The 230,686-nt window shown below is 34.4% G+C and carries 207 protein-coding genes, 4 tRNA genes, 2 rRNA genes and 1 pseudogene (2 of these 214 cut by a window edge); 113 read left to right on the top strand and 101 right to left on the bottom strand.

Annotated features, from left to right (window positions below; translation table 11 throughout):
* The 5 genes from LNQ81_RS06015 to LNQ81_RS05995 form a co-directional block, all read left to right on the top strand.
* On the top strand, positions 1 to 696 hold the end of the coding sequence (locus LNQ81_RS06015) for a bifunctional GNAT family N-acetyltransferase/carbon-nitrogen hydrolase family protein (RefSeq protein WP_229945250.1). The gene continues 831 nt to the left of window position 1, outside the view; 696 of the gene's 1,527 nt are visible here — the last part of the coding sequence; its start codon lies off the left edge, out of view; the stop codon is at positions 694 to 696.
* 250 nt (positions 697 to 946) lie between these two features.
* Positions 947 to 2,041, top strand: coding sequence for a PCMD domain-containing protein (locus LNQ81_RS06010; RefSeq protein WP_229945249.1), 1,095 nt, complete (start codon positions 947 to 949; stop codon positions 2,039 to 2,041).
* Between the two features lies 1 nt (position 2,042).
* Positions 2,043 to 2,825, top strand: a complete 783-nt coding sequence (locus tag LNQ81_RS06005; RefSeq protein WP_229949250.1) for a porin family protein — start codon at positions 2,043 to 2,045, stop codon at positions 2,823 to 2,825.
* 305 nt (positions 2,826 to 3,130) lie between these two features.
* Entirely contained in the window at positions 3,131 to 4,270 is a 1,140-nt protein-coding gene (locus LNQ81_RS06000; protein WP_229945248.1) for a PCMD domain-containing protein, read from the top strand.
* 32 nt (positions 4,271 to 4,302) lie between these two features.
* On the top strand, positions 4,303 to 5,106 hold the full coding sequence (locus tag LNQ81_RS05995; protein ID WP_229945247.1) for a porin family protein: 804 nt from the start codon (positions 4,303 to 4,305) through the stop codon (positions 5,104 to 5,106).
* Positions 5,107 to 5,340: 234 nt separating this feature from the next.
* Here LNQ81_RS05995 and LNQ81_RS05990 read toward each other — a convergent pair whose 3' ends face one another.
* Complete coding sequence (locus LNQ81_RS05990) at positions 5,341 to 6,612, bottom strand: alkaline phosphatase family protein (RefSeq protein ID WP_229945246.1); 1,272 nt, start codon at positions 6,610 to 6,612, stop codon at positions 5,341 to 5,343.
* Positions 6,613 to 6,709: 97 nt separating this feature from the next.
* On the opposite strand from LNQ81_RS05990, the gene LNQ81_RS05985 reads away from it, so the two are divergent.
* Together LNQ81_RS05985 and LNQ81_RS05980 are read left to right on the top strand one after the other, a co-directional pair.
* A complete protein-coding gene (locus tag LNQ81_RS05985; protein WP_229945245.1) occupies positions 6,710 to 7,501 on the top strand; it encodes an NAD(P)H-binding protein in 792 nt (263 codons plus the stop codon).
* A gap of 142 nt (positions 7,502 to 7,643) precedes the next feature.
* On the top strand, positions 7,644 to 8,483 hold the full coding sequence (locus LNQ81_RS05980) for a universal stress protein (RefSeq protein WP_229945244.1): 840 nt from the start codon (positions 7,644 to 7,646) through the stop codon (positions 8,481 to 8,483).
* 35 nt (positions 8,484 to 8,518) lie between these two features.
* Here LNQ81_RS05980 and LNQ81_RS05975 read toward each other — a convergent pair whose 3' ends face one another.
* From LNQ81_RS05975 to LNQ81_RS05950, 6 genes are all read right to left on the bottom strand, one after another.
* Positions 8,519 to 9,619 (bottom strand): AI-2E family transporter, encoded by a 1,101-nt coding sequence (locus LNQ81_RS05975; RefSeq protein ID WP_229945243.1) that lies wholly within the window; start codon positions 9,617 to 9,619, stop codon positions 8,519 to 8,521.
* Positions 9,620 to 9,710: 91 nt separating this feature from the next.
* On the bottom strand, positions 9,711 to 10,364 hold the full coding sequence (locus LNQ81_RS05970) for a CoA transferase subunit B (RefSeq protein WP_229945242.1): 654 nt from the start codon (positions 10,362 to 10,364) through the stop codon (positions 9,711 to 9,713).
* A 21-nt stretch (positions 10,365 to 10,385) separates the two neighbouring features.
* Positions 10,386 to 11,087 (bottom strand): CoA transferase subunit A, encoded by a 702-nt coding sequence (locus LNQ81_RS05965; protein ID WP_229945241.1) that lies wholly within the window; start codon positions 11,085 to 11,087, stop codon positions 10,386 to 10,388.
* A 77-nt stretch (positions 11,088 to 11,164) separates the two neighbouring features.
* On the bottom strand, positions 11,165 to 13,480 hold the full coding sequence (locus LNQ81_RS05960) for a transglycosylase domain-containing protein (protein ID WP_229945240.1): 2,316 nt from the start codon (positions 13,478 to 13,480) through the stop codon (positions 11,165 to 11,167).
* 28 nt (positions 13,481 to 13,508) lie between these two features.
* The gene (locus LNQ81_RS05955; RefSeq protein ID WP_255669421.1) at positions 13,509 to 14,009 is read right to left on the bottom strand and encodes a gliding motility lipoprotein GldH; all 501 of its coding nucleotides are present in this window, start codon (positions 14,007 to 14,009) and stop codon (positions 13,509 to 13,511) included.
* A complete protein-coding gene (locus LNQ81_RS05950) occupies positions 13,990 to 15,618 on the bottom strand; it encodes a PSP1 domain-containing protein (protein ID WP_229945238.1) in 1,629 nt (542 codons plus the stop codon). The genes LNQ81_RS05955 and LNQ81_RS05950 overlap by 20 nt, the downstream gene beginning before the upstream one ends.
* A gap of 510 nt (positions 15,619 to 16,128) precedes the next feature.
* On the opposite strand from LNQ81_RS05950, the gene LNQ81_RS05945 reads away from it, so the two are divergent.
* Entirely contained in the window at positions 16,129 to 16,887 is a 759-nt protein-coding gene (locus LNQ81_RS05945; protein ID WP_229945237.1) for a 5'-methylthioadenosine/adenosylhomocysteine nucleosidase, read from the top strand.
* Positions 16,888 to 17,131: 244 nt separating this feature from the next.
* Here the strand turns inward: LNQ81_RS05945 and LNQ81_RS05940 are convergent, their stop codons facing one another.
* Both LNQ81_RS05940 and LNQ81_RS05935 read right to left on the bottom strand, forming a co-directional pair.
* Positions 17,132 to 19,141 (bottom strand): DUF5689 domain-containing protein, encoded by a 2,010-nt coding sequence (locus tag LNQ81_RS05940; RefSeq protein WP_229945236.1) that lies wholly within the window; start codon positions 19,139 to 19,141, stop codon positions 17,132 to 17,134.
* A 12-nt stretch (positions 19,142 to 19,153) separates the two neighbouring features.
* Positions 19,154 to 21,991, bottom strand: a complete 2,838-nt coding sequence (locus LNQ81_RS05935; RefSeq protein ID WP_229945235.1) for a TonB-dependent receptor — start codon at positions 21,989 to 21,991, stop codon at positions 19,154 to 19,156.
* 135 nt (positions 21,992 to 22,126) lie between these two features.
* On the opposite strand from LNQ81_RS05935, the gene LNQ81_RS05930 reads away from it, so the two are divergent.
* On the top strand, positions 22,127 to 23,191 hold the full coding sequence (locus tag LNQ81_RS05930; protein WP_229945234.1) for an endonuclease/exonuclease/phosphatase family protein: 1,065 nt from the start codon (positions 22,127 to 22,129) through the stop codon (positions 23,189 to 23,191).
* A 331-nt stretch (positions 23,192 to 23,522) separates the two neighbouring features.
* On the opposite strand, the gene atpG is transcribed toward LNQ81_RS05930, so the two are convergent.
* The 12 genes from atpG to LNQ81_RS05870 all read right to left on the bottom strand — a co-directional run bounded on the left by atpG (position 23,523) and on the right by LNQ81_RS05870 (position 35,143).
* Positions 23,523 to 24,383, bottom strand: coding sequence for an ATP synthase F1 subunit gamma (gene atpG, locus LNQ81_RS05925; RefSeq protein ID WP_229945233.1), 861 nt, complete (start codon positions 24,381 to 24,383; stop codon positions 23,523 to 23,525).
* Positions 24,384 to 24,452: 69 nt separating this feature from the next.
* Positions 24,453 to 26,027, bottom strand: a complete 1,575-nt coding sequence (atpA, locus tag LNQ81_RS05920; protein ID WP_121964826.1) for a F0F1 ATP synthase subunit alpha — start codon at positions 26,025 to 26,027, stop codon at positions 24,453 to 24,455.
* 41 nt (positions 26,028 to 26,068) lie between these two features.
* Positions 26,069 to 26,605 (bottom strand): ATP synthase F1 subunit delta, encoded by a 537-nt coding sequence (atpH, locus tag LNQ81_RS05915; protein WP_229945232.1) that lies wholly within the window; start codon positions 26,603 to 26,605, stop codon positions 26,069 to 26,071.
* 13 nt (positions 26,606 to 26,618) lie between these two features.
* Complete coding sequence (locus tag LNQ81_RS05910) at positions 26,619 to 27,119, bottom strand: F0F1 ATP synthase subunit B (protein WP_229945231.1); 501 nt, start codon at positions 27,117 to 27,119, stop codon at positions 26,619 to 26,621.
* 95 nt (positions 27,120 to 27,214) lie between these two features.
* Positions 27,215 to 27,412 (bottom strand): ATP synthase F0 subunit C, encoded by a 198-nt coding sequence (gene atpE, locus LNQ81_RS05905; RefSeq protein ID WP_125019777.1) that lies wholly within the window; start codon positions 27,410 to 27,412, stop codon positions 27,215 to 27,217.
* Between the two features lie 55 nt (positions 27,413 to 27,467).
* Positions 27,468 to 28,664, bottom strand: a complete 1,197-nt coding sequence (atpB, locus tag LNQ81_RS05900) for a F0F1 ATP synthase subunit A (RefSeq protein WP_229945230.1) — start codon at positions 28,662 to 28,664, stop codon at positions 27,468 to 27,470.
* Between the two features lie 269 nt (positions 28,665 to 28,933).
* Positions 28,934 to 29,332, bottom strand: coding sequence for a hypothetical protein (locus LNQ81_RS05895; RefSeq protein ID WP_229945229.1), 399 nt, complete (start codon positions 29,330 to 29,332; stop codon positions 28,934 to 28,936).
* Positions 29,332 to 29,547 (bottom strand): AtpZ/AtpI family protein, encoded by a 216-nt coding sequence (locus LNQ81_RS05890; RefSeq protein WP_229945228.1) that lies wholly within the window; start codon positions 29,545 to 29,547, stop codon positions 29,332 to 29,334. Before LNQ81_RS05890 ends, LNQ81_RS05895 begins: the two co-directional genes overlap by 1 nt.
* A gap of 6 nt (positions 29,548 to 29,553) precedes the next feature.
* The gene (locus tag LNQ81_RS05885) at positions 29,554 to 29,949 is read right to left on the bottom strand and encodes a bactofilin family protein (RefSeq protein WP_229945227.1); all 396 of its coding nucleotides are present in this window, start codon (positions 29,947 to 29,949) and stop codon (positions 29,554 to 29,556) included.
* A gap of 34 nt (positions 29,950 to 29,983) precedes the next feature.
* Positions 29,984 to 32,599, bottom strand: a complete 2,616-nt coding sequence (porW, locus tag LNQ81_RS05880) for a type IX secretion system periplasmic lipoprotein PorW/SprE (RefSeq protein ID WP_229945226.1) — start codon at positions 32,597 to 32,599, stop codon at positions 29,984 to 29,986.
* Positions 32,600 to 32,970: 371 nt separating this feature from the next.
* Positions 32,971 to 33,666, bottom strand: a complete 696-nt coding sequence (locus tag LNQ81_RS05875) for an ABC transporter ATP-binding protein (RefSeq protein WP_229945225.1) — start codon at positions 33,664 to 33,666, stop codon at positions 32,971 to 32,973.
* A 1-nt stretch (position 33,667) separates the two neighbouring features.
* Positions 33,668 to 35,143: a DUF5687 family protein gene (locus tag LNQ81_RS05870; RefSeq protein WP_229945224.1), complete on the bottom strand. Its 1,476-nt coding sequence runs from the start codon at positions 35,141 to 35,143 to the stop codon at positions 33,668 to 33,670.
* Between the two features lie 364 nt (positions 35,144 to 35,507).
* Between LNQ81_RS05870 and LNQ81_RS05865 the strand changes: the two genes are divergently transcribed.
* The 3 genes from LNQ81_RS05865 to LNQ81_RS05855 all read left to right on the top strand — a co-directional run bounded on the left by LNQ81_RS05865 (position 35,508) and on the right by LNQ81_RS05855 (position 38,286).
* Positions 35,508 to 35,915 (top strand): hypothetical protein, encoded by a 408-nt coding sequence (locus tag LNQ81_RS05865; RefSeq protein ID WP_229945223.1) that lies wholly within the window; start codon positions 35,508 to 35,510, stop codon positions 35,913 to 35,915.
* A gap of 102 nt (positions 35,916 to 36,017) precedes the next feature.
* Positions 36,018 to 36,440, top strand: coding sequence for a c-type cytochrome (locus LNQ81_RS05860; RefSeq protein ID WP_229945222.1), 423 nt, complete (start codon positions 36,018 to 36,020; stop codon positions 36,438 to 36,440).
* A 142-nt stretch (positions 36,441 to 36,582) separates the two neighbouring features.
* Positions 36,583 to 38,286: a glycoside hydrolase family 32 protein gene (locus LNQ81_RS05855; protein ID WP_229945221.1), complete on the top strand. Its 1,704-nt coding sequence runs from the start codon at positions 36,583 to 36,585 to the stop codon at positions 38,284 to 38,286.
* Positions 38,287 to 38,483: 197 nt separating this feature from the next.
* Here the strand turns inward: LNQ81_RS05855 and LNQ81_RS05850 are convergent, their stop codons facing one another.
* The 6 genes from LNQ81_RS05850 to LNQ81_RS05825 form a co-directional block, all read right to left on the bottom strand.
* Complete coding sequence (locus tag LNQ81_RS05850; RefSeq protein ID WP_229945220.1) at positions 38,484 to 39,476, bottom strand: TerC family protein; 993 nt, start codon at positions 39,474 to 39,476, stop codon at positions 38,484 to 38,486.
* 198 nt (positions 39,477 to 39,674) lie between these two features.
* Entirely contained in the window at positions 39,675 to 40,670 is a 996-nt protein-coding gene (locus LNQ81_RS05845) for an NAD(P)H-dependent glycerol-3-phosphate dehydrogenase (RefSeq protein WP_229945219.1), read from the bottom strand.
* Between the two features lie 327 nt (positions 40,671 to 40,997).
* Positions 40,998 to 42,155, bottom strand: coding sequence for an iron-containing alcohol dehydrogenase (locus LNQ81_RS05840; RefSeq protein ID WP_229945218.1), 1,158 nt, complete (start codon positions 42,153 to 42,155; stop codon positions 40,998 to 41,000).
* A gap of 70 nt (positions 42,156 to 42,225) precedes the next feature.
* On the bottom strand, positions 42,226 to 42,813 hold the full coding sequence (nadD, locus tag LNQ81_RS05835) for a nicotinate (nicotinamide) nucleotide adenylyltransferase (RefSeq protein ID WP_229945217.1): 588 nt from the start codon (positions 42,811 to 42,813) through the stop codon (positions 42,226 to 42,228).
* 12 nt (positions 42,814 to 42,825) lie between these two features.
* Positions 42,826 to 43,395, bottom strand: a complete 570-nt coding sequence (gene gmk, locus LNQ81_RS05830) for a guanylate kinase (RefSeq protein ID WP_229945216.1) — start codon at positions 43,393 to 43,395, stop codon at positions 42,826 to 42,828.
* 30 nt (positions 43,396 to 43,425) lie between these two features.
* A complete protein-coding gene (locus tag LNQ81_RS05825) occupies positions 43,426 to 44,274 on the bottom strand; it encodes a YicC/YloC family endoribonuclease (RefSeq protein WP_229949249.1) in 849 nt (282 codons plus the stop codon).
* Positions 44,275 to 44,573: 299 nt separating this feature from the next.
* Between LNQ81_RS05825 and LNQ81_RS05820 the strand changes: the two genes are divergently transcribed.
* Positions 44,574 to 44,867: a GIY-YIG nuclease family protein gene (locus LNQ81_RS05820; RefSeq protein ID WP_336245912.1), complete on the top strand. Its 294-nt coding sequence runs from the start codon at positions 44,574 to 44,576 to the stop codon at positions 44,865 to 44,867.
* A 1,310-nt stretch (positions 44,868 to 46,177) separates the two neighbouring features.
* On the opposite strand, the gene LNQ81_RS05815 is transcribed toward LNQ81_RS05820, so the two are convergent.
* The 5 genes from LNQ81_RS05815 to trhO form a co-directional block, all read right to left on the bottom strand.
* Positions 46,178 to 46,705, bottom strand: a complete 528-nt coding sequence (locus LNQ81_RS05815) for a dihydrofolate reductase family protein (RefSeq protein ID WP_229945214.1) — start codon at positions 46,703 to 46,705, stop codon at positions 46,178 to 46,180.
* A gap of 170 nt (positions 46,706 to 46,875) precedes the next feature.
* Entirely contained in the window at positions 46,876 to 47,232 is a 357-nt protein-coding gene (locus tag LNQ81_RS05810) for an arsenate reductase family protein (protein ID WP_229945213.1), read from the bottom strand.
* 1 nt (position 47,233) lies between these two features.
* Positions 47,234 to 47,464, bottom strand: coding sequence for a ferredoxin (locus tag LNQ81_RS05805; protein WP_229945212.1), 231 nt, complete (start codon positions 47,462 to 47,464; stop codon positions 47,234 to 47,236).
* Positions 47,464 to 48,705: a peptidase U32 family protein gene (locus tag LNQ81_RS05800; protein ID WP_229945211.1), complete on the bottom strand. Its 1,242-nt coding sequence runs from the start codon at positions 48,703 to 48,705 to the stop codon at positions 47,464 to 47,466. The genes LNQ81_RS05805 and LNQ81_RS05800 overlap by 1 nt, the downstream gene beginning before the upstream one ends.
* Positions 48,706 to 48,714: 9 nt before the next feature.
* Complete coding sequence (trhO, locus tag LNQ81_RS05795) at positions 48,715 to 50,073, bottom strand: oxygen-dependent tRNA uridine(34) hydroxylase TrhO (RefSeq protein WP_229945210.1); 1,359 nt, start codon at positions 50,071 to 50,073, stop codon at positions 48,715 to 48,717.
* Positions 50,074 to 50,445: 372 nt separating this feature from the next.
* Between trhO and LNQ81_RS05790 the strand changes: the two genes are divergently transcribed.
* Positions 50,446 to 50,769 carry a DUF4870 domain-containing protein gene (locus LNQ81_RS05790; RefSeq protein ID WP_229945209.1) on the top strand — a complete coding sequence of 108 codons (324 nt, stop codon included), beginning with the start codon at positions 50,446 to 50,448 and terminating at the stop codon, positions 50,767 to 50,769.
* 105 nt (positions 50,770 to 50,874) lie between these two features.
* Here LNQ81_RS05790 and LNQ81_RS05785 read toward each other — a convergent pair whose 3' ends face one another.
* The 3 genes from LNQ81_RS05785 to def all read right to left on the bottom strand — a co-directional run bounded on the left by LNQ81_RS05785 (position 50,875) and on the right by def (position 52,613).
* The gene (locus LNQ81_RS05785) at positions 50,875 to 51,279 is read right to left on the bottom strand and encodes a lipocalin family protein (protein WP_229945208.1); all 405 of its coding nucleotides are present in this window, start codon (positions 51,277 to 51,279) and stop codon (positions 50,875 to 50,877) included.
* Between the two features lie 25 nt (positions 51,280 to 51,304).
* Complete coding sequence (locus LNQ81_RS05780; RefSeq protein ID WP_229945207.1) at positions 51,305 to 51,730, bottom strand: lipocalin-like domain-containing protein; 426 nt, start codon at positions 51,728 to 51,730, stop codon at positions 51,305 to 51,307.
* 304 nt (positions 51,731 to 52,034) lie between these two features.
* Positions 52,035 to 52,613: a peptide deformylase gene (def, locus tag LNQ81_RS05775; RefSeq protein ID WP_229945206.1), complete on the bottom strand. Its 579-nt coding sequence runs from the start codon at positions 52,611 to 52,613 to the stop codon at positions 52,035 to 52,037.
* Positions 52,614 to 52,857: 244 nt separating this feature from the next.
* Here def and recA point away from each other — a divergent pair, with 244 nt between their 5' ends.
* Positions 52,858 to 53,862, top strand: a complete 1,005-nt coding sequence (gene recA / locus LNQ81_RS05770) for a recombinase RecA (RefSeq protein ID WP_229945205.1) — start codon at positions 52,858 to 52,860, stop codon at positions 53,860 to 53,862.
* Positions 53,863 to 53,923: 61 nt separating this feature from the next.
* On the opposite strand, the gene LNQ81_RS05765 is transcribed toward recA, so the two are convergent.
* A complete protein-coding gene (locus LNQ81_RS05765; protein WP_229945204.1) occupies positions 53,924 to 54,211 on the bottom strand; it encodes a hypothetical protein in 288 nt (95 codons plus the stop codon).
* A gap of 169 nt (positions 54,212 to 54,380) precedes the next feature.
* On the opposite strand from LNQ81_RS05765, the gene LNQ81_RS05760 reads away from it, so the two are divergent.
* Positions 54,381 to 55,262 (top strand): hypothetical protein, encoded by an 882-nt coding sequence (locus LNQ81_RS05760; RefSeq protein ID WP_229945203.1) that lies wholly within the window; start codon positions 54,381 to 54,383, stop codon positions 55,260 to 55,262.
* A gap of 63 nt (positions 55,263 to 55,325) precedes the next feature.
* On the opposite strand, the gene LNQ81_RS05755 is transcribed toward LNQ81_RS05760, so the two are convergent.
* Positions 55,326 to 56,084 (bottom strand): lysophospholipid acyltransferase family protein, encoded by a 759-nt coding sequence (locus LNQ81_RS05755; protein WP_229945202.1) that lies wholly within the window; start codon positions 56,082 to 56,084, stop codon positions 55,326 to 55,328.
* Positions 56,085 to 56,224: 140 nt separating this feature from the next.
* Here LNQ81_RS05755 and trpS point away from each other — a divergent pair, with 140 nt between their 5' ends.
* A complete protein-coding gene (gene trpS, locus LNQ81_RS05750; protein WP_229945201.1) occupies positions 56,225 to 57,202 on the top strand; it encodes a tryptophan--tRNA ligase in 978 nt (325 codons plus the stop codon).
* A 67-nt stretch (positions 57,203 to 57,269) separates the two neighbouring features.
* Here the strand turns inward: trpS and LNQ81_RS05745 are convergent, their stop codons facing one another.
* Positions 57,270 to 58,172 (bottom strand): DNA-processing protein DprA, encoded by a 903-nt coding sequence (locus tag LNQ81_RS05745; protein WP_472850262.1) that lies wholly within the window; start codon positions 58,170 to 58,172, stop codon positions 57,270 to 57,272.
* 410 nt (positions 58,173 to 58,582) lie between these two features.
* Between LNQ81_RS05745 and LNQ81_RS05740 the strand changes: the two genes are divergently transcribed.
* From LNQ81_RS05740 to LNQ81_RS05730, 3 genes are all read left to right on the top strand, one after another.
* Entirely contained in the window at positions 58,583 to 59,527 is a 945-nt protein-coding gene (locus tag LNQ81_RS05740; protein ID WP_229945200.1) for an HU domain-containing protein, read from the top strand.
* Positions 59,528 to 59,606: 79 nt separating this feature from the next.
* Entirely contained in the window at positions 59,607 to 60,119 is a 513-nt protein-coding gene (locus LNQ81_RS05735) for an acyl-CoA thioesterase (protein WP_229945199.1), read from the top strand.
* Between the two features lie 6 nt (positions 60,120 to 60,125).
* Positions 60,126 to 60,914, top strand: a complete 789-nt coding sequence (locus LNQ81_RS05730; protein WP_229945198.1) for a S1/P1 nuclease — start codon at positions 60,126 to 60,128, stop codon at positions 60,912 to 60,914.
* A 1,018-nt stretch (positions 60,915 to 61,932) separates the two neighbouring features.
* Here the strand turns inward: LNQ81_RS05730 and LNQ81_RS05725 are convergent.
* Positions 61,933 to 63,267 (bottom strand): hypothetical protein, encoded by a 1,335-nt coding sequence (locus LNQ81_RS05725; protein WP_229945197.1) that lies wholly within the window; start codon positions 63,265 to 63,267, stop codon positions 61,933 to 61,935.
* Between the two features lie 239 nt (positions 63,268 to 63,506).
* On the opposite strand from LNQ81_RS05725, the gene hflX reads away from it, so the two are divergent.
* Together hflX and asnA are read left to right on the top strand one after the other, a co-directional pair.
* Positions 63,507 to 64,739: a GTPase HflX gene (hflX, locus tag LNQ81_RS05720; RefSeq protein ID WP_229945196.1), complete on the top strand. Its 1,233-nt coding sequence runs from the start codon at positions 63,507 to 63,509 to the stop codon at positions 64,737 to 64,739.
* 263 nt (positions 64,740 to 65,002) lie between these two features.
* A complete protein-coding gene (asnA, locus tag LNQ81_RS05715) occupies positions 65,003 to 66,007 on the top strand; it encodes an aspartate--ammonia ligase (protein WP_229945195.1) in 1,005 nt (334 codons plus the stop codon).
* 54 nt (positions 66,008 to 66,061) lie between these two features.
* Here the strand turns inward: asnA and LNQ81_RS05710 are convergent, their stop codons facing one another.
* From LNQ81_RS05710 to LNQ81_RS05690, 5 genes are read right to left on the bottom strand one after another with little or no spacing between them, the layout of a single operon-like run.
* Positions 66,062 to 66,916: a DUF3078 domain-containing protein gene (locus tag LNQ81_RS05710; RefSeq protein WP_229945194.1), complete on the bottom strand. Its 855-nt coding sequence runs from the start codon at positions 66,914 to 66,916 to the stop codon at positions 66,062 to 66,064.
* A 56-nt stretch (positions 66,917 to 66,972) separates the two neighbouring features.
* Entirely contained in the window at positions 66,973 to 67,488 is a 516-nt protein-coding gene (locus LNQ81_RS05705; RefSeq protein ID WP_229945193.1) for a DUF2480 family protein, read from the bottom strand.
* A 2-nt stretch (positions 67,489 to 67,490) separates the two neighbouring features.
* Complete coding sequence (locus LNQ81_RS05700) at positions 67,491 to 67,811, bottom strand: iron-sulfur cluster assembly protein (protein ID WP_229945192.1); 321 nt, start codon at positions 67,809 to 67,811, stop codon at positions 67,491 to 67,493.
* Between the two features lie 11 nt (positions 67,812 to 67,822).
* Positions 67,823 to 68,245: a SufE family protein gene (locus tag LNQ81_RS05695; protein ID WP_229945191.1), complete on the bottom strand. Its 423-nt coding sequence runs from the start codon at positions 68,243 to 68,245 to the stop codon at positions 67,823 to 67,825.
* Positions 68,246 to 68,265: 20 nt separating this feature from the next.
* Positions 68,266 to 69,480, bottom strand: a complete 1,215-nt coding sequence (locus tag LNQ81_RS05690) for an aminotransferase class V-fold PLP-dependent enzyme (RefSeq protein WP_229945190.1) — start codon at positions 69,478 to 69,480, stop codon at positions 68,266 to 68,268.
* A gap of 188 nt (positions 69,481 to 69,668) precedes the next feature.
* Between LNQ81_RS05690 and LNQ81_RS05685 the strand changes: the two genes are divergently transcribed.
* The 7 genes from LNQ81_RS05685 (at position 69,669) to LNQ81_RS05655 (ending at position 77,655) form a co-directional block, all read left to right on the top strand.
* Positions 69,669 to 70,526, top strand: coding sequence for a heme/hemin ABC transporter substrate-binding protein (locus LNQ81_RS05685; RefSeq protein WP_229945189.1), 858 nt, complete (start codon positions 69,669 to 69,671; stop codon positions 70,524 to 70,526).
* 7 nt (positions 70,527 to 70,533) lie between these two features.
* Complete coding sequence (locus tag LNQ81_RS05680) at positions 70,534 to 71,565, top strand: FecCD family ABC transporter permease (protein ID WP_229945188.1); 1,032 nt, start codon at positions 70,534 to 70,536, stop codon at positions 71,563 to 71,565.
* A gap of 3 nt (positions 71,566 to 71,568) precedes the next feature.
* On the top strand, positions 71,569 to 72,345 hold the full coding sequence (locus LNQ81_RS05675) for a heme ABC transporter ATP-binding protein (protein ID WP_229945187.1): 777 nt from the start codon (positions 71,569 to 71,571) through the stop codon (positions 72,343 to 72,345).
* Positions 72,346 to 72,356: 11 nt separating this feature from the next.
* Positions 72,357 to 73,397 carry a hemin-degrading factor gene (locus tag LNQ81_RS05670; protein ID WP_229945186.1) on the top strand — a complete coding sequence of 347 codons (1,041 nt, stop codon included), beginning with the start codon at positions 72,357 to 72,359 and terminating at the stop codon, positions 73,395 to 73,397.
* Positions 73,398 to 73,741: 344 nt separating this feature from the next.
* Positions 73,742 to 74,659: an IS1595 family transposase gene (locus LNQ81_RS05665; RefSeq protein ID WP_229944311.1), complete on the top strand. Its 918-nt coding sequence runs from the start codon at positions 73,742 to 73,744 to the stop codon at positions 74,657 to 74,659.
* 292 nt (positions 74,660 to 74,951) lie between these two features.
* Positions 74,952 to 75,929: a ribonucleotide-diphosphate reductase subunit beta gene (locus LNQ81_RS05660; RefSeq protein ID WP_229945185.1), complete on the top strand. Its 978-nt coding sequence runs from the start codon at positions 74,952 to 74,954 to the stop codon at positions 75,927 to 75,929.
* Between the two features lie 28 nt (positions 75,930 to 75,957).
* Positions 75,958 to 77,655, top strand: a complete 1,698-nt coding sequence (locus LNQ81_RS05655) for a ribonucleoside-diphosphate reductase subunit alpha (RefSeq protein WP_229945184.1) — start codon at positions 75,958 to 75,960, stop codon at positions 77,653 to 77,655.
* Positions 77,656 to 78,263: 608 nt separating this feature from the next.
* Here the strand turns inward: LNQ81_RS05655 and sufD are convergent.
* The 4 genes from sufD to LNQ81_RS05635 form a co-directional block, all read right to left on the bottom strand.
* Entirely contained in the window at positions 78,264 to 79,583 is a 1,320-nt protein-coding gene (gene sufD / locus LNQ81_RS05650) for a Fe-S cluster assembly protein SufD (RefSeq protein WP_229945183.1), read from the bottom strand.
* 43 nt (positions 79,584 to 79,626) lie between these two features.
* Positions 79,627 to 80,379, bottom strand: coding sequence for a Fe-S cluster assembly ATPase SufC (gene sufC, locus LNQ81_RS05645; RefSeq protein WP_121964772.1), 753 nt, complete (start codon positions 80,377 to 80,379; stop codon positions 79,627 to 79,629).
* Positions 80,380 to 80,440: 61 nt separating this feature from the next.
* Positions 80,441 to 81,889: a Fe-S cluster assembly protein SufB gene (gene sufB / locus LNQ81_RS05640; RefSeq protein ID WP_229945182.1), complete on the bottom strand. Its 1,449-nt coding sequence runs from the start codon at positions 81,887 to 81,889 to the stop codon at positions 80,441 to 80,443.
* 108 nt (positions 81,890 to 81,997) lie between these two features.
* Positions 81,998 to 82,327: a HesB/IscA family protein gene (locus LNQ81_RS05635; RefSeq protein ID WP_229945181.1), complete on the bottom strand. Its 330-nt coding sequence runs from the start codon at positions 82,325 to 82,327 to the stop codon at positions 81,998 to 82,000.
* Positions 82,328 to 83,419: 1,092 nt separating this feature from the next.
* Between LNQ81_RS05635 and LNQ81_RS05630 the strand changes: the two genes are divergently transcribed.
* Positions 83,420 to 83,905 (top strand): hypothetical protein, encoded by a 486-nt coding sequence (locus LNQ81_RS05630; RefSeq protein ID WP_229945180.1) that lies wholly within the window; start codon positions 83,420 to 83,422, stop codon positions 83,903 to 83,905.
* Between the two features lie 143 nt (positions 83,906 to 84,048).
* On the opposite strand, the gene LNQ81_RS05625 is transcribed toward LNQ81_RS05630, so the two are convergent.
* Positions 84,049 to 84,618: a DUF4240 domain-containing protein gene (locus LNQ81_RS05625; protein WP_229945179.1), complete on the bottom strand. Its 570-nt coding sequence runs from the start codon at positions 84,616 to 84,618 to the stop codon at positions 84,049 to 84,051.
* A gap of 303 nt (positions 84,619 to 84,921) precedes the next feature.
* Between LNQ81_RS05625 and LNQ81_RS05620 the strand changes: the two genes are divergently transcribed.
* From LNQ81_RS05620 to LNQ81_RS05595, 6 genes are all read left to right on the top strand, one after another.
* On the top strand, positions 84,922 to 85,782 hold the full coding sequence (locus LNQ81_RS05620) for an MBL fold metallo-hydrolase (protein WP_229945178.1): 861 nt from the start codon (positions 84,922 to 84,924) through the stop codon (positions 85,780 to 85,782).
* Between the two features lie 76 nt (positions 85,783 to 85,858).
* Positions 85,859 to 87,472: a S8 family peptidase gene (locus tag LNQ81_RS05615; protein ID WP_229945177.1), complete on the top strand. Its 1,614-nt coding sequence runs from the start codon at positions 85,859 to 85,861 to the stop codon at positions 87,470 to 87,472.
* Between the two features lie 76 nt (positions 87,473 to 87,548).
* Positions 87,549 to 89,444 carry a M1 family metallopeptidase gene (locus LNQ81_RS05610; protein WP_229945176.1) on the top strand — a complete coding sequence of 632 codons (1,896 nt, stop codon included), beginning with the start codon at positions 87,549 to 87,551 and terminating at the stop codon, positions 89,442 to 89,444.
* 110 nt (positions 89,445 to 89,554) lie between these two features.
* Positions 89,555 to 89,965 (top strand): ribonuclease P protein component, encoded by a 411-nt coding sequence (gene rnpA, locus LNQ81_RS05605; protein WP_229945175.1) that lies wholly within the window; start codon positions 89,555 to 89,557, stop codon positions 89,963 to 89,965.
* 220 nt (positions 89,966 to 90,185) lie between these two features.
* On the top strand, positions 90,186 to 91,046 hold the full coding sequence (locus LNQ81_RS05600; RefSeq protein WP_229945174.1) for a tyrosine-protein phosphatase: 861 nt from the start codon (positions 90,186 to 90,188) through the stop codon (positions 91,044 to 91,046).
* 99 nt (positions 91,047 to 91,145) lie between these two features.
* A complete protein-coding gene (locus LNQ81_RS05595; RefSeq protein ID WP_229945173.1) occupies positions 91,146 to 93,128 on the top strand; it encodes a KUP/HAK/KT family potassium transporter in 1,983 nt (660 codons plus the stop codon).
* Between the two features lie 53 nt (positions 93,129 to 93,181).
* Here the strand turns inward: LNQ81_RS05595 and LNQ81_RS05590 are convergent, their stop codons facing one another.
* Genes LNQ81_RS05590 through LNQ81_RS05580 form a run of 3 tightly spaced genes read right to left on the bottom strand, consistent with a single transcriptional unit; the run spans position 93,182 to position 96,959 of the window.
* On the bottom strand, positions 93,182 to 94,174 hold the full coding sequence (locus LNQ81_RS05590; RefSeq protein ID WP_229945172.1) for a DUF4837 family protein: 993 nt from the start codon (positions 94,172 to 94,174) through the stop codon (positions 93,182 to 93,184).
* 25 nt (positions 94,175 to 94,199) lie between these two features.
* Positions 94,200 to 95,711: a lytic transglycosylase domain-containing protein gene (locus tag LNQ81_RS05585; RefSeq protein ID WP_229945171.1), complete on the bottom strand. Its 1,512-nt coding sequence runs from the start codon at positions 95,709 to 95,711 to the stop codon at positions 94,200 to 94,202.
* Positions 95,712 to 95,768: 57 nt separating this feature from the next.
* Positions 95,769 to 96,959 carry a phosphoglycerate kinase gene (locus tag LNQ81_RS05580; RefSeq protein WP_229945170.1) on the bottom strand — a complete coding sequence of 397 codons (1,191 nt, stop codon included), beginning with the start codon at positions 96,957 to 96,959 and terminating at the stop codon, positions 95,769 to 95,771.
* A gap of 738 nt (positions 96,960 to 97,697) precedes the next feature.
* Between LNQ81_RS05580 and LNQ81_RS05575 the strand changes: the two genes are divergently transcribed.
* Positions 97,698 to 98,846, top strand: a complete 1,149-nt coding sequence (locus tag LNQ81_RS05575; RefSeq protein ID WP_229945169.1) for a DNA polymerase III subunit — start codon at positions 97,698 to 97,700, stop codon at positions 98,844 to 98,846.
* Positions 98,847 to 98,886: 40 nt separating this feature from the next.
* On the opposite strand, the gene LNQ81_RS05570 is transcribed toward LNQ81_RS05575, so the two are convergent.
* The 6 genes from LNQ81_RS05570 to LNQ81_RS05545 all read right to left on the bottom strand — a co-directional run bounded on the left by LNQ81_RS05570 (position 98,887) and on the right by LNQ81_RS05545 (position 110,179).
* Positions 98,887 to 101,166, bottom strand: coding sequence for a helix-turn-helix domain-containing protein (locus LNQ81_RS05570; protein WP_229945168.1), 2,280 nt, complete (start codon positions 101,164 to 101,166; stop codon positions 98,887 to 98,889).
* A 94-nt stretch (positions 101,167 to 101,260) separates the two neighbouring features.
* Complete coding sequence (locus tag LNQ81_RS05565; RefSeq protein WP_229945167.1) at positions 101,261 to 101,851, bottom strand: OmpH/Skp family outer membrane protein; 591 nt, start codon at positions 101,849 to 101,851, stop codon at positions 101,261 to 101,263.
* 268 nt (positions 101,852 to 102,119) lie between these two features.
* Positions 102,120 to 102,968 carry a class I SAM-dependent methyltransferase gene (locus LNQ81_RS05560; protein WP_229945166.1) on the bottom strand — a complete coding sequence of 283 codons (849 nt, stop codon included), beginning with the start codon at positions 102,966 to 102,968 and terminating at the stop codon, positions 102,120 to 102,122.
* Positions 102,969 to 103,555: 587 nt separating this feature from the next.
* A complete protein-coding gene (gene mnmG / locus LNQ81_RS05555) occupies positions 103,556 to 105,433 on the bottom strand; it encodes a tRNA uridine-5-carboxymethylaminomethyl(34) synthesis enzyme MnmG (RefSeq protein WP_229945165.1) in 1,878 nt (625 codons plus the stop codon).
* A 40-nt stretch (positions 105,434 to 105,473) separates the two neighbouring features.
* Positions 105,474 to 105,893, bottom strand: coding sequence for an rRNA maturation RNase YbeY (gene ybeY, locus LNQ81_RS05550; RefSeq protein WP_229945164.1), 420 nt, complete (start codon positions 105,891 to 105,893; stop codon positions 105,474 to 105,476).
* A 3,032-nt stretch (positions 105,894 to 108,925) separates the two neighbouring features.
* Positions 108,926 to 110,179 carry an NAD(P)/FAD-dependent oxidoreductase gene (locus tag LNQ81_RS05545; RefSeq protein WP_229945163.1) on the bottom strand — a complete coding sequence of 418 codons (1,254 nt, stop codon included), beginning with the start codon at positions 110,177 to 110,179 and terminating at the stop codon, positions 108,926 to 108,928.
* Positions 110,180 to 110,296: 117 nt separating this feature from the next.
* On the opposite strand from LNQ81_RS05545, the gene flxA reads away from it, so the two are divergent.
* From flxA to LNQ81_RS05375, 34 genes are all read left to right on the top strand, one after another.
* Positions 110,297 to 111,814, top strand: a complete 1,518-nt coding sequence (flxA, locus tag LNQ81_RS05540) for a flexirubin biosynthesis tyrosine ammonia-lyase FlxA (protein ID WP_229945162.1) — start codon at positions 110,297 to 110,299, stop codon at positions 111,812 to 111,814.
* A gap of 6 nt (positions 111,815 to 111,820) precedes the next feature.
* Complete coding sequence (locus LNQ81_RS05535; protein ID WP_229945161.1) at positions 111,821 to 112,936, top strand: WG repeat-containing protein; 1,116 nt, start codon at positions 111,821 to 111,823, stop codon at positions 112,934 to 112,936.
* Between the two features lie 10 nt (positions 112,937 to 112,946).
* Positions 112,947 to 113,678, top strand: coding sequence for a flexirubin biosynthesis SDR family reductase FlxB (gene flxB, locus LNQ81_RS05530; protein ID WP_229945160.1), 732 nt, complete (start codon positions 112,947 to 112,949; stop codon positions 113,676 to 113,678).
* Positions 113,679 to 113,681: 3 nt separating this feature from the next.
* Positions 113,682 to 114,902, top strand: a complete 1,221-nt coding sequence (locus LNQ81_RS05525; RefSeq protein ID WP_229945159.1) for a beta-ketoacyl-[acyl-carrier-protein] synthase family protein — start codon at positions 113,682 to 113,684, stop codon at positions 114,900 to 114,902.
* 7 nt (positions 114,903 to 114,909) lie between these two features.
* A complete protein-coding gene (locus tag LNQ81_RS05520; protein ID WP_229945158.1) occupies positions 114,910 to 115,158 on the top strand; it encodes a phosphopantetheine-binding protein in 249 nt (82 codons plus the stop codon).
* A gap of 5 nt (positions 115,159 to 115,163) precedes the next feature.
* On the top strand, positions 115,164 to 116,045 hold the full coding sequence (locus tag LNQ81_RS05515; RefSeq protein ID WP_229945157.1) for an LpxL/LpxP family acyltransferase: 882 nt from the start codon (positions 115,164 to 115,166) through the stop codon (positions 116,043 to 116,045).
* A 6-nt stretch (positions 116,046 to 116,051) separates the two neighbouring features.
* Positions 116,052 to 116,954, top strand: a complete 903-nt coding sequence (locus tag LNQ81_RS05510) for a flavodoxin (protein ID WP_229945156.1) — start codon at positions 116,052 to 116,054, stop codon at positions 116,952 to 116,954.
* Positions 116,955 to 116,962: 8 nt separating this feature from the next.
* On the top strand, positions 116,963 to 118,096 hold the full coding sequence (gene darB, locus LNQ81_RS05505) for a dialkylresorcinol biosynthesis protein DarB (protein WP_229945155.1): 1,134 nt from the start codon (positions 116,963 to 116,965) through the stop codon (positions 118,094 to 118,096).
* The gene (locus LNQ81_RS05500; protein WP_229945154.1) at positions 118,097 to 118,534 is read left to right on the top strand and encodes a hotdog family protein; all 438 of its coding nucleotides are present in this window, start codon (positions 118,097 to 118,099) and stop codon (positions 118,532 to 118,534) included.
* 3 nt (positions 118,535 to 118,537) lie between these two features.
* A complete protein-coding gene (locus tag LNQ81_RS05495) occupies positions 118,538 to 118,996 on the top strand; it encodes a hotdog family protein (RefSeq protein WP_229945153.1) in 459 nt (152 codons plus the stop codon).
* A 2-nt stretch (positions 118,997 to 118,998) separates the two neighbouring features.
* Positions 118,999 to 119,406: a flexirubin biosynthesis protein DarG gene (gene DarG, locus LNQ81_RS05490; RefSeq protein WP_229945152.1), complete on the top strand. Its 408-nt coding sequence runs from the start codon at positions 118,999 to 119,001 to the stop codon at positions 119,404 to 119,406.
* 3 nt (positions 119,407 to 119,409) lie between these two features.
* Complete coding sequence (gene darH / locus LNQ81_RS05485) at positions 119,410 to 120,405, top strand: BtrH-related acyltransferase DarH (protein WP_229945151.1); 996 nt, start codon at positions 119,410 to 119,412, stop codon at positions 120,403 to 120,405.
* Complete coding sequence (locus LNQ81_RS05480) at positions 120,405 to 121,157, top strand: ABC transporter ATP-binding protein (RefSeq protein ID WP_229945150.1); 753 nt, start codon at positions 120,405 to 120,407, stop codon at positions 121,155 to 121,157. The genes darH and LNQ81_RS05480 overlap by 1 nt, the downstream gene beginning before the upstream one ends.
* Positions 121,158 to 121,164: 7 nt before the next feature.
* On the top strand, positions 121,165 to 122,430 hold the full coding sequence (locus LNQ81_RS05475; protein WP_229949244.1) for an ABC transporter permease: 1,266 nt from the start codon (positions 121,165 to 121,167) through the stop codon (positions 122,428 to 122,430).
* Positions 122,405 to 122,851 carry an acyl-CoA thioesterase gene (locus LNQ81_RS05470; protein ID WP_229945149.1) on the top strand — a complete coding sequence of 149 codons (447 nt, stop codon included), beginning with the start codon at positions 122,405 to 122,407 and terminating at the stop codon, positions 122,849 to 122,851. The genes LNQ81_RS05475 and LNQ81_RS05470 overlap by 26 nt, the downstream gene beginning before the upstream one ends.
* 1 nt (position 122,852) lies before the next feature.
* Positions 122,853 to 123,977 carry a beta-ketoacyl synthase N-terminal-like domain-containing protein gene (locus LNQ81_RS05465; protein WP_229945148.1) on the top strand — a complete coding sequence of 375 codons (1,125 nt, stop codon included), beginning with the start codon at positions 122,853 to 122,855 and terminating at the stop codon, positions 123,975 to 123,977.
* A 5-nt stretch (positions 123,978 to 123,982) separates the two neighbouring features.
* Entirely contained in the window at positions 123,983 to 124,618 is a 636-nt protein-coding gene (locus LNQ81_RS05460; protein WP_229945147.1) for a 3-oxoacyl-ACP synthase, read from the top strand.
* Positions 124,606 to 124,863, top strand: coding sequence for a phosphopantetheine-binding protein (locus LNQ81_RS05455; RefSeq protein WP_229945146.1), 258 nt, complete (start codon positions 124,606 to 124,608; stop codon positions 124,861 to 124,863). The genes LNQ81_RS05460 and LNQ81_RS05455 overlap by 13 nt, the downstream gene beginning before the upstream one ends.
* A gap of 5 nt (positions 124,864 to 124,868) precedes the next feature.
* Positions 124,869 to 126,065, top strand: a complete 1,197-nt coding sequence (locus tag LNQ81_RS05450; protein ID WP_229945145.1) for a beta-ketoacyl-[acyl-carrier-protein] synthase family protein — start codon at positions 124,869 to 124,871, stop codon at positions 126,063 to 126,065.
* Positions 126,066 to 126,069: 4 nt separating this feature from the next.
* Positions 126,070 to 127,083: a beta-ketoacyl synthase N-terminal-like domain-containing protein gene (locus LNQ81_RS05445; protein WP_229945144.1), complete on the top strand. Its 1,014-nt coding sequence runs from the start codon at positions 126,070 to 126,072 to the stop codon at positions 127,081 to 127,083.
* Positions 127,077 to 127,838 (top strand): polysaccharide deacetylase family protein, encoded by a 762-nt coding sequence (locus tag LNQ81_RS05440; protein WP_229945143.1) that lies wholly within the window; start codon positions 127,077 to 127,079, stop codon positions 127,836 to 127,838. The genes LNQ81_RS05445 and LNQ81_RS05440 overlap by 7 nt, the downstream gene beginning before the upstream one ends.
* A 4-nt stretch (positions 127,839 to 127,842) precedes the next feature.
* A complete protein-coding gene (gene lolA2 / locus LNQ81_RS05435; protein WP_229945142.1) occupies positions 127,843 to 128,472 on the top strand; it encodes a flexirubin biosynthesis/transport protein LolA2 in 630 nt (209 codons plus the stop codon).
* A complete protein-coding gene (gene lolB2 / locus LNQ81_RS05430) occupies positions 128,450 to 129,076 on the top strand; it encodes a flexirubin biosynthesis protein LolB2 (RefSeq protein ID WP_229945141.1) in 627 nt (208 codons plus the stop codon). Before lolA2 ends, lolB2 begins: the two co-directional genes overlap by 23 nt.
* 32 nt (positions 129,077 to 129,108) lie before the next feature.
* Complete coding sequence (locus tag LNQ81_RS05425; protein WP_229945140.1) at positions 129,109 to 129,702, top strand: porin family protein; 594 nt, start codon at positions 129,109 to 129,111, stop codon at positions 129,700 to 129,702.
* A gap of 720 nt (positions 129,703 to 130,422) precedes the next feature.
* Complete coding sequence (locus tag LNQ81_RS05420; protein ID WP_229945139.1) at positions 130,423 to 130,791, top strand: ApeI family dehydratase; 369 nt, start codon at positions 130,423 to 130,425, stop codon at positions 130,789 to 130,791.
* Between the two features lie 2 nt (positions 130,792 to 130,793).
* Positions 130,794 to 131,273: a hypothetical protein gene (locus LNQ81_RS05415; protein ID WP_229945138.1), complete on the top strand. Its 480-nt coding sequence runs from the start codon at positions 130,794 to 130,796 to the stop codon at positions 131,271 to 131,273.
* Positions 131,274 to 131,287: 14 nt separating this feature from the next.
* Positions 131,288 to 132,487, top strand: a complete 1,200-nt coding sequence (locus LNQ81_RS05410; RefSeq protein ID WP_229945137.1) for a DUF2062 domain-containing protein — start codon at positions 131,288 to 131,290, stop codon at positions 132,485 to 132,487.
* Positions 132,480 to 136,145 carry a 1-acyl-sn-glycerol-3-phosphate acyltransferase gene (locus tag LNQ81_RS05405; protein WP_229945136.1) on the top strand — a complete coding sequence of 1,222 codons (3,666 nt, stop codon included), beginning with the start codon at positions 132,480 to 132,482 and terminating at the stop codon, positions 136,143 to 136,145. Before LNQ81_RS05410 ends, LNQ81_RS05405 begins: the two co-directional genes overlap by 8 nt.
* 5 nt (positions 136,146 to 136,150) lie before the next feature.
* Positions 136,151 to 137,689: a phytoene desaturase family protein gene (locus tag LNQ81_RS05400; RefSeq protein WP_229945135.1), complete on the top strand. Its 1,539-nt coding sequence runs from the start codon at positions 136,151 to 136,153 to the stop codon at positions 137,687 to 137,689.
* Positions 137,673 to 139,328 (top strand): C45 family autoproteolytic acyltransferase/hydolase, encoded by a 1,656-nt coding sequence (locus tag LNQ81_RS05395; protein WP_229945134.1) that lies wholly within the window; start codon positions 137,673 to 137,675, stop codon positions 139,326 to 139,328. Before LNQ81_RS05400 ends, LNQ81_RS05395 begins: the two co-directional genes overlap by 17 nt.
* On the top strand, positions 139,328 to 140,620 hold the full coding sequence (gene flxY, locus LNQ81_RS05390; RefSeq protein WP_229945133.1) for a flexirubin biosynthesis putative acyl-CoA ligase FlxY: 1,293 nt from the start codon (positions 139,328 to 139,330) through the stop codon (positions 140,618 to 140,620). The genes LNQ81_RS05395 and flxY overlap by 1 nt, the downstream gene beginning before the upstream one ends.
* A 93-nt stretch (positions 140,621 to 140,713) precedes the next feature.
* A complete protein-coding gene (gltX, locus tag LNQ81_RS05385) occupies positions 140,714 to 142,228 on the top strand; it encodes a glutamate--tRNA ligase (protein WP_229945132.1) in 1,515 nt (504 codons plus the stop codon).
* Between the two features lie 120 nt (positions 142,229 to 142,348).
* Positions 142,349 to 142,867, top strand: coding sequence for a hypothetical protein (locus tag LNQ81_RS05380; RefSeq protein WP_229945131.1), 519 nt, complete (start codon positions 142,349 to 142,351; stop codon positions 142,865 to 142,867).
* A gap of 58 nt (positions 142,868 to 142,925) precedes the next feature.
* The gene (locus tag LNQ81_RS05375) at positions 142,926 to 143,912 is read left to right on the top strand and encodes an SPFH domain-containing protein (protein WP_229945130.1); all 987 of its coding nucleotides are present in this window, start codon (positions 142,926 to 142,928) and stop codon (positions 143,910 to 143,912) included.
* Positions 143,913 to 143,956: 44 nt separating this feature from the next.
* Here LNQ81_RS05375 and LNQ81_RS05370 read toward each other — a convergent pair whose 3' ends face one another.
* From LNQ81_RS05370 to LNQ81_RS05355, 4 genes are all read right to left on the bottom strand, one after another.
* The gene (locus LNQ81_RS05370; protein WP_229945129.1) at positions 143,957 to 144,208 is read right to left on the bottom strand and encodes a DUF6327 family protein; all 252 of its coding nucleotides are present in this window, start codon (positions 144,206 to 144,208) and stop codon (positions 143,957 to 143,959) included.
* 11 nt (positions 144,209 to 144,219) lie between these two features.
* Positions 144,220 to 144,570 (bottom strand): hypothetical protein, encoded by a 351-nt coding sequence (locus LNQ81_RS05365; protein WP_229945128.1) that lies wholly within the window; start codon positions 144,568 to 144,570, stop codon positions 144,220 to 144,222.
* A gap of 11 nt (positions 144,571 to 144,581) precedes the next feature.
* Positions 144,582 to 144,923 carry a YtxH domain-containing protein gene (locus tag LNQ81_RS05360; RefSeq protein WP_229945127.1) on the bottom strand — a complete coding sequence of 114 codons (342 nt, stop codon included), beginning with the start codon at positions 144,921 to 144,923 and terminating at the stop codon, positions 144,582 to 144,584.
* A gap of 111 nt (positions 144,924 to 145,034) precedes the next feature.
* On the bottom strand, positions 145,035 to 146,717 hold the full coding sequence (locus tag LNQ81_RS05355; RefSeq protein ID WP_229945126.1) for a glutamine--tRNA ligase/YqeY domain fusion protein: 1,683 nt from the start codon (positions 146,715 to 146,717) through the stop codon (positions 145,035 to 145,037).
* Between the two features lie 129 nt (positions 146,718 to 146,846).
* On the opposite strand from LNQ81_RS05355, the gene folB reads away from it, so the two are divergent.
* Both folB and LNQ81_RS05345 read left to right on the top strand, forming a co-directional pair.
* Complete coding sequence (gene folB, locus LNQ81_RS05350) at positions 146,847 to 147,203, top strand: dihydroneopterin aldolase (protein ID WP_229945125.1); 357 nt, start codon at positions 146,847 to 146,849, stop codon at positions 147,201 to 147,203.
* An 88-nt stretch (positions 147,204 to 147,291) separates the two neighbouring features.
* Positions 147,292 to 147,362 (top strand) — tRNA-Cys (locus LNQ81_RS05345).
* 695 nt (positions 147,363 to 148,057) lie between these two features.
* Here the strand turns inward: LNQ81_RS05345 and LNQ81_RS05340 are convergent.
* The 6 genes and pseudogenes from LNQ81_RS05340 to LNQ81_RS05315 form a co-directional block, all read right to left on the bottom strand.
* The gene (locus LNQ81_RS05340) at positions 148,058 to 148,741 is read right to left on the bottom strand and encodes a LysE family translocator (RefSeq protein ID WP_229945124.1); all 684 of its coding nucleotides are present in this window, start codon (positions 148,739 to 148,741) and stop codon (positions 148,058 to 148,060) included.
* An 89-nt stretch (positions 148,742 to 148,830) separates the two neighbouring features.
* Positions 148,831 to 149,502 (bottom strand): head GIN domain-containing protein, encoded by a 672-nt coding sequence (locus LNQ81_RS05335; RefSeq protein WP_229945123.1) that lies wholly within the window; start codon positions 149,500 to 149,502, stop codon positions 148,831 to 148,833.
* Positions 149,503 to 149,504: 2 nt separating this feature from the next.
* Positions 149,505 to 151,682, bottom strand: a complete 2,178-nt coding sequence (gene rnr, locus LNQ81_RS05330; RefSeq protein ID WP_229945122.1) for a ribonuclease R — start codon at positions 151,680 to 151,682, stop codon at positions 149,505 to 149,507.
* A gap of 402 nt (positions 151,683 to 152,084) precedes the next feature.
* On the bottom strand, positions 152,085 to 152,684 hold the full coding sequence (locus tag LNQ81_RS05325; protein ID WP_229945121.1) for a toxin-antitoxin system YwqK family antitoxin: 600 nt from the start codon (positions 152,682 to 152,684) through the stop codon (positions 152,085 to 152,087).
* Complete coding sequence (locus LNQ81_RS05320; RefSeq protein ID WP_229945120.1) at positions 152,668 to 152,892, bottom strand: hypothetical protein; 225 nt, start codon at positions 152,890 to 152,892, stop codon at positions 152,668 to 152,670. The genes LNQ81_RS05325 and LNQ81_RS05320 overlap by 17 nt, the downstream gene beginning before the upstream one ends.
* Before the next feature lie 135 nt (positions 152,893 to 153,027).
* A pseudogene (locus LNQ81_RS05315) lies at positions 153,028 to 153,366 on the bottom strand (toxin-antitoxin system YwqK family antitoxin); the annotation flags it as partial.
* A gap of 449 nt (positions 153,367 to 153,815) precedes the next feature.
* Here LNQ81_RS05315 and LNQ81_RS05310 point away from each other — a divergent pair.
* Positions 153,816 to 155,429 (top strand): AMP-binding protein, encoded by a 1,614-nt coding sequence (locus LNQ81_RS05310; protein WP_229945119.1) that lies wholly within the window; start codon positions 153,816 to 153,818, stop codon positions 155,427 to 155,429.
* A gap of 48 nt (positions 155,430 to 155,477) precedes the next feature.
* Positions 155,478 to 155,909: a ribose 5-phosphate isomerase B gene (rpiB, locus tag LNQ81_RS05305; RefSeq protein WP_229945118.1), complete on the top strand. Its 432-nt coding sequence runs from the start codon at positions 155,478 to 155,480 to the stop codon at positions 155,907 to 155,909.
* Positions 155,910 to 156,065: 156 nt separating this feature from the next.
* On the opposite strand, the gene LNQ81_RS05300 is transcribed toward rpiB, so the two are convergent.
* From LNQ81_RS05300 to LNQ81_RS05290, 3 genes are all read right to left on the bottom strand, one after another.
* Positions 156,066 to 156,272 (bottom strand): hypothetical protein, encoded by a 207-nt coding sequence (locus tag LNQ81_RS05300; RefSeq protein ID WP_229945117.1) that lies wholly within the window; start codon positions 156,270 to 156,272, stop codon positions 156,066 to 156,068.
* A 21-nt stretch (positions 156,273 to 156,293) separates the two neighbouring features.
* Entirely contained in the window at positions 156,294 to 156,638 is a 345-nt protein-coding gene (locus LNQ81_RS05295; RefSeq protein WP_229945116.1) for a DUF6934 family protein, read from the bottom strand.
* A 182-nt stretch (positions 156,639 to 156,820) separates the two neighbouring features.
* Positions 156,821 to 157,966, bottom strand: coding sequence for an Atu1372/SO_1960 family protein (locus LNQ81_RS05290; protein ID WP_229945115.1), 1,146 nt, complete (start codon positions 157,964 to 157,966; stop codon positions 156,821 to 156,823).
* A 66-nt stretch (positions 157,967 to 158,032) separates the two neighbouring features.
* On the opposite strand from LNQ81_RS05290, the gene LNQ81_RS05285 reads away from it, so the two are divergent.
* Both LNQ81_RS05285 and LNQ81_RS05280 read left to right on the top strand, forming a co-directional pair.
* Positions 158,033 to 158,833 (top strand): AraC family transcriptional regulator, encoded by an 801-nt coding sequence (locus tag LNQ81_RS05285; RefSeq protein WP_229945114.1) that lies wholly within the window; start codon positions 158,033 to 158,035, stop codon positions 158,831 to 158,833.
* 73 nt (positions 158,834 to 158,906) lie between these two features.
* Positions 158,907 to 159,530, top strand: coding sequence for a hypothetical protein (locus tag LNQ81_RS05280; RefSeq protein WP_229945113.1), 624 nt, complete (start codon positions 158,907 to 158,909; stop codon positions 159,528 to 159,530).
* 109 nt (positions 159,531 to 159,639) lie between these two features.
* Here LNQ81_RS05280 and LNQ81_RS05275 read toward each other — a convergent pair whose 3' ends face one another.
* On the bottom strand, positions 159,640 to 159,903 hold the full coding sequence (locus LNQ81_RS05275; protein ID WP_229945112.1) for a DUF1294 domain-containing protein: 264 nt from the start codon (positions 159,901 to 159,903) through the stop codon (positions 159,640 to 159,642).
* Between the two features lie 56 nt (positions 159,904 to 159,959).
* Between LNQ81_RS05275 and LNQ81_RS05270 the strand changes: the two genes are divergently transcribed.
* Positions 159,960 to 162,086 carry a Tex family protein gene (locus LNQ81_RS05270; protein WP_229945111.1) on the top strand — a complete coding sequence of 709 codons (2,127 nt, stop codon included), beginning with the start codon at positions 159,960 to 159,962 and terminating at the stop codon, positions 162,084 to 162,086.
* Positions 162,087 to 162,422: 336 nt separating this feature from the next.
* Here the strand turns inward: LNQ81_RS05270 and LNQ81_RS05265 are convergent, their stop codons facing one another.
* Positions 162,423 to 162,638 (bottom strand): Sec-independent protein translocase subunit TatA/TatB, encoded by a 216-nt coding sequence (locus LNQ81_RS05265; RefSeq protein WP_229945110.1) that lies wholly within the window; start codon positions 162,636 to 162,638, stop codon positions 162,423 to 162,425.
* Between the two features lie 192 nt (positions 162,639 to 162,830).
* Here LNQ81_RS05265 and LNQ81_RS05260 point away from each other — a divergent pair, with 192 nt between their 5' ends.
* The 7 genes from LNQ81_RS05260 to purD all read left to right on the top strand — a co-directional run bounded on the left by LNQ81_RS05260 (position 162,831) and on the right by purD (position 170,886).
* On the top strand, positions 162,831 to 163,712 hold the full coding sequence (locus tag LNQ81_RS05260) for a murein hydrolase activator EnvC family protein (RefSeq protein WP_229945109.1): 882 nt from the start codon (positions 162,831 to 162,833) through the stop codon (positions 163,710 to 163,712).
* A 6-nt stretch (positions 163,713 to 163,718) separates the two neighbouring features.
* Positions 163,719 to 165,206: a GH3 auxin-responsive promoter family protein gene (locus LNQ81_RS05255; protein WP_229945108.1), complete on the top strand. Its 1,488-nt coding sequence runs from the start codon at positions 163,719 to 163,721 to the stop codon at positions 165,204 to 165,206.
* A 37-nt stretch (positions 165,207 to 165,243) separates the two neighbouring features.
* Entirely contained in the window at positions 165,244 to 166,923 is a 1,680-nt protein-coding gene (locus tag LNQ81_RS05250; protein WP_229945107.1) for a DUF6909 family protein, read from the top strand.
* Positions 166,924 to 167,054: 131 nt separating this feature from the next.
* Complete coding sequence (gene rfbC, locus LNQ81_RS05245; protein WP_229945106.1) at positions 167,055 to 167,603, top strand: dTDP-4-dehydrorhamnose 3,5-epimerase; 549 nt, start codon at positions 167,055 to 167,057, stop codon at positions 167,601 to 167,603.
* Positions 167,600 to 168,373, top strand: coding sequence for a dTDP-4-dehydrorhamnose reductase (rfbD, locus tag LNQ81_RS05240; protein WP_229945105.1), 774 nt, complete (start codon positions 167,600 to 167,602; stop codon positions 168,371 to 168,373). Before rfbC ends, rfbD begins: the two co-directional genes overlap by 4 nt.
* Before the next feature lie 86 nt (positions 168,374 to 168,459).
* Positions 168,460 to 169,443 carry a UDP-glucuronic acid decarboxylase family protein gene (locus LNQ81_RS05235; protein WP_229945104.1) on the top strand — a complete coding sequence of 328 codons (984 nt, stop codon included), beginning with the start codon at positions 168,460 to 168,462 and terminating at the stop codon, positions 169,441 to 169,443.
* Positions 169,444 to 169,614: 171 nt separating this feature from the next.
* Positions 169,615 to 170,886, top strand: a complete 1,272-nt coding sequence (gene purD / locus LNQ81_RS05230) for a phosphoribosylamine--glycine ligase (protein ID WP_229945103.1) — start codon at positions 169,615 to 169,617, stop codon at positions 170,884 to 170,886.
* 9 nt (positions 170,887 to 170,895) lie between these two features.
* On the opposite strand, the gene LNQ81_RS05225 is transcribed toward purD, so the two are convergent.
* On the bottom strand, positions 170,896 to 171,126 hold the full coding sequence (locus LNQ81_RS05225; RefSeq protein ID WP_229945102.1) for a DUF6341 family protein: 231 nt from the start codon (positions 171,124 to 171,126) through the stop codon (positions 170,896 to 170,898).
* A 111-nt stretch (positions 171,127 to 171,237) separates the two neighbouring features.
* On the opposite strand from LNQ81_RS05225, the gene LNQ81_RS05220 reads away from it, so the two are divergent.
* Positions 171,238 to 172,176: a DUF6427 family protein gene (locus tag LNQ81_RS05220; RefSeq protein WP_229945101.1), complete on the top strand. Its 939-nt coding sequence runs from the start codon at positions 171,238 to 171,240 to the stop codon at positions 172,174 to 172,176.
* Here LNQ81_RS05220 and upp read toward each other — a convergent pair.
* On the bottom strand, positions 172,171 to 172,824 hold the full coding sequence (upp, locus tag LNQ81_RS05215) for a uracil phosphoribosyltransferase (RefSeq protein WP_121965659.1): 654 nt from the start codon (positions 172,822 to 172,824) through the stop codon (positions 172,171 to 172,173). The genes LNQ81_RS05220 and upp overlap by 6 nt on opposite strands.
* A gap of 59 nt (positions 172,825 to 172,883) precedes the next feature.
* Between upp and LNQ81_RS05210 the strand changes: the two genes are divergently transcribed.
* From LNQ81_RS05210 to LNQ81_RS05155, 12 genes are all read left to right on the top strand, one after another.
* Complete coding sequence (locus tag LNQ81_RS05210) at positions 172,884 to 173,489, top strand: DUF4254 domain-containing protein (RefSeq protein WP_229945100.1); 606 nt, start codon at positions 172,884 to 172,886, stop codon at positions 173,487 to 173,489.
* A gap of 75 nt (positions 173,490 to 173,564) precedes the next feature.
* Entirely contained in the window at positions 173,565 to 174,611 is a 1,047-nt protein-coding gene (locus LNQ81_RS05205; RefSeq protein ID WP_229945099.1) for a glycosyltransferase family 9 protein, read from the top strand.
* Between the two features lie 29 nt (positions 174,612 to 174,640).
* Positions 174,641 to 175,153 (top strand): adenine phosphoribosyltransferase, encoded by a 513-nt coding sequence (locus tag LNQ81_RS05200; RefSeq protein WP_229945098.1) that lies wholly within the window; start codon positions 174,641 to 174,643, stop codon positions 175,151 to 175,153.
* A 797-nt stretch (positions 175,154 to 175,950) separates the two neighbouring features.
* Entirely contained in the window at positions 175,951 to 176,631 is a 681-nt protein-coding gene (locus tag LNQ81_RS05195; protein WP_229945097.1) for a GNAT family N-acetyltransferase, read from the top strand.
* Positions 176,632 to 176,649: 18 nt separating this feature from the next.
* Positions 176,650 to 177,849 carry an argininosuccinate synthase gene (gene argG / locus LNQ81_RS05190; RefSeq protein WP_229945096.1) on the top strand — a complete coding sequence of 400 codons (1,200 nt, stop codon included), beginning with the start codon at positions 176,650 to 176,652 and terminating at the stop codon, positions 177,847 to 177,849.
* A 1-nt stretch (position 177,850) separates the two neighbouring features.
* Positions 177,851 to 178,822 (top strand): N-acetyl-gamma-glutamyl-phosphate reductase, encoded by a 972-nt coding sequence (gene argC / locus LNQ81_RS05185; protein ID WP_229945095.1) that lies wholly within the window; start codon positions 177,851 to 177,853, stop codon positions 178,820 to 178,822.
* Between the two features lie 12 nt (positions 178,823 to 178,834).
* The gene (locus LNQ81_RS05180) at positions 178,835 to 179,974 is read left to right on the top strand and encodes an aspartate aminotransferase family protein (protein ID WP_229945094.1); all 1,140 of its coding nucleotides are present in this window, start codon (positions 178,835 to 178,837) and stop codon (positions 179,972 to 179,974) included.
* 13 nt (positions 179,975 to 179,987) lie between these two features.
* The gene (locus LNQ81_RS05175) at positions 179,988 to 180,986 is read left to right on the top strand and encodes a Rossmann-fold NAD(P)-binding domain-containing protein (RefSeq protein WP_229945093.1); all 999 of its coding nucleotides are present in this window, start codon (positions 179,988 to 179,990) and stop codon (positions 180,984 to 180,986) included.
* 2 nt (positions 180,987 to 180,988) lie between these two features.
* The gene (argB, locus tag LNQ81_RS05170; protein WP_229945092.1) at positions 180,989 to 181,768 is read left to right on the top strand and encodes an acetylglutamate kinase; all 780 of its coding nucleotides are present in this window, start codon (positions 180,989 to 180,991) and stop codon (positions 181,766 to 181,768) included.
* A gap of 44 nt (positions 181,769 to 181,812) precedes the next feature.
* Positions 181,813 to 182,871, top strand: coding sequence for a M20 family metallo-hydrolase (locus LNQ81_RS05165; protein WP_229945091.1), 1,059 nt, complete (start codon positions 181,813 to 181,815; stop codon positions 182,869 to 182,871).
* Positions 182,872 to 182,874: 3 nt separating this feature from the next.
* Positions 182,875 to 184,206, top strand: a complete 1,332-nt coding sequence (gene argH / locus LNQ81_RS05160) for an argininosuccinate lyase (RefSeq protein ID WP_229945090.1) — start codon at positions 182,875 to 182,877, stop codon at positions 184,204 to 184,206.
* A gap of 160 nt (positions 184,207 to 184,366) precedes the next feature.
* Complete coding sequence (locus tag LNQ81_RS05155) at positions 184,367 to 184,930, top strand: hypothetical protein (RefSeq protein WP_229945089.1); 564 nt, start codon at positions 184,367 to 184,369, stop codon at positions 184,928 to 184,930.
* A gap of 122 nt (positions 184,931 to 185,052) precedes the next feature.
* On the opposite strand, the gene LNQ81_RS05150 is transcribed toward LNQ81_RS05155, so the two are convergent.
* Positions 185,053 to 186,105: a ferredoxin--NADP reductase gene (locus tag LNQ81_RS05150; protein WP_229945088.1), complete on the bottom strand. Its 1,053-nt coding sequence runs from the start codon at positions 186,103 to 186,105 to the stop codon at positions 185,053 to 185,055.
* Positions 186,106 to 186,413: 308 nt separating this feature from the next.
* Between LNQ81_RS05150 and LNQ81_RS05145 the strand changes: the two genes are divergently transcribed.
* Positions 186,414 to 188,900, top strand: coding sequence for a DUF5686 and carboxypeptidase regulatory-like domain-containing protein (locus LNQ81_RS05145; protein ID WP_229945087.1), 2,487 nt, complete (start codon positions 186,414 to 186,416; stop codon positions 188,898 to 188,900).
* Positions 188,901 to 189,036: 136 nt separating this feature from the next.
* Here the strand turns inward: LNQ81_RS05145 and pheS are convergent, their stop codons facing one another.
* Entirely contained in the window at positions 189,037 to 190,053 is a 1,017-nt protein-coding gene (gene pheS, locus LNQ81_RS05140; RefSeq protein ID WP_229945086.1) for a phenylalanine--tRNA ligase subunit alpha, read from the bottom strand.
* 86 nt (positions 190,054 to 190,139) lie between these two features.
* Positions 190,140 to 190,496 carry a hypothetical protein gene (locus LNQ81_RS05135; RefSeq protein ID WP_229945085.1) on the bottom strand — a complete coding sequence of 119 codons (357 nt, stop codon included), beginning with the start codon at positions 190,494 to 190,496 and terminating at the stop codon, positions 190,140 to 190,142.
* Positions 190,497 to 190,590: 94 nt separating this feature from the next.
* Here LNQ81_RS05135 and LNQ81_RS05130 point away from each other — a divergent pair, with 94 nt between their 5' ends.
* Entirely contained in the window at positions 190,591 to 191,142 is a 552-nt protein-coding gene (locus tag LNQ81_RS05130) for a CvpA family protein (RefSeq protein WP_229945084.1), read from the top strand.
* A 154-nt stretch (positions 191,143 to 191,296) separates the two neighbouring features.
* Positions 191,297 to 192,856, top strand: coding sequence for an IS1182 family transposase (locus LNQ81_RS05125; protein ID WP_229945083.1), 1,560 nt, complete (start codon positions 191,297 to 191,299; stop codon positions 192,854 to 192,856).
* Positions 192,857 to 193,012: 156 nt separating this feature from the next.
* Here the strand turns inward: LNQ81_RS05125 and LNQ81_RS05120 are convergent, their stop codons facing one another.
* The 8 genes from LNQ81_RS05120 to LNQ81_RS05085 all read right to left on the bottom strand — a co-directional run bounded on the left by LNQ81_RS05120 (position 193,013) and on the right by LNQ81_RS05085 (position 202,019).
* Positions 193,013 to 193,771, bottom strand: coding sequence for a tetratricopeptide repeat protein (locus LNQ81_RS05120; RefSeq protein WP_229945082.1), 759 nt, complete (start codon positions 193,769 to 193,771; stop codon positions 193,013 to 193,015).
* 6 nt (positions 193,772 to 193,777) lie between these two features.
* Positions 193,778 to 195,541 carry a BatD family protein gene (locus LNQ81_RS05115; RefSeq protein WP_229945081.1) on the bottom strand — a complete coding sequence of 588 codons (1,764 nt, stop codon included), beginning with the start codon at positions 195,539 to 195,541 and terminating at the stop codon, positions 193,778 to 193,780.
* A 6-nt stretch (positions 195,542 to 195,547) separates the two neighbouring features.
* The gene (locus tag LNQ81_RS05110) at positions 195,548 to 196,402 is read right to left on the bottom strand and encodes a tetratricopeptide repeat protein (RefSeq protein ID WP_229945080.1); all 855 of its coding nucleotides are present in this window, start codon (positions 196,400 to 196,402) and stop codon (positions 195,548 to 195,550) included.
* Positions 196,389 to 197,420, bottom strand: coding sequence for a VWA domain-containing protein (locus tag LNQ81_RS05105; RefSeq protein WP_229945079.1), 1,032 nt, complete (start codon positions 197,418 to 197,420; stop codon positions 196,389 to 196,391). The genes LNQ81_RS05110 and LNQ81_RS05105 overlap by 14 nt, the downstream gene beginning before the upstream one ends.
* A 6-nt stretch (positions 197,421 to 197,426) precedes the next feature.
* Positions 197,427 to 198,431, bottom strand: coding sequence for a vWA domain-containing protein (locus LNQ81_RS05100; protein WP_229945078.1), 1,005 nt, complete (start codon positions 198,429 to 198,431; stop codon positions 197,427 to 197,429).
* 2 nt (positions 198,432 to 198,433) lie between these two features.
* Positions 198,434 to 200,056 (bottom strand): BatD family protein, encoded by a 1,623-nt coding sequence (locus LNQ81_RS05095; protein WP_229945077.1) that lies wholly within the window; start codon positions 200,054 to 200,056, stop codon positions 198,434 to 198,436.
* A gap of 5 nt (positions 200,057 to 200,061) precedes the next feature.
* A complete protein-coding gene (locus LNQ81_RS05090) occupies positions 200,062 to 200,925 on the bottom strand; it encodes a DUF58 domain-containing protein (RefSeq protein ID WP_229945076.1) in 864 nt (287 codons plus the stop codon).
* Positions 200,926 to 201,014: 89 nt separating this feature from the next.
* The gene (locus tag LNQ81_RS05085) at positions 201,015 to 202,019 is read right to left on the bottom strand and encodes an AAA family ATPase (protein WP_229945075.1); all 1,005 of its coding nucleotides are present in this window, start codon (positions 202,017 to 202,019) and stop codon (positions 201,015 to 201,017) included.
* Between the two features lie 169 nt (positions 202,020 to 202,188).
* Here LNQ81_RS05085 and LNQ81_RS05080 point away from each other — a divergent pair, with 169 nt between their 5' ends.
* From LNQ81_RS05080 to LNQ81_RS05070, 3 genes are read left to right on the top strand one after another with little or no spacing between them, the layout of a single operon-like run.
* Positions 202,189 to 203,337, top strand: coding sequence for a DUF5929 domain-containing protein (locus tag LNQ81_RS05080; protein ID WP_229945074.1), 1,149 nt, complete (start codon positions 202,189 to 202,191; stop codon positions 203,335 to 203,337).
* A complete protein-coding gene (locus LNQ81_RS05075) occupies positions 203,330 to 204,070 on the top strand; it encodes a metallophosphoesterase family protein (RefSeq protein ID WP_229945073.1) in 741 nt (246 codons plus the stop codon). The genes LNQ81_RS05080 and LNQ81_RS05075 overlap by 8 nt, the downstream gene beginning before the upstream one ends.
* A 43-nt stretch (positions 204,071 to 204,113) precedes the next feature.
* On the top strand, positions 204,114 to 204,671 hold the full coding sequence (locus LNQ81_RS05070; protein ID WP_229945072.1) for a DUF3575 domain-containing protein: 558 nt from the start codon (positions 204,114 to 204,116) through the stop codon (positions 204,669 to 204,671).
* 253 nt (positions 204,672 to 204,924) lie between these two features.
* Here the strand turns inward: LNQ81_RS05070 and LNQ81_RS05065 are convergent, their stop codons facing one another.
* From LNQ81_RS05065 to dut, 7 genes are all read right to left on the bottom strand, one after another.
* Entirely contained in the window at positions 204,925 to 205,818 is an 894-nt protein-coding gene (locus tag LNQ81_RS05065; RefSeq protein WP_229945071.1) for an IS1595 family transposase, read from the bottom strand.
* 530 nt (positions 205,819 to 206,348) lie between these two features.
* Positions 206,349 to 207,896, bottom strand: coding sequence for an L-piperidine-6-carboxylate dehydrogenase (gene amaB / locus LNQ81_RS05060; RefSeq protein WP_229945070.1), 1,548 nt, complete (start codon positions 207,894 to 207,896; stop codon positions 206,349 to 206,351).
* An 84-nt stretch (positions 207,897 to 207,980) separates the two neighbouring features.
* Positions 207,981 to 208,505 (bottom strand): 3-hydroxyanthranilate 3,4-dioxygenase, encoded by a 525-nt coding sequence (locus LNQ81_RS05055; protein ID WP_229945069.1) that lies wholly within the window; start codon positions 208,503 to 208,505, stop codon positions 207,981 to 207,983.
* A gap of 15 nt (positions 208,506 to 208,520) precedes the next feature.
* A complete protein-coding gene (locus LNQ81_RS05050; protein ID WP_229945068.1) occupies positions 208,521 to 209,780 on the bottom strand; it encodes a murein hydrolase activator EnvC family protein in 1,260 nt (419 codons plus the stop codon).
* Positions 209,781 to 209,848: 68 nt separating this feature from the next.
* On the bottom strand, positions 209,849 to 210,634 hold the full coding sequence (lolB1, locus tag LNQ81_RS05045; RefSeq protein ID WP_229945067.1) for a lipoprotein insertase outer membrane protein LolB1: 786 nt from the start codon (positions 210,632 to 210,634) through the stop codon (positions 209,849 to 209,851).
* Positions 210,635 to 210,750: 116 nt separating this feature from the next.
* A complete protein-coding gene (locus tag LNQ81_RS05040; protein WP_229945066.1) occupies positions 210,751 to 211,761 on the bottom strand; it encodes a sugar nucleotidyltransferase in 1,011 nt (336 codons plus the stop codon).
* A gap of 29 nt (positions 211,762 to 211,790) precedes the next feature.
* A complete protein-coding gene (gene dut, locus LNQ81_RS05035) occupies positions 211,791 to 212,228 on the bottom strand; it encodes a dUTP diphosphatase (RefSeq protein WP_229945065.1) in 438 nt (145 codons plus the stop codon).
* Between the two features lie 357 nt (positions 212,229 to 212,585).
* Between dut and xseA the strand changes: the two genes are divergently transcribed.
* Together xseA and xseB are read left to right on the top strand one after the other, a co-directional pair.
* Positions 212,586 to 214,067: an exodeoxyribonuclease VII large subunit gene (xseA, locus tag LNQ81_RS05030; RefSeq protein WP_229945064.1), complete on the top strand. Its 1,482-nt coding sequence runs from the start codon at positions 212,586 to 212,588 to the stop codon at positions 214,065 to 214,067.
* On the top strand, positions 214,034 to 214,228 hold the full coding sequence (gene xseB / locus LNQ81_RS05025) for an exodeoxyribonuclease VII small subunit (protein ID WP_229945063.1): 195 nt from the start codon (positions 214,034 to 214,036) through the stop codon (positions 214,226 to 214,228). The genes xseA and xseB overlap by 34 nt, the downstream gene beginning before the upstream one ends.
* A gap of 45 nt (positions 214,229 to 214,273) precedes the next feature.
* Here xseB and LNQ81_RS05020 read toward each other — a convergent pair whose 3' ends face one another.
* The 3 genes from LNQ81_RS05020 to LNQ81_RS05010 form a co-directional block, all read right to left on the bottom strand.
* On the bottom strand, positions 214,274 to 215,596 hold the full coding sequence (locus LNQ81_RS05020) for a mechanosensitive ion channel family protein (protein ID WP_229945062.1): 1,323 nt from the start codon (positions 215,594 to 215,596) through the stop codon (positions 214,274 to 214,276).
* Positions 215,597 to 216,051: 455 nt separating this feature from the next.
* Positions 216,052 to 216,957: an OmpA/MotB family protein gene (locus LNQ81_RS05015; protein WP_229949241.1), complete on the bottom strand. Its 906-nt coding sequence runs from the start codon at positions 216,955 to 216,957 to the stop codon at positions 216,052 to 216,054.
* A 27-nt stretch (positions 216,958 to 216,984) separates the two neighbouring features.
* Positions 216,985 to 217,749 carry an exodeoxyribonuclease III gene (locus tag LNQ81_RS05010; RefSeq protein WP_229945061.1) on the bottom strand — a complete coding sequence of 255 codons (765 nt, stop codon included), beginning with the start codon at positions 217,747 to 217,749 and terminating at the stop codon, positions 216,985 to 216,987.
* Between the two features lie 194 nt (positions 217,750 to 217,943).
* On the opposite strand from LNQ81_RS05010, the gene LNQ81_RS05005 reads away from it, so the two are divergent.
* The gene (locus LNQ81_RS05005) at positions 217,944 to 219,764 is read left to right on the top strand and encodes a GNAT family N-acyltransferase (protein WP_229945060.1); all 1,821 of its coding nucleotides are present in this window, start codon (positions 217,944 to 217,946) and stop codon (positions 219,762 to 219,764) included.
* 222 nt (positions 219,765 to 219,986) lie between these two features.
* Here LNQ81_RS05005 and LNQ81_RS05000 read toward each other — a convergent pair whose 3' ends face one another.
* From LNQ81_RS05000 to serS, 5 genes are all read right to left on the bottom strand, one after another.
* Entirely contained in the window at positions 219,987 to 220,928 is a 942-nt protein-coding gene (locus LNQ81_RS05000; protein WP_229945059.1) for a 2-hydroxyacid dehydrogenase, read from the bottom strand.
* A gap of 30 nt (positions 220,929 to 220,958) precedes the next feature.
* Positions 220,959 to 222,311 carry a magnesium transporter gene (mgtE, locus tag LNQ81_RS04995; RefSeq protein WP_229945058.1) on the bottom strand — a complete coding sequence of 451 codons (1,353 nt, stop codon included), beginning with the start codon at positions 222,309 to 222,311 and terminating at the stop codon, positions 220,959 to 220,961.
* Positions 222,301 to 223,080 carry a 16S rRNA (adenine(1518)-N(6)/adenine(1519)-N(6))-dimethyltransferase RsmA gene (gene rsmA / locus LNQ81_RS04990; RefSeq protein ID WP_229945057.1) on the bottom strand — a complete coding sequence of 260 codons (780 nt, stop codon included), beginning with the start codon at positions 223,078 to 223,080 and terminating at the stop codon, positions 222,301 to 222,303. Before rsmA ends, mgtE begins: the two co-directional genes overlap by 11 nt.
* A gap of 6 nt (positions 223,081 to 223,086) precedes the next feature.
* On the bottom strand, positions 223,087 to 223,401 hold the full coding sequence (locus LNQ81_RS04985) for a DUF4286 family protein (protein WP_229945056.1): 315 nt from the start codon (positions 223,399 to 223,401) through the stop codon (positions 223,087 to 223,089).
* A 116-nt stretch (positions 223,402 to 223,517) separates the two neighbouring features.
* The gene (serS, locus tag LNQ81_RS04980; protein ID WP_229945055.1) at positions 223,518 to 224,789 is read right to left on the bottom strand and encodes a serine--tRNA ligase; all 1,272 of its coding nucleotides are present in this window, start codon (positions 224,787 to 224,789) and stop codon (positions 223,518 to 223,520) included.
* A 318-nt stretch (positions 224,790 to 225,107) separates the two neighbouring features.
* Between serS and rseP the strand changes: the two genes are divergently transcribed.
* From rseP to LNQ81_RS04950, 6 genes are all read left to right on the top strand, one after another.
* Positions 225,108 to 226,454: an RIP metalloprotease RseP gene (gene rseP / locus LNQ81_RS04975; protein ID WP_229945054.1), complete on the top strand. Its 1,347-nt coding sequence runs from the start codon at positions 225,108 to 225,110 to the stop codon at positions 226,452 to 226,454.
* A gap of 85 nt (positions 226,455 to 226,539) precedes the next feature.
* A tRNA-Asn gene (locus LNQ81_RS04970) sits at positions 226,540 to 226,613 on the top strand.
* Between the two features lie 1,394 nt (positions 226,614 to 228,007).
* Positions 228,008 to 229,525, top strand: a 16S ribosomal RNA gene (locus LNQ81_RS04965).
* A gap of 78 nt (positions 229,526 to 229,603) precedes the next feature.
* A tRNA-Ile gene (locus LNQ81_RS04960) sits at positions 229,604 to 229,677 on the top strand.
* 83 nt (positions 229,678 to 229,760) lie between these two features.
* Positions 229,761 to 229,834, top strand: a tRNA-Ala gene (locus LNQ81_RS04955).
* Positions 229,835 to 229,968: 134 nt separating this feature from the next.
* Positions 229,969 to 230,686 (top strand): 23S ribosomal RNA (locus LNQ81_RS04950) (it continues 2,177 nt past the right edge of the window).
* The 16S and 23S rRNA genes sit together here with 2 tRNA genes alongside, the layout of an rRNA operon.

The following is a 230,686-nucleotide window of genomic DNA, read 5'->3' as shown; positions in this document are numbered from 1 at the left end:
TTATCAGAAGCTGATGCTATTCGTGAGTTGGCAAGGTACACAGACTCTATTCGCAAAAAGTTTCAAGAATTTGCAATTTCTTATAATATAAATATCATTACAGGTAGCATGCCTTACATGGTAGATGGAACACTCTATAACGTTGGTTTTTTATGTAAACGAGATGGTACTTACGAAATGTATTCTAAAATACATATCACGCCAAATGAAGTTCACTACTGGGGAATGAAAGGAGGTTCTAAAATTCAGACCTTCGATACAGATTGTGGTAAAATAGGTATCATGATATGCTATGATGTAGAGTTTCCGGAACTTTCTAGATTACTAGCAGATCAAGGAATGGATATTCTATTCGTTCCGTTTTTGACAGATACCCAAAATGGATATACACGTGTAAGAAACTGTGCTGCCGCTAGAGCCATCGAAAATGAGTGTTATGTAGCTATAGCAGGATGTGTAGGTAACTTACCTAAAGTAAATAACATGGACATACAGTTTGCTCAAGCCGCTGTATTGACTCCTTCTGACTTTGCTTTCCCTACAAATGGAGTAAAAGCAGAAGCTACACCTAATACAGAGATGACACTTATAGTAGATGTTGATGTTGACTTACTTAAAGAGTTACATGAGCATGGTAGTGTGCGAATCAAAAAAGACAGACGTACTGATCTATATCAAACAAGAGCACTAAAATAATCTAAATCATATAAGTAGTGAGCATCCATATGGATGCTCACTTTTTTTATAATGAATATCTGCCGTAAAATACAAAATTCAGCGTATCCATATAAAAAATATTGAAACAATATTTATACTTTTAACACGTGCCAATACAATAATCCAAACTATTCTTATTTCTAAATAATGTTTGTTTTACAATTATCAGATGAATACTTAAAATACTTGTGGCAAGGATATTGTACAGACCTTTTTTTAAAAAACTTATATGAAACAATACATTCAATCTTGTTTACTGCTGATTCACTTATTAGCGACTTCATGTATAAAAGATGAAGAACTAGACACTAATGCAGATATATTAGAAGCTTACATACCAAGTGAGTTCCTAAAGACTGATCCAATAATCACAAATACTTCAATCGAATTTAGAGTTAAAGCAAATGTAGATCTAGAGAAGCAAACTCCCTTTTTCATCATTTCGCCTAATGCTACAATGGATCCTCCAAATGGTACAACGCAAAACTTTACAAATAGTAAAGAAGTAGTGATAACAGCTCAAGATCACAGATGGAAAAAAACGTATACTGTAAGTTTCACTAGTGATGAGCTTAGTACATTATATACATTCAACAACGCCGAATTAGTAGATAAGAACAGATACTACAAATTCTTTGAAATAGGCTCGAATGGGGACAAAATATATGATTGGGACAGTGGTAATCAAGGATACGCAACTGTAGCAGGTAAAACTCCTCCAGAAGGCTATCCTACAACAATAACTCCTGGGAGAAGAGGAGGATTAGCTGTCAAGATGCAAACAGTATATACAGCAGATTTTGCCGCGGCTACGGGGAACCCCATTGCTGCAGGAAACTTATTCTTAGGTCAGTTCAAGCTAAATATGTTAAACACATTAAAGTCTACTCGTTTCGGGCTCCCATACACTGGTGAACTACCAACAAGTCTACGTGGTGTCTTTAAATACGAGGCAGGTAAAGTGGTAACTGACAAAAACTATAATGAGGTTGTCGGAGCAAAAGATTCATTTGATATCTATGCTATCCTATTTGAGTCCCGAAAAAAGGATAATTTCCAGTATGGAGATCACAACTTTAAAGATCCTAGAAATATTGCAATAGCGCGTATAGATGAAAAAGACAGAAAAGAAACTACACTGTGGACAGAGTTCAATGTACCTTTTAAATTACTCCCTGGTAAAACCTATGATAAGACGAAAGATTATGTCTTAGCCATTGTAATGACCTCTAGTATAGACGGAGCAGATTTTAAAGGAGCAGTAGGTAGTACGTTATTAGTTGATGAAATAGAATTAGTATATGAACAAGATAATAAAAACTAAGATGAGTAACCTAAATAGATATATATCTTGCATTGCTATACTGATAAGTGTAAGCCTAGTAGCCCAAGAAAATGATTCCATAGGATTTAAAACATTCTTTAAGGATAATATGGAATATCAATTGAGAGGTCAGTTTAGCATTGGTGGTGCTACTCCATTAGGAATGCCTGCACAAATACGAGAAATAAATAGCTATAACCCTACGCTACAACTAGGATTAGAACTAAATGTAACTAAATGGTTTACAGATGAACATAAGTGGGGAGTCCGAACTGGATTACGCATGGAAGGAAGGGGAATGAAAACTGATGCACGTGTAAAAAATTACTATACACAGATAGATGGAGGAGACGGTAAACAAACAAAAGGATACTTCACTGGAAATGTAAAAACAACTATGAAAAATTCATATATTACGTTTCCTATATTAGCCATCTATAATATCTCAAGTAATTGGAATACTTATGGTGGTTTATATTTTTCGGGTTTAATTGATAAAGATTTTACTGGATATGTATATGATGGAATATTAAGGGAAGGAACACCAATAGGAACTCCTGTCGAATTTGAAGGAGATTCAAAAGGAGATTATGATTTTTCCAACGACTTAAACAGATTTCAGTATGGAATACAGTTAGGAGGAGAATATAAACTAAATACACACTTTCGGTTATTCACAGATCTTAACTGGGGGTTGAATGGGGTATTTAAAAATAACTTTGATGCAATCTCTTTTAAAATGTATAATATCTACGCTAACATAGGCTTTGGATATACCTTCTAACGTTAAATATATACTAAACTCACAAGGGCAATCGGATTGATTGCCCTTTTTTATTTCAATGCCATTTAACATAACAGCAAAGTGTACGCCTGTTTTTATTCAAATGAGCAAGAAAATCAGTTCTAAAAAACAAAAAAGGTTGATTATACAACCTGCTGTTTACGGTACTGTCACAATCTTAACGCTTCTATAAGGAAACGCCCATTTAGAGTATAATCAGTACCTTTGTAGATTACTTTATTGACTTATATGTTAAGTCAATATTAAGTTTAAACCTAAACATAAATAACAAAACACGAAACTCCATGAAAATAAATTACTTATTTTTCACCCTACTGACAATGATAGGGATAACCTTCTCGTCTTGTATCAAAGATGAGGCGATCGGTAGAGAAACAGATATTACAGAGGCGACTATAGAAGGAGCTAAAGAATATCTATCTATGACTCCAACTATAACAAATAACAAAGTGTTCTTCCTTTTACATTCAGATATCAAGAAAAGAACATTTGCACCAACTTTTCAATTAACAGAAGGAGCGACAATAGAACCAGCTAACGGAACTACTCAAGATTTCTCTAATGGTGCTGTAAAATATACTATTACATCAAGTGATGGTCTTTTTAAGAAAGTTTATAATGTTAGTTTTATCAATAATACTTTTATCAGTGCGTACAGCTTTGAAAATGTAAAGACTGAAATTACAGATGGACCAGAAGGAATCTATCACGAATTCTATGAAAAATTGCCTACAGGAGAAGAAAAATACGATTGGGCAAGTGGGAACCTAGGTTACAATATGTTAGCAGAAACATTACTAGAGGATGGTCAAGAGCTATCACCTGAAGTTTATCCTACTTTTTCTATCACTAATGGTTACCAAGGAAAAGGGGTAAAAATGGTGACTCGAAGTACTGGTGGATTAGGAGAGTTAATGAAGACTCCTCTTGCAGCAGGAAACCTATATTTAGGAGTATTTGATTTTACTTTCCCTCCAATAAATTCCACTAAATTTGGTATCCCTTATGGACAAAAACTTAATATGCCGTTATCTCTAACTGGATATTATAAATATAAGGCAGGTGATAATTTTAAAGTTAATAGTACAGATGGATCCAACTATACTAAAGACGGATGGGATGCTTATGCTATTATCTTTGAAAAAGGCAGTGATTCTAGCAAAGAGTATTTAGGTGGAAACCACAGTTTCCAAGATCCAAGAATGGTAGCTATGGCACGATTAAGTGATAAACAAAGATTAGAAGCAAATGATTGGACAAGCTTCGAAATACCATTTATAGTATTACCAGGCAAAACTTTTGATCCAGAAAACAACTATATGATAACAATCGTATTTTCATCAAGCGTTGAGGGAGATAGGTTTAATGGAGCTGTAGGAAGTGCACTTTACATTGATGAGGTGAAACTTAACTATGACAAATAATAAGCATTCTCTAAACTAAAATTAAACATACAATGAAAAAAATCATATATAGTATTGTATTATCTATAGGTGCAATTATAACAACAAATGCTCAAGAAAAACAGACAAATACAATAGAAACAACACAAGAAACAAATGAGTTCAAAGAGTTTTTTACACAAAATATGGATTACCAAGTAAGAGCTCATTTCAGTATTGGAGGTTCTGCTCCTTTAGGATTGCCTAAAGAGATAAGAAAAATCAATAGTTATAACCCAGGATTACAATTAGGCTTAGAAGCCAATGCTACAAAATGGTTAACTGATGATAAACAATGGGGAGTTCGCTTAGGTCTGCGTTTTGAAGGAAAAGGAATGACAACCAAAGCAAATGTAAAAGAATATTTAACTGAGATTATACAGGATAATTCTAAAGTAAGAGGTTACTTCACTGGAGATGTTAAAACTAAAGTAAAAAACACTTATCTAACTGTTCCTGTTAATGTTGTTTACAAAATCAATGACAATTGGAATATCTACGGAGGTTTATATTTCTCAGCTTTAATTGACAAAACATTTGATGGATATGTTACGAATGGGTATTTAAGACAAAATACTCCTAACGGGCCTAAACTAACATTTGAGGACGACAGTAGTGCTCCTTATGACTTCTCTAAAGAAGTACGCAAATTCCAATGGGGTACACAAGTAGGAGCTGAATGGAAGCTAAACAACAATTTCTTCTTATTAGGAGAGTTAACATACGGATTTAATGGAGTATTAAATAGTGATTTTGACGCTATCTCATTCTCTATGCACAATATATACTTAAACCTAGGGTTCGGATACCAATTCTAAGTTAGTATCTTAAACCCAGATTCCGCATTAGCCAAATACTACAAAGTAATTCTACTTCATATCTCTTTCATTAGTTCTTAAACCATACTATAGTATGCTTTACTCACTAATTCAGACCTATTTTGTATAATTACTTTGTTTATATGTCTATCGCGGAATCTGAGTTAAAACACAAATAAAAAGGCTTGTAGATATACTCTACAAGCCTTTTTATTTCTATATAGTCAATGAAATCTATTTCACTAATACTTCTTTTGCTACTTTATCTGTACCATCTATTTCTTCTGTAATCTCTAAACCTAATATCTTAGCTATAACAGGATATACATCTATATTCTCAAATGTACCTATTGTTTTTCCTGACTGGAACTGTGGACCCTTAGCTAAAAATATAGCATGCATCTCCTTAACCGAATTTGGATCAAAACCGTGACTCCCTGCTAATTTTCTGTTAGTAAAATAGTATGGAGCTTCAGCAGTCACAACGATATCACCAATTCTTCCAAATCGATCGTGCTCTTTACTAAAATTAAACTCTTTAGGTAAGTCCTCTGTCTTATATACTTTCATATATTTAGGATTGCTCGCCTTCTTGATCTTCTTATAGTATTTATTTATCTCTTTTTTATCATTAATGAATGCACTGATATAAGTTCCGTTACTAGCCAACTTCATCTCATCTCCTTTTAGCTTTAATGGAAAACTCAATAGTGTATTTTGATCTAAAGTAAGCATTCCATGATCTGAAACAATTACATAATTAACAGGTAAATTCAACTTATCTACAGCCGACACTAACTTCTCTATTGATTGGTCAGCATAATGTACTGCCTCCTCTGTTTCCTTAGCATCAGGTCCAAAACTATGTCCTGCATGGTCAACTTCTGGTAAATAGAATGTAATAAAGTGTGGTCTCTTTTCTTCTGGTAATGTCAACCAATTCACCACTTCATTAATACGTCCATCCATATCAAACTTCTCAGAGTAAGCATAATAATACGATGGTAAAGTTCCCTTAATAGGGGCTTCTGATCCTGGCCAATAATAACATGCACTCAACATTCCTTGTTGTTCTGCTAATACCCATAAAGGAGTACCACCATACCATGCTGGATCATGCACAGCCTTGTAGTTCCTTAATGAATATCTCTCTTCAATCTTTGGGTCATATATATTATTACCAACTAACCCATGGTGTGAAGGATACAATCCTGTAGCTATAGTATAGTGATTAGGAAAAGTTACAGAAGGATAAGAAGGCTGCATAGATTCAGCTCTCACACCTTCTCTTCCAAGCTTCTCTAAAAACTTGGTTCCATATTTCTCGATATAGTCATATCTAAAACCATCTATTGAAATCAAGATAACATAGGGCTTATCAAACTGTTTAGTGTCATTAACTCTATTCTCAATCACTAATTGCTTCTGTATATCTTGAGCAATCAACATATTGGGCATTGTTAGACACAATCCTATAGTTAATAGGGGAAATAGTAATTTCTTCATGTTGTTTGTTTTTGTTGACCAAATATCCGTAGATAAATTTATCCTTACAAAGGAATTGATTATTTTTATAACTATTTTAAAATTTACTTCTCTAAATATGAAACATATAAGCATACTAGGCAGCGGGTGGTTAGGTACACCATTAGCTGAAAATCTAATAAAAAAAGGATATCAAGTCAAAGGATCCACTACTACTCTTGCAAAAATGAATATACTAGAGGAACACCTTATCAAACCTTATCACATTAACCTATATGAGGATAACATTCAATTTCTAGACCCTTTTATTGGTAATGCAGATCTATTGATAATCACCATTCCTCCTATAAGAGGAGAAGTACATCCAACTTACTCTGACAACTTTAAAAAGCTTATTCCATACATACATAAACACAACATAAAGAATGTTATCATGATGAGTTCTGTGTCTGTTTATGCTCCACAAAAAGAAGAAATAATAGAAGAAAACAATATTTTTTCCAATGAGTCTACAGCGATCCAAATCAGAGAAGCAGAAGATGTCTTACTAAATGAAGCAAATATAAATACTTGTATTTTGCGATTAGGCGGTTTGTTCAGTGAGGACAGAAAGCCTGTTGATTATATCGTCAGAAAAGAATTATTAGACAACCCTGAACTACCTATCAACATGATTCATCTAGATGATATCATTGCGTTTTCTAGTGCTATCATAGAACAAGGTTTTACAGGTAATACTATCTATAATATAGTGTCTCCAAAGTATAAGAATAGATTTGATTATTACAATCAAGAAGCGAATAAACATGGGTTGACTCTACCTCCCTTAGGTGATAACAACAGTGCATTTTATAAAAAAATTAACGGAAATAAGATTACCGAAGCGGCTAAGTTATCATACAAATTTTAGGCAAAATAAAGCTAATACTCTAAATAAGTGTCAATGTTAATCACACATAGGTAACAGAATTGTAAGATAATTTCTAATGAGATAAAAATAAATACTCATCATTTTTTTTACTACCTTGTATGCTAGATGAAAGCACCATATTATGAAAAAGATATTATTCCCTACAGACTATTCAGAGACTGCTAATAACGCATTTAAATATGCCTTACAATTAGCTGATTATAGAGATTCTGAACTATATGTATTACATGTATACGATCCACCTGTAATTTCAGGAGGTATTAGTCCACATTTAGTTGAAAATGTTCTTAGAAAAACTTCTTTCGAGAAATTAGAGCAACTACACGCAAATAGTCCTAAGCTTATTGATATGAGAAAGGAACTAAATCTAGAACATGTAGAAGTTCTATTTAAAGTAAAGGAAGGACTGTTAGTTCCAGAAATACTTCATGCAATCGAAGAGAATGAAATTGATTTCTTAGTAATGGGTACTGATGGTGCCAATTCTAGTTTTCACAAGAAAATACTAGGTTCTAATACAATTAATACAATATCTAAAGTAGATATACCTGTGTTAAGTGTTCCGAAGGAAGCTCACTTTAGAGAACTAAAGAATATCATCTTTACCTCTAGATTCGAATTAGAAGAAGAAGCTACTTTAGATGATATTATTAAAGGTGCAGAAAAGAACGGTGCTCAAGTAAAATTAGTTCACGTAAAACAAAAAGGATGTACTTCTTGTGAAGAGGTGTATACAAAATGGAAGGAAAAATACAAAGATGCTCCTTTAAGTTTTCATTTATTTAATGCCGAAAATATAGAAAAAACTTTACTAGATTTCATAGAACATGAACCTGTAGATATGGTAGCAACCATTAAACGAAATAAGACTTTCATAGAAAACATTATTTCTAAAAGTATAACACAGCACTTAGCTAAACACTTAAAAGTTCCTTTTTTTGTGTATAAATCTAAAAAATAAAAAGAATAGGCTATCTCGTGAGATAGCCTATTCTTTTATTCTAAATCTTCTTTGATTTCCTCTTCTACTATGATCTCTTTAGGAGTTCTTTCTTCTCCAAGTAAATATCCCCAAGGTCTTAAACTTTCAACTCTATCACAAACTATCTTTATAATTGCTAAAGTAGGTATAGCGAGTAACATACCAGAGATTCCCCAAGCCATTTCTCCAAGAATAAGCCCAATAATTACAACTAAAGAATTTACTTTAACTTTAGATCCAACAATCTTTGGCATGACTATATTACCATCAATTGCATGAATAATAACAAAAGCAAGTAATACAAAAGCAACTTTAGCTCCTGTCGCAGTTGCAAAAGTAATTAACATCGTAACTATTAAAGCAATAAGAATACCTACATACGGCAACACATTAAGTATACCTGTTATAACAGCTAACATTAAAGAATATTTAATATCAAGAATAGCAAATGCTACTAAAGCAAGTGTACTAACAATAATCATCTGTAATAATAACCCCACAAGATACTTCTTAACCATGTGTTGAATAGCATTTACTGTATCTAATACCTTAATTCTATGCTGATCTGGAAATAACATCATGATAAATCGCACTAAATGTCCTCTATAAATTAGTAGAAATACTGAATACAAAAAGGTAAATACTATAAACATTAGCAATGTAGAAATGGAACTCATAGCCGCTCCTAAAATATCTGTTCCTGTCTTTAGAGAGTTAGATGCTGCTGATTCTATATAATTCATCTGATGTTCCTTTGCGATACCAAATTTAGTATACACCCATTCTTGTACAACGCCTACACTGTCCATCAGCTGGTTCTGAAAAGCTGGCCATTCATCTTCTAAATGTGTTAATTGCATCCCTATTAAAAACAATACTCCAACTAAAACAGAAAGAGCTATTAACACTACTATAATAGATGAAACTCCTCTAGAGAATTTAAACTTATTCTCTAAAAACTGACTAAAGGGAACTAGCAAAGAGGCTACCAATAGCCCTAAAAACAAGGGAACAAAAATATTCTCTAACAATATGGCTATATAACTAAACACCACAATACTCAAGAGTACACAAGTTATCTTTAGATATAAAGGATAATTTATAAACTTATTCATACTATTTTTTTATATAAAAATACTCATTTACAACTTCACTCGACTGCTATTTAAATAAAAAAGAGCTCTTAGGAGCTCTTTTAATCAGTTTTTATAAACTCATCTCTGGTATATCTCCCTCGATGATCAAAGTTACTTCTGTTGCTTTTATAATGTCTTCTACTGTAACCCCAGGTGCACGTTCTAAAAGTTTAATACCTTTATCTATTACTTCCATCACTGCTAACTCAGTTACTATCTTTTTAACGCACTTAACTCCTGTTAGTGGTAAACTACACTGTTTTAATATCTTTGATTCACCTGCTTTATTTACATGCATCATTGCTACAATAATGTTTTCTGCAGATGCAACTAAGTCCATAGCTCCTCCCATTCCCTTGACCATCTTACCTGGTATCTTCCAGTTAGCTATATCACCATGTTCTGACACTTCCATAGCTCCTAGAATAGTTAAATCTACATGTTGTCCACGTATCATACCAAAACTAGTAGCAGAGTCAAAGAAAGAAGCCCCTGGTAAACTTGTGATCGTTTGCTTTCCAGCATTTATCAAATCAGGATCTTCCTCTCCTTCGAATGGGAAAGGTCCCATTCCTAAAATACCATTCTCACTCTGAAACTCCACATTCATACCTTCAGGAACGTAATTAGCAACTAATGTTGGGATACCTATACCTAAATTCACATAGAAGCCATCTTTAACTTCCATCGCTATACGCTTTGCAATTCCTACTTTATCTAACATAATTTAAGTTTAAAATGGTGATTAATTCTTAGTGCGAACTGTGCGTTGCTCAATTCGCTTCTCATACTTCTCTCCTTGGAATATACGTTTGACAAATATTCCAGGTATGTGAATCTCATTAGGATCTAGCTGTCCTGCTGGCACTAGTTCTTCTACTTCTGCTATAGTCACCTTAGCCGCTCCAGCCATACATGCATTAAAATTACGCGCTGTACCCTTAAATATCAAGTTCCCTGCTTCATCACCTTTCCATGCTTTAACAATGGCAAAATCAGCTTCAAATGCCAATTCTAATATATGCGGTTTACCATGGAATTCTCTCACTTCTTTTCCTTCTGCTACTTCTGTACCATACCCTGCTGGTGTATAAAAACCTGGTATCCCCATCTGTGCTGCTCTACACTTCTCTGCTAATGTTCCTTGCGGTGTAAGTTCTACATCAAGCTCTCCCGATAACATCTGGCGTTCAAACTCTGCGTTCTCTCCTACATAAGATGATATCATCTTCTTAATTTGGCGCTTTTGCAACAATAATCCCAATCCGAAATTATCTACACCAGCATTGTTAGAAATACAAGTTAACCCCGTCACATTCATATCGACTAATTCTGCTATACTATTTTCAGGTATACCACATAACCCAAATCCTCCTAGCATGATAGTCATATCATTTTTTATATCTGCCAATGCCTCTTTTACATTAGCTACTTTTTTATTTATCATAATTCTTTGGTTTAGTAATATGTTTCTAAAAATACAAAAAAAAACGCCTTTAAAAAAAGGCGTTTTATATATCATCATTAAAAATCAAATTCTTCTGTATCTAATGCTCCTTCAGTGACATCATCTGTCTCTGGTTGCACTATCCTAGTACAGTCTACTCTGATAGATAAATGCTCTGGTATCGGGAATCCTCCTTTAGAAATACTCAGTCCCTTATCAGCATAACACTTATTCATAAAGATACCCCAAATAGGGAGTGCTAACGTAGCTCCTTGTCCATAAGTCATAGATCTAAAATGAGCTGCTCTATCGTCATTTCCTACCCATATACCTGTAGCTAAGTTAGGTACCATACCGATAAACCATCCATCACTGTTATTCTGACTCGTACCCGTCTTACCTGCAATAGGGTTAGTGAATTTATAAGGGTGACCAGTCACACGCTTATATCCTGCTCCTTGCCAAGTAGTACGTAATCTAACACCAGACCCAGATTCAGTAACCCCTTCTAATAACTTAATGATAGCGTAAGCTACATCCTTACTCACTACATCCTTAGTCTCTGGAACAGCATTAAATAATACAACTCCATTCTTATCCGCTATTCTTGTTATAAAAGTCGGTTTGACATAGATACCTTGGTTAGCAAAGGTACTGTATGCAGCCACCATATCACTTACTGTAATATCTACAGCTCCTAATGCAATAGCAGGACTCTGTGGTACATCTGCTGATATACCTAAATCTCTACACATATCCACTACTGCCTTAGGCCCTACCTTATCCATTAACTTAGCTGTAATCGTATTAACAGATCCTGCCAATGCTTGCTTAAGTGTCATGATACCTCTATAAGAACGGTTAGAGTTCTGTGGACTCCAATCTTTAGAAATTCCATATCTACCTTTAGGCATAGTGAATGGTGAATCAATAATAGAATCACAAGGTGAATAATGTAGTTGCTCTATAGCTGTCGCATAAACGAAAGGCTTGAAAGTAGATCCAACTTGTCTTGCTCCTTGTCCAACGTGATCATACTGGAAGTGCTTGTAGTTAATTCCTCCAACCCAAGCTTTGATATGTCCCGTTTGTGGCTCCATAGCCATCATACCTGCTTGTAAGAAGTGTTTATAGTAACGTATAGAGTCCTTAGGTGTCATAATAGTATCTCTATCTCCTTTCCAACTAAATATACGCATCTCTGTCTTCACATCGAATGACTTGATAATATCTTTCTCAGACTTCCCTTGTTCACTCATCTGTCTCCATCTCTCAGAAGTCTTCATCGCACGCATCATAATATTATCAACCTCTCCTTGGTTAATCTTATAGAATGGTGCCATTTTATTATTCTTTTGATCGATAAAGAACTCTTCCTGTAGATTAGCGATGTGAGCTTCTACAGCCTCTTCTCCATACTTCTGCATACGAGAGTCTATAGATACATATATTTTCAATCCATCGCGATAGATATCATAGGTAGACCCATCCTTCTTAGGATTCTCTTTCACCCAACGACGCATATAATCACGTAAGTACTCACGGAAATATGTTGCTATCCCCTCTCTGTGGCTTTCAGGAGTAAAATGTAGTGCTAATGGTTTCTTTTGTAACTTCTCACTTTCCTCTTGTGTAATATGTCCATTACGAGCCATTTGGTGTAATACTACATTACGTCTCTTCTCAACTAACTCTGGACGACGAACAGGATTAAAATAAGCAGGGTTCTGTAACATCCCAACGAACATTGCTGCTTCATCTATAGTTAAATCTTTTGGTTCTTTACCCATATAAATACGAGTAGCAGAACGAATACCAACTGCGTTATTAACGAAGTCAGCTTTATTTAAATACATTGTTAGAATCTCTTCTTTTGTGTATTGTCTTTCTAATTTAACAGCTATAACCCATTCTTTTGCTTTCTGTGTAATACGCTTTGGTAAGCTCCTAGATCCCTCACCGTGAAATAATAGTTTAGCTAACTGTTGTGTAATAGTACTCGCACCTCCACTACTACCAACCGAAGTAATCGCACGTAACGTACCACGTGCATCTATACCTGAATGCTCTTTAAAGCGTTCATCTTCTGTAGAAATAAGGGCATTAACTAAATAATCTGGTAAATCTTCATATTTAATCGGTACACGGTTCTCTAAATAAAACTTCCCTATCGTTTTTCCATCTGATGAAATAATCTCTGTGGCTACATTACTTGCAGGGTTTTCTAAATCATCAAATGTTGGCATCTGACCAAAAACTCCCCAAGAAGCACATAGGAAAAAGAAAATAACTGCTGCGACAAAACCAAGGAAACCTAACCAAAATATTTTTAAATAATTCTTCGGCCCTTTAACTCCTTGTTTCTTTGTTTCTTTGTTGTTGTTTGAACTCATAAAGCGTTTAATACTTCTAAAATCTTTTTTATTGTTTCTCTATACGAAATCCCACTTCTGAAACTCCCTTTAAAGAATTAACTCCTTCTACCTCTCCCAATTCTCTTACCACTTGTTCTACAGAGAACTTATAGCTACCTGCTTCAGGAAAAACATAACCTTCCTTCAACTCTAATTTACTCTCTTTTACATCCGAAAAACTATTACCTAATAATGTACCATCTGGTTTTGCCATCTGAAACTGTAAAGTATCTATTAGAATATCAGAATTAGGTTGATGTATCTTAAAAATAACAAATAAGTTACTATAAGGATAACTCTTATTAACTCTTAAATTCATAAAAAGATTATGACGTTGAACAGTGTCTTGCACGTCATATACGAACGTCTTTACATCCTTCTTATCCCATGTCCCAGTAGTTTCCTGATATTGATCAAATAACATTTTGCTATCTTCTTGGCAAGATGAAATTGAAAATATAATAAAACTAAGTACAATTAGATAACGACTAATTCTCTGTATTAGCATTGTCACTATTATTACTATTATCTTTCTTAAAATTCTTATTCCTATTTGGGCGCTTTTTGTGATGTTTTGCTTTAGGAGTATCTCCTCCTTCAGCAATTCCATCTACTGTCTTTGTCCCCTCTTTTTGTCCACCTTTATTCTCTCTAGGTGCTTTATTTTCTCTAGGCCCTTTAGTCCCCTTATTTTCTCTAGGTTCTCTTTGAGTTTTGTTTTCTCTAGGTTCGCTATTCTCTCCTTGAGTCCCCCCTTTATACTCTTTACGTACATTCTTAGATTCACCAATAGAAGTCTGCTTCACTGCAGTATCATTCCCTTCTGGAGTTCCTTCTTGTCTGTTTTTATTGCGATTACGTACTTGTTGTCTATTCTGAGTATCTCGTTCACCAGGTTTACCTTGTCGCGATTTGTTCTCATTATTAACAGGACGTTCTTTTCTCACTACAGGTGCCTGAGGATCTTGACCTCCTTTTATAGGAGCCTCTTTTTTCTTATTTCGAGTAGGTTTTTTCTTGCGTTTAGGTTGATCGAATCGAGTTACACTATCTTGCTCAGACGCATTGTTAAAATCAATATCATCCGATTCTATTTCAAGCATATAACTTTCTAAGTCCTCCCCTTTTTGATCTTTTTTATTCAATGCAAGAATTTCTTTCACCATCTCTGTTGACAACACATACCAGTTCGCAGAGTTGTTAATATAAGCAAACCACATCTGCCCTTTAAAGATATCTATCTTCTGACATATCGCTAATCCTTTTACAGTCATTAATTTTGTATCCGAATCAGGCATATCCTTTAATGCCTCTAGATAAGTATCTAATTCAAAGTTCAAACAACACTTCAGCTTACCACATTGACCTGCTAACTTCTGTGGATTTAATGAAAGTTGTTGATAACGAGCAGCAGAAGTATTCACACTTCTAAAATCTGTTAACCAGGTAGAACAACATAATTCGCGTCCACATGAGCCAATTCCTCCTAAACGAGCAGCCTCCTGACGGAAACCTACCTGCTTCATCTCGATACGGATGCTAAACTCACGTGCAAAGTCTTTAATCAATTGTCTAAAATCAACACGCTCACTTGCTGTATAATAAAAAGTTGCTTTAGAAGCATCACCTTGAAACTCTACATCCGAAATCTTCATCTCCAGCTTTAAAGCAATAGCCATCTCACGTGCTTTAACTTTAACTTTTTCCTCTCTATTACGAGCTTCTTGCCAGATATCTATATCTTTTTGAGTCGCTTTGCGATATATCTTTAAAACCTCCCCATTTGGATCAGCTTTTTTCTTCTTCATCTGCACCTTCACTAGTTCTCCCACTAATGATACGATACCGATATCATGTCCTGGAGAAGACTCCGTAGCCACAATATCTCCCATCGAGATACTAATCTCTTTTGGGTATCGATAAAAATCTTTTCTACCGTTCTTAAAACGAACCTCTACTATATCATATATCTCAGTGCCAGTAGGATAAACCATATTTGACAACCAATCGAAAACTGCTAATTTATTACAGCCATCTGTACCGCACGTTCCTTTATTCTGGCATCCCTTCGGAAGCCCACTACTATCTTTATCTGTTGAACAATTTGTACAAGCCATCTATTTATTTTTATATATTGAATCCCGTTTGGGAATTATCGCATTTATTTACTCGCTGTAAAGATACTATTTTTACATCTCTCTTAAATAATTTTTTATTACACAAGATTTTCACAACCTATTTTCTCTAAATATCTTATTTAAAATAGACTACACAGCATACCACTACCATGTACTAAATCGTAATTTGACAATATTTACACTGTTTATTTCAATCTATTTGACCTTGTATTTTACAAGATATAAAAATAAATGCAACCAAACATACCTGCCTATCACTAAATACTATTTTTTCATAATAACCAAAATGAAACACAATCTCTCTTGCTACCAAGTGCGGATTCATTGTCCTATCTATGAGATATACTAGCCATAGAGGCTGTTTTCAGCAAGAAATGTTCAACGCATACCTCTCTCATTCCTCAGACCTAGATATAGGGAGCAAATTATAAATCAAATATAGGTTGCCTTTATTTTCGTAATTTTGAACCATCAAATATCAATTCAATTATGACATCATATAAAACGATAGGAATATTAGGTGCTATACCACAAGAGGTAAATGGAATAATCTCGCAGCTAAAAGATAAAACTGAACAAAAGATAGGCAACCGTACTTACTATGAAGGTTACATCAACAACCAAAAAGTAGTGGTAGTCTACTCGCGTATTGGAAAAGTAGCTGCAGCTGCAACAGTAGCAACTCTTATTTTAGAGTTTAAGGTAGATAGTATAGCCTTTATAGGAGTAGCAGGAGCAATACACCCTAATGTAAAAGTAGGTGATGTAGTAGTAGCAAAGAATTTGGTACAATATGATATGGATGCTTCACCTTTAAGACCTAAATTCGAAATACCTCTATTAGGCAAAACATACTTTGATACAGATGATCAATGGTCAAAAGAGACGCTTAACCACATAGAGTTGATGTTCGGGTTAGAGAATTTACACCAACTAATCAGTGTATCTGAGTTGGCCAAATTTAATATCACCACGCCTAAACTGCACTATGGAACTATAGCAAGTGGAGATCAATTCTTTTCAACATCTGAACAAAAGAATAACCTACAAGTACAATTGCCAGAAGTATTATGTGTAGAAATGGAAGGTGCAGCAGTAGCACAGGTGTGTTATGAATTTGACATTCCATTTATCGTTATCCGTACAATCTCAGATAACGCTAACGAAGAAGCAAGCTTTAGCTTTCAATCTTTTGTAGAAGAAGTATCTTTAGTCTATGGACAGGAGATCATAGATAAGATGTTTTAAATACATAAATTTTTACTAGATATAAATCCCTATTTTCGAACTTTCAACATCTATCCAACACTTCTCCAAAATTACTCTACATAGAGCGCCTTTTGTTGAAGAGCTATTGAAGAGGTTTTGTGACAGTGTTGAACAAGCGAATAACTAGTAATTAAAAACTTTTTTCTGTAATTTAATTTGACTTAACAGCATAAAAAAAGCTCGGCGATGCCGAGCTTTTTAATTTTTATAGTAATAAATCTAATTACTTGATAAACTTAATATCATCAATGTTGATTCTAAGTCTATTTTTTGAGCTTCTTGTAAAAGAAACATTTTGTATTTTAATTGATACTTTATCCGTTGCTTTTGCAGTAATATCAAAAGAAACAAGAGCTAACTCTTCTTTCTTACCAATTTTTTTACCACTAGATTTCCAAGTTTTTCCTCCATCTATTGAATAGAATAATTCTACAGCATACTCTTTATCTGCATCAGTAGATTCATTGAACTTAGTTCCTCCAAATTTAAATTCTACTTTTTTCAATCCTGTAACAACAAACTTAGATTCAATGAAAGCTTCAGCTTTATCATTTCCTCTAAATCTTACAGATTGTTTTCCAGAAGACTTTAAATCACTTACATCTGAAAACACACCCCCATCAGAGAAAGCCCATTTACCAATTGCAAAATCTAACTCTTTAACGTCATAGCTACCAGCTCTATCTTCTTTAGTAAATTCTTTTTCAAAATCTTCTGAAAGTGTTTTAGCTTCAGGTAGGTCTCCAGTAGGAACTTCAGGATCAGTACCTCCATCTTTACCTCCAACAACTCTAAACTCATCTACTAATATATCATATTCCCCACCTGTACCAACTTTAAAAGCAAAGAATTTACCTTTAGCAGAAGTATTATACTTAATGCCTTTAAGATTTAAGGTAACTTTAATCCAACGTCCTCTAGTATTAATAGAACCATTATAATTATTCAAATACTTATTATTCGCATCAATAACAGCTTTATCTAGAGTAATATCATCTGCTCCAACAATTCCAAGGTTAAAAGCTGTATCATACTTAGAACCATCCTCGTTATAAAGGTTAATCGAAATTGATTTACCTCCAGTAGCTTTACCTTTTAATAAGAAAGTAATTGATTCTGCATCTGCTGGTACTTTATTATCAATAACTGTAAACACGAAATCATTTGCAGCTGGTTTTCCTTTTATAGCTAATGCATCTGTACTTTCCCATCCTTGACCTTTTGCTTCTTTTGCGTAGTCTTTTAACTTGACTCCTTGATATTCATCAAGAGTTCCCATAAAAGCATTAAAATCTTTAAAATCTCCACCTAACCAAGCTAACACTCCTGTCAGTTTGATTTCATGTTGTGGAAGTGTCTCTTCAGTTTCTCCTTCAAATGCAGGTTTATCTAAAGCCATGTCTTCCATCGTTCTTGGATAGAACTGAAGCGTTTTGTTATATTCACTTACAATACCAGTGATAGTACCACTCTTATCTGAAGCAATTTGGTCTTTAAATCCGTTAGAATATTTACCAGTTCTAACAACTAAAGAATTACCTTTTTTATCAACCATTTTTCTTAAGGTATACCCTTGAGCATCATTACCAGGATCTTTTTCATCATAGTATGTTTTACCCACGACAGCTCTATCAAACTGTACCTCGCTAATTCTGATTAATTTTCCGTAAAGAGTTTTATCTGTTTTTAGTTGCTCTAAAGTAACAACATTAATATACTTATTAAAGTCATCCCCTGTCTTAACCACACAAGATCTATATAGAGAGTTTCTCAATTTAGTACCTGTAACAACATCTGGATATTTATTACCTGTACCTGATGTGTAAATACCTCCACCAATAGTAATCATTCCAAAACTATTTTGGATATAAGTACCATTAAGTTTCATAAATACTTTAGATCCTACAGGGTATAAAGCAAAACCTCCTTTAATATCTACTTTTAAAGTAACAGGAGTTTGTGTATTTTCATCAACAATATATAACTGTTGGTAGAAGTTACCTGATTTATCACTAGATACAACTATACCTGATATCGTTTCATCTTTAGTATAAAGATTTACATCTTTACCTTCTTTTATCGTAGAATATAGATTATCAATAGTTTGATTAACAGCAATATTTGGTTCATCACAATTAATTGGAGGAACAGAAAAGTCGTCATTCTTAGCACATCCTGTAAGGATAAGTCCAGCGAATGAAAAATATAATAATGATTTAAATAATGTTTTCATCTTAAATAGGATTTAGAAGTTGTAATAAACGTTCACAAAGAAATTACGGCCATACGCATACCAGTATTTATTGGCAAAAGTGTTTGTTCCACTTTGAGTATTTAAACTCTCACGTTGATAGTTTGCATTTCTTGCTTGTTCGAATCCACCTGTTTTATAGTGCTTATTAAACACGTTATTTACACTAGCGAAGAAACCGATAATATTTCTATTTGGCATTCTCCAAGATTTACCTCCTGTAATATTTAGAACAGTGAAGTCTGGTAATTGTTCTTGTTTTAATACAGATCTCAATTTATCTTCTGTTAAATCAGCGAAAGGCTGTCCAGTAGAAGGATCCGTCACGAAGTTCTCAGTTCTTCTAAGCGCAGAGATATTAGTATATGCTCTATCCATATAGTTAATATTCGCACCAACCCACCAGTAAGCAGGAGCTCTATATTCTAAACCTAGAGAAAGAGCTGTTTGCGGTCCATTAGCTACTCTATAATCTTTCATGTATGATGTCCCGTAATCAAATGTTTTTGCTACGTTATCAGAATTCAGACGCAATGTAGGATTATTAGTATAAATAGACTGACCGATTGTTGCAGCAGCAGTAGCTTTTAATGTTTGTGTTAATTGATATTCAGCACCAATCTCTACACCCATATTACGCTTATTTACTCCTGTTAAAATTTCTGATACAAAAGCACCTCCAGTACTAGATAAGAAATCTCCATTCTCATCAACAATACCAATACCATCAGCATAGTAGAAGTTTACTTGAGTACTATTCTTGATTTCAGATAAATATCCTGAAACACGAGCTTTTAACTTTGGTGTTCTAACAATATAACTACCATCTACACTAAAAATATCTTCATTAGTAAGATCTTTCGTTACTAAGTTGTTTACTCTAGCATTAGAAAAAGTGTTTCTAATAGATGGTGCTTGATTATAATAAGCAGCATTCACTCCGAACGCATGACGTCCTGTTAAGTGATAAACTACTCCTCCTTTAAAACCATAATTATTAAAATCAACTAAACCACTTTTACCATAAGAATTTTCAGAATATACAGCATTTCTATACTTTCCATCTCTCTCATAAGATGTATAACCTATTTTTTGTGCTATATAGAAATCAAATTTATCGTAATCAAAGTTAAATTGAGTAAATACATCTATTACGTTAGAGTCAACAGTGTAGTTATATCCAAATTTATCTCCTGTAGTAATAACGCGATTAGGATTATTCAAATCACTATCTTGTTTACCTAACTTTTGATAAGTATCGATATCTAAATAATATTGTCCTCCTAATAAGTCTGTTGCTTTTTTGTAATTGCTAGAATGCACACGTCTATAATTAATACCTGCATCTAAAGTTACGTGATCAGATAAAACCGATTTGAAGTTAGTATTGAATGACAATGTTTGATCATCTTGTCTATCTTCATATAATAATGTTTTACTAAAACCATCATTAGCTTGATTAATAGTATAGATATTGTCCCAATTGATTTGACCATACTCTTGAAACTCTCTGCCTACATTATTAGCTTGATTTAAAGCTGAGATAGTAGCATTTTTAAAATCACTATCGTTTGGTAAATTATTGAACTCATCTTGACTCATAGACCAGTATTTTGGATCTATTTTATTCAAGTGAAAACTTGGCATATTTTTGTAGTAAGTAGGGTCAGGGTTTAGCCCATCTATATATCCTAAACGACTATTTGCAATGTGTCCAAATTGGTAAGACGCTGTAGTTGTCAGTGTATTTAATTCATCTATCTTCCAATAGTGTGTTAATTGGAAGATTGGTTCAGAAACATCTTTATAACGAGAGTTTCTCTTGTCTCCATTCTGCCATCCCCAATATGAATTGTATTTAAAGTCTTTTAAACTAGCTTGCTCGTCAGTAATAGGAGAGTTTTTCCCTCTCTTATTTTGAGCATAAATAGCTGTAAAGTTTAAACTGTGATTATCATTGAATTTCTTTTCAACAGCTGCAAATAATGATAAAGCATCATAATCTGTACCATCCCAGTATCCTTCTTTTGCTCCTCTATAAGAAGCAGATAGAGCGAATGCCCATCCGTTTTTATTTAAACCAGAAGAATAAATTGCATAAGGTCTCCAAGTATAGTTCGTGTTAGAAGCTGAGAAACCTGCTTTAGCACCCTTTCTGATTTGAGATGCTCTTGTAGAGATGTTTTGAGTACCTAAGATACCCCCGAAGTTAAAATCAGATGGTGTAGATCCTGATGAAAAAACTTGATTACGCGTTGCGTCATTAAGTCCTCCCCAGTTCCCCCATTGTGGGCGACCATCATTAACCTTGTTCATTACAACACCGTTGATCAGTGTTTTACCATATTCATTATCAAGCCCGCGCACTCTAAAGAATGCTGACCCCCAATTATAAGCTGCTGCTTGTTGAAAAGGGTCTTTTGTTGCTTGTAACAAACCTGATGAAGTGTCGTTACTAGAGTTATCATCACTAAGATCATTCTCTGTTAGTGATATAAGCCCTAATTGCTCAATAGAAGCGAAATCCTCATCTATAGAAACTGTTCCAAGATCGATGACTTTATCACCAACCTCTACTGGCAAACGCTTCGTTATATATCCCACATAAGAGATAACAACGTCGTGATTACCAGTTTTAACATTTTCTAAAGTGAAGTTCCCTTCATTGTTTGTTAAAGAGGAAATTGTTGTAGACTGTATTCGCACAGAAACCGAATTAATTGGCATCTGTGTTTTTGCATCTACTACTTTCCCTTTAATTTCCTGAACTCCTTGCGCATAAGATATAACTACCTGTAACACAAAGAACAAACTAAATAAAAGTTTCTTCATAAATTAAAAAAGATTAAAGTGCTATGTTTTAAAAAACCTTAAGGTTATTTCCATCACAAAGGTATGTTATTATAATAATATTAGCTATTTTTGTCATAGAAATAAGACAATTCTTTACTTTAATTTAACCTAGTTATGAACATCAAACTTCAAAAACTATTTTTATTCTTTTTTCTCCTAACTTTAGGAGTACAAGCGCAAGAAAAAAAATACGAAATTCAGACAATTGCATTTTACAACTGTGAAAACTTGTTTGACACAATCAGAGATCCTAAAATCTACGATGAAGAATGGACTCCTAAGGGAGCTCAAGCTTGGACATCAAAAAAGTACCACAAGAAACTACATAACCTAGCGAAAGTTATGTCTCAAATTGGCACAGATGACAACACTAAAATGCCTGCTATCATAGGCGTTGCAGAAGTTGAAAATAGAAGAGTATTAGAAGACTTAATACGCGATCCACAATTAGCTTCTGGCGATTATGGTATTGCTCACTTTGACTCTCCTGATAGAAGGGGGATTGACGTTGGATTACTATACCAAAAGAAACACTTTAAACTAGCTAATGCAACACCACACCCTCTATATATCTACGACATGAATAAAGTCGATAAAAGTACAGGTGAAAAAGGAGCTCGTATCTATACACGTGACCAGTTACTAGTGAGTGGAGAGCTAGATGGTGAAGAAGTTCACTTCATAGTGAATCACTGGCCTTCTAGAGTAGGTGGAGAAAAGAAAAGTAGCCCTCTACGTGAAGCTGCTGCAGCTTTAAACAAGAAGATTATAGATTCATTATATACAATTAACCCAAATGCAAAAGTAATTACTATGGGAGATATGAATGATGGTCCTTATAACAACAGTATGAAAAAAATACTTCAAACTGTAGGTAAAAAAGAAAAACTAAAATCACAAGGCCTTTTTAATCCAATGGAAAAAATGTCTAAAGATGGTTTAGGAACTTTAGCATATCGCGATGCATGGGACGTTTTTGATCAAATGGTAGTTAGCGAACCTTATATGAGGGGAGATTATTCAAGTTGGGGGTTCTGGAAAGCGCGTATTTACAAAAAACCTTTTATGGTACAACCAACTGGACAATACAAAGGTTATCCCTTAAGAAACACCAATGGAGAACCAGGATATAGTGATCACTTTCCTGTGTACATTTACTTAATTAGAGAAATGAAATAATACAACTCATAGAGAAGCCGCTTAAATTGCTTTAAGCGGCTTTTTTATTTTAAATAAAGCATGACACCTCCTAACTAATAGAATCTCCTTTAGACAAAGGTTATTGAGCCATTATGATATAAAAACATAGTGGAATAAGCTAAATAATAAAATAAAGGCTTTTTAAGACAGAAAAGGTGAGCAGACAGTAAAATCAACAACACACCGAAAACAACACCTTAAAAAGACCTACAATCATCTTAAACACACACTTAACATCGCCATCTACAAAATTAAGAATATAAAAAAAGGTCACTCAGTGAGTGACCTTTTTTTAAAATATTTTGTAAGATTAATTGTTTAATGCTTCTGCACCACCAACAATCTCTAAAATTTCATTTGTAATCGCAGCTTGACGAGCCTTATTATAAGTTAATGTCAAGTCGTTTTTAAGTTCCTGTGCGTTATCAGTAGCCTTGTGCATAGCAGTCATACGAGCACCATGTTCAGAAGCAACAGAATCAGCAACAGCTTTTAATAATTGAGTTTTTAAAGATAAAGGAATCAAAGTATTAATGATTTCTTCTTTAGATGGTTCATAAATATAATCAGAACCTACTACATCTCCTCCTTCTACAGGTAACAATGGTAAAAACTGTTCAGTCACTACATCTTGTGTCGCAGCATTTTTAAATTGATTATATACAATCTGAATTGAATCATACTTTTCTTCAACGAAAGCATTCATCATCTGCTCTGCAATAACAGCACAATTTGCAAAATCCACATGATCAAACAAATCACTTCTATTCTCAATTACAGTAAAACTCTTACGTAATATATCGTGACCTTTCTTACCAATAGTCAATAAATCAACATTAACGTCTTTATATTGAGTTGCTTTAAGTGCATTTATTTGCTTAATGATATTAGCATTAAATCCACCACACAAACCTCTGTTTGAAGTGACTACAACTAAAAGAACATTCTTAACCTCTCTAGTCTGAGAATATACTCCAGAATTATCACCTTCTAAAGTTGCGCTAACATTTTGAATCAATTCAGTCAACTTTTCTGAATATGGACGCATTGCCATAATAGTATCAGTAGCTTTTTTTAACTTAGCTGCAGATACCATCTTCATAGCAGATGTAATCTGCATAGTCGATCCGATTGATGAAATCCTATTACGTATTTCCTTAAGGTTTGCCATTGTAATTTATATATAAATTCGCCTACAAGTAGTAGTCTTTCGACCATACTTGTAGACAAACATTATTTCTTAATATTTTGCAGAAATCTCTTTAGCTACTTTTTCAAGAACAGAAGTCTGCTCATCACTGAATTTTCCAGCTTTTAAAGCATTTAATACATCTCTATGACGAGAGTTTAAAGCATCTAAATAATCTTTTTCAAATTCTTTTACCTTGTTAACAGGTACATTTCTTAAAAGGTTTTTAGATCCAGCATAGATAATAGCAACTTGATCTTCCACAGTGTAAGGATCGTTAACAGCTTGTTTTAAGATCTCTACGTTACGTTGTCCTTTAGAGATAACGTTCATTGTAGCAGCATCTAAATCAGAACCAAACTTAGCGAAAGCCTCTAACTCACGGTATTGAGCTTGGTCAAGTTTTAATGTACCAGCTACTTTCTTCATTGATTTAATCTGCGCAGAACCACCAACACGAGATACAGAGATACCTACGTTGATCGCTGGACGTACACCAGAGTTAAATAAGTCAGATTCTAAGAATATCTGTCCATCAGTAATCGAAATTACGTTAGTTGGGATATATGCAGAAACGTCACCAGCTTGAGTTTCGATAATAGGAAGTGCAGTTAATGAACCACCACCTTTAACGAATGGTCTGATAGACTCTGGTAAGTCATTCATATTCTTAGCGATTTCATCATCACCGATAATACGAGCAGCACGCTCTAATAATCTAGAGTGAAGATAGAAAACGTCTCCTGGGTAAGCTTCACGACCTGGTGGACGACGTAAGATTAATGACATCTCACGGTAAGCTACCGCTTGTTTAGATAAATCATCATAGATAATTAATGCAGGACGTCCTGTATCACGGAAATACTCTCCGATAGCAGCACCAGCCATTGCAGAATAAACTTGCATTGGAGCAGGGTCAGAAGCATTAGCAGCTACGATAATAGTATAGTCCATTGCACCTTTATCTTCTAAAGTTTTAGCAATACCTGCTACAGTAGAAGCTTTTTGTCCAATAGCTACATATATACAATATACTGGTTGCCCAGCATCGTAAAATTCTTTTTGATTTAAGATAGTATCGATACAAACAGTTGTTTTACCTGTCTGACGGTCACCAATTACTAACTCACGTTGTCCACGTCCAACTGGAATCATTGCATCTACAGATTTAATACCTGTTTGTAATGGTTCAGTTACTGGTTGACGGTAGATAACCCCAGGAGCTTTACGCTCTAAAGGCATCTCATATAAATCACCTTCGATAGCACCTTTACCATCGATAGGAAGACCCAATGTATTAACAACACGTCCTACCATTTTCTCACCTACTTTAAGTGATGCGATACGACCTGTTCTTTTTACAATAGATCCCTCTTTAACACCAGTAGGAGCTCCTAACAATACAATACCTACGTTATCTTCTACAAGGTTTTGTACCATTGCTTCTAGTCCATTCTCAAATACAACTAACTCTCCGTATTCAGCATTTGTCAACCCGTAAACACGAGCAACACCATCTCCTACTTCAAGTACTGTTCCTACTTCTTCTAAAGAAGCCTCTGAGTTAAATCCAGATAATTGTTTCTTTAAAATCGCTGATATTTCAGCTGGTTTAATTTCCGCCATTTTTATCTATGTTTATACACGAACATTCGTGCGGTGATTTTTTAATTAGTTAATTCTCTTTTTAAAACTTGTAATTGACTCGCTATTGAAGCATTGTACTGTTTATCTCCCATTTTCAAGATAAATCCTCCTAAGATAGAAGCATCTACTATATTTGAAATAACAATCTGTTTTCCAGGAGCTAAACTTTGAACTTTAGATAAAACTTTGCTCTCTAAAGCGGCATCCATTGGGATAGCTGTAGTAACTACAACTTTCTCTCTACCTTTCAAAGTGTCGTATTGCTCTTGGAACTTTAAAGCTATAGATCCTAAGATTTCAAATCTATTATTTGCTTTAAGCACTTTAAACAACTCTTTAGTACTTTGATCAACATTAGCGAATACTTCTACTAAAGCACTTAATTTAATCTCACCAGTGATAGTAGGATTAGTTAAGAATACCTTTAAGTCTTCACTTTGAGAAACTGATTCAGAGATCAAGATCATATCGCTATTAATAGCTTCAGCATTTCCTTTTTCAACAGAAACTTCTAGCATTGCTTTTGCATATCTTGCAGCTGCTCTAGTGCTTATCATAATGATCCTTTTATTAGTTTAATTTAACTTCGTCTAACATCTTCTCAACCAATTTTGCTTGAGCTTCAGTGTTAGCAAGTTGTTCTTTTAATAATTTTTCAGCAATTTCGATAGAAATAGAAGAAACTTGAGTTTTTAACTCAACGATAGCAGCAGCTTTTTCACTAGCGATAGCAGCTTTAGCTTGAGCAATCATTTTCTCACCTACAGCTTCACCTTCAGTTTTAGCATCAGCTAACATCTTCTCTTTAATCTCACGAGCTTCTTTAATTAAAGCATCACGCTCAGTACGAGCTTCTGCTAATAATTTCTCGTTATCAGCTTTTAAATTAGCCATTTCTCTTTTAGCATTTTCAGCAGCTGCTAATGCATCAGCGATTCCCTCTTCACGAGCCTCTAAAGCATTTACAATTGGTTTCCATGCGAATTTCCCTAATATAAATACAATTACCACTAAAATGATAAACTGCCAGAAAAATAATCCAAAACTGAAATCGTTAATTAATTTATCCATTATATAAAATTATACTTTTTAATACCTATGTTGTTTAATTAAGAAGTTTACCTGCAACCAACCGTTGCAGATAAACTTTTTTTACTTTTCTTGGATTAGTTATTTCCTAAGATTAAAGCACCGAATGCTAAACCTTCCAATAACGCACCAATGATAATCATTGCAGTTTGGATTTTTCCAGCAGCTTCTGGTTGACGAGCGATAGCGTCCATTGCAGAAGAACCAATTTTACCTAAACCGTAACCAGCTCCGATTACGATAAGACCTGCACCAATAATAGTTGGGATTGTCATAATGATTGTATATATTAATTAAACAAATTTTACTTTTTTCTAATACTTAATTATCCTAGTGATGTGCTTCATCATGTTCATGTTCAGCAACTGCCATTCCGATAAACAGAGAAGACAACATTGTGAAGATAAACGCCTGTAAGAACGCAACTAATATCTCCAATAAAACTAAGAACGTTGATAAGAAGAATCCTACTCCGATTGCACCACCTGTTCCTAAAGCTTCTTTCATTACAAAGATGATAGCGATAAGTCCAAATACTACTGAGTGACCTGCGATAATGTTAGCGAATAAACGAACCATTAATGAGAATGGTTTGATTATAGCTCCTAACACTTCGATAGGTGCTAACATAATTTTCATTGGTACTGGCACACCTGGCATCCAGAACATGTGTTTCCAATAATCTTTATTTGCAGAAAACTGTGTGATTATAAATGTGAAGATTGCTAAACAAGCAGTCACCGAAATACTTCCAGTAACGTTAAATCCAAGTGGAGTTAATCCCAATAAATTCAATAAGAAAATCAAAAAGAATACTGATAATAAGTATGGCATAAACTTTTTGTACTTGTCTTTTCCGATATTCGGAACTGCCATCTCATCACGTACATAAATGACCATAGGCTCTAAAGCTCTAGCAAAACCTTTTGGAAGGTTATTTGGTCCCTTTTTGTATGTCTTAGCTAACCCTAAGAACATGATGAATAATAAAAATGTAGTAAAGAATAATGATGCTACATTCTTAGTAATAGAGAAATCTAGTGGTTTCTCATTTGTTGGGTGATGATTTGCATCGTACTCGATAGTACCTGCAGCATCCGTTTTGTATATCTTACCGTGATATAACTTGTAGTTTTGTCCGTCTTTCTCAACTACGTTCTCCCCATAGTTAAACTCAGATGACATAAATAATTTAAGACCATTGTCTATTAAAATAACTGGCAATGAAAAACCGTAGTGTTTACCAGTAGCCTCATCTGAGAAAAAGATGAATGAATAATCATCTGCTAAGTGGTGCGTGATATGCTCTTGCACTTTTTCAGCTTGTGATTTCTCACCTTCTACAGGTTCAACTACCGCTTCATGATCTGCATGTCCTGCAGAAGCTACTGTGTTTTCAATTGACTGCTCAGTCTCCTGGATAGAATCTCCAAGGGTTTGAGCATTACTTTGTGCGTACGAAAATACCGACGATGCTGTAAAAATTACAGCTGCTAATAAATTCAGTGATTTCTTCAGAGTCACCATACCTTAACTTCTTGAATATTTATGGTTCTTAAAATTTTGTGCAAAACTACAATAAATCTTAGACAATCATAGTTTCTTATGAAACTTTTTTTTATAATGTTCCCTTATACACTCTTTAAATTTGAATTATTACAACTATTACAGTGTATTTATTTACTAATCAAGACTATCTTATACAGATATATCCATTTTTATTTAGTAGTCACGTTAATATTGACAATACAAAAAAAGAGTTAAATAGCATTGTGTATATGTTCAAATAACACCTTTTACTTTTCTTTTTTATTTAAAACATGATATGCTATAAAAGCATCTCCTCCTAAATAAATCATCACGACTAATAGAAAATTATACTTAAACAATTCGTCAACCTTCTCACTATCTAAGCCAGCTCTTACAAATAAATAACTTGCTAATAAACGGACTGTTATAAAACCTAAAAAAACATATCCTAAACTATTAGGCATACTTGTTTTCATACCTTCCATCGCAAACAATATTCCTATTGTAAAAAGAAACTCAAAACTATAAAATCCAGTTAGTGAGTACCCTAATTCTACAAATGACTGACCAAAGTCAGTAAATGCAAAAAGTGCGAAATGTAATGCAAATGTTATAGCTAGTACACCTACTAATTTTAGTCCTAGACCTAATGTTCCTTTATCCATTAATCCTTATTTAATTGATTCACTTGTTTTATAACTTGGTACAAAGCTAATCCTACTCCTAGTAACGTACAAATTTTATTTGCTAATCCATCCGCTAAATTGTATTTATTATCTAACCAAGTTCCTAATAAGTGAAATAAATATATAATAACCCCCATTTGTATAGGGATGTTTATTAGGCTCAACCAACGATTAGGTCTAGAATTTTTACTCACTTTAGACTATTTATTCTTTTTATCCGAGTTCGCTGATGTATCACCTCCTATCACCATATCGCATTTAACTTGTATTTTAGCACCAGGCACTACAGATAAGCGTCCTACTAATAAGTCTCCTTTAATAGTAGCAGTCTCCTTTACATGTAGTAAGTCTTTCACATTTAACGCCCCTTCAACAAAACCTTCTATATCAGCATTCTCACACTCCACATTACCCAATATTTTTGCTTGAGGTCCTACTACTACTTTACCTTTTACTTTTAAGTTGCCATGTAATTCACCATCTAAACGTATGTCAGATAATGCCTCGATATCTCCTCGAATTATTGTAGCCTCAATAATTCTATTCGTTTTACCTAACTGATCGATAGGTCCGTTTGTTTTAGTTTTTTGGAACATAAATCTTATTTTTTTTTTCAACCGTATTTCTATTTTACTGTGTCAGATATTCCTCCCAGTTTTTCTTAATCTGAACAAGAATATAATTCTCTACACTTATTGTCTTAGCATTGTTTTCTATACTATGAACTACACTATCAGCCTCTGTTTTTGACTTAAACCCATGCAAAACAAAAAACTCACTATCACCTAAATACATATCTTCAGAATACTTAATGCCCTTACTGCTATTATTGCTAGCAAAAGTCACTAAACTACGACTTAAATACTGATTTTCAGAACTTTGTTTATTATTAATCAAGACAACTACTTTCCAACTCTTACCGTCTCCTTGCGTAAAACTCCTACCTTCCAACTGAGGAATTGTTGTCTTTAACAACTGTTCTGCTTCTTTTCCTTCACGTGATGAGCTATAGGTCAAGGCAACGAAATTAAGAGCTTCCTTATATGCAGAAATCCCCCTTAGTTTTCCTATTACATGTGCTTTTAGCAATTCTAATTTACTAACATACCCTTCGTCATCAAAACGTTCTAAAGCACTGTCAATAGCATTAAGCACTTTGTTATAATCACCTCCTTCTGCATACATCTTATACACTTGCGAATAAATTTGCTCTGGAGACAAATCATCTATTTTATCCCTAGAAATATTTAGAAGTAATTTTGCATATCTAGAATTTGGATACTGATTAATTATACTATCTTTCATCGCCATAGCTTTAATCATATCTATCTCTAAATAAACCTTATATAACTTATACATACTTGGCAAGATTAATCGCTCAGCTGGATCGAATGTCAATAATGACTCTAATCTACTACTTGCCAAATCATATTTCTTAAAGCGATCTGCATACATCGAACCCAATTGGAAATAAGCGAAATCTCTATCTTTTTTCAAAGACGCTATCTCTAATTCATCTACTGGAATTTTATTGATATATTCATTTATATCATATCGAGCATCATTAAAATTAGTCGGAGTGCTTGTGTTACTTGTATTGGGAGTACTTGTAGTTGTACTTGAAGCATTTGCATTATTCAGTGCCTCTTGAATATCGCTTGCCCAACGCCAATTATCGACTAAAGGTCTATTACCCCACCTTCTTTGAAACTCTACTTTACCTAATGAAGATGCTTGATTTGAATAAAAATAGAATGTACTATTTCCTCCATTATTAGAGGTGTTAACACTATAAGCGCTATCGATAATAGAACCAAAATTAACTGTATTAAAGAAATTTAAATTCCCTGCTTTTTTACCTTTTAGATTAACTTGTGTTTTTCTGAAATCTTCTATCTTCAAATCATCCACATATTTTTGAAAATAAGCTATACGCATACTTTCATCCATAGCTACTAAGCGAAGAATACTATCATTAATATGCGCTACTTTCTCAAATGCCACCACATCACGTAGAGCATCACGTCGTTTAGTGATTCTAAAGCGTTCTTTAGCTTTCTCAGGCATGATTGACAGCACACTATCATAATACTGCCCAGCTAAAGCATATCCAGCCTCATTAAAATATATCTCAGCTATACTTAAATAATTCTGTGATTTAAGTTGTTTATCTCCTTTGCTAAGTTTTACTGCTCGCTTAAGAGATTTTAAAGCTTCTTTAGTATTTCCATTTCCTTCATAGAATAGCCCTACCTGACGGTGAAGTACGTCTAAGTATGCTCTATTTTCCCTATCTTTTATAAGTTTCTTATACTTTTTTAAAAAAGCTACAGAGTCCTTTGCAGCTTCTGGCGCAAGTCCATATTGTTGAGCATGAGATTGTATAACATAAGATCTAGGACTTTTTCTATTCATTTCTATTACTTCTGTAAAAGCATGATTAGCCTTATCTTTTTGTCCTACTTTACTATAAAGTTGCCCTAAGATAAACGTATAGCGAGCTCTTTCCTCTTGATCACGAGTGGCTTCAATTGCGTTTTTCAGAGGTGTTATGGCTTCCTGATACTCTTCTATATTAATATACGCTTGTGCTAAAGTAGCATTGGCATCCGCTATCTGTTGTTTTTTTAACACTAATGCTTTATCTCTCAAAAGTAATTTTAAATTCTTTATCGCAATATCATCGTATGTTAAGCGAACATTCGTTTTTTCACGCCATATAATAGCATCATTAATAAGACTGCCATCTGGATACTTATAAAGGATATAATTAAACGCTTCTAAAGCTGGGACAAATCGTCCATCATAATATCTAGCCTGCCCAAGCATTAGATATGCATCATCAATCTGAAAGTTGCGTTCACGTCCCTTGATATACATAGAGTGCTTTTGAATAGCTTTAGCTGCTTTGTCTTCAGCTCGTCTAAATCCAGCTTCTTCTTGATTGCCATTTCCTCCTAAATTAGAACCATCTAATTGTACATTCTCAAGTATGGACCCCTTCTTTGACTCTAATGATCGACCTCTATCAAACTCTCTTGTAGAATCAATCTTAATATCAATCCGTTCAACAGGCAATATCTCCCAAAAATTATCAAAATAATCATTCTTTAAGGACACTAATGCCTCATCGTATGCTAATTCGCCATTATATAAGATATTATATCTAGTCGTCATCGCGTGATACCCCCTATTAATCAACCTATCCTGTTTAACAGAACAAGCGCCTACTAACAGTAGTATCACTAAAAAGATTATATATTTTATATTAGTATTCAACACAATGAACTTTACTTAAAAACTACTATTTTTTATTTTTAGTATGTAAAAATACATTACTTTTTTAGAAATAGCTCACAGTACTCAGAAAGTTTTTTTAATACTTGAGAAGTAGTTAAACAGCTAACCAACTACTATGCAATCTATTACTAATAAGTAAACAAATCTACCCTGTCCAAACCTACATAAATTACTTCACTCAATCGCAACATTCTCTTCTGAACTAGAAACAAAAAACTCTAGTAGAAATAAATTCTACTAGAGCTACTATAACTAATCAATTCTAATCATTATTCCATCAAGACAAAATAAAATTGTCTGTATGTGAACAATATTTTCTAGACTTGGAAGATCTCTTCCAATGCCTCAAATGTTATTTCTTCTGTCAATACATCCTTCATTACTTGCCCTTTTTCTAAAGCGATAATGCGATCTGAAACCTCAAATGTATGCTGCAAATCATGGCTAGAGATGATAATCGTTACTTCTCTACTCTGCATGTTTTGTTTCACTAATTCTTTTAATCTAAGTTGTGTAGTAGGATCTAGATTAGCAAATGGTTCATCTAAAATAACCAGCTCAGGTTTACCCATAAATGCTGCGATAATACCAACCTTCTTTTGATTCCCTTTTGAAAAGTCACGTAAGTATTTGCGTTGATTCAAAACCTCTCCATTAAAAAATCCTTCATTCGCCTTTAAGTAGTTTACAACATCCTCACGAGTCATTCCTCTTAACTCACCAACAAAATAAAAGTATTCTTCAGGCGTTAAATAACCAATCAAAAATGAATCATCAAAGAAAGAACCTGTGCACTTCTTCCATTCTTCACTCTCATTCACTACCACTCCTTTTATAGCGATACTTCCTCTAGTAGGTTGAATCAAATCAAGTAATAAGCTAAAGAAAGTAGTTTTACCTGCACCATTATTACCTACTAGCCCTATACTCTGTCCTTTCTTAATCTCTAATGAAGGAATGTCTAAAACAGTCTGTTCGCCATATGACTTTACTAAATTGTTTACTACTACCATATTATTTTGATTTAAAAGCATTTATCGTGCTATATTTTTCTTTTTTATATATTTTCTCAATGTATCTAAATGCAGGATCTTGAAAGAACATTCCTATAACACCTATAAGTATCAACATTCCAAAACCTCCCCAAAACCCATATATCATATATCCAACATAATATACTATAACAGGTAAAAAAAGCTTAGGCAACGAGATTAGCATCACTCTAAGATTAAAAGCATTCTTATCTCCAAATACATTCTTATTAGCTGTTAGATCCACAGGACTCTTAAGGTATGCTCCACCCATCAGTACTATATATCCATTAATACCAATATTAAATACCCCCATAGCAATAATCATATACACTAGATCCATACTCTTATGGATATATAACAAACCTCCTAACATTGATACGGCTGTCCCTAAAGCAATGATTAGCCATTTAGACTTTAGATAGTTCTTATACGTGATATTCTGAGTCATCATAAGTGGATAATACGAAGAATCCCAGCTAGGAACATACTGTCCGAACATCATCAGAAATCCTCCTGACACAAAGAAAGAAACAAATATCAACATAAGGCTAGAGTATGTTCCTTCTGCATTTGGTATTAGTACTAAGAATCCGTAGAACATAAATAATACGCTCATTAATACTGTAGTACGAGCACGCTTATTACGCATGATTAATCTCACATCGTTCTTTAAAAATGACGCATACGTACCAAATCCATCTAGCCATTTCATCTCCTGAGTAGTCCCAACTTCTACCTTAATCTTAAGTAGATCATCCATATACATATTATTCACATAATAATGAATAGTCATCCAGATCGCCATAGTAAAGACTCCTCCATAAGCCAGTACTAATACAGGATATTCATATACACTGTATAGCAAATACTGTGTATATACTGTACTATCAAATAGATCAAAATATTGAATAGCAGCTAATGACCCGAATACACCTATAACCGCAATAAATACAGCTTTATAAGACTCTATCAGTATGTTAACAAAGTGCATTGTACAGATACATAAATACATAGCTAATGACCATGCCAGTACACCTATTATGGAATAGCCCTGCATAAGACATACAATTGCGAAGGGTACTATAAATAATAGTTGAACGAAATTAAATGCACTAACAAATGATCTACCTATGTAAAACTTAACTATCTTAAGTCTAGTAATAGGTAATACTAACAAAGGTTTTATACTCGCAGTCGGCAACTTCTGTAAGGCGAATCGCATAACCATCTCTGCCACCATATAGTACATCCAATAACGACTTACAACCTGTATTGGTGATCCCATACCTAAAGCCGCTTTCTCTATACCAAAGAATCCACTAATCCCTAACATTAAAAAGACAAAACCAAAGTAAACAATAGCCAACCACTTAAACACTTTTAATAGTGTGTTCATCTGTTCACCACCATTACGTGCAAGCCTCCTTTTCTCTAAAAAAACAAATAACTTATGCATAACTAAAATTGTAATACTATCATATTAGTATCAATTATAGTTTTTTGTTACAGCTTAATCATCATTATTTTGATTTTATTTAACTAAATAAAAAACAAACACAGTAAAGTATCTTAATTTTTAGCCTTTTATAACATATAACATCTATTGATAGCTAAAGAATGTTAAACGACAACACAAATTTTAATCCATAAAAAAAGAGCTATTCTAGAATATAAGAACAGCTCTACTTAACCAAAAAAAAACTAAAACTATGAAGTTAACTTTCAACTATATACAACCAAAAACAATGCCATAAAAGGACTTCTATCCACCTATCGTTATTTATATCAAAAAAAATTATCTTTGCGACAAAATAGATACAATGAAAAAAGACATAGAAATACCAGTTGTAAAGAATATCGAATTAGTAATTATCAAAGAATACAGCGAAGAGTTTTTAGCAGACTCTTGGTATGCATACCTATTTAATAATTCTGAAGAAGAAATGGAAGCTATCCTAGTAGTATCACAGGCGATAGGCGAAATAGATGGTGAGATACGAGGTACTGGACAGTTTAGACATGCATTTAAGTCAATTGCTCCTAAAGAAAATGTTAGAGTAGAATTAGTAGATGAATCTGTGTTCAGATTGAGTAATACTTTTATGGTTACTTTCTTTCAAGGGGGTAAATTATATGATAAAACATATACCTTCTTAGCGGATACTTTAGGAGATAAATATATTAAGGAGTTACCTTTCACAACTAAAAAAGGCATCGTTGCAGAATAACATAACAACCTAATAAACAACAGTTAACAACTACCTTTATTTATATTCAATCCAAAGATTAGTTTTCTTAATTTGCTATACTAATCTCAAAATATGATTGTTATGAAAATAAAGAACCTTTTTATCATTCTAAGTTGCCTAGGAGTACTTGTAACTTTATTATCATTTAACACCTCTTCTATAATCACAGAGACTAAAGTAGGAGACCCTATCTGGAAAAACTTGAAAGTATTACCACAAGATATCTCTAATGATAGTCTTAAAGGACTAATGAGAGGGTTTAATGATGCTCTAGGTGTTAAATGCGGTCATTGTCATACACAAATTGAAGGAACAGATAAACTAGACTTCGCTGCAGACACAAAAAAAGAAAAGGAATTTGCAAGACACATGATTACAATGACTCAAAAAATCAATGCTGAGAATTTCAACTGGAAAGATCACCCTAAACCTGAGACAATCGATGTAGTAACCTGCGCAATGTGCCATAGAGGAAACACGAGCGCTACTAAATCACTTAAATAACACTAAGAGGATATATTTTGTTTTAAATATATCCTCTTATTTTTTATTCAAAATATCGATTAACTCACTATTATTCTTACATTTAATGTAAATATTTCTAAATAATATAGAATACAAATTTATAATGTCTAAAATGAAGAATATGAAACATACTGTTAGTTTCCAGGTAGCTATTATAGATAACTACTTACTATTTCCAATTCATGACAAGAGTGAAGAAAGCACAATTACAATCCTAGACGAAGAAGGTAATCTTTTTAAAACATTCCATATTAGAATAGCAGAAAGACCTCCTCTATACTATCTCAAAATAGATGTCAGTGCATTTATCAATACATCATTAGAATTAGAATTTAATTCTCGAAAACTACTTGACATTACTCCTTCACACATAAAACAAACTGGGGACTATCAGCATCAGGATATTGAACTTCACAGACCTACTTATCATTATAATTCCTCTGAAGGTTGGATTGATAATCCTGTTGGTTTATTTTATAATACTGGTATATACCATTTATATTATCAACACAACCCCTATGGCACGAAATGGGGAAATCTAAGCTGGGGACACGCCACTTCTAATAACATGGTAGACTGGACAACACAATCTTTAGCTCTACGCCCAAATAATTTAGGCGAAATCTACTCTGGTAGTACCATCATAGACAAACAAAATTGTGCAGGCTTTGGAGAGAATGCCATCATTGCTTTCTACACAGCTTCCGCCGATACGCAAACGCAGTGTATTGCCTTTAGTACAGATAATGGTCATACTTTCTCTAATTATGAACATAATCCCATATTAACCAATACAACTAATACAGATTTTAAAGATCCTAAAGTTTTCTGGCATGAGGAAACAAATAAGTGGATTATGGCACTAGCAACATTCCAAAGTGTCTTATTCTATAGCTCAACTAACTTAAAAGAATGGCTTCTATTAAGTGAATTTGGTATGGGAATAGGGTCACACAAAGGACTATGGGAATGCCCCGATCTATTTAAACTCCCTTATGGTAAAACGTATAAGTGGGTACTCTTTGTAAGTGTGACTGCTGGTGGGCACAATAAAGGTAGCGCTGTACAATACTTTATTGGAAACTTTGATGGTGTTACATTTACCCCAGAAACACTACCCTATCCATTATGGTTAGATTATGGCAAGGATTGTTATGCTGGAACCACATGGCATAATAGCCCAAAAGATAAGCCTGTCTATATCGCATGGATGAGTAACTGGCAATACGCTAATATACTTCCTACTAAGATATTTAAGAATGCCATGACTTTGCCACGTACACTAGACATAGGTAACAATGGAGAGCACATGATTGTCAAAAGCTATCCTATCAGAGAACTAAAAAGCAGAAGAGAGAAAAAACAAGAATTTCAAACGCAACTTATAGACAAATCTCTTCATATACAATATCTATTAGATGATAATCAAGGTGCTTATGAAATAATATTAGAATTTGATATCGTTGAAAGTAAAACATCTGAAATTCACCTTACTTTAAGCAATACTATTAATGAAAAAATCACATATACTCTAAATCTAGATAAAGGTAAACTTACCTTGGATCGGACAGACAGTGGAGAGATTTCTTTCTCGAAAAAGTTCACTAAACATAAAATTACTGCACCATTACAGAGAGAAAAAAAGTACAAGATTAAACTATATGTAGACAAGTGCTCTTCAGAACTATTTATAAATAAAGGTAAAACAGCTATGACTAACCTTATCTTCCCGAATGAACCTTATAACACCCTAGATCTAGAAATAGAACAAGGTAGAATAGATATTACCAAATTTAGAATATATAGTTTCCAAAAAGAAGAATAACAAACTATCACCATTTCTAAGTATAAACTAAAAGCCCCTCCGTATTACGAAAGGGCTTTTTTATATCTAAACTAATTAATCCCAAAATTAGCGATAGGTATATAAACAAAAAGTAATTATACAAAACAGCTCTTTCATTAGAGCTATGAATAAGAATTGCTTTGTAGTATTTAGCTAATGCACAATCAGGGTTAATCTTAATTTTTTACAACTTCTTTCTTTGGTGGGAACATAAATGATGCTACTACAGAAAGAACTAATACCCCTGCGATAACAGATAATGACACCATAGAATCGACGTGATAAAATGGAGATATAATCATCTTGGTACCAATAAAAGATAAAATAATAGCTAGGCCATACTTAAGCTTAGAGAATTTGTCCATGAAGTTCGCTAATAGGAAATACAATGATCTCAATCCTAAAATAGCAAAGATATTAGAGGTATATAAAATGAATGGATCATCTGGTGCAATTGCGAAAATAGCAGGAATACTATCTACTGCAAAAATCACATCTGTAAACTCAATTACCATAAGTGCAACGAATAAAGGAGTTACCATGCGCACTCCATTCTTCACTGTGAAGAACTTCTCACCATCATAGTCGTCGCTTACTTTAAAGAATTTGTGTACCATACGTACAGCTAAGTTTTTAGATAAGTCCTCATTCTCATCGTGCTCTTCTTTAGCAAACCAAGACTTAACACCAGAATACAGAAGGAAGAATCCAAAAATAGTTAGCACAGCATTGATCTCAACTGTCATTCCAAATATATCCATAGCTGGCAGATAAGTCATATTAATAATCTCAACCCCTGCAAAAATAAAGATAGCTCTGAATACTAATGCTCCAATAATTCCCCAAAACAATACACGGTGATGTAGTTCTTTAGGTACTTTAAAAAAAGTAAAAACAAGGATAAAGACAAATAAATTATCTACAGATAATGCCTTTTCTATCCAATACGCAGACTGAAAACGTGCAAAATTCTCAAAGTCCATGTAATAATAGATTACACCACTAAAACACATCGCCAAACCTATCCATACTACAGTCCAGATGATAGCTTCTTTAGTCGATACAGTATGACTGTGTCTATTAAATACTCCTAAGTCAAGAAGTAGCATAATAATAACTACTACCCCAAATACCCCTAATAAACCAGGGTGATTAATTAAATGATCCATGTTTTTTATTTTAACTCGACAAAACTATAAGTAATATTCTCCCCCAAGAGAACAACTTATAACTAACAATAAATCAACAATTTACAAACATTATTTTTAACATTCAATAATCTCAATAAAAAAATAACCTATTGACATACAATAGGTTACTTAATATATTTTATTCAAAAACCAAACAAGGCTAATTAATTATTTTTTTTAATCTAATTTTTCTGTTAGTTTTCTAAATACCTTCTTAGGATCTTTACCATTATACAGAATATCGTATACTGCGTTGATAATAGGTGTTTTAGCGCCGTATTGCTTATTTAATTCATAAGCACTCTTACTAGCATAATATCCCTCTGCAATCATATTCATCTCCATCTGAGCAGACTTTACAGTATATCCTTTACCAATCATATTACCAAACATACGATTACGAGAGAACAAAGAATAGCCAGTAACTAATAAGTCTCCTAGGTATGCAGAATTATTAATATTGCGTTTCATACGATGTACTTTTTTGATGAACTTTTTCATCTCACGTATTGCATTACTCATAAGCAATGCCTGAAAGTTATCACCATACCCCAATCCATGTGCTATACCACAAGCTACAGCATAGATATTCTTTAATACTGCTGCGTATTCAGTACCTATTATATCATCAGTTGTTTTCGCTTTGATATAATGACTCGTGACACAATTAGCGATTGTCTTAGCGTATTCTTCTGTCTGACAAGCAATAGTAAGATAAGATAGTCGTTCTAATGCAACTTCTTCTGCATGACAAGGCCCTGTTAATACCGCTATATTCTCATAAGGTACATTATATGTCTGATGGAAATGTTCTCCAACAATAAGACTCGTTTCTGGTATTATCCCCTTTATTGCTGAAATAATAACTTTTCCTTCCAAACTCACATGAAGATTGGTCATTTCATGACATAGAAATGCAGAAGGAATAGCAAATATTACATAATCAGCATACGAGATTGCTTTATTAATATCACTTGTCAATCTTAATTGTTCTACATCAAACTCCACCGAACTAAGATAATTAGGATTATGGAAGTTTACTTTTATCTCTTCTAATGCAGACTCATTTCGCATATACCATGCTATCTCAGATAGGTTTTCACTCAACATTTTTACTATAGCAGTAGCCCAGCTCCCACCACCTATAACTGCAATCTTCGGATATTCATTCATACACTAAATTTATTAGTTGGTCAAAAGTAAGTAAAAAACACATTGCAAACAATGACATAGATAATAGCTTATGATGAAAGATTACGTAATTTATTCAACAAAAATTAAAATATCCATAAGTTATAATCAAAAACTAACCGATTAAAAGCATTTTTACTTACATATATGTATTTTAGATTAATTAAAGACAAAGCATATAAATACGTTTATAGCAATTACTTTTAGATTAAATTAACAGTAAAAAAGATATACTGCTAAATCAATATCCATAATACACAAAAGCCACTATAAGTGTACTGCACTCAAAAACAGTGCACTTATAGTATATTACAAACTCATTCTCACTATCTCTCTCACTTTATCAAGCGTGATATTCTTCATCTCTCCCATCGCGACCCATCCTCTTTCCTCAAAGCGATTAACAATCCATTCTACAGCTTTGTCACCTTCGTCTATATAATTTCTTAGTGTAGTCTGTACACCTAGTGAGTGGAAGAACTTCACCATTTCTTCTATTGCTTGATTTGCTACTTCTTCATCACTTCCACTTAAATTGAATACACGTTTACCAAACTGTGCTAATTTCGCCTTCTTCGTCTCGAACATCACTCTATATAAATTAGGTCCTATAATAGCTAATGTCCTACCATGATCTATACCATATAAAGCAGTTAACTCATGTCCTATAGCATGTGTAACCCAATCCTCTGTAACTCCCTTAGAGATTAACCCATTTAGAGCCATAGTACAGCACCACATATAATTCATCGCTGCATCGTAATCATTAGGGTTTTTTAAGACTATAGGCGCCACTTCTATAAGTGTCTGAAGTATTCCCTCAGCAAACCTGTCTTGTACCGGAGCATTTTGTGGATATGTAATATACTGTTCTAGTACATGAATAAACGCATCAGTAATACCATTCGCTATTTGCTTCTCAGGAAGTGAGGCTATCACTGTTGGATCGCATACAGAAAATACTGGATACAACACCTCTCCTGAGAAAGATAACTTCTCTTTAGTGACTTCAATAGTCACGACTGCGCCACAGTTCATCTCACTTCCTGTAGCAGGTAGAGTAAGAATAGCACCATAAGGCATCGCTTGCCAGTTGACATTTAATTTCTTCTTTATGATATCTATTGTATTTCCTTGATAATGTACAGCAGCTGAAATAAACTTCACACCGTCGATCACACTGCCACCTCCTACACCTAGGATAAAGTCAACCTTTTCTCGCTTGATTAGTTCCACTGCTTTTATTAAGGTCTCATATCTAGGATTAGGTTCCACACCTGCAAACTCTACTATTTCAAAACCATCTAGGGCCTTAACAACCTGATCATACACTCCATTAATCTTGATACTCCCACCCCCATATACGATAAGTACTTTACTTCCTTTATTTATAAGATTAGCAGCCTCTGCTATCTGTCCCCTCCCATATAATAAACGAGTAGGGTTATATAATTCAAAATTCAACATAACATCTTTCTTTTAATGATAGTATAAAATTAAAAAAAGGAATGCTAATGCATTCCTTTTAGTGTATTAATTATTTCTTATAAAATAGGTTGTGGTCGATATACTTCCAAACCTCTTTATCTAATAACGGCATAATATTCTTACCTTCTTTAATCGAATCTCTAATAAAAGTAGCTGAAATCTCCATAATCGGAGCATTCTCTACCAAGTGGATATTTGGATGCTTCAACAGTGGATTCTCCTCCTGTCTATCTTCAAATATACGTGGATAAACATAGATAGCATAACGTTCTAATAAGACATCAAAGTTTTTCCATTTAGGAAAACTATCTAAGTTATCTTGCCCCATTAATAACGAAAACTCATACTTAGGATAACGCTCGTGCAAGTGCGCCATCGTATTAACAGTATAATTCGGTTGTGGCAAGTTAAACTCTATATCAGAAGGCTTTATATAGTCATAATCTGCTGTAGCTAGATTCACCATATGTATTCTATGGAAATCCTCTAGCAGTCCTTTCTTTTTCTTCAGTGGACTATGAGGCGTCACCACCATCCATACCTCATCGAGATCAGTATACTGCACCATATGGTTCGCAATCACTAAATGCCCAATGTGTATCGGATTAAACGTCCCAAAATATAACCCAACCTTCATTACTTTATTCTTTTATTTTATAAAATTCTTCACTAGCTCTACAGCTTCATTCTTAGCCGTATCTAAATCATAATTCTTAATAATCAAATCAAACTGAGGAGCTGTAGCTAACTCTACAGAAGCCTTAGCGATACGCATATTGATTTTATCTTCACTCTCAGTTGAGCGTTTCTTCAGACGGATCTTCAGTTCATCTATACTTGGTGGCTTTACAAAAACAGCCAAAGTCTCCTCAGGAAACTTGCGTTTAATACGAAGACCTCCTGCTACATCGATATCGAATATAACATTCTTACCTTCTGCCCATAGACGTTCTACTTCGCTGCTAAGTGTACCATAGAAGTTATCTCTATATACCTCTTCCCATTCTAAGAACTTCTCTCCTTTAATGTTTTGTTTAAACTCATCAAGAGAAATAAAATAGTAGTCTTGACCATTAACCTCTTCACCTCTAGGCTCACGAGATGTACAAGAGATAGAGAACGCTAAGTTCAATTCTTCTTGTTCTAATAAATGTCTTACTATCGTAGTCTTACCTGAACCTGATGGCGCAGAAAAGACAATTAATTTACCTCTTTGCATAATAATATTCTGTCGTGTTGTATATATCTACTAAAGCACGTTAAGTACCTGCTCTTTTATTTTCTCTAATTCATCTTTCATCTTCACTACTATCTTCTGCATCTCAGCATGGTTAGATTTAGATCCCATAGTATTGATCTCACGCCCCATCTCCTGACCAATAAATCCAAGCTTACGACCATTTGCTTCTGACCCCTCTATTGTTTCGATAAAGTAATCAAGGTGTTTACTTAGACGTACTTTCTCCTCTGTGATATCCATCTTCTCTAGATAATAGATTACTTCTTGCTCATATCTATTCTCATCTATATTCAGTTGAAGCTCCACTAGATTAGCACGTAGTCTCTCTTTTACAGTTACAATACGTTCTTTATCTAACTCAGACACCTCATCCATATACTTGCGGATATTACCGATACGCAGTCTAAAGTCTTTTTCTAATGATGCTCCTTCACTAGCACGAAACTCCTTCATATTAGCGATCGCCTCAGTGATAACCTTCTCAATCTCTTTCCACTCGTTCTCGTCTAGTTCAGCGCGTTCTACTTTTAAAGCATCAGGCATACGAACAGCCATTTTCATCAACTCTGTCGTATCAGCATCAGCGATGATGTCTTTCATCTGATTAATATATGCCATCACGATAGGCCCGTTGATCTTATTAGAAGTCTCCTCAGCTGTTATCTCACTATATAATGAGAAGTCAACTTTACCACGCTCTAATTCAGATGCTATAAGGTTACGAAGTGGTAATTCTTTCTCTCTATAAGTCGATGGTAGTCTGACATTTAGATCTAAGCTTTTACTATTAAGCGATTTTACTTCTACTGTGATTTTCTTTGTTGGTAATTGCAAACATGCTTTACCAAATCCTGTCATCGATTGTATCATATATTAAAAAAAATAATAGCTACAAAGGTATGAAAATCATTACTAACTAGCTTATAAATAGCACAAAATACTGACTACGATGGGGATATTTATAATCATTCACAACTTTAGTAGAATTTAAGTTAGCCCTCTAGTAAAAGAGAATGCAAGGAATCAAAGAATAATTGGTAAAAAATTTAAGTACTCAAAAAATACCTAATACTAGTTCACATCAATAGGGGGAAAGCATTATCTTAATAAAAAAACTAGATATGGGATCAAATAGCTCAAGCAGCAATTCCTAATGAATTAATACACAAATAACAGGTTTTTTTCACACCTATATCTTCTATAAATACAGAAAAATGTTCTATATAGGAGTAACAAATAACTTACAAAGAAGAGTATACGAGCATATAAACAAAACAAACACTTCATGTTTTACTGCAAAATACAATGTTATAGAACTAATATATTATGAACAGTCAATCTATATAAATAACGCTATCACACGTGATAAGGAACTAAAAGGGTGGAAAAAAGATAAAAAGATAGCCTTAATAAAAACTATAAATCCATATTTAAAAACTATTTTCTTGTAATAAAATCGCCATATTTATTTGATGCTATTGTCACCCTGACGGCAAGGAAGTGTCACTTTATATTAAATATAGTGCTTGCTAGAATTGCTCGTGAGACCCTTCGTTCCTCAGGGTGACAAACTAAATGGATATTGTATCAAAAATACTCTACACACAACTATTAAAGCACATATCTAATGCTATTATTTCATAAAGATAAGAAGTCACACAATAAATCTGTACTTTTGTAGCTCTATTATCATTTCTATCTCATTAGAAATCAAAGACCTTAACCCTTGTAAGGACTATAGATTGTATCACCTATCTCAAAAAAAATAAACCACCTTTTTTTTATTACCTTTTCCTACCTACGAAGTTGCTATGTGGCTTTGTATGAAAGTATATTGATACCATCGTGTGTGCATAATGACTCCATTAAAAAGCTCGTTTTAATGGAGTCACTATGGACTCACTCGAACCAAAACTGCATAAAAATGCCTATTTTCCCCTATTAACGTCTGATCTGATTTTTTTTAAATATTAGCCTCGAAGATTGGCCTAAAAAACTGTATTAAACACTAATGTTCAACACTTTACAAATATAAGTATTAAATTCTAACCTTTTAATACACCCTTATATTTTTTCTAAATTAAGATAAAGAAACAACATATTCTTAAGCGTTTTAAACTATATAGACAGAACAAAATGTCTAATAGCTCAAAAAAACAAAGAGAGCCCATAAGCTCTCTTTTGTATTTTATACTCCTACTATAATTCGTTTCATCGCCTAAATAGGAGATAACCAAAACAACCATAACTATGAACTACGCCTTCTAAGTCCTTATTTAGACCACCACAATCTACAAAGTCAGCAATAGTTTAGTAACTGCGATGAAACTATGTGAATTAAATTCCTTTCTTAAAACAAACAACCTAACCTAAACCTTATGTTTTAATTTAATTCCCAAACACTTAAAACTTTTTCTTTCTTTTCTTTTTATAAAGGAATTATAGCAATTCTTCCCTTTCGTTTTCAATATTAAGACAACAAACATCACATTTGGTCACACTCGAATTCAAAAAAAAAAGAAACAAATCACATAACATTTTGTTTTTAAGCTACTTAGTTATTAAAAAAAAGCTAAGACACAATGTGCCTTAGCTCAAAACATTAAATAAAAACCTAATTATTTGATTCTTGAAAATCAACTTAGTTTACTTACACAAAACTTAAACTTTAAGGCTACCTAAAGTCATTCGTTTACTTTTATAGAACCGGCGAAGTATTGGTTCAATTATATGTCAAAACAAGTATCTATATTAACCTGTATTATTTTTCTACTTTATAAGTAAGCTGTACTAATCCTGATTCAAAAGCACTAGAATCTAATAACACTAATCTTTGCTCAGGAGAACCCTCCTCAAATAATCGTATCCCAGCTCCTAACATCACAGGTATAACAGATAAAATGATCTTATCTATCAGCTTATCTGTTAATAATTGATTTGCTAATTGTGCTCCCCCGTCACAGAATATATCTTTCCCTTCCTTGGCTTTAAGATTAGCTACTAATTCTTTTAAATCACCATTATAGAATATTACATTTCCTTCACTAGGCAAATCCTGTCGCGTCATCACATACGTTTCCGTATCCGCATGATGAAATCCCTGTCCTTGCTTAACTACCCAGTCATAAGTGCGTCGACCTATTAATACAGTATCTATACTATCTGTAAATGTGGTATACCCATAATCCTCTCCTTCTATCTGCACTGCATCTAAGAAACTCAAATCATCTCCTGGCTTAGCAATGTATCCATCTAAACTACACGAAATATATAAAACTACCTCTCTCATAAAACATCGCTTTAGAAGATCTAAAGTCGTTATTTTAATCCCACTACTCACATAAACTTACTCTAAACGGTAAAAAAGCCTTCTGAAACGTCAGTATCAGCTATTAATGACAATAACTAATGTCAAACTGAAACAAAAAAAGAGTCAGCGGTATACTGACTCTTCTCTATTTATTTATTCTTTACTTGTTCCATAGCAGCTTCTACTACTTTCTTACTATTCCCAACATAAATATTACCATCGACAAACATTACTGGGCGGTTTAGAAAAGTGTACTGCTCTAGAATAAGCTTTCTATAGTCCTCTTCTTGAAGATTCTTATCCTTTAGCCCTTCGCTTTTATAGAGTTGAGCACGTTTATTAAATAGTTTTTCATAACTACCTACTACCGCGTACATCTCTTCCAACTGAGCATCGGTTACTGGATTCTTCTTGATTTCTTGTAATTCAAATGTATCGAGTTCTGGCATTTCACCTAGAATACGCTTACATGTACTACAAGTACTTAAATAATATATCTTTCTCATGTTATACATCTTTTACAGTGATGATGTGTACAGGACACACTTTTTCTGCCTGCTCACAGCTGTCTAAGATAGTATAATCTGATGATTTCAGCGTGTGAAACCCCTTGTTATTGACAGATTTTAATAAAACTGTCTTTCCATCCTTCTTAGACATTTGGAACTGCAGAGGAGCTACCTCAACACAATAATTACACCCGATACACTTATCTCGCTGTAAAGTAACTATAACCATTATGCTTCCACTATTTTATATAGTTTATCTGATAGGCGAACTCTAAATGGAAGTTTAATAGTGCAGTCATCCCCTTTAGTTGCTTTCTCGACTTTTTGCTCGTTTGCAAATAGCTCTTCCACTACTAACTCTTGGGCACCAGTACTTGGTCCAGTGATAAGAATTCTATCCCCAACCTTAATATCATAAGCTTCAATTTTAAACTCTCCGATAGACGCTTTTTGGAAATAATGAGCAGCTTTACCTACATATACTTTCTTTTGAGTAGCATTACTTCCGGGATTATCACTCCACTCACCAAGTTTCTGTCCTAAGTAATATCCGCTCCAGAAACCGCGATTATATACCGTCTCTAGTGCTTTCATCCACTCAACTACTTTTTCTTGAGAATAGGTTCCATCTGCTACAGCATCTATAGCTTCACGGTAAGTGCGAATCACAGTAGCTACATACTCAGGGGCTCTACCTCTACCTTCGATCTTTAATACTTTAGTGCCTGCCTCAATCACTTGATCTAAAAAGTCTAACGTACACAAATCCTTAGGAGACATCATATACTCGTTATCTATCTCTATCTCAAAACCTGTTTCTTGATCGATAACCGTATATTTCTTACGGCAGTTTTGCTTACACGCTCCTCTGTTAGCAGAAGAGTTATGAGAATGTAGACTTAGATAACATTTACCTGATACAGCCATACACAATGCGCCGTGACCGAATATTTCTATCTCGATAAGATTACCTGATGGTCCTTTTACTTGTTCGCGTTCGATACCTTCAGTGATCATTTTCACTTGGCGTAAGCTTAGCTCACGAGAAAGCACGATCGTATCAGCGAATAAGCTATAAAACTTAACAGTTTCAATGTTCGTCACATTAAGTTGAGTAGAGATATGCACTTCTAATCCAATAGCTCTTGCCGAAGCAATAACTGCCTGATCAGATGCAATAACTGCAGTAAGCCCTGCTTCTTTTGCTTTGTTTAACAATGTCTTTACCACTGATAAATCGTGGTCATAAATGATAGTGTTTAACGTCAAATAAGTACGTACATTCTTCTCTTTACATCGTCTAGCAATTTCCTCTAAGTCATCTATAGAGAAGTTCACTGTTGAACGTGCGCGCATATTTAATTGGTCTACTCCGAAATATACTGAGTCTGCACCGTTATCTAATGCTGCCTGTAAAGACTCGAAGTTACCTGCAGGAGCCATAAGCTCTACTCTTCCTGAAACTGTCATATTCTTTATCTATTCTGTTATTTTAAACAATTGGTCATTCTTACGAATACGGAATTCTACTTCCATAGTCATTTTATCTCCATTATTAGCTGTGCTAACTTCCACACCATTCACCATCATCTTCTCTATAGTTAGACGTTCATCTCCTGTCGTAGGCCCTACGATAGCGATTTTATCCCCTATATTTAACTCCTTGTCTACAATAAACTGTGCTACACTAGCTTTAGTAAAGTAGTGTTGTGCTGAACCAATAAGTACTTTGCGTTCCACTTGTTTCTTGCGAATCTGTGTTACTGCGCTAACTTTAACCGCTTTAATCTCATCGAATATATTGCGTTCCTTTTGGAACTCAAGATTCTCTGAACGACCTTTTTTAAAGATAAGATTACCCTTCTGAACACCTTGACGCAAGCGCTTTTGTTCGTCTTCTGGTAATTGAATAATATCTAAACATGGGTCTGAACAGCATCCGTGCATTTTCTCAGCACACTCATCACATTGAATAAACAATAGATGACATGCTTCATTCGCACAGTTCACATGTGTATCACATGGCTTACCACATTGGTGGCAATTAGAGATAATATCATCTGTAATACGCTCTCCTAGACGGTGGTCAAACACGAAGTTCTTACCGATGAATTTACTTTCCAGTCCTTCTGCTTTTACCTGACGTGTGTATTCAATGATACCTCCTTCTAGTTGGTACACATTCTTAAACCCGTGATGTCTAAAGTAAGCTGATGCCTTCTCACAGCGGATACCACCTGTACAGTACATCAGTAAGTTCTTCTCTTCCTTAATGTTCTCTAGTTGGTCTTTAATGATAGGTAATGATTCTCTGAAAGTATCCACATCTGGTGTGATCGCACCTACGAAATGTCCCACTTCACTCTCATAGTGATTACGGAAATCAACTACTACAGTGTTTGGATCTTCTAATAATGAATTAAATTCTTTTGCCTTTAAGTGAATTCCCTTATTTGTAACATCGAATGTGTCGTCATTCAGACCATCTGCTACAATCTTATTTCTAACTTTAACTGTTAGTTTTAAGAAAGACAAATCATCTTGTTCAACGGCAACATTCAGACGAATACCTTTCATAAAGTCATATTGCTCTAGCGTATCTCTAAATGCATCAAATTGTGATGCAGGTACAGACATTTGTGCATTAATACCTTCATGTGCTACATAAGTACGTCCTAAAGCGTCTAATGCATCCCATGCTAGGAATAACTCGTCTCTAAATTGTTGTGGGTTTTCTATTTTGGCGTACGCATAGAAAGACAAAGTCAAACGGTTCTCTCCCGCTTGCTCGATAAGATCTGCTCTCTCTTCTGCGCTTAATGTGTTATACAGTTGCATGCTATAAACTTTTAAGTGTAGATTATTATATGTTTGAAACCCTAAATGGAAGAATTTCGCTGCAAAGATAATATTTTGAACTACAATAGAGGTTTTAATAGAATAAAATTTACATAAATAACTAACTATCAAAACATTCAATCTCTTTTTTAGAACCTCAACTTCTATTTTACTTCAGATTATGCATTAGCCAAATACTACTTGAATAATATTTAAAAAGAATATTATTCAAGTTTATCATTGAACTTAACTGATTCTTTTTCTAACCTCCCATATATCCCTATAAATAGCCATTTTAATAAATTTTCAGACCATAAACAATAATAAATCAAATATTTATACAGATATTTGATTAAAATAAAACTTAAAAAAATGGATAACAAAACTTTATCAATCGTATCATACATCACGATAATCGGATGGTTAGTAGCCTATTTTATAGGAAAGGAAAAAGCAGATGACTTATTAAAATATCACTTAAGACAATCATTAGGAATAATGCTGATCTCTATCGTCCTAAATGTTGCACTTGTCATTGTTATTTCTATTATACCTTCATTATATTTCTTAGCATACATTGGATACGCTATTATGTTATTCTGGATTATTGGTATTATTAATGCAGCAAATGAAAAACAACAACCATTACCAGTTATAGGAGAGTGGGCTGATAAAACATTTACTTTTATTAAATAAATATTTTGAATATAGAGTCAAGTGAACTACTTGCTATGTCAAATAGACTATAAATAACAAAAGCTACCCTTATCAGGTAGCTTTTATATGTGTATTACTGTAGTATTATTGCTTAATATACTCTTCAACTACGCCCTCTACATCTAACGTTAATACATGATCCTCTATTGCGTAAAAAGGAAACACGCCTATCTCTGTTGATACGGCTCCATCACCTTCCAAAACTAATGTATTGTCTACTACTTTCCATTTTTTAAATGACATAGTGACTTTATCATCAACATTAACCACAGTACCGTCTTCCTTTAGTTGAAAATCAGGTAGAACATAATTTTTATTGCCTTCTGGTAATCTCCATGTACCAACAAGCTTAGAAATATTGTCAACCACTGGAGTAGTCTGCTCTGTTGCTATTACAGTATTTTCTTCCACAACAGGAGCTTCAGTTTGATTTTTACAAGAAGCGATAGCGATAGCTACAAAAGCTAAAGCAAGAACTGTTTGTTTCATTTGTACTTAAAAAATCTAAATTAGACTATTTTTTAGTGAATGAATCTTTTGACTCACCATTCACTAGGTTTAATGTTTTACCATCAACTACCTCAAATTGGTATGACACAGTATCTACACTAGATGTACCATTACCAATGCTCTCTTGTTCTAAGAACAATTTATCTCCTTCTACCCACCACTTATTTGTTTTAAGTGTAGCCATATTAATAGAAGTAGCTGTTCCGTCTTCTTTTAATTCGAATCCTTGTACTTCTTTATCATTAATAGGATTTGGTTGAGTCCAAGAAGCAACTAATATTGTAGTGTCCACAGCTTCAGGTGCTGTAGTCTCTTCTACTACTTCAGTAGTTGTTGTTTCTTCAGATACAGGAGCTTCAGTTTGTTGTTTACAAGAAGCGAAAGTAATAGCTACTAATGCAATAGCTAAAGTCATTTTTGTTAATTTCATAGCGATATAAATCTTTAATTTTGATAGACCAAATGTATATCACTAGAGTGTGAAAATTTCATTTTAAGAATAATTTAACTCCACGAACAACAAGCAGAAATACAATTAATTACAAATAGACTTTCTCACTACAATTCGTTTTTTAGTTAAATAATGACAAGAGGTTTTCCAAAATATTCTTACAAAGTATTACAAGATCCCAAAAGAATAATACAACTATATTAAATAGCAATTAACTTCATCCATCTAAAACCAAAAAATCCCTACAATTAAACACATTATAAGGATCTTCTTTATTCCATCATTATGGTTTCATTTTATAATCTGTAAAGACCTTGCCTTTCATAATCTTATTTAACTTTGCAGCTATAAGTTTCTTTGTGAAAGTGCTTAGACGGTCTGTAAATAACACACCTCTTGTATGATCATACTCATGCTGAATAATACGTGCTGACGTTCCGTAAAATGTCTTTGTATGCGGATTAAAATCACGATCTAAATACTCTATAGTAATAGACCATGGGCGAGTCACACGTTTAAAGATATCAGGAATACTCAAACATCCTTCTAATTCATCCCAAGTCTCATCAGACTTACCGATGATACGCGCGTTAATAAACGTCTCACGCATTCCCATATCCCCCTCAACAAAGTTAGCTTCACGTTCATCATCCTCAGCATTTTCATACATCACTATACTATCCACTACGAATAATTGTTTTACCTCTCCTATTTGCGGAGCTGCTAACCCACATCCATAAGCTCCTTCCATTGTCTCCCACATACTATCTATAAGAGCACCTAACTCTGCTGTATTCTTCTCTATAGGCTCACAGTCAACGGTAAGCTTCTTATTACCATATGCTAATATTGCTAATTTCATTATTGTCTTATTTAACTACAAAGGTCGATATAAGATAGAAAACACACAATAAACTCAGCCTAAATAATTTACCTTACTTCAATGTTATTAAACAAACCTATCAACCAACAGTATTGCTATAAATTATATCATAGCAAAGGAGACTACTCCGCCTGCTATAATTCATAGCATAATACCTTAACACTCTTGGACTGTAATTATTTTATATTACTTTTACATCAGTAAGAATCTAATTTTTAAAAAAATGAGTGCAGATAAAGAAGCAAAATTAAAAGCGTTACAACTTACACTTGATAAGTTAGACAAAACTTATGGTAAAGGAACTGTGATGAAGTTAGGTGATACAGCAGTAGAAGAAGTAGAGGTTATCTCTTCTGGTTCTCTTGGTATTGACCTTGCGTTAGGTGTAGGAGGGTTTCCTAGAGGAAGAATCATAGAGATCTATGGTCCTGAATCATCTGGTAAAACGACTTTAACGTTACACGCTATTGCAGAAGCTCAAAAAGCAGGTGGTATTGCTGCCTTCATTGATGCGGAGCACGCGTTTGACCGTTTTTATGCACAAAAATTAGGCGTAGATATTGACAATTTAATTATATCTCAACCAGACAATGGTGAGCAAGCTTTAGAGATTGCTGAGAACTTAATCCGTTCAGGTGCTATCGACTTAGTTGTAGTCGATTCTGTTGCTGCCTTGACTCCTAAGAGTGAGATCGAAGGGGAAATGGGTGACTCTAAAATGGGACTTCACGCTCGTTTAATGTCTCAAGCATTGAGAAAACTTACTTCTACAATTAGTAAAACAAACTGTACTGTATTCTTCATTAACCAACTTCGTGATAAGATTGGTGTTATGTTTGGTAACCCTGAGACGACTACTGGTGGTAACGCATTGAAGTTCTATGCTTCTGTTCGTTTAGATATCCGTAGATCAACTCAAATCAAAGATGGTGAGAACGTAATCGGTAACAGAACGAAAGTGAAGATCGTTAAGAATAAAGTAGCTCCACCTTTCCGTACTGCAGAGTTTGACATTATGTATGGTGAAGGTATATCTAAAGTAGGTGAAGTATTAGATATGGCTGTTGACTATGAAATCGTAAAGAAAAGCGGTTCTTGGTTTAGCTACGGTGATACTAAATTAGGGCAAGGACGTGATGCTGTTAAATCAGTAATCAAAGACAACCCTGAGTTAATGGAAGAACTTGAACAACTTATCAAGGAAGTCATTAAATCTAAAGAAGCATAATATATTCTATCCTTATACGTAGCCCTCTAATAACGAAAGTTGTTAGGGGGTTTTTTATATATTACTTTATAAACTCGGCTAATTGGGCATATCGTCCCATCAAGGCTACAATATAAATAATCCCTATAACATATAATATTGAACCATGTTTATCATCACTATCTGGTCTAAATAGCAATAGATATAGAATAGCCCCTATAGCCATCCCAAATAGAGTAAAAACGGCTAACATCGATGCTTCCCACTGATCTTGTTGATTATAAACTTGAACTGCTAATAGATAAGGAATCGTTAGAAGTATAATTCTAGCAACAAGCTTCACAAAGAAATTATCAAAAAACGTCATCATTATAAGTTCAATACGTTATAAATTTTATCTAATAAATCATTCACAAAAATAACGTTAACAAGTTACTAATATTATTCTACACAAACGCCTTTTATATAAAACTCTATTCTTACTAGCCAACATAAGCGGAATCCCTTATTTTTGTACTTACAAAAACATAATACAAAACATGAGATTACGCTTATTAGCATTACTGCTAACGATTACAACTTTAATTAGCTGTGATGACCCATTTAAGAGACAAGACTTTTATCTTTCTAACCCTACTGATAAAGAGATTTCAGTATCTATAGATGGTAAGAAATATACACTAGCTCCTAATACTTTCGAAGTATTAAAGCTAGATAATGGAAACCATGAATTAGAATACAACGGTCAAAAAAATAAGTTTAACGTATTAAAACAAAACACTGGGGGTATCATTAACCCTACCTTAGAACCTCACTACATCTACTCTATGGTGTACGCAACAGAGGGTAACTTTGACAAATTTGGTTCTACTAATAGAGAAGTTAATATCGACGGAGTGACGTATACTGATAATATCAAATCTACTAATGCATTGTTTATCGATAATAACCTATACAGATGCTCCTATTATCTAGGAGAAGAATATCCTGAAGAACTAACTACGAGCAACAAAAATGCGGTAGGTAACTTCTATAATAAGTTCTTTACTAAAGCGGAGTTCGTAGCGTTCTACGATGAAGATATGCCTGCAGAACACAAGGGATATTACGCACAAAACAAAATAGATAATGGCGAGTGCACCATCACTGAACCCAATACTGTAGAATTAAAACTACCAGCTATAGATAACCAAGAAATGCTTAGCTCATATAAGAAAGAGATGGAACTACTAGCTGAGTTCCGCACTTCTACTGATGCAGGCAAACAAAAGGATATCCAAAAAGAACTATTTGACCTAGCGATGAGTCGCTCAAAAATAGACATCAATTACAGCAAATATACCACTGAACAAAACCAATCTATGAACGACTTTGTTCTTGCGAGTGGTAGAATATCAGGTGCTGGAATCATTGTCCTTTAATACCCATAAACCATATATAACTAAAAAAGCGGTGAAGTACTCTGTACCTCATCGCTTTTTGCATTACTTATTCTTGTATTCCTCTTCCCAAGCCAACACTGGCTTATAAAGTAAGTCGAATGTACTATCTTTTAACTCTTTTCTCTCTGTCATAGTCAATCCTGTAGTCACTATAGGTGCATAGATCCTCACAGGCACTACTCCTGGATGTCCAATCCCCCAGACGAACGGAAAGTAATGTCTCAACCTTCCGAATGCTAATGGAGCTATGGGTATCTGATGATCTATTGCTAGTCTATATGCACCGTCTTTAAAGCTATCTAAAATGATACTTCTATCATCTGTCACTCCTCCTTCCGGAAAGATACAAATACTAAGTCCTCTACTTAGACGTTCTTGTGCGCTGTCAAAAACTCGCTTTTTACTTGCAGCATCTTTTCTATCTACTAAAATACAAGTGCGTTTATAGAAATATCCAAATACCGGTATCTTCGCTAACTCTGCCTTCCCAACGAATACAAATGGATTATCCTTCACTAAGATCAACATCATCATAACATCTAACATTGACGTGTGATTAGCAATAAACATATAGCTTCGTCCTTTCTCTAATGGATGCTCTTCTTCGATATGATACCTCATCCCAATACCATAAAAAGTAAGGATAGCCCATAGACGTGCAACTTTAAAAAATGTGGGATAAGTCTTCTCTGATTGTATTGTACACAACAACACAGGAGACAAAATCACAATCACAATCACCATCCACACATAAAACCACAACCGCCAAAGTGAACTAAAAAACACGCGTATTACCTTCATCTTACTGACTTATATTCTTTCTTTTGTTAACCTCAAAAATACACAATTCTCACGCCTAATAAGCATATTGCCAATAAAAACAAGGCAACTAAAATCTAATTCCCTTATCTTTGTTCTTTTAAATTAATTAATATCACGCAATGGCTAAAATTCTAACAGGAGTTCAGAGTACAGGAACTCCACACTTAGGAAATCTTTTAGGTGCTATTCTACCAGCAGTAGAAATGGCGAACAAAAAAGAAAATGAGTCTTTTATATTTATTGCGAACTTGCACTCTGCAACGCAAATTAAAGACGCAAAAACTTTACAAGAAAACACCTATAGCGTTGCGGCTACTTGGCTTGCTTGTGGTATAGACATTAGTCATGTAACTTTTTACCGCCAGTCAGATGTACCGCAAACAACTGAACTTACTTGGTACCTTAGTTGCTTCTTCCCATTCCAACGCCTTACTTTAGCACATTCATTTAAGGATAAAGCAGATGTGTTAGCAGATGTTAATGCTGGTTTATTCTCTTACCCGATGTTGATGGCTGCAGATATATTGCTATACGATGCAGAATTTGTACCTGTAGGGAAAGACCAATTACAGCACTTAGAAATCACTCGTGATGTAGCCTCTCGTTTTAACCACCAAATGGGTGAAACATTTGTATTACCTGAAGCAAAAATCCAAGAGGATGTAATGGTAGTACCTGGTACTGATGGAAACAAGATGAGTAAGTCTAGACACAATACGATCAACATATTTCAAACGGATAAAGTATTGAGAAAAGAAGTGATGGGTATAGAGACAGATAGTACACCACTAGAAGATCCTAAAAATCCTGATACTTGTAACGTATTCACTATGTATAAGCTACTAGCTACTCCAGAACAAACCGAGCAACTGAGAGCAAAATACTTAGGAGGAAACTACGGTTACGGACACGCAAAACAAGAATTATACGAACTTATCGTGGAGAAATTTAAAGATATCCGCGAGAAGTACGAATACTATATCAATAACTTAGAAGAAGTAGACCGCCTATTAGGTATCGGAGCTGATAAAGCTTCTGTTATTGCTACAAGAACATTAAATAAAGTAAGAGAAAAGCTAGGATACGGTACGAAGTAACCAATCTTATTATTTACAAAACCAAAAAGCCTCATACAGTCGTATGGGGCTTTTTACTAAATTACCTCTAGCGAATCAACTCAAAATACTTCCCAGGTAACGGTCTTACCAGCCCTAACATTTCAAGATTCAAAAGAATACTGCTTACCTTATAAATAGGGAGAGAACTACTCAATGCTATAATATCTAATAACTCACATTCACTCTTACTTAAAAAATCAACTATTAGTTGCTCTTCTGGGTTGAGATCTAAGAACAGCTGCGGTTGAATAACTTTAGGAGTTTTCACAGTACTATCCCAATTCAGTGTCTCTATAATGTCATTAGCAGAAGCCAGTAGTTGCGCTCTGTTTTTTTTTATCACATTATTACAACCTTCACTCATGATATCACCAACTCTACCAGGCACAGCAAATACATCTCGATTATAATCATTCGCAAATGTTATAGTACTCATAGAGCCACCTTTAATCGCACTCTCAATTACAATAGTTGCCTGAGTCATTCCAGCGACTATTCTATTTCGTTGAATAAAATTCTCTCTATCTACCTTGCTATTTATCCAAAACTCAGATAGACATCCACCGCCATTCTCATCTATCTTACGTGCTATAGAAGTATGTACATCAGGATAAATACGATTAAGACCATGTCCTAATACAGCATAAGTATCCAGACCATGCTCTAATGCTGCTAAATGAGCTGCTACCTCTACCCCATACACTAATCCACTTATTATAACAGGATTATAGGGTTTAAGATCTTTAATTAATTCACAACAAATATCTATACCACGTTTACTAGGATTTCGAGTTCCTATAAAGCTTATCATTTTTCTATTGACAAAATTGAAATTAGGTGTAGTACTAAATAATAAAATAGGCCCGTCATCGCACTCCTTTAAAAGCATAGGATATGCCTCTTCTTGATAACTATAACAAAATAGATTATAGGCATCAATATAATTCAACTCCTTCTCTGCTCTTTTTAGAACCTCCTTATTCTGTAGATTTTTCCATATAACCCTCCTATACGATGAACTGTTAAAATGTCTTTTTCTTTAGCCAAAAAAACATTCTTAGCTGACCCAAAATATTCTAATAATCTCTTTGCTGTAATTGGGCCTACTCCAGATGTACTTTGTAGGGCTAACATATATAACAAATTCTCTTTTTCCATAACACTTGAATTGCTAATCTATATAACTTTTTGTACCTTCCCTTAAGAGCATCAAAAACCTATCCAGCAATAGTCCAATCCCTTATAATCTTTCAATTCTTTTAGAAATAGACCTCACTTGACTTAAAAAAATTAGGAGATATTAAAAATAATTGTGAATATTCTTTTGATTGAGTTATTGTTTAATGTAATTTTGTCCTTATGAAGATCGAAAAATACATATCAGCGTTACTATATAGATACCAGTGTGTTATCATACCAGGTTTCGGGGCATTGCTAACAGAAATAAAGTCATCTTACTACAGTGAGGAGAAGCTTTGCTTCTTCCCTCCACAGAAGAGTCTTTCTTTCAATGTTAATATAAAGCACAATGATGGTTTGTTAGCTAATCACATTGCTACAGAAGAGAGTATTTCTTATGATGAAGCAGTTCTTCTAATCAAAACTGAAGTTAATCGATGGAATCTAGAGTTAACTAATATTGGTAGACTAAGTCTAACTAGTATTGGAGTATTCCAATCTAATAATGAAGGAAACCTAGTATTCGAGCCAATAATTAACAGCAATTATCTAACGACATCTTTCGGTCTGTCTACAGTAGATGCTAATATGATCACTCGTACGCCTATCGTTCCTCTTATAGAAACTGTAGCAGTACCTGTAGCAAAGAAAAACAAGGTATTTACTTACTTAAAATATGCAGCTGTCATTGCTATATTCGCTAGCACAGCTAGTGTATTAGTAAACAACGGATATGAAGCATACTTAAATGATCAATCATATATCGTAGAAAAAAATGTACAGGCTAAAGTACAAGGCAAAATACAACAAGCTACTTTTATAATAGAACCTGCTGCTACTACTATATCTATTCCTGTGAAAGAAGAAGTAATAGAAGAAGCTCCTGTGATAAATAACACGCCTTACCACATTATAGCATGCGCATTTAGAGCCGAACGCACTTCTGAAGCTGAAGCACTTAAACTAAGACAAAAAGGGTTTGAAAATGCTGTAGCCTTACCTCGTACTAAATATGGTGTATATCCTGTATCGTATGGAGGCCATGCAACTCAAAATCAAGCACAAACTGAAATGAGAAAAATCCATAACACGATTAATATTGATGCTTGGATTTTAGTACAATAAATAGTTAAACATGAGTCCTGAACTTTAAAAGTTCGGGATTTTTTGTTTAATGTCTCTATATTTGTCGAAAATATTCACAATGGAAGCAAAACTAGTATCTGAATCAGCAACTTTAATGACTGACTTGGTTCTACCAGGAGAAACTAACCCTCTAAACAATATGTTCGGTGGAGAGCTTTTAGCTCGTATGGACAGAGCTGCTGGTATCGCTGCCAGAAGACACTCACGTAGAGTATGTGTTACAGCATCCGTTAACCACGTAGCTTTTAACAGACCAATTCCCCTAGGTAGTGTAGTGACTGTAGAGGCTAAGATATCACGTTCATTTAATTCGTCTATGGAAGTATATTTAGACGTATGGATTGAAGATAGAGAATCTGGAATCAAAAAGAAAGCAAATGAAGCTATCTATACATTCGTAGCAGTAGATGACACAGGACATCCTGTTTCTATCCCAGAACTAATCCCAGAAACTGACTTAGAAAAAGAAAGATATATCGGTGCTTTAAGACGTAAACAACTGAGTTTAGTCATAGCTGGTAAAATGAAACCAACAGATGCAACAGAGCTTAAAGCTCTATTTAATGATTAATACATTATGAAAAAATTATTATCACTACTAGTAGTAGCGTTTTTCGCATTACAGACAGCGAATATATTTGCATGGGGTACTACAGGACATAGAGTAGTAGCCGAATTAGCTGAAAGAAACCTTAGCAAAAAAGCAAAGAAACAACTTAAAGAAATCATTGGTAATCAACAATTAGCATATTGGGCAAATTGGCCAGATTTTTTAAAGTCTGATCCTACTTGGAAGTTTTCAGATAGCTGGCATTATATCAACTTACCTGGTGATCTAGACAGAGCTGCTTTTGATAAAGAATTAGCAAACTCTACAGATGCCAACTTGTATAAAAGAGCCCTTGTCTTAATTGAAGAATTAAAAGACAAGAACCTTCCATTAGCAAAGAAACAAGAGAACTTATATTTTCTAATTCACATTATTGGTGATGCACACCAGCCTTTACACATAGGTAGAGCTGATGACTTAGGTGGAAATAGAGTAAAATTAGAATGGTTTAGAAAATCAACTAACTTACACAGTATTTGGGACTCTTCATTAGTAGATTTTGACAAATATAGTTATACAGAATATGCTACAGTATTAGATGTACATGGTAAAGCTTATAATCAAAAGCTAACAGCTGGTACATTAGAAGACTGGATCTTCGATTCATATACGATGGCTAACAAAATCTATAATAGTGTACAACCAGAAGAATCATTAAGCTACCGTTATCACTTTGATCAGAAAGATAATATAGAAGCACAATTGCTAAAAGGAGGATTAAGACTTGCTGAAGTTCTAAACGACATCTTCAAATAATCCGATTTTTATCACATATATCAAAGGGAAAGTACACTGTGCTTTCCCTTTTTTCTTTCCCTTAGTCAACATCCCCCTCCTATCTCAACCCATTGGCATCCCTCTTAAAACAATTTATTGTAGTTTGAAGCTATAAATTCAACTTCAAAACAAAAAATAGCAACAAAGAATACTACTTGCTACACCCTATTTTTTTTACTTCCTTTTTTAAATATCTTCGGCAAAATAACTATAAAAAGCAAAATAGCATACCTATGGAACTATCTCTTTGGGGTTATATCCTTTTTATATTTCCATAAAGTGGCTAAAAGACATTTTTTTTAATTTTATTTTTATAGATAAAAAAACATAATTATCTGACTTGTAACAAAATAACTAAAAAAACACTTGGTAGACTAATATCACAAACACAGCTTAACGCTAGTAAACACAGGCACTAGTTGCCTTTAGTAGGACAATTCTTGGATAATACTTGGGTAATAAGGCCTTATGCCCAACAATACCCCTCTTATCCTTCTGTCATGCTTCAGCTAAAGGTCATCAATTATAAATATAGTTTCTAGTCAACGCTGTTGTATTTGAGTTTCAAACAAACAATCTCTTTATCTGATATACTCATCCCTTAAAAAACCATAGATATCTCCATTTAAACAATGAATGAATAGAAAAGACACAAATAGTACTTCCCGCTAAAAAAAGGCAACAATAGTCCTTAAACCCAGAATCAGCGTTAACCAAATGCTACAAAGTAATTCTACTTTATGACTCTTTCATTAGCTTCTCAACCATACTATAGTATGCTTTTGTCACTAATTCAGACCTATTTTGTATAATTGCTTTTCATTTATCTGCCTATCATTTATTCTAGGTTAAACAAGAACTCTCGATTAGGTAACTAAAAAAAGAGAAGACATTATTCTATACTTGAATAATGTCTTCTCTTTTTTATTATTGGAAGGATAAAGCACTTTATAAAAGTGCCCAAATAGCTAAGTATATTGTACTACGCTATGTTATATTATCTGCTATAACTTGATCTCGATGAAGATGAAGAAGATGAGCTACCACTACTTCCTCTGCTATATCCTCCTGAGGAACTACTACCTCCAGACGATCTGCTGTAGCTACTACCTGAACTACTAGGGTATGAACTACTTCCACCACTGTAACTAGATCTAGATGACGAGCTACTGCTAGGATAAGACGAGCTACTAGATGATCTGCCATAAGAACTACTAGAACTACTCGGATATGACGAACTACCTGAGCTATAACTAGATCTTGAGTAAGATGAGTTATTAGAAGTGCTCGGTGTAGATGTACTTCCACTGCTATAGCTACCTCTTGAATAAGATGAGTTATTTGCGTTAGAACTTGCACTATTACTAGATGATGAACCATCACCAGTATAGCTACCTCTAGAATAGCTACTTCTACTTGATCCACTTGTATTATTATCTCTGCTATAAGAAGAATTACTGTTGTCGCTCGCGCTATTTCCTCTACTATAGCTACTGCGAGAACTATTATCAGTATAAGCAGCTCGGCCATTAGTAGAACTAGAATAGCTATCACGAGAATAACTACTACGCGAACTAGTATTACCTCTTGAGCTAGTTAAATCATTGCGGTTATAGAAACTATCCTCTCCATATCTCGTTCTAAATGATTGGTTTGGATTTTGGCGTTCATAAGAATCCTGTCTCACATCATAATGCATACGTTGAGCCCTTGTACTATAACGGTTATTAGAATAATAATAATTATTATAATGATTAATCTGGATGTTAACGTGACTCATATAACGATCTGTAGCATATGGAGAATAACCATAATAATAATCAGGGTAATAATTCCATCCCCAAGAAGAGCTATATGGTCTATAGTTATTAGTCCAAAATAGAGTAAACATAGGAGGTCTACTGATATATACTGGCTCATAAATATAATTAGGCCCATATAAGTATGAGTTACCGACTACTTGCATTAGCACTACATTCTGTCTGCTATCTTTTTCTAATTCTATAGTTGCAACATCTTGGAATAAATCTTTTCCTAACACAGCCTGTATTACTACAAGATGTGTTCTCCCCTCCACTAATTCCACAACTCGTAGATAATCTACATACCCATCTCTATTTAAATCAAGGTTATTAATGCGTAGATTAGGGTCATTTAACCTAAACTCAAAGTCTGCAAGATCTTTAGATTCACCGAAGATTGAGGCTACTGCCTGAAGGTCTAAGTTGTCGCTAATGTCATAGCTATTAGCGGTTACGACTGCTCGCTGTCCAAAACTTAGTGTCGTGAATAGCGTCAGAAGTATAAGTGATATATAATGTATTTTCTTCATTTCAATTAATTGTAAGAGGTTATCTGTCTTTTATAATGGCAATAAACGTACCATAACAATCTATAGCAAGGTACTGAAAAACAAGAAGTAAAACATTCTTGATATCATAAAAAACGCAAATGTTTTCATAATATTTGTTCATTTAAAGGTATTGATAACAAATTAATAAACAGTTATTTACTGTATATTCTCATTTAGTCTGACAATTTTATTAATTTTGTAGTATAATATAAGTTTATATGATTGAAAGAGAAGAAATAAATTTTGAACGTTCTGTAATCGTAGGAATCATTACACAAAATCAAGATGAGTCGAAACTTAAAGAGTATCTAGATGAGCTAGAGTTTTTGACATTTACAGCAGGAGGAGAAGTATATAAGCGCTTTACACAAAAGATGGATAAGCCAAATCCTAAGACCTTCGTAGGTACGGGGAAAATGGAAGAAATCCATAGTTACATTGTAGAGAACGATATTCATACGGTAATATTCGATGATGAGTTGACACCAGCTCAACAAAAAAATATTTCTAGAGAATTAGATTGTAAGGTATTAGACCGTACAAACTTAATCCTAGATATCTTCGCTCAAAGAGCACAGACTTCATATGCACGTACGCAAGTGGAGTTAGCACAGTTCCAATATTTACTACCTAGACTATCAGGTATGTGGACTCACTTAGAGAGACAGCGTGGAGGTATTGGTATGAGAGGACCTGGAGAGACAGAGATCGAAACGGATAGACGTATCGTACGCGACCGTATCACTTTACTTAGAGAGAAACTAAAGGTTATCGATAAACAGATGGCTTCTCAACGTGGAAATCGAGGAGCAATGGTACGTGTAGCACTAGTAGGATATACTAACGTAGGTAAATCTACCCTAATGAATGCTGTGGGTAAGAGTGAAGTATTTGTTGAGAATAAACTATTCGCAACATTAGATACTACAGTGCGTAAGATCGTAATTGGTAACTTGCCATTCTTATTATCAGATACGGTAGGATTTATCCGCAAGCTACCTACTCAATTAGTTGAGTCATTTAAAAGTACACTTGACGAGGTAAGAGAGGCAGATTTACTGTTACACATAGTGGATATCTCACATCACGATTTTGAAGAGCATATCGAATCTGTAAATGAGATCCTAAAGGATATCAAGAGTGACGACAAGCCAACAATCATGGTCTTTAATAAGATCGATGCTTATAAAGCGGAGACTATAGAAGAAGATGATTTAATGACAGAGCGTACTTCTAAACACTATACAATAGAAGAGTGGAAGAAAACGTGGATGAGTAAAGTGGGAGAAGAGAACACCATATTTATCTCTGCTACAGAGAAGGAAAACTTCGAAGAATTTAGAAAGAAAATATACGAGACGGTACGTCAAATACACGTTACGCGCTTCCCGTATAACAACTTTTTATTCCCCGATTATGAACATTTAATGGAGCCTTCGGAAGAAGAATAGAATATTTGTTCATAAAATAAATTAACAAAATAACTGTATGTAATAATATTTTTCTATTTTTACAGTATTGCTAAAAAGCTGATTATATGTATCTATCAATGAATAATAATTTCTCTAATAATAATTTGAATCGTATCTACGACTCGAAGAGGAATCCTATTGGCATTGATTTAAGTTAATTATATATTATTTCATTATCCGTTTAAAGGCTCCTCTCTGAGGAGCCTTTTTTTATTTTAAAACATTTTCAAAAACAAAAAATCATGAGCAAAAAAGAAATTTTACAGACAGAAAAATCCATTGCCTTAGTGAAAGCACAATTCTCTAAAAGCCTATGTGATGCACTTAACTTATTCCCAATTTCATCACCAATGATCGTAAATGAGGGGACTGGTATTAACGATGACTTAAACGGGATAGAGCGTCCAGTGTCATTCCCTGTAAAATTTCTAAATAACAATCGTGGTGTAGTGGTTCACTCTTTGGCAAAATGGAAAAGAATCAGACTACAAGAACTAGAACTAGATGCTCACGAAGGTATCCTAACAGATATGAAAGCATTGCGTCCTGATGAAGACAGTAGCCCTATCCACTCTATCTATGTTGACCAATGGGACTGGGAATTAAGAATAGAAAAAACAGATAGAACACTTAGTTACCTAAAGAATATAGTACGTCAAATCTACCAAGCCTTATTAGATACAGAAGAGCAAGTGTACAAAGATCAAGGAATAGAACCTATCTTACCAAAAAAGTTGTCATTTATTCACTCTGAGCAATTATTACAGTTATACCCTACTCTATCTCCAAAAGAAAGAGAACACGCCATAGCGAAGGATTATGGAGCTGTATTTATCATCGGTATCGGAGGTAAACTATCGAATGGCGAGGCGCATGATAGCAGATCTGCTGATTATGATGACTGGACTACAGCTACAGAAGAAGGTTACAAAGGATTAAATGGAGATTTACTAGTATGGAACCCAGTACATGAGAAGTCTCTAGAACTATCTTCAATGGGAATAAGAGTAGATAAAGAAGCATTAGAACACCAGTTAGATTTAGCTGGTGCATCAGATAAGAAAACACTGTTATATCACAGCTTATTGCTAGCAGAAAAGTTACCTCTATGCATCGGTGGTGGATTAGGACAATCAAGAATCTGTATGTTCCTATTGCGCAAAAGACACATAGGTGAAGTACAAGCAAGTATCTGGCCTGAGGATGTAAGAAAACAAACAGAATTAGAAGGAATCAATCTACTATAAACAAGAAAAGCTCGGTGATATCACCGAGCTTTCTTATTATATCTTTGGCACTAATTAGAAATTATAATTAACTCCTACACCAATCATTTCTCTAATTTGGAAACCTTGGAATGCAAGATCATCATAGATAGTTTGGAATGTGAAGTTAGTAGAAAGATATTTATTAATCTTCATTACTACATTCAATTGGTAATCTACAACTACGTTCTCAGGTTTCTTTAAGTAGTTAGAATATAAGTTTAAGATATTCTCAACAGATACATTCTCCATAACATCGAATTTATAGTATCCATTAATAGACATCCCCAGTTGGTACTTCATTGATTTACCTTGTTCAACACCAAAAGCATCACCTAATTCAGTAAAATGGTTGTGAACAAAAATAAGACGTGAAGTAGCAGGTGCAATATTCACTTTTAAATTATCACTCTTCTTCCATAACATACCAGGTCCAATTTGTAAATAAGCAGGAGACATAAAGTGCGAATTATACTCTCCCTCTTTACTAACTCCTCTATCAAATTGAGTCTTAAAGTTTACAAAAGCAGAATAGAACCAATTCCCTTGTGCTTTTTTACCTAATAATGAATTGAACTCAAATCTATCGTCAGTTTTCTTCTGATCTTGACCTTGTAATTTAGTCAATCCATAACTTCCTAAAACTTTGTTGTCCCAATTCCAATCACCTTCTTTGTAATTAAAATCATAGTTCACCTTAATGTTTCCAGAGATATTATTATCTCCACCAGCTTGCCAGTTAGAAAAACTAGACTGATTAAGCAAAAAAGTAAAGTTTCCAGCCTTTGTCCATGGACTAGCCATTTCAGGTGTAGTAGTTGCTTCAGTTTCCTGAGCATGAGTCGAATACACCGCTAATACAGTAAATAATCCTACTAAAAGTTTTTTCATAATGTTAAAATTTTAATCAAAAATAATAACAATGAGTTAAATTCGCAAAAAATGAACTACTTTTTAGACGAACGTTTATAAACTGGCACTGCAGAGCACGCTTCACCGAACATTACTGAACGCGCGTGATTCATCATTAATTGTGTAGCTAAAACATAAGCTTCATCAGGAATTTCCTTCTTTGAGCACCCTTTAATAATAACAGGCAAATCTTCATATTGCGAATAATCTAATGCAAATAATAACTCTTGATAAATAGATTTTTCTAAATGAGCTTTATCTCCAAGAAAAATACGTTCAGCCACAGGTTGTAAATGACTTGTCAATAACATGTATGCCCATCCCGGCAAGATAGCATCTGTCGAACAAAAAAGTCCCACATAAGCTCCTTTATAAACAGTCCAATCAACCTCTTTAAGAGCGGTTCTATACTCCTTTTCTCTTAATACAAAACCTTCATATAACCACTGCGCAATATCAATATCCATACGAGGATTAGCAGGATATAAATCCTCTAAATCAAAAACTTTCAAAGCGCTATTCGCTACTTTATTTACGATTTCTCCTTCCATACTTATAGCATACCAAGCTCTAACTTTGCTTCTTCACTCATTAAGTCCTTTGTCCAAGAAGGATCAAAAGTCAATTCAATTTCAACTCCTTTAACATTGTCTATAGAACGAACCTTTTCTTCTACTTCCATAGGTAAAGTTTCTGCTACAGGACAGTTAGGTGAAGTTAGTGTCATCAATATCTTCACATCGTGACTCTCATTTACGAATACATCATAAATAAGTCCTAACTCATATATATCAACTGGAATCTCAGGGTCATAAATAGTCTTAAGTACCTTAACTATATTCTCTCCTAATTGTTGTACATCTATTTCTTCCATACTATGTTTTATTATTGTTGTTTAGCTTCAAAAGCTAAAGCGTACATTTTAATTTGTTTTATCATTGACACTAATCCATTAGCTCTTGTCGGTGATAGGTGCTCTTTCAAACCAATCTCATCGATAAAAGACATATCAGCCTTCAAAATATCTTCCGCTTTCTGTCCAGAGAATACACGAATCAAAATAGCAATAATCCCTTTCGTTAGAATAGCATCACTATTTGCTGTAAAGAATATTTTATCTTCTTTTAATTCTGCGTATAACCAAACTTGCGATTGACATCCTTTAATTAGGTTTTGTTCTACCTGATACTGAGGATCAATTAGAGGAAGGGACTTCCCTAATTCTATAATATACTCATAACGCTGCATCCAATCGTCGAACATTGAAAAATCGTCAACTATCTCTTCTTGAATTTCTTTAATTGTCATATCGTAATATTTTTTTTAATTTAAGCTAACATCATTTGTGCTTTCTTCACTGCCTCTACTAACACATCTATTTCTTCTTTCGTATTATAGAAAGCAAAAGAAGCTCTGATTGTACCTGGTATTCCGAAGAAATCCATAATCGGTTGAGTACAGTGATGACCTGTGCGTACAGCTACACCAAGCTTATCTACAATCACTCCAACATCATAAGGGTGTATTCCCTCAAGATTAAAAGAAATTACAGATGTCTTCTCTTTCGCTGTACCGTATATCTTAAGTCCTTCGATCTCAAGTAAACACTTCGTTCCATACTCAAGTAACTCATGCTCATAGGCTTCAATATTCTCAAACCCTAACTCATTTAAGTAGTCTAAAGCAACTCCTAATACAATACCGCCAGCGATATTCGGAGTACCTGCTTCAAACTTATGAGGTAAACATGCATACGTAGTTTTCTCAAACGTAACTGTCTTGATCATTTCTCCACCACCTTGATAAGGAGGTAATTTATTTAACCACTCCTCTTTACCATAAAGAATACCAGTACCAGTAGGTCCACACACTTTATGTCCAGAAAACACATAAAAATCACAGTCTAAATCCTGAACATCAGGTCTAACATGTGGAGTAGCTTGAGCCCCATCTATTAGAACAGCAGCTCCTACTTTATGCGCTTTCTCAATAATCTCTTTAATAGGGTTGATTGTTCCCAGTGCATTTGAAATATGATTCACAGCAACCACTTTAGTATTCGATGTTAATAACTTATCGAATTCTGCCATAATCAAATCTCCATCAAGATTCATAGGAATCACTTTAAGAGTAGCCCCAGAACGCTCACATGCAAACTGCCAAGGTACTATATTAGAGTGATGCTCTAAAGCTGATATAAGTATCTCATCACCCGCTTTTAACATCGTTCCGAAACCATTCGCTACAAGGTTAATACCAAAAGTAGTACCTGCTGTAAACAGTACTTCATAATCATACTTAGCATTAAGATGTCTTTGTACCTTTTTACGAGACTCTTCATACGCATCTGTTGCCAATTGGCTTAATGTATGTACTCCTCTATGTATGTTTGCGTTGATAGTTTCGTAGTAATGAATAATAGCATCCTCTACTACTTTAGGTTTCTGTGCAGTAGCAGCATTGTCAAAATAAACTAACGGTTTCCCATTTACTGATTGGGTAAGGATAGGAAAATCCTTACGTATCGCCTTTATATCTAACATATTACTTTTCATTTAATTAAAAATCCTTTATTCGCTCTAGCGCTAATAAAATATAATAGCAAAGATACGCATTAGTATACTTTAGCCTACTAAATAATAATTTAAAATTAATCTAAATATGTTTTGTATCACATAAAAAACATTCTATTTTTGCCATAATTTAGAACTATTTCAAATAACCAACCTTTATGAAAAAACTAGTCGCATTATTTCTAATCGCAACAGCCGTAGTAAGCTGTAACAACAAAAAAGAACAAGAGTCTACACCAGTAGAAACTGCTCAAGTTAAAGAAAGAATTATCTCACTAAATGGAGCTATCAGTGAAACATTAGTAGTCCTAGGAGAAAAAGAAAATATCATCGCTGTAGACGTAACAAGTACATACCCTACAGATTTAAAAGAAACAGCACAAGATCTAGGTCATACTTCTAAAATATCTGTAGAAAGCATTATGGCTTTAAAGCCAACTGTTATCTATGCGACAGAGAAAGACCTAAAAGATGACTTTAAAGCATCTCTTCAAAAAGCAAACATCCGTTTAGAAATCCTTAAACAAGAGTTCACATTAGAAGGATCTAAACAATTAATACAAGCTGTAGCTAAATCTTTAAACAAAGATAATTACAAAGAACTTCAGGATAAAATAGATCAAGACTTAGAAGGTGTAGTTAAATTTGAGAAAGCTCCTAAAGTATTATTTATCTATGCTCGTGGCGCAGCAACATTACTAGTAGCAGGTGATAAAACACCAGCTAACAGTATCATCAACTTAGCAGGAGGACAAAATGCAGTAACTGAGTTTGAAGATTTTAAACCTCTTACTCCAGAGTCACTTCTAAACAGTAACCCTGACTATATCTTAATGTTTACGACAGGATTAGAAAGTATGGGTGGTGTAGATGGCGTTCTAAAAATAGACGGTATCAGCAAAACTAATGCAGGTAAAAACAAAAAGATAATCGCTATGGATGGTCAATTACTTAATGGTTTCGGACCAAGAGTAGGTCAAGCAGCAAAAGAATTAAACAAACTACTATCAGAATAATCACAGAATGAAAACCAAACTCTCTTTTTACGCATTGCTATTATCTATTATCTTAATTGTAATAGCCACTGTGTCTATATTTATAGGAGTTTACCAGTTTGAAGCGGGTACGTTTCAGACATTATATACAATATTGTTCACAACGCAAGAGGTAAATCCAAGCGACCATTATGTATTTTTTGATGTTCGACTTCCCAGAGTTATAATGGCAATCTTAACGGGCGCTGGACTATCTCTTGCAGGAACAACTTTACAAGGAATGTTCAAGAATCCTTTGGCATCCCCAGATCTTATAGGTATTACCGCAGGTTCAGTATTATTCGCTGCCCTAACTATCGTGTTAGGAGCACATATCAAACCGCTAATTCCAGAGGTAATACACTACTCACTATTAAGTATAATGAGTTTCGTAGGAGCAATTATAACGATGACATTCGTTTATAAAATGTCTACGAATGGAGGTAAAACTAATGTAAGTATACTTTTGTTATCGGGAGTTGCTATTACAGCTCTTACAGGTGCAGCAACAGGTCTACTTACTTACTTATCAAGTGATGAAGAACTAAGAAACCTTACTTTCTGGACATTGGGGAGTTTAGCTGGAGCCACGTGGACTAAAGTAGGTATTCTGGCTGCAGTAGTACTTACTTCTATTGTCTTACTTATCAATAAAGGCAAGGCTTTAAACGCAATGATGTTAGGTGAACGAGATGCGACTCACCTAGGAATTCCAGTTGAGAGAACTAAAAAAATGATCGTCTTACTATCTGCTTTAATGGTAGGGACTATCGTAGCTTTCACTGGTACTATCGGATTTGTAGGACTAATTGTTCCCTATATTTTACGCCTAGTATTTAAGTCTAATTATTACTTTATCTTGCCATTATCAACACTATGTGGAAGTATCTTACTTCTCGTAGCAGATACAATAAGTAGAACGTTAGTACCTCCATCAGAGATACCTATCGGAATACTAACTTCTATCATGGGAGCACCAGTATTTATAGCTATATTGATAAAGTTTAAAAAATCACTCTAAACCATGATTGAAGCATATAAAATAAACTACTTGGCCAAGGGAAGCTATATAATCAATGATATAGACTTCGAATGTAAAGAAGGTGAGTTTATCGCTATTCTTGGGCCTAATGGAGCTGGTAAGTCAACTTTCTTAAGTATACTAGCTGATGAAATACATGAGAAAGGTAACAAAGTACTTCTTAAATCATGTGAATATCCTAAATGGTGTACAAAAGAGCTACCAAAGCACAAAGCGAAGTTCTCACAACATCACAATGGCGATATTCCGCTTAATGTAGAAGACGTAGTGATGATGGGAAGATACCCTTACTTTGATCATATCCCTACTGAGGAAGATAAAACTGCAGTGAAGGAGAGTATGGACTGCATAGATATCTGCCCGTTACAACACAGAGAATACAATCACTTATCCGGTGGTGAAAAGCAACGTGTACATTTAGCCAGAGTTCTATCGCAATTAAACAATAATGTAGAGAATAAACTGTTATTCTTAGATGAGCCTTTAAACAATCTTGATGTCTTGCATCAGCATCGCATTATGGATATCATAAAGGAATTTACTGCTAAAGGCAATACTGCCATTGTAGTATTACACGATCTAAATCTAGCCGCTCAATATGCAGATAAGATATTGCTTTTAGAAAAAGGTAAGAAAGTAATATATGATGTCCCTGAACAGGTACTAACACAAGAAATTATTACTAAAGTATATAACTTCCCCTGTGTAGTGGCTAAAAACCCAGTGAGTAATAATCCTCTAATCATCTTTGGAACATAAAAACAACAACTATGAATACAAACACTCAAACTTTAAAAGAACGTTGGGATGCTTTAAAAGCTACCAATCCTCATACTAGAATACGCAACGCTGCTAACGAACTTAACGTTAGTGAAATGGAGTTATTAGCTACTCAAATAGGTGATTCTGTTACTAGATTAAGACCTGAATTTGAAGCAATGCTATCTGAAGTAGAATCTTTAGGTAAAGTGATGGCACTAACACGCAATGACGAATGTGTACACGAACGCAAAGGAGTGTATGCTAATCCAGACTTTAGCAGCCCTCATGCAGGTTTATTTGTCAATCCTGATATTGACTTGAGAATCTTCTTAAGCCATTGGAAAAAAGTCTTTGCTGTAGTAGAGAAAACAGGAGATAAAGATAGAATGAGCTTACAATTCTTTGGTAAAGATGGAGAAGCTATTCACAAGATATATTTAGTAACACAGAGTAATGAAGAGGCATTTCACGCCTTAGTAAAGAAATATACTTCTGATGATCAATCAACAGAAGAAACTACTGAAGCTTACTTACATAATCTTGACGAGAGATTAGATGAGGAGATTGATGTAGAAGGTTTCAGAAGCGCTTGGAAAGAATTAAAGGATACACATGATTTCTTTATGTTACTAAGAAAGTTTAATGTAACTCGTACACAAGCACTACGCCTTGCACCAGATGAATTCTATGCCAAACAAATCACTAAGGATGCAATCGTAACTATGTTAGAAGGAGCTTCTGAATCTCAAACACCGATTATGGTATTCGTAGGAAACAGAGGAAATATTCAGATCCATACAGGTGAAGTTAAGAGAACGATGTGGCACCAGAACTGGTACAATGTACTTGACCCAGACTTCAATATGCACTTAGATATGGATAAGATCGCTCAGACTTGGGTTGTACGCAAGCCAACTGAAGATGGCATTGTTACCTCTATCGAAGTATTTAATGAAATAGGAGAAATCATCGTTCAATTCTTTGGTAAGAGAAAACCAGGAATACCAGAATTAGAACAATGGAGAGAATTAGTAGCTAAACTAGCTTAATTATATTTTAGATGCGGGAGATTATTCTTCCGCATTTTTATTTTTAGCTCATTCTATATTGCAAAATAAACTTAGGTAAATCTCCTAAATCTTCTTAGAGTTGCAAAATACGGTACGTAGAAAATAGAAAAAATTATACGATACCCTTCTATAAAATCATCTAATAAGTAGACCACCTTCTACATCTCAAAAAACACAAATTACATATTTTCCACCTCCTTTCTGTAAAAAGCAGAAATAGCTAAATGGGATTAGGATAATCTAATAACAATAAATTAAAATATAAAATGTATCTCCGTTTAACGACATAATGCTATATTTGTAGTCTAAAACATAAGAAAGTCATGCTAAACCTTTTTACCTTTTCGGCTGAATTTACAAGTGAAGAAGCTTGCCGTTTACATTTTAAAGAGCAACGTGATAAGTTAGGAGTTACTTGTCAAAGATGTGGTCATGATGCCCACTATTGGATTCAAAGTAGATGGAGTTATGAATGTAAAAAATGTCGTTCTCGTATGACTTTAAAAAGTGGTACAATTATGGAGCATTCAAAACTATCTTTTTTGATATGGTATAAGACAATGTTCTTAATGACAGCGACTAAAAAAGGCTTTTCAACTTTAGAAATTCAAAAGCAATTAGGACTAAAAAGATATGAGCCAGTATGGGCAATGGTACATAAGCTTCGCAAGGCAATGGGTAATAGAGATAGCAAGTATACTTTAGAGGGAATGTTAGAGATGGATGAGGGATATTTTAAAGTAGAAACATCTGAAATAGAGAAATCTAAAACTAAAAGTGGTCGAGGATCTACAGGTGTTCAAAATGTTGCTATTATGGCTGAAAGTACAGTTTTAGAGAACATAGAAACAGGTGAAAAACAAAATCATGTACGCTTTTTTAAAGCTGTTGTTTTAGAAGATCATAAAGCTGAAAGTGTTAATGAAATGATCAGGAAAAATATTGAAGAAAGTAGCATTGTCTTAACTGATAAGAGTACTTCTTATGTAGATATTTCAGATTTTGTTCAGATACATATTACTGAAAAATCATCAGAACAAACAACAAAAGAGACTCTAAAATGGGTACATATAGCTATCAGTAATGCTAAAAGAAATCTACTGGGAAATTACCATAAAATTAAACGAAAATACCTTCAAGCTTACTTAGATGAATTCGTTTATAAACTTAATAGAAGATACTTTGGTGAAAAGCTCTTTGATAGGCTTATTATTGCCAATATTACAGCTTATGACAAATAACGGACATACATAAAATATAAATACTCCTACCTAAAAATTGATAATCACAACATTTATTCAAAGAATAGTTATCAACAGATATTTAATAACTAATTACACATTTCAAATATTTTTTATTGATTTAGTCCTTAGTAAACAGTAAATTAGCTAAGATAACTTTGTCAGTTCTTTACAATGCTTTAGGCACTTATCACAGTGTTTTAGCTAGTTTAAAACAATTAGCCATGTACAAAACAAGTCGTTTTGAGGTAGCAGAATTTGACAAGACTTATAAACCAAATAAAATACAGCTATGTCGATTTTTGATAAAAGAGTAAACTACAAACCTTTTGAATATCCAGGTATATACCAATTCACGGATGCTATTAATAAGTCTTTTTGGGTACATAGTGAAGTTGACTTCACAGCAGATACACAAGACTTCCATTCACACTTAACGAAAGAAGAACAACTAGCTATTAAACACAGTTTATTGGCTATCGCTCAAATCGAAGTAGCAGTTAAGACTTTCTGGGGAAACTTATATCAACATTTTCCAAAACCTGAATTTAATGGACTAGGAAGTACATTTGCGGAGTGCGAATTCAGACACTCTGAAGCATATTCAAGATTGTTAGATGTTTTAGGTTACAATGATGAGTTTGAGAACTTATTAACTGTACCTGTTATCAAAGAAAGAGTAGAGTATTTAACTGAAGTTTTAGAAAATTCAGGTAACTATACTGACCGCAAGAAATATGTAGTATCACTTATCTTATTCTCTTTACTTATAGAGAATGTCTCTTTGTTTAGTCAGTTTGCTATTATTTTATCTTTTACGCGTTTCAAAGGATTAATGAAAAACGTTAGTAATATAATAGCTTGGACTTCTGTAGATGAACAAGTACACGCTAATGCGGGTATCTACATTGTCAATATTATTAGAGATGAATTCCCAGACTTTTTCGATGAAGACCTAATCAACCATGTAAATGAAGTAATTCATAAATCAATTGATATTGAAAGTAGAATATTGGATTGGATCTTTAGTACTGGAGAAATTGAAACTGTAAATAAAGCAGATCTTTTAAACTTCATGAAATTCAGAGTTGATGAAAGCATGCAAAAAATAGGTTTGAAAAAAGTATATAACATTACTAGCGAACAATATAACCCGATGAAATGGTTTGAAGAGGATGTATTTGCTAACAGTTTAGATGATTTCTTTGCAAAGAGACCAGTAGATTATACAAAACATGATAAGAGTTTCTCTGCAGATGACCTTTTTTAATTAATCACTTTACATTCCATACTATTATATGAATAATTTCTCATTACCATTACAGACTGAAGATAACGATAATAACCTAGTACCTAAACTATGGTGGAAGAACTCTGAAAGTGAGCAAATCCTTAACAGAGGTTACTTATTAAAAGGCGAGACAGTTGAAGGAGCTATTGACCGTATTACGACTGCTGCTGCTAAACGTTTATATAAACCAGAATTAAAAGAATCTTTTCAAGAGATGATAGAACGTGGATGGATGAGCTTAAGCTCTCCTATATGGGCTAATATGGGTACAGAAAGAGGATTGCCTATCTCGTGTTTTAACGTACATATACCTGATGGTATAGAAGGTATTACACATAAACTTGGTGAAGTGATTATGCAAACTAAGATTGGTGGTGGTACTTCTGGATATTTTGGTACGCTACGTGAGCGTGGAAGTGCAGTTACTGATAATGGTAAAAGTAGTGGTGCAGTAAGTTTCATGAAGTTATTTGACACGGCTATGGACACTATCTCTCAGGGAGGTGTACGCCGTGGTGCATTTGCAGCTTATTTAGACATCGATCACCCTGACTGTGAGGAATTCCTAAATATTAAAAATATTGGTAACCCTATTCAGAATCTATTCTACGGTGTTTGTATTCCAGACTACTGGATGCAAGAGATGATTGATGGAGATAGAGATAAAAGACAGTTATGGGCTAAAGTATTAGAAAGTCGTCAACAGAAAGGAATGCCTTATTTATTCTTCTCTGACAACGTGAATAGTAATAAACCTCAAGTATATAAAGATCTTAATATGCGTGTGAACGCAAGTAACTTATGTTCTGAGATTATGCTTCCTTCATCTGATGACGAATCATTCATCTGCTGTTTATCATCTATGAACTTAGAACTATATGATGAGTGGAAAGACACAGAAGCAGTGAAGTTAGCTATATTCTTCCTTGATGCTGTATTACAGGAGTTCATCGAGAAGACAGAAGGTAACTATTACTTAGCAGCAGCTAATCGCTTTGCTAAACGTCATAGAGCCCTAGGATTAGGAGTATTAGGATGGCACTCATATTTACAGAAGAATATGATCCCATTTGAAGGGTTACAAGCTAAAATGCTAACAAACTCTATATTCCAAAACATCAGCACTAAAGCAGATAAAGCTTCTCAAGAGTTAGCGCGTATCTACGGAGAACCAGAGATATTAAAAGGATACGGAAGACGTAATACCACTACGATGGCTATTGCTCCTACTACATCTTCATCAGCTATCTTAGGACAGACATCTCCAGGTATCGAGCCATTTAGTAGTAACTACTACAAAGCTGGACTATCTAAAGGAAACTTCATGCGTAAGAACAAATATCTAATGCAACTTTTAGAACAAAAAGGTCTAGACAATGAAGAGACATGGAGAACTATTATGCTAAACGGCGGTAGTGTCCAGACGATAGAAGGATTAACTGAAGAAGAAAAAGCAGTATTCAAAACATTTAAAGAGATTAGTCAACTAGAGATTGTACAACAGGCAGCTGTTAGACAAAAATATGTGGACCAAGCACAGAGTTTAAACCTTAACATCCCTTCTGCCCTTCCTATTAAAGAAGTTAACAACTTAATGATCGAAGCGTGGAAACTAGGAGTTAAAACACTTTACTACCAACGCAGTCAAAGTGTATCTAAAGAAATGGTAACTAACTTAGTTACTTGTAGCAGTTGTGAATCGTAAATAATTTCGATTATTATCTTATATCTATAAAGAGAATCTCTACGGAGGTTCTCTTTTTTTGTTACCTATACTCAGTCTATTATTTCCCTTCCAAATAAATAGCTCTAAGAAGATATTATTTCCTAAAAAACAAAGTGTACATCTCTTGATCTACTAAATGAGCTCAAATAAGCTTAAAATACCTCAAAACTATACATATTGCTGCCACTACCTATTAACTGAAGGAGCTAAGTACCTCATCATCTCTACGATAGACCAATTCACATTTTATATTTACATCAACTTATTAACACATTAATAAAACAAAAAACAGCTTAATTAATTTAAAAACATAATAAAAACAACATATATCAATATTAAAATACGATAAACTATTTTTTTTAGCACGGTATATGTAATAGACATAGTACAACAAAAACAACAAACATTCTTTTTCTTAAACGACCTAGTTATCCCCAAGTAACTAGGTCGTTTTAATAAAACCAAAACATTGACATTATAAGCAAGATATACACCACCAGAACAACCACATGCATTAATATAAATGCAAAAAGAGACTACCGATTGGCAGTCTCTTTTTTATTTGACCAAGTATAAAAAACGTGAAATTAAATTTCAAATCCCATTGATACTCCTAATTTGTTAGCAATAACCTTAGCTACTTTTGCTTTTAGCTCAGGTATTTTTACAGACTCCATTACTTCATCTGTAAAAGCATACATCAGTAATGCTTTTGCCTCTTTTTGAGGAATACCTCTTTGACGCATATAGAACATTGCATCCTCATTCAGCTGTCCTATTGTACATCCGTGTGAACACTTCACATCATCAGCGAAGATCTCTAACTGTGGTTTAGCATAGATAGTTGCTTTCTCACTTAGTAATATGTTATTACTCTTTTGGAAACCATCTGTCTTCTGTGCTATTTTATCTACATAGATCTTACCATTAAATACCCCTGTAGAGTTATCATCATAGATACCTTTATAGTTTTGATGGCTCTCACAGTTCGGTTGATTATGAGATACTAATGTATAGTGATCCACATGCTGTTTTGCTCCTATCAGTGTTATGCCTTTCAGTGTACTATCAATACGTTCGCCATCTTGGTAGAAATTCAAGTTGTTTCTCATTAACTTCCCACCGAATGAAAACGTATGTACAGACACTCTACTTTCTTGCTTCTGTGTCACATAAGTATTATCAACTAAAGTAGCACTATCCGTATCATTCTGTAGTTTATAGAAATCTACGATAGCACGTTTCTGTGCTACGATCTCTGTTACAGCATTTGTTAATACTATCTCTTCATTAAGAGACTGGTGTCTCTCTACGATCTGAACATAAGCATTCTCACCTACTACCACTAAGTTACGCGGCTGTACTAATAACGCTTTATCTTCTACTGTAGATAAATATATAATCTCGATAGGCTTAGCCACTACCTTACCTTTAGGAACATTAATAAACGCTCCTTCAGTAGCAAATGCAGTATTTAAGGCAGTCATACTATCAGACTTATCAGCCGAGTTATTATAAAAGGCATCAATTACCATTTTATATTTAGGCTTAGTCATAGCAGACGACATTAGACATACATCTAATCCATCGTGTGTAGTAGATGATAAGTGAGAACTGAATACACCATTGATAAATACCAATTTATATGTATCAGAATCACTTAAGAAATACCTTTTAACTTCTTTGTATTCTATCGCTTTTTCCTCTTTTTGAAGTACGCGAAACTCATTCTTTAAAACTGAATTTAATGATGTGTATTTCCACGCTTCATCCTTCTTAGTAGGAAAACCTTTATCTTCGAATGTCTTTAATGCCTCTAAACGGATGTTGTGTAGCCCTTCGTGCTCACCTTTCAATCCTTGTTCAAAAGCTACAAAAGACGTAACTAATTTATCTTTAAGCTCCATAATTCTTTCTTTGCAATTAGATTAAAATGATTGATTCTCTTGACTACTTCTCTAAAGAAGCTTTGATCCAATCGTATCCTTTTTCTTCTAATTCCAATGCCAATTCTTTTCCACCTGTCATAACGATTTTTCCATCGTATAATACGTGTACGAAATCTGGCACGATATAGTCTAATAAACGTTGGTAGTGCGTAATCAAGATTACTGCATTATCCTTGCTTTTTAATTTATTAACTCCGTTAGCTACGATACGTAGTGCATCAATATCTAATCCTGAGTCAGTCTCATCTAAGATCGCTAACTTAGGCTCTAACATAGCCATCTGGAAGATCTCATTACGCTTCTTCTCACCACCAGAGAATCCCTCGTTAAGAGAACGAGATAAGAACTTTCTATCGATCTCCAATAACTCCGCTTTCTCTTTAATTTTTTTCAACATATCACTAGCAGGCATTTCTTCAAGTCCTTGTGCTTTACGTGATTCGTTGATTGCTGTTTTCATAAAGTTAGTTACAGAAACACCTGGGATCTCTACTGGATATTGGAACGATAAGAAAACTCCTTTATGTGCTCTCTCTTCTGGTCCTAATTCTCCTAACTCCTCACCTTCTAAGATGATCTCACCTTCTGTTACTTCGAATGCCTCATTACCTGTGATTACAGATGATAATGTACTCTTACCAGCACCATTAGGTCCCATGATAGCGTGTACTTCACCCGCTTTCACTTCTAAGTTAATTCCCTTTAATATTTCTTTATCTTCAACACTTGCGTGTAAATTCTTTATCTGTAACATAAGATTGTCTTGTTTAATTTTGTTGAGGTAATCTGATTTTTATTCTTTAGTCGATGGTAGATTAACCTACACTTCCTTCTAAAGAAATCTCTAATAATTTTTGTGCTTCTACAGCGAACTCCATTGGCAACTTGTTTAACACCTCTTTCGAGAATCCGTTAACGATAAGTGCAATAGCTTTCTCAGTAGGAATACCACGTTGATTACAGTAGAAGATCTGATCTTCACCAATCTTACTAGTAGTAGCTTCGTGCTCTATCTTAGCAGTCGTATTCTTCGCCTCTATATAAGGGAATGTATGAGCACCACACTCATTACCCATTAATAAAGAGTCACATTGAGAGAAGTTACGAGCATTCTCAGCTCTTGGTCCCATGTGAACCAATCCTCTATAACTATTTTGAGATTTACCAGCAGAAATACCTTTCGAAATAATTGTCGACTTTGTATTCTTACCTAAGTGAATCATTTTAGTACCAGTATCTGCTTGTTGGAAGTTATTCGTCACAGCGATAGAGTAAAACTCTCCGATAGAGTTATCCCCTTTCAAGATACAAGAAGGATATTTCCACGTTACAGCAGATCCTGTCTCCACTTGTGTCCAAGATATCTTAGCATTCTTCTCACATAAACCACGCTTCGTTACGAAATTAAACACCCCTCCTTTTCCACTACTATCCCCAGGGAACCAGTTTTGCACAGTAGAATATTTAATCTCAGCATCATCCATAGCAATAAGTTCTACTACAGCAGCGTGTAATTGGTTCTCATCACGTGATGGAGCAGTACATCCCTCTAAGTAAGAAACATAACTTCCCTCATCAGCAATAACTAATGTACGTTCGAATTGACCAGTACCAGCCTGATTAATACGGAAGTAAGTAGATAATTCCATTGGACAACGAACCCCTTTAGGAATATAACAGAACGATCCATCAGAGAATACAGCAGAGTTTAGCGCTGCATAGAAGTTATCTGTCTGTGGTACTACAGATCCTAAATATTTCTTCACTAGCTCTGGGTGCGTCTTAATCGCCTCAGAGATAGAACAGAAAATAATACCACGTTCTGCCAATGTTTCTTTAAAAGTAGTCGCTACAGACACTGAGTCCATAACGATATCCATCGCCACACCAGTTAATCGCTTTTGTTCATTAAGCGAAATCCCCAGTTTATTAAAAGTCTCTATTAATTCAGGATCAACCTCGTCTAAGCTCTTATATTCATCCTTTTTCTTAGGAGCAGAATAATAAGAGATTGCTTGGAAGTCAGGTTTTGTATAATGTACATTAGCCCATTCAGGTTCTACCATAGTCTTCCATATACGGAATGCCTCTAGTCTCCAATCTGTCATCCATTCAGGCTCACCCTTTTTAGCAGAGATAGCTCTTACAATATCTTCATTTAGTCCCACAGGAAACGTCTCAGACTCTATATCAGTATAAAATCCATACTCATACTCCTTGGTCTCTAATTCTTTCTTTAAATCTTCTTCTGTATACTTACTCATATATTTATACTTAAAAGCCACTACTTTCTCGTACGCTTCTTTTATTTAACTAATTATCAAAAGGAAAGAAAAACAGATGAAAAATCCGTCTCTCTCTTCCTTGAAGTTTTATAATGAAAAGCTCTCTCCACATCCGCAAGTTCTACTTGCATTTGGATTATTGAAGTAAAACCCCTTTCCGTTTAATCCTCCAGAATACTCTAAAGTTGTTCCCACTAGATATAAAAAACTTTTCTTATCAACAGCAATTTTCACGCCATTGTCTTCAAAAATCTTATCATCTTCGCCCACTTCACGATCAAACTTTAATTGATACGAAAGTCCGGAACATCCTCCACTAGTAACACCTACACGCACATAATCTGCTGTGTGGTCAAACCCTTCATCTTCCATCAAAAGGGCAACGCGTTTTCTCGCTATATCTGAAACTTTTATCATACCTTTTTTAAAATAGATTACTTCTAAATTTTGATTTACAAAGGTATCATAAAAAAATGGTTTCTTACGCTAACTAACATATTTATAACGATTAGAAGTTTTAATACTAATATCAATAAAAACTATCGTTAGAACTTGTTTTTTGGTATTCTTTCCGAAATACTTTAGTGAAAAACCTACTAATAACTAATCACTTACTATTCTTTGATTACCTTTATTTCTAAACACTCTACAAAGATTGCAACTTTAGCTCTAAATTTCAAGGACATTTAAAAGAATGTATTGAACATTTAATGGTAAAACCATTAATCTTTACAAAAAAGACAAAGTTATCCTTTAGGAACAAAATACCAAAACATAATTATATAAATTATTCAAAATTGATCTAATAAACCAACCGAAAATATCTCTTTAAGATAAAATAACTGCTTAACTAACTAAAAGACATCTTTTATCTAGTTAACAACGTTTTACTATCACTATTAAACATTGTCACCGTTATTCTTACATAACACCTATACATCATTAAAAAGATCGTTTTTTTTAATATTTATTATTAGTAACAAACCTAATTATTTCCTCTAAATAAAAAAGTCCTATCTTGATACAGCATATCATTAGTGCTTCGAAGTTATCTTAACTTTAAAAAAACAGAACTCATTTAAGTCAACTTTATTCTTATACATTTAATTTCGTAAATTCGATTCACTTCTTATTTTATTTATAATTATAAATCAATGATTTAAGTATTTATAAAGATTGTGTTTTGGATTCCTTGTCCAAAGAAAAAGAAAAACTACCTTATTTATCAGTCCCTATCTATGACGTTCCTATCTGGTTTGATATGACAGTATATTGACAGTATCCAAACAAAAGTGCATAAAGATGACTATCTTTCCTCTTAACGTATATTGTTCTGATTATTTTTAAATATTAGCCTCGAGATTGGCCTAAAAAAAACGATTGAATGCAGATATTCAATACTTTGTAAATATACATATTAAAAATAAAATATTTTTATCTCCCTTGTTTTTTTTACAACCTTAAAGTTAAGATGAGTTTTTCTAGTAAATTTGTATAAAAACAATTAATATGAAAAAGATATTTTTACTAATGCTTGTTGCTGTACTAGGATTAACAGCGACATCGTGTTCTAAAGACGATGACATAGTTCCTAATAAAGAGGAAGGAATACAAGAAGCATGGAGGCTTGTGAATTTCTCATACCTAAACAAAGACAGAAAACGTATCTCAGGTGTTATTCCTGCAATTAATGATTTTAACTGGAAAGAGACTGAGCTCTTCTTTAGAAAGAATGACGGTCGCCAAACAAGATTTGAAAAAGGGAATAAAGGAGAAGATATAATCATTAATTGGGACTTTGACTACCATGTAAAAGACAATCAACTACTAATGATTGATAAAAAATTAGGACTAAACGATTTAGAAATATACACTATTGATGAAATAACAAAGAGTTCAATGTATATCCGTTATCACACTACACCTAGAGAAGTACAACAAAGTAACATGCCTAGGGACACAGAATACATCTTATATTACTATAGAAAAATGTAAGACTAATAAAATCAAAGTTGCTTACAGGATTGTAAGCAACTTTTTTTATGCGATTAAATATCACTCTACCCTTAGAATGAATGTCAATTTTGTGGCAGCTATAGGTAATATAAAAGATGATTTTTCTATAGGAACACACCACCCTACTCCTCCCAATAATAATTATATAACAGAGGACATACTGCTTGCATAGTCTCAGGTTCATCATCATCCCAATCAAAATCAATATCCTGATTATACACGATAGGTGAATCAACATAATCCTCTATATCACCTCCAGTCTTTATCTTAAAAGCGACCGAAGCCACATAACCAAACTCTTCAAATCCAGGTATATCATCATCATCCATAATCTTAGTTTGACTAATTAAAGTATCCGCATCTTCTACCGCCTTATAATAAACATCCTTACCGCGAGAGACTACCCAGTTTCTAAAGTCGATAAATCCATCATCTGAGCATCCCTCATTCATTAGATAACCTGCGCACCACATAGTAGAGGTATAAATCTTATTAGTCAAATCATCAGTAGTCAAATCAAACCCAATGATCTCAACTGGGCTGAGCTCCTTTAATCGTTGAATTAAATATTCATCCTGCCCTTCTGAAGCTTTTGCTAATTTTAACGAATCAGCGATTAAAGACCAGTATTGATCTTCAGTCATTAATGTAGAGCAAGGGGTCAAATCTTTTAAGTATTCATTCTTTTCCATAGTTTTATTTTAAATAAATAGCAGTATAAATATATTAAAATTAAGATACTTTAACAACACCATCATTTCTAAAATGGAGAGGTATTTTAGGTAGAGCATTTTAGTTACTACCTCCATTTAACCCAGATTCCGCATTAGCCAAATACTACAAAGCAATTCTAATTCAGAGCTATTTTGTATAATTACTTTTCGTTTATATGTCTATCACGGAATCTGGGTTTAATACGCCTTTTTCTAAAAAATACATTCTACTCTCTGATTAATTATGTAATTTGCACCTAACTCAAATAAACTAAATCAATTATGAAATTATATGCTATAGAAAGTGGAAACTTTAAACTAGACGGTGGTGCTATGTTTGGAGTAGTACCCAAAGTTATCTGGAATAAGACGAACCCTGCTGACTCTAATAACCTAATCGACTTAGGTGCTAGACTATTATTAATAGAAGAGGGAAACAGGCTTATACTTATAGATACGGGAATGGGAAATAAGCAATCAGATAAATTCTTCGGATACTACAATCTATGGGGAGATCACACTATCGATAGATCACTGGCTAAGCACGGATTTCACAGAGATGATATCACAGATGTATTCTTGACACACTTACACTTTGACCACGTAGGAGGTGCAGTGGATTGGAATGCAGATAAGACGGGTTATGTAAATGCGTTTAAGAATGCAAAATACTGGACAAATGAGAATCACTGGGAATGGGCAACTAAACCGAATGCTCGTGAAAAGGCGTCATTCTTATCTGAAAACATTTTCCCCATCCACGAGAGCGGAGCACTTAATTTTATAAGTAGATCAGAATCTGACTTGTTACATAACTCAGAACTAGGCTTTGATATTTTCTTTGCAGATGGACATACTGAGAAGCAGATGATCCCTATTATCAATTTTAACGGTAAGAAGATTGCCTATGTAGCAGACTTACTTCCTACTGTAGGGCACATTCCTCTACCTTATGTTATGGGTTATGACACTAGACCATTGTTGACTTTAGGAGAGAAAGAGAAGTTTTTAAAGATAGCTGCTGATGAAAACTGGTATTTATTCTTAGAACATGATGCTTATAACGAGATTATAACAGTACAACATACAGAAAAAGGAGTAAGACTAAATGAGAATTTAAAAGCTAATGAAATCTTAATTTAGTGTTAAGTACCCTGCTAAGAAGTAACTTATTTATATTTTTAGCACGAATAACATTGATAATTTAAATTTAACTATAATGCGATTGATTAAACCTTTATACCTATCAGCTGCTTTAGCTTTAGCTCTAACGAGCTGTGGGACTACAAGTAAGGTGGTAAGTACTCCTATAAGTGGAGTAGATAATTTACCTAAAAGAACAACCAAACTAACTGAAGAACAGTTAAAGAGATGGAGTCATTTAGACATCCTTAATGATACTGTCCCAGGAATGTCAGTGGATAGAGCTTATGAAGAAATCTTAAAAGGCAAAAAACTTCCATCAAAAGTAATAGTTGGTGTGGTAGATTCAGGTATTGAAATCGATCACGATGATTTAAAAACACAAGTTTGGACTAATCCAAAAGAGATTATAGGTAATGGTATAGATGATGATAACAATGGATACATTGACGATATTCATGGCTGGAATTTCTTAGGTAAATCTGTACACGAAAACATGGAGTTAGTTCGTGTTATACGAAGAGGAGATGATGGTTCTGAACAATATAAAAGAGCATTAGAACAACTTGATAAAGAAGTAGGTGAAGTAGTAGAAAGCAAATTGCGTCTAGACATGTTAACACGTGCAAATGAACGAATTGCAAAACACTTAAATAAAACTAATTACACGTTAGAAGACTTAAATACTATCTCTTTAGATTCCCCTGAAGAAATTATTCATTCTAAAAATGTAATGTACAATATCTTATCTGGTGGTAGAGAATTATCTTGGTTAGACTCTTACAAAAATAGTGTAGATAGCAAATTAAAATATCATCTTAACCTAGACTATGAAGGTAGAAAATTAGTAGGTGATGATCACACTAACATCAATGATAAAATTTACGGAGATAACAATGTATTAGGTCCAGTAAGAGACGAAGCAAAACATGGTACTCACGTAGCAGGTATTATCGCACAGACGCGTGGTAATAATCTTGGAGGAGATGGAGTAGCATCGCAAGTTGTCGAGATAATGGCAGTTAGAGCTGTTCCTGATGGGGATGAGTATGATAAAGATATTGCATTAGGAATCAGATATGCTGTAGATAATGGAGCTAAAGTAATCAACGGAAGTTTCGGTAAATACTATGAAGAAAACAGCCAGTGGGTACGAGATGCTATCAAATATGCTGAAGAAAAAGATGTACTTATCGTAGTAGCAGCAGGTAATGATGCTATGGACTTAAATATTGCTGGTGGTGTAGAGCGTTACCCTAACGATAACGTAAAGATGGGACCAGAGATATCAAACAACTTCTTAGTAGTAGGAGCACTTAATCCAGAATTTGGTAAGAATATGGTAGCTCGTTTCTCTAACTATGGTGATTATGATGTAGACGTATTTGCTCCAGGTGTAAAAATTTACGCAACTGTACCTAACAACACATACGAGTACTTGCAAGGGACTTCTATGGCATCTCCTAACGTAGCTGGTGTAGCTGCATTAGTAAGAGCTTATTATCCTCAGTTTTCAGCTGGAGAAGTAAAAAAGATTATTATGGATTCAGGTGTTGCAGTAAACTTTGATGTAGTAGTAGGTGAGAAAAAGGAAATTAGAAACTTCCAAACAATCTCGACATCAGGTAAATTTGTTAATGCATACAACGCATTATTATTAGCAGAAAAGCTGTCTCAAGCGAAAAAATAAACCGTAAACTAAGTAACCTTAATAAATACTCCACATTTATGTCTCATATCTGTGGAGTTTTGATTTCAAACACAATATGAAAAAAATTTTACTAGCACTAGCGATTTGCTCTATCTCACTTATAGACGCATTCGCTCAAAACAATCCAAACCCAGGTTATTGGCAACAGCATGTTGACTATAAAATGGATGTAAAAATGGATGTAAAAAAGTATCAATATTCAGGTACACAAAAACTAACATACACGAACAATTCGCCTGATACATTAAAAACTGTTTACTTTCACTTATACTACAACGCATTCCAACCAAACAGTGATATGGATGCTTTATTATCTAATATTGCAGATCCAGATTCTCGTATGGTAGATACAAAAACAATACGAGGGCGAAAAGTATTCGAAAGTAGAATATCTAAACTTAAAGATAGTGAAATCGGATATATGAAGGTATCTAAGATGACACAAGATGGAGAGAGTGTAGATACTAAAGAGGTAGGTACGGTGCTTCAGGTAATACTTAAAAAACCTATTGCACCAAAATCATCTAGTACATTTAACCTTAACTTTAATGGTCAAGCTCCTGTAATGATTCGCAGAGCAGGTAGAAACTCAAAAGAAGGCGTGGCACTATCAATGTCTCAATGGTTTCCAAAAATAGCTGAATATGACTTCGAAGGCTGGCATGCAGAACAATACTTAGGTAGAGAATTTCACAGTGTATGGGGAGATTTTGATGTAAAGATTACTATTGACAAAAATTACATTTTAGGAGGGACTGGTGAAGTAGTAAATAACAATGAGGTAGGTTATGGCTATCAAGACGCTGGCATTGATAACAATTCAATAAAAAAAGGAAAAGATCTAACATGGAATTTTAAAGCAAAGAATGTATTAGACTTCACTTGGGCAGCTGACCCTGACTATATCCACGATATATATAATGGCCCGAATGGTGTAAAATTGCACTTCTTATATAAAAACAATCCAAAAATAGTAGACAACTGGAAAAAACTACAACCAGTCACATCGGATTTAATGGAGTTCATTAATGAGAATGTAGGTCCTTATCCATACAGCCAATATTCAGTAATACAAGGTGGAGATGGTGGAATGGAATACTCTATGTGTACATTAATCACAGGAGAACGCACCTTCCCAAGTTTAGTAGGTGTAACTGCACATGAATTAGCCCATAGTTGGTTCCAACATGCATTAGCAACTAATGAAACTAAGCATGAATGGATGGATGAAGGTTTTACTTCATTTATATCTGATTTAGCAGTACTAAAAGCATTGCCAAAAGATCAACATGAAGATGATAATCCTTTTGCTTCTACATATAAAAGCTACTACAACCTTGTGGCTAAAGGAATGCAAGAACCACTTAGTACTCACGCAGATCACTATATGACTAATAGAGCTTACTCAATATCTGCATATAGTAGAGGTTCAATCTTCTTAACTCAATTATCTTATCTAATCGGGTGGGATAATATGATGAAGACATTACAGACATATTATAATGAATACAAGTTTACTCACCCTACACCTAATGATTTTAAACGTGTGGCTGAAAAAGTATCAGGAGCAGTATTAGATCAATATATGATCGATTGGACGCAGACAAATAATACAATTGACTACTCTATCCTATTTGTAGAAGAATTACAAAAGAATCAAACTTTAGTTACTCTTGGTCGATTAGGAAGAATGGGAATGCCTTTAGATATTCTGGTTGAATATGAAGATGGAACAAAAGAAACATTCTACATTCCTTACACTTCAATGCATTGGATTAAACCTAATCAATATGTACAATACGAAAGAACAGTATTAGATGGATGGGGATGGGCACAACCACAATACAAATTTACAATCAATAAACCAAAAGCTACAATAAAAACTATTATGATAGATCCAAGCCAGTTTATGGCTGATGTCAATCAAGAAAATAGTGTTTATAATAAATAACCTAAACGGTGATCTTAATAAGATCACCGTTTTTTTATTCAATTCTCGAATCTTGTTCTTTCATTTTATTTATAAATATCTCGCATTCCTTTGTTACCTTTGTCAATGATATGGAACAAAAGAAATTTACATACCCTAAGAAGGAAAAGCTAAAGAGTAGAATCGCTATTGAGGAACTATTTACTACAGGTAAGACTGTAACTAAATATCCATTGAGAATGGTCTATGTTCAGATATCCAATGATGATAATTTACCTCTTAAAGTTGGCGTTTCTGTATCTAAACGTCACTATAAAAAAGCAGTAGATCGCAACTACTTTAAAAGGTTATTACGCGAAGCATATAGAATAAATAAACACATGTTATTAGATCATGTTAGTTTAGATAAGCCTTATTCAATGATGTTATTCTATCAATCAAAAGATCGATTGACATTCGAAGAAGTTAACAATAAAATGGTCAAGCTTTTTGAGAAATTCATTGAAGCTACTACTGAAAAAAAAGAAGAAGATTCTTTATAAAATTCTTTTTTCCACAATATATTTGCAGCATATAAGAATAACACTTAACTTAATACTTTTATGAGTTATTATTTAATAATCTTTCATATTAATATCAAGTCAAGTAAGTTAGAACTAATACCGAATGCTTAAAACTCGACATGTATAAATACTTGTAGATCTTACAAAAGCCTATAATAATTACCTCTAAAAATATTAGAGAATATATAATGGTAGCACTATGCGAAATTTAAAAAAAGACAACAATTCTATTCAAAGAACTGATGTAATCTCTACAAAAAACATAGAGACCTTTGAGCTTTGTGTATTAGAAACAGATACAGAAATAACTGTAAGTGGTCTTCGTCAGCTTCCATTGGAAGGACAATCAAATTTTAGAGATTTAGGTGGTTATAAAACCAAAGATAACAGAATTGTAAAATGGGGACAGCTATTTCGATCTGGCCAATTAAGTAACCTCACGACAAGGGATTTAAACTACTTATCTTCTATACCTCTTACAACTATCATAGATTTTAGAAGTGAAGAAGAAAGCATAGAACAGAAAACACTCTTGCCTTCAACAGTTTCTAATGAGATATTACTACCTATAAGACCTGGTAATCTAAGTAAAAATAATGTGATGAAAATCGTCATGGATGCTAATGACGAACTCGCAAATAAATTACTAGTTGACATCAATGAACAACTAGTATTACACAACCAAAATGAATACAAAGCCTTCTTCAAAGAAGTACAAGGTGCTAATGCTCCTCTTATGTTTAACTGTACAGCAGGTAAAGATAGAACAGGATTAGCAGCTGCTTTATTACTAACAGCGTTAGGAGTAGATATAAATACAGTAAGAGAAGACTATCTGCTGACTAACCAATGTGTGAATCTAGATACTCTAAACATGCAAGAGAAGTTTCTACTAAATGATGATCAAACAAACGTTTTACTTACATTATTTACTGTAAAAGAACAATATCTAAATAAGGCATTAACCACTATCGAGCAACACTATAGTACAGTTGAGAGCTTTTTAATTGATGCTCTAGATGTGGATATACCTTTATTAAAGTCAAAATATCTTTACTAGAGTATTGTTAGCCTATTGGATGTTTTTGTTACACACTTTGACTACCCCACTTTTAGTAACCATACAGTTACAACATTTTAAGTATTAAACCTCACATTTATGCAAGCAAATTCATCGCATGGCAATCACTCCCAACTAAATAAAATAACATTGGGAACCCTATTAGTCACTTTAGGTATTATCTATGGGGATATTGGTACGTCACCTCTTTATGTAATGAAAGCGATACTGGGTCAAGAAACTATACGAGAAGACATTGTCTTAGGTGCAATCTCATGCGTATTCTGGACCCTTACGTTACAAACTACGATTAAGTACGTATTTCTAACCCTTAAAGCAGATAACAATGGTGAGGGTGGGATTTTCTCACTTTTCACTCTAGTGAAGAGACTGAAGAAACGCTGGTTAATCATACCTGCCATTATCGGTGGTAGTGCATTATTAGCTGATGGTATTATCACTCCTCCTATCTCGATATCATCAGCTGTAGAAGGACTGAGAATCTATGAACCTAACCTTAAAACTATTCCTATTGTTATTGGCATTATTTTTATTCTATTTGCTATACAGCAGTTTGGTACTAAAGCTATAGGTAAATTCTTTGGTCCTATGATGACATTGTGGTTTTTAATGATTGGCGTTATCGGTTTAACACATATAGTAGATAATCCTTCCGTATTTAAAGCACTAAATCCTTACTATGCTGTACATCTACTATCTATTCATTCAGAAGGATACTTCGTACTAGGTTTTGTATTTTTATGTACTACAGGTGCTGAAGCACTTTATAGTGATCTAGGTCACTGTGGGATAAAAAATATTCGTATCACCTGGGCTTTTGTAAAATCAATGCTAGTATTGTGTTATTTTGGACAAGGAGCTTATTTAATAGGTTATTCAGGTCAGACACTACTAAGTCTCTCACCAGATAAAGTTAATCCCGCAAATCCCTTCTTTTTAGTTATGCCAGATTGGTTTTTACCATTCGGTATAGCTATTGCTACCTTAGCAGCAGTAATTGCTTCTCAGGCATTAATCAGTGGATCATTCACCCTAATTAATGAAGCTATACGTCTAAACTTATGGCCTAAAGTAAAAGTAAAATTCCCTACTAACATAAAAGGTCAACTGTATATTCCTTCTATAAACTGGTTATTATTCTTAGGTTGTGTTTTCGTTGTACTACATTTCGAAGAATCAGGTAATATGGAAGCTGCTTATGGTCTAGCAATCACGCTATGCATGATTATGACGACTATATTATTAGGATACTATATGTATCTTAAACGAGTACACATACTAGTTATCATCTTAGTCGAAGCTGCCTATTTAGCCTTAGAAATATCTTTCTTTATCGCCAATGTACAAAAATTTACTCATGGTGGTTATGTCACAGTATTTATCGCTTCGTTACTTGCAGGTACAATGATAATTAATTACTTAGCCAAAAAGATTAGAAAGAATTATACCGAATTTGTCAGTATAGATACTTATAAAGATATTTTAATAGATATAAGCTCTGATACAAGTATACCAAAATATGCTTCCAACTTGATTTATTTAACGAATTCTAATACCTGCTCCAAAATAGAATATAAAGCCTTATTCTCAATTACTCAACGAAGACCAAAAAGAGCAGATAACTATTGGTTCGTTCATGTTAATGTAAGTGATCAACCTTATAATTTAGAGTATAAAATACAAAAGATGGGAGCCGATAATATTATACGTGTTGACTTCTACTTAGGTTTTAGAAACGATCAAAAAATTAGTGTATTATTAAAACAAGTTTTAAAAGAGCTAGTTGATAATGGAGAGATTGATGTTATTAGTAAATATGCTTCATTACAAAAGAACAATATCAACACTGATTTTGAATACGTATTGATAGAAAAAGAATTGTCATATGACAATGAGCTACCTGCACATGAAAAGATTATACTTACGATGTATGAATGGCTTAAGAAACTAGCCTTATCGGAAGAGAAAGCTTTTGGTCTTGACAGCAGTGCAGTAACCGTAGAACGTTTCCCTATGATTATAAATCCAATAGAAGAACTACCCTTAAAAAGAAAATATTAGTATAAAAAAAGACACCTAAAAATTAGGTGTCTTTTTTTATACTAATAATCTTATCAATTATCATTAAAACTAAGCGTATTTATGATAGCTTCAACTTCCATTAAGATACTTCTCTTTCCCATAGAAGGATTATAAACCAAACCTTCAATAAACAAGTATCTATTTGTCTTTACATCTCTAATAGCATAACTTAGATAAGGTCCACTCATAAAACTATTTTGCATGTCCCAATCTCCTGTAAACTCATACACTTTTCTTCCCTGTTTAGTTGATTCACGTTTTATAGGAATAGAACCTTCATTAGGACTCATAAATGAATTATCTTCTATGGAATGAATATACATTCCATTTACAGAATCTTTGACAAACAGAAGATTGTTTGCTATCGTATTCTTATTATTTTCAATCCTACTCAATGGTATATCATAAATTAGAACGTTGCTATTTCCAGATGCAATATCTTTTTTATACCAAACAAATCGATTGTGATTACTCACAAGTTTATAAGTTGATGGTAGTGTCAAATGAACTTTAAACTTATCCTGAAAATAATTAGGATCAATTATACTTCCTCGACTTATTCGCTTTGTAATAACATCAAATTCAGAATTAAGAATAGAATTAGTGATAGAATCTACATTCTTTTTAAATTCATTAATCAAACCAATCTTAGACTCTCCACTTACTGAAAAATACATTTGTAGATCTGTAAACTTGTTCTGTTCAAACTGGAAGCTATTCTTGTTATAATTATCTGAAAACACGATAATATTTCTCCTATTCTTCGTTCTAGAAGAGAAAAGGTTAGGAGAAATCTGTTCTATAAAAAACTTTGACTCTGGAGGAGATATACCTTCTATAGGTTCGGCTAAATATTCTCTAATACTATCACCTACTGCTCCATACCAAAGTCTATCATTTATAACTACTAATATCTGACTAGATTCTTCAGTATGGTTTGTCCCTATATCATTAGCTGTTCTGTCCTTACAGCTTACAAATAAAGAAAACAATATTACTATAAAACAACCTAATAAATATCTCACTAGTACTTAACTTTATAAACTTTATCTAATTCACTCTCAACTTCATTCCAGGACGTATTGCATCAGATCCTTTCATGTTATTTAAAGACTTCAACTTAGTCACTGAAACTCCAGCAAATTTCTTACTGATAGAAGATAGTGAATCTCCTTTTTGAACGGTATAGAAATTACTCTTACTACCTTTACTAGAAGCCTGAGCAACTGCTGTTTTACCAATAACTAGTTTTTTACCAGGATAAATAACACTACTTTTCATGTTATTCAGTTTCTTAAGATCTGCCTGAGACAGTCCATATTTCTTAGCAATACTTCCAAGGCTTTCCCCTTTTTTAATAGTATGGTAACGTGGGTTGACAGAAGCTGTTTCAACAATAGATTCAGCTACAATACTATAATTTGGTTGCTCTTTTCTAGCATCTAAAAAATCAACATAAGCATACATCTTTTCTTCATTTGAAGCCATTAAACCAATCTTCTTAATAGGTAATCTCAAAAAGTTTTGTTTACCACTATCATAAGGGATTACACCTAATTTATAGGTAGGATTCAAGAAATTTATCTCCTCTTTAGAAACATCTAATAAACTAGCGATTTGGTCAAAAGACATTGTCTTCTTAATTGCAATAGTATCTGTTTCAACAACTTTTATAGGAGTCTTCTTTGATACAATACCATGCTCTTTAGCATACTCAAAGATGTACATCGTAGCATAGAAAGCGGGCAAATAATTTTGTGTTTCACGTGGAAGATTCGGTCTAATATTCCAATAATTTGTATATCCATTAGAACGACGAATCGCTTTACTCACATTACCAGGTCCAGCATTATAAGATGCTAAAACTAAATCCCAATCACCGAACATACCATATAAATCAGAAAGGAACTTAGCAGCTGCCTCAGATGATTTTAATGGATCTATACGATCATCTATATAAGATGTTACCTCTAAGTTATACTGTTTCCCAGTAGGATACATGAACTGCCATAGACCTGTTGCCCCCACTCTAGAACGAGCCACTGGATTTAGCGCAGACTCTACAATAGATAGATACTTAACTTCTAATGGGACATTCTGTTTAGCTAATTGTTCTTCGAACATTGGAAAATAGTATTCAGATAAACCTATTAACCTCTCAAAAGAACGTTTTCTCTTCTTTAAGAATGATTTAATCACCTTTTCTAATGTTTCGTTGTACTCTACATTAAATGGTGTTTTCTCATTTAATCGTTTTAAACGTTCTTTTAAAAGCTCAGTAGGCAACTCATCTAAACGAATATCTTCGTCATCGAAGTTTGCATCAGCTAACTCACTTTCTAACTCATTAAACAAATCTTGATTCATTAATTCATTCAGCCAACGCTTCTCAATAGAAGCACTATTAGCATGATTAACAAATGTTTTTTTGATCGAATCCAAATACACTGCTGGATCCATCTCCTTCTTTAAAGGCTCTGTCGGCGTACTCGGTTGATTCTGTCCCATTGATGAAAAAGAAATCAACCCAAAGGCCAATAACGTTAATACTTTGTAATTCATTGCGCTATGTATATTAAGATCCCTATGCTTGAGTATCCAAGCATAGGGATCTACTAATTATTCTTGTATTGCTTTTACTCCTGGTAATACTTGTCCTTCTAACATCTCTAACATTGCACCACCACCGGTAGATACATAACTCATCTTAGGCGCTAGACCAAACTGCTTAACAGCAGCCACAGAATCTCCACCTCCCACTAATGAGAAAGTACCATTCTTAGTAGCCTCAGCGATGAAGTTACCAAGCTCGATAGTTCCATTAGCAAATTTATCCATCTCAAATACTCCTAATGGTCCATTCCATAAGATAATTTTAGACTCAGCTATCACAGGCTTAAGGCTCTCTAATGTCTTTGGTCCTACATCAAGCCCTTGCCATCCATCAGGAATCTCATTAGCAGCTACCACTTGTACATTAGCATCTGCAGAGAATGCATCCGCAGCTATAATATCCACTGGTAAGTGTATCTGTACATTTTTCTCTTTTGCTTTTTTAAGAATATCTAAAGCTAATTCGATTTTATCATCTTCACAGATAGAATTACCAATCTTACCACCTAACGCTTTAATAAACGTAAAAGTCATACCACCACCGATAATCATGTGATCGATCTTATCTAAAATATTCTCTATAATCGTAATTTTAGAAGACACCTTAGATCCTCCTAATACAGCAGTTACAGGTTTATCAGTACTATTAAGTACTTTATTTAAACTGTCTATTTCTTTTGCTAATAAATAACCAAAGCATTTCTTCTCTCCAAAATACTTAGCTACAATGGTAGTAGAAGCATGCGCACGGTGAGCTGTCCCGAATGCATCATTCACATAAAAATCAGCTAGATCAGCTAATTGTTTAGAGAATGTTTCATCGCCCTTCTCCTCCTCAGCGTAGTAACGTAAGTTCTCTAATAAAATGATGTCTCCAGCCTTACTAGCAGCGATAGCATCCTTAACTGTAGCTCCAACACAGTCAGTAACAAATGTAACTTTACGACCTAATATTTCTTCAGTCTTACTTACGATATGACGCAGTGAATACTTATCATTTCGCTCTCCCTTTGGTCTTCCTAAATGCGACATTAGAATAGCCACACCACCGTCCTTTACTATTTTATCAATAGTAGGTTTAGCAGCTTCAATTCTATTCGTATCTGTAACATTAAAGTTCTCATCTAAGGGAACATTAAAGTCAACTCTAACTAGTACTTTTTGATCTTTAAAATCAAAACTATCAATAGATTTCATTTTTACGTATTTAAATATTATACCATAAGTTACACAAATATAAATCTTTTTACATATCAGAGTACTTGATTATTATACTGTTATACAATTATTTTAACAATATACACTTATTACTATATCACATAATAGTCAATAAACTAAATTTAATACAATAAAAACACATAATACATGATTATAATTTTCGTAATTAAACTATTTACATACATAAATACAAAATATAAAGAGGATACATTTTTTTACACTAACAAGTAATTAATACTATAATTCTTCTCCTACAGAATAAGTATTCTCATAAAACAATCCAATACTAAGTCACCATGATTCCCTTATGTTAGGCAGGTGCTCCCCTAATGATAGGCTGTTTTTTACTTATATAAGCCGATCATATGCCGACCACATCCCGATCACCTACATTAATAACTGAATACCAATAAGTTAAAAATCAATCTAAATACGCTAAAAACAAAACTTACTAGACCCCAATACCAAGTCAAATAACTTAATATAATAAACTATAAATTAGGCTAATAACCTTTAAAACAAGAAATACATTTTCAGTACTACCTTTTGACAATGCACTTTACTGCATACTAGGTGAATTCCATTAAATAATCAATTTGTATAGTTGTTTAATACACATGTATACAGAACAACACCGATACTCATTATCACTAAAATACCTAGACAATTATAACCATGAATATTTTAAACACTTGATAATTAATTTATCTTTGCCTTATGCAATTTTCAGATATCATAGGTCAATCCTTCCTAAAAAATCACTTAATACAATCAGCAGCATCTGGTAGAGTACCACATGCTCAGTTATTTATTGGTGGTGAAGGTACAGGTACACTTCCGATGGCGATCGCTTACGCTCAATACTTGTTATGTAAGAATGTAGGCAATGAAAACAATGGTGGAAATGAAGCTTGTAATATCAAGTTTAATAATCTAGCTCATCCTGATTTACACTTTGTATATCCAGTAGCAAATACTGAAGCTGTAAAGAAAAATGCTACTAGTGATTTGTTTTCTGATCAATGGCGTGCCTTTCTTAAGACCAATAAATACGGTAATCTTTTCGATTGGTATTCTCACATTGACATTCAGAATAAACAAGGTCAAATAGGAGTGGATGAAGCTAGTGAAGTACTTAAAAAGCTATCTCTTAAGTCTTATGAAGGTGGTTATAAGATTATGGTCATCTGGATGGCAGATAAGCTAAATACAGAGGCTTCTAATAAATTATTAAAGTTATTAGAAGAACCTCCTGCTAAGACAGTATTTATACTGATAGCAGAGAATGAAAAGAACATCTTACAGACGATCTTATCAAGATGTCAGGTGCTTAAGTTTGCTCCATTAAATACAAGTGAAATACAAGAAGCGCTAATCCAACGTGAACAATGCGACCCTCAAGAAGCAACGATTATTGCTAATCAGGCTCAAGGCAGCTATAATAAAGCACTTAGTTTACTGAATAACAAAGCGAACGCTTTACCATTCGAAAAGTGGTTCGTACAGTGGGTGAGAGCAGCCTTTAGAGCTAAGGGAAATGCGGCTGTCATACAAGAACTAATAGAATGGAGTGAAGAGTTAGCCGCTTTAGGTAGAGAACAACAAAAGCAGTTCCTAGAATTCTGTATAGAGCTATTCAGACAGGCATTGTTACTTAATTATCAAGCTCCAGAACTAGTCTACTATAAAACGACAGTAGATAAATTTAAACTAGAAAACTTTGCCCCATTCGTAAACGGAGGAAATATAACCGAAATATATAAAGAACTAGGTGATGCTATATACCATATTGAACGAAATGGGAACGCTAAAATGATATTTACAGACTTGTCTATAAAACTGACAAGGTTGATACATAAAAAATAAACAAAAGGCTGTCCATAAGCATACATGACAGCCTTTTATTTTATTCTTTTTTCTCTGAAATAGCTCGTTGATAGAGTTTAAGTTCTTCCCATGAAAACTGCTCTTCTGTACTCGCTTTTATTTCTGATAAAGGTTTCCCTTCATTACTAATAAAAAGTTGCTCTAACTCTTTAATACGAGCTTCTGGTAATACTTCTTTTAGCTCTATATGACCATCCATTATCAACTTACCTAAATGAGAATAGATAGTCGTTGTCGTAAGCTTTCTAGTCAATGCGATATCCTCTATATTAGGATTCTCTTTCCACATCTCTAAAGTAGTTACAAAGGTAGATTTCTTTTTCTCTTTCACACCATTCTTAGGTGTAGATGAATAGATTTCTATATCTTGCTCCTCTTCTACTCCTAGCTTAGTGCTTCTAATCAGATTAGCAATATTAACCAAGTGATTTATCTTATATTCACTAATCTCTAGTGAACGCAGATTCTCCTTGCATATCTTCTTATCTTCCTCTATAAGTTTAAGCACTATAGAAGCTTTCTTCATCTGGATAACTGTCTTTAATAAAGTTTCTTCTAAAGGTACTAACTCATCATAGAGCGCTTTTGATTTCTTAGCCGTCTTAACCTGAGCAATAGTAAATAGCAACTCAAACACCATGTGATCCATACGCGGAAAGAAGTAATCATATGCTTTAAGCACACGTTCCTTCGTATATTCAAATCTAAATGGCTCTTCAGCAAACAACGCTCTCAACTGATTAACAAACTTCTCAGAGTGTATTACCATCTCATCTAAAGAATTATTCATCTTCTGAGCCCAATTTCTAAAACTGTTCTTCTTACTGCGTTCTGTCTCTGTATTATAACTATGTAAGTGTGAATGCCACTGCGTACTTAGGTTAAACCACGAATAGGTCTCAATTAAAAACTTACCTAAGAAGTTCTTCGTCTCTAGGCGAAGTTGTAAATTAAGTTCTTCAACACCTGCTTTATTCTGTGCATAACTCATGACATCGCCATCATTAACTAGTCCATTCATCTGAATAGGTGATAATAAAACCAGTCCTTCTAATGAACGAAGTCTAGATAAAGCTACATAAGCCTGCCCAGGTAAGAACACTTTAGATACATCTAGTATAGCCTTATCGAACGTTAAACCTTGACTTTTATGCACTGTGATAGCCCATGCTAGCTTAAGAGGATAGTGACTAAATGTACCCATAACTTCCTCTACAATTTCTTTAGTATTAGGGTCAACCGTAAATTTTACATTCTGCCACTCGTAGCGCTCTACTTCGATAACTTCCTTATTTTCAAACTCTACAAATATCTCATGCTTCGTTAAGGTCTTCACTATACCCATCTTCCCATTATAATAACGCTTCTCTGCTGAAAGATCATTTTTTATAAAGATAACCTGTGCTCCTACCTTTAACGATAACTTCGCTTCAATAGGATATATTTTCTCAGGAAAATCTCCCACCACTTCTGACATAAAGCTATACTCCTTAGTAGTCAGTCCCTTTAGAGCATCTGTATTAATCTGGTCTGCCTTAGCATTATGTGTACTTAGAGTGATATACCCTGGATTATCTTTTATATTAAAATTTGGGTTCGTATATTGATTTAGTAGTGCTACATCTTCTCTAGATACGTTATTATTACGCAAATTATTAAGTAGATTAATAAATATTTGATCAGACTGTCTATATACTTTTTCAAGTTCTATATACAGTGGAGGATACTGACGTACTACTTCAGAATGAAAGAAAAATACACCATCGTAATAGCGTTTAAGAACATCCCATTCTTGATTCTTAACCACTGGCGGTAACTGTAATAAATCTCCAATAAATAGAACTTGTACTCCTCCAAAAGGCTGTTGGCTTTTTCGAACGGTCTGAAGCATAAAATTCATGGCATCAAGAACATCAGCACGTAGCATACTCACTTCATCTATCACGAGTAGCTCCATACTAATAAACAATGATTTACGGGCATTATTCATCAACATATGGCGTCTTAGAGACACCCTATTCTCAAACTTAATCGTATCAGTGAATATAGGCGGATTCTTTGTATCTGGTACAAAAGCCGCAAAAGGTAAATGGAAGAATGAATGTATCGTCACACCACCAGCATTAAGAGCAGCTATCCCAGTAGGAGCAACAATCACTGCATTTTTATGGGTCGTGTTTATGATCTCTTTTAACAGTGTAGTTTTACCAGTACCCGCTTTACCAGTTAAGAAAATTGACCTGTTCGTCTCATTAATAAACTTAAGTACATACTCCGCTTCTGCTGAAAAATTATTCATTCCTATTTTTTTTACAAAATACGATAATTAAGTTGTTCTAAACTAAAAAAGCCCCTGTAAAAACAGAGGCCTTTTATAAAGCAATTCAAACAAATTACTTCTTATCTTCAGTTGCAGCAGCAGGTTTAGTCTCCTCTAATTTAGCAGGAGTTGCACTACCTTTATACTTAGCATTTAATTCTTTTACCATTGCATCAGTGATGTCATTACCTTCTTTACTGTAAATTACAGTAGAAGCATCCTCTGTATTAAACACATAGTCTAACTTATTTTTCTTAGCATATTCAGCGATGTGCTCTTTTACTTTTTTCACAACAGCTTCCATTTCCTCACCACTTTCTTTTTGTAAAGATTGCATAAGAGTTTGTTGCTTAAATTGTAATTCTTGTTCTTTCTTTTGAAGACCAGCAGCAGTTTGTTCAGCCCAAGCTTGACCTTTTTGACGAGCATTAGCTTGGAAGTTTTGAACCTCTCTTTGGAACTGTGCAACTTCTGCTTCTAAGCTTTTTCCTTTTTCTTCAGATTGAATCTTGTACTTCGATTCCATATCTTTCATCTCATCATACTCTTTCATCAATTTTGCAGAATCTACGTAAGCAGTTTTGAATTCAGATGTTGGAGTTGCCGTATTATTACAAGAAAATAATAATCCTGCTATACCTAGCATTAAAATTGTTTTTTTCATTTTCGCTTTTTTAAACCTGTTGTAAATGTAATAAACTTTTTACAGTTACCTAAAAATAATTATCATATAATTAAAAACTATCATTTAACATATTTTAGATAGATAAACCTAATCAAAACACACTCTTTTTAAATACTAATTCTGATAATAATTATAAACAGCTATACATTGACTCAATTTTATACTAAACCCTATCTTAAATCGCTTTAAAATAAGAAACATAACTAATTATAGTTGTAAATCTTCTACCAATCAGATTCTATACGTCTTATTCCTTTCTTAGGTAATAAATCAAAGAAGAGTATTCTAAATTACTTCTAGCTTCTATATTTGACTTTAATCCTATGCTAAATGCTTTAAACCAATTTTTCTTACCAGTCTTATATTGTTCAGATAACAACGACACATAAAAACTGTCGAACAGCATTGGGTAAGTTTCTACAAGTGCAAAATTATATGGATTAAAAAGTAGAGGAATAGATGACTGACTAAAATGCCAAAGATGACGAGGTGCATCAAACGCTGCCCAATGTTTTCCATAATATTTAGCATCGTACGAATTATAATTAGGAACAGCTATTAATAATGTTCCTCCTTTTTTTAAAATTCGCTGAAGAGATTCTATTTGTTCATCTAGATTAACTACATGTTCTAATACATGCCACATTGTAATAGCATCTACAGAATGATCACTAATATTATCTAAACTATCAATCATAGTTACTCCTTTATCTATTCCTAATTGACGAGCATTTTGATTAGGTTCTAATCCTAGAGTAGTCCATCCTCTATTATTTCCTTCAACTAAAAATTCTGCAGTACCACAGCCTATATCTAAGAGTAATCCTTTAGCAGGATGTACATCTTCTAATATTTTAAACTTATTTTGTATCGCTTTTGATTTGACTATCTGATATATTTTATCAAAGAAAGTTTTTTTACTATCTGTATGCGAAATATATTCTGGACTCTCATAGTATAAACCTAATTTATCTAATTCTGGAACAGGTTCAGTTTTTAGTAACTGATAAGTTTCATCAAAATAAAGTTCGAACTTTTCTTTCGATACAGAGAAATCCTCTACTTCGATATATTTAATATTTGCATTTATATCCATCCATGTAGTTTTTAAAAGCCACACAAATATAAACAACATAAATTGCCTATGATTCTAAAACATCAAAAAAAAGATAAACAATATAACTCCAGCAAGTAAATAAAAGGTATAAACATAACCTTCCTTTCTAGAAATAAAAAAGTACTTACATTTAATTTCAACTCTTAAAGACATAATAATAAAAACGAAATACATCTCCTCTACCTCATTTAATCTTAATCATAAATAAAACATCTTATGTAAATTCGGTTTCAAGTAATATTGAAAACCCTCCTTAAAAGAATAAAGTCAGAATACACAAAACGCTTTTTATACATCACTCAAACATTCAACATAGAATTAATATAACACATTATATCTAGCTTTCTTGTTATTATATTTAACCTTTAAATAAGTAATATAATCCACTCTATTTAAAGGTTTTTATATATTACCTAAAGTAATACTCTAATAGATAAACAGCTTTAGAGCAGTAGCCTAAACAACATTTTAACCTATTAATAATACCTAAGTATATTGTATAAAAAATGCCTTTTGTTCCACGTGGAACAAAAGGCATTTTAATAATTTATCTATATAAAATATTGCTATCTACCCATATGGATAAGCAAGATAGATATGTCTGTAGGAGTTACACCACTTATACGTGATGCCTGAGAAATAGTAATAGGCCTAATCTTTTTAAACTTCTCACGAGACTCAAATGATAGTGATACTATCTTATCGTAGTCATAGTTTTCAGGTATTTTTACATCCTCTAACCTAGTCAATTTATCTGCATTATTCTTCTCCTTCTCTATATATCCAGAGTACTTAACTTGTACTTCAGCTTGTTCTAGAATTTCTTGATCTAGATCGTTTTCCTCGATATACGTCTTTACTTTCTCGAATTTAAGGATATCTTCTAACTCTATTTGAGGACGTGAAAAAACCTTAAACATCTTATCTGCTTGATGCATTAATGACGATCCTTTCTCCTCTAAAATAGGGTTTCCCTCTTCAGGTTTAATACTAGTTTCTTTAAAGAATTGCACGAAGTTTTCAGCCTGAGTTTGCTTATGCTCCATTCTTCTCATACGTTTTTCAGATGCTAAACCTAGTTCAAACGACTTAGGTGTTAATCTAAAATCAGCGTTATCTTGACGTAAAAGTGTACGATATTCTGCACGAGAAGTAAACATTCTATATGGTTCTTCTGTTCCTTTAGTAATCAAATCATCAATAAGAACACCTATATATGCCTCATCTCTTCTAAGAATTAATTCACCTTTTTGCTGTACTTTTAAGTGCGCATTCATACCTGCCATTAATCCTTGCGCAGCAGCTTCTTCATATCCAGTAGTACCATTAATCTGCCCAGCAAAGAATAAACCATCTATCAATTTAGTTTCTAATGTATGCTTTAACTGTGTAGGTGGAAAATAATCATACTCAATAGCATAACCTGGTCTAAATATTTTAGCTTTCTCAAATCCTGCTACAGAACGAAGAGCCTTAAACTGAACTTCCTCAGGTAACGATGTAGAGAACCCATTTACATAAATTTCACATGTATTCCATCCTTCAGGTTCAACGAATATTTGGTGTCTTTCTTTATCAGCAAAGCGATTAATCTTATCCTCTATCGATGGACAATAACGTGGTCCAATACTTTTAATACGACCCGTAAACATCGGTGAACGATCAAATCCTTCACGCAATAAGTCATGCACTTCAGGCGAAGTATATGTCATATAGCAATCTCTTTGCTCTACTAATGGTTTTGTTATATCTAAATATGAGAACTTAGAAGGGTTAACATCACCACCTTGAACTTCCATTTTACTATAATCTAAAGAACGTCCATCTACTCGCGGAGGTGTACCTGTCTTCATACGTCCTGAAACAAAACCAGCTTTCACTAAGTCTTCAGTAATACCATAAGCAGCACTCTCTCCAGCTCTACCTCCACCGAATTGTTTCTCACCGATATGGATAAGTCCATTTAAGAATGTACCATTAGTTAGAATTACCGTTTCAGCTTTTATCTCTAAGCCCAGATTAGTAACTACTCCTTCTATCTTATGATTTTTAATAATAAGTGAGCGTACCATGTCTTGGTAAAAATCCAAATTAGGAGTTCCCTCTAGCATCAGTCTCCATGTCTCAGCGAAGCGCATACGATCCGACTGAACACGGGGTGACCACATAGCAGGCCCTTTAGATTTGTTAAGCATCTTAAACTGTATCGCTGTTTTATCAGAGACAATTCCAGAGTACCCCCCTAAAGCGTCAATCTCTCTAACGATTTGCCCCTTAGCGATTCCTCCCATTGCAGGATTACAAGACATCTGGGCGATGTTTTGCAAACTCATTGTTATCAATAAAGTTTTAGAACCCATATTTGCAGCAGCAGCAGCAGCTTCTGAACCAGCGTGCCCTCCTCCTACTACTATTACATCATATTTATCAGCGAATATACTCATTGTTCCACGTGAAACATTAAATTAAATTACTTAGAAAATACTATTGTTCCACGTGGAACATAGCCATTTTCTCCTCTTCTTTACTGCGCATTAAACGCTCGTCTTCTGGTGATTTGTCTTTATATCCACAGTAGTGTAACACACCATGAGCCATAACTCTCACTAATTCAACATCAAAATCAACATTAAATTCCTTGGCGTTCTCACGAACTCTTTCTACAGACAAGAAAATATCTCCTGAAACTATTTTACCTTCACAATAATCAAAACTAATAATATCTGTCAATGTATCATGATCTAAATATTTTACATTTATCTCATGTAAGTACTCATCATCACAAAATATATAACTGATATCACCAGGGATTAATCCTTCTGAAGTTACTATCTCTTCTATCCAATCTTCATATTTAGTTAAATCAACTAATTGAAAATCAGTTTCATAGTTAAAAAATATCATTCTTTTCTCTATTAAAAAATAATTGTTGCAAAGGTACACGGAAAAATAAAAAATAGACTTAAAAAGCCCTTAAAATATCAATCTTACGAATTAAAAACTCAGATAGTTAATGAATTAGCTTTAACTCCCTTAAATACGCACCAAAACACATGCTCATAGTCAATACAACCACGTGAGCTTTCAATATTCTACGCATCTATAAAGTAAAATTCAAATATCAAAACTACGACGCGAAGTTTTAATAAAAATCTACAATAGTAAAGAAACCTAATAAATTTAGAAAACCAAAGTTACATAAATCATTTCCCTTTACACTAACAAAAGAGAAAACTATAAAAATAATTATTTCGATTACCCTTCACTACTTCCCTAAAACATTCCACGTGCAACATTTTTTTAAATACAACAATCAGAACACATACTTTGATCAACAGCTAAGAACTAAACTACAAAAAGACAAATCGAGAACTATTATTTACCCCATTACAATTCCTTTAAAATATTTTGTGTAAAACATTTTTCTAAATAGAACAACTACATCGCCTACTTCGATTATTAGATAAAAACATTTAAACATACATTTTAAAAGAAACTAATTTCCTTGCTATAATTTCCATAAAACGGACTAAGTCACATTCAAAAAAAAATATGGAAATCTCAGAGCGTTATAAAAGATTATTATTTTTCCAAAAAACTAAAGACGTAAGATAAAGTCCTCCGAAAAAACCTATACGTAAAAAATCTATAAAAAGAAAATGAAGTAAATCAAAAAAGTAATGGTATAACAAAATGTTCCACGAGGAACATTTTACTTTTATGAATGGCTAACCACTACTACACTATTTTTTATTTAGCATAGATCATATAAAATATTTGCTAAATACAGGAAGATTACCAAATACTATTTTCTTTTAACCTTACTAAAAAAGAACTACACACCAGTTGGATATCCAAAACTAATCAGAGAAGAAAATAATAAAATAAGACTACGAAATTCTAAATTTTAAACTTAAAATTCTCCTTGTACTCCTAAAAATTTACCATCTAAAAATTACCTTATTCTAGAAAAATAAAACTAAATATCTTATTTAAAAAATATACATCTAGATCCAATAATGAGATACTAAATATCTTAAAAATCCAAGTCCAAAAACACACAATACATTTTCTATATTTAACCCTGTGGCCCACCAAAAAACATATACACAAATTACAGAAGCTATCTATAAATTGTTGCACGATGAACAATGCATTTTATAAAATTAGAACCTACTTATATTTTTTTAAGCAAACTACAAAGCGTCGAAAAATATTTCGATAAAACACATCCTTCCAAGTTTTAAAAAACAACCCTCCATAGCTTCAATATTTCATATCGAACAAGATATCATACCATACATCGAAAACAAAAACAGTTATCAACGTTATTAACATCTATAATATATATAAATAGATTTTTTAAAATTTTAAAATAAACTAGTAGTATAGTATTGTCTGTTAATATGTACAATAACTTTTTTCTATAAATTCTTTAAACTTGATTATTAAAACTTATCAACAGGATGTTAATTCATAAATCCTTTAAAATAAATTGTTTATATTGGTTATTAACAAGCTACTTTTTGGTTATCAACAGCTATTTTTAGATAAATGAGGGTATGTAAAACTGTTCACAACCCATACTTTTGATCTTAATATCCTTACAATATCTTTTAGAAAGTATTTTTGCAAATGTGTGTGGATGAGCTGTATTGTAATTTATTTGAAATAAACAAAAAAAAGTTTTTTCTAAGTTTTTACAGTTATCAACACAAATTGTTAAATCTTAGTTTGTTTAAAATCAATACTATACTGTATCTTATTAACAATGGTGTTTAGAATGTAAAAGATTGTTTTATAATACTTTACAAAATATAGTAAATTTGGTTACTATTTATTTTAATGCCTGTTGTGAACTTTTATTGTTTATGTATAACACCCTTTTCACCATATTTTTTACTAGTAAACGCATTATTTTTAGGTGAATTTCAAACATATTATTCATCTATTTAAATTGGATTTTTAAGAAAATCAAACTTTACTAGACTGGTGTTTTTCTCATTATTTTTAAAATTCACATCCGTTTTACAGGTATTTTTTTTGACTATTACGTATACAGGTACTGATCGTTTTTAAGTAAAAAACTAGTTTTTAAAAATTCTTTTATGTCATCTTTTATAGGGGAATTTTTTGCTTGTAAATACATCAAAAAAATAATCAATGTTGTTCTTTAAAAGACTATCAAAACACTCAATTTTTGAACTGAGAAATACGGAAATATTACTCTATGATTAAGGGTAGATATATACCTATGTATTATGCCTTTTTTATTCTTTTATAAGTGTTGATTTTATATTGTTTTTACTGTGAGTAGTGTGTAGAAGAGTTTTGCTTTTGAGGGAAAGCTCGAGAAGAATAATAAGACTATACAAGGACAAAAACCTTCTCAGCCCAAGTATAGTCCTATGATTGTCCTTTTAATGTCCTATAATTCCAACATAAGGCTTGAATTTACTGGGTGCAAAGGGTGTTTGAGGAAATTAGTTAATTGAAGGAATATTAGTTAAATGATTGAAAAACAATAAATTAATAAAAAAGTGCTTTAAAAAAAAAGACAAAAATTTATCAAAAAGAAGATTTAGATTGTATTTGGAAGTGATAAATCAAAAAAAGAGATGATTTAGGGTGCTAAAAAGTAATTTTCTTAGTTGTTTAGGAATGGAAAAGTAAAAAAAAATAAAGAATTAGTGGAGAAGTTTTTATATGATTTTTGGTAAATACTTGTGGAGAATGGTGTGCAAACAAACTTTGAGATGTTTATTGAAGAGAGAAGAACGATCTATTCTTTATAGTTTAAAAGACATATATATTAGTGTAAGAGATAATGTTTAAAAAGGCATATTTGTCAAATTATATAATTCATGATTTGATAGGCTTATAGTTAGGTATACAAAAAAAAGGTCACTCTGTTACAAGTGACCTTAAGTATGATATTATTGCTGATTTTTACCTTCTTTTTCCATTTTGATTAGGTGAGCCATATTACTGATGACTTTGTCATGTTTCTTAACGAAAGGATTCTCTTCATCCCAAACATATCCAGCTAAAACTGAGCAAATTTTTCTTTTTACATCAGGATTTTCTGGTTGATGGAAGAATAATTCTTGTAGATTACCTGTGTACCATTCTTGAATATAAGTAGTAAATACGTCAATTCCTTTATTCATATGATCACTATACTGCTGTTGCCAGTTTACATCTTCCCCTTTGATTTGCTTTAATGCCAGTTTAGCTGCGAGCATACCTGATTCTGTTGCAAAACAGACACCTGACGAGAATACAGGATCTAAGAACTCTGTACTGTTACCAGTTAGTACATATCCATCTCCAAACATTTTTTGTACACTAATTGAATAATTAGCTAACTTAATAGGAGTAAATTCAAAAGGCAAATCACCGAATCGGTTAATGTAGAAGTCTGATAGTGTTATGGCTTTTTCTAATGCTTCTTTAGTAGAGTCATTAGTAGACAGAGAGTTAATAAAGTCAGTAGGAGCAACTATTCCTACACTAGTATTGCCATTAGAGAATGGTATGACCCATAACCAAACTTTAGTTTCTAATATATCAAAAGAAATCTGAGTACCTTCTACACCTTCAGGTCTACGGATATCATTTATATGGCTGAATATAGCTGAGTGAGGACTTAATTTAGATGCTGCATCTAAATTAAGTAAGCGTGGTAATACGCGTCCATACCCACTAGCATCGATTAGGAATTTAGCATGTACTTGCTTTACTTCTTTATTTTTATCTATAATAGTGGTAATAGAATCAGTTCCGTTAAATTCGATGTTCGTTACTTCAGATTCAAATTCTAGATCTATTCCTTTTTTAATCATTTCATTGGCAATAGCTAGGTCAAAATCGGCTCTTGGGATTTGCCAAGTCCAATCCCATCCTTCAGAAAACTTGTCACTAAAGTCAAAAATACATATTTCATTGCCACGTATAAAACGTGCACCAGGTTTCTTTTGGAATCCCATTGTGTCCAGTGCTGGTAACAAATCTGCTTCTGCGAAATGATCCATTACACGTGGTATTAGGCTTTCTCCTACTACGATTCGAGGAAACTTAGTTTTCTCTACTACTTTTACATTCACTCCCATTTTATGTAGATAGCTTGCCGCTACACTACCTGAGGGTCCTGCTCCGATGACTAAAACATCTACATTTTCATTTAACATTTTATAGTTGTTATTATGTTAATAGTATTAAATTTGCCTTAAAATATTGTACATCAAATTTATTGACATTATTTAATAATAAAAAGCGTTTAATCAAAAAATAATAATTTACTAGTAATGAATATCTTAAAAGACTTCTTGACCCTAAAAAACTTTGTAACTATCTTAAGTGATAAAGAGAAAATAGTTTTATCAGAAGAGTTGGTAGCTCGTGTAGAGAATAGCTTCTCTTTTCTATTAGATTTTTCTAAGAATAAAGTTATTTATGGTGTGAATACAGGTTTTGGACCAATGGCTCAGTACCGTATACAAGAAGATGAGTGTATTCAATTGCAATATAATTTGATTAGGAGCCATGCTTCTGGTATTGGTCATCCTCTATCAGTAGATCAGGTTAGAGCAGCTATTTTAGCACGTTTAAATACACTTTCGCTTGGATATTCAGGAGTTAATCTTAGTGTCATTCAGTTGATGAAAGAATTATTAGATAGACATATTACTCCTTTAATTTTTGCACATGGAAGTGTTGGAGCTAGTGGTGACTTAGTACAGTTAGCACATTTAGCATTAGTATTAATAGGTGAAGGAGAAGTATTCTATAAAGGAGAACGTAGAAGTACAAAAGAAGTATTTGCACTAGAGGGATTAGTACCTATAGAGATACGTATTAGGGAGGGACTATCACTAATGAATGGTACGTCAGTGATGACAGGTATAGGGATATTAAATTGGCATAATGCTAATACTTTATTAGATTGGTCAGTGAAAATGTCATGTGCAGTCAACGAAATAGTAAGTGCATATGATGACCATTTTTCAGTAGAACTAAATCAAGCTAAACTACATGAAGGACAGCAGTATATCGCAGAACAAATGCGTGCTAATCTATCTACTAGTCAACTGATAAAAAAGAGAGAGGAACACTTATATACTGGAGAAAATCAAGAGAGTATCTTTAAAGATAAAGTACAAGAGTACTATTCTATTAGATGTGTACCTCAGATCTTAGGTCCAGTATATGATACGATAAGTACAGTAGGAAAAGTGCTAGAGAATGAGATTAACTCTGCTAATGATAACCCTATTGTTGATCTAGAAACTAAGCAAGTTTATCACGGAGGTAATTTCCATGGAGATTATGTTTCATTAGAAATGGATAAACTAAAGTTAGTAATCACTAGGCTAACGATGTTATCAGAAAGACAGCTTAACTATCTACTAAATGCAAAAATAAATGAACTTTTACCTGCATTTGTTAATCTAGGTAAATTAGGGTTTAACTTCGGTATGCAAGGGGTACAGTTTACCGCTACTTCGACTACTGCAGAGTGTCAGACATTATCTACGTCTATGTATGTACATAGTATTCCTAATAACAATGATAATCAAGATATTGTGAGTATGGGTACTAATGCTGCTGTATTATGTGATAAAGTAATAGAGAACAGCTTCGAGGTATTATCTATACAGATGATTACTATTGCTCAAGCAGTAGATGCTTTACAGTGCAAAGATAAATTATCGCTAACAACATTAGAATGGTATAATGATATACGCGCTATAATTCCTACATTCGTAGAGGATGTAGTGATGTACCCATTCCTACAACAAGTAAAAGAATATTTAAAAAAATAAACTTGTATGAATAAACTCGTTTTAACAATAGGACTATCAATGATGATGGTATTTGCTTACGGTCAAGAACTAGCATTATTTAATAATAATGGCAAGGTTGGTTTTATTAATAAAAAGGGTGAGACTGCTATAAAACCTGTATTCAGTAAAGCACTTGGCTTTTCGGACGGATTAGCTGCTGCTGCTTATTCTGGTAAAAAGTATGGTTATATAAATACAAACGGTGAGTTTGTGATTCAACCTATTTATAGTTCTGTTACTAGTTTTAAAGGAGGGATTGCAATAGTTGTAAAAGATAAGCAAACATTCTATATAGATAAACAAGGTAATGAAGTTCCGTTTTCTAATTATAAACTGTTTGAGTTTAACGAACAAGGGGTAGCTATTTATAAACAAGGAGAACGCGTAGGACTGATTAATGCTCAGGCTCAGGTGATAGTAGAACCTAAATATGATATTATACGTCCCTTTACAGATGGATATGCTAAGGTATGTCTTAGTAAGAAATGGGGTATTATAGATAGTAATGGTATTGAAGTAGTACCAGTAGAATATTTAGAAATAGGTAATTATATTAATGGTTATGCTTGGGCTAAGTTTGGTAACTGTTTTGGAATAATCTATCAAGGTAATTTTAAGGAGATTATCGGTGCCGATAAGATATTAGATATAGAGAATCCTGAGTATATTATTGCTCGTAATGGTAGATCATGGGGAGTGGTAAATGCTAAGCTAGAGTGGTCAATCGCTCCAATTTACGATAACTTGCGACAAATGTCTCAGGGGCTTATAGCAGCAAAGACAGATAAGAAGTGGGGATATATAAATGAAAACAATGAGATAATAATTCCTCATAAATATACAGATGCATTAGCGTTCTCTAAAGATGGATTAGCAGCTGTAAAGGATAATAAGTGGGGGTTTATAGATACTAAAGGTACGTTAGTAGTACCATTTGAGTATGATATAACAGCACTTGGTTTTTCTTTTAAGACTCAGGGTAAAGGATTTAAGGATGGAGTAGCTAGAGTCAAAAAAGATAAAAAATGGGGGTATATCAATACCAAAGGAGAGTTGTTAGGCAATAAGTGGTATGACAACTTAGAATTATTTAGTAAATAAAAAATAGAGTATGAAAACTGCTATAGTAACTGGAGGATCAAGAGGAATAGGTAGAGCAATATGTTTGCGTCTAGCAGCAGAACATAAATATCATATATTAATCAACTATCAATCTAATGAGGTTAAAGCTTTAGAGACGCTAGCTGATGTAGAAGCATTAGGAGCGACAGGAGAGATTATTAAGTTCGATGTGAGTAATCACGATGATGTAGTATCAACTTTAAATGAATGGACAGAGACTAATCCATCTGCTATAGTGGAAGTCATTGTTAATAATGCTGGTATTACTCGTGATGGACTGTTTATGTGGATGCCAATTGAAGATTGGAATAAAGTGTTAAATACTAGTTTAAATGGCTTTTATAATGTAACGCAGTTCTTTATGCAAAAAATGTTGCGCAATCGATATGGTCGTGTCATTAATATTGTATCTGTATCTGGAGTAAAGGGTACAGCAGGTCAGACAAATTACTCAGCGGCTAAGGCTGGAGTAATAGGGGCTACTAAGGCATTAGCTCAGGAGGTAGCTAAGAGAAACATCACTGTGAATGCTGTAGCACCAGGATTTATAGAGTCAGATATGACAGCTGAACTGGATCAGAAAGAACTTGTGAAAATGATACCAGCTAACCGCTTTGGTAAGGCAGAAGAAGTAGCAGATTTAGTTGGTTTCTTAGCTTCTGATAAAGCTGGATATATCACAGGAGAAGTCATTAATATTAATGGAGGTATATATTCTTAAGATATGAATAACAGAGTAGTAATTACGGGTATGGGTATTTACTCTTGTCTTGGACTAGATTTAGAAGAAGTAAAAAAATCGTTATATACAGGTAATTCAGGTATTATCTATGATCAACAGCGCCATGATAAAGGGTTTAGATCAGCCTATACAGGTATGGTACCACGTCCTGATTTAAAAAGTGAATTGAGCAGAAGACAGCGTATTTCTATTGGAGAAGAGACTGAGTATGCTTACGTGGCTACAGTGGAGGCATTAAAGAATGCAGGGATTACAGATGCTTATTTAGAGCAACATGAAGTAGGAATATTATATGGTAATGACAGTGTGTCTAATGCAGTGATAGAGGCAACAGATATATTTAGAGAGAAAAAGGATACTGCTTTAATTGGGTCAGGTGCCATTTTTAAATCGATGAATTCTACTGTTACGATGAATCTATCAACTATCTTTAAATTAAGAGGAATCAATATGACTATTAGTGCTGCATGTGCTAGTGGATCACATGCGATAGGATTAGGATATCTGATGATAAAGGGTGGACTACAGGACATTGTGATCTGTGGTGGAGCACAGGAGATTAATCCTTATGCTATGGCAAGTTTTGATGGATTAGGAGTTTTCGCTGAAGAAGGAGTTACTCCAGATAAAGCGTCTAGACCATTTGATGCTTCTAGAACAGGATTAGTACCTAGTGGTGGTGGAGCTACTGTAATTTTAGAAAGTTACGAATCAGCCATGAAACGTGGGGCTACTATAATAGCAGAAGTTATGGGATATAGTTTCTCTTCTAATGGAGGACATATTTCTACACCAAATGTAGATGGACCAGCTACAGCGATGAGAAGAGCGATAGAACAGTCTGGAGTAGCAATCGATGAGATAGGATATATTAATGCTCATGCTACCTCTACTCCATTAGGTGATGCAAATGAAGCAAAGGCTATCTATGATGTATTTAAAGGATATTCACCTGTGGTTAGTTCTACTAAATCATTGACTGGACATGAGTGTTGGATGGCGGGAGCATCTGAGATTGTTTATTCTACTTTAATGATGAATAATGATTTTATTGCGCCTAATTTGAATTTTGAAAATGCTGATGAGGATTCAAGTAGATTAAATATAACGAATAAGACCTTAGATAAAAAATTTGATATATATTTGTCTAATTCTTTTGGATTTGGTGGAACAAATTCAGCATTAGTAGTTAAAAAAATATAAATAAGAAATGAATCACGAAGAGATTTTAGAAAAGATTAATCAAATTTTAATAGAAGAATTTGAAGTAGATGCAGATGTTATTGCGAATGACAATAACTTGAAAGAAAGTCTTGATTTGGATAGTTTGGATTATGTAGACTTAGTTGTGTTAATTGAGTCAAACTTTGGAGTTAAGTTAATTGAAGCTGATTTTGCTAATATTGTAACATTTCAAGATTTTTATACACTTATAGAAACAAAAGTTGCAGCAAAGTAAGTGAAATGACACAATGGCAAGGTAAATCAAAAGGGACACTCTTAGGATATAGAATATTTGTTTTTTGTATTAAGAAGCTAGGTATTAGAACAGCTTATAGTGTTTTGATATTTGTAGCTTTTTACTATTTAACAACAGCATGGAAGTCTAATCGTTCACTGTATTATTATTTACACAATAGACATAGATATTCTATGTTAAAAAGTATTGGAATGATGTACATGAGCTATTTTAGATTTGGACAAGTTCTTATAGATAAGACAGCAATTTCTCTAGGTTTACGAGATCGTTTTACTTACGATTTTGATGGAATTGAAATACTTAAACAATTATTAGAAGAGAAGAAAGGAGCGATATTAATAAGTGCTCATGTAGGTAACTTTGAAGTAGCAGAGTATTTTTTTGCTGACATTGATTTTGAGTGCCGAATAAATTTGGTAACAACAGATAGAGAACACTCATTTATAAAAGAATATTTTGAGAGTATATCTATCAAGACAAACCTTAATTTTATTATAGTAAAGGATGATCTATCCCATATATTTGAGATTAATAATTGTTTGTCAAATAATGAAATTATTTGTTTTACAGGGGATAGATATTTTCCTGGAAGCAAGGTATTGGTAGAGGAGTTTTTGGGTGAGCAAGCTGTTTTTCCAGCAGGACCATTTAGTATAGCTTCTCGTATGAAGGTTCCAGTTGCATATGTATATGTAATGAAGGAACGCGGATTACATTATCACCTCTATACTCGCCGTGCAGAGGTAAAACATAGAGATGCACAGCATCTATTAAAAACATATTGTGATAGTGTTACTCAGATAGTAAAAGAGTATCCATTGCAATGGTTTAACTATTATGATTTTTGGGATTCAGATAGGATGTAATAAAAGATGAAGAAAGTACTTGTTTTATATTATTCGCAATCAGGGCAGCTGAAACGTGTTATGGACCGTTTAACAGAGCCAATAAGTCAATGTGATAGTGTAGAAATTACATATTGTAAAATACAGTTAGAACAAGAATTTGATTTCCCATGGGACAAAGAGACTTTCTTTAATGTTTTTCCAGAATCATTTAAACAGATACCTCAGTCAGTATCCCCTCCCTGTACTGAAGTATTAAATACAAAATATGACTTAATTGTATTAGGATATCAAGTCTGGTATCTTTCCCCCTCTATTCCAATTAATTCTTTTTTAAAAAGCTCTTATGCTAAAACTTTATTTAAAGATACTCCCGTAGTTACAGTAAGTGGAAGTAGAAATATGTGGGTTATGGCACAGCAGAAGATAAAGATACTATTAAATGATTTAGACAGCACACTTGTAGGTAATATTGCTCTAGTAGATCGCAGTATTAATTTAGTTAGTGTGATTACTATTGTTGATTGGATGTTTAGTGGTAAACAACGCAAGGTTTGGGGTTTTTTGCCAAAACCAGGTATTTCAGATCAAGAAATAAACAGTAGTAATCGTTTTGGAACGGTAATTAGCGAATATTTATTAAAAGATAATTACCAAGGTATGCAAGATGTGTTAGTTGGCTTAGGAGCTGTAGAAGTGCGCCACTTTTTAGTATCTATGGATCGCAAAGCAAATAAGATGTTTAAGATATGGTCATCACTTATCTACAAGAGTAAGAAGAGAAAAACATTATTAAAGATATTTAATTATTATTTATTTATAGCGATATGGCTAATCTCGCCTATCGTACATATTATTCATCTAATCTTATACCCTATTAACTATGGGAAGATTAAAAAGGATGAACGATATTTTAAAGGAATAGACTAGAAATTACTATGAATAAAGTTTACATAACTAGAAGTGCCAAATTTCTACCTAATAAAGCAGTTGATAATGATCAAATGGAAGCTAAATTAGGTAAGATTGATGATAAAGAATCTAAAGCTAGACGCATTGTATTGCGCAATAATGGTATTGAACAACGCTATTATGCTATAGATGATAATGGCGATGTTACTCATACTAACACTGATCTTACTTATGAAAGTATAAAAGGGCTATGTGATAGTCACTTTGATCTCTTAGATATTGAAGTGTTGTCATGTGGGACCTCTACTCCAGATCATTTGCTACCTTCGCATGCAGCCATGGTACATGGTTTAATGAAGACTAAGTCAGTAGAGCTTAATTCGGCTTCAGGTGTATGTTGTTCTGGGATGAGCGCGTTAAAATATGGGTATATGTCTGTGAAGTCAGGTAACTCTGTGAATGCAGTTTGTACCGGTTCAGAGCGTGTATCGTCATGGATGAAAGCTGATAGATTTGAAGCAGAAGTAGAGAATCTAAAAGAGTTGGAACAAACGCCTATTATAGCATTTAAGAAGGACTTTCTAAGATGGATGTTATCTGATGGAGCAGCAGCTTTATTATTAGAGAACAAACCACGTGAGACAACATCTCTTGAGGTTATGTGGATGGATGCTTACTCATATGCTTATGAGTTAGAAGCCTGTATGTATGCAGGTGGAGATAAGTTAGAAGATGGCTCTATCAAGCCTTGGAGTGATTACGAAGCTAGTGAATGGCTTACTGAATCAGTGTTTTCTTTAAAGCAAGATGTAAAGATTTTAAATGAAAATATTTTGCAACGTGGCGTACATAGTATGAAGGAAACGATGACTAAACACAATATTACTACAGAGGATATAGATTACTTTTTACCTCATGTCTCATCACATTATTTCGTAGATAATTTATGTACTATGTTTAAAGAAGCAGGTTTAGAAATAGCTAAAGAAAAGTGGTTTATGAATCTTAAAAAAGTGGGTAATGTTGGATCTGCATCTATATATTTAATGCTAGAAGAACTGATGAACTCTGGTAAATTAAAATCAGGTGATCGTATTATGTTATCTGTACCTGAGAGTGGACGATTCTCTTATGCTTATGCATATTTAAAAGTAGTGTAGATGGAGAAGTTAGTAGATATAATAGATAGAGTTTTAGTAAAGCAGTTGATACCTCAGCGCGAACCCATCGTGATGGTAGATGCGCTATACGAATATACGGAGACAGAAATAACTGCTGGACTAACAATAGAGCAGAGTAATTTATGTGTGAGTAACGGTGTATTAAGAGAAGTAGGTATAATAGAACACATGGCTCAGTCAGTGGCATTGCATACTGGATATCAATTCTATTTACGTCAAGAGCCCGCTCCTGTTGGATATATTGGTTCAATTAAGAAAATAGATATAAATAGCCTACCTAAAGTAGGAGATATGATTTATACTAAAGTAAATATATTACAGGAATTTATGGGAGTGACTTTAGTAGAGTTAGTAACTTACTGTGAAGGAATAATAATAGCTTCAGGTTCGATGAAGACTGTATTAGCAAAAACTTAAGTAATGGGAAGATCTACTAAGGCTGTTGATATTCAAAATTACTTACCTCATCGTGAACCTATGTTGATGGTAGATATAATTAGTGAGATATCTAATATAGCGGTGAGTACGACATTTTTGATAGAGGAAGATAATATCTTCGTAAAGAATGGAACTTTACAGGAAGTAGCTTTGATAGAAAATGCTGCCCAAACGTGTGCTGCTATAGTGGGACAGTCATTCTTTTTTGATGAAAATGATCAAGAGAAGCAGAATGTTCGAGTACTTGGATTCATTAGCTCTATTAAAAAAGTGAGTATTAAAAAGCTCCCTAAAGTAGGTGAAGAGATATTAACTATGGGGACTTTAGTGTCTAAAATAGAAGGAGAAGATACAGTAATTTGTGTAATGCAAGTGAATACATTATTACATGATGTAGAGATAATGTGCGCAGAACTTAATCTATTCTTACAAAAACAATAGCAATGAAAGAATCTGACGTACCCCAAGATAAGAGTAGTCTAAAGCAGAATGACATAAAAGAGTTATGCTATGCTGTAAATGAGGAAGGAGAATATGTAACAACGTTGAGCTCTGGATGGGATACTAAAACAATTGTACAAGAAGCGACTTTGTCACAAATACAGGAACGTATAGATATGGCTAAACAACAAGTAAGCGATGGAATATGTAGTCCTATCGTGTATTATATGGAAGTACACAGAATGGATATGCAGACACTATGTGCTTATGTATCAATGTGGAAATGGAGAGTGAAAAGACATTTTAAACCGTCTGTATTTAAAGGGTTAAGTAATAAAGTATTACAGAGATATGCGGATGCATTTAGTATCACGATAGATGAATTAAAAGCATTTAAGGGAAAAGAATAGATTATGATCGTAGATTTTATACATCACCAATCAGCACATTGTGAAAATGGTGTTGCTTCTAATTTATTAATAAATCAAGGACTGGAGATGAGCGAACCAATGGCTTTCGGGCTTGGTTCAGGGCTTTTTTATGTTTATTTGCCTTTTATTAAAGTTAATCATGCCCCTGCGATTAGTTATCGTCCTTTACCTGGATTGATTTTTAATCGTTTGGCTAAGCGTTTAGGATTAAAAGTAAAGCGTATTAAGTTTTCTAATAAAGCTAAGGCACAACAAGTATTAGAACAAAAGATAGCAGAGGGTATTCCATGTGGATTACAGGTAGGTGTGTATCACTTGCCTTATTTCCCTGATGAATATAGATTTCACTTTAATGCACACAACTTAGTTGTTTATGGCAAAGAGGATGGTAGGTTCTTAGTTAGTGATCCAGTGATGGAATCTACTACCCTACTTACTCCAGAAGAACTAGAACGAGTACGTTTTGCACAAGGAGCTTTTGCACCTAAAGGTCAGATATATTATCCCATAGCTCTTCCTAAAGAGATAGATTGGGAATATGCAATTAAGAAAGCAATTAAGAAAACATGTACTGATATGTTAGCTCCAGTACCCATAGTAGGGGTTAAGGGAATACGTATGGTCGCTAAAGCAATTGTGAAATGGCCTAAAAAAGTAGGAATAGCTAAAGCAAATCACTATTTAGCACAGATGGTGCGTATGCAAGAAGAAATCGGTACTGGTGGTGGAGGATTTAGATTTATATATGCTGCTTTCTTACAAGAAGCTGGACAGAAAATAGGTAATACTGTTCTAGAGGATTTATCTAAAGAGATGACAGCCATTGGTGATAGTTGGCGTGATTTTGCTGTGAATGCTGCTCGTGTTTATAAGAAACGCAGCAATACAGAGGATGTCTATACTGCTTTATCTAAAGAGTTAATGAACTTAGCAGATAGAGAGGAAGTATTCTTTAAAAAATTGAAAAAAGTGATATAATGCAAAATAAGATAGTAGATATCGAATGTCTTTATAAGAAGTATGAGGGTAGTGAGTTCTTCTCAGTGAAGGACCTTACCCTTAGTATAGATAGAGGTACATTCTTTGGCTTTTTGGGGCCGAATGGTGCTGGGAAGACGACTTTGATATCTATGCTATGTGGATTAATTAAGCCTACTTCTGGAAAGCTTTTAGTCAATGATTTATCTTATAGTACGCATGATAGTGTGATAAAACAACAGATAGGTGTAGTACCTCAAGAATATGCTTTGTATCCGACGCTTACTGCTTATGAGAACTTGTGTTTCTTAGGGAGTATGTATGGGCTTAAAGGTAAAGTATTAAAAGAAAGAGTAAATCACTACCTTGATTATTTAGGGTTAGAAGCTTTTAAGCACAAGAGAGTTGATACCTACTCAGGTGGGATGAAACGTAGAGTAAACCTAATAGCAGGTATACTCCATGAACCCAGTATTCTTTTCTTAGATGAGCCTACCGTAGGCGTTGATTTACAATCGAGGTTAGTTATCGTTGATTTCCTTAAACAGTTACATCGTAAAGGAACGACTATTTTATATACCTCGCACCATTTGGCTGAGGTAGAAGAACTGTGTACACAGATCGCTATTATTGATAAAGGTAGTATCTATGCACTAGGTACAAGTGAAGAATTGAAAAATCAGACGGAGACTGAGACTTTAGAACAAGCATTCTTATCTCTGACTGGTACTAATCTTAGAGATGATGTATAAACTGTGGATGACCATACGCAAGGAGTTCTTGTTGTTGATTCGCGACTTTGGTGGATTGGCGATACTCTTTGTGATGCCTGTATTTTTGGTAATTACAGTTACCTTGATTCAGAATAACACCTATGAGAATATTACAAATCAAAAGATGGAGATTCTATTGGTTGATAATGATAAAGGCGAGATATCTAACAAGCTAATAACTGAAGTAAAGCAGTCTGGTACATTTGAGTTTATCAGTGTAATGAACAATACTCCTTTGACAGAACAAGGAGCTAAAGAAGCTGTGCTTAAAGGACAGTATCAATTGGCTATTGTTATCCCTGAACATTTGAGTAGTTCATTAACAGAGCGTATAGATAGCAATGTTAATCGAGTACTTGCTCATTTTATGGAGGGTGATACGCTTAATAATCAGGAAGTATTCGTCCCGAAGGAAGTAAAGTTATATTTCGATCCTGCTTTACAGACTTCTTTTAAAGAAGGAATAAAAGGAGCAATAGACAAGATAGTTGCTACGATAGAGAATAAGACGATATACGGAGCTTTTGCAACTCAGTTGAGCGATGGTGATGAACCTCAATCATTATTCGCTCAAGAAAGCTTAATACAGTTTAAAGAAATAGCGCCAAAAGAACAGGAATTGAATAAGATTCCGAATGCAGTGCAGCACAATGTACCAGCATGGAGCTTGTTCGCTATATTCTTTATTATTGTCCCACTTGGGATGAACATTGTCAAAGAAAAAAACCAAGGAACAAATATCAGATTATATACCATGCCCACCTCTCCTATCATTACTTTAGGAGGGAAAGTAATTACCTATCTCACGATATGCTTATTACAGTTTTATCTAATCATTTTAGTTGGAAAATATATATTTCCATTGATTGGATTAGCATCGTTTGAGTTTAGTAGTAACCTAATAGGACTGACAGTTGTAACGCTATTTTCAGGGTTAGCAGCAGTTTCTTTAGGAGTGCTTCTAGGGACAGTAGCTAAAACACAAGAACAGTCTTCTCCATTTGGAGCTACTTTTGTTGTTATACTAGCAGCTGTAAGTGGAGTATGGGTACCTACGTTTGCGATGCCTAAAGTAATGCAATACATCGCTAGTGCTTCACCTATGAACTGGGCATTAGAAGGGTATTATACAATCTTACTTAGGGATGGAGGCTTATGGGAAGCACGCTATATGATTATTTTGCTACTTTTGTTTTCAATACTAATACTATTAATAGCCCTGTTTTATGATAAGAAAAAAAGATCTTTATAACGAAGTATCTCCATTAATAGAGATAACAGAAGTAAGGGTTCGTTTTAATGAGACGGATGCATTAGGGATAGTGTGGCATGGGAACTACCTTACTTATTTTGAAGATGGACGTGAAGCGTTCGGTCGCAAGTATAATATATCTTATTTAGACGCTATAGATAACGGTTATGTTACACCTATTGTGTCTTCATCTTGCTCACATAAGTTAACGGTCAAGTATGGAGATGTGCTTAGAGTAGAGACAAGTTATATCAATACTCTCGCAGCTAAGATTATATTTAAGTTCAAGATATTTAATCAGAAAGAAGAAGTAGTCTGTACAGGAGAAACAGTACAGGTATTTTTAGATAAAGAGGGTAATCTACAATTGCAGTTGCCTGATTTTTATGAAGAGTGGAAAAGAACCGTTGGTTTATTGTAGTATGAAGAAAGTATATATCACATCTACTTCTTGTCTGAGTAGTGTAGGCGCTGATAAGCATCTTACATGGCAAGGAATAAAAGAAGGTCGAACAGGAATAAGGAAAGTAAAACAACTTGGTTTTATAGAGGACATCTATGCAGGTCAGATAGCAGATGATGTTATCGCTGAGCAATGGAATACCTTGAATATATCAGGTAATTATACTCGATTAGAGCAAATGCTTATCATAGCACTAAAGCCTTTAATCGATCATAAGCTACCTACTCCTACATCTCAGTTAATTTTAGCTACAACTAAAGGAAACATAGCAGACATCGCTCAGTCTGGTGCTGAAGGAGCAGATATCAATGTAATGATACAGCGCATTGCAGATTTGTTTGGATTTAGTACTAAACCTGTAGTGGTATGTAATGCTTGTGTTTCTGGTATTTTAGCAGTATCAGTTGGAAAGAGAATGATACAGATGGGTAGATGTGAGGATGCTTATATCTTAGCTGGTGATGAACTTACGCCATTTGTTGTGTCTGGCTTCAATAGCTTTCAGGCGATGAGTGATGAACCATGTCGTCCTTTCGATGCTTCTCGTAAGGGAGTGACTTTAGGAGAAGCTACAGCAGCGGTATTGTTATCAGCTGATAGATCTTTGGATACTACAGTATTCGAAGTGATCGGAGAAGCATCTATAGCAGATGCAAATCATATATCAGGGCCATCTCGTACAGGAGAAGGACTGTATCAAAGCATACAAGGAGCACTTAGAGAAGCAGGTATATCTGCTGATTTAGTAGACTTAGTATCAGCTCATGGTACAGCGACTAACTATAACGATGAGATGGAGTCTATTGCTTTTGAAAGATCTGGTCTTGCTTCTAAATATACACATAGTCTTAAAGGATATTTTGGTCATACACTTGGAGCCGCTGGATTGTTAGAACTAGTGTTGGTGACAGAAAGCATGCTTCATGAGCAATTGATAATTTCTAAAGGATTTGAATTATCAGGTGTGTCAAGAGATTTAAATATAATTACAGAGAATAGTATTGTGCCATTAAATATCGCTCTGAAAACAGCATCAGGTTTTGGAGGTTCAAATACTGCATTATTAATAGCTAAACGACAATAAGTAAGATGGAACAGCACAAATATAGCATCAGCCAATGGTGTACTGTATCAGACGAAGTAGTAAGTCGTTTAGATAAGGTTGTTTTTGAAGGAGAAAAAGGTGACTTCGGTGTCTTCGCAAAAGCGTATTATAAAGCAAATGAAATAGAGTATCCTAAATTTTTTAAGATGGATGCGTTGAGTAAACTTGCGTTTATAGGATCAGAATGTTTGCTTCAAGGAGAAGAATTTGAACAACCTAATTCAGATATAGCTTTGTTGTTTAGTAACGCTAGTTCTAGTTTAGACACGGATATTAAACACAGTGAAACTATAGTAGATAAAGATAGTTATTATCCTAGCCCTGCAGTGTTTGTCTATACATTAGCCAATATCTGTTTAGCTGAGGTTAGTATTAGACATAAGTTACAGTCAGAGAATGCGTTTTTTATTTCTCCTTCCTTTGATGTTGACTTAATGTACACGCAGGCCACTTATCTATTAGCGAGTGATAGAGCGAAGAAAGTCATCTGTGCTTGGGTTAATTACCTTGAAGGAGAGTATCGTTTCTTTGGGTATATCGTTTCATCATATCAGGAAGAATTATTAGATCACACAAAAGAGAATATTAAAAATTTATATAAAGGGAAATGGAAGATTTAAAGATTGAATTAAAGACTAAGATTATCGATGTATTAAACTTAGAAGATATCACTGTAGAAGATATCCAAGATAATGATGCACTTTTTGGTGATGGTCTAGGGTTAGATTCTATTGATGCATTAGAGTTAATCGTGTTAATGGACAAGGATTATGGAATTAAGTTAAGTGATCCAAAAGAAGGTCGTAGTATCTTCCAATCAATAGAAACAATGGCAACTTATATAGCTGCTAACAGAACAAAATAAATCCAATGCAAGAACGTATAGTTATTACAGGTATGGGCATCATCTCGGCAATAGGTAATACTGTCGAAGAGAATTATCATGCTCTATTATCAGGTCAGTCTGGTATCGGTGAGATGACCTTGTTTGAATCTATTCATCGAGGAGTTATTAAAGTCGGAGAAGTCAAAAAGACAACAGATGAATTAATAAGCGAACTTGGATTAGACGCTAATAATAACTATACACGTACAGCGTTATTGGGAGCTTATGCTGCACGAGAGGCTGTAGCTAATGCAGGAATAAAGGATATCAATTCTCGTGCAACAGGATTGATATCTTCTACTTCTGTTGGAGGCATGGATTATACAGAGAAGTTCTTCTATGAATTTGAGAAGACAGAGACTAGTCGCAAGTATATCGATACACAGGGAGCAGGAGACTCTACAGATAAGATAGCAGATTATCTTGGTTTACATGGTCTAGTTACTACGATTAGTACTGCATGTTCATCAGCTGCTAATGCAATTATGCAAGGATCAAGATTACTTAAAGCGGGTAAACTTGATCGCGTTATCGTTGGAGGTACTGATGCTTTATCTAAATTTACAATTAATGGTTTTAATACTTTGATGATTCTTACGGATGGGTATAATACACCTTTTGATCAAAACAGAAAGGGATTAAATTTAGGAGAAGCTGCAGCTTACTTAGTATTAGAGCGTGAAGGAGTTGCACTGGCAGATGGTAAGACTATACTAGGTATAATCAGTGGATATGGTAATGCTAATGACGCTTATCATCAGACTGCCTCATCTGAGAATGGAGAAGGTGCTTACTTAGCGATGCAAAAAGCATTAAAGATGGCAGGCATATCTCCTAATGAGATAGATTATGTTAATGCACATGGTACTGCAACACCAAACAATGATTTATCAGAAGGTAGGGCTATGGAACGTATTTTTACTGATAAAATGCCTGTCTTTAGCTCGACAAAACCCTATACAGGGCATACTCTTGCAGCTGCAGGAGCTATCGAAGCTGTATATAGTATATTAGCAATGCAGTATGGAATAGTGTTTCCTAATCTGAATAATGTGACTCCAATGGAAGAACTTTCGATTAGACCACAGACTGACTTATTACATAAGGAAGTTAATATTGTATTATCTAATTCATTTGGTTTTGGAGGTAATTGTTCAACAGTTATTTTTTCTAAAAAATAAGGTTATGAAAGTATATATAAATGGTATCGGTTCAGTCTCTTTTCAGGAGGGAACGAGAGATTTTAAATCAGTTAAACTTGAAAGAGTAGAACAGGGAATTAATCTAGCCAAACAACCTTCTTATAAAGAACTTATTCCTGCCGCAATGATCAGACGTATGGCTAAGGGAGTAAAGATGGGAATATATGCATCACATTCAGCTTTAGAAGAAGCTGCTATAGCGATACCTGATGCTGTCATTACGGGTACTGGGTTAGGATGTCTGATAGATTCAGAGAAGTTTTTATCAACAATGTTAGATAATCAAGAGAGTTATCTTACACCTACTTCGTTTATCCAATCTACGCATAATACAGTAGGTGGACAGATTGCATTACAGCTACAGTGTACAGGATATAATTTTACCTATGTGCATCAGAATACTTCATTCGAATCTGCTCTATTGGATGGTATGTTACAGTTGCAGTCTGGTGAATTGACAAATGCATTAATAGGAGGTATAGATGAAATTGGAGATATTACCATGCATTTTCTACAACTATCGAAGAAGATTAATACTACAGATGTAGTATTTCCTAAAGGAGTTAACTATGGCGAAGGGGCTACTTTTATCATGCTAGATAAGAAGAATACAGACACATCGTATGCAGAACTAGTAGATACTACTAACTGTAATAAGATAGATAATGTACGAGAGTTTATTCATTCATTTTTGACGAGAAATTCTTTGACGAGTGCACAGATAGACGTATTAGTTCTAGGAATTAATCAGACAGCTAATGATGGAGATTACTATTTACAAGCAGAAGCTATATGTCCTAATAGTGTAGTAGAAACCTTTAAGGAGTTTAGTGGTGAATATCATACAGCTTCGGCTTTTGGTCTTTTAAATGCCTGTGAAATGTTGAAAAAACAGGTATTATTAAGTACAGGAGAATCTAAATCTATAGAATATCTTTTAGTGTATAATCAATTCGATGGCAAAGATCACAGTCTAACTTTACTTCAAAAATGCTGAGATTAAGACTTATCAACTCTGTTGGAATCTTGTATTTCATCGCAGTTGCTTTAGTTGTATATATTTATAAGGCAAGCCTATGTTGGTTTCTATTAGGTGGAGCTCTATGGTTAGGTATGCTCGCTTGGGGGTCTTTTGATATTCGACTAAACGTTTTTGTCAAGGCAATCTCTTGTCGCAAGGGTGAATCTCGTAAGCGCATTGCCCTTACTTTTGACGATGGTCCTACCCTAGTTACTCCTAAAGTACTCGACTTACTGAGTCAGTATCATGCGAAAGCGACATTCTTTAGCATTGGAAAACAAGTAGAAGTATATCCTCATATTTTGCGCCAAGTCCTTGATCAGGGACATCTTGTCGGCAATCATACTTATACACATACGACACGTATGGGTTTTCTTTCAGTAGATGAGGTTTATCAAGAAATTTCACTTGCAGAACACGCCATAATGGAGGTTACGGGTATTAGACCAGGGTGGTATAGACCACCTTTTGGAGTGACTAATCCTAAAATAGCCCAAGCGTTAGCTAAAACACATTATAAGATAGCAGGTTGGAATATTAGGTCATTAGATACCGTTATTAACAAAGAACAACGTATTTTTGAACGTATAAAACACAAGATAAAGCCTGGAGGAATTATCTTGCTTCACGATACGACAGATAAAACTGTACAGGTGCTAGAGATGTTGTTAATAGAACTCACTAAACAAGGGTATGAGATGGTCACTCTAGATGAATTATTAAACAATTAAAAGTATGAATAAGGTATTAAGCACATTGTTTTTATTAGTTATTACAACAGTTTCTTTAGCACAAGAAAAGGCAATGAGTCAGACTGAGATTGCAACATTTAAGAAAGACGTCATCTCTAAAACGAAGGAAATAACTAGTCTATCAACTGATTTTACCCAGTATAAACACATGAGTTTTATGTCTAAAGACATAGAATCTAAGGGTTCGATGTTACTTCAGGTACCGAATAAATTATTGTGGAAATATAGTAATCCATTTGAATACAGTATTGCTTTTAAAGACAATAAAATCAGTATCAATGATCAGGGTAAGAAGAATAAAATAGACATCGGAAACAATAAGAAGTTCGCAAAGATTAATACGCTTATCGTAGGTAGTATCAGTGGAAATATGTTTGATGATAAGGAGTTTAAAATCACTTATTATAAAAACAACAAACGAAGTATTGCTAAACTAGTACCTACTAGTAAAGAAATAACTCAATATATCTCACAGATAGAATTATACTTCGATGAAGGACAAAGCACTGTATCAGAAGTGAAGCTTATCGAACCTTCGGATGATTATACCCGCATCGTATTTAAGAATAAGAAAACTAATATCAAGTTAAATGATTCGAGTTTTACTAATTAGCATTTGCGTATTAATAGTGGTCTCATGTAAGAGTGTTAAGCTAGATAATGTATATAATGACACCTTCACTCCTAAAGAAATAGTTATCGATAATAACTACTTTGCTAAGGTCGGAGAAGAACATATTTTTAGGGCGAATGTGACTGTGTTTAAAAATGAGCTAAGCGGATTATTAGTGATTAAGCGCATAGATAAAGATTTACATAGAGTAGTTATGACGTCAGACTTTGGCAACACATTGTTTGATTTTTCTATTTATTCGGATAGATACACAGCAAATTATGTGATGACTGATATAAATAAGAAATTTATATTGAATATACTAGCTAATGATTTTCAATTGTTTACAGCTGTAAAGCTACCTACATCGGCTGTATCATTAGGGGAGACTAAGACTATCTTTATTGGGACGTATAATAAGCTTAAGACTGTCGTGTTTTGGGATAATTACTTAGAGAGAGTATCTCGTGTAGTCTATGGTACACCAAAGAAAGCTAAAGTATCTTATTGCTATACAGCAGTCGAAAATGGTAAGCCAGTCTTATCGATAGAGCATTATAACTTCCCGATGAAGATTATACTTACTCCTGTCAGTGAAGAGTGAAACATCTACTAACAAAATAACACACTATAATCATGAAGAAACTATTATTACTCTTATTAGTGATCACAGGTGTAAGTCAGACTTATGCTAAAGAGAAACAAAGAAAACTAAACCCTGGTGTACGTGCAGGTTGGAGCATTAGTAATATAACAAATACTGGAGGGGAGTATCGTACTAATTTCTATGCTGGAGTTCAGTTACCTATTCGCTTAGCTAAGTTTTATGAATTACAACCAGAGCTAGTTTACTCACGTCAAGGGGCTAATAATGCTACTGATAGATATGTTTACCCTGAGAATTATCGTGGTAACACAGATATGACTATTGATTATATAGACATTAATATGATTAATAAATTCCATTTCGGTCGAATTAATCTACAAGTAGGACCTGGTATTGCAATTAATACTAGTAGTAACGAATCGAATATTACACCAGTAGATTTGACATTTAACTTTGGTCTTGGAATAGATATTACTAGACGTTTAGGGATAGAAGCTAGATGGATGCCTGGGATTATAGATATAAACGACACAGGTAATTATTCATACAGTGGTAACTATTATGACAGTTCTGAGACTATGCGTAATAATACTTTCCAGATAGGAGCTTACTTTAAGTTTTAATCTGCTGATAGAAAAGGTTTAAGTTGTTCGAGAGAATAGTTTAAACCTTTTTTTATATAGTGATGTTTCATCTTTCTAGGACATTATGCTTAATAATCCTTTGACAAGTAAATGTGTATTGTACTAGATAGTGAATGTACTATAAACAAAAGATTATTACACTAGCATAATCAATATTATATAATCACAATTTTGGTTAGTCCAAGGTGAAAAACGAGTATGTATTGAGCCTATTCTCAGTGATTATAGGATGGTGTTTTTTGTGCTGAAAATGGGGTGGTCGGCATCTGGTCGGCTGAAAAGTGCCAAAAACAGCCTACCACATAGGGAACACATAGGGATAAAGAAGAGGAAACCTTAGATAGAACATAAATAGGAAGACGTTTTTCTATGGGTAACTTGGTTCTGTGTAGAAGGGATTTGAAGAAGGGAGGGGTGTTGTTGTTCTACGAGTGTTATAAATTGTTGTAATGGATAGAGAAGAAGATGATTAGGTTGAGTGCAAAAGAGATGAATAAAGTTTAATTTTTCAGATATATTAAAAATTAACCTAATGGTTTAGAGTTATATGTTAGTGATTAGGAGGAATTATCGGATAAATAAGAAAATAGCTACTCTATAAAGGGGAATTTTTGTAAATAAGTTAAACGGCGTTTAAATAGGTATTTGTTTTTTTTAATTAGTTTTGCAATACTATTATAATATATAACATTGTTTTTTATGCTTATAGACAATTTTTATGAGGTAGTTAGTATTAATAATACTGACACTAATTTATATTCTGCATTAGTTCGCTTAAATACTTCACATGATGTATTTAAAGGGCATTTCCCCAATAATCCGGTGATGCCAGGTATATGTATGATGCAGATAATTAAAGAATTGTCTGAAGGGATAGTGAAGCGTGAACTATTTATGGAGCAAGTGCTCAATGTAAAGTTTATGGCTTTAATCAATCCTGAAAAGTGTAATGAATTGACTTTCTCTCTACAGATAGATGAGCAGGAAGAGATATTGAAGGTAAAAAGCTCTATTGACTTCATGGGGGAAATAGCATTAAAGATGAGTAGTACTTATAATAAACAGTAATTATGAGATTATTGACTATATTTTTTATTAGCATGTTATGCTGGTTTCAGTCTGCTAATGGACAGATTAGAGAGAGTTTTGAACATGCAGATGAATCTGCCGAACTGGCGGAGGTATTCTATAAGCAAGCAAGTGCACTTAGTAGTTCTGATTTGTCTAATGCATACTTAGGAAGTGCATTAATCACTAAGGCGAAGTTTGAGAAGGGAATCAAGAATAAGAAACCGCTGATTGTGAAAGGTGCTGACCTATTAGACAATGCCGTTAAGAATAAACCGAAAGACTTAGAGATAAGATTAATTAGGTTAATTATACAGGAGAATGTACCAGGTATCGTGAAGTATAAGATGTTTATACAAGAAGATAAAAAGGTGATAATAGAGAACTACAGCAGTCAATCTGCAGATATTAAGAAATGGATAAGTGGCTATGCTAATCAATCAAAAGCGTTCACTACTGAAGAGAGAAAAAAACTTCTGTAACGGAAGATAAATAAATGAAAGACAACCTTACCTTACTCAACACAAATAATACGATTACCGAATTAGGCATCTGTGTCTTAATTCCGACTTATAATAACCATAAAACTTTACGACGGGTTATAGACGGAGTCTTGTCTTATACGGATAAGATCATTGTCGTTAATGACGGATCCACTGATGATACTTCAGCTATACTTGCAGAATATACTACCAAAATACATATCATCACATTGCCCAATAATAAAGGTAAGGGAAATGCATTGACAGTTGGTTTTAGAGAAGCTATTCGTCAGGGGTATCAGTATGCAATAACGATAGATAGCGACGGGCAGCACTACCCTACTGATATACCTGTGTTCGTACAGGCATTAGTGGATAGTGAAGAGAAGAATTTGCTGTTAATCGGGAGTCGTAATATGGCTCAAGAAGGCGTGCCGAAGAAGAGTAGTTTTGGCAACAAATTCTCTAATTTCTGGTTTTGGTTTGAGACAGGTGTTAGGTTGACAGATACACAGTCAGGATATCGCCTATACCCTCTTAATTCATTAGCAAAAAAGTATTATACGAAGAAGTTCGAGTTCGAGATAGAAGTTATTGTACGAGCATCTTGGAATGATGTGGCTGTACGTAATGTACCTGTACAGGTGCTCTATGATGAGTCAGAGCGAGTATCTCATTTCAGACCGTTTAAAGACTTTACGCGTATTAGTATCTTAAATACCGTATTAGTAACCTTGTTGTTACTGTATATCATACCACGTAATTTTATCAGAAAGTTCAAAAAAAAAAGCTTTAAAGACTTTGTCAGACAAGATGTTTTAGGTAGTGATGATTCGCCAAGTATAAAAGCAATCTCTATCAGCCTAGGAGTCTTTATAGGTATAGCTCCGTTGTGGGGACTACAGTCATTTTTATCTATCTTTTTGGCTATAACATTTAGATTAAATAAAGTATTGGCTTTTACATTTTCTAATGTGAGTATTCCTCCAATGATCCCTATTATCATATTCGCATCACTTAGAACAGGATATTACTTGATTCCAAATGGAACAAAAGACATTATCTTAGACGAATATTCGCTAGAGTCAATGTCTACTCATTTAGTACAATATCTAATAGGAAGCATTGCATTAGCGAGTATAGTTAGTGCGATATTCGGAATAGGAAGTTATATATTATTATCTATATTCAATAAAAAAGAAAGTCATGTCTAGTATGTTTTACCATATCTATATTTGGGGACAAAAGAATAAAATATTGTTCTTTATATTGTCATTGCTATTTGTGGCATTGACAGCGTATGGTGCATTTAATATAAAATTTGAAGAGGATATCACGCGTATTTTACCTAAGAATGAGAAGACAACTATTACTTCGAAAGTACTTAGTCAATTGCGATTCTCTGATAAGGTATCTGTCATTATTGAGAAACAAAAGGATGGAAGTACAGAGGATTTAGTAGAAACGGCTAATCAATTCTTGGATTCCTTAGCAGTGAAAAGCGAGTATGTCAAGTCTATACAAGGTAAGGTAGATGATGAGAATATCAGTGAAGCAATCAACTTTGTATATGCACACCTACCATTATTCTTAGAGCAGAAAGACTATGATAAGATAGCAACAAAGCTAAATAATGATAGTCTGAAACAAGTAGTAGAAGGTAACTATAAGACGTTTATCTCTCCGACGGGAATGGTCGCTAAGCAGTTTATACAGCGTGATCCACTTGGGATAGGCTTTATGGCTCTGGAGAAATTACAACAGCTTAATATTGGTGATGACTTTCACTTAGTGGATGGGTTTATTATGAATAAAGCTGAAGATAAATTACTTCTTTTTATTGATCCTGTCTACGATGGTACAGAGACAGAGCACAATACTGTTTTTGTCAATTATCTTGAGCGAGTGAAGGGTGAGCTAAACAAGGCTTATGTTGATAAGGTAAGTGTAGATTACTTCGGTGCGTCATTCGTTGCTGTGGCTAATGCAAAACAGATCAAGAGTGATATCCAAAAGACAGTAGCAATATCTGCAACAGCATTAATGATTATGCTAATGCTGTTCTATCGCAAGTTACTTATTCCTATTATACTATTTATACCGACGGTGTGTTCTGCTATCATGGCGTTGTTTGTATTGTATTTTATTAAAGATTCTATTTCTGCTATTTCTCTAAGTGTCGGGGCTATATTGATAGGGATTACCATAGATTACGCCCTGCATATCATGACACATTATAAGCATTGTGGCAATATTAAAGAGGTGTATCAAGAGATTACAAGACCTATAATGATGAGCTGTGCTACTACAGCTGTAGCGTTCTTGTGTTTGATATTCGTACATTCAGAAGCATTAAAAGATTTGGGAATATTCGCTTCTATCACAGTGATGGCTGCAGGTGTATTCTCTTTATTGTTCATTCCTCATCTGTATAAACCATCTGAAAAAGATAAGATAGGAGAATCAAATACAATAATAGACAAGGTAGCAAAGTATCCATTTGACAAGAGTAAGTGGTTATTATGGTTGTGTTTATTAGCTGTGATAGTGAGTGTATTCACTTTAGACAAGACAACATTCAACAAAGATTTGTCTTCAATGAATTACTTTCCAGAGGAACTAAAACAAGCAGAACGAAAGTTAGAGAGTACGATGAATGGTGAGGGCAAGTCTATCTACCTGACTTGTTATGGAGAGGATGTGAATAAAGTAGTAGAACATAATGCTGAGTTGACACAACTTCTTAAAGAACAAAAGAACCAAGGGAATATAGTACAATATAGTTCATTAGGTGATATCGTATTGTCTAAGGGGCAACAAGAACAGAAGTTGAAACTGTGGAATGACTTCTGGAACAAGCAAGATGTATCTGCTATTAAGCACACTTTAATCCAAGAGGGATATAAGTTTGACTTTATGGAGAATACATATAATGGATTTTATGACTTATTAAGTACTTCATTTAAAACTATTCCAATACAAGAATATACACAACTCAATCCACAAATTATGGATGAGTTCTTAATAGAGAAAGACGGATTCTATACCATTAATAGCTTAGTAAAAGTTACAGAAGAGGATAGAGCCACGTTCGTTAAGGAAATAAAGTTTGGTGTAGAAGACTTTCTTATCATCGATAGAAAGGCTATTAACGAGACATTTTTAAGTAACCTGGTAAATGACTTTACCAGTTTAGTAAATTACTCGATGATAGCAGTATTACTTATCTTGTGGTTCTTCTTTAGACGTATAGAGATGGTGCTGGTAAGTATGGTACCTATCCTTGTGACGGGGCTTATTACGGCTGGAGTGATGGGGCTTTTTAAAATAGAATTTAATATTTTTAGTTCGATAGTTTGTACCTTAGTTTTCGGTCAAGGGGTTGACTTTACGATCTTCATGACGAATGCTTTACAAAAAGAGTATACCACAGGTAAGGATGATAGTCCTACCTATAGAGTATCGATCATATTAGCTGTATTGACTACATTATTAGCAGTTGGAACATTAGTATTCGCTAAGCACCCTGCTTTGCGTTCTATTTCTGTAGTTTCATTATTGGGATTATCTGTATCTGCTATCGTAGCATTTGTGTTGTATCCTCGATTATATCGTTTCTGTTTTACAAATAGACAAAGTAAAGGCAAATCGCCTATCTCACTTGGGATATTGTTATTTAGTATTGTGTCGTTTACTTACTTCGGTGTATGTGGAATATTATATTCGTGTATAGCGAGAATATTAATGTTGATATTACCATTGAGAAAGGTGGTAAAGTTGAGGTTGTTTGGTAAAGGGATGTCAATGTATATGTCTTCTACTCTTGCCTTAAATCCTTTTACTAAAAAGGGAATTATCAATAAACAAAAAGAAGACTTTAAGAAGCCAGCTATTATCATCGCTAACCATACATCATTTTTAGATTCGCTGACGATAGGGAGGGTTAATTCGAATATCGTTTATTTAGTAAATGATTGGGTATATAAGTCACCTGTGTTTGGTAGAGCAGTACAGATGGCAGGGTTCTATCCTGTATCTCAAGGAGTGGATAATAGTGTAGAACACTTAGAAGAACGTGTGAAGCAAGGCTTTTCATTGATGATATTTCCTGAGGGAACACGTTCGATGACTAATGATGTACAGCGTTTTCACAAGGGGGCTTTCTTCTTAGCAGAAACACTGAAGTTAGATATCCTACCGATGTATATCCATGGTAATGCTGAGGTAAATGGCAAGAGTGATTATATCATCTATGGTGGGCATATTATCACTACTGTAGGAGAGCGTATTGCTTATGATGATATGGCCTTTGGAAAGGATTATTCTGAACGTACTAAGAAGATAAGTAAGTTTTATAAAGCACAGTTTAAAGAGATTCGAACTCAGTTAGAAGATAAAAACTACTTTAGAAAGAAGTTGTTCTTAAGTTATTATTATAAAGAAGGAACTGTCTTAGCGGAGGTGAAAGCAGACTTTAAGTTATATAGTGAAGATTACTATGAACTAAATAATCACTTGGCAGACAATGAGAAAATATTACATCTGGGTGAAGACTATGGACAAGTGAATTTCTTATTAACTTTACAACAAAGCAGACGCAAGGTATATGCTTATATTAGTGATGCCTATAAACGCAGTATAGCAGAGACTAATTATATAACTAAACGCAGAAGTATTATCTATCTAACCGAAAGAGATAAGATAGAGCATAATGTGATAACATTGCTAATATCTACAACAGGGATTAGTTATGTCAATGAACAGATAAATAAAGTAGTCGTTTTGAAGCGAAAAGCGAATGACTATGTTCCTGAATCAGGGTTTAGATTAACGACTGATAATGAATATATCAGCGTATATACAAGAGAATAGAATGTATGGAGAAGAAGTATGATGTAGTGATAATAGGAAGTGGTCTTGGGGGATTAGCTTCTGCTGTGATCTTAGCGAAAGAAGGGAAGAAGGTTTGTGTACTAGAGAAAAATACGCAGTATGGAGGTAATCTACAGACGTTCTCTCGAGACAAATCAGTGTTCGATACAGGAGTGCATTATATCGGTGGTTTAAGGGAAGGAGAGAACTTATACAAGTACTTCTCTTATCTTGGTATCATGGATAAGCTAAAACTTCACAGATTAGATAAGGATGGGTATGATATGATTTCTTTTGAAGGAGAGAATATTGAGTATCCCCATGCACAAGGCTATGAAAACTTCGTACAACAATTACTTGTTCACTTTCCGAATGAGGAGAAAGCACTGCGTATCTACTGTGATAAGATCAATGAGATATGTCATCAATTTCCAATGTATAACCTGGAAGATGGCAAGGGGTATGACGAGAATGTAGTGTGTATAAAACTTGTAGATTTCTTAAATGAGATAACTACTAATGAGAAACTAAAGGCTGTGCTTATAGGTTCTAACTTTTTGTACGTAGCTGATAAGGAAAAGACACCCCTGTATGTACACGCACTAACAGTAAACTCTTATATACAGAGTGCTTGGCGATGTGTCAATGGCGGTAGCCAAATTAGCAGGGCTTTAATCAAGATACTTAAGAGCTATGGAGGCGAAATCTATAAGCATAAAGAAGTAGTTGGATTTACTTTTGATGACCAACGTTTAAGTTCATGTACAACGGCTGATGGAATGCAATATCACGCAGACCAATTTGTCTCTAATATCAATCTTAAACATACGATACGCATGGTAGGAGCAGATAGATTCTCTAAGCCATTCGTTAAGCGTATCATGAGTTTAGAAGAGGTGCCATCGGTATTCTCTCTTTACATTGTATTTAAAAAAGATAGTTATCCATATCAGAATAGCAATATATACCACTATAACAGTATAGAAGATGTATGGGATACACATCATAAAGTTGCGGATAGATGGCCTAACTTATTAGTGGCGTCTATGAACTGTACTGCGCCAAATCAGAAGTGGGCAGATAGTATGACTGTGATGACGTATATGGATATAGAGGAAGTCAAGCAATGGCAAGATACGTTTAATGTATCAACGATAAAGGAACTTGACAGTCGAGGCGAAAGTTATGAGTCGTTTAAGAAAGAAAAAGAACAACTCTTATTAGCGAAGTTAGAGGCTAAATATCCTGGTATTCGTGAAGCGATATTAAGCGTACACTCTTCTACTCCCCTATCTTATCGCGACTTTATAGGATCAGAAGGCGGTAATATGTATGGCTTCGTCAAGGATGCGAATAGCCCTATGAAGACATTTATCTCTCCTCGTTCTAAGATTGGTAACCTATTCTTCTCGGGACAGAATGTGCGTATGCATGGTGTGATGGGAGTGACTATCGGAGCATTTGTGACTTGTCTCGAGATGGTAGATAAAGAGACTTTAATGCACAAACTAAATAAGTTTAGAACGAATGAGGCATTGGTATAACTATTTTTTGATTTTAGCGCTGAGCGCTGTCGTAGCGAGTTGTGGTGTGAAGAGAGGGCTAAGAGATGTCCCTGTCTTATCCGCTTATGACACGATAGTACCTCATGTGGTTAAAGTCAATGATAGTGTGTATACCACTAATAAGGGGTTTTTAAGTAAGAATAAGCAACAGTTGTGGGAATTATATGTTAGTGGTGATGCTTATCAGATAGGGTTGAATACAGGCGCTCTAACAGAGTCGTTATATCAAAAACAAGAAACAATCTTCTTCTCGAAAGTAGAAGAGTTAGTTCCTCCTGGATTTAAACAAAAACTGCTTATCAAGGCATTAAAATATTACAATAGGGATTTGTATAAGTATATCCCTAATGAATATAAAGCGGAAATTTACGGACTGAGTAAATATGCTACTACTCGATTTGATTTCTTAGGAGAGGCTTATCAACGCAATCTTTACTTACACGGTGCACATGATATAGGCCATGCTTTTCAAGACTTGGCATTAGTCGGTTGTACATCGCTAGCGGTATGGGGAGAGAACTCAGCAGATGGCGGATTGCTTATAGGGCGAAACTTTGACTTTTATGTGGGAGATGATTTTGCTGAGAATAAGATAATCGCATTTATAAAGCCAGAGCAGGGTAATGCGTTTATGTCTGTGACTTGGGGAGGGATGACAGGTGTTGTATCTGGAATGAATGAGAAGGGACTGACAGTAACACTCAATGCGGGTAAGTCGTCTATACCTCTAAAAGCAAAAACACCTATCTCTGTAGTAGCGCGTGAGATACTACAGTATGCAGATAATATAGAACAAGCTATCGCTATAGCCAAGACGAAAAAGGTATTCGTATCGGAGTCGATTATGGTGGGTAGTGCAGAGGATAAGAGGGCAGTATTAATCGAGATCGCACCTAAGAATTTCGGTGTATATGCGGTCGCGAATAGCAGTGCACTTATCTGCTCTAATCACTTTCAAAGTGAAGCTTTTAAAGAAGATAAACGCAATCTAAAGCAAATAGAAGAGAGTCATTCTCAGTATCGATGGGATAAGGTGAATGAGTATGTGACAAATGATGAGGTACTCACTCCACAGAAGATGGTGGATATTCTTAGAGATACCAAAGGATTAGAGGGTAAAGAAATAGGCTATGGTAATGAGAAGGCGTTAAATCAACTCCTTGCACACCATGGTATTGTATTTCAACCTGAGAAACGATTAGTCTGGGTATCGTCTAATCCCTATCAACTGGGGGAATTTGTAGCGTATGATTTGACTAAAATATTTAAGGACAAGAGTGAGAACTATCACTTAGGAATAGATAGTTTGACTATAGTTAAAGATTCGTTTATTACTAGTAAAGCGTTTAAAGATTACGAGCGTTTTAGAGTAGAAGATCACATCTTTCAAAAGAAGATAAAGCAGAAGGAAACAGTGTTAGAGGAGTATATTACTACTTATCAGGATTTAAATCCAGCGTATTGGTTAGTGTATTATAGAGCAGGACAGTATTATATGCAACACAAGGAATATGCTTTAGCTCGTGAGCAGTTTAATATTGCATTGACTAAAGAGGTAACAACATTACCAGCAGAAAAACAGATAAAGAAGTATTTAAACAAAATAAGAAATAAGTAATGGACATCTCTCGTATAGATTATCAATCAGCCGAAGATATTTTGACTTATCAGGAGCAAAGGTTACAAGAAGTATTAGCTTATGTCAATGCGAATTCTCCTTATTATAAAGAGCTATTCGAAGAAGAAGGAATCGATGTAAGTAAGATAAAAACATTAGAGGATTTGCAACAATTGCCGTTGACTACAAAAGATGAGGTACAACGTCGAAATGATGATTTCTTTTGTGTACCGAAGACTGCAATTATCGACTATGCTACGACTTCTGGAACACTTGGGGATCCTGTTACATTTGGATTGACAGATAGTGATTTAGATCGTTTAGCGGAGAATGAGTATCAGTCATTTAAGATAGCTGGTGTACAGAAAGGCGATGTGGTACAACTGATGACGACTATTGATAGGAGGTTTATGGCGGGGTTAGCGTATTTCTTAGGACTTCGCAAGCTTGGTGCTGGAGTAATCCGCGTGGGTGCTGGGATACCACAACTACAGTGGGATTCGATCTTACAGTATCAACCAAAGTATGTAATCGCTGTACCTTCATTTTTATTAAAGTTAATCGACTATGCTGAAAAGAATGGCATTGATTATAATAACAGTAGTGTACAAGGGGTAATTTGCATAGGCGAATCACTTCGCAAGGATGATTTGAGTCCGTCTATCTTAGCACAGCGTATTACTGACAAGTGGAATATTAAGCTGTATTCTACGTACGCATCTACAGAGATGGGAGCAGCGTTTACAGAGTGTGAGCACAATGTAGGTGGGCATGTGAACCCTGAGTTAATTATCACAGAGGTATTAGATGAACAAAATAATGTAGTAGCTGACGGCGAGTTAGGTGAGTTAACAGTGACAACACTTGGGGTAGAAGCATTGCCATTAATTCGATTTAAGACAGGAGATATGGTGCGTAAGTATTCAACTACTTGTCAATGCGGAAGACATAGCTATCGCATAGGACCTGTGGAGGGACGTAAGAAACACATGATTAAATATAAAGGGACAACACTATATCCACCTGCTATCTTTGATTTACTGAATTCGTTTCCTCAAATTAAGTTATACTTGGTAGAAGTAAGTACAAACGAGATTGGAACTGATGAAATCATCATTCGCATCGTAACGGAAGATAACAGTCACGAGTTTTCTAAAAACATCAAAGATACTTTTAGAGCAAAGTTGCGCGTAGCTCCTAAAGTAGCGATAGAAGACTTCGAAGTACTACAACCAATTGTATTTAATCCGATGAGTCGAAAACCGATTACGTTTATAGATAAACGCAGTTAATCACTTTGTAGAGTGAAATGATAGAAAATATTATCCTAAATAGCAGTAGATAAATATTGTTAGTATTTATCTTTGTAAAAAATTTAAAACAAAATGGCTAAGCAAGTTCGTGTGCGTTTTGCACCAAGTCCAACAGGACCTTTACACATTGGTGGCGTAAGAACCGCATTATTCAATTATTTATTTGCTAAAAAGCACAATGGTGTATTCTATATTAGAATTGAGGATACAGACCAAAATCGCTTTGTACCTGGAGCAGAAGCTTATATTTTAGAGGCTTTAGAATGGTTAGGGATTTCACCTGACGAAACTATTGGTAAGAATGAGAAGTTCGGACCTTATAGACAGAGTGAACGCAAGGAATTATACAAACAATATGCTGATCAACTTATAGAGAACGGTTGGGCATATTACGCTTTTGATACAGCTGAGGAATTAGATGAATTGAGAAAAGTAGCAGAAGCTGAAGGAAAGACGTTTATATACAATCATACCAATAGAGAGCAGTTAAGCACATCTATTAAGTTAAGTAAGGATGAGGTAGCTACTAAGATAGCGAATGGTGATGCGTACGTTATACGCTTTAAAACACCAGTTGGAGAGACATTGCACTTAAAGGATATTATCAGAGGTGATATCAAGTTTGAGACAAGTCTATTAGACGACAAAGTATTGTATAAGAGTGATGGTATGCCGACTTACCACTTAGCTAATATCGTGGATGACCATTTAATGGAGACTTCACATGTGATTAGAGGAGAAGAATGGTTGCCATCTATGCCATTACACGAGCTATTATATAAAGCATTCGGATGGGAAGCACCTGAGTTCGCTCACCTTCCACTAATCCTTAAGCCAGTAGGTAATGGTAAATTATCTAAGCGTGATGGTGATAAACTTGGTTTCCCAGTTTTCCCATTAGATTGGCAAGATCCTACATCAGGAGAGAAATCTTCAGGATATAGAGAGAGAGGATTCTACCCTGAGACAGTGGTAAACTTCCTTGCTTTATTAGGTTGGAATGACGGAACAGATCAAGAGATTTTCTCTTTAGAAGAGTTAGTAGAGAAGTTTGATTTAACACGTGTACACAAGGCTGGGGCTAAGTTTGACCCAGAGAAAAACAAGTGGTTTAATCAACATTATTTAAAGCTTCAGAGTGATGCTGACTTAGCTGTGGCTTATCAAGCTATCCTTAAGGAAAAAGGTATTGATGCATCTGATGCTTATGTAGAGAAAGTAGTCGGACTTATTAAAGAGAGAGCTACATTCGTAGTTGATTTCTATGAGTTAAGTGACTTCTTCTTTGTAAAACCAACAGAGTATGATGCTAAGGCATTAAAGAATTGGAAAGAAGATACTTCTGATATTATGAATCAAGTAGCTGCAGTGATTAAGAGTATCGAATCATTTGAAGCAAAGAATATTGAGACAATCGTTAAAGATTGGATCAATGAGCAAGGTATCGGAATGGGGAAAGTAATGCAACCCCTACGTCTAAGTTTAGTTGGAGCTGTTAAAGGTCCAGACTTGTTTGATATCATCGAAATGATCGGAAAAGAAGAAACAATCGAAAGATTAGCAATAGCTGTAGAAGCTAATAAATAGTATAAGTAAGCCCTGGAATTATATTCTGGGGCTTTTTTTATTGTTATAGCTTATTTTTTGATATTGATGATAGATTTGAATTAATTGCTTAATTTTAAATAACAATTTACAACTATCAATATGAGAAAGTATTTATACATAGGATTAATCGCTTTAGGAATGGTATTTACATCGTGTTCTAAGGATGATGATAGTGCTGGAGCAAAGGCTGAGAAAGAATGGATCAAATTCGTGCAGAAACACCTTATAGGCGAATGGACTCCCTATCAGATAGAAGTAAAACCGCTGATAGGTGCTGCTGTTTTCAATACTCCTTATCACCATAAAGCTAACTGTAATAAAGATAAGCTTCTATTAAAGGATGACTTCACAGGAATGTTTAATAAGTCAGTTGAAAATTGTGTTTTAGCAAGCACTAATTTTAAGTGGAATCACAAGTTAGGAGAACTTAGTTTTACTCTTCAAGATGGTACAGAAGTCCAAACAATTCTACTTAAAAAATCTGAGAAAGTACTTGTATTAGCACTACCTGCTAAGGCTGTAAAGCCATATCTTATACCTTTATTCCCAGAGATAGAACATCTAGAGCATAGTCAGTTAAGTAAGTTGTTTGCTAATATCATATTAGTTAAGGAATAGATTTGGTATTTAGTAAATAAATTTTTATTTTAACAGGATAATTCATAAAAATTGCACTATGACACCAATGTACTTTATAGTTGGAGCGATAGTAATACTATTGCTTTTAGGTTTTTTTACAGTAAAACAGCAGTCAGCTGTTATCATCGAACGATTCGGAAGATTTAATAGTATTAGACATTCAGGATTACAAATTAAGATACCTTTCGTGGATAGAAAGGCAGGGGTAGTTAACCTACGCATCCAACAATTAGATGTTTTAATTGAGACTAAGACTAAGGATAACGTATTCGTTAAATTGAAAGTTTCTATTCAGTTTAAGGTTATTCAAGATCGCGTTGAAGATGCGTTCTATAAATTAGAGTATCCACACGATCAGATTACATCTTATGTTTTCGATGTTGTACGTGCAGAGGTACCTAAGCTGATATTAGATGATGTATTCGAGAGAAAAGATAACATAGCAGTAGCAGTAAAGCGTGAATTAAATGAGGCAATGACTACTTATGGGTATGATATAATTAATACACTAATTACAGATATTGATCCAGATATTCAAGTTAAGAACGCGATGAACCGTATTAATGCTGCGGATAGAGAGAAAGTGGCAGCTGAATATGAAGCTGAAGCTAGTAGAATACGTATCGTAGCAAAGGCAAAAGCAGAGGCGGAATCTAAACGCCTTCAAGGACAAGGTATCGCTGACCAACGTAGAGAGATTGCTCAAGGACTAGTAGAGAGCGTGGATGTATTGAATAAAGTTGGAATTAACTCACAAGAAGCTTCAGCTTTAATAGTGGTTACTCAGCATTATGATACACTTCAGTCTGTAGGTGCGGATAGTAGATCTAACTTGATCTTACTACCTAATGCTCCATCAGCAGCTAGTGATATGTTGACGAATATGATAGCATCATTTGCTGCAAGTAGCAAGATGAAAGAAATGAGTATAGATAACGGTAATTCTAATCGTTATGATGGATCTTCTACCAGAAATGATAATAGTAGTCACGGCGGGTATGAACAAGCCTTAGAAGACGAATAAATAGCATAAAAAAAGCTCCTGAAAGTTCAGGAGCTTTTTTTATGCTATTTATTATTTCGTATCTTTTTGAAAAAGTATTTCATTGCCGCGGATATCAGAAAAGCTTGAGCATTATTAGATCCTTTGACAAAGGACGTAACAGTACCAAAAGTATTCCTAACGAGATTATTTGGTGTTAGTTCTTCTTTGATATTATCTACAGATTGAAAGATCTTATAGTAATGAATATCTTTCTGAACTTTCAGAATCTCTAAATCAGCATTAATTTCTTCAATAGAGGAATATGACTTCTTCATCAAATAAATATTTAATCGTTAAAAATTATTTCAGACAACTTCTTGATAAATGGTCTCTCTACTAGGGGCTTTCTAAATATATAAGCTATAAATGCAATGATTAGATAAAAAGTTCCCATCATTAAAAAACCGATAGCATTGCTTTCAAAATATACAGCTAGGGCATAGGCAGCACATAGAGAAAATAAGAAAAGAGACATCATAATAAAAAGTGAGACAAGCAGTAAAGTCATAAACTTACTACCAGCTTTAGCTGTAACTTTAAATCCCCATAAGCGATAATAATCCAGACTAGTATTGATTAACTCCTCTGAATCTTTTCGTATATCACTTATATTATCCTTTATATCCTCAAATGCCATTATCTACCTTATTATTTTTTAACGCTATCTGCTATTGTATCAGCTTTAGCTTTTAATTCGGCTAATTTTTTTTCTAAGTTAGCAATAACATCGTCTTTTTTATCTTCTGAATTTGCTAGAAATTCATTGAATCCAGTTTCGAAGTCATGCTTCTTTTTAGAAACAGTGTTGCGAACTTGTTTTTTTAATTCGTCAATCTTATCACTTAAATCATCTTTCGAATCATTAAAGGATTTTTTTATTTTTTTACGTGTTTTTTTTCCTTCATCAGGAGCAAATAAAATTCCTAATCCTGCTCCTACTACTACTCCCGCTAATACTGCGATAGCTGTATTTCCTAAATTCTTTGACATAACAATTGTTTTTAAAATGATTAATACTTTAAAATTAAACAAAAAATGGTGCTTTAACCGTTAATACTTAGTTAAAACACCATTTTATAATTATATTATCAATAAAATCTATTATTTCTGTTCAAGTTTTGACCATGTATCTCTTAAACCTACAGTTTTATTAAATACTAATTTATTGGCAGTACTTTCTTTGTCTACACAGAAGTAACCTAATCTTTGGAATTGGAACTTATCCCCCTCTACAGCAGTGCTTAAGCTTGGTTCTAAATATCCTTTAACTACTTGTAGTGAATTAGGATTAACGAATTCTACAAAGTCAACCTCTTTATTTCCATCAGGATTTTCATCTATGAATAGACGATCATAGATACGCACTTCAGCCTCTACAGCATGTGGTATAGATACCCAGTGGATAGTTCCTTTTACTTTTCGCTTACTCGCTTCACTTCCACTTCCACTTCTACTGTCTGCATCATAAGTAGCGTGTATCTCAGTGATGTTTCCATTCTCGTCTTTCACTACGCTTTCACCTTTGATGATATAAGCATTTTTAAGACGTACTTCTTTACCAAGTGTTAGTCTAAAGAATTTGTTATTCGCTTCTTCTTTAAAGTCTTCTTGCTCGATATAAAGCTCTTTAGAGAACGGAACTTTACGGTAAGTCATAACTTCCTCTTCCGGGTTATTCTCAGCGTCTAACCATTCTTCATAATCTTCTGGATAGTTAGTAATCACTAACTTCACAGGATCTAAAACAGCCATAACACGAGGAGCAATTTTATTTAAATCTTCTCTAATACAAAATTCTAAAAGAGATACATCGATAAGGTTATCTCTCTTCGCGATACCAATCGTATTAGCATAGTTGACAATAGAAGCCGCTGTATACCCTCTTCTTCGCAATCCAGAGATTGTAGACATACGTGGATCATCCCATCCAGTCACAAATCCTTCGCTTACTAGACGAGCTAGTTTACGCTTGCTTACTACTGTATGAGAAAGGTTTCTTCTAGCGAACTCGCGTTGTTTTGGGCGTATATTATTCTCATCAACGATCTGATCTAAGAACCAATCGTATAATTCTCTGTGAGGAAGGAACTCTAAAGTACAGAATGAGTGTGAGATACTCTCTAAGTAGTCACTCTCTCCGTGAGCCCAATCATACATTGGGTAAATACACCAATCGTTATTCGTTCTATGGTGAGCCTTTTTCATGATTCTGTACATGATAGGGTCACGCATAAGCATATTAGTATGTGCCATATTTATTTTAGCACGTAAGATATGAGTACCTTCTTCGAATTCACCGTTTTTCATTCTTTCGAATAAATCTAGGTTCTCTTCTACAGATCGATTTCTATATGGACTATCTACACCTACAGTAGTTGGAGTACCTTTTTGTTGCGCCATAACTTCTGAAGTCTGGCTGTCTACGTATGCTTTGCCATCCTTAATCATTTGGACAGCCCAGTCGTATAACTGTTGGAAATAGTCAGAAGCATAAACCTCATTTGCCCATTTGTACCCAAGCCATTCTACGTCATGTTTGATTGCGTCAACAAACTCCTGTTCTTCTTTAGATGGGTTGGTATCATCAAAGCGCAAGTTAACAGGCGCATTGTATTTAATACCTAATCCAAAGTTTAAACAAATAGAACTCGCGTGACCTAAATGTAAATAACCATTAGGCTCAGGCGGAAAACGGAAATGAAGTTTTTCTGTAGGCAAACCATTCTTGATATCTTCTTCAATGATTTGCTCAATAAAGTTTAATGATTTCTCTTTTGTTGACATGGAAATAATTATTATAACTACAAAGGTATCAAAAAACTAATCAATTGCTGATAGTCTTTCGGCATATTATACATATAAAGCAGTCAAATTATTTGTACTTTTAGCCTTTATTATACAAATACGACTGTTATGGGAATAATTAAATTAAATAATATCAGAACTTTTTCTTTTCATGGATGTATGGATGAAGAGGCAAAAATAGGTTCTGACTACCGCGTAGACTTAATAGCTAAAGGAGATTTTACTATGGCAGCAGCTACAGATGATCTTCACTACTCTATAGATTATGTTACTTTAAACACTATCGTAAAGGAGGAAATGGCTATCAGATCTAAATTGTTAGAACATGTAGCACAACGAATTATTGATAGAATACTACTTGAAATAACAATGGTAGAGGATATAACGGTACTAGTTTCTAAAATCAATCCTCCTGTGGGTGGTGACGTAGAATATGTAACTGTTGAAATGCAAGGAGTTAGATAAATAGTGTTCAAATTGTTGTAAAAAAGTACATCGAATGGTTTTGAAATATCAAAATTAGTTGTAAGTTTGCAATCCAATTCAAGGACAAGGCTTTGTGTCCGAGTGGCTAGGAAGCGGTCTGCAAAACCGTCTACAGCGGTTCGAATCCGCTCGAAGCCTCAAACTAAAGGATAGTGTAACAGCTATCCTTTTTTTATGTCTAAAAGTTAAGAAAACAATATAAGGGATCACAGTCAAAAGTTGGGGACTAGGCAATATAGTTGAGTCAAGAGCTCATCAAGAGTGGCTCAAGAATTCTTCAATAAAAAGGACTTATAGCGGAACAATGTTGGGGTAATGTTGAAGAAATATTGAATCACAGTCAAAAGTAGGGAACCTAGTAAAATACTTAGTTAATCTAAAGGACAATTTTTTTTATCTCTAACGTCTATTTACATCTATTGGAGTTGAGACTTCTCTGCTTTAACACCAAAAATTTACCTATAGCTTTGCAGCTAAGTACTTGGGATTATATTCCAATCGTGTATTATTATTTCTCTTGTTTGTTTATTTGTCCAATGATTATGATGTACATGTAGCTTAAGTGACTTGCCTCATAATGGAAAGTCTTCAATGGTAATTATACTATGAAAGACTTTTGAGATTGATTGTGGATCAGCTGATTTCCATAATTATACTTTTCTTCGAAGTAGATATGTAGTTTTGATTCTGATTCTTCTATTTTTATATTATTAAAGTGTTCTACTAAGTAGGTAAGATTAATTTTAGTATTTCTGGGCTATCCATTATAAGGCAAAGAGATTATTTTACACTTTTCTACCCAATTTTGAATGTTTATATTAAGTGTAATTTACTTATTTTGTCTTCTCTAGATTAGAAAGAGGTAGATTGATACCATTTTCAGTTGATTTAGGCAATATCCCCTTTATCATGATTACTAGTCCGAAGATTATAATAACGATACTACTGATCTTCTTTACTTTTAGGATGTTTTTAGCAGTTAACTTCTCTCGTAGTTTCTTAGCTAAGAATATTTTAAATAGGTCAGTAATGAAGTAAGCTAGAATAGTGAATCCAAAGAAGGTAAACATCTTGTTAGGATCCATATCCATCTGAGGACCTAATGTGATGATGATACCTAGCCAAAAACCAAGTACTCCTACATTAATAAAATTAAGTAAGAATCCTTTAGCAAAGAGGTTTAAGTATTCACGTCTTAGATTTGGTGGTGCTAGTTGTAAGGTATGTACCTGTACTTTCTTTAGTTTTACAAATGATATGATACCGTAAGTTAACATAATCATTCCTCCAAAGAGAAATAGTGCAGGGTCATCTTTTATTGCATTGATTAGTTTAAAACTACTGAAAAACGCTATAGCAAAGAATACCGCATCAGCTAGTATTACACCTATATCAAATGCAATAGCTGCTTTAAAACCTCTAGTTATACTTGTCTCAATAAGAATAAAAAAAACAGGGCCTATCATAAAACTTAGAAAGAATCCAAGTGTGACACCTGTTAATAAATTATCAAACATCCTATATAATTAAAAAATGCCAATCCTAAAATTGGCATTTATTCAAAATCTTTTTGCAAGATACATTATTTTTAAATAATATGTGTGTTTTACTCACTTACTTTTGTAATTACACCTCCTAAAACGTTCTTCTCGTTTATTTTTTTAGGGTTTCCAAAAATTCTAATTTCTCCACCTGCTCTAACTTTAGCCTCTACTAAATCACTCGCTTTTACTTCAGCAATTCCTCCTGCATTTACCGTTACAAGAGCTTGATTAGAGTTTAAATCTTTGTTTTTTACTTTTGCTCCTGAACTATTTAGTACATCTTGTACATTTGTTTTTCCTGTTAGGGTAATTACTGATCCTGCACTTGATTTAATTATTGCTTTATCTGTATCTATTTGGGCTGTAATAATACCTCCTGTTTTAGCATTAAGAATTAATGAGGTAGCTTTAATTGCTATCTCTCCTTTTATAGTTGCTCCTTGTTCTGCAACTATTTCACTTAAATCTTTATAGTACAGTTTAACCTTAATATCTTCTCCCTGAAAACTATTAACGAAGTTCATTTTAACTTTTAAGAAACCATTTTTGTTTACTACATTAACGTATTCTTCTTTATCTCCTTCGATTTCGATTTTACCTTCTTCTCCAGGTATAAGGGTTAAGGCAATTTGGTCATAAACAGCTAGTTTTTTAAACTCTCCTACTACCTTCGTAGTCTGAGCGAATGTAAGTGTACTAGCCATAAAAGCTATAATAAGAGCTATTTTTCTCATGTTTAGTTTACTTTTTTAATATAGTTGAAGTCTAATTGTTTTTTCACTAGATCTGCATTTTTTACAGTTACAATAACTTCGTCACCTAGTTGTAATAGTTGTTTAGTTGACTGACCTACTAAAGCATATTGTTTGTCATCAAAGACAAAATAATCGTCTTTAATCTCTCTAATACGCACCATACCTTCACATTTGTTTTCTACTATTTCTACATAGATACCCCACTCTGTAACACCAGATATAACACCAAGGAATTCTGTATCCTTTTGGTCTAGCATATATTTAACCTGCATGTATTTAATACTGTCTCTCTCTGCATTAGCAGCCAGGTTTTCTCTAGAAGAACAGTGAGAACATTTAACCTCAAAAACTTCTGGATTCACATTAGCGCCATGGTCTAAATAATGTTGTAATAGCCTGTGAGCCATAACATCAGGATAACGACGAATAGGTGATGTAAAGTGTGAATAGTAATCAAATGCTAGTCCATAGTGACCAATATTGTTTGTAGAATAACTTGCCTTACTCATACATCTGATTGCTAGTGTATCCACAAGATTTTGTTCTTTCTTGCCTTCTACATCTTTCAGTAGTTTATTGATAGATTTAGAGATACTTGCTTTAGATTTAAAGTTTAGATTATGTCCGAATTTAGAGATAACATTTTGAAGACCGAATAATTTCTCTTGATCTGGCTCATCGTGAATACGATAAACAAAAGTTTTCTTTTGTTTACCTATAAACTCAGATACTTTTCTATTTGCAAGTAGCATAAACTCTTCGATCAAGTGGTTAGCCTCTTTAGATTGTTTAAAGAATACACCTACAGGTTCAGCATTTTCGTTTAAGTTAAACTTTACTTCAACTTTATCAAATGATATAGCACCGTCACTCATACGTTGTTTACGCATTATTTTAGCTAATTCATCTAGTTTAAGTACTGCATTCGCTACTTCTTCACTGATTTCTTGATCTTCACCTGTAAGCGAAGTGTCAGCAGGTATTACTCTATCTTTAGAGTCTATGATATACTGAGCTTCTTCGTAAGCCATACGTTGATCAGAATGTGTAACAGTGCGTCCGAACCACTTGTTTTTAATCTCAGCCTTGTCATCTAATTCAAATACTGCAGAGAATGTAAATTTATCTTCATTAGGTCTAAGCGAACAAGCGAAGTTAGACAATACTTCTGGTAGCATAGGTACTGTTCTGTCTACTAAATACACGGAAGTAGCTCTGTTATAAGCTTCTTCATCTAAAATTGTACCTTCTTTTACATAGTGAGAAACGTCAGCGATATGAATACCGATTTCGTAGTTACCATTCTCTAATACTTGGAATGATAAGGCATCATCAAAGTCTTTTGCATCTTTAGGGTCAATGGTAAACGTAAGCACTTCACGCATATCTCTACGCTTAGCTACTTCATCATCATTGATTGATGTATCTATTTTGTTAGCGAAGTCATCTACTTCTTTAGGGAATTCAGCTGTTAATCCATATTCAGCTAAGATAGCATGTATCTCGGTATCGTGTTCTCCTTGTTTACCCAAGACTTTCATTACTTTACCAAATGGGCTATCAGCTTTCTCTGGCCAATCTTCTAATTCCACTACAACAACTTCTCCATCGCGAGCATCCCCTACTTTTTCTTTAGGTATGAATATGTCTGTGTACATTTTAGCATCTGATGTAGAGACAAATGCAAAGTTCTTTTGAATTTCAATAACTCCAACGAATTGGTTTTTGTGTCTTTCAATAACCTCTACCACTTCACCTTCTGGTTTTTTACCTTTTCGTTTGTTGTAGATATACGCTTTAACTAAATCACCATCAAGTGCTTTGTTTAAGTTGTTCGTTGGGATAAATACATCCTCCTCTACTCCTTCTACTACTAAGTAAGCTGTCTTACGAGACGTCATATCTATACGTCCTTCTACATAATTAGCTTGAGGGATAAATCTGTATTTACCAGTTTCTATTTCTTCTATTTTTCCTTTAGCGATAAGGTGTTTGATCTCCTTAATGATTTCATTTCTACCTTGTGTATCATCTACTCCTAACTGACCAGCTATCTGCTTATAGTTATAAGATTTGGTTGTGTTCTTAGATAAGAACTTTAATATTTTAGGAGCAAAATCAAATGATTTACTCTTCTTATGTTTAAGGTTTTTTGCCATTTTCTAATTCATTATGTTTACCTAAAATAGGGTTGGTAATTATTCTTAAATGTACGAATTACTAACTGTTTTATCCTATTTTTAGTAATATTTTAATTTGATTGTTTTAATCAACGATAGTATTTCCTCTTTTGTAGCTAAGTTTTTGAAGAAATAGGTCGAGAAATAACTCTTTAGAGAAAGGAAGGTTGAGTTATTTAATACTTATATTTTATCGTTGATCAGTACACTGTACTTTCATTGTTTTAAGTACGTTTGATAATGCAAATTTATAGTGTTCTAGTTTATTTTCCAAAAATCTCTTAAAAAGAGAAGTGAAATAATACAAAAAGCAAGAATAAGGTACCTCAATATCCTATTCTTGCTTTACAATTTATTCCTTTAACGTAGTGTAAAAGTGGATTAGTCAAAGTTTAATCCATGTGAGAACTTCCCATTTTCGTAATAGTCTATTTTGATTACTTTTTCGTTTTTGTAGTAACTTCTCTGGTCAAGTTTTCCTCTAGAGGTAAACTTATCTTGTTGCGTAATAATACCCTCTACGTATGTAGTTGTATATTTTATTTTACCATTGTCATAAAAGCGGTGGTGTAATTCTTTCTTATCGTTTCTGAATAATGTCTCATATTCTATCTTTCCATCATCATCATAGAACTTACTTATCCCCTCTTTTAATCCCTCTTGATAAGCATATATTCCCTTTGTCTTGCCATTTTCATAAAAGGTTTTGTACTCTCCTTCTAGCTTACCTTGTACATATTTGCCTTCTGAGAAAAGCACTCCATTTCGATAGTACGTTTTTCTAATCCCAGTGCGCATTCCTTTTTCATAAGTGACATCCTCTACTTTTATGTCATAGTCATTGTATCGTTGTATTTTGCCATTTAACGGCTTGCCGTCTAGTTGAAATAATACAGCTTCTTCTTGTCCATATACATTTGTTATTGTGCAAGTAAGCAAAATACATAAAATTGAAAATATAGCTTTACTCTTCATCTTCATCAGGATTAAAGGTTTGCATTGCTTTAATAACTAGTGGTTCGTGGACACTTTTATAAATGACATCTGATTGATCTACCAGTTTTCCTTTAGCATTGTGTAGAGTCGGTCTACCTACTTCATACCCGTTTTGGAATGTTCTTTTGATGTATAGATCAGCAGCAGCATATTGTTTGTACTCCCCATCTAAGAGACCGTTGACATAGTTCATTTCTTTAACAGGATTACCTTTAGTGTTCGTGACTTTTCTTAAACCACTCCTCTTGCCATTTAGATAATAATTTTCTTCTAGTAACGTACCTGCAGGGGCGTATACTTTCTCAGGACCATCTTTTTTATCATTCTTATAAAGTGTTTTAATCTTTACTTTGCCATTAGGGTGATAATAGAAGAATTCCCCATCGAGTTTATCCTGTATATAGGTAGATTTCTGTAGAAGCTTCCCGTCTAAGTAGTCTTTTGAAATCCCATTAAGTACTCCATTTTTATAATTGTACTCATCTTCTAGCAGTCCATTTTCTGAGTAAGTTTGAGCTAATCCTTCTCTATCTCCATTTACGTAATTTGTAGAGTAGGTTAGTTTGCCATTTGCATAATATTCTTTAAACGTTCCGTTTAGTTCGTTGTCTTTGTAGGTACATTCTTTTTTTAGCTTTCCATTATCGTAGTAGCTTTTATTAATACCTTCTTTTTTACCATTGACTAAGGTTACCTCTTCTGCTAATTGGTTGTTGGCATAAAAGCACTTTAGCTTCCCATTTTAGGGCTTATTTGTATCCGCATATTTGTAAGTACCATCGTCTATTTGTGCATACATACTTATAGAACAGAAGACTATGCATAGTATTCCTATTAATCTAAGTTGTCTCATATTCAACTGTTTTAATTATACTTATAGGGTTCTATAAAGTTACTGATTTATAATCTGTTAGTTGTTTTTGCTATACCCATATTTATGGTGTTAATTACTTGTTGATTTGACTAAAAGGGCGTAATTAGAGAATAGAGTAATTTTTTGAGGATAATGATGCCTTTTATGTAGTATAACTAAGATTATTTATAGCAATTAATTATATAAACCGAATTGTATTTAAAATTTCGTACTTTAGAAAAACCAACAAAAAAATTATATTTATGAACACTATTTCTTATGTGCATGGTGCATCTGATACACCATTGTTAGGAGAAACCATAGGACAGAATCTAAAAAAGATAACAGATCAATACCCCAATAACGAGGCATTAGTCAGCGTTCATCAAGGATTCAGAGCAACTTACCAAGAGTTCTATAACTTGACTACTCAAGTTGCAAAATCATTGTTAGCGCACAATATACAGAAAGGGGATCGCGTAGGGATATGGGCGCCCAACTGTTATGAATGGGTGCTCATGCAGTTTGCTACAGCTCGTATAGGGGTAATTCTAGTTAATATTAACCCTGCTTATCGAGCACATGAGATAGAGTTTGCAGTTAATCAATCAGAAATATCTCTTATTGTATCTGCCCCAAGTTTTAAAAGCAGCGATTACAGAAAGATTATCTCCTTGATTTTTGAAGATTGTCCTTCGTTAAAAGAAGTTGTTTTCTTAGGAGAAGAATGGGATACTTTCTTATCAGATAGCGATCAAATAACAGATGGAGAACTAGCCATTATAGAAGATTCTGTACAGTTCGGAGAAGCTGTTAATATACAATATACTTCAGGGACTACAGGTTTCCCTAAGGGAGTAACTCTTACACATCACAATATCCTAAACAACGGCTATTTTATTGGCAAGCGTTTAAAGTACACTACTGCAGATAGAGTCTGTATCCCAGTGCCTTTTTATCACTGTTTTGGGATGGTTATTGGTAATCTGTGTTGCACTTCTCATGGAGCTACAATGGTAATTCCAAATGATGGATTTGACCCAGCGAAGACTCTTCAGGTAGTACAAGACGAGAAGTGTACTTCATTATATGGTGTACCTACTATGTTTATCGCAGAGTTACAGTTGCCTAACTTTAAAGAGTACAACCTTACTTCTTTGAGAACGGGAGTTATGGCAGGCTCGTTATGCCCTGAGCAAGTAATGCGTAAGGTAAAGTCTGAGATGAATATGGAGGAAGTGAGTATCTGTTATGGTATGACAGAGACTTCACCTGTATCTACTCAAACTCATATTGGTATTGATATTGTTAAACAGACGACCACAGTAGGAACTGTACAAGATCATCTAGAAATAAAAATTATAGATCCTGAAACTGGTAGAATAGTACCTAGAGGTGAAGCAGGCGAACTGTGTACACGTGGGTATTCAGTGATGCTGAAATATTGGAATAATCGCACACTGACTTCTGAAGTATTAGATGAGAATAGATGGATGCATACAGGAGATTTGGCTACTATGGATGAAGATGGATATATCGCGATTACAGGGCGTATGAAGGATCTTATCATTCGTGGTGGAGAGAACATATCACCTAAGTGGATAGAGGACTTCTTATATACGCATCCAAATATTGCCGATGTACAGGTTATCGGTGTTCCTGATGATAAATATGGAGAAGAGATTATGGCTTGGGTTATTCTTAAACCTGGAATGACCGTTACTCCTGAGGAGCTAAAGGCGTTCTGTAATGAGAAGATAGCCCACTTTAGAATACCGAAGTATTGGAAGTTCGTATCAGAATTCCCAATGACCATATCAGGTAAGGTAAGAAAAGTAGAGATGAGACAAATAGCAGTGGAAGAATTAGGGGTGTAGAAAAGATTTATTCTTAACTTTGTACAAAATTATTCAACACAACACACAATGAAAATAGCAATCGGAAATGATCACGCGGGACCTGAATACAAAAAGGCTATCGTGAAGTATTTAGAAGACAAAGGAATTACTGTAACTAACTATGGAGTAGATGACTTTTCATCTGTAGATTATCCTGATTATGCACATAAAGTAGGTGCAGATATAGATGAAGGTAAGGCAGACTTCGGTATCGTTATCTGTGGTAGTGGTAATGGTATAGCGATGACCGCTAATAAGCACCAAGGTGTACGCTGTGCATTGTGTTGGACTAAAGAGATAGCTGAGTTAGCGAGATTGCATAATGATGCTAACGTGATCAGTATACCTGCTCGTTATACTTCTATAGAACAAGCTGTGGCGATGGTAGAGACTTTCTTAAATACAGCTTTTGAAGGTGGAAGACACCAGAATAGAGTGAACAAGATTACTTGCGCATAAGTGAGTAATCAGCATATTTTAAAAACAAAAAAGCACGTAGTCTATAGACTACGTGCTTTTTTGTTTTATTACTGTCTTTGATTATATTCTGTGATATATTTCACTATTCCCCATACTCCTTCATCATCTGCTGTATTGCATTAGAGAATAGAATAGTTACTCTTGAGATTTTTTTTCTGCTCTAGTTTGTTCTATAAGTTTATCTAATCTGTCTAAAGCTCCTGATGCTTTTAATTCTTCAAAAAGTTTGTTCGCAGCTTCTAGTTTAGGATTGTGTATTTCTGTATAGATAACATCATTTGTTTCTATAATATCTGAAGTAGAGGCTTTCATTCGCTTATTTTGTTCTATAGTTTGTTTCATGACTAATTAGTTTAGATGTCTTTAAATTGGTGTAATCATATAACCAAAATACTTTGTATCCTTCTTAAATATTACAAAGCCACCATTAATAGTTAATCCATAAATGACAAAGTATTTAGATAGATTATCATAGTTATTTGATATAGCCATTCTGTATAATCGCGTTCTTGCTGGAGTACTGCCTGTAAAGTATATTTTATAGAAACCTTTATCATCTGTAAAGTCAAGGACAGCCCTAAATACAGTAGCCAATACTCTATTCATATCACCATTATTACTAACAATTCTATCGTTTATACGTAAAAAATCCTCATTAGAATTTGTTCTATCTCCAAAGCTTAAATTATAAGCTTTTGATAAGGTCAAAGATAATAAATTTCTTGATTACTTTGCTATCAGATACACTAGTAAACTCATAGACTGTTTTTTCTTTATTCGCTGTAAGTGAGTAGTATGGGTACCGCATATCTAACCGATTAGGGTATTAGAAATGCCAAGTTAGGGATAATCTTAAAGACTAAATAACAGTATTCAAAGACTGCCTTTATTTATTCCACCTCGAAGATAGCTTGTATCTCTACAGGAGAATTAACAGGGATAGAGCTTGCACCTAAAGTACCTCTAGCGTGCTTACCCTTATCGCCAAATATAGCTACGGATAAGTCAGATGCTACATTCATTAGATTAGCATGTTGGGTATAATCAGTAGTGGTGTTAAATATACCCGTCAGTTGTACCGTTTTCTTTACTCTGTTTAGGTCGCCATTTACCGCAAGTTTAAGCACAGCGATTACGTTAAGCATAGTTTGCTCTGTAGCCTTCTTAGCCTCTTCTTCTGTGACGTCTACTCCTACTTTACCAGGATAGAGTACTTTCCCCTCTTTCAGAGCCACTTGATTAATGAAGACAAGATTACCTGATCTAGAGTACGGAGTATAGTTCCCTACAGGATTAGGCGCTGTAGGTAGTATTATATTCTTTTGTTTTAACGTTGTTTTGATATCTGTAGTCGGTTGTTTAGCGATAGTAATTTCAGTCTTATTAAAAGTTCCTTTTAAGGCTGTAGCTACTTTAGCGAAGTTCATTCCTTGCTCATAAGCGACTAGTAATTCGCTCTCACTCGGGCGTACGACTGCCTTATTAGAGGCAAGGCTACTTGCTCCTAAGACACTGTTCCCCTGCGGAATGCTCTTATCTAGCTTATCCATAGCTCTGATGCCATTCGATACTAGTATCATCCCATGTACTGCTAGATTGTTCCAGAACGACTGTAATGCTAGCTCCTTCCCCGCTCCACTACCAGCAGACATAAATACCGCCGTAGGCATTCCTTCTAAGGTATGAGCAGTCCATAGATCAACAGTCTTCGCTAGAAAGGCACTCATCGGAGTACTGATATTACCAAAATAGACAGGCGATCCCCATACGATGCCATCATAAGTAGGTAGCTCCTCAGGTGTAGCTATCTGTAGATTACTTAACAGTGCGTTTTCTGAAGGTTGTACTAGTTTTATAGTCGCCTCTGTGTGAGGATTGCTTTCTATTCCCTTAGCGATTTTTTGTGCCATTTTATATGTACCTCCCGTATCAGAGTGGATAAGTACTAATATTTTGGTTAGGGTATCTTTTGCCATAATCTGTGATGTTGTGAAGAGTAGTGCACAAGTGATTAGTGCAGTATATAATGTTTTCATATTATTTATTTTAAGTATAATCACAAAGGTATGTATGCAGTTTATATTATATTTGTCAAAAAATATATGCAAAACGCCAATATCAAATGTGGATTGACTGAGAAACTCTTAGGAGTATATGATGATACTAATGAGGTACAGGCGTATGTATGGTATGAGGACAACTTCGTTCACGATGAATATCAGCACGCTCATCAGCGATATCAACTCACCTATGTAGAACAGGGCTATCAGTACCTTCACGTAGATAACTGTATCTATCTAGTGCCTCAGTATCACGTAGCTTGGATACCTTCTGGACAGCAGCACGCTACTACTTCTACAGCGAAGGATATCAACCTAAAAGTACTGTTGTATAAAGATGTGCCGGCTGACTCATTCTATGATCAAGTACATATATTCCCTGCGCCTACTGTGCTGAGAGAGATGCTACAGTACGCGACGAAGTGGAACAGAGTAGTCCATACAGAGTTAGAGAAAGAACAGTTTTTACAGGCTATTCTGATGAGTTTAAAATCGTTCTGTGAAGAGAATCAATCGCTTCAATTACCTATTCCTACAGATCATAGGTTAATACCTGTATGTGCTTATATCAATGAGCATTTTACCTCAACGCTAGACTTAGATGAACTAGCCAGTATCTCTACTATGTCTGTGCGCAATCTACAGCGCCTGTTCAAACTAGAGACGGGTATCACTCTACAGAAGTACCTTCAGATCATCCGTATCTTGAAGAGTATAGAGCTAGTAGATACAAGAGAATTTACCTTGAGCGAAATCGCTTTTAAAGTAGGATATAAGAGCCTAGTTGCTTTTAGGAACTCTTACTTTGACATCATGAAAGTATATCCTAAAATTAAAAAATAAGCGTATACACCCCTGACAAAAGGTTGTCACTACCCTACTCTACTTTTGCTCCATAATCTTAACAATAGAAAGTATGATACGCTTAAGTAATGCACCAGTGTGTGCGATGGAGTTCACCAGTTTTAGAAAAAAAGCAACAGTCAGTGATGACGAATTATTATTTGTAGTAGCTCGATTTGAGCGACAGCTGACCCAAGTAGAAGGACTAGTATATCATTGCTTAGTGCGCAACTATGATAACGAGTATGCGAATGTGCTGTTCGCTACTTCCATGGATGCGATTAAGTCATTAGAAACAGTGATAGGAAATACAAAAGAAACCCAAGACTTTTTCAGTATGGTAGACATGAATACAGTGCAGATAGAGTATCATGAGATAAGTAAGTCTAACTTCACAGTGCCTTCCTACTTTGGCTGTATTGAGAATGGTAAGTTTTCTCTTAAAGATACCGCCCAAGCCTCTACTCTATTATCTGCTTCGGATGCTGTAGAAGAATCTTACCTCAATGCTTTCGAGAACACAAAAGGACACTTTATCTCCACTCGTGGCGATAACCAATATGCCGAAATCGTATTAGGTCTAACCTTAGGCAATACGAAGGAGATTTGCTATGGTTATTTTGGGAATGAGGCTTGTCTTTCTCTTCTTGGTTTAATCGACGAGGGCAGTATGAATCTTGGTTTTTGGTATGTTTGACCCGTCCTGAAAAAACTGTACAGTTTTAAATACCAATAAGAGATGGAAAAGATTAAGATACAAGAGACTTATGACTGTGGTTATAAGTCTTTTTTTTTTTGGGGGGGTATTATCTTTTAAACACCATAAAAAACAGGGCTACCTGTATCGCTAGTATTGCGAAGAACTTGACCTTAAAGGAGTCTTTAGATATCTTATGTCTAAGTTTACTCATCGCAATCCATGCACCTAGTGTTCCTCCAAAAAAGCAAAGAGACAAGAGATTCTTCTCAGAAACACGTCTTTTGTTTTTAATAGCTTGTTCTTTATCATGAGCAAAGATGGTATAGGCTAGGTAATTAATTATAAACAGATAAAGGAATAAAAACTTCATAAGATTTATTTATTGTTACAAAGGTAGTATTTTAGCTATTCTTAAAATAATAAAATATGACGTTGATTGAGTTTATTCAACAAGCTGTGAATGCAAGTGCGAAGAGTATTGAGAATACCTTATCTCTATTAAGAGAAGGGGGGACGATACCGTTTATCGCTCGATATAGAAAGGATAGTACTGGTAACTTAGATGAAGTAGTTATAGAGAAGATAGCACGATATAGTGAGCTGTACGATGGGATAGTAAAGAGAAAAGAGTCTATCCTAAATTCGATAGAAGAACAAGGTAAACTGACTGATGAATTAAGACATAAGATCTCTAGTAGCTTTGACTTGACAGAGATTGAAGATTTGTATTTACCTTATAAGAAAACACGTAAAACTAAGGCCGATACAGCTAGAGAGAATGGATTAGAACCGTTAGCTAAAGTAATTATGGCTCAGAATGCTACTGATGTAGAGTCTATTGCGTCTAACTATCTTAATGATAAAGTAGGTAGTGAAGAAGAGGCAATACAAGGGGCTTCTGATATTATCGCTGAGTGGATTAATGAGAATATGTATGTGCGTAAATCACTGAGAAGAAAATTTCAACGCAGTGGTGTGATCACTACTAAGGTGGTTAAGGCTAAGAAGGATGACGAGCTTGCACAGAAGTTCGTACAATATTTTGATTGGGCTGAACCTGTGTACAAGATACCTGCACACCGTTTATTAGCGATACTAAGAGCAGAGAACGAGGGGTTCATTAAGTTTAACGTAGCAATAGAGAAAGACGAGGCGATTAGCTTTATAGAAGACAATGTAGTAAAAGGAAAGAATGAATGTGGGAAGATAGTAGAGAAGGCTGTAGCAGATAGCTATAAACGATTATTAGAACCTGCGTTATCTAACGAGGCATTAAGTGAAGCAAAGGAGAAAGCAGATGCTAATTCGATACAAGTGTTCGCTGATAACTTGACACAGTTATTATTAGGCTCGCCATTAGGTCAAAAGAGAATATTAGCGTTAGATCCTGGATTTAAGTCAGGGTGTAAGGTAGTCTGTCTAGATGAGCAAGGAGACTTGCTATATAACGAGACTATATTTCCTCACGCACCACAGAAGGATACAACTATGGCAATGAAGAAGATCCGCTCTATGGTGAATGCCTATAATGTGGAGGCTATCGCTATCGGTAATGGTACTGCTTCTAGAGAGACAGAGTTCTTTATTAAGAAGATCGCTTTTGACAAACCAGTACAAGTATTTATAGTGAATGAGGCTGGAGCATCTGTATATTCTGCATCTAAGATAGCGAGAGAAGAGTTTCCTACTTATGATGTAACGGTTAGAGGTGCTGTGTCTATCGGACGTCGTCTATCAGATCCTTTAGCAGAGTTAGTGAAGATAGATCCTAAGTCTATCGGTGTAGGTCAATATCAACACGATGTGGATCAGACGATGCTTAAGAAGGAGTTAGATAATGTGGTGATGAAATGTGTGAACTCAGTTGGGGTAAATCTTAATACCGCGAGTAAATCTCTATTAAGTTATGTATCTGGTATAGGGGAGAAGATGGCTGAGAATATCGTTCAATATAGGGCTGATAATGGACCATTTACCAGTAGAGCAGCACTAAAAAAAGTACCTCGATTAGGAGAGAAAGCATTCCAGCAGGCAGCGGCATTCGTGCGAATTAAGGATGCAAAGAATCCATTAGATGATTCTGCAGTTCACCCTGAAGCATATAGTGTAGTAGAGAAGATTGCTAAGGATATGAAAGTCTCTATTGGTGATATGATTTCAAATAAGGCATTAATCGCTCAAGTGGATACTAAGAAATATGTTACTGGAGAAGTAGGAGTATTAGCGTTACAAGATATCTTGAAAGAGTTAGAGAAGCCAGGGCTTGATCCTAGAAGAAGTGCTAAGGTATTTGAGTTTGACCCTAGTGTGAAACAGATTACAGATTTAAAGATAGGGCAAGTACTACCTGGTATAATTAATAATATTACCAATTTTGGTTGTTTTGTTGATGTAGGGATTAAAGAAAGTGGACTAGTTCATATATCTCAGTTAAAAGCTGGTTTTGTTTCAGATGTTAATGAGGTGGTTAAGCTGCATCAACATGTACAAGTTAAGGTTACTGATGTAGATGTAGCTAAAAAGAGAGTACAGCTATCTATGATCTTAGAATAATAAAAGGACATTTATTTTAAAAATACTTCTTGAAACTTTGTTTTTGGCACGGTAGTTGTTTTTAATGTAGTACTTGAGTTTGAAAACAATAAAGTGTTATTGAAAAAGAAAACGAACAGGTAAGTAGTGTTTTTATTATGTTTTATAAGTGAAAGTGCCTATCTATTATTGTCAAGATAGGCACTTTTTTTGTTTTATATTATTGATAATCTATATTGTATAGTTATTTAATCCAGAATCAGGGTTAGTCAAATACTATAAAGAAGTATGTAAAACAAAAAAGCGTTATACAGCCTAGGCTATATAACGCATCTATATAATATTTAAGAACAAAGTTTACTCTGTCTTAGAATTGTCTTGAGTATTCTCGTTCTTAGTAGTTTGTTGGGCATTTGTGTCTTTAGTAGCATCTTTAAATTCTTTGATACCAGTACCTAGACCCTTCATTAGTTCAGGAATTTTCTTACCTCCGAACAATAAAAGAACAATAGCTACAATAATAACTACTTGCCATGGTCCAACCATTCCTAAAAATATGTGTAACGAGTTCATAATAATCTGTTTGAAACATTAATTGGAGACAAATATAGTAAGAAAAATATAAAACGCTTATTCATAAAAGGTTTTATTTAACTTTTAACGTTTTTGTAGTTCTATTTTTTCCTATTATATTGTGAATATTTAGATAAAGAGTCTAAGCCAAATTTTATAATTATTATATTTGTGTAGTAATACTATGTATAGATGTTAGGAAAGGGCAACAAAAGTAAAAAGTGGAAAAGTACACTTCTAAGTAAATATCGCATTGTTATAGTTAATGATAAAACTTTTGAAGACGTTAAGTCTTTTAAGTTGAATTTGCTTAATGTTTTTGGAGCAAGTACTACTTTGGTATTCCTTTTTATATTATCCACAGTGCTCTTGCTGGTATTAACACCCCTTAAAGAATATATTCCTGGTTATTCTTCAGCAGAATTGAAGCAGAGAGCGGTAGAGTTAGCATTAAAAGTAGATTCGTTAGAGAATGAGTCTATTCGAAATCAAAAATATCTTAATGCAGTTAAGAGTGCGTTGCTTGGCGAAATACAAGTTACAGAAGCTAGTATCGACTCTTTAAAACTAACACAAAAACCTTTGAATCAGATTGAACATAAGGAGCCTAGTGATACAGATTTAAAGCTTAGAGAAATGGTGAGATTAGAAGATAAGTATAATATCTTCGAAGAGAGTAAACCTAAAGTTAGTCAAGTCTTGTTTAGCCCTATAAATGCTGAGGTAGTCAAGAAGTATGATAGTCGTACGATGCATTTTGGTATTGATTTTAGAGCACCTGCTAATACACCTATCAAAGCAATAGGAAGAGGAACCGTCTTATTTGTAGATTGGACTATTAAAGATGGGTTTACTATTATCTTATTGCATGATGAAGGATTGATTTCCGTTTATAAGCATTTAACATCACTTACTAAAGGAGAATATGAAAGTGTTCGGTCTGGAGAGGTTATTGGTTTGTTTGATGGAAGCAGTGAAGCTACAGCATTAAATTCTTCTACTAAGTATTTTCACTTTGAATTATGGAAGGATTCATATCCTTTAGATAGTTCATTATTTATAGATCTTGAATAAAAAAATATGTCAATAAAGTCATTTGCTGCAAAAATATTTGCTTCAATTATAGATAAGAAAACACAAAAATGGGTTACTAATCCTATTAATACACAAAAGGAAGTTTTTGAACAGTTGATTAAAGATGCTAAACATACAGCATTTGGAAAAGATCATAATTTTGCTTATATTAATAGCTACGAAGATTTTGTAAAGCAAGTACCTGTGCGAGACTATGAAGGACTAAAACCTTATGTAGATAGAGTAGTAGCTGGAGAAAAAGATGTGCTTTGGACAGGACAACCGTTGTACTTCGCAAAAACTTCGGGTACAACTTCGGGAGCTAAATATATTCCATTGACTAAAGAGTCTATGCCTTATCATATTGAGGCAGCACGTAATGCTATCTTAGCTTATATACATGAAACTGGTAAAGCAGACTTTGTAGATGGCAAGATGATATTCTTGCAAGGTAGTCCTATACTCGATGAAAAGAATGGTATTAAGTTAGGAAGGCTATCTGGAATAGTGGCACATTATGTTCCTGCGTATCTACAGAAAAACAGATTACCTAGCCTAGAGACGAACTGCATTGAAGATTGGGAAACTAAGGTGGATGCAGTAGTTGAGGAAACTGTTGATCAGAACATGAGTGTAATCTCTGGTATCCCAAGTTGGGTACAAATGTATTTCGAGAAGCTTAAAGAGAGAAAAGGTATGCCAGTAGGAGATATCTTCCCAAATTTTAATTTGTTTATATATGGAGGTGTGAATTATGAACCTTATCGAAGTAAGTTTGAACAAATGATAGGACGTAAAGTTCCATCGATAGAATTGTTTCCTGCTTCTGAAGGGTTCTTTGCTTATCAGGATACACAGACTGAAAAGGGGATGTTGTTACTGCTAAATGCTGGTATCTTTTATGAGTTTATAAAAGTAGACGAATTCTTTAATGAGAATGCTAAGCGATATACAATAGGTGAAGTAGAGTTAGGGGTAAATTATGTATTGATTATCTCTACCAATGCTGGACTATGGGGCTATAACATTGGAGATACGGTACAGTTCGTTAATCTAAAGCCTTACAGAGTAGTAGTGTCAGGACGTATTAAACATTTTATATCAGCTTTTGGAGAACATGTAATTGGCAAGGAAGTTGAGTCAGCTATACAAGAAGCAATGGAAGGTAGTGATGTAACTGTAAATGAGTTTACCGTAGCGCCACAGATTAACCCTGAGGAGGGATTGCCTTATCACGAGTGGCTGATAGAGTTTGGTAATGAACCTGAAGATTTAGAGGCTTTTTCTTTAAAGGTAGATAGTGCACTGAGAAAACAGAATATGTATTATGATGACTTAATAGTAGGAAAGGTATTGAGAACATTAGTCATCTCTAGAGTAAAACAAGATGGCTTTCAGGAATATATGAAGAGTATAGGAAAGCTAGGAGGGCAAAATAAATTGCCAAGATTAAGCAATGATAGGAACATTGCTGATCGATTAAAATTATATTAGTAAAATAGAAAAATAAGACGTAAAAAAGGAGAAGTATATGAAAGAGATAAAAAATATATCTAGAACGAGAGCACAAGTGTCGTCTGCAGCCGTAGAGCGTATGTATATTACAATGCGCCATTTGTTTAACAGAGGTTTTTATAAACCGATGGGGGTGTCTGGTGATACGTTAAGAGAAGCACTGTTAGAATTGCGTCCAGAAATATATGGTACAATAGCAGAGGAGAAAGTTGAGTTAAATGGATTATTATACGTTATAGAACGCCTTCCGATTGGGATAGAGGAATGCCGTTATATCAACTTGACATCTGACGAAGGTTATTCTTTCTCTCATTTTACTGCAATAGTACCGCCGAAAAGAAGAAGAAACTGTTACCGAATAGATGAAGAACAAATGAATATTGAGATTACTAGAGGTAGATCAGATATTTATGATGTATTGACACACTTGACTTTTATATTCATCGAGTCACATAAGATTAAAGATCGTGTGCTTATAGGAGAAGACGGAAAAGTAACAAGGGACTGGAAAAAAATAGAAACAGGAGCAAATAAGAAAGAACCATTAGAATTAGAAGAGAAAGAGGTAGTAATGTCTCATTTATCTAATGTATTAGGACGCTCTTTTGCTGAGGTATTAGATATATATGAGAAGTTCGCTATACCTGAGAATCCTGATCGTTTCTTAGATGTAATCTATTGGTTAGGAAAATTAGCAATAGAGGAAGAGGTAGATAATGATAAACGTACTATTACGTTTAGTCCACTCTTAAGAGAGCGTTTAGGTCATCATATTTATGGTGAGATGTGGTCTGATAGAATTAAGGAGGTACTAACAGAAAAAGGTCTATTAGAACGCCCTATCCACGTAATCAGTGCGAATATGCACAGTGTAATGAACTCAATCTTCGCACCTGCAGTAGTAAAGAGTGAATTAGAAGTGAGTTCTGAACTAGAGGTATACGAAGAGCTAAGTAAGCCAGAGAACAAACATCTTAGAGATCTTGTGAATGAGCGTGCTGAAAGAGAAGGTATGGTGTTCTTAAAAGATGAATCAGGTACTAATATCGATGTACAAATCTTCGATACAGCGATGATTAATCTTAAAGATACAAACTTCAAAACAGCATTAATAGATGGAGAATATCCTGTGATTATCGTGATGGATTACGCCTTCGGTGAGCAAGCTTATGAGACTATTGATGAGCTCCTAAAACCGTATAAAAAGACTACTATGATAGATGTAGAGTCTGTATCTATCATGGGGAAAGCAGGTATATTAGTTGGGGATAAAGGAGATATTATGATTCCATTTGCTCATATTAATGAGGGAACAGGAGATAACTATCCATTCGATAACGAACTAACTGTAGATATGTTTAAGAATGATGATATTCCAGTATTCGGAGGAACGATGGTTACTGTATTAGGAACGTCACTTCAGAATAAAGACTTATTAAAATTCTTCCATGATTCTACTTGGGGTGTAATCGGCCTAGAGATGGAAGGAGCACATTATCAAAAAGCGATACAGTCTGCTTCTAAAATTAGAAAAAGTATCAATCCAAATGTAAAAGTAAGATATGCATACTATGCTTCTGATAATCCATTAGAAACAGGTAGTACTCTTGCATCAGGAGGATTAGGTACAACAGGAGTAAAACCTACATACTTAATCACAATTAAGATATTAGAACAGATATTTAACGTTAAGTAATTATTACTTAAATGAATTAAGATAAGTTAAAGCCATAGTAAAGATTTCTTTACTATGGCTTTTTGTTTTTTTTATATGTTCAATTGTGATTTTAAATGTAATTTTATAAACTTAGAATTTATTAGATAAGAATGAAAGTTATCAGCACACCTATTAGCGATTGTTTAATAATAGAACCTAAAGTGTTCTGCGATGAGAGAGGGTATTTTTTTGAGAGTTTTAATGAAAGTGTTTTTGAGAAGGAGACAGGATTATCTGTGCGCTTTATTCAAGATAATCAATCTAAGTCTTCAAAAGGAGTTCTTAGAGGACTTCATTATCAAAGAGGAGAGTATCAGCAGGCAAAATTAGTACATGTATTACAAGGTGAAGTATTAGATGTCGTTGTAGATTTACGTACGGACTCTATTACGTATGGACAACATTTTACACAAGTGTTGTCTGAGGATAACTTTAAGCAAGTTTTTATCCCTAGAGGATGTGCACATGGGTTTCTAGTAAGAAGTGAAACTGCAATATTTGCGTATAAGTGTGATAATATCTATAATAAAGAGTCTGAGGGGGGAATTATATATAATGATCCTAGTTTGGGTATTAATTGGGACTTTGACTTGAAGGATATTATAGTATCAGAAAAAGATGCAGTTTTGCCTATATTTAAAAATGCTTTAGCACTATGATTAAAGTATTAGTAACGGGAGCAAAAGGTCAGACGGGTCAGTGCTTACAATCTATTGCTAATGAATACAGTGATATGGAATTTGTTTTTCTAAATTCAAAAGAACTAGACCTTACTAATGCAAATCAGATTGAAGAAGTATTTAGTAATCAACAACCTGATTACTGTATTAATCTTGCTGCTTATACTGCGGTAGATAAAGCAGAGGATGAGGTAGAATTGGCTTATAAGGTTAATGCCTCGGCAGTATTGTCATTAGCTGAGATGTGTACTAAATATCGTGTTACCTTAGTTCATATATCTACTGATTTTATCTTTGGTGGAGAGAAGAATACTCCTTACACAATATCGGATATACCTAATCCTATCAATGTATATGGGGCATCTAAGCTAAAAGGAGAGGAATATATTAAGGCGTCATTAGAGAAGTTCTATATCGTGCGTACATCTTGGGTTTATTCTGATTACGGACATAATTTTAAGAACACGATGCTTAGACTAGCGCAGACTCGAGATGAAATTAGCGTAGTGAATGATCAGATAGGTAGCCCTACCCATGCTGTTGATTTATGTCATTTTATATTGATTTTAGTGAGAGAGAATAAGGCGTATGGTGTCTATAATTATAGAGGATCAGTGATTTGTACATGGTACGATTTTGCTATATCTATATTTAAAGAGAGTAGTATAGACATAAAGGTTAATCCCATAAGTACAGAGGAGTATCCTACTAAGGCTAGAAGACCTAGATATAGTGTATTAGAGTTGTAGAGCTAAGTATGTCTAGTTTTAGCTTATTTATGGTGTTATCATTATTGATTTGGTTTAATTTTGTGTGATTAAAGTTTGATATAAGAATGAAAAGAGTATTAATTACTGGAGCAGCAGGTTTTTTAGGATCTCATTTATGTGATAGATTTATTAAAGAAGGATATCACGTTATTGGGATGGATAATTTAATAACAGGAGATCTAAAAAATATAGAACATCTATTCAAACTTGAAAATTTTGAGTTTTACCATCATGATGTGACTAAGTTTGTTAATGTTCCTGGACAATTAGACTATATATTGCATTTTGCCTCACCAGCAAGTCCTATTGATTATTTAAAGATTCCTATTCAAACTTTAAAAGTAGGTTCTTTAGGAACCCATAATTTGTTGGGATTAGCTCGTGTCAAAGGAGCTAGGATATTGATAGCATCTACTTCTGAGGTTTATGGAGATCCATTAGTACATCCCCAGACTGAAGAATACTATGGCAATGTCAATACAATAGGACCTAGAGGGGTATATGATGAAGCAAAGCGTTTTCAAGAATCTATAACGATGGCGTATCATACATTCCACAATGTAGAAACTAGAATAGTAAGAATATTTAATACCTATGGGCCTAGGATGCGTTTAAATGATGGAAGAGTTATTCCTGCATTTATAGGACAGGCTCTAAGGGGAGAAGATTTGACAGTTTTTGGAGATGGAAGCCAGACAAGGTCATTTTGTTATGTAGATGATCAGGTTGAGGGTATATATAGGTTATTACTATCAAACTACAATTTACCTGTTAATATTGGTAATCCAGATGAAATTACTATTCTCGACTTTGCAAAAGAGATAATTGCTTTGACTAATTCTGAGCAAAAGATAGTTTACAAAGATTTGCCAGTTAATGATCCTTTACAGAGATGTCCAGATATTACAAAAGCAAAGAATATTCTAGACTGGACACCTCAAATAGGAAGAAGTCAAGGGATGAAAATAACTTATGAATATTTCAAGACTTTTTCAGATTGTGATTTATTAAAAGAAGAACACAAAGATTTTTCAAAGTATATTTATTAGAACAGAACCTATAGATAAGAAGAGAATACGTATAGTATTAACAATACTATTTTTACGAGAAGATAAGATAAAAGTATCTAGTTTAAATTAGATGCTTTTATTTTATACGTTACTTTCGTTATTGTCTTATTTATATTTATTTTTGATGCTTAATAACAAACAACACAATTAATGAAAATTTTACTATTAGGTTCAGGAGGACGTGAGCACGCACTTGCTTGGAAAATGCTTCAAAGTTCTAAATGTGAAGAGTTATTCGTAGGTCCAGGTAATGCTGGTACTGCGAAGATAGCGAAGAATGTAAATGTCAATCCAAATGACTTCGAGGCAGTGAAAGCTACTGTTCTGGAACTAAAGATTGATATGGTGGTGGTAGGACCTGAAGACCCACTTGTAAAAGGAATTGTTGATTTCTTTAAAAAAGATGAACAAGTCAATCATATTCCTGTTATAGGACCATCTATGAAGGGGGCTCAATTAGAAGGAAGTAAAGACTTTGCTAAAGAGTTTTTGTTTAAACACAATATACCAACTGCGGCCTATGCTACATTCACGAAAGATACAGTAGAGGAAGGGAAGAGATTCTTAGAGACACTTAAAGCTCCTTATGTATTGAAAGCGGATGGATTAGCTGCAGGTAAGGGAGTAGTAATCTTAGAAGACATCAATGAAGCTAAAGCTGAACTTGAGAATATGTTAGTAGATGCTAAGTTTGGCGATGCAAGTTCTAAAGTAGTTATTGAAGAATTCTTGTCTGGTATAGAGCTTAGTTGTTTTGTACTAACAGATGGTAAGTCTTATAAATTATTGCCTACAGCTAAAGACTATAAACGTATTGGCGAAGGAGATAAAGGATTGAATACAGGAGGTATGGGGGCAGTTTCTCCAGTTCCTTTTGCGACACCTGAGTTCTTAAAGAAAGTGGAAGATAGAGTTGTTATTCCTACTGTTAGAGGATTACAAGAAGATAAATTAGATTTCAAAGGTTTCGTATTTATTGGTATTATTAAGGTAGGAGATGATCCTTATGTTATTGAGTATAATGTACGTATGGGAGATCCAGAGACTGAGGTCGTAATGCCAAGAGTTAAAACTGACTTAGTAGATCTTTTTGAAGCTGTAGCGAATGAGACTTTAGGTAATATGGATATTGAGCTTGACGAACGTACAGCGACTACTGTTATGTTAGTATCGGGTGGATATCCTGAAGACTACGAGAAAGGAAAAGTGATTACTGGGATAGAAGATGTAGAAGATTCTATCGTATTCCATGCTGGAACAGCTCTTAAAGATGGAGAAGTAGTGACTAATGGAGGACGTGTATTAGCAGTGACTTCTTTTGGAAATACTTATGATGAGGCATTAAAAAAATCTTATCAAAATATAGACAAGCTAAATTTCGATAAGATTTATTTCCGTTCAGATATAGGTTTCGATTTGTAAAAATCGAAACTATTTTAAAAATGAGTGGGCTGTAGTATCTTGGTTATCTTCATTATTTGCCTTGAACATTTTTAGTTGTTTCAACCAAAAAACGAAAAAGTAACAAGTAATAAGGATAAACGCCCAAGTAATAATATTTGCAGTCCACCAATTTGTTAATTCTAATTTTGCAAAAAGATCCATTGGAATAAATAGAACTTTTTCAAATAGGAATCCTAAACCAAGAAAAAATGAAGTCATCGTACTTTATTTTAAATTAAATAAAACTATTTTATCAATCCGTTACTAGAGATATCCTACTTTGAAAAAGTGAGAATAGCTTAAGTATGTACAAAAATATAAAATATATAAATGTTAGCAAGTATTTTTAGTAAAACAAAACCAATTAATTACATTATACTGACCATCTTAATCTTATTGATCAGTGTTTTGTATCTATTTATAGACCAAGATCAGTTGATTTGGACTAGTTATGAATTTGGTAAAAGAACTGTTTTATTAGGCTTGTTGATGGTAATGATGTTCTTATCACAGTTCGTCGTTACTAAGAATAGGTTAGTGAAGGATAATGCATATGTTCCTTTGCTATTTGTCTCTTTTCTAATGCTCTTCCCTACGGTTTTAGTACATAGTAAGGTTATTATAGCTAATTACTTTGTTATGCTTGCTTTGCGTAGAATATTTTCTTTGCATTCACTTAACCAATCCAAAGAGAAAATATTCGATACTTCGTTATGGATATTTGTAGCGAGTTTATTCCATTTTTGGAGTGTATTATTCTTTTTACTTCTTTTTGTTGCTATAGCTTTTTTTGGAACCAAAGATTATCGCAACTGGTTTATACCTGTTATCGCTTTCTTTTGTGTGTCAATATTCTTAGAGATCTATCTAGTGATAGAGAATATCAGTTATTATGATTGGTTTTGGGATAAGTGTAGAGTGAGTTTTGACTTTATGTACTTTGAGAATCAGTATCAAAACATTTCATTAGCAGTATTTGTACCTATTGCTTTGCTGTTTTTTGTTAGTCAAGCGCTAACGATTTCTTCAAAACCATATAATATGCAAGGAACCTATAAGAAAATCATTTTGTCATTCCTTATAGGTATTGCGATATATGTTGTTTCGGCTGATAAGAATAATGGAACACTTCTTTTTACATTCTTTCCTTTATCAGTGTTGGGAGCTAACTACATTGAGAGTATCCCTCAGAGATGGAGAAGAGAAGCTGTCGTATACAGTGTATTTGGACTAGGAGTATTCTTTTATATCATGCAGCTAATACTATAATTTGTGTCCATAAGCTAAATCTCCTGCGTCTCCTAGACCTGGTACGATATAGTTATGGTCATCTAGTTTCTCATCTAATGTAGCTACCCATAAATTCACATTGTCAGGAAGATTCTCTTCTAAGAACTTGATTCCTTCTGGAGCAGCGATAACTACTGCGATATGTAGTTCTTTTGGCTTTTCTTCAGCCATTAATTTGTTGATCACAGCTACTAGAGATTGTCCTGTAGCTAACATTGGATCGATAAGGATTAGTATCTTATCTTGGAATGAAGGTGCAGCTTGATATTCTACTAAGATCTCACTTGCCTCTCCATGTTTTCCATGACGACGATAAGCGGATACGAATCCATTCTCAGCATTGTCATAGAAGTTCATAAACCCTGTGTGTAGTGCTAATCCTGCGCGTAGGATAGAACATAATACTACATTGTCTTCGATACACGTTGTGTGTTTTACCCCTAATGGTGTCTGTACAGCAATATCCTTAAACGGCAATTTCTTACTTAGCTCATAAGCCATAATCTCACCGATACGCTCGATGTTTTTTCTGAAGCGCATACTATCTTTTTGGATAACGACGTCTCTTAATTGTGCTAAAAAGTGGTTTAGAATACTGTTTTCTGCGGAAATATAATGAATTTTCATCTCGGTATAATTAGTACGATAAAGGTATAAAAACTATATTTGTAAATAAAATATTTAGTATGTTTTCAGAATTAGCATTTCCAATATTCGAAGAGAGTATTCGCGACTATCATAAATTTGATAATGTTGATCAACCAATCAACAATCCATATCCAAAAGATGATATCAAACATTTATTGTATTTAAAGAACTGGATTGACACTGTACAATGGCATTTCGAAGATATTATTCGCGATCCACAGATTGATCCTGTAGCAGCGCTAACTCTAAAAAGAAGAATTGATGCTTCTAATCAAGAACGTACAGATATGGTAGAGTATATCGATAGCTATTTCTTACAACTACATAAAGATGTACAAGTAAAAGCGGGTGCTAAGATTAATTCTGAAAGTCCTGCGTGGGCTATTGACAGACTTTCTATCTTATCTCTTAAGATTTATCATATGAATGAAGAGGCTACAAGAGCTGAAGCTACTCAAGATCACAGAGATAAATGTCAAGTTAAGTTAGACGTTCTTTTAGAACAAAAGAAAGATTTAACTACCGCTATTGATGACTTATTAAATGATATCGCTAGTGGAGACAAGTACATGAAAGTGTATAAACAAATGAAAATGTACAATGACGAGGAATTAAATCCAGTGTTGTATCAAAACAAGAAATAATTATATCTTTGATAAAAATATATAGAAAGCGTGAGTCATCACGCTTTTCTTGTTCTTAACCTAATTTAATCTGTTGTGGCACAGTTGAAACATATATCGGTATTTAGATTGTCTGCTATGGGGGATGTCGCTATGACTGTACCTGTAGTTCGTGCTTTAATAGCACAGCATCCTGATGTTCGAGTTACTATTGTATCTCGTCCTTTTTTTAAACCATTCTTTAAGGATATAGATAGAGTCGAATTTTTTGCAATAGATGTAAAGAAAAGACACAAAGGCTTCTTGGGATTAATCCGCTTATTTAGTGATCTGAAGAAGCTGAAAGTTGACTATTTTGCCGATTTTCACAATGTTCTTCGCTCACAGATTATCCGTACACTTTTTAGTTTGACAGGAGTCAAAGTGGCTGCTTTAGACAAGGGAAGAGAAGGGAAAAAAGAATTGACTCGTGCAGAGAATAAGGTATTTAAACAGTTGCCTACGATGTTCTCTAATCATCAGTCAACCCTTGCAAAACTTGGATTTAATGTTGATTTAACTAATCCACAGTTTCCAGAAATACCAGCATTAGCGTCAGAACTATTACAGTATGTAAAAGAGAAAGATACGATATGGATAGGTATAGCTCCTTTCGCACAATATGAGACTAAAGTATACCCATTAAACTTTATGCAACAGGTAGTAGATACTCTTGCTGAGCGTGAGAAGTCTATTATTTTCTTGTTTGGAGGTGGAGAGAAAGAGATTGCATTATTAAACCAATTGAAGCGAGATAATTATAATGTAATCGTGATGGCTGGTAAGGTGAAGTTTGATGTAGAAATCAACCTGATTCAGCATTTAGACGCTATGTTATCTATGGATTCAGGAAATGCACATATCGCAGCTATGCTTGGCAAGAAAGTTGTTACGTTATGGGGGGCAACACATCCTTATGCGGGGTTTGCACCATTTAATCAGCCTGCGGATTATTGTATCACAGCAGATAGAGAAAAATACCCATTATTACCTACTTCAGTGTATGGAAATAAGAAGGTAGAAGGGTATGAAGAAGCAATGTACACCATAGATCCACAAATAGTGTGTGATAAGATAATTGAAGTAATTAAATCAGATAAATAATTGTATTTTTGCAATATAAAACATTGACTATGAACATAGCAGATTATATTAGAGATATTCAAGATTTTCCGAAGGAAGGTATAGGCTTTAAAGATATCACTCCATTATTAAATGACCATGCTGCCATGCTGGAAGCTGCTAAGCAATTATTAGCATTAGTAGGTGATAAGAAGATAGATAGAGTAGTGGGTATGGAGAGTAGAGGTTACTTTTTTGCTACTTTGTTAGCAGAGAAATTAGGTGCTGGTTTTGTCCCTGTGCGTAAGCCAGGTAAACTACCTTTTGACACTATATCTGAAGCCTATGGTTTAGAGTACGGAACAGATGTTTTAGAGATACACACTGATTCGATTAAGCCAGGAGAGAAAGTACTTATCCATGATGATGTATTAGCTACAGGTGGTACCGCAGGAGCTGTATGTAAATTAGTAGAACGCCTTGGAGGGGAGATAGTACAAGTTAACTTCTTAATGGAGCTTTCGTTCTTACACGGAAGAGACAAGTTAGGTAACTATGAGGTAAAGAGCTTGATTAGCTACTAAATACATTGATATATACGATTTAGGGCCTATCCAATATCTTATAACATAAGGTATCGGATAGGTTTTTTTTTGACTTTTGGTTTGGGTGAGTCCATAGTGAGTCCATTAAAACAGCGTTTTTAATGGACTCACTATGGACTTACTATGTAGTTATTATTCATTCATATGGAATGAGAATGCGATAAGATAGTATTTGAATTAGGGGGGAGTAAAACAAGTAAGAATTACTTATTTATTGACTCTATTTTGTGTCTGTAATCCTCTTATTTAGGAAAATAGAAGGTATAATCATCACTGGGAAATGAGTGATTTTGTTTGCAACAAAGTTAATTAATAAAAAGATAAATTTAGAAGCTATTCGACGTAAAATAATAGATATACTATGTTGCTTCTTAAAAGTAATTTTTATTAATTCCTTATAATCTCTTAATTTATAAGGGATTGAAAGGTGTTTTAATTTTTTAAGAAAACACTTGCAAAATCAAATAATAATTAGAAAACTTTGTTCATGCTTATTAAGCAGAGAATTAACTTATGAACAGAACCGGTTTAAATATAACTTTTATTTCTAACAACCTTGCTCTAGCAATTGTTGCGGTTACTTCTGTTTCTATATCGCGGTCAACTCGCGTCCGGGCTTAATCTTTTTTAGCCTTTTTTAGATATAATGTCTTTTTTGGCATTATATCTGTACATATATCATTGATTTTTAATGCTTTTTCATACAGTCTGAGGATTATTGTACCTATTTGGTATTAATACCTTGACTCGTTTGATTCTTAATCACTTGTTTTGAAATGAATTCAAGTCAGTTTATCGTTATTCCTGCGAATGAAACACACGTAGGATATGCGGAACAAATTTGTGAAGAAATGGCTCAGTCTGCTCTAGCTAGAGGGACTGGTATCGCTAGAAGAAAACCAGAGTACGTTGCCAATAAAATGGTTGAAGGTAAGGCTGTTATCGCCCTACATGTAGATGGTACTTGGGCTGGTTTTTGCTACATCGAGACTTGGAGTCACGGTGATTATGTAGCCAATTCTGGACTGATTGTTAATCCTGTTTTTAGAAAAGAGGGATTGGCTAAAGCGATTAAGAAATGCGTATTCGACCTATCGAGAACAAAATATCCAAAGGCTAAAATATTCGGCTTAACTACTGGTTTTGCTGTAATGAAGATCAACTCAGATTTAGGGTATGAACCTGTTCCTTATTCAGAATTAACTCAAGATGAGACATTCTGGAAAGGGTGTGAGAGCTGTGTGAACTTCCAAATATTACAAAGTAAGGAAAAGAAGAACTGTCTGTGTACAGCAATGCTTTGGAACCCTGAAGACAAAGAAAAGGAGCTTCGGAATAAAATAGACCAAAAGACCAAAGCAAAAGAGCGACTTAAGAACATGCAAAAGAAAGTCTCTTTGCTTAAAAGATTGCAATTGCAATTAAAGAAAACAGTCAAAAAAACAAATCTATTTTAATTTTTAAACACATCGATCATGAACAATAAAAAAGTAGTATTAGCATTTAGTGGAGGATTAGACACTAGTTTCTGTGTAATTTATTTAAAAGAAGAATTAGGGTATGAGGTACACTCTGTAGCAGTTAACACTGGAGGATTTGATGCAGAAGAGGTTAAAGCTATTGAGGAGAGAGCTTTTGCTTTAGGTGTAGCATCTCACAAGACTATAGACGAAACGGAAGATTACTATAATGACAGTGTGAAATACTTGATATTCGGAAACGTTTTAAAGAATGCGACTTATCCATTATCAGTGAGTGCAGAGCGTGTATGCCAGGCTACAGCTATCGCTAACTACGCTAAGAAGATTGGTGCTGAGGCAGTGGCTCACGGTAGTACAGGAGCTGGAAATGACCAAGTGCGTTTCGATATGATCTTTAATATATTAGTGCCTAATGTTCAGATTATTACGCCGATTAGAGATCTAAAATTAAGCAGAGAGAAAGAGATTGCGTTTTTACAAAAACACGGTGTCGAAATCAATGCAGAGAAAGCTAAATATTCAATTAATAAAGGATTATGGGGAACTTCAGTAGGAGGAAAAGAAACCCTAACTTCTAATCTATATTTACCTGAGGCGGCATGGCCTACACCGATTACAAAATCAACTCCTGAAACAGTGGAAATCGAATTTGAAAAAGGGGAGCCTGTGGCGTTAAATGGTAAGAAACTTAAACCTACTGAGGTCATCCAACAGTTGCAAGATATGGCTCAACCATTTGGTATCGGTAGAGATATTCACGTAGGGGATACGATTATCGGGATCAAAGGAAGAGTTGGTTTTGAGGCAGCAGGACCTATCATCCTTGTAAAAGCACACCACACTTTAGAGAAGCACACGTTGACAAAATGGCAACTAAGTTGGAAAGAGCAGTTGGCTTCTTTCTACGGTAACTACCTACACGAAGGACAATTTCACGATCCAGTGATGAGAGATATGGAAGCATTCTTAACGAGTACACAGCAGACTGTAAGTGGTAAAGTGATCGTAGAGTTGCACCCACATCGTTTCGTAGTGATAGGTATAGAGTCAGCACATGACCTAATGTCTAATAAATTTGGTAGCTACGGAGAGATGAATAATGCTTGGTCAGGTGAGGACGTAAAAGGGTTCTCTAAGATATTCGGAAACCAAGTAATGATTTGGCATAAAGTTAATAACCAAGACCAAGAATAATATGCAAGAGATAAAAGTAGGAATAGTAGGGGGTGCAGGTTATACAGGAGGAGAGTTATTGCGTTTATTGCTACCTCATCCCGCAGTAGAGATTGCCTTTGTACACTCTAACAGTAGTGCGGGTAAGCCTGTGTATGATGTACACAGCGACTTATTTGGCGATACGGATTTGCACTTTACTAATGTGTTGATGGACGATATAGATGTATTGTTCTTGTGTATGGGACATGGTGATTCTAAAGTATTCTTAGCAGAGAATAAGATAGATAAAGAGATCAAGATCATTGACCTTAGTCAGGATTTTAGATTAAAAGAGACAGCAGGTGAGTTCGTTTATGGATTGCCTGAGTTGAATAAAGAGAAGATAAAGAAGGCACATTATATCGCTAATCCGGGTTGTTTTGCTACAGCATTACAGTTGGCGTTATTGCCATTAGCTGATGCAGGTAAGTTGCCTGAGTCTGTTTATATCAATGCGCTGACAGGATCTACAGGAGCAGGACAGAGTTTATCTTCTACTTCTCACTTTAGCTGGAGAGCGAATAATGTATCAGTATATAAAGCATTCACTCACCAACATTTAAATGAGATAGGAGAAAGCCTTGTACAGCTACAGCTTGATTATGTAAAGAACATCAAGTTTATACCTGAACGTGGAGATTTTGCGAGAGGGATATTTGCAAGTGTGATGTTTGAATCGACTTTATCAGTAGAAGAGCTTTACGCAATGTATACTAACTACTATGCACCTCATCCTTTTACGCATGTTAGCAAGAAAGGAATTGATTTAAAGCAAGTAGTTAATACCAATAAATGCCTTGTGTCTATTGTGAAGGAAGGTAATGATGTGTTGATAACGAGTGCTATAGATAACCTATTAAAAGGGGCAAGTGGACAAGCTGTTCAAAATATGAACTTGTTATTCGGATTAGAAGAGAATACAGGTTTACAACTTAAAGCTTCGGCTTTCTAAAGAGAAGTAATTATGATGAAATTATATGATGTATATCCCCTAAACCCTATCGAAATAGTAAGAGGTCAAGGGAGTTATGTATATGACAACAAAGGTCAAGAGTACTTAGATTTATATGGTGGACACGCTGTGATCTCTATTGGACACACACATCCACACTATGTGAAAAGGGTAACAGACCAATTAAATAAAATAGGATTCTATTCTAATTCGATAGAAATTCCTCTTCAGCAGGAGTTAGCTGCTTTATTAGGAGAAGTAGCAGGATTAGATAAATACCAATTATTCTTGTGTAATTCTGGTGCTGAAGCAAATGAAAATGCTTTAAAGTTAGCTTCTTTTTACAATGGAAAGAAGAAAGTAATCGCTTTTGACAAGGCGTTTCACGGTAGAACATCTCTTGCGGTATCAGCTACTGACAACCCAAAGATAGTTGCTCCAGTGAATCAAACGGATAATATCGTGTTCTTACCATTTAATGATGAACAAGCGCTTGAAACAGCATTTGCGGCTTATGGCGATGAAGTTACAGCAGTTATTATTGAAGCAATTCAAGGTGTAGGAGGTATTAAGGTAGCTACAGATAGCTTCTTAGCGAAGATCAAAAGCTTAACTACAAAGTATGGAGCAGTGTTTATAGCTGATGAAGTGCAGTGTGGATATGGGCGTACTGGTCAGTTCTATGGAGTGAATGATGGTGGCGTAGAAGCTGATATTTATACGATGGCTAAAGGGATGGGGAATGGATTTCCTATTGGTGCGATTGCTATCGGTGAGCAGTTTAAACCTTGGCATGGACAGTTAGGTACGACTTTTGGGGGTAATCACTTAGCATGTGCAGCCGCATTATCTGTATTAGAAGTAATGAAGCAAGATAACCTAATGGCAAATACAGCTAAGGTAGGAAATTACTTAATTAGTGAATTAAAGAAAATGGATAAGATACAGGAAGTAAGAGGGAAAGGATTAATGATCGGAATAGACCTTGCTCCTGAATTAAAAGATGTTCGTAAAGAACTTTTAGTGAAAGATCACATCTTTACAGGGACAGCAAGTCCTAATGTAATTCGGCTGTTGCCAGCATTAAATCTAACTCAAGTAGAGGCTGATTTATTCTTGGACAAATTCAACAGCAGATTACAACAATTCTAAAAAGACAATTACAATGAAACAATTTTTCTCCGTTAACGATATATCATCTCTATCTAATGCTGTAAAAGACGCATTAGCATGTAAGGCAAATCCTTTTGCAGAAGAGACTCTTGGTAAGCATAAGACGATAGGTTTAGTATTCTTAAACCCAAGTTTGCGTACGAGGATGAGTACTCAGAAGGCTGCGGCTAACTTAGGGATGAATGTTATGGTGATGAATATGACATCTGATGGATGGGCTTTAGAGACGAAAGACGGTGTCGTGATGGATGGAAATACAGCAGAACATATTAGAGAAGCTGCAGCTGTGATGGGGGAGTACTGTGATATCTTAGGACTTCGTTCTTTCCCAGGACTTAAAGATGCAGAAGAGGATTATAGTGAAGAGCTATTTAGCAAGTTCGCTAAATATTGTGGAAAACCTGTAGTGAGTTTAGAGAGTGCGACAAGACATCCTTTACAGAGTTTTACGGACTTAATCACTATCGTAGAGCACTTTGATTATAAATATGACGAAGCACAAGAGAAGTTAGTCCCTCAAGGGAAGAAACCTAAAGTAGTACTTACTTGGGCTCCTCACGTAAAGGCATTGCCACAGGCAGTACCGAACTCTTTCGCAGAGTGGATGTGTAGAGCACAAGCAGAAGGTCTTGTTGATTTTGTAGTTACTCATCCTGAAGGATATGCGCTTAAAGAAGAGTTTACTCAAGGGGCGACAGTGACTATGAATCAAGATGAGGCATTAGCTGATGCAGATTTCATCTATGTAAAAAACTGGTCAAGTTATGAAAACTACGGACAGATAACATGTACAGACTCTTCTTGGATGTTAACTTTAGATAAATTAAAGGCAACTAACCAAGCGAAAGTAATGCACTGTCTGCCGGTTAGACGTGATTTAGTAATCTCTTCTGAAGTATTAGATAGTGAGCACGCTATCGTGATCCAAGAAGCGGGTAACAGAGTATGGGCTGCACAGTCAGTATTAAAAGAAATGCTTAAAAAACAATAATTATGCAAAGCCTTACAGTTATTAAGATAGGAGGGAATATCGTTGATAATGAGTCTGCGTTAAGCGTTTTTTTAGACACTTATGCAAAAATAGAAGGACCGAAGGTCTTAGTGCATGGTGGTGGAAAGTTAGCTACGCGTATGGCTACGCAGTTGGGGATAGAAACTCAAATGGTCAATGGGCGTCGTATCACAGATGATGCGATGTTACCCATAGCTGTAATGGTGTATGCAGGATTAATAAATAAACAAATCACGGCTCAGCTTCAGGCGAGAGGTTGTGATGCGATGGGAATCTCAGGAGCAGATGCTAAGCTTATACAGAGTCGTAAACGCCCTATAGAACCAATTAATTATGGTTATGTGGGAGATTTTGAAGCAAGCGATGTGAATGTGGTTCGTCTAAAACAATTGATAGAGATTGGGATTAACCCTGTATTCTCTGCAATTACGGCTGATAAGGAAGGCCAACTACTAAACACTAATGCAGATACCATAGCTTCTAATTTAGCTGTTGCTTTAGCTGCTGAATACAAGGTGGCTTTAGTGTACTGTTTTGAACGCAAAGGTGTGTTGCAAGACATGAACAACGAAGACTCTGTGATAACGACCATTAATCAAGAGAACTTCACACAACTAAAACAACAAGGGGTGATAGCAGATGGTATGTTGCCAAAGATAACAAACGCTTTGGCGGCTGTCAACCAAGGAGTAAACAGAGTATGTATCAAGAAGGCTGAGGATCTATTAGATGAAATGGCTGGTACTACGATTAAACTCTAAAAACAGAATAAAACACAAAGACCACTAACTATTAGATAACCATAATGAAAGATAACTTATCACAACAGGCTATAGCTTTATTAGAGCAGTTAATAGCTACTCCATCATTTAGTAAGGAAGAACACCTTACTTCTGATCTTATTTCTAATTTCTTAGAGAAGCATGGAGTATCTATACACCGAGAACTTTTTAATGTTTGGGCTTTTAATAAACATTATGATCCGAGTAAACCGACTATTCTATTAAACTCTCACCACGATACGGTGAGACCGAATAAAGATTATACTCGTGACCCTTTTAAACCTGAGGTGATAGATGGAAAATTATATGGATTAGGGAGTAATGATGCAGGGGGATGCTTAGTATCGCTTATCGCTACATTTCTTTATTTCTACGAGCAAGAAGGGTTAAAATATAACTTCTGTATCGCTGCTACGGCAGAAGAAGAGATATCGGGTAATGATGGCTTAGAATATGTAATACCTAAATTAGGAGAATTAGAGTTCGCTATTGTAGGAGAACCTACACAAATGCACTTAGCTGTAGCAGAACGTGGACTAATGGTACTCGACTGTGTAGCTCATGGGCGCTCAGGACATGCAGCGCGTAATGAAGGAGATAATGCGATATTTAAAGCGATAAAAGATATAGAGTGGTTTAATACCTATCAGTTCCCTAAGGTATCTGAAGAGTTTGGACCGATTAAGATGAGTGTAACGATGATCAACGCAGGTACACAACATAACGTGGTTCCATCTACATGTGACTTCGTGGTGGATGTACGTGTGACAGATGCTTATACGAACGAAGAGGTGTTAGATATGGTCAGAAAACACGTAGACTGTGATGTCAATGCGCGTTCTACTCGATTAAAACCATCTTCGATAGCAAAGGATCATCCGATCGTACAGGCGGGTATCGCATTAGGCAGAACGACTTATGGTTCGCCGACTACGAGTGACCAAGCTTTATTAAGTATTCCATCGCTTAAGTGTGGACCTGGAGACTCTGCTCGCTCACATACAGCAGACGAATTCGTCTATGTAAATGAGATCGAAGAGGGAATAGCCTTGTATATAGAGATGTTAAAACAAATCGTGTAGCAAATGAAATTATGGCAAAAGAATACTACTGTAGATAGTTCTGTAGACACTTTCACAGTAGGACAAGATAGAGTGTTAGATATGAACCTTGCGGCATTTGACGTTATGGGGTCACTGGCACATACACAGATGTTAGAAAGCATAGGATTACTAGAGTCAGAAGATTTAGTAGTGATTCAAAAAGAATTAAAACAAATATACCAAGAGATATTAGCTGGTCAATTCGAGATAGAAGATGATGTAGAAGATATACACTCTCAAGTAGAGTTGTTATTGACTAGAAGAATAGGTGACGCTGGTAAAAAGATACATTCAGGACGTTCAAGAAACGACCAAGTATTAGTAGACCTTAAACTTTATTTTCGCCATGAGATAGAAGAGATAGTGATCAAGACTAAAGAGGTGTTCGATACGCTACAGCAGTTGAGTAATCAGTATAAAGATGTCTTATTACCTGGGTATACTCACCTGCAGATAGCGATGCCTTCTTCATTTGGATTGTGGTTTGGAGCATATGCAGAGAGTTTAGTAGATGATCTAGAGATGATGTTAGCAGCGTGGAAAGTAACGAATAAGAATCCGTTAGGATCTGCTGCAGGTTATGGTTCGTCATTCCCATTAAATAGGCAGATGACTACAGATCTATTAGGATTTCAATCTATGAACTATAATGTGGTCTATGCTCAGATGGGGAGAGGGAAGACAGAGCGTATATTAGCACAGGGACTAAGTTCTATAGCGGCTACTTTAGCGAAGTTCGCGATGGATGGTTGTCTATATATGAGTCAGAATATGGGCTTTATCAAATTCCCAGATCATTTGACTACAGGCTCGAGTATTATGCCTCATAAGAAGAATCCTGACGTATTAGAGCTAATTAGGTCAAAATGTAATAAGATACAAGCTTTGCCTAATGAAATAGCTTTAATGACTACTAATTTGCCTTCTGGATACCACAGGGATCTTCAGTTGTTAAAAGAGAATTTATTTCCTGCTTTTACATCGTTAAAAGAGTGTTTAGATATCTTGAGACTGATGTTAGATAATATAGAGGTGAATAAAGAGATATTAAGCGATCCGAAATACGACTATTTGTTTAGTGTTGAGGTCGTGAATGAATATGTGCTAAAAGGGATGCCATTTAGAGAAGCATATAAAGAGATAGGGCTGTCGATAGAGGCAGGTACTTATCAACCGTCAAAAGAGGTAAATCATACACACGAAGGTAGTGTAGGTAACCTGATGAACGATGCAATCAAAGGAGAGTTTGACCGTGTATATGGGGCATTCAACTTTGACCAAGTAAATGAGAAACTAGTAAGTTTAGTGTTGTGATAGATTGAAAGAGGCTTTTCCACGCGGTGGGAGGGCCTCTTGCTATTTATTAATTTATCAATGTTAACTATAATTGATTAAGAGTTGTATGAAGTGATAAACTTTGTGCAGCTCTTTTTTGTTTTATTTAATTATCTTTAATGTTCTTAAAAAGAAGATAATGAAGAGATTATTATGTTTATTATTTATCTGTGCGACATCTTTGGTATCCGCTCAGATTACAGATATTGCTGTAAATAAATCTTCTTTTGAGAAGTCAGACTTTCCTTATAAAGGAGACAGGGTGCTTCTGGTAGATCGAATAAATGGTTCTAAAGAAGAGAACATATTTGTCTTCGCTAAGAATAAACGAGAAGAAGAGCAGGATATACTCTATATACAGCAATTCACTAAAGAGAACGATAAGTGGGAACTTAAAGTTAATAAAGTAATAGCTGATGAGGGTATCGTTACTTCTGTTTATAATAACCGCAAGGCATTTAATGATGTAGAGAAAGATGGTTTAGTCGATGCATTATTTATATATACGCGAAATAATAGGGGTGATATGGATAACCCTATTGAGATTATAGGCTTATTGTTTCACAAGCATCAGTTGTATTGGGTATCTAGTACATCTAGTTCAAACTTTACAGATGATACGTACAGTTCTAATTTTAGTACATTACCTAATACTGTTCAGGATTATGTATTAGACTATTGGAGGAAGTTAGATAAGAGGTAGGGTGTCAAATTTACGGCTATGAGAGAGATCTATTACTTGTGTAGTATATGTTGATTATAGTAAAGAGTGCAACAAAAAAAGCTCTCCACTGTGGGAGAGCTAGTATATTATATATACGTCTATTAAACGTCGTCGTAGTCTACATAAATTTCGTCTGAAGTAACGATAGCTTGACACGATAGGATTATACCGTCTGCTATTTCGTCGTCAGACAGGATACTGTTCTTTTTCATCACAGCAGATCCTTTTACTATCTTACACATACAAGAGCTACAGATACCTCCTTGACAAGAATAGGGTGCGTCAACACCTGCTTTAAGAACACCATTAAGCAATACTTCGCTCTTCGGCATCTCAAAAGTAGTTTCTTCATCATCTACTAGTGTAGTTACTCTAGTAGTACCTCCGTCTGCTTGTACAGGATCTACACCATCTGTATTAGGAGTAAAGATCTCAAAAGCGATTTTGTCTTTAGAGACACCTTTCTCTTGAAGCGTAGTGCTCACTGTATTGATCATATCTTCTGGCCCGCATAAGTAGTAGTGGTCAAATGCAGTATCTTTATGTTTATTGTTTACGACGAAGTTAATGTTCGCTTTGTCAATTCGCCCAAAGATAGAGTCATTCTCTCTGATACGTGAGTATACGAAGTACACATTTAGACGTTCAGGATATTGTGCTTGTAAGTCGTGTAATTCTTTGTAGAATATTGTTTCTTCAGCATTCTTGTTTCCATATACTAATACGAACTTGCTGTTAGGCTCTTGTTCTAATACTGTCTTTAGGATAGCCATCACAGGAGTGATACCACTACCTGCTACAAATGCTGCATAGTTATTCGCGACAGTAGGGTTAGGCTCTAACATGAATCTTCCTTCTGGGCTCTCTACTTCTAGCTGATCACCGGCTTTCAGTGTTTCGTTTGCAAAAGTAGAGAACACACCGTGTTCTACTTTTTTTACTGCTACACGTACTTCTCCACTAGTAGGAGTAGAGCAGATAGAGTAAGCTCTACGAATCTCTTTCCCCTCGTGTTGGTATTTAATATTAAGATATTGACCTGCTGTGAATGCAAATTCCTCTTTTAGGTTGGCAGGAATATCAAATACTATTGATACTGCATTAGGAGTTTCTCTGCGAACTTCTTTTACAGTTAATAGGTTGAATCTTGACATAGGTAGTTTAGTTTGAACTGACAAAAATACAAAAGAGAATGAGTTAAAGGTGAATTTAATGTTATAATGACTAATTCTTTTACAGTTAATTAACGCTTTAGAACTTTCTCTACTTAGGTATTGTCTTATTCTGTGAGTTGATGTAGTAGTATGAAGTCAATGAATATAGAAGTTGGCGATGTGATGAGGTACTGATAAGAGATAGAGGCTCAATGTAGTGTTGACATTTTTAGAACAATATAATAGTCAAGGTGTAACAATGCAATAAATACACTGACTAATAGTTAGTATTAAATAAAACCTAACCAATGAAACAATTTATTACACTTTTTACGCTTCTGTTTGGTTTGGCTGTATTCGGTCAACTAAAGGGAAGTATAAAAGACAAAGAGGGTAAGCCCATTAGTTATACTACGGTATATCTAGAGAAAAGCCAACAGAATACAATAAGTAATGAACAGGGATTATATGAATTAAATCTATCTCAGAAGGGGGAGTACACAGTCGTATATCAATTCTTAGGCTATAAGACGTTGCGAAAGAATATTACCCATACTGGAGCTGTCCAAGAGGTAAATGTGGTGCTGGAGTCTGAAGACTTTATATTAGAAGATATCGTGATCACGGCAGGTAAGAACCCTGCAGATGATTTGATCAGACTAGCGATAAAGAACAAACAGAAGAATACGGAAGGTATGTCTGCTTTTACCGCAGATTTTTATTCTAAAGGGATGTTGAAGACGCTGAAGATGTCTAAATTTTTTCAAAAGAAGGTACAGGTGAATGGAAGTGGATTATCTGGTGTGGATTCACTGGGTAGAGGAATAGTGTATCTGTCAGAGACCGTGTCTAGCCTAAAGTATCAAAAACCGAACAAACTAAAGGAACATATCATCGCGTCTAAGGTAAGTGGTAGTAATAGTGGATATAGCTTTAATACTGCGGATGAGTCATTCTATGACTTCTATGATAATCATATCGTGATCGGTGAGATGGACACTAAACTAATCTCTCCGATAGCAGATGCAGCGTTCTCATACTATAAATACACGCTAGAGGCTACCTTCAGAGATCAAGGTGTATTGATAAATAAGATCAAGGTGATGCCTAAGTCTGCTGCTCAGCCTGTGTTCTCTGGAGATATTTATCTAGTAGACGGTATAGGAGCTATATATGGTGTAGACTTAAAAGTAACAGGTGTAAGTGTACAACAACCACTGATAGAAGAAATCAATGTGAGTCAGAACTTTAGTTATAATGAGGACAATAAGAGCTGGGTGAAGCGCTCGCAGAACCTTGACTTAGTGTTTGGAGCATTAGGAGTACAGATACAAGCAGTGTTTTTAAGTGTGTTTAACAACTATAACTTTACACCTAACTTCACTAGAGCGAGTTTTGATAAAGAGATTTTATCTTTTGCAAAGGATGTAAATAAGAAAGGGGATGACTTCTGGGAGCAGAATAGATTATTTGCTTTGTCAGAAACAGAATTGAATGATTATCGTGTGAAGGATAGTATAAGGCTAGTGAAAGAGTCTCCTGCGTATAAAGATAGTATTCGAAAAAAATATAATAGATTTAAAGTAGGTGATGTATTCGGTGGTTATAACTATAGAGGAGAAGATAATAAGTATAGTATTGGATATACTGGATTAATAGGCATAGATAAGCCTGGATTTAATACTGTGCAGGGGTTCAATATGAAGACAGATGTATATGGTTCTATCTATGATAAGGATAAGGTAGGGTATACATATGGTAGAGCTAGTTTTGACTATGGGTTTGCTTCTGATAGACTGAGGGTGTATGGAAAGTTATTGCGCCAGTTTAAAGGGGAATCTAAATCAGCAGTGTATATAGAAGGAGGAAGTAAAATAGATCAGTATAATAAAGAGAATATACCAGAGCTACTAAATACTGCATTCTCACTATTAATGAGAAAGAACTATGCGAAGTACTATAATCACAATGATATATATGTAGGGTATTACGGTCAGTTCTTCAATGAGGCTCTAAAAGTACATACTGCGATAGGGTATGAGGATAGAAGTCCTCTGTATAATAATGCTAATGGCTCATTCTATAAAGGCGGTAGAGCATATACGTCTAATGACCCACTAGCGCCTCTAGATATGAATAGTAGCCCTATCAGAGATCATCACTTATACAAGTTTAGAGTAGGGACTACACTATCATTAGGGATGAACTATGTAAGCTATCCTGACAAGCGTATCTATATGCGAAATCCTAGCTATCCTCTGATAGAGGTGAACTATGAAAAGGGATTTAGTGGTAGTAATAAAGGGCTAGAATACGATAAGCTGGAAGCTAGGTTTAGCCAAGGACTAACGGTGAGTAATAAAGGGAGATTTGAGTATAATGTATTGATGGGTAAATATTTTGGTGCTGATGGAATCTCTTATGTGGATAGAAAACATTTCACAGGTAACGAGACTCATCTAAATATCACGAATGATAGACTGACTTCGTTTAATCTATTACCGTATTATGCTCTGAGTACAAATAAGTCTTATGTAGAGAGTCATTTTGAGTATGATTTTAAAGGATTCTTAATTAATAAGGTTCCTTTGTTAAGAGAGACGGGGTGGAATGTAGTACTAGGATACCACAATGCTATGGTAAGTGATATAAAGCCATATCACGAGTTTACAGCCGGTTTGTCTAACTTCGGATTTGGAAAGATTAATTTCTTCCGTATAGACTACGTACGCTCTTATCAGGGAGGGTCATTTGCTAAAGATGGTATTATGATAGGAGTGAAGAAAAGCTTTTAGTTAATTATCATTTATTTTTAGATATAAACAGTCCTTATGATCCATGTTGTGATTATAAGGGCTTATATGTATAAGGGTATAAAAAAACACCTCATCTAGATCAGATGAGGTGTTTTTAGTATATATCGTTTTCTTATTAGAAGTTCGATTTAAATTGTTCTAAGAAACGTACATCGTTCTCAAAGAACATACGGATATCTCCGATTTGGTATAACAGCATAGCAATACGCTCTATCCCCATACCAAAGGCAAAACCACTGTACTCAGTAGGGTCGATATTACAGTTCTTAAGAACGTTAGGGTCAACCATACCACATCCCATTATTTCTAACCATCCAGTACCTTTAGTAATACGGTAGTCTGTCTCAGTCTTTAATCCCCAGTAGATATCTACCTCAGCACTAGGCTCAGTAAATGGGAAGTATGATGGACGTAGTCTAATCTTAGATTTACCAAACATCTCTTTCGTGAAGTATAACAAAGTCTGTTTTAAGTCAGCAAAAGAAACATCTTTATCAATGTAAAGACCTTCTACTTGGTGGAATATACAGTGTGAACGAGATGATATAGCTTCGTTTCTGAATACACGCCCTGGAGATATAGTTCTCAATGGTGGTGTATTCTTCTCCATATAACGAGTCTGTACAGAAGATGTATGTGTACGCAATAGTTGTTCTGGATTAGTCTGAACGAAGAACGTATCTTGCATATCACGCGCAGGGTGATACTCTGGGAAGTTCAACGCAGAGAAGTTATGCCAGTCATCTTCAATCTCTGGCCCTTCAGAAATATTAAAACCAATGTTATTAAAAATATCTACAATTTGGTTTTTAACTAGAGATATTGGGTGTCTAGAACCTAAGTCTAAAGGGTATCCAGGACGTGTCAAGTCACCGTAAAGACCTTGTACATCTTTAGATTCTAGTTCATCTTGAATAGATTTTACTTTATTCTCGACAGTGTTTTTTAATAGATTGATAGCTTGACCAAACTCTTTCTTTTGCTCATTAGACACAGTTTTAAAGTGTGCAAATAAGTCGTTTAAAATTCCCTTTTTAGATAAGAATTTTATTCTAAATGCTTCAAGCGTCTCTTTGTTATCAGTGGTAAAGTATTCCGCCTCACCGATGTATTCCTTTATTTTATCTATCATCTTAAGTAAAGTAAAAAGCAAATTTACTGCTTTTCAATTAGACATAAAATTATAAAGCCCTATAATTTTATTAATTGTTACTATAGTTAGTTAATAAACTTGCTTTCTAAAAAGTAGTTTACAATAGCTTCTTTCATTAAAACTGACTGTTCACCAGCTTTAAGATTTGGTAAGCTTTCTTTCACGTGGTAGTGTGGCCATCCATCTTGATCGAAGTGATCAAACTCGTAATAACCATAAGGTTCTAATAAACGACATATTGCAATATGCATCAGATTAAGTTTGTCGTCTTTTTTATATCTCTTTTTGATTTTACCTAATTCTTGTACTCCGATTAAATATATGATAGCTTCTAAGTCTAGTGTTTCTCCGTCACCAAAACGATCAGATACCTTCTGAACCACGGCGTCCCATCTAACTTTTAATTGTTCATCTCTTGCCATAATGTTATTTATATAGGAGCAAAGATACTATTATTGCTTTATTGTAATTGATAGATTTATAATATCTTCGCATCAAAATAGATTTAGAGTTATTATGTTTTTAGATTTTTTATTCCTTATTGCTATTGGCTTTGCCATATTTAAAGGAGCAAAGGATGGTTTATTCATCTCTGTAGTTTCTTTCTTATCTTTATTTATAGGAATGATAGGAGCTCTAAAATTCTCTAATATCATTAAGGATTTCTTAATGAATTCATTAGGATGGGAATCGCCATCAATCCCATTATTGGCTTTTGTTGTTGCTTTCTTTTTAGCTATTCTAGCAGCTAGATTTGTAGCGAAGGTGGTGACTAAGTTTTTTGAGACTGTTTTTTTAGGGTTCTTTAATCGAGTATTTGGAGCAGTATTTCAGATTTTGATTGTTGTTTTAATAGGAAGTATATTCTTATCTATATTTGATGAGATTAATAATATATTCACTTTTGTTCAACATGATACATTGATGAACTCTGTGAGTTATAAGATATATATGACATTATCAGAGTCTATTCTTCCTAGCTTATATGATTTGGTAAAATCTCTATTCAGCAAGAGCATTGACCTATTGAAAGAGGTAAATGAACAACAACCTGTTTCTGTACAGTAACTACCATCATTATCGACAATCTACATCGACAATAGTACGGGGCTGTCTCATAAAGACAGCCTCTTTTTTTAGTCATATTTAGTATATTTACACTCTTATTATTTGTTTATTTAGTTGATTATCAGTATTTTTAAGTTGATAAATCAATGTGTTTATGGCAAAACAATCCCCTAGATTTAAATACTACGCTCAGAATCAAATGAGCTTAATTCCTCATTCCTTAGATGATTTTATCCCTAAGTTACATCCTGTACGTATTATTAATACAGTAATAGATAAGTTAGACTTAGAAAGCTTATATGATAGCTACTCTAAATGTGGTGGTATCAGTTATCATCCAAAGATGTTACTAAAGGTTCTAATTTATGGTTACCTAAACAATGTGTACAGTAGTCGCAAGCTTGAGCAAGCCTGTTTAGAGAATGTTCATTATATGTGGTTAAGTGGTATGTCCTACCCAGACCACAATACAATTAATCGTTTTCGCTCTTCAAAACTTAAGGATTATATAGAGCAAATCTTTACTCAGGTTGTTGAGTTATTCATAGCGGAAGGTTTTATTAGTATTGAAGAGGCTTATATTGATGGAACTAAAATCGAGGCCAATGCTAATAAATTCACCTTTGTTTGGAAGAAAGCTATTTCAAATTATAAAGAAAAGATGGTTCAGCAGATTCTAGAAATATGGGGTTATGCAGACTCTATTGCCAGACAAGAAAGTGAACTTCCACCACCCCCAGACTTTAAGAAAATAGATGCAGAGACTATAAATCAAGCCATTGACACATTAAATGCAGCGTTAAAAGACAATCCAGATGTTGACCAGAAAGTAAAGAACAAACTTAAGTATATCAGCAAAGAGTACCCTACAAAAATTCAAGAGTACCAAGAGCATGAAGCTATACTAGAAGATCGCAATTCTTATTCTAAAACAGATAAGGATGCTACTTTTATGCGTATGAAGGAAGATCATATGAATAGTGGTTTTCTAAAAGCAGGCTACAATGTTCAAATATCAACCAACAATCAATATATCCTTGCCTATAGTATACATTCAAACCCAACTGATACAACTACATTAATACCTCACTTAGAAAAATTCAAAGAGAATTATGGCGAATATCCAAAGTCTGTTATAGCAGACGCAGGGTATGGTAGTCAAGAAAATTACACCTATTTAGAGGATCAACAAATTAAAGCTTTTGTGAAGTATAATACTTTTGAGCAAGAGCAAGAACAAGTAGAAAAAAAAACCAGGAAGAATGCTAAGCAAAGTACAAAGCCTTTTGCAACAGATAAATTATTTTACCAACACAAAGGTGATTATTTTGTATGTCCTATGGGACAAGAAATGCACTATATTGGAGATACAACAAAAGCTACAACTACAGGCTTTATCCAAACATTAAGGCAATATCAAGCTAAAAATTGTCAAGGTTGTCCTTTAAATGGTGTATGCCATAAAGCAAAAGGCAATCGGACTATAGAAATAAACTTTGAATTACAACGACACCGAAAAAAAGCAAGTAAATTACTCACTACAAAAGAAGGTGTTGACAAGCGTACACAAAGGTGTCACGATGTAGAAACAGTTTTCGGAAACATTAAACAGAACCATGGGTTCCGCCGATTTATGCTTCGTGGTAAGGAAAAAGTCGCAATAGAATGGGGATTATTGGCAATTGTACAAAATATTAGAAAGAGAGCTGCCTAAAAAGGCTCTTTTAGTTCCTTTTTTCTTTAATATCCTTTTTCAATCCTCTGAGGTTTGCATATTTTAAGAAAATCCTCTAAAAACAATATCTAAAATATCAGAACAAAGAGAGCTGTCTCTTTTTGCAATGAGACAGCCCCTTTTTTAATGCGATTGTTAGATGTACTTCAATGTACTTTCTTCTATCCACCCTTCTTCTTGGTTATCTAATTTAACTTTAACCCAGCGAGCTTTTTTTTCTAATATATAAACTTTAGTGCCCTCGTGTAGCTCTTTGATAGTTTTAGATGTGTTTTTAGCTTCTTCTTTAAGATTAACCTCTTTCGTAAACAAGATTCCCGTCACTTCCTTTGAGGCATACTTTTGTTCAAAAGAAGCAGCATACATTGCTCCTCCAATTAGAATAATAGATAGCCCTATAAAGACAAAACATATACGTTTAACAGTACTACTATTATTTAGATAATAAACTACAAAGCCTACAAAAACGAAGAAAGCTAATACTGTAGCTAGTGTAGCCCAACCATCAACTGATAGTTTCTTTAAACTTTGGTGTATGATATCCTGATTGTCATATTCCTTAATGATAGTGATATCATCTACTAACTCCTTGCGGGCATAGTTCAGATTAGTATCTATTGATTTGTTCTCAGGAGTTAATTTTAGTGCTTTCTCATAATAGTATACTGCATTGACATAATCCTGTGTTTTATAGTATGTATTACCTAGATTAAAATATACTTCAGGAGAAGTAATCCCTTGTTTCTCTATCTGCTGATAAGCAGAGATAGCATCTGTATATTTCTCTTTTTGAAAAAGCGAATTGGCTTTTTCGAATTGTTTCTCCCAAGAATCTGTTTGCGCCCAAGTATGAAAGCTCATAACAAATATAAAAAGAGTGATGATATGTTTCATGATGGTCTATTTGAATTGTTTTTCTAATTCAGAGATAACAGTAATTGCATTGTCATAGTCTTTATTTACATTGACTTGGTCAGTCGGAGCATATCGCGCCCACTCACAAGCATTCTTTAAATCCATAAAGTCTTTTACAGCCTCTTCTGTTATGTTTTTATCTGATAGTATATCTATTATGTTTTCGTTACTCATTTCGCTTGTTACCATATCAAGCTTCGCTTTTAGGAAGTTATGTAGACATCGTTCTAATGCTTCGTAGAACAATTCTTTGTTGTTCATATGCTTCTTCGCTTCTCCTAAATATTTCTTTGCTAATCTATTGTTATTTCTCAGTCTAATACCATCAAAGTCTGATGCAGATCTACGACGCTGTCTAACTACAATAATAAAGAAAGGTATGGCTAAGAAAGGCAATGCTGTAAATACATAGAATAAGGTACTACCCCAATATGAACTAGCATAAGGTTTAACAATAGTTGGTTTAGCTATATTAGCTTGAAACAATTCACTTTTATCAACTACAGTCGTACTTTTAGCTTCATTATTCTTAGGAAGTGTTGGTCCTTCTAACACATGTATTGCTAAACTGTCTATGTTTATCGTTTTATACTTCTTTGTATTTAAGTCAAAGTATGAGAATTCCATAGGATCTATAGCATAGTCCCCTTTATATTGTGGAATAATAATATAGTTATTCACACGGCTTCCTTGCATACCATTTACGCCTGAAGTAATCTTATCAGCTGTAGTGGGATCATACATCTCAAGGGCAGAGTGTGCATGAGGGGTAGGCATAGTTAGTAAGTTCAGGTTTCCTTTACCTGATACCTCCAGTTTCAAGTTCAATTGCTCCCCTGCTTTTAAACTAGTTTTAGTAGGGGTTACTTTAAAGTCAAAAGTACCTACCGCACCTGAGAAGTTAGCTGGCTTATCCACTTCAGGTAAATCTTTTACACGAATTGTTATTTTGCCAGTACTGTATTCTTTTTCAGTGTATCCAAACTCAGGATGTCCAAAAAAGTCTCTTCTGCCTGTTGGAATTTCAGCCTGAATTAGTAAAGCTAAGGGATCTATAGTTATAGCACCTGCTTCTTGAGGCATTAAAACGTCCTGTTTTAATAAGATGTAGTTAGTCTCTTTTCCTTTAAATTTTCCAATTTTTACATCAGGTCTTTGAGGTAGATTTACATTATGAACCCAAAACTTTTCATAAGTTGGAATATTCTTACCTGTGAATCCTGCTATGTTAGTATTAAAATATAACTTATACGTAATGGTTATTGGCTCATTAAGATAAGGAGAGGTATTATTGACTTCCGCAACTAAATGGATATCTGCTAAAGCTTGTTGTTGTATTTGGTTGTACTGTTGTTGACGAGGGTCTTGTCTAACAACTGCATCTGTTATGGTAACACTGATAGGTTTAGTCTTATATACTTGACCTTCTATATCTATAGATGCTGATCCTATAGTGAATTTACCTTTTCTCTTTGCTTGTAAGAAATAAGAGTAGGTTTTATTAAATGTTTTTTTACCATTAACCCACGAGAAGTTTACAGCCTGATTAGGACCTCCTACTATATTGAAGTTATCAAACTTAGGAGGTACAAAATTGTCTCCATCTTGATTCATAACAAAATCAACACGGATGTTTTCATTAAGAGGAATGTTATCTCTACTGACAGTGGCCTCAAAGCTCACCTGAGCTAAGATAATCTGTGTGGAGATTAGAGCAAATAATAATATGTAGTAACGCAGTGTTTTCATTGTAATCTACCAGTCTTTTTTTCTTTTTTCAGGTTGTCCAGCAGTTTTCGCTTTTTCGCCACCTTTAGGGTTTCTTTCTATTAACCTTTGTTGTACGCCTTTTTCATCTTTGTTCATAGCATCTAAGATACGGTCTATTTGATCTCTACTTGGAGCATTAGGATTGTTCTGTTGAGGTTTATCTTGTCCCTCTTTATCCTTGTCCTTGCTGTCTTGATCTCCTTTGTCTTTTTGATCTTGATCCCCTTTGTCATTCTTATCTTTCTGATCGTCTTTTCCTTTATCGTCTTTTCCTTTATCGTCTTTATTGTCTTTGTCCTTTTGATCTTTGTCTTGATCTTCGTTATCCTTGTTCTGATCTTTGTTATCCTTGTTCTGATCTTTGTTCTGATCTTTGTTGTCTTGAGGATTTTCTTTATTCATCTTCTTTGCAACAGCGTAGTTGTAACGAGTTTCATCATCTTTAGGATTGTTCAGTAATGCCTTTTTATATGCTTGCTCTGCTGCTTGGTAGTTTTTAGATTTCATATAAGCATTTCCTAGATTGTGATAGGCAAGGTGTTTAGCTTCTTTAGTAGATGCTTTCTGAGCAGCTCTTAAGTATGCCGTTTCAGCCTCTTTATTCAGCTTCTGTTTATACATAGAGTTCCCCATATTATAATCAGCAGTAGATTTAGCATCTCTAGAGTTTGCTATTCTATAAGCTGCTTCTGCTTGACTATAATGCTTGCTTTCATATCCTTCATTTCCCTTGCTTAGTGCTCTACCTACAGATTGAGCAAAAGAGCTAAGAGAGAATAACAAAAAAAGTAGTAGGTATAATGAGTTTTTCATAATAAGTGACATGCTATTCTTTTTCATTAAACAGATTAAGTTTTTTCATCCAAATCGTTTTTCTTTCTAGTATGAATAGATCTATAAAGATTAGCAAGAAAGCAAATCCTAAAAACCATTGGTACTGTGCTTGATATTCTGCTATTTGTTGATCTTCAAAGTCTGTTTTTTCTATTTTGTTTAAGTCGTTTTTAATTAGATCAACGATCTCTTGCGTGTTTGAACCATAATAATATTTCCCACCCGTAGCATCTGCAATGTGTTTGAGAGTAGAAGGATTAAGTTTAGTGGTTACTATTTCATTATCCCAATCTCTTTTGTATTCTGTTCCTTTTGCAATTTTGATAGGTATAGGACCTCCAGTTTCTGTCCCCACCCCAATGGTTATAATTTTAATTTTCTTTTCTTTAGCAATCTTAATAGCATTTTCCATTTCTTCTCCGTGATCTTCTCCATCCGAGATAAGAATCATGACCTTACTCGTATTAGGGTTATCAAAAAAGTTACTTGCTACATATATGGCATCTTCAAATGCTGTTCCTTGTGATGAAACCATATCAGTATTCATCGTTTGCAAGTACATCTTTGATACATAGTGATCTGTAGTTATAGGTAATAATGGGAAAGCTGTTCCTGCATAACCTACTATACCAACTCTATCTGGACCTAGATTATTGATGATCTGAGAAACTAATTGTTTCATTTTACTCAACCTATCAGGAGCCATATCTTGAGCTAACATACTTTTAGAAACATCTAGTGTAAATACAATATCTACTCCCTGACGTTTAACAGTAACTACTTTGGTTCCAATCTTTGGATTAACCAATGCTATCACGATAAAACCTAAAGCAGCGAGATATAGAGATGCTTTAATAATAGATTTGTTCTTAGATCTATTTGGTGCTAAAGCTTTAATGGCTTTATGTGTAGCAAAAGATTGTTGCTTCTTTTTCTTCCATAGATTATTTGCTATAAAGATTAGTATCAGTATAGCTACTATTAAAAAAAGAAATAGATATTTTTTATTGTCTAACTCCCACATAATCTATTATATAAATCCTCTGAAGATTGTTTTTTGTAAGATGAAATCAAGGCATAAAAGAATAAAAGCAAAAAGAACAAGTAATTGGAACTGATCATTTGCTTTGACAAACTTCTGTTCGTCTATCTTAGTCTTTTCTAGCTGATTGATTTCTTCATAAATTTCTTTAAGTTTCTTAGTGTCTGTTGCTCTAAAATATTTGCCTCCAGTAGTTTTAGCTATTGACTTCATCAAGGCTTCATCTAGTTCTACAGGTATTCTTTCATAGACAATTTCTCCGTTTTCTTTGATTCCAACAGGAGACTCTGCTAGTCCATTCGTCCCAATACCAATAGTGTATACTTTTATATTGTATTCTTTTGCTATTTCAGAAGCTAACTTAGGGTCTACTGTACCTGTGTTGTTAACACCATCTGTAAGTAAGATAATCACCTTGCTTTTGGCAGGGCTATCTTTTAATCTGTTAACAGCTGTTGCCAATCCTACACCTATGGCAGTACCATCTCTTAAGACATTGTCATATTTAATACTTTTTAGGTCGTTTAAGATAAGTATCTTGTCACTAGTTACAGGTGTCTTAGTGTAAGCTTCTGCCGCGTAAATAACTGTACCTATACGGTCTGACATTCGCTGTTCAATGAAGTCTGCAGCTACAGCTTTTAAGGCTTCTAGTCGATTTGGCTTTAAGTCTTTTGCAAGCATACTACCAGATACGTCCATTGCCATCACTATATCAATCCCATGACTAGAGTGTATCTGTGAGTTAACATTAACAATCTGTGGCCTTGCCATCCCCACTATAATTGCACTAAGAGCAAGTATTCTTAAAACAATAGAGATAGGCAATAACTTAACTAATAGTGAAGTTTGCTCTTGTACACCTTTGATGGTGCTTAATTTTACTGTAGCACGTTGTTTTTTTCTATTGCTATACCATATAAATATTGCTATAGGCAATAATATGAATAGCCAAAAGAATTCAGGGTTTGCAAAAGTTATATTCTTTATCATTGTTATTTCTGCTCTTGTTTATAAAGTATCGAATCAAATATACGCTCTACTAATGCTCCGGCATTAGTATCTTCTGTTAGATAGAATACCCACACTTGATCTTTGTTGTAACCATGGCCAGTTATAACACCTTGGAAAGATATGTTTTCTTCTTTTTTGTTTTCAGAATTTTTAAAAGAAAAAGAACCTTTTACTTTTGTTCCAGTGATACCATTAGCATTCTCAAATTCTTCATCCTTATATTCTAGATTATCTGTTTTATTGTTTTGAGTTAAAATAGAAATAGAATAGGTAATTAGTTCTTTTTGAGAGTATTTAAATTCTTCAGTTGTCACAACATTATTCACAACAATATGAATAGGGTCTTCTAATACACCAAACTTGAACTGATTTAAAGATGTTATTCCATCAGGTTTAGTCTGTTCTAATATTGGTTCGTTTTTACGTATTAATACTTCAGGAGTAGAGACGGTTATACCAGGACTAGTACCATATTCACTAGTAACCCATTCCTTGTTTAACAATTTCTTAGTGTTGTTAAACGTTAGCCAATGATAATCCTCTTCTGAAGTAACATTAACTAGATATATGATACCTGTAATGATTACCAGAACAGAAGTTACTATAGTAGGTATCCAAATACGTACTCTTTTCTTCTTTTTCTTGCGTTCTTCTCTTAATCTGATTAACTCAGTTTGAGTAGCAGCAGAGATAGGATAAGCTATATTAATGCCATTAACGATATGTTGTATCTTAGATGTATCAGCTGTTATCTCTCCCTCTGTAGGTTGTGATTTTGCAAATTTTACTAAATCGGCAGCTTCTAATACTCTTTTTAAGTCTTTAATGATATTCGGATCTAACTTAATTTCTTTATCGTTTAGAGTAGCTTTAAGTATAGTAATGATTTCAAATGTAGTTAATTCTTTAGCTGAAATACCGAAAGTTTCTTCTATAAAGTTTCTAGTAATAATACTCATATCAGAATAATATGGCTTAGCATCACCACGATTCCAATTTTTCTTCTCTTCTAATTTTTTAAGCTTTTTTACAGCTTTCTCAAAAGGAGTTTTATATTTATCATCTTCTGTAAGGTTCTTCTCTTGTTGTTTTTTGATATACCAGTACATACCAATACCTAGGATTATAGCAAATACAATAAATAAGATGTAATACCAGTATGTAGAGAATGAAGCCCCTTCTTTTGAGATGTTTTTGATTTCGAATAGAGGCTTTTTGATAGTATCTACTTCTATGTCCTGTACATTTATCTTAATAGAATCTGTATGAAATAACTTAGAATCTACAATGACAGGTATAGAAGGGACACTAAAATCTCCCGCATCAAACTGTGTAAGATGATATTTTTTTATTAATTCTAGAGTATTGTCGTTACTGATTGTATCTATTGGGAAAGACTCAACTACATCAAAATTACCCAATTGTTCTGTAGCAGGGAATGTAACTAATGTACCTGCTTTAGTATGGGCTTTAATCGTATATAGAAAGGTATCTCCTAGTTTAATAGAAGTAGTATCTACTGAAGTCTCTATTCTATTCTGTGCTAGAGACGAAAAAGTAGTTATTATACAAAATATAACGATATGTAGAAAATTAGATTTCATGTTACTTATCTTGTTTTAAAGTATCCTAATAATTTCTTTACATAACTATCATTTACTTCTATATTGATAGTTCCTGCTCCACATTTTTGAAATACCTTTTTAAAGTTTTCTTCTTGCTTATTAAAGTGAGAAGTATAAGCATTTCTCACAGAGGCATCTGAAGTGTTAATTAGTTGTTCAGTATGATATTCAGCATCAAACACATTGATTAGACCTACATTAGGTAACTCTTTTTCTCTTTTGTCATAGATTCTAATACCCGTAATATCATGTTTTTTAGCTGATATTTTTAAAGTTTGCTCAAAGGAATTTGTTAAGAAGTCAGATAGAACGAATACGATGGCTTTCTTCTTAACGACTTTAGACAGGTACTCTAATGCAAAACCAACATCAGTTTTTAAGCTTTTAGGCTTAAAATCAATAAGCTCGCGTATAATCCTTAATACATGTGTCTTTCCTTTTTTAGGAGGAATGAATAATTCAATCTGATCAGAGAATAGGATTAAACCTATCTTATCATTGTTCTGAGTAGCAGAAAAGGCAAGTGTAGCAGCGATTTCTAATACGATATCTTCTTTAAATTGATCAGAAGAACCAAAGTTTTCAGAACCACTTACATCTACCAAAAGCATCATTGTCAATTCGCGCTCTTCTTCAAATACCTTAATATAAGGTTCGTTATATCTCGCTGTAACATTCCAATCAATAGCTCTTATATCATCACCGAATTGGTATTGACGAACTTCAGAGAAGGTCATACCTTTTCCTTTAAAAGAAGTATGATACTCTCCTGAAAAAATATGGTCGCTTAGGCGTTTAGTTTTTATCTCTATCTTTTTGACCTTTTTTAAGATATCTTTCGTTTCCATGACAATTCAACTTTCTAATTAACAAAATCATCAAAACCTATCTACAACTCTTTATAAATAGGTTTTGTATTATATGAAATACTTCTCTACTAAGGAACTTCTATCTCATTTACGATTTGGTTAATAATATCAACAGAAGTTATACTTTCAGCTTCAGCCTCATAAGTAACACCGATTCTGTGACGTAGTACATCTATGACTACAGCTCTTACATCTTCTGGGATAACATATCCTCTCTTTTTAATGAACGCATAACATTTTGCTGCTAGTGCTAAGTTAATACTTCCACGAGGAGATGCACCAAAACTAATCATAGGCTTTAGTTTCTCAAGTTTAAATTGTTCTGGATAACGTGTAGCGAATATGATATCTAAGATGTATTTCTCGATCTTCTCATCCATATACACTTTCTTTACCGCTTCTTGAGCTCTTTGTATCTGTTCTAGAGTGACTACAGCATTAACTTGAGGTTTCTCACCCGCTAAGTTTTGACGGATAACTAATCTTTCGTCTTCTAACTTCGGATAATCAATAACTGTTTTAAGCATAAAACGGTCCATCTGTGCCTCTGGAAGAGGATATGTACCTTCTTGCTCTACAGGGTTTTGAGTAGCCATTACTAAGAATGGTTTATCTAATATATAAGTCTCATCACTAATTGTTACTTGCTTCTCTTGCATCGCCTCTAATAAGGCAGATTGTACTTTTGCAGGAGCACGGTTAATCTCATCCGCTAAGATGAAATTAGCGAATATTGGCCCCTTTCTAATAGAAAAGTCATTCTCCTTTACATTGTATATCATGGTACCGATTACATCAGCAGGGAGTAAGTCTGGCGTAAACTGGATACGATTAAACGATCCATGTACTGCTTTAGATAAAGTATTAATGGCTAAAGTCTTTGCTAGACCAGGTACTCCTTCTAGTAATATATGTCCCTGACCCAACAATCCTATCAATAACCTATCGATCATATGTCTTTGACCAACAATAACTTTATTCATTTCCATTGTAAGAATGTCGATAAAGGCACTTTCTTTTTCTATTAATTCGTTTAGTTCACGGATATCATAATTAGATCCTGTTGTGTCCATATAGTTAGTTTTTTTCTAAAGTAATATACTTTTTTGATTCTTAACGCAAATTCAAAAAATATTCTTTACCTAGTTGTTAATGTATGGTTAAATATAACATTGAGTTTTCGCATTTAGGTCTGAATTGTGACTTTCTTTTTATAATTTTAAGAACAAAAACAAAAATGTTGTGATTAATAAGAGATTACTTATTAAAAATTTACTGGCACATTATGATGAAAATAGCTTCTATGACAAGAAGCGACAACTCAATTTGCACAGTAAATCTGGCAAGGCTAAGTTTCTAAAACATATCTGTGCCTTAGCCAATTCGAACCCTGATAATAGTTCTTATTTATTAGTGGGTATTGAAGACGAAGATAATGAAATAGTGGGAGTAGACTTCTATGATGATAGTAAGATTCAGAATTTAGTGAATGCTTATCTCGAGAATCCTCCTTTTATTACGTATGACAATGTAGCGTTTAATGATCTGCCTAAAGATAGGGTAGTAGGTTTAGTATCGATTCGTTCAATAAATGGATTGACAACTTTCAAGAGAACCATTGGCGAGGTAGTAGAAGGAAGTTATTTTGTACGTATAGGAAGTACCTCTATGCCTGATGTAATTGTTCCTCGTAGCACAAACAAGGAGATAGTGAACAGTATAGAGAAAAACTCTCAGAACGATTTAGCGAGTATCCTAGACAGTGTTATCTCTTTTATGACAGATACCCATAGGGATATGAAACCTAGATATAATGTGTTTAGAGAGCAGTTTATTATCTGTTGGGCTGGTAATAAGAAAATGGTCAGGGGAATGCCTTTTTATTCTCGAGTAGATATAGAGTTCGTTAATGAACATATTAAGTTGTTCTATTCGGACTTAGATTCGGTAACGATTGCTTATAATGGACATAAGTTTGTTATTACTGAATATCTTAACTTAGGACTAAATGATAAAACGAGTTTCTATCCATTCGAAGAAGTAATGATTACATTCTCAGAGAACGGTACTTACTCTATGACTAATACAGTATTATTTAAAGCTCCTTCATATAATAGAAATATATTAGGACATATCTATGGAAGTAGTTTAAATGTTATTTTTAAAGTTCAAAACAATCTAAAACTTACGATAAAAGAAGAACGGGTATTGGGAAAACTATGTTTTAATTTGATGCTATGCTATCTAAATGGTTTCGAAAATGCTAAAGATGAACTAATCTCCGTTAAAGATTATTTAAAATATTCAGATGACCCTCAGCTATTTATAGCCTTTAAGGAAGTAATGCGTATCTTGCGTAAACTAAAATATGAAACAGAAATAGATGAGTAGAACGTTAGTTATAGGTGATATACACGGAGGATATAAAGCGCTGTTACAAGTCATGGAGCGTGCTAAAGTTACTCTACAGGATAAACTGATTTTCTTAGGTGATTACGTTGACGGATGGAGTGAATCTGAGAAAGTAGTTGGTTATTTATTGCAATTAAGAGAAACACATACATGTATATTCTTAAGAGGAAACCATGAGACGTTATTAGTAAAATGGCTTCAAACGGGTATAGAGAATAAAATATGGGAAGGCAATGGAGGTAATGCATCTATGAAGTCGTATGCTTTAGATAATATCACACAAGAGAAACGCGATGAACACCTAGTGTTTTTTGAGGATTTATTAGTAGATTATCACATAGATCAAGATAATAGATTATTTGTTCATGCTGGTTTTACAAATCCAAGAGGAGTAAAAACGGAATTCTTTAGCGAATACCTATATTGGGATCGCACTTTATGGGAGATGGTGATGGCTATGGATTCTTCTATCTCTGAAGGTGATTCTCGTTATCCTAGAAGATTACTTCATCACAGTGAAATATTTATTGGACATACACCTGTGACTAACTTTGGCTTTAAATTCCCTACGAATTATGCTAATGTCTGGAATATTGATACTGGTGCTGCCTTTTATGGATGTATATCCATTCTAGATGTGAATACTAAGGAATTCTGGCAGAGTGACTCTGTTGCGAGCTTGTATCCTAATGAACAAGGGAGAAATCATTAATAATAAACGCTTTTAGTATATTTGTCTAAAATAAAAAGGTTATATGAGAAAATTATGTCTGGTACTGCTGTTTGTAGCAGGTACAATAGGGGCCAAAGCCCAAGCTGTGAATGAAGTGAAAATTAACGTATTTAATACTTTAGCTTTAGCTTCTGTAGAGTTAGGTTATGAGCATTTTATTGGACACAATCAATCAATAGGTGCTAATTTTAATATCAACGATCGTTTTGCTTATCACAAAGAGAAAGGAGGCAAAGATCAAAAGTTTAATACAAACAGTTTAGTAGTAAACTATAACTATTACTTTGGTGGAAAGAATGGAGAACACGGAAGTGGCTATGTAGTATCTCCTTTTCTAAAGTACCGTTTTGGTAATTTTAAAGAAGATATTTGGAATGCTACGGATAATATAGCTATAAGAACAGAGACAGATATGAATAGTTTTATCTTCGGTGTAGGTGGTGGATATAAATGGGCTTTAGGAGATTCTTTTACAATCAACCCATTTGCTTCTATAGCTAGAAACTTTAGTAGTGAAGTGAATAACAGATTCTCTGCTATAGAGTTTAATGCAGGAATTAACTTAGGATATAGATTTTAATCTCTAAGAGTATATAAAAAAAGGAGTTAATCAAATTTGATTAACTCCTTTTTTTAGTTCTGAAATATTTTGACATTCTAAATTACACTATTCTATAATTCAAGAAAGTACCTATAAGAGAATAGACAAATCTACTCGCCATAGGCATATCAATTTTATTGGGTAAAGAAGGAAAGCTAATTTTATTTAAATAATTATAAAATATAAGGGTGTAGTAAAAACATAAGTAATTAATACATATTGAGTTATCTGTTCAGTTTCCGCTAATCATATTTAAAGTAGTTGGTTTCGCTTTAACCATCTTTACAATTGTGTTATGAAAAATAGTTTCCTTAAATAAGGATCTATTTAATCTATATACGAACTCATTAAAGTAAGCTTGGATGTATTTCTTATTGATATGTGAAGGTACAGTCCTAATCCAGGATTTAAGTTGGTGAATTATCACGTGTAATTCTTTAAAATTAGCACCTTTATCACTTTCTTTTTGAGTGATGTTATACTTTTTTTTCAAGGGATTGTATCCCCTCCATTTATCTGTAACTACATTAGCATCTTCTGAAATGTGTTGTTCGAATATAGTAGTTAATGACTTAGCAGAGTAATCGTCAATACACTTAACATAGGCTCTTTTTACTTTTCTTTCAGTATTTAACTCTACAGCTATCACTGCTTTAGCTTTTTTGGTGTCGTAACTTCTTCCTGGTTTTCCTTGTTCGTATCCCCCTACAACAAACTCATCAACATGGACTGTCTCAGTCATAGGAGATTGCTCGCTACTTTGCATAGCTAAACGAACTTTATGCATAAAGCCCCACGCTGTTGGCTGGCTTATACCATAGCGTTTACCCATTTGAATACTAGATATGCTTTTGGTAGAAGTTGTCATTTCAAACACAATCATAAATGCTTTATGTAAACCAAATTTGACTTTGTGAAATAAGGTATTAGCTGTTGAGCTTTCAACATGCTCACAGTTATAGCAATAGTATGAATGATTAGATTTTAAGCAACCTTTTTTGTGTCCACATTTTACACAAGTAAAACCGTTTGACCACTTTATTTTACTTAGATAAGCTTTACAAGATTCGTCATCTGGTAGTTCTTTTACTAAGTTAAGAATGTTTTGACCCTTAAAAATTTCCATACTGTTGATTTTAAGATACTAATGTACGGAAGTTAATTTAATAACTCAAAATACATATATTTATAGAGTAATGAATATCAATCTTCATGAGCATTTCTAGAGCCAATCTTCATGGCTAATATTTAAAATAACCATATCATACGTTAATAGGAATACCTAGGTATATTTATGCGGCTTTGGTTCAGTTGAGTCCATAGTGACTCCATTAGAACAAGCTTTTTAATGGAGTCAATATGGACACTCCATGCTGTCAATATGCTTTTAGGCAAAGCTGTATAGTAACCTCCTAAATAGGAATTGGTGACAATAAAGTTTTATCTTGAGATAAGGTAGAATATATAATCCTTAAGTGGATTAATCTCTTTGATTTATAATTGTGAAAACACAAATTTAAATTGAGTATATATGAAAGAAATAGGCTAAAATAGATTCTGTTTTTAAAAGTCAAGAAGCTCTTCTCGTGTAATGAAGCCTTAGAAATAAAAAAAGCACCTACTCTCGTAAGTGCTTTTGCTATTTATATTTTAATCTTAGAAGTCAAACTTGATACCTTGTGCTAATGGCAGTTGAGTACCGTAGTTAATTGTATTAGTCTGTCTTCTCATATATGCTTTCCATGCATCTGATCCAGACTCTCTACCTCCTCCGGTTTCTTTCTCTCCTCCGAAGGCTCCACCTATCTCTGCACCAGACGTACCGATATTCACATTAGCGATACCACAGTCAGAACCCGCTTGTGATAAGAATAATTCCATCTCTCTCATACTATTTGTAAAGATAGAAGAAGATAGTCCTTGAGGTACACCATTTTGCATAGCGATAGCCTCTTCGATATCTTTATACTTCATTACATATAAGATAGGAGCGAAGGTTTCTGCTTGTATAATCTCGAAGCTGTTTTTACCCTCTATGATACACGGTTTCACATAACAACCACTTTCATAGCCAGCACCATTTAGGACACCACCCTCCACGATAATCTTTCCTCCTTCAGCTTTTGCTTTTTCGATAGCATCCAAATAATCTTTTACAGCTCCTTTGTCAATAAGTGGACCTACGTGATTATTAGCATCTAAAGGGTTGCCTATTTTTAGTTGAGCATACGCTTTTTGTAGTACATCGATTGTTTTATCATATACGCTTTCGTGGATGATAAGTCTTCTAGTACTAGTACAGCGTTGCCCTGCAGTACCTACAGCACCGAATACAGCTCCTACTAATACCATATTGATGTCTGCATGTTCTGATACAATTATAGCATTATTACCTCCTAATTCTAGAATAGTGTTACCAAAACGCTCTGCAACAGTTTTAGATACATGTCTTCCGATTCGCGTAGATCCTGTAAATGATACTAGAGGTATTCTAGGATCCGTGTTGATAAGATCACCACATTCATTACCGATAACTAGATTACATACTCCTTCTGGAATATCATTCTTTTTAAAAACTCCTGCCACTATATTTTGACAAGCTACACCACATAAAGGTGTTTTAGAACTAGGTTTCCAAATACAAACGTCACCACATACCCAAGCTAACATAGTGTTCCAACTCCATACTGCCACAGGAAAGTTAAATGCAGAGATGATACCTACTACACCCATTGGATGCCATTGTTCATACATTCTATGCATTGGGCGTTCAGAGTGCATTGTTAATCCGTATAATTGACGAGATAGTCCTACAGCGAAGTCACAGATATCTATCATCTCTTGTACTTCTCCTAATCCTTCTTGTAAGCTTTTTCCCATTTCATAAGAGACAAGCTTACCTAAGTATTCTTTCTTGTTTCTTAGTTCTTCTCCGATTTGTCTTACGATTTCTCCTCTTTTAGGAGCAGGTACTAGGCGCCAGCTTTTAAATGCTTCTTCTGCTTTAGCCATTACTTGCTGATAATCTTCTTTTGTAGACGCTTGTACTTTAGCGATAAGTTGACCATCAACTGGTGAGTATGATTCTATGATTTTTCCATTAGAAAACGAATTAAGACCAGTAGATGAACCTTTGTTCTCTGCTACAAGTCCTAATTTTTCTAATACTTCCGATATACCAAATTGGTTATTAGGTGTAGTCATTTCTTTTTGTTTATAGTTTGTAATTGATTGTTACTTGCTAATATATAAAAAAAATAGTTGACTATGTGTGTAATGTTCAGTATACTACCTGAAATCTGCAGGCATAATTGTTTGGCAACAATCACATGTTCTCAACTCTTCTGAAGAATAGAAGTGTTTAAAATGAGGAAGAAAGTCTTTTTCTATATCAGTAAGTTTAAAGTATACTTCATATAGTTTATGATTACAGTTCTCACAGAACCACATAAGACCATCTACTGCACTGTCATCTTTTCTCTTTTTTTCTACTACTAATCCTACTGAGTTTTCAGTACGTATAGGCGAGTGAGGTACCTTTGCGGGTAAAAGATATATATCACCCTCATTAAGAGTAATGCGTTTTCGTTCGTTATCTTCTTGTATATCAATGTGGATTGTTCCCTCTAATTGAAAGAAGAATTCTTCTGCTTCGTTATAGTGAAAATCCTTTCTAGCATTAGGTCCTCCTACTACCATAATGATATAGTCAGACGCCTCTGGATAGATGTTTTTATTACCAACAGGTGGTTTTAATAAATCCTTATTTTCTTTTATCCAAGTAAATATATTGAAAGACGATTTTAGATTCATAATTTTAAATACGTATTAATTACTTCTACTTAACCAGCTTTGTGGGTTATAGATATCTGTATTTCGAGATAATAAGAATTTAAGTACAGTCTGACCTGTACTATTAGTGCTAATAGAGCCTATATCCTGTTTTGTAGTTACTTTATCACCTTTTTGCACAGAGACACTACCTAAGTTTTGGTAAACTGTGATGTAATCCCCGTGTTGTATTAATACTGCTTTATTTCCTCCTGGCAATACTTGTACTTGGAGTACCTCTCCTCCGAATACAGCTCTTGCTCTAGTACCAGATTCAGTAGTGATTTCTACTCCACTATTGTGTATTGTCAGTTGAGTTTGTATTGGGTGTGGCTGATCACCATAAGGAAGAGAAATATATCCCTTCGCTACAGGCCAAGGTAACTTACCTTGATTAGCTTTAAAGTTATCAGCGACTAACTTGCCTTCAGGAGTAAGTTCGAACGTTGTAGATGATTTGCTAGAAGAAGTAGATTTAGTCGTCTTTTTACCTTCTTTAGCTGCTTTTTCACGCGCTATACGGTTAGCTTCTTCAATAGCTTCTTTGATCAATTGTTTGATCTTTCTATCGATAGCTTTTGATTCATCTTGTTTCTTCTTGATATGTTCGTTATATTTCTTTTGATCTTTTTGTACGATAGACATTAAGTTCTGTTGTTCACCTAGGTCTTCTTTTAATGTTTTTTCGTTTTGTTGTTGCTCTGCTAATAACTTTTGTTGCGTATTTTTCTGGGCATTTAACCTAGTTACAGATACTTTCAGTGCTTCAGCCTTAACTCTTACTTCTTCAGCTTGAGACTTTCTATAATCAGCATATTGCTTCATATATTGAACACGTTTATAGGCTTGAAGAAAGTTGTCAGATGATAAGACAAACATAAGTCTACTTTGACTAGACTTTGTTTTATATGACTTTAGCACTAGATCAGCGTACTCTTTTCTTTGTTTTGCTAATTCTGTCTCTTGAGTATCTACTTCTTTTTGGGTATTAGAGATATTGGTATTTGTTACAGCAATTTGTTTCTGTACATTACCAATCAACTGTTTGTTTAAGTTAATCTTTCTGTTGTTATCATCTATCTCTAATAATATATTGCGTTCCTTAGATTTTTCTTTTTTAAGTAAATCTTTGACAATATTAATCTCAACGAGAATTTGTTGTTTTCTACGTTCAAGTTGTTCTTGCGTTTCTTTCTTTTGCCCGTATGCAAAAACTGTACATAGTAGTATAAATAAGGATAAATACGCTCGTGTCATTTGTAGATTACTTCTTTGTTAAGTAGAATGAACCATAAATTAGGCTTATGGATATTCTGTTTTTACTCTTATTGTTTTATTCCGATTTGTTTATAACCCGCTGGTACTTTGTAATTAAAGTTGAGATTCTCATTAAAAGTCACGTTGTCATAACGAATGTTCAAATGTATGGTTTTTTCTTGTCTTGCGTCTATATTTATTTCAGTAGGAGTGGTATATTTTTCTACTTTTTTATATTCTGGATAAGAGATTGTCACTAATCTGTTACTAGAAGCCTGAGTTATCTGTTCTTTTTTTAATAATCCGTTCTGATCTTCGAAGAAGTAAGCAGACTCGATGTCCTCTTGTACTTTAGATTTTATTTTGTGTAAACCATCTTCTACAGTAGCAACATATTTTGTTGTTTCAGATTGAGTATCTAATGCCTGTCCTAGTAATAAGTTTTGAAATTTGTTGTAATTCAGATCTGTTCCAATCCATTTGCTCAGCATACTAAAGTCTCCTTCAAAATACACTTTATTCCACTTCTCATAGTACTGTACCCCCTTAGGAGTCACATACGCCTTAGCAATAGGAATACCTATAAAACGGATGTTTAGTAGTATTTGTTTATCTTTTTCTATAAAGATATCCATAGAAACTTTTTTAGAATCACCATTATCCTCATAGGTAGATGTTGTTCTAATAGCTGCGGTTTGGAAGTCTAAGATCTGTTTATTGTGATTGTTTAAGATGTTAAGTACCGTCTTAGCATTATTCGCTTCTCCTTCATCTAATATATTATTCGCGTTTTTCTTTTTACAGCCAACAGCTAAAAATAAAGCACACAGAATAAGCAAGGTTATTTTTCTCATAAGTATTTAGTATAAACACATTTTATGTAGCAAGGTATATAAAAAAAATCCGTTTTAAATAAAGTTTAAAACGGATTTAGTATTTTTTGCACGGTTCATCAGTGCATATTTGCCTTTTAATCTAATACAGAATAGTCACCGATACTAATGCTAGTATACTTACCATCATATGTAGCATGGTTACCCACCATAGCATTATCTAGATTAGCATTCTTAATTGTTGAGTTAGTCTGGATAAGACTGTTTTTTATTGTAGCATTTTCTACTTTACAGTTATCACCTAATGATACATTAGGACCTATAATAGCATTTACTAATACTACATTCTCACCGATATAACATGGACGAATAATTGTACTGTTTTCTAATGTAGCATTAGCAGCGATATAGTTCTCATTGTCGTTTTCTAAGAAACCTAACATTCTATTGTTAGTATCTACAGTCACATTCTTATTACCACAATCCATCCACTCATCTACTTGACCAGGTACGAAACGCATACCTTTTTGTTTCATGTTTTCTAAAGCATCAGTCAGTTGGTATTCACCACCTTTGATAATATTATTGTCTAATAGATATTCTAATTCTTTACGCAATGCCTCACCACTTTTAAAGTAATAGATACCAATAATAGCTAAGTCAGATACGAATTCTTTAGGCTTCTCTACGAAGTCTACGATATCATTGTTCTCATTTAACTGTACTACACCGAAAGCGCTAGGATCTTCTACTTGTTTTACCCAGATTACACTATCAGCATCTTTCTCTAAGTTAAAATCAGCACGGAATAGTGTGTCTGCATAAGCTACTACGATAGGACCTTGCATCGCTTCCTTAGCACATAAAATTGCATGAGCGGTACCTAAAGCTTCGTTTTGGTAACAGATAGTACCTTTAGCTCCAAGTTTAGTTGCGATAGCGATTAAGTCATTCTCAACCTGCTTACCAAAGCTTTCATGAATGATAAACGCTATTTCGTCTATTTTATCATTAAGTACTTTAGCGATATCCTCTACTAATCTATGTACAATAGGTTTACCAGCGATAGGTATTAATGGCTTAGGTACAGTTAATGTATGGGGACGTAGTCTAGACCCACGACCTGCCATTGGTACAATTATTTTCATTTCCTTACTTTCTTATATATTTTCATTCACTATTTTACTCCAGTACTTCCAAAACCACCAGCACCTCTTTCTGTCTCAGAAAGTACTTCTACAGGAGCCCATTGGATTTGTTCAAACTTTGCTATAACCATCTGAGCGATACGTTCTCCATTTTCGATAACAAATGGTTCTTTAGATAGATTTACTAAGATTACTCCGATTTCACCTCTATAATCAGCATCTATAGTACCAGGACTATTTAGTAGAGTAATTCCTTTTTTAGCAGCTAGTCCGCTTCTAGGTCTTATCTGTGCTTCGTATCCTTCAGGTAATTCGATGAATAAACCAGTAGGAACGATAGCTCTTTCTAAAGAGTTTAAGGTAATAGGCTCTTCTATGTTAGCTCTTAGATCCATACCAGCAGACTGATTAGTCTCATAGTTAGGCAAAGCATGCTTTGATTTATTGATGATTTTTATAGACGTCATATCTTTTTTTGTTTTGGATAACAAAGATAAAAAAGATATACCTAATATTCGTGTTTAATGCTATTTACTACATTATATACAGTGTTTTTTTCATTGACTGTTATATATATAGATAACGTCAAAGTATGTCATTTAATTGTTTAATATTGATATAAGTTATAGCAAATTTGTTGATTATGAGTTTTTTAATTATTAAAGGAAGTATTTTTACATTAGAAGTGATAGTGTAATTATAAAGATAAAGTATGACTTTTTACTTTTTAAGTGATGTAAATGATAAGACTAAGTAATGAAAAAGATATTTATCTCTTCTAAACATTGTATTTTTGGACAAAACGTTTTTTAAGCAAGTAGTATATGTATGAAGGTAACAGATATCACCGACTGAGTACTATCCTCTCGAGGGTAAAGGAAATCGTGGATAGTGCTATCGCGAATAATTTCTTCTGGTTAAAGACGGAAATAGGTCAGCTTAAGGAAGATCGAAAAGGTCATATCTATCTAGAATTAGTAGAAAATTATGAGGGTATAACCTTAGCAAAGTGTCGAGCAAATATTTGGCAAAGTAACGCTAGTGTTATTAAGAATATGCTAGGAGATAATGCTAAGGAGATATTAAAAGAAGGAGCAGAGATTATGTGTTACTGCGAGGTCACATTTAGTAATGTATATGGTCTATCTATTAATATCCATCGTATTGATTTGTCTTATTCATTAGGGGAAGTAGAACGCATCAAACAAGAAAACTTAGTCAAACTTAAGGAGAGAGGGTACCTAGATCTTAATAGAACACTTCCTATACCAATAGTAATACAGCATATCGCTTTAGTTAGCTCTGTTGGCACTGCAGGACATGCGGATTTTATTAAGCAGCTAGAAGTGAATGAGAACAACTTTGTTTTTCACATTACACACTTTGACTGTCAAGTACAGGGAGAGCAGGCTGTCAGCAGTATTATAGCTGCTATAGATCAGATACCTGCCGATACCTATGGTGCCATCGTAGTGATTAGGGGAGGAGGATCGCCATTAGATCTAGATGTATTTAATAACTATGATTTGGCAGTAAAGATAGCTACGGCTCATACACCAGTACTCACTGGGATAGGACATGAGACAGATAGTACGATAGCAGATTATGTGTCTTCGAGATATTTTAAAACACCTAGTGCTGTGGCAGCTGCTATCGTAGAAAAAGCTACTATGTATTATGTCAGTGTATTTCGTTCTTTTGAAGAGATTAGACAGATTTATAAACAGAAGATGATGAGTGAGGCACATCAGTTAAATGTGAATGAGCGAGAAATCCGTTTATATGGATTAGGACATTTTAAACAAAAGAAAGATGAATTACATATACTTTCTAATCGCATGGTTACCGAAATCAGGAAGCATCTTAATAAAGAAGAGGCTTTCGTAGTAGGGGTTACACAGACTATTTCTCATCGTGCACAACGTATCACGCATAGAGAGTCACAATCTCTTGTCGAAAAAGCAAGATTAATCACCTTCTTCAGTCAGCAGAATTTAGAAATGGCGAAGTATAAATTAAACAATATTGCTGAGCGTCTAAAATATCAAGTACACAACACAATTAAGAAAGAGAAGGTCAGATTAAATACTTTTAATGAAGTTACCACTGCTTATGAATTAGGTAATATTCTTAAGAAAGGCTTCGCAATAGTATATCACAACGGCGAACGACTAGATGACAAGAGTACTTTACAGATAGGAGATGAGCTAGAAATAACTGTCTACAACAAGAAATATAGAATCAAATTAGCAGAAATAAAAGAAATCAATCAATGGAACAACTTACTTACGAACAAGCAGCTTTAGAATTAGAAGATATTCTAAACGACCTTAAGAACGATGAAGTAACAGTGGACGATCTAGCGAATAAGGTAGAACGTGCATCTAAACTTATCGTATTTTGTAAAGAGAAACTTACCTCTACGGAACAACAAGTAGAAGGAATTATAGAGAAATTAGGGTTATAAATAAAACAATGGTTTTGGATCATATCCAAAACCATTGTTTTATTCCTACTTCATAATATTATTCTGTAGGAAATGTCTCACATCATCCGATGATGGCAACTCAAATACTTCTAAGTGGAAGTAATCTACTGCTGCTAATACGTGGTCAAAGATATCGGCCATTATATTTTCGTACTCCGCCCAGATAATAGTATTCGTGAACATATACAGTTCTACTGGTAGACCATGCTCCGTTGGTTGGAGGTGTCTTACCATTAGAGGATACTCCTTATGTATGTTAGGATTTTGCTTTATATATCTCGTTACATACGCTCTAAACATACCTATATTTGTGATTCTTCTACCATTTATTGGCATAGACTGATCAGCTTGAGTTAGTTCATTATAATCTGCTATTTCCTGCTGACGTTCCTCTATATAAGGAGCGAGCAATTGTATTTTCTTAAGCATATTAATCTCATCAGCATCCAGATAACGTATAGAAGAAATCTTGATATTAATACTTCGCTTTATCCTTCTACCACCAGAAGTTTGCATTCCTCTATAGTTCTTAAAAGAGTCACTTATTAAGAGGTGAGTAGGGATAGTCGAGATTGTTTTATCAAAGTTCTGAACCTTCACTGTGCTTAGATTCATCTCTAGTACTGTACCATCTGCACCATATTTAGACATTTCTATCCAATCTCCCACGCGTACCATATCATTAGAAGAGACCTGTATACTAGCGACAAATCCCATAATTGTATCTTTAAATACTAAGATTAAGATAGCAGAGGCTGCTCCTAAAGAGATTAAGAATTTGATAGGATCTGTACCTGTAACAATAGAAAATATAATGACTCCAGAGAAGAAGTATAAGATAATACTGAATACCTGAGCATAACTATCTAGTGGCTTATCTATCATACGAGGTTTAGTCTTCATATAATCACGTACACTACGGATAAGTGATCGGAATAAGAGTGTTATCGCTAGAATAAATAAGATATCTGTGACAGACATCATAAACTTCGTGATATTAGGAAAGCCTAAAAAGAAAATAGGAAACAATATTTTCGCTAAAGTGATAGGTATTAAGTGTGTTATATTGTGAAAGAACTTGTTATTCACTAATAGGTCATCAAAAGTAGTTTTTGTTTTAGTAGAAAAAACTTTTACCAAGACTAAAAAGAAATTCTTCAAGATATAGTCTAGTATAAACATACAAATCGTGAATGAAGATACTAGTAATATAGCTGTCATCACATGGGTAGCGTAGTCTGATAGATTTAGAAAATCTAAGAGATTAAAAAACCATTGATATAATCCATTGAAGTTTTGTGGATCTAGAATGTGATCGATATTAGTAACTAGTAAGCTATTAATCATAGTGTATGTTTGCCTTTTTTTATTTGAATATTTATAAGATACATAATATTTAACCCAATGGCAAATACTCATGTCTTACATAAGTTGAAAATTAAATAATTTTATAGAAACTACCTCATGTTATCATTGTTTTTATGACAGATTTTATTTGCTCTTTAATGCTAGAGTAAGTTTCAGGATATTAAAGTTGTACTTAGGTTATTGTGATAGAAAAGTAATGGCAAGGTCATAGGTATGTGGTCGGCTTGTTTATAGTGTTTTTTAGCCCATCACATGCCCATCACATGCCGACCACTAGCCGACCACCCCTATTTCAGTACCAAAAAATGCTATAGTATATTGATGTATTTCGTGTTTGATTTAAAGATTATTCGTAAAACCAAAAAAGCGAAGTAAAATTGTACTTCGCTTTTTATGTTATTAGAGGTATGATAGAAAAATTATCTTAATGTAGATTACAATTGATTCAACATCGAGTTGATTTTATCTAAGTTAGGCGTTAAGATTACTTCTATACGTCTGTTTTTAGCTTTTCCTTCAGGAGTATTATTACTCATTAGGGGAGCGAACTCACTTCTACCTGCGGCAGTTAGGTTGCGTTTATCTATACTAGGTGTTTGTTCTAATATAGAGACGATAGTTAAAGCACGTTTAGTAGATAGATCCCAGTTGGTCTTTATTCCCTCACCTAGATTACCTAGTATTTTATCGTTATCAGTATGTCCTTCGATGAGTACAGTGATATCAGGATTATCAGCTAATACCTTTCCTAGTTCGACTACAGCGCCCTTCCCTTCATCACTGATAGTCCAGCTACCTGATTTAAACAGTAGTTTGTTCTCCATAGAGACATATACCTTCCCGTTCTTCTGCTCGATAGTTAATCCTCTTCCTTCAAAAGCATTAAGAGCACTAGACAAATTGTCTTTTAAAGTGCGCATTTGTTTATCATTAGCTGCTAAGATACTCTCTAGTTCTGCTACTCGTTTTGATTTAGCTTCAAGTTCAGTTTTTGCTTTTGCTAGGCGCGCAGCCTCAGCTTTTAGCGTCTCTGCACTGTGTTGTTCTAGATTGTTATATGAACTTTCTAAGTCCTTTAATTTGTTTTGAGCAGCCGAAATCTCGGCATTTAGATTACTTCGCTCTTGTTGAAGCTCTTTTAGTTGGTCAGCTAGTTTGCGTTTAATATTCTCTAAATCTGTGTTTGAACTATTCATTAGATCTAGTTCACCATTAATTCTTTCGTTTTCTGCTAGAGCATCTTTATATTGTTGATCTAATTCGTTATAAAGCTTTCTAGTTACACAAGAAGAGAACATAACAACGGCTAGTAATCCTAAACCAATACGTTTTATAGCTATCATATTTGTTGTTTTTAGTGGGTATATTTAAGCATCTATTTCAACTAAAATAGGGCAGTGGTCAGAGTGCTTAACGTCTGGTAGAATAGTCGCATGCTTAATCTTAGCTCTTAATGACTCAGTCACTAAGTGGTAGTCTATTCTCCATCCTTTGTTATTATTACGTGCATTAGCTCTGTATGTCCACCAACTATAGTTATGCGGTTCTGTATTAAACATACGGAAGCTGTCTATAAAGCCATTATTGATAAACTTGTCTAACCATGCGCGTTCTTCTGGTAAGAACCCTGAAACCTTAGCATTGCGGACAGGGTCGTGAATATCGATAGCTTCGTGACAAATGTTATAGTCACCACAGATGATAAGGTTTGGGATTTCTTTTTTAAGTGTATCTACGTAGTTAAAGAAGTCGTCCATATACTTATATTTAAAGTCAAGTCTCTCTATATTAGAGGCAGATGGTAGGTATAGTGACATCACAGATACGGTGTCATAATCTACTCTGACGTTGCGTCCTTCGAAGTCCATATAGTCTATTCCTGTCCCGAACACGATGTTCTTAGGCTCTGTTTTGCACAAGATAGCTACACCACTATATCCTGCTTTTTGAGCAGGGTAGTAGTACTGATATGGGTATCCTGCCGCTGCGATATCTGCCACTGGTACTTGATCTTCTTTTGCTTTTATTTCTTGAAGGCAGATGACATCTGGGTTTTCTTCTTGTACCCAGTCTATAAATCCTTTGCTTATAGCAGCACGAATGCCGTTGACATTATATGAGATAACTTTCATGTATAATATTTAAGTAATTTGAAAAATCAAAAATAGAAAAAATATATCTTTTGATTAAATGTCTTATCTTTGTTTTAATCAGATATTTATATATATTATAAACGCTTTTTGAAGTTTAATACGTCTTGTCTGAGAAAATAAAATGGAATAGCTAAAGATTTTAGTATATTTGTATTACTTAATTTTGAATTTTAATGGGGTTAGTAACGGCGAAGGAAGTAGCAAAAGCAATTAACTTAGATAAATACGGTGTATTAGGAACTTTCTCAGGATGGTTATTAATGAAAACGCTAAAAATCACTACGTTAAACAAAATTTACGACCGCAATAAGCATTTGACAAACTTAGATTTCTTAAATGCTATCTTAGAAGAGTTTCAAATTGAATTTGAAATAGATCCAGAAGAACTTAAAAGACTGCCTAAAAAAGGGCCATATGTTACCATTTCTAATCATCCATTAGGAGGGATAGATGGTATATTATTATTAAAACTAATGTTAGAGCATGACCCTGACTTTAAGATAATCGCTAATTTCTTATTGCATAGAATCGAACCACTGAAGCCTTATATTATGCCAGTGAACCCATTCGAGAACAATAAAGATGCTAAATCTAGCGTTATAGGGTTAAAAGATACATTAAGACACTTAAGTGATGGCAAACCTTTAGGTATTTTTCCTGCAGGAGAAGTATCTACTTATCAAGATGATAAACTTGTAGTAGATAAACCTTGGGAAGAAGGTGCTATTAAGTTAATCAAGAAAGCAAATGTACCTGTAGTGCCTATTTATTTTCATGCAACAAATAGTAAGTTATTCTATTTCTTGTCAAAGATAAATCCTACGTTGCGTACAGCAAAGTTGCCTTCTGAATTATTAACACAGAAAAACCGTGTAATCAAAGTAAGAATCGGTAGACCTATATCTGTAGAAGAGCAGAATGAGCACTACGATATTAATGATTATGGTAACTTCTTGCGTTTTAAGACATATCTTTTATCAAACGCTTATAAAGATGAAGATACACGTAAGTGGATTAAAGTACCTTCATTTAATTTCAAATTTCCAAAGAGTGTGAAAGATATAATCGAACCACAACCGCAAGAAAAGATATTAGAAGAGGTTAATGCACTTAGAGAAGGTGATCATCGCTTACTACAAACGAAGAACTACGAGATTTTCTTGTGTAAATCGGATAAAATACCTCATATCCTTACTGAACTAGGTCGTCTTAGAGAGATTACTTTTAGAGAAGTAGGCGAGGGAACGAATAATGAACTTGATCTTGATAAATACGATAAGTATTATCATCATATGTTCTTATGGGACAGTGAGACAGAGAAGATCTGTGGAGCTTACCGTATGGGATTAGGTGCTGAGATATATAAGAAGTACGGGATTAACGGGTTTTACCTTAATGAGTTGTTCCGATTCGAGTCTGAGTTATACCCTATGATGGCGCAGTCTATAGAGATGGGACGTGCATTTATTATCAAAGAGTATCAGCAGAAGCCTATGCCTCTGTTCTTATTATGGAAGGGGATCATACACACTACGCTGAGATATCCAGAACATAAGTTCCTAATAGGAGGGGTGAGTATTAGTAATCAGTTCTCTGATTTCTCTAAATCATTAATGATAGAGTTTATGAGATCTCACTACTTCGATCCGTACATCGCACAGTATGTAACACCGAAGATGGAGTATAAGGTAAACCTGAAGGATAGTGAGAAGGACTTAATATTCGGAGATGCTGAGGCGGATCTAAATAAATTTGATAAAATCATCGAAGATGTAGAGCCTGGGAAGTTGAGAGTACCTGTATTAATCAAGAAATACATTAAGCAGAATGCTAAGGTTATCGCGTTTAATGTGGATCCACTGTTTAATAATGCTATCGATGGTCTGATGTATATCAAGATTGCAGACTTACCTGAAAGTACAGTGAAGCCTGTAATGGAGGAGTTCGAAGCTGAGTTAGAACGCAAAATCCAAGAAGAGCAAAACAAAAAATAAGACAGTATATATAAGAGAGAGCTCCATAGTGAGCTCTTTTTTTATGGAATAAAGTCCCAAAGAATCAACATCTTGATAATACGCAATGATGATGTGATTAGGAGAGTGAATAAGTGTGTATTGGTGGACACGAGGGTAGTATTAGCTGACTATATGCTAGCTAAGAGAAATAAAAAAGGCTTTATTCTACAGAATAAAGCCTTTTTTATACGTGTATTACTCTTAAAGTAACTTGATTTTATCAATAATAACTTGCGCTAACTTCTCTTTGCTTTCGAATGTCCATCCCGCTATATGTGGAGATAACAGTACATTCTTTGCTTGGATTAAGTATTGCATAGGTTCAGAAAGACTATTGTCAGAGAACATATTTTCAAATGAAGACTTCTCATACTCTAGTACATCTAGTGCAGCACCTCTTACTTTACCTGATTTTAAAGCATTGACTAAGTCATAGGTATTCACTGATTTTCCTCTGGCTGTATTAATAAACCAAAAAGGTTTAGCAAAGCCGTTAATAAACGATTCATTAATTAAGTACATTGTCTCAGATGTCTGAGGGGTATGTAGACTTAATATATCAGCTCTCTCTTGTAGTTCTTGTGGGGATACTTGTTTCGCATATTGATTTTCTAGACCATCTTTTAGGTCATAAAAAATGACTTCGCAGTCGAATCCTTGAAGACGTTTAGCGAAAGCATTACCCATATTGCCATATCCTATAATACCTACTGTCTTTCCTTCTATCTCAAAACCTCTGTTGCCCTCGCGTATCCAGATGCCCTGTCTTACTTCTTGGTCTACTAGATTAAGCTTGTTCATTAGACTTAGAAGCATCCCTAGAGCGTGCTCTCCTACAGCAGATCTATTGCCTTCCGGAGCTGCGATAAGTGCGATGCCTTTGCTTTCTGCATACATGCAGTCTATATTCTCTAGTCCTGCACCTACGCGACCAATGAACTTTAGATTAGTAGCTTTCTCTAAGAATGATTGGTCTATAGAGAAGCGACTTCGAATGATGATTCCTTCATACTCATGGATAATATCCTCTATCTCCGCCTTACTAGCAGTGTAGTTCTCTACGTTAGTATAACCTAGGGCTGCTAACTGAGTGATCATTAGAGGATGGTTACTGTCGATATGTAGTACTTTCTTAGTATTCATTTTAAAAATCTAGTTGTGTAAATTAGGAACTTAAAACCCTAAAATCACTTTGGCAATAGAGAAATATATCAAAATACCAAAGATGTCATTACTTGTTGTTATAAATGGACCAGTAGCTAATGCGGGGTCTATGCCATATTTGTTTAGTAAAATAGGTACAAAAGTACCGATAAGGCTTGCTATAATTATTACACTGATTAAGGCAATAGAAACAGTAATACCGATGATGTAGTCAACTCCTAATAAGAAATGACTACCTAACATCATCAAGATTGCTAGTAAGAATCCATTTAGTAAACTAAGTGTTACTTCCTTTCCTAATCGTTTCCATATAGAACCAGTGATAGTGTTATTTGCTAATCCCTGTACGATAATAGCAGAAGATTGTACTCCTACATTTCCTGCCATCGCTGCAATAAGGGGAGTGAAGAAGAACAATACTCCGAATTTCTCCATAGCTCCTTCAAAACTTCTCGATACATTAACGGCAACGAAGCCTCCTATCATAGCTAATACTAACCATGGTAATCTAGCACGTGTAAGCATTAAAATACTATCGTTAGCCTCTACATCTTGAGAGATACCCGCAGCTAACTGATAATCTTTATCTGCTTCTTCTTTAATAACGTCTACGATATCATCTATCGTAATACGACCAACTAATCGACCCATCTCATCTACTACTGGAATAGCTTCTAAGTCATATTTCTGCATGATACGGGCTACCTCTACATCTTTAGTATCTACTTTTACATAATCTACGTTACGTATATAAACCTCGCTAATGTGTGTAGTAGTTGAAGAGGTAAGTAAATCTTTAAGTGATAACCTTCCTTTTAGACGACCATCGTCATCTAATACATAAATAGAGTGAACGCGTGATACGTTCTCTGCTTGTTTACGCATTTCTTTTACACAAGTTAGTATCGACCAATTTTCATTGACAGATACAAACTCCTTCGCCATAAGTCCCCCAGCCGTATCTTCATCATAACGCAAAAGATCAACAATATCTTTTGCGTGTTCTAAATCTTCTAACTCAGAAAGAACTTCCTCTTTTTTGTCTTCAGGTAATTCGGAGATAATATCAGCAGCGTCATCCGTGTCTAATTCATCTAATTCCTCCGCAATTTCTTTTGGGGACAGATTCTTTAATATCTTTTCACGGACGTCTTCATCTAATTCTAGAAGTATTTCGGCTGTGACTTCACTATCTAATATGTCGAATAAGTATATGGCTTCCTCTACAGAAAGCTCATTCATAATCTCGGCTATATCGGCATAGTGTATGTCTTTTAGGATGTCTAATAATCCTTGTTCATTGTTTTCAGCTATTAATTCTTCGAATTGTTGTAAAGATTCTTTACTGATTTTAAACTCCATAGGCTTCTATTATCTTAGTTAGTTCTATAAATTGTTTATAGTCTAATTGTTCTGGTCTTAAGTTAAATACTTCTTGTGCTCTGATTTCTTCAGGTAGATTATACGTTTTTAAGCTATTGCGAAGCGTTTTTCTTCGTTGATTAAAAGCTGTTTTTACTACAGTGAAGAACAGTCTCTCGTTACACGGTAGGCTATAGTCTTCTTTTCTACGCATACGCATCACACCCGACTTAACTTTTGGAGGTGGGTTAAACACATGCTCGTCTACAGTGAACAAATATTCAGTTTCATAGAATGCTTGTGTTAGTACAGAAAGTATTCCATAAGCTTTAGTTCCTTTTTTCTCACAGATACGTTGTGCTACTTCTTTTTGGAACATTCCTGAGAACTCAGGGATATAATCTCTTAATTCCAATGCTCTAAACACGATTTGTGTTGAGATGTTATAAGGAAAGTTACCGATAACAGCGAACGGCTCTTGATTAAAGGCGCGTACAATGTCAAATTTTAAGAAATCTTGTGCAAAGATGTGATCGTGCAGTTTAGGATAATGTTCTCCTAAATAGTCTACAGATTCTGTATCTATCTCTACGACGAAGGTTTCTGTGGGTTTGTCTAGGATGTACTTTGTAAGCACTCCCATACCAGGACCTATCTCTAATACTTTTTTATATCCATCTAGTGTCAGGGTGTCAGCGATACGCTTAGCTACACTTTCGTCAGTTAGAAAGTGTTGTCCTAGATGTTTTTTTGCTTTTACTTTATCCATGGTATGTTATTGATGTTCGCTTATTAATTGTAGTTCTGTTTTGAATGTCAACATTAGTTCTCCAAATAACTTCTTCGCTTCGTTCTCAAAACGATCAAAGTCTTCTTTGTAGAATTGGTCAAGTCGTTCTTTATTTGTTGTTTCAAATTGAAGTGAATAGGTTTTACCTCCCATTTCTTCTTCAATTAATACTTTTATGATACGTGCTTTATCAAACTTACCTGTAGCAAGCATGGCAGGTATATAAGCATTCTTTGTCCACTGCATCCACGTATCGTGGGCAGTCTCATGTATATTAATTGTAACGTTATAAATAATCATAATTTAAATAAGCGGAATTATTTTATTTGTGCAAAGATAAAAAAAGCACCAAAACTCTGTTTACTAGTATTTGGTGCTTTTAGTTATAAGATTATACTTTTAATTTGACTTAATAATTAGTCGATGATATCAAACCCTGTGTAAGGACGAAGTACTTCTGGTATTACGATTCCTTCTGGAGTTTGGTAGTTTTCTAAGATACCTGCTAAGACACGTGGTAATGCTAATGAACTACCATTTAATGTATGAGCTAATTGGTTCTTTCCTTCTTTATCTCTAAATCTTAATTTTAGTCTATTCGCTTGGAATGTCTCGAAGTTTGATACAGAGCTTATTTCTAACCATCTGTCTTGTGCTGTAGAGAATACTTCGAAGTCATAAGTCAGTGCAGATGTGAATCCCATATCTCCACCACATAATCTCAAGATTCTGTATGGCAGTTTTAATTCGTTTAATAGACCTTTAATATGTTCTACCATTCCATCTAAAGCTTTATAAGAATTTTCTGGATGTTCGATACGTACAATCTCTACTTTATCAAATTGGTGAAGACGGTTTAAACCTCTTACATGCGCCCCATATGATCCAGCCTCTCTACGGAAACATGGTGTATAAGCAGTACACATAACTGGTAATTCGCTTTCCTGTAAGATTACATCTCTAAAGATATTTGTTACTGGTACCTCTGCTGTTGGGATTAAGTATAGATCATCAACTGTAGAGTGATACATTTGCCCTTCTTTATCTGGCAACTGCCCTGTACCGAATCCTGATGCTTCATTAATCAAGTGAGGCACTTGGTATTCATTATATCCTGCTCCAGTATTTTTATCTAAGAAGTAAGAGATTAATGCTCTCTGTAGACGAGCTCCTTTACCTTTGTATACAGGAAATCCAGCTCCAGTGATTTTATTACCTAGTTCAAAGTCGATAATATCGTACTTTTTAGCAAGTTCCCAGTGAGGCATTGCTCCTTCATGTAATGTTGGCACTTCACCTGCTTCGAATACATTTAAGTTATCATCAGCATCTTTACCTGCAGGTACGATGTCTGTAGGAACGTTAGGTATAGTATATAACTTCTCTGTTAATAATACAGATACATTATTAAGATCTTCTGTTAATTGTTTGCTTTGGTCGCGTAAGTTTGAAGTTTTTTCTTTGATAAGTTCTGCTTTAGCTTTCTCACCACTCTTCATTAACTCTCCGATACTTTTGGATAGTTTATTAGATTCAGCTAATACATTGTCTAACTCCACCTGTGTGCTTCTTCTTTTCTCATCTAATTCAAGCACTTCTTTTAGTAAATCAGCAACATCAAGATTTCTTTTGGCAAGTCCTTTTATTACCTGATCTTGATTTTCTCTAATAAAACCTATCTGTAACATATTATAAAATATTAATTGTTAAGCAAAGTTAGAAAATAGTTTTCTATTAACAGCTATTTTACCTACCTCTTTGTGCCTTTTGTCTAACAATATGCATTTTATTGGGTAGTTTTTTGTTTTTTTTAAATCAACATTGTGTAGTAGCGATTATTCTGTGTGACTAGTATTTAGGTTCCTTTTATAGGTTTATATCGAATTGCTTCTCTTGATTTATGTGAAAGAATTGATAATTTAAGCCTTGAATTAAAAAAATGTAAGATTAGTTAAAGTAAAATTTTACTTTTGTCTTAATAATATTACAGTTTGTAAAAAATAAAAATGGATATACTTATTAAATTATCTCAATTCTTATTGAGCTTGTCTTTGTTAATTATCTTACACGAGTTAGGGCATTTTATTCCTGCTAAACTTTTTAAAACACGTGTAGAGAAGTTTTACTTGTTTTTTGATGTTAAGTTTTCTCTCTTTAAAAAGAAGATTGGAGATACGGTTTATGGAATAGGTTGGTTACCTTTAGGTGGATATGTGAAGATATCTGGTATGGTGGATGAAAGTATGGATAGTGATCAACTTGCAGGAGAGCCTCAACCTTGGGAATTTAGATCGAAACCAGCTTGGCAACGTTTGATTATTATGTTAGGTGGTGTAACAGTTAACTTTATTTTAGCCTTTCTTATATATATTGGTATGGCTTATACTTATGGTGAATCGTACATCGCCAATAAAGATATTAATAATGGTATTTGGGTGCAAAATCCAATCTTAGAAGAAGCGGGTCTTAAGACAGGTGATAAGGTTTTAACTGTAGATGGTAAGGAGATTGTGAAGTTTAATAGTCTTCCTGAGGCTATCCTTATGGGAAATGATATAGAAGTTGAACGAAATGGTGTAGTAGAGCATGTCAAACTACCTGTTAATTTTTTAGGACAAATTACTGAGAACAAAGGGAATGGTTTTATTGGATTGCGTATACCTTTTATCGTTTCTGGATTCAGTGAGAATTCTATTAATGAAAAAACATTAGCCCTTAAGGACATCGTGAAATCAATTAATGGAATTGATACTCCATTTTTTGATATGGTAGCCCCTGTTCTAGAAGATAATAAAGGAAAGACAATTCCTGTTGTTGTTAATCGTGACGGAAATGACATGACAGTTAATGTAAACGTGAATGCAGAAGGTAAGATGGAGACATATTATGCACCTGCGTTGCCTTTTGATAATTTGCAAAAACTTGGACTGTATGAGATCAGTAGAGAAGAGTATTCTTTAGTAGAAGCTATTCCAGCGGGATTACATATGGGAAAAGATAGAGTAGTTAGTTACTTTGGGCAGTTAAAGAAAATTGTACAGCCTGAAACAGGAGCTTATAAAGGAGTAGGTGGGTTTAAAGCTATCTATGATATTTTTCCACAGTTCTGGAGCTGGCAAGTTTTTTGGAGCATTACAGCGATGCTGTCTATTATGCTTGGTGTAATGAACTTATTGCCTATTCCTGCACTAGATGGTGGACATGTAATGTTTTTATTATACGAGATGATCTCAGGGCGTAAACCAAGTGATAAGTTCTTAGAGAAAGCACAAATGATTGGTTTCTTTATACTTATAGGTTTATTGTTGTTCGCTAATGGTAACGATATTTATAAAGCCATCTTCGGCAAATAAAAAAATATTAAAAAAATGCTTGTTGTGTTTGCAAGAATGAAAAAACGTTTTATATTTGCATCGCAATAAAGGTAATATATCACCTTCCTTCTTAGCTCAGTTGGTTAGAGCATCTGACTGTTAATCAGAGGGTCCTTGGTTCGAGCCCAAGAGAGGGAGCAGAGAAGCCAGTCATTGACTGGCTTTTTTTTTATAACCTTAAGGTTATAGAATTTTAAAAACAAGAATACAAGTAGAGAAATTTACTTTTTAAGGGGATTGAAAAGCGATATCATTAGGTATCGCTTTTCGCTTTTATATAAGTCTGCGGTTTTTAACTACATTATAATACAGATGATAGAATTAAAAGTGTAGAATTGTTTTCAGAGTTAATGAAGCAAAATATTTAAAGATCAAATAGTTTTTAACTTCAATATATATTAAATAAGACCCCGAAGCGAATAGCTTCGGGTTTTTTTATACGTTTTATTTTCAAGTAAGCTCTTCAATACTTCGTCAATACTTCTTCAAGAGTTCTTCAAGAAAAAGGTATTCTAGCAGAGCAATCTTGTGGTAATGTTGAAGGGGATGGTATAGAGGTAGATGTTTGTTGGGCTTAGGAGGTATTAGGCAATTTATATGGAAGTAGTAGAAATATGTATTAATAACTGAAAAACAATTAGTTGTAAATTTAAACACACATAATGAGAACGAAAAAAGCATATTACTTTTTGTCCAAAAGCTAGGTAGAAGGTTAAAATAGAACTGATTAACAGAAAAAAGTAGCTGTAAACAATACAATAAACTTACATAATAAGAAATAGACACAGCCCAAAACAAGAAAGTAAGGTACAATTAATCAAAAACACGTTATATAAGAGGTATTCGCATTTCTATCTATATATAAGAGTAAAGAAAGAACTTGAAATCTCAATATTTACCTACAATAGGTATTACAGCCTCAGGACGCGATATAATAGAAAGCAACCAAAACAAGCTCGCTATATATAAGAGTACACTATAATATATAGACTACAACATCAAAACCCCTATCAGAAGCACATCCACAAGAGAAACCTGCCAAAGGCAAAAAAAACTTTACTAGCTAAAACGTCGGATAATAGCGAGTTATAAAATACTTTCAAAAAAAGGCAATATAAAGTTTGCAAGTAAAGGAAAAGATGCTACTTTTGCATCCGCATTAGAGAAGTAGTTACCACGGTAACTAGGGATCGAAAAGCAGACGATCATATAAAAATAGTGAAGCAAGTATTACTTAAAAATAGTTTTAAAAATTTATAAAAATAAATTTGGATAACAATAAAATAAGGTAGTATCTTTGCAGTCCGCTTCAGTAAAAACGAGGGGTTAGCGAAAAAGAGGGGTTAAATTTTCTCAAAATAAATTTTGCTAATTCAAATAAGTTTTTTACTTTTGCACTCGCTTTGAAACAGAAGTGATAAAGACTAGAAGAATACGTTCATAGACATATTGGATTGACAGCATACAAATAAGAGAGTAAGGCAAATCGCAAGATTTGGATTATAGTTTTTAATTTACGAAATTAAAAATATACGATGAAGAGTTTGATCCTGGCTCAGGATGAACGCTAGCGGCAGGCCTAACACATGCAAGTCGAGGGGTAGAAGAGGCTTGCTTCTTTGAGACCGGCGCACGGGTGAGTAACGCGTATGCAACCTACCTTATACAGGGGAATAGCCCGAAGAAATTCGGATTAATGCTCCATGGTTTATTGATGTGGCATCACATTAATAATAAAGATTTATCGGTATAAGATGGGCATGCGTATCATTAGCTAGTTGGTATGGTAACGGCATACCAAGGCGACGATGATTAGGGGTCCTGAGAGGGAGATCCCCCACACTGGTACTGAGACACGGACCAGACTCCTACGGGAGGCAGCAGTGAGGAATATTGGTCAATGGAGGCAACTCTGAACCAGCCATGCCGCGTGCAGGATGACGGTCCTATGGATTGTAAACTGCTTTTGTACAGGAAGAAACCTCCCTACGTGTAGGGACTTGACGGTACTGTAAGAATAAGGATCGGCTAACTCCGTGCCAGCAGCCGCGGTAATACGGAGGATCCGAGCGTTATCCGGAATTATTGGGTTTAAAGGGTTCGTAGGCGGCTTTGTAAGTCAGTGGTGAAATTTCCTAGCTTAACTAGGACACGGCCATTGATACTGCAGAGCTTGAATAATATGGAAGTAACTAGAATATGTAGTGTAGCGGTGAAATGCTTAGATATTACATGGAATACCAATTGCGAAGGCAGGTTACTACGTATTTATTGACGCTGATGAACGAAAGCGTGGGTAGCGAACAGGATTAGATACCCTGGTAGTCCACGCCGTAAACGATGGATACTAGCTGTTCGGATTTCGGTCTGAGTGGCTAAGCGAAAGTGATAAGTATCCCACCTGGGGAGTACGTTCGCAAGAATGAAACTCAAAGGAATTGACGGGGGCCCGCACAAGCGGTGGAGCATGTGGTTTAATTCGATGATACGCGAGGAACCTTACCAGGGCTTAAATGTAGATTGACAGATTTGGAAACAGATTTTTCTTCGGACAATTTACAAGGTGCTGCATGGTTGTCGTCAGCTCGTGCCGTGAGGTGTCAGGTTAAGTCCTATAACGAGCGCAACCCCTATTGTTAGTTACCAGCGCGTTAAGGCGGGGACTCTAGCAAGACTGCCGGTGCAAACCGTGAGGAAGGTGGGGATGACGTCAAATCATCACGGCCCTTACGTCCTGGGCTACACACGTGCTACAATGGCAAGTACAGAAAGCAGCTACCTGGCAACAGGATGCGAATCTCCAAAGCTTGTCTCAGTTCGGATCGGAGTCTGCAACTCGACTCCGTGAAGCTGGAATCGCTAGTAATCGGATATCAGCCATGATCCGGTGAATACGTTCCCGGGCCTTGTACACACCGCCCGTCAAGCCATGGAAGCTGGGGGTACCTGAAGTCGGTGACCGCAAGGAGCTGCCTAGGGTAAAACTGGTAACTAGGGCTAAGTCGTAACAAGGTAGCCGTACCGGAAGGTGCGGCTGGAACACCTCCTTTCTAGAGAATAATTAGGATTATAATAACTTTACTCTCGCTGTTAATACCAAAAAAAAAAGATACAAACAATAAGTATAGAGTCTCGTAGCTCAGCTGGTTAGAGTACTACACTGATAATGTAGGGGTCGGCAGTTCGAGTCTGCCCGGGACTACTAAATACTTAAGGTTATGTATTAAAAGGAAATACTAGAGGTTAGCTAACCGTTTTTGTGGTAGTGATACCGATAGAAAAAACGGGGGATTAGCTCAGCTGGCTAGAGCGCCTGCCTTGCACGCAGGAGGTCATCGGTTCGACTCCGATATTCTCCACTAGGCTTTCAAAGCCAAAACGATCATTGACATATTGATAACTTAACTAACAAAATAAAGTTAGAAAAGAATACAAACAAGATATAGAAATATATTAAAATTTATAGAAAGTACGATTCGAAAGAATTGTAAGCACATAAGCAAAATAAGGGCGTATGGGGAATGCCTAGGCTCTCAGAGGCGAAGAAGGACGTGATAAGCTGCGAAAAGCTACGGGGATCGGCACACACGAATTGATCCGTAGATATCCGAATGGGGCAACCCACTATGTTGAAGACATAGTATCCAATAAGGAGGCGAACCCGCTGAACTGAAACATCTAAGTAGGCGGAGGAGAAGAAAACAAAAGTGATTCCGCAAGTAGTGGCGAGCGAACGCGGAATAGCCCAAACCAAAGTTGTTACGGCAATTTTGGGGTTGTAGGACCACGATATTTCTTGCGGATTGAATTAGAACTACTTGGAAAGGTAGACCATAGAGGGTGATAGTCCCGTATAAGTAAGAGAAGATAAGAATAGTGGTATCCTGAGTAGGTCGGGGCACGTGAAACCTTGATTGAATCCGGCGGGACCATCCGCCAAGGCTAAATACTCCTGAGAGACCGATAGTGAACCAGTACCGTGAGGGAAAGGTGAAAAGAACCGTGAATAACGGAGTGAAATAGATCCTGAAACCATACGCCTACAAGCGGTCGGAGCTTCTACGTGAAGTGACGGCGTGCCTTTTGCATAATGAGCCTACGAGTTACCGTTGCTGGCAAGGATAAGTGATTAAGTCATGGATCCGTAGCGAAAGCGAGTCTTAATAGGGCGCTTTAGTCAGTAGTGGTAGACGCGAAACCGTGTGATCTAC

Origin of the sequence: Myroides oncorhynchi, assembly GCF_020905415.1 — a bacterium.
GTDB lineage: Bacteria > Bacteroidota > Bacteroidia > Flavobacteriales > Flavobacteriaceae > Flavobacterium > Flavobacterium oncorhynchi_A.
Note: the sequence above shows the minus strand (reverse complement) of the source record. Positions and strands in the feature narration are given on the sequence as shown.

What these genes read in the sequence shown, in the direction of transcription:
- LNQ81_RS06010 (WP_229945249.1), top strand. Translation starts at nt 947, where the DNA reads ATGAAACAATACATTCAATCTTGTTTACTGCTGATTCACTTATTAGCG.
- LNQ81_RS06005 (WP_229949250.1), top strand. Translation starts at nt 2,043, where the DNA reads ATGAGTAACCTAAATAGATATATATCTTGCATTGCTATACTGATAAGT.
- LNQ81_RS06000 (WP_229945248.1), top strand. Translation starts at nt 3,131, where the DNA reads ATGAAAATAAATTACTTATTTTTCACCCTACTGACAATGATAGGGATA.
- LNQ81_RS05995 (WP_229945247.1), top strand. Translation starts at nt 4,303, where the DNA reads ATGAAAAAAATCATATATAGTATTGTATTATCTATAGGTGCAATTATA.
- LNQ81_RS05990 (WP_229945246.1), bottom strand. Translation starts at nt 6,612, where the DNA reads ATGAAGAAATTACTATTTCCCCTATTAACTATAGGATTGTGTCTAACA.
- LNQ81_RS05985 (WP_229945245.1), top strand. Translation starts at nt 6,710, where the DNA reads ATGAAACATATAAGCATACTAGGCAGCGGGTGGTTAGGTACACCATTA.
- LNQ81_RS05980 (WP_229945244.1), top strand. Translation starts at nt 7,644, where the DNA reads ATGAAAAAGATATTATTCCCTACAGACTATTCAGAGACTGCTAATAAC.
- LNQ81_RS05975 (WP_229945243.1), bottom strand. Translation starts at nt 9,619, where the DNA reads ATGAATAAGTTTATAAATTATCCTTTATATCTAAAGATAACTTGTGTA.
- LNQ81_RS05970 (WP_229945242.1), bottom strand. Translation starts at nt 10,364, where the DNA reads ATGTTAGATAAAGTAGGAATTGCAAAGCGTATAGCGATGGAAGTTAAA.
- LNQ81_RS05965 (WP_229945241.1), bottom strand. Translation starts at nt 11,087, where the DNA reads ATGATAAATAAAAAAGTAGCTAATGTAAAAGAGGCATTGGCAGATATA.
- LNQ81_RS05960 (WP_229945240.1), bottom strand. Translation starts at nt 13,480, where the DNA reads ATGAGTTCAAACAACAACAAAGAAACAAAGAAACAAGGAGTTAAAGGG.
- LNQ81_RS05955 (WP_255669421.1), bottom strand. Translation starts at nt 14,009, where the DNA reads ATGCTAATACAGAGAATTAGTCGTTATCTAATTGTACTTAGTTTTATT.
- LNQ81_RS05950 (WP_229945238.1), bottom strand. Translation starts at nt 15,618, where the DNA reads ATGGCTTGTACAAATTGTTCAACAGATAAAGATAGTAGTGGGCTTCCG.
- LNQ81_RS05945 (WP_229945237.1), top strand. Translation starts at nt 16,129, where the DNA reads ATGACATCATATAAAACGATAGGAATATTAGGTGCTATACCACAAGAG.
- LNQ81_RS05940 (WP_229945236.1), bottom strand. Translation starts at nt 19,141, where the DNA reads ATGAAAACATTATTTAAATCATTATTATATTTTTCATTCGCTGGACTT.
- LNQ81_RS05935 (WP_229945235.1), bottom strand. Translation starts at nt 21,991, where the DNA reads ATGAAGAAACTTTTATTTAGTTTGTTCTTTGTGTTACAGGTAGTTATA.
- LNQ81_RS05930 (WP_229945234.1), top strand. Translation starts at nt 22,127, where the DNA reads ATGAACATCAAACTTCAAAAACTATTTTTATTCTTTTTTCTCCTAACT.
- atpG (WP_229945233.1), bottom strand. Translation starts at nt 24,383, where the DNA reads ATGGCAAACCTTAAGGAAATACGTAATAGGATTTCATCAATCGGATCG.
- atpA (WP_121964826.1), bottom strand. Translation starts at nt 26,027, where the DNA reads ATGGCGGAAATTAAACCAGCTGAAATATCAGCGATTTTAAAGAAACAA.
- atpH (WP_229945232.1), bottom strand. Translation starts at nt 26,605, where the DNA reads ATGATAAGCACTAGAGCAGCTGCAAGATATGCAAAAGCAATGCTAGAA.
- LNQ81_RS05910 (WP_229945231.1), bottom strand. Translation starts at nt 27,119, where the DNA reads ATGGATAAATTAATTAACGATTTCAGTTTTGGATTATTTTTCTGGCAG.
- atpE (WP_125019777.1), bottom strand. Translation starts at nt 27,412, where the DNA reads ATGACAATCCCAACTATTATTGGTGCAGGTCTTATCGTAATCGGAGCT.
- atpB (WP_229945230.1), bottom strand. Translation starts at nt 28,664, where the DNA reads ATGGTGACTCTGAAGAAATCACTGAATTTATTAGCAGCTGTAATTTTT.
- LNQ81_RS05895 (WP_229945229.1), bottom strand. Translation starts at nt 29,332, where the DNA reads ATGGATAAAGGAACATTAGGTCTAGGACTAAAATTAGTAGGTGTACTA.
- LNQ81_RS05885 (WP_229945227.1), bottom strand. Translation starts at nt 29,949, where the DNA reads ATGTTCCAAAAAACTAAAACAAACGGACCTATCGATCAGTTAGGTAAA.
- LNQ81_RS05875 (WP_229945225.1), bottom strand. Translation starts at nt 33,666, where the DNA reads ATGGTAGTAGTAAACAATTTAGTAAAGTCATATGGCGAACAGACTGTT.
- LNQ81_RS05870 (WP_229945224.1), bottom strand. Translation starts at nt 35,143, where the DNA reads ATGCATAAGTTATTTGTTTTTTTAGAGAAAAGGAGGCTTGCACGTAAT.
- LNQ81_RS05865 (WP_229945223.1), top strand. Translation starts at nt 35,508, where the DNA reads ATGAAAAAAGACATAGAAATACCAGTTGTAAAGAATATCGAATTAGTA.
- LNQ81_RS05860 (WP_229945222.1), top strand. Translation starts at nt 36,018, where the DNA reads ATGAAAATAAAGAACCTTTTTATCATTCTAAGTTGCCTAGGAGTACTT.
- LNQ81_RS05855 (WP_229945221.1), top strand. Translation starts at nt 36,583, where the DNA reads ATGAAACATACTGTTAGTTTCCAGGTAGCTATTATAGATAACTACTTA.
- LNQ81_RS05850 (WP_229945220.1), bottom strand. Translation starts at nt 39,476, where the DNA reads ATGGATCATTTAATTAATCACCCTGGTTTATTAGGGGTATTTGGGGTA.
- LNQ81_RS05845 (WP_229945219.1), bottom strand. Translation starts at nt 40,670, where the DNA reads ATGAATGAATATCCGAAGATTGCAGTTATAGGTGGTGGGAGCTGGGCT.
- LNQ81_RS05840 (WP_229945218.1), bottom strand. Translation starts at nt 42,155, where the DNA reads ATGTTGAATTTTGAATTATATAACCCTACTCGTTTATTATATGGGAGG.
- nadD (WP_229945217.1), bottom strand. Translation starts at nt 42,813, where the DNA reads ATGAAGGTTGGGTTATATTTTGGGACGTTTAATCCGATACACATTGGG.
- gmk (WP_229945216.1), bottom strand. Translation starts at nt 43,395, where the DNA reads ATGCAAAGAGGTAAATTAATTGTCTTTTCTGCGCCATCAGGTTCAGGT.
- LNQ81_RS05825 (WP_229949249.1), bottom strand. Translation starts at nt 44,274, where the DNA reads ATGACAGGATTTGGTAAAGCATGTTTGCAATTACCAACAAAGAAAATC.
- LNQ81_RS05815 (WP_229945214.1), bottom strand. Translation starts at nt 46,705, where the DNA reads ATGAGAGAGGTAGTTTTATATATTTCGTGTAGTTTAGATGGATACATT.
- LNQ81_RS05810 (WP_229945213.1), bottom strand. Translation starts at nt 47,232, where the DNA reads ATGAGAAAGATATATTATTTAAGTACTTGTAGTACATGTAAGCGTATT.
- LNQ81_RS05805 (WP_229945212.1), bottom strand. Translation starts at nt 47,464, where the DNA reads ATGGTTATAGTTACTTTACAGCGAGATAAGTGTATCGGGTGTAATTAT.
- LNQ81_RS05800 (WP_229945211.1), bottom strand. Translation starts at nt 48,705, where the DNA reads ATGACAGTTTCAGGAAGAGTAGAGCTTATGGCTCCTGCAGGTAACTTC.
- trhO (WP_229945210.1), bottom strand. Translation starts at nt 50,073, where the DNA reads ATGCAACTGTATAACACATTAAGCGCAGAAGAGAGAGCAGATCTTATC.
- LNQ81_RS05790 (WP_229945209.1), top strand. Translation starts at nt 50,446, where the DNA reads ATGGATAACAAAACTTTATCAATCGTATCATACATCACGATAATCGGA.
- LNQ81_RS05785 (WP_229945208.1), bottom strand. Translation starts at nt 51,279, where the DNA reads ATGAAACAAACAGTTCTTGCTTTAGCTTTTGTAGCTATCGCTATCGCT.
- LNQ81_RS05780 (WP_229945207.1), bottom strand. Translation starts at nt 51,730, where the DNA reads ATGAAATTAACAAAAATGACTTTAGCTATTGCATTAGTAGCTATTACT.
- def (WP_229945206.1), bottom strand. Translation starts at nt 52,613, where the DNA reads ATGAAATTAGCAATATTAGCATATGGTAATAAGAAGCTTACCGTTGAC.
- recA (WP_229945205.1), top strand. Translation starts at nt 52,858, where the DNA reads ATGAGTGCAGATAAAGAAGCAAAATTAAAAGCGTTACAACTTACACTT.
- LNQ81_RS05765 (WP_229945204.1), bottom strand. Translation starts at nt 54,211, where the DNA reads ATGATGACGTTTTTTGATAATTTCTTTGTGAAGCTTGTTGCTAGAATT.
- LNQ81_RS05760 (WP_229945203.1), top strand. Translation starts at nt 54,381, where the DNA reads ATGAGATTACGCTTATTAGCATTACTGCTAACGATTACAACTTTAATT.
- LNQ81_RS05755 (WP_229945202.1), bottom strand. Translation starts at nt 56,084, where the DNA reads ATGAAGGTAATACGCGTGTTTTTTAGTTCACTTTGGCGGTTGTGGTTT.
- trpS (WP_229945201.1), top strand. Translation starts at nt 56,225, where the DNA reads ATGGCTAAAATTCTAACAGGAGTTCAGAGTACAGGAACTCCACACTTA.
- LNQ81_RS05740 (WP_229945200.1), top strand. Translation starts at nt 58,583, where the DNA reads ATGAAGATCGAAAAATACATATCAGCGTTACTATATAGATACCAGTGT.
- LNQ81_RS05735 (WP_229945199.1), top strand. Translation starts at nt 59,607, where the DNA reads ATGGAAGCAAAACTAGTATCTGAATCAGCAACTTTAATGACTGACTTG.
- LNQ81_RS05730 (WP_229945198.1), top strand. Translation starts at nt 60,126, where the DNA reads ATGAAAAAATTATTATCACTACTAGTAGTAGCGTTTTTCGCATTACAG.
- LNQ81_RS05725 (WP_229945197.1), bottom strand. Translation starts at nt 63,267, where the DNA reads ATGAAGAAAATACATTATATATCACTTATACTTCTGACGCTATTCACG.
- hflX (WP_229945196.1), top strand. Translation starts at nt 63,507, where the DNA reads ATGATTGAAAGAGAAGAAATAAATTTTGAACGTTCTGTAATCGTAGGA.
- asnA (WP_229945195.1), top strand. Translation starts at nt 65,003, where the DNA reads ATGAGCAAAAAAGAAATTTTACAGACAGAAAAATCCATTGCCTTAGTG.
- LNQ81_RS05710 (WP_229945194.1), bottom strand. Translation starts at nt 66,916, where the DNA reads ATGAAAAAACTTTTAGTAGGATTATTTACTGTATTAGCGGTGTATTCG.
- LNQ81_RS05705 (WP_229945193.1), bottom strand. Translation starts at nt 67,488, where the DNA reads ATGGAAGGAGAAATCGTAAATAAAGTAGCGAATAGCGCTTTGAAAGTT.
- LNQ81_RS05700 (WP_229945192.1), bottom strand. Translation starts at nt 67,811, where the DNA reads ATGGAAGAAATAGATGTACAACAATTAGGAGAGAATATAGTTAAGGTA.
- LNQ81_RS05695 (WP_229945191.1), bottom strand. Translation starts at nt 68,245, where the DNA reads ATGACAATTAAAGAAATTCAAGAAGAGATAGTTGACGATTTTTCAATG.
- LNQ81_RS05690 (WP_229945190.1), bottom strand. Translation starts at nt 69,480, where the DNA reads ATGTTAGATATAAAGGCGATACGTAAGGATTTTCCTATCCTTACCCAA.
- LNQ81_RS05685 (WP_229945189.1), top strand. Translation starts at nt 69,669, where the DNA reads ATGAAAAAACTAGTCGCATTATTTCTAATCGCAACAGCCGTAGTAAGC.
- LNQ81_RS05680 (WP_229945188.1), top strand. Translation starts at nt 70,534, where the DNA reads ATGAAAACCAAACTCTCTTTTTACGCATTGCTATTATCTATTATCTTA.
- LNQ81_RS05675 (WP_229945187.1), top strand. Translation starts at nt 71,569, where the DNA reads ATGATTGAAGCATATAAAATAAACTACTTGGCCAAGGGAAGCTATATA.
- LNQ81_RS05670 (WP_229945186.1), top strand. Translation starts at nt 72,357, where the DNA reads ATGAATACAAACACTCAAACTTTAAAAGAACGTTGGGATGCTTTAAAA.
- LNQ81_RS05665 (WP_229944311.1), top strand. Translation starts at nt 73,742, where the DNA reads ATGCTAAACCTTTTTACCTTTTCGGCTGAATTTACAAGTGAAGAAGCT.
- LNQ81_RS05660 (WP_229945185.1), top strand. Translation starts at nt 74,952, where the DNA reads ATGTCGATTTTTGATAAAAGAGTAAACTACAAACCTTTTGAATATCCA.
- LNQ81_RS05655 (WP_229945184.1), top strand. Translation starts at nt 75,958, where the DNA reads ATGAATAATTTCTCATTACCATTACAGACTGAAGATAACGATAATAAC.
- sufD (WP_229945183.1), bottom strand. Translation starts at nt 79,583, where the DNA reads ATGGAGCTTAAAGATAAATTAGTTACGTCTTTTGTAGCTTTTGAACAA.
- sufC (WP_121964772.1), bottom strand. Translation starts at nt 80,379, where the DNA reads ATGTTACAGATAAAGAATTTACACGCAAGTGTTGAAGATAAAGAAATA.
- sufB (WP_229945182.1), bottom strand. Translation starts at nt 81,889, where the DNA reads ATGAGTAAGTATACAGAAGAAGATTTAAAGAAAGAATTAGAGACCAAG.
- LNQ81_RS05635 (WP_229945181.1), bottom strand. Translation starts at nt 82,327, where the DNA reads ATGATAAAAGTTTCAGATATAGCGAGAAAACGCGTTGCCCTTTTGATG.
- LNQ81_RS05630 (WP_229945180.1), top strand. Translation starts at nt 83,420, where the DNA reads ATGAAAAAGATATTTTTACTAATGCTTGTTGCTGTACTAGGATTAACA.
- LNQ81_RS05625 (WP_229945179.1), bottom strand. Translation starts at nt 84,618, where the DNA reads ATGGAAAAGAATGAATACTTAAAAGATTTGACCCCTTGCTCTACATTA.
- LNQ81_RS05620 (WP_229945178.1), top strand. Translation starts at nt 84,922, where the DNA reads ATGAAATTATATGCTATAGAAAGTGGAAACTTTAAACTAGACGGTGGT.
- LNQ81_RS05615 (WP_229945177.1), top strand. Translation starts at nt 85,859, where the DNA reads ATGCGATTGATTAAACCTTTATACCTATCAGCTGCTTTAGCTTTAGCT.
- LNQ81_RS05610 (WP_229945176.1), top strand. Translation starts at nt 87,549, where the DNA reads ATGAAAAAAATTTTACTAGCACTAGCGATTTGCTCTATCTCACTTATA.
- rnpA (WP_229945175.1), top strand. Translation starts at nt 89,555, where the DNA reads ATGGAACAAAAGAAATTTACATACCCTAAGAAGGAAAAGCTAAAGAGT.
- LNQ81_RS05600 (WP_229945174.1), top strand. Translation starts at nt 90,186, where the DNA reads ATGCGAAATTTAAAAAAAGACAACAATTCTATTCAAAGAACTGATGTA.
- LNQ81_RS05595 (WP_229945173.1), top strand. Translation starts at nt 91,146, where the DNA reads ATGCAAGCAAATTCATCGCATGGCAATCACTCCCAACTAAATAAAATA.
- LNQ81_RS05585 (WP_229945171.1), bottom strand. Translation starts at nt 95,711, where the DNA reads ATGAATTACAAAGTATTAACGTTATTGGCCTTTGGGTTGATTTCTTTT.
- LNQ81_RS05580 (WP_229945170.1), bottom strand. Translation starts at nt 96,959, where the DNA reads ATGAAATCTATTGATAGTTTTGATTTTAAAGATCAAAAAGTACTAGTT.
- LNQ81_RS05575 (WP_229945169.1), top strand. Translation starts at nt 97,698, where the DNA reads ATGCAATTTTCAGATATCATAGGTCAATCCTTCCTAAAAAATCACTTA.
- LNQ81_RS05570 (WP_229945168.1), bottom strand. Translation starts at nt 101,166, where the DNA reads ATGAATAATTTTTCAGCAGAAGCGGAGTATGTACTTAAGTTTATTAAT.
- LNQ81_RS05565 (WP_229945167.1), bottom strand. Translation starts at nt 101,851, where the DNA reads ATGAAAAAAACAATTTTAATGCTAGGTATAGCAGGATTATTATTTTCT.
- LNQ81_RS05560 (WP_229945166.1), bottom strand. Translation starts at nt 102,968, where the DNA reads ATGGATATAAATGCAAATATTAAATATATCGAAGTAGAGGATTTCTCT.
- mnmG (WP_229945165.1), bottom strand. Translation starts at nt 105,433, where the DNA reads ATGAGTATATTCGCTGATAAATATGATGTAATAGTAGTAGGAGGAGGG.
- ybeY (WP_229945164.1), bottom strand. Translation starts at nt 105,893, where the DNA reads ATGATATTTTTTAACTATGAAACTGATTTTCAATTAGTTGATTTAACT.
- LNQ81_RS05545 (WP_229945163.1), bottom strand. Translation starts at nt 110,179, where the DNA reads ATGTTAAATGAAAATGTAGATGTTTTAGTCATCGGAGCAGGACCCTCA.
- flxA (WP_229945162.1), top strand. Translation starts at nt 110,297, where the DNA reads ATGAATATCTTAAAAGACTTCTTGACCCTAAAAAACTTTGTAACTATC.
- LNQ81_RS05535 (WP_229945161.1), top strand. Translation starts at nt 111,821, where the DNA reads ATGAATAAACTCGTTTTAACAATAGGACTATCAATGATGATGGTATTT.
- flxB (WP_229945160.1), top strand. Translation starts at nt 112,947, where the DNA reads ATGAAAACTGCTATAGTAACTGGAGGATCAAGAGGAATAGGTAGAGCA.
- LNQ81_RS05525 (WP_229945159.1), top strand. Translation starts at nt 113,682, where the DNA reads ATGAATAACAGAGTAGTAATTACGGGTATGGGTATTTACTCTTGTCTT.
- LNQ81_RS05520 (WP_229945158.1), top strand. Translation starts at nt 114,910, where the DNA reads ATGAATCACGAAGAGATTTTAGAAAAGATTAATCAAATTTTAATAGAA.
- LNQ81_RS05515 (WP_229945157.1), top strand. Translation starts at nt 115,164, where the DNA reads ATGACACAATGGCAAGGTAAATCAAAAGGGACACTCTTAGGATATAGA.
- LNQ81_RS05510 (WP_229945156.1), top strand. Translation starts at nt 116,052, where the DNA reads ATGAAGAAAGTACTTGTTTTATATTATTCGCAATCAGGGCAGCTGAAA.
- darB (WP_229945155.1), top strand. Translation starts at nt 116,963, where the DNA reads ATGAATAAAGTTTACATAACTAGAAGTGCCAAATTTCTACCTAATAAA.
- LNQ81_RS05500 (WP_229945154.1), top strand. Translation starts at nt 118,097, where the DNA reads ATGGAGAAGTTAGTAGATATAATAGATAGAGTTTTAGTAAAGCAGTTG.
- LNQ81_RS05495 (WP_229945153.1), top strand. Translation starts at nt 118,538, where the DNA reads ATGGGAAGATCTACTAAGGCTGTTGATATTCAAAATTACTTACCTCAT.
- DarG (WP_229945152.1), top strand. Translation starts at nt 118,999, where the DNA reads ATGAAAGAATCTGACGTACCCCAAGATAAGAGTAGTCTAAAGCAGAAT.
- darH (WP_229945151.1), top strand. Translation starts at nt 119,410, where the DNA reads ATGATCGTAGATTTTATACATCACCAATCAGCACATTGTGAAAATGGT.
- LNQ81_RS05480 (WP_229945150.1), top strand. Translation starts at nt 120,405, where the DNA reads ATGCAAAATAAGATAGTAGATATCGAATGTCTTTATAAGAAGTATGAG.
- LNQ81_RS05475 (WP_229949244.1), top strand. Translation starts at nt 121,165, where the DNA reads ATGACCATACGCAAGGAGTTCTTGTTGTTGATTCGCGACTTTGGTGGA.
- LNQ81_RS05470 (WP_229945149.1), top strand. Translation starts at nt 122,405, where the DNA reads ATGATAAGAAAAAAAGATCTTTATAACGAAGTATCTCCATTAATAGAG.
- LNQ81_RS05465 (WP_229945148.1), top strand. Translation starts at nt 122,853, where the DNA reads ATGAAGAAAGTATATATCACATCTACTTCTTGTCTGAGTAGTGTAGGC.
- LNQ81_RS05460 (WP_229945147.1), top strand. Translation starts at nt 123,983, where the DNA reads ATGGAACAGCACAAATATAGCATCAGCCAATGGTGTACTGTATCAGAC.
- LNQ81_RS05455 (WP_229945146.1), top strand. Translation starts at nt 124,606, where the DNA reads ATGGAAGATTTAAAGATTGAATTAAAGACTAAGATTATCGATGTATTA.
- LNQ81_RS05450 (WP_229945145.1), top strand. Translation starts at nt 124,869, where the DNA reads ATGCAAGAACGTATAGTTATTACAGGTATGGGCATCATCTCGGCAATA.
- LNQ81_RS05445 (WP_229945144.1), top strand. Translation starts at nt 126,070, where the DNA reads ATGAAAGTATATATAAATGGTATCGGTTCAGTCTCTTTTCAGGAGGGA.
- LNQ81_RS05440 (WP_229945143.1), top strand. Translation starts at nt 127,077, where the DNA reads ATGCTGAGATTAAGACTTATCAACTCTGTTGGAATCTTGTATTTCATC.
- lolA2 (WP_229945142.1), top strand. Translation starts at nt 127,843, where the DNA reads ATGAATAAGGTATTAAGCACATTGTTTTTATTAGTTATTACAACAGTT.
- lolB2 (WP_229945141.1), top strand. Translation starts at nt 128,450, where the DNA reads ATGATTCGAGTTTTACTAATTAGCATTTGCGTATTAATAGTGGTCTCA.
- LNQ81_RS05425 (WP_229945140.1), top strand. Translation starts at nt 129,109, where the DNA reads ATGAAGAAACTATTATTACTCTTATTAGTGATCACAGGTGTAAGTCAG.
- LNQ81_RS05420 (WP_229945139.1), top strand. Translation starts at nt 130,423, where the DNA reads ATGCTTATAGACAATTTTTATGAGGTAGTTAGTATTAATAATACTGAC.
- LNQ81_RS05415 (WP_229945138.1), top strand. Translation starts at nt 130,794, where the DNA reads ATGAGATTATTGACTATATTTTTTATTAGCATGTTATGCTGGTTTCAG.
- LNQ81_RS05410 (WP_229945137.1), top strand. Translation starts at nt 131,288, where the DNA reads ATGAAAGACAACCTTACCTTACTCAACACAAATAATACGATTACCGAA.
- LNQ81_RS05405 (WP_229945136.1), top strand. Translation starts at nt 132,480, where the DNA reads ATGTCTAGTATGTTTTACCATATCTATATTTGGGGACAAAAGAATAAA.
- LNQ81_RS05400 (WP_229945135.1), top strand. Translation starts at nt 136,151, where the DNA reads ATGGAGAAGAAGTATGATGTAGTGATAATAGGAAGTGGTCTTGGGGGA.
- LNQ81_RS05395 (WP_229945134.1), top strand. Translation starts at nt 137,673, where the DNA reads ATGAGGCATTGGTATAACTATTTTTTGATTTTAGCGCTGAGCGCTGTC.
- flxY (WP_229945133.1), top strand. Translation starts at nt 139,328, where the DNA reads ATGGACATCTCTCGTATAGATTATCAATCAGCCGAAGATATTTTGACT.
- gltX (WP_229945132.1), top strand. Translation starts at nt 140,714, where the DNA reads ATGGCTAAGCAAGTTCGTGTGCGTTTTGCACCAAGTCCAACAGGACCT.
- LNQ81_RS05380 (WP_229945131.1), top strand. Translation starts at nt 142,349, where the DNA reads ATGAGAAAGTATTTATACATAGGATTAATCGCTTTAGGAATGGTATTT.
- LNQ81_RS05375 (WP_229945130.1), top strand. Translation starts at nt 142,926, where the DNA reads ATGACACCAATGTACTTTATAGTTGGAGCGATAGTAATACTATTGCTT.
- LNQ81_RS05370 (WP_229945129.1), bottom strand. Translation starts at nt 144,208, where the DNA reads ATGAAGAAGTCATATTCCTCTATTGAAGAAATTAATGCTGATTTAGAG.
- LNQ81_RS05365 (WP_229945128.1), bottom strand. Translation starts at nt 144,570, where the DNA reads ATGGCATTTGAGGATATAAAGGATAATATAAGTGATATACGAAAAGAT.
- LNQ81_RS05360 (WP_229945127.1), bottom strand. Translation starts at nt 144,923, where the DNA reads ATGTCAAAGAATTTAGGAAATACAGCTATCGCAGTATTAGCGGGAGTA.
- LNQ81_RS05355 (WP_229945126.1), bottom strand. Translation starts at nt 146,717, where the DNA reads ATGTCAACAAAAGAGAAATCATTAAACTTTATTGAGCAAATCATTGAA.
- folB (WP_229945125.1), top strand. Translation starts at nt 146,847, where the DNA reads ATGGGAATAATTAAATTAAATAATATCAGAACTTTTTCTTTTCATGGA.
- LNQ81_RS05340 (WP_229945124.1), bottom strand. Translation starts at nt 148,741, where the DNA reads ATGTTTGATAATTTATTAACAGGTGTCACACTTGGATTCTTTCTAAGT.
- LNQ81_RS05335 (WP_229945123.1), bottom strand. Translation starts at nt 149,502, where the DNA reads ATGAGAAAAATAGCTCTTATTATAGCTTTTATGGCTAGTACACTTACA.
- rnr (WP_229945122.1), bottom strand. Translation starts at nt 151,682, where the DNA reads ATGGCAAAAAACCTTAAACATAAGAAGAGTAAATCATTTGATTTTGCT.
- LNQ81_RS05325 (WP_229945121.1), bottom strand. Translation starts at nt 152,684, where the DNA reads ATGAAGATGAAGAGTAAAGCTATATTTTCAATTTTATGTATTTTGCTT.
- LNQ81_RS05320 (WP_229945120.1), bottom strand. Translation starts at nt 152,892, where the DNA reads ATGAACTATGTCAACGGTCTCTTAGATGGGGAGTACAAACAATATGCT.
- LNQ81_RS05310 (WP_229945119.1), top strand. Translation starts at nt 153,816, where the DNA reads ATGAACACTATTTCTTATGTGCATGGTGCATCTGATACACCATTGTTA.
- rpiB (WP_229945118.1), top strand. Translation starts at nt 155,478, where the DNA reads ATGAAAATAGCAATCGGAAATGATCACGCGGGACCTGAATACAAAAAG.
- LNQ81_RS05300 (WP_229945117.1), bottom strand. Translation starts at nt 156,272, where the DNA reads ATGAAACAAACTATAGAACAAAATAAGCGAATGAAAGCCTCTACTTCA.
- LNQ81_RS05290 (WP_229945115.1), bottom strand. Translation starts at nt 157,966, where the DNA reads ATGAAAACATTATATACTGCACTAATCACTTGTGCACTACTCTTCACA.
- LNQ81_RS05285 (WP_229945114.1), top strand. Translation starts at nt 158,033, where the DNA reads ATGCAAAACGCCAATATCAAATGTGGATTGACTGAGAAACTCTTAGGA.
- LNQ81_RS05280 (WP_229945113.1), top strand. Translation starts at nt 158,907, where the DNA reads ATGATACGCTTAAGTAATGCACCAGTGTGTGCGATGGAGTTCACCAGT.
- LNQ81_RS05275 (WP_229945112.1), bottom strand. Translation starts at nt 159,903, where the DNA reads ATGAAGTTTTTATTCCTTTATCTGTTTATAATTAATTACCTAGCCTAT.
- LNQ81_RS05270 (WP_229945111.1), top strand. Translation starts at nt 159,960, where the DNA reads ATGACGTTGATTGAGTTTATTCAACAAGCTGTGAATGCAAGTGCGAAG.
- LNQ81_RS05265 (WP_229945110.1), bottom strand. Translation starts at nt 162,638, where the DNA reads ATGAACTCGTTACACATATTTTTAGGAATGGTTGGACCATGGCAAGTA.
- LNQ81_RS05260 (WP_229945109.1), top strand. Translation starts at nt 162,831, where the DNA reads ATGTTAGGAAAGGGCAACAAAAGTAAAAAGTGGAAAAGTACACTTCTA.
- LNQ81_RS05255 (WP_229945108.1), top strand. Translation starts at nt 163,719, where the DNA reads ATGTCAATAAAGTCATTTGCTGCAAAAATATTTGCTTCAATTATAGAT.
- LNQ81_RS05250 (WP_229945107.1), top strand. Translation starts at nt 165,244, where the DNA reads ATGAAAGAGATAAAAAATATATCTAGAACGAGAGCACAAGTGTCGTCT.
- rfbC (WP_229945106.1), top strand. Translation starts at nt 167,055, where the DNA reads ATGAAAGTTATCAGCACACCTATTAGCGATTGTTTAATAATAGAACCT.
- rfbD (WP_229945105.1), top strand. Translation starts at nt 167,600, where the DNA reads ATGATTAAAGTATTAGTAACGGGAGCAAAAGGTCAGACGGGTCAGTGC.
- LNQ81_RS05235 (WP_229945104.1), top strand. Translation starts at nt 168,460, where the DNA reads ATGAAAAGAGTATTAATTACTGGAGCAGCAGGTTTTTTAGGATCTCAT.
- purD (WP_229945103.1), top strand. Translation starts at nt 169,615, where the DNA reads ATGAAAATTTTACTATTAGGTTCAGGAGGACGTGAGCACGCACTTGCT.
- LNQ81_RS05225 (WP_229945102.1), bottom strand. Translation starts at nt 171,126, where the DNA reads ATGACTTCATTTTTTCTTGGTTTAGGATTCCTATTTGAAAAAGTTCTA.
- LNQ81_RS05220 (WP_229945101.1), top strand. Translation starts at nt 171,238, where the DNA reads ATGTTAGCAAGTATTTTTAGTAAAACAAAACCAATTAATTACATTATA.
- upp (WP_121965659.1), bottom strand. Translation starts at nt 172,824, where the DNA reads ATGAAAATTCATTATATTTCCGCAGAAAACAGTATTCTAAACCACTTT.
- LNQ81_RS05210 (WP_229945100.1), top strand. Translation starts at nt 172,884, where the DNA reads ATGTTTTCAGAATTAGCATTTCCAATATTCGAAGAGAGTATTCGCGAC.
- LNQ81_RS05200 (WP_229945098.1), top strand. Translation starts at nt 174,641, where the DNA reads ATGAACATAGCAGATTATATTAGAGATATTCAAGATTTTCCGAAGGAA.
- LNQ81_RS05195 (WP_229945097.1), top strand. Translation starts at nt 175,951, where the DNA reads ATGAATTCAAGTCAGTTTATCGTTATTCCTGCGAATGAAACACACGTA.
- argG (WP_229945096.1), top strand. Translation starts at nt 176,650, where the DNA reads ATGAACAATAAAAAAGTAGTATTAGCATTTAGTGGAGGATTAGACACT.
- argC (WP_229945095.1), top strand. Translation starts at nt 177,851, where the DNA reads ATGCAAGAGATAAAAGTAGGAATAGTAGGGGGTGCAGGTTATACAGGA.
- LNQ81_RS05180 (WP_229945094.1), top strand. Translation starts at nt 178,835, where the DNA reads ATGATGAAATTATATGATGTATATCCCCTAAACCCTATCGAAATAGTA.
- LNQ81_RS05175 (WP_229945093.1), top strand. Translation starts at nt 179,988, where the DNA reads ATGAAACAATTTTTCTCCGTTAACGATATATCATCTCTATCTAATGCT.
- argB (WP_229945092.1), top strand. Translation starts at nt 180,989, where the DNA reads ATGCAAAGCCTTACAGTTATTAAGATAGGAGGGAATATCGTTGATAAT.
- LNQ81_RS05165 (WP_229945091.1), top strand. Translation starts at nt 181,813, where the DNA reads ATGAAAGATAACTTATCACAACAGGCTATAGCTTTATTAGAGCAGTTA.
- argH (WP_229945090.1), top strand. Translation starts at nt 182,875, where the DNA reads ATGAAATTATGGCAAAAGAATACTACTGTAGATAGTTCTGTAGACACT.
- LNQ81_RS05155 (WP_229945089.1), top strand. Translation starts at nt 184,367, where the DNA reads ATGAAGAGATTATTATGTTTATTATTTATCTGTGCGACATCTTTGGTA.
- LNQ81_RS05150 (WP_229945088.1), bottom strand. Translation starts at nt 186,105, where the DNA reads ATGTCAAGATTCAACCTATTAACTGTAAAAGAAGTTCGCAGAGAAACT.
- LNQ81_RS05145 (WP_229945087.1), top strand. Translation starts at nt 186,414, where the DNA reads ATGAAACAATTTATTACACTTTTTACGCTTCTGTTTGGTTTGGCTGTA.
- pheS (WP_229945086.1), bottom strand. Translation starts at nt 190,053, where the DNA reads ATGATAGATAAAATAAAGGAATACATCGGTGAGGCGGAATACTTTACC.
- LNQ81_RS05135 (WP_229945085.1), bottom strand. Translation starts at nt 190,496, where the DNA reads ATGGCAAGAGATGAACAATTAAAAGTTAGATGGGACGCCGTGGTTCAG.
- LNQ81_RS05130 (WP_229945084.1), top strand. Translation starts at nt 190,591, where the DNA reads ATGTTTTTAGATTTTTTATTCCTTATTGCTATTGGCTTTGCCATATTT.
- LNQ81_RS05125 (WP_229945083.1), top strand. Translation starts at nt 191,297, where the DNA reads ATGGCAAAACAATCCCCTAGATTTAAATACTACGCTCAGAATCAAATG.
- LNQ81_RS05120 (WP_229945082.1), bottom strand. Translation starts at nt 193,771, where the DNA reads ATGAAACATATCATCACTCTTTTTATATTTGTTATGAGCTTTCATACT.
- LNQ81_RS05115 (WP_229945081.1), bottom strand. Translation starts at nt 195,541, where the DNA reads ATGAAAACACTGCGTTACTACATATTATTATTTGCTCTAATCTCCACA.
- LNQ81_RS05110 (WP_229945080.1), bottom strand. Translation starts at nt 196,402, where the DNA reads ATGAAAAAGAATAGCATGTCACTTATTATGAAAAACTCATTATACCTA.
- LNQ81_RS05105 (WP_229945079.1), bottom strand. Translation starts at nt 197,420, where the DNA reads ATGTGGGAGTTAGACAATAAAAAATATCTATTTCTTTTTTTAATAGTA.
- LNQ81_RS05100 (WP_229945078.1), bottom strand. Translation starts at nt 198,431, where the DNA reads ATGATAAAGAATATAACTTTTGCAAACCCTGAATTCTTTTGGCTATTC.
- LNQ81_RS05095 (WP_229945077.1), bottom strand. Translation starts at nt 200,056, where the DNA reads ATGAAATCTAATTTTCTACATATCGTTATATTTTGTATAATAACTACT.
- LNQ81_RS05090 (WP_229945076.1), bottom strand. Translation starts at nt 200,925, where the DNA reads ATGGAAACGAAAGATATCTTAAAAAAGGTCAAAAAGATAGAGATAAAA.
- LNQ81_RS05085 (WP_229945075.1), bottom strand. Translation starts at nt 202,019, where the DNA reads ATGGACACAACAGGATCTAATTATGATATCCGTGAACTAAACGAATTA.
- LNQ81_RS05075 (WP_229945073.1), top strand. Translation starts at nt 203,330, where the DNA reads ATGAGTAGAACGTTAGTTATAGGTGATATACACGGAGGATATAAAGCG.
- LNQ81_RS05070 (WP_229945072.1), top strand. Translation starts at nt 204,114, where the DNA reads ATGAGAAAATTATGTCTGGTACTGCTGTTTGTAGCAGGTACAATAGGG.
- LNQ81_RS05065 (WP_229945071.1), bottom strand. Translation starts at nt 205,818, where the DNA reads ATGGAAATTTTTAAGGGTCAAAACATTCTTAACTTAGTAAAAGAACTA.
- amaB (WP_229945070.1), bottom strand. Translation starts at nt 207,896, where the DNA reads ATGACTACACCTAATAACCAATTTGGTATATCGGAAGTATTAGAAAAA.
- LNQ81_RS05055 (WP_229945069.1), bottom strand. Translation starts at nt 208,505, where the DNA reads ATGAATCTAAAATCGTCTTTCAATATATTTACTTGGATAAAAGAAAAT.
- LNQ81_RS05050 (WP_229945068.1), bottom strand. Translation starts at nt 209,780, where the DNA reads ATGACACGAGCGTATTTATCCTTATTTATACTACTATGTACAGTTTTT.
- lolB1 (WP_229945067.1), bottom strand. Translation starts at nt 210,634, where the DNA reads ATGAGAAAAATAACCTTGCTTATTCTGTGTGCTTTATTTTTAGCTGTT.
- LNQ81_RS05040 (WP_229945066.1), bottom strand. Translation starts at nt 211,761, where the DNA reads ATGAAAATAATTGTACCAATGGCAGGTCGTGGGTCTAGACTACGTCCC.
- dut (WP_229945065.1), bottom strand. Translation starts at nt 212,228, where the DNA reads ATGACGTCTATAAAAATCATCAATAAATCAAAGCATGCTTTGCCTAAC.
- xseA (WP_229945064.1), top strand. Translation starts at nt 212,586, where the DNA reads ATGTATGAAGGTAACAGATATCACCGACTGAGTACTATCCTCTCGAGG.
- xseB (WP_229945063.1), top strand. Translation starts at nt 214,034, where the DNA reads ATGGAACAACTTACTTACGAACAAGCAGCTTTAGAATTAGAAGATATT.
- LNQ81_RS05020 (WP_229945062.1), bottom strand. Translation starts at nt 215,596, where the DNA reads ATGATTAATAGCTTACTAGTTACTAATATCGATCACATTCTAGATCCA.
- LNQ81_RS05010 (WP_229945061.1), bottom strand. Translation starts at nt 217,749, where the DNA reads ATGAAAGTTATCTCATATAATGTCAACGGCATTCGTGCTGCTATAAGC.
- LNQ81_RS05005 (WP_229945060.1), top strand. Translation starts at nt 217,944, where the DNA reads ATGGGGTTAGTAACGGCGAAGGAAGTAGCAAAAGCAATTAACTTAGAT.
- LNQ81_RS05000 (WP_229945059.1), bottom strand. Translation starts at nt 220,928, where the DNA reads ATGAATACTAAGAAAGTACTACATATCGACAGTAACCATCCTCTAATG.
- mgtE (WP_229945058.1), bottom strand. Translation starts at nt 222,311, where the DNA reads ATGGAGTTTAAAATCAGTAAAGAATCTTTACAACAATTCGAAGAATTA.
- rsmA (WP_229945057.1), bottom strand. Translation starts at nt 223,080, where the DNA reads ATGGATAAAGTAAAAGCAAAAAAACATCTAGGACAACACTTTCTAACT.
- LNQ81_RS04985 (WP_229945056.1), bottom strand. Translation starts at nt 223,401, where the DNA reads ATGATTATTTATAACGTTACAATTAATATACATGAGACTGCCCACGAT.
- serS (WP_229945055.1), bottom strand. Translation starts at nt 224,789, where the DNA reads ATGTTACAGATAGGTTTTATTAGAGAAAATCAAGATCAGGTAATAAAA.
- rseP (WP_229945054.1), top strand. Translation starts at nt 225,108, where the DNA reads ATGGATATACTTATTAAATTATCTCAATTCTTATTGAGCTTGTCTTTG.